This is a genomic window from Arthrobacter sp. StoSoilB22 (assembly GCF_019977315.1).
Taxonomy (GTDB): Bacteria; Actinomycetota; Actinomycetes; order Actinomycetales; family Micrococcaceae; genus Arthrobacter.
In genome coordinates this window covers 3,204,563-3,435,248 of the sequence record NZ_AP024652.1, presented here as the reverse complement: position 1 = coordinate 3,435,248, position 230,686 = coordinate 3,204,563, and the positions used below count along the sequence as shown (strand labels likewise).

Sequence of the window (230,686 nt, the reverse complement as noted above, 5' to 3'; positions counted from 1 at the left end):
TGAGCCCAAGCGTTTCTGGTGGAACCAGCCCCTAGTGCGTCGAAGTCACATAATACCTCGGTCCACACCGCTGGCAGGGAGCGCATGGAGCACTCCATCATGAACAACTGATCGGCGGTCAGTCCGAATTTAGTATCGTAGCCTCCGACCTCCCAGAACAGCTTGCGAGAAAAAACTGTGGCCTGATGAGGGATGATGCGTCCGCCAATTAGAAAACGTGCGTGTTCAAACGGTACTTGCCCTCCAACGCCGATGGATGAGGTTTCCCGAACGATGTTGCTGAGTCCGTAGCCCCATTCGAAGTCCGTCTCAGCATATTTGGATGCCACAAATGATGCAGATTCCGAAGAATGGAATGTATCTGAAGAATGGAGGAACCATAGTACGGAACCCGTGGCCATCCCTGCGCCCTTATTCATGGCATCGTAGCGGCCATCATCTTTTTCACTTACCCATTGAAGAGACCCATCCTGGCTGGCCAGATACTCAGCAGTACCATCCGTTGACCCACCATCAACGACAATATGTTCGATGTCAGGCCATGACTGGCTCTTCACGCTGGCAATTGTCTTCTTGAGGCCCTCGACATCGTTCCATGCGATAGTAATAACACTAATTTTCATAAAGGTGCCTTTCATGCCCCTTGGCTGCGGCGATGCTGGTGCGTTCCTATGGCGGAGTCGTACGCACTCACGAGGATTCGGCGGGCATCCTCTACGGTATGTTTCCGAGCGACCGCCTCCGTCATTTCAGTTACGAGCTGCTTGTGGCCCGGATCCGAGAAGAAAGTCCTGATGCTTTCGGCAATCCGGTGAGCGGGCTCGGCAACTGTGTAATAGCCCAGGGAGCTCATAGTGGGGATGGCCCGTGCGATGACCGGAGTGCCGAGGGTGGCCGCCTCAATTGCTGAGATCGGCGCAGCTTCCCAGGCCCCTGTGTGGACATAAAGATGGGATGCCGCCACTTTGCGGCGAGCCTGTTCGGGGCTTACCCACCCGCTGACCCGGACTCCAGCCTCAAGCAGCCGCTTTTTCATTTCGGGGTCTCCGTCACCGACCCAAACGAAATCAATATTGCCGCCTACTAGCTCGGCTACCTCAGCGAATAGGTTGGGATCCTTTTGCCATCCGATTCGGCCCACCATTGTTACGCTTGGGCGTTCGTCTTTCCCAACGGCAGCGCTCATTTTGGGAACTGCGTTGGGCACGAAATGAACAGGCATGCGAGAGTTGAGCAGTGAACCCAGTCTGGCCTCGTGCGGACTGACTGCAACCAAGGTCTGTGGACGGACGGCCAGGATCTGCTCCGCCAGCCTTAATGCCTTCTGCCATACTCGTGACTTGTCACGGCGCTCGAATGCGTAGCAGTGTGGGGAGTAGACTAGCGGGCTCGTTGTAGGTGCCAGTAATCGTGCCAAGCCTGCGAAACTGGAGTGAATATGTACGACGTCGGGGCGTTCGCTCTTTACTAGGGTGCGAACCTTTAGCAGATAGTTGATCAGTGAGCCGCTGTACTCGATAACACGCGTGTTGGCCGCAAACTCACCCGCAGATTCACCAGGTCTGGGCCGTCCGAAAACGATGTGTTGGTCAGAGGCCAGAAGATGGGTGTATTTCGAGATTGCGTTCTGAACACCTCCGCCCATAGCTTCCGTGACATGTAGGACCTTCACGAAGCCTCCCAGGATCTGGTGGCCGACTGCTGTGATCCGTTTACAACGGAAGAAATGACGTCGAGCAGGTAATTCTCCGTTGAACGGATTTCAGCCTTTTTTGTCTCGATGAGACTCCAAAAAGCGTCTGGATTCCCAAGTATTCGTTGCATGAGCGCGTCCACTTGAGCCAGTGTCGCATCACGTGCATTTAGTACGAAGTCATCTAAGCCGATGTCCTCATATGCACCCCACCCTTTTCGTTCATAACTGAGATGGATCGCAGGGAAGCCGGCTATCAGTGATGATAGTGCGCCATGCAGGCGGGTGCTAACAACGATGCGCGGCGATTCATCGGCCAAGACTTCAGCCATTGGGCGCGGAGTTCTTGTGCCTAGGCGCTGAGTCAGAGGAAGATCGTCATTGCCCCCACCCGTCGATTGAAGGGCCCACTCGAACTGCTTGGATTTGCTAGCCTCGTCGAGAAGTTCGTAGTAGCGGCGAGGCCTCGAAAGTTCACGTGCGACGATTACAGGGTCGTCCGACAAAGGGGTGGATACCCCTGAAGGCCTGGGTTGGCGAGCAAGCTCGAGAACAGCTAGGTCTGGCATTCTTAAAACAGACGCTACGCTTGCGAACTCCGACAGGGACCTGTCGTCCCTAACGCAGACCGTCCGTATTTTGGCCAGTTGGCGCGCTACTGCACGCTTATAAACCCCCTTGAAAGGGCCTATGCTCTGCGAGAGGTAAATAGCTTTATGTCCATACCGAGCAGCCAATTTAAGTTGGCCGTAGTGAGCGCCCCAGCTCTTGATGGCTGGGCCGATGCTACCGCCACGAAGGTATCCTCCGCCGACTGCGACGATGAGATCCGCTTGTTCTGCTAGCTCTTTGATCTCATTACAGGGTCCAAGAAAGCCGGTTGCCAACATCGCTGCACGACGGGGAATGCGTGTGGACTTGCTCAAGAAGCGATCACGCCACTGGACGTATTCATCACCTTCAAAGGCGCTTGCCTCAGAAGCTATTACGCGGAAGTCTGCGTTGTCCAAAGCGCGGAGTACTGTAGCTTTTGCTAGTTCGACCAGCAGCCCATCACCGGAGTTCTTCGGGCTGTAAGCGTGCAGTAAAAGAACTCGTGGTGAGCTAGCTTCCCAGGTAGTCGACAATTGAACTCCTCGTGTTCAGGTTCTGTGATGATTCCAACGCTTCGTCAAAGGCCATGACTCGAACGTCAGGTCGAGTTGCGAGCGTCGATACGATTTCTTCGAACTCATTCGCATCTCCAAATAGCCACATCGGGCCATTCTTTTCGAGGTCCTGGAAAGCCTCGATGCGGCTTCCGATTGTGGCCCGTCCTCGTGCGCGGGCTTCCCAAACGACCAAGGGGTTCAGTTCCCAGCGACTCGGCATGATCACCGCATCGGACCAGTCCAGATGTGATGCCACATCGTCCACGTGGGAAAGGACCTCGAAGGTATGGATGGGATTTAGATTCTTGTGCAGGTCAGTGACGCTTCGCTTTTCCTCACCATCGCCGAGGCATCGGATATGAACCGGTACTTTAACGTTTTTCAGTAGTTCTGGGAGGCGGTCAAGGCCTTTTTGTTTCGAGATTCTGCCTGCGAACACAAGACGCACGGATTCCAAAGTGCCGGTCCGAGGTGGAACTGGTGGATTGGCCACTGATTTTATGATGTTGTGTTCGATTTTGACAGTCCGCGAGTCGCCGAATCCTGCGCCAATCAATTCCCGCACAGCGCGATTGGATGGCGCCGTGATCAGTCCGGCACGCCGTACACCACGCTTCACTAGTACGTCTTCAACCTTGCCTTGGATGCCAACTGAGTCTGTGGATGGCAGTTGGTGGAAGCTGGCTGCAAGACGTCTACCTGCAAAGGCTCGGGCGGGCAGCAAGCCAAGCACCAGATGGCTACCACGCATGAGTGAATATATGCGGTTGCTGTCGCGGACGTATCCGCGGATCTGCAGGGCGGCTTTCAGGACTCCCAGTGGATTCCTTGGAAGACCCAGCTCGATCGTTTTGTGGACTAGTTTTTTTACTGGATCATGATTGCGGTTGCCGCCAAACAGGATTAGCAATGTCGAGTCTTGAACCGGAAGCTGACCAAGAATTCCCTCCAAGGCACCTTGGGCACCTCCGCCTTCCAGCCAAGGCACAACGATTAGGGTGCGTGCCACTTTCGGCTGCCGTTTTTGTGCCGTAGGCATGTTGAAGTCACTTTCGTTTCACGTAGTCCCATGGACTAGCCACGCATGAACCTTGTTTGTCCCTGGCGTTTGCCGATGCCCTACGCTCGGGCAGATTTGCTCTTAGCTGACGCTGGAACGCTTCGACTCTTGGTCGGCGCCTACTGAGCTCGTTGATGTCTGGGGGGTGCGAGGCACAGAGTTATTGACGAGTGCGGCCGGGAAGACTTTCGAGCCTCGCATCGGAGTGGTTTCATCAGCGGGGCGGTGGCTTTCATAGTTCGCGTAGGAGTAGGCATATGCATCCGGCCCCTTGGTCGGAAGGCGATTGAGTACGACCCCGAGAATGTTCGCTTCGACGAGTTGCAAAGCTGCTAGCGACTTGGTTAGGTCTTGGGATCTCGTCTTCTGCGCTCCTACGACGACTACGACACCCCCGGCGTGTTGGGAGAGAACTGCCGCGTCAGTTACTGGCAGCAAGGGTGGCGCATCGATGATCAGCGTATCGAAGACGCTCTCTAAGCGCTGTATGAGGACTCTCATATCATCGGAGCCCAGCAGTTCACTGGGGTTCGGAGGTATCTGTCCCGAGGCGAGTACATACAGGTCGTTTGCGCCCCAAGGCTGTAGTAGGTCATTAACATCAGCTGAGCCCACCAACGCTGTTGTTAAGCCCGCACTTCGCTCGAGGCCGAGATATTCGGCAACCATGGGTCTCCGGAGGTCAGCGTCTATGAGGCAAACACTCTGTCCCGCCTCTGCCAAGGAGATCGCTAGATTAATGGCAGTAGTGCTCTTGCCCTCGCCAGGAAGGCTGGATGTTACGACGAAGCTCTTAGCGTGACCAGAAACGTTCGCGAACTGCAGGTTAGTTCTCAGTTGACGGAAGGACTCTGCGCGAGGGCTTTGAAATGCGGCCTGCGTGAGTAGTGGTTTCTTTTCAGCATCGGCTTCGAACGCTATGCCACCGAGCAGGGGCTCGTCGCTAACTGCCCGGAGGTCCACTTCACTCTTGATCCGGGTGTCGAGCAGAGAGCGAAGTGCGGCAATCCCTAAGCCGGAGGCCAAACCGACCAGAAGGCCAACGGCTAGATTCAGTTTCGTATTGGGGCCTGAAGGGGACGTTGGAGCAACCGCAGGCGAAATGACCGAGAGGCTGATGGGGGAAGTTCCTCCGGCCTTCGGTCGTTCAAGGGTGTCAACAGCATTGACAAGGCTTGAGGATATAGCCTGGGCAATGGCCGCAGCCTGAACCGGTGAGGAGTCTGATACTTCAATGTTGATTAGTACGGTGTTGAGATCGGAGGAAGTCTTCACCCGCTGGCTCAGTTCTTTGGGCGTAATATCCAAGCCCAGAGCATCAATGGCCGGCTGTAAGACGACTGGTGTTGCAACTGTCTTTACGTACGACTGAACACGAGCCTGACTGAAGGTGTTTCCTTGCTGCAGTTCCTGAACGGATCCGGAGCTCTGGATGGCAACGAACAGTTGAGTTTCAGCTGTGTAGGTCGGCTTCGCTGCGATGGAAACCCCGCCACCCACGGCTAGTCCTGCTAGCGACATGGCAACAACTAATATCCAATTTCGGCGAAGGATTCGAAGATAGTCGCGAAGATCCAAACCATGGCCCCCTATTTCGCATTTATGAAAACCTGCCGTGAGGCATGTCCCCAGCACGGCATTTCCTGCGGTCCTCATGATTCTACCCGTAGAGGAGCTGGCCTCGCGTTCTCCTGTCGAGGATCACTTTCTGTTACGTGCAGAAGCGTCAATAACCGAATAATGACCCGCAACCCACCCTTTTGTGACTGGCATCACACGAATGAGTCATGAGTCCGACTACTGCCCATTATGAGTGGGCCGTAGACCAGCGCTACGGTGCCGGATTCCGCGGCCTCGGGCACTCGGCGTTTGTGCCGTATCTCCAGCATGCAATGTGGATGGTGATCTTCCGATCCGCCGCGTCAAGGGAGCAGCGAGAACAGGTCGCCGCCGTTCACAAGCCACCAGAAGTGCGCAGCCCACTCAGCATTCCGGCCGCACCCACACATCCAACAAGCCACCCGTTTCCACCACGAATCGCCACACCCAAGCCGCGGGGGAGAGCTCCGGCTCTGTACCCACCATCGTCACGTCGGCAGCGATGCATTGCTTCATCAGGGTGCCGGCCCGCTGGACGTGGTAATGGGACGTCACCACGATCACTGACGTCCAGCCTCGTTCCGCTGCGAGGTCCCGAAGTCGGGCGGCTTCGCCTCTGGTGTTCAGCGGGTCCGGACGGAAGCAGTCCAGGTGAGTGGCGCCGTCGTGCTCTTCACAAAACTTGTCCGAGCCGGCGTTGGCGGGCAGGCCGGTGGTGACAACCACCAGGTCCTGGATGCCCAACTGATCCCGCAGGGCGAGGCCCACCGGGAGCCGTTCGTTGCTCATGCCGCCCAGCACCACAATCGCGTCGGTCTGTTGGGGTGTGGCGTGGGGCGGGTTGTGGAAGAGCTGGAAGGCAGCGATCAGCCACAGGACACCCGCCAAGACGCAAGACGCCAGCGTCCAGGCGAGCTTTCGTCTGAAGGTCACCGGGTATCGACGTCCTCGAACACCAGGAACGTTTGGGTGTCCAGGATGCCGTCCATGGACTGCAACTGATCGAAGATGACGCGGCGGAGGTGGATGTTGTCCGTGGCGCGGACCAAGAGAATGACGTCGAAGTCGCCGCCCACCAAAGCGATGTGGTGAATCTCCGGGATGGCCCGCAGCTGTTCCTTCAATTCGCGCCAGGAATGCTGCTGAACCTTCAACGTCACGTACGCAGAGGACCGCAGGCCCGCCTTGATGGGATCTACCAGCGCCGTGAACTTGGTCAGTACGCCCTCACCCGTGAGCCGCGCGATCCGGGAGTAGGCGTGGGCGCGGCTGATGTGGACGTTCTCTGCCACCTGAGTGATGGACATTCGCCCGTCGGTGGTCAGCTCGCGGATGATGTCCCGGTCCACACTGTCCAGCGGTACGGCGGTCTGCTCCGCCTCGGCCTCGCTCACGGGCTCTCCAATTCGTCTACAGCACGGGCACGTTACCCAGCTCACAATTGCAATTCGTCTTTCAGAGTACCCAGTTTAGGCAATGGCTTCCATGATTTGGCGGAAAGCTGGATACGAAACAGAGCCGGGGAACATACTGGAAGCACATAGTGGCTAGAGAAGGACGGACCAATGACGATCCACGCAGATCACTCTGCGCCGGAAACGGCGGTAGAGGACCAAGCTGCTGACGTTCGGACAAAATTCGGCATCAGCGTTGAGGACTACATGCTCCCCGCCCGGCACCAGATCCAAATGGTGAACCCGGACGGCACCCTCCGCTCCCATGACGAGCAAGGCACCGAACCCGGCCACGAATACCCCACACCCAGCGATGCTGAACTGCTGGCCGCGTACGAGCAGCTCGTCGTCGGACGCCGCGTCAACGATCAGAACTCTGCGCTGGTCCGGCAGGGCCGCATGGCCGTCTACCCCTCAAGCCACGGCCAGGAAGCTTGCCAGGTTGCAGCCGCCATGTGCCTGAGCGAAGGCGACTGGCTGTTCCCCACCTACCGTGACGCCGTCGCCGTCATGACCCGCGGGGTGGATCCCGTTGAGGTGATGACCATCTTCCGCGGCGACTGGCACGGCGGGTACGACCCCAGCGCGCACAACGTCGGCATCCAGTGCACCCCGCTGACCACCCAGCTGCTCCACGCCGTCGGCGTCGCCCACGCTGCCAAGCTGCGCGGAGAAAACACTGTGGTTATGGCCATGTGCGGCGACGGCGCCACCAGCGAAGGCGACTTCCACGAGGCACTGAACTTCGCCGCCGTCTTCCACCTGCCCGTCATCTTCTTCGTGCAGAACAACAAGTACGCCATCTCCGTGCCGCTCAGCCACCAGTCCGTGGCTCCGTCGCTGGCCCACAAGGCTGTTGGCTACGGCATGGCCGGTGAGCGCGTTGACGGCAACGACCTCGTGGCACTGCTCGCCGTGATGGACCGGGCCGTGAAGCTGGCCCGCGAAGGCTCCGGCCCGCTCCTGATCGAAGCCCACACCTACCGCATGCAGGCCCACACCAACGCCGACGACGCCACCCGCTACCGCCCGGACAGCGAAGTTGCCGAATGGCAGGCCAAGGATCCGCTGGCACGCATGAAGTCGTACCTCACTGATAAGGGACTGCTGGATTCCGCCGCTTCGGAGCGTATTGCCTCGCATGCTGAAGCCGTCGCCACCCAGCTCCGTGAAGGCCTGGGCGAAGATGTTCCCGTCCAGCCGCTGGACCTCTTCAAGTACGTCTTCGCCAAGCAAACCCCGCAGTTGAAAGAACAGTCCGAGCTGCTCGCCAGCGAACTCGCACGAGAGGAGAGCGGAAAATGACCGTCACCACCACCGTAAACGGAAACGTCAGCGCAGCCACCGCCAGCGCCGCCGCTTCCGCCGCGGCCACTGCCGAAGCCACCGGCCCGCAGAGCCTCACCATGGCCAAGGCGCTCAACACCGCCATGGCCGACGCCATGCGCAACGATCCCTCCGTCCTGGTCTTCGGCGAAGACGTCGGAATGCTGGGCGGCGTCTTCCGCATCACCGACGGCCTCATGGCCGAATTCGGCGAACAGCGCTGCTTCGACACCCCGCTGGCAGAATCCGGCATCGTGGGTATGGCCGTGGGTATGGCCATCAACGGCATGCGCCCCGTGATCGAAATGCAGTTCGACGCCTTCGCCTACCCGGCCTTCGAACAGATCGTCAGCCACGTCGCCAAAATGCACAACCGCACCAAGGGCAAACTCAAAATGCCCATGGTCATCCGTGTTCCCTACGCCGGCGGAATCGGGGGAGTGGAGCACCACTGCGATTCCTCCGAGTCCTACTACGCCCACACCGCCGGCCTCAAGGTCTACACCCCGGCCACCGTGGCCGACGGCTACCGCATGCTCCGCGAAGCAATCGACTCCGATGACCCCGTCATGTTCATGGAACCCAAGAAGCTCTACTGGTCCAAGGACCAGGTTGACTTGGGTGCCTTGCGAGCAGAGCACGACGCCGGAACCTCCACCGAGGGCCGCGCAGCTGTTGCCCGTCCCGGCACAGACGCGACGCTCATCGCCTACGGTCCGTCCGTTCCCACCGCGCTCGCCGCTGCGGCTGCCGCCGCCGAAGAAGGCCGGTCCCTGGAAGTCATCGACGTCCGAACCCTCGTCCCCTTCGACGACGAAACCGTCTGCGCGTCCGTACGCAAGACGGGACGCGCCGTCGTGATCGCCGAAGCCCACGGATTCGCCTCCGTGTCCTCCGAGATCGTGGCCCGCGTCCAGGAACGCGCGTTCCACTACCTCGCCGCGCCCGTCCTTCGCGTGACCGGTTTCGACGTCCCGTTCCCGTCTCCCAAGCTGGAGCACTACTACCTGCCAAGCGTCGACCGTATCCTCGACGCCGTCGACGACCTTCAATGGGAGGACTGACCATGAGCTCAGATATGCAGGTCTTCAAACTGCCCGATCTTGGGGAGGGCCTCACCGAGGCCGAACTGGTGAACTGGCTCGTTGCCGTGGGTGACGAGATTGTGGTTGACCAGCCCATCGCCGAGGTTGAAACCGCCAAGTCCATGGTTGAGGTGCCCTCGCCCTACGCCGGCACCGTTGCCGAGCTGCACGGTGAGGCGGGTCAAACGCTCGACGTCGGCAAGCCGCTGATCTCGATCGCTCGCGCTGGTTCTTCGGCGGGTTCGCCCGCTGCCGCGGCTCCTGTTCCGGCTGGGTCTGTTGATCCTTCGCCGGTGTCCTCAGGTCTTGACGCTTCGCCGGCCGCGGAAGCTGCCGCCGAGACGTACCGGACCGAGGAGAAGGCCGGATCTGGCAACGTGCTCATTGGGTACGGAACTCCCGGGGGAGTGACCGGTGGGCGGACCCGACCGCGGAAGGCGAGTGTCTCTGTCGCTTCTTCAGTTGTTGAGCCTGCAGTTGAGTCTGCTGCTGTGCCTGTGATGGAGCCTTCCGTGGCCGGGACGCGGATCCCTGGCAAGCTCAGTGCTGTGATCTCGCCGCTCGTCCGGAAAATGGCGCGCGATAACGGGGTTTCCCTCGACGCCATTGAGGGCTCGGGTACCAGTGGGCTGATCATGCGGCGGGATGTGGAGGCGGCTATCACTGCGCCTTCTGTGCCTGTTGCTGCTCCTGCTCCGGTGGCCGCTCCTGTTGCCGCTCCTGCTATTGCTTCTATTGATGCGGGTGCCGTGGACAGCCGGACTGGTTTGTCAGTCTCGGCTCGGACGCCTGTCCGTGGGGTCCGCAAGGCCGTGGCCGCCAACATGACCCGCAGCCGCTCGGAGATCCCCGAAGCCACCGTGTGGGTGGACGTGGACGCGACCGCCCTGTTGGAGATGCGTGCCGAACTTAAGAAGCGCGCGCCGCACGACACCCCTGGCTTGTTGGCTTTCATCGCCCGTTTTGTCACGGCTGGGTTAAAAAAGTACCCGGCCCTGAACACGCGCTTCGAAACTGCGGAGGACGGCTCGCAGGAGATCGTCGGGTTCGAAGGCATCAACCTCGGCTTCGCCGCGCAAACCGACCGCGGGCTCGTAGTCCCGTCGGTACGGAACGCGCACGAGCTGAGTGCCCGCGAACTGGACGCAGAGATCCGCCGACTCACCGCCGTCGCACGTGACGGAAAGGCGACCCCCACCGAACTGGGCTCCGGCACGTTCACGCTGAACAACTACGGCGTGTTCGGAGTGGACGGCTCCGCCGCGATCATCAACTACCCCGAGGTTGCGATGCTGGGCGTAGGCCGCATCATCGACAAGCCCTGGGTGGTCAACGGTGAACTGGCCGTCCGCAAGGTCACCGAGCTGACCCTCGCCTTCGACCACCGCGTGTGCGACGGCGAAACCGCGGCCGGCTTCCTCCGGTACGTGGCCGACGCAATCGAGAACCCCGGCGGCGCACTAGCGGACATGTAACCCCCGCACCCTCTCTCACATCCGATCCCCAATTCGGGATCCCTCTCTCACATCCCAAGGGCTTGAGCCGAACGCTCTATCAGTTCCGGGGGGTTTGAGCCGGACGCTCTATCAGTTCCCAAGGGCTTGAGCGGAACGCTCTATCATCCGCCCACCGGCGGGCTTCCCAGTTCAGGTTGCCCGCCGGTTGGGCGGGGGACATATTTCAGCGCAACACCCACATCACGTCCGCATGCGACCTAAGGCTTTTTGCTATAGCTCATGGTGATTCCACCCGTGTAATAGACCACCTTCACTTTCACGGCAGAGGCAGACGTGTGCTTTTTGCCGTCCTTCCATTCGATGCCACCCTCGGTCTTCATTGTGATGATCTGTTTGTAGGCGAGATCCACTCCGCCGCCCAACTTCTTGGCCACTTCCTCGGACACCTCGTCGCTCTTGGTCGTCTCAAAGTCGAACTCGCCATACTCTGCCGTGGCCACAAGATAGAAGTAGTCGTACAGGTCGAAGTCTTCGCGGGGGATCTGGACCACGCCCCGGCCTCGGAGCTCGGCGTTGATGCCTACGCCGCCTAGAACTTCGCCGTTGATCTCAAGTGAGTAGCGCGGGTCGTCGTATTCATTGGTGACTCCAACTTCCAGCTGGCCCTGCCGCGAGTAATCCGTGGCTGTCAGAAAACCAACCGAGGCCCCACGTTGTTTGACATCAATGCCGAACCGGCCGATCAGGAGATTGTTGCCATAGCCCTTGAGATCGACGTTGAGTTTGATGGTGCTCTTGGACTTGCGGACTGGTTTGGCACCTTGGACGTTTTGCTGGACCTGTTTGCTGTAGTCCTTGTGCTCTTCTTGGGACTTATTGCCCTTGCGCGTCTCAGACTCAGACAGTTTGATGGCGTCCTGCGCCTGGCTGGGTGAGACTTGTTGTGCTTCTTCCCGCCGTTGCCTGATCATTTCTTTGGCAACCTCAGCCCCGGCTTGCGTTGTACCCAATTCGGCGTCTTTCTCCTGCTTATCCAGGCCCATCCCGTATTTGGCCTGGATGTCCCGGGCCTTATTGGCAGCCTCTGCGATCGCAATGGTGTTGTCGGAAAGCTTCTTCAACAGGTCCGCTACTTCTTGGCGGCCTGACATGTCACGGAAAATGTTGGGCGTCCCCAGGAGAGATAACGCTGCCGCGAGTCCGCCGGGATCAGGAGCCGGGCTGGGACTGACGATGTTCACTACTGCAGGTGGGAATGGTGTGGGAGCCACACCGGGCTGCTGCGGTTGAGGTTGGATGGGCGTAACCGGGTTGATGCCCGGCGCATCGATAGGTATGGGGTGCTCGTCCCACTTCCAGAAGCGTGTGTTATCGATCTCCTCTGAGACGTTGCAGTGGCCGAGCTTGCCTTCAGCGAAAACGCCCCGGGTTGGCATGGAAATCAGCCGCTCGGACTTGGCCGAGGCCAGCGGCAACCTCTCAAGTACAGTCTGCCGGTCCTGCTCACTCATGGCTGCAAGAACGGAGGTGGCCCATTGGCGGCGCGTAGGGTCGGTGCCGTTCAGTGCCGCGGCGATGTCCACCACCGTGGTGTCGTCCACTGCGGAGGGTTGCTTCGCCAGCCCATATGCCACGTAGCTTCCAAACACTTCCAAGGGTGTGGGGTCGACGTGGTCGGACATGACCTGCCCCGGCGACCATTGCTTCTTCTCGAAATCCTTGGCGATTGTGTTGGCATCGGTTCCGAGCATTAGGACGCTGTTGTAATAGCCTCGGTTCGTATCCAGATGGGCGACTAGACTCTGCAAAGCCACGTCGTCTTCGGCCGAAACGAAGTCATTACGGTTTGGTTTGAGTCCCACGGTGGTTGTGGTTGCTGAAGGAGGTTGTTTCGAAGGGAGCAACCCGGTGCTCCCACCGGCATCATCCAAAGTCCGGGTGCCGGAATCAGCGAGTATATTGATTCGCTCGTTCTCCACCGTCACCATCGTCACCAGGATGTTTGACTCTTGCCAATCACCGCCCGAGTTGATGTCCTTCAGTTTTACTTCGATGCCTCTGATGTCTTTCCAGGGGATAGCGACAGGTAGGGTTTTCTCGAATTCGGGGGAGGTTCCCTCGTCGCCAGCACCATCGCATTGGAACTCGAAAATCCGTCCGTCCAGTAGATGGAGCACCACGAAGACCGGTTCCGACGTATCGTCGGAGGTGGTGGTGAACTGGGCGATGAGCTTGACGAAGAGCTTTGCGCCCGGGTCGATCGTCTGGGTGTTCGCACCCCACTTCTCCACCTCGCGCTTCAGTTTTTCCTCACCCAGTACCACTCGAGCGACAGCGTCAAAACCTGCCGCCAGCTTTGGATCGAGAAGGAAGGGTTCGAGTTGGAATCTTCTGAGGAGAAGTGCTTTCGCCGTCAGGACCTGGGGGAGGTTTAGCGACATCTGGACCAGCACGGAGGGGCGACGGCGGACCCACTCAACAGTCACCCGGTAGTGCCGCAGCACCTCGTAGTAGAGGATCGTCAAAGTGTGGCTGTGGTTATAGTTCGAGAAGGTGCGGGTCTGGATACTTTCCTTCTCCTCCTGGCGGGCCTGGATGACAACTGTTGAGTTGATTTCACGCTGAGATGAGCTGGCCTGCGAAAAACTGTCGTTCAGTCGTTGGACGTTCTCCGCCGCTAGATCCCTGCTTCCGTCGCTGGTAGCCGTGGATCCTCCCAAGCTCCAGGTGTTTCCCACGGCGGCACCCAGCCCCACGACCCCCAGATTGGCACCTCCCGTGGCACCCGATGATCCAGCGGCGCCCGCCATAAACGAGCTCCCGTGTTGAAGTTCTTTGACCCCGGCCTTGACCGTCTCGGAAATGGTGCGGTCGCGGTGGGTCTGATGCAGCAACTCTTCGGTCATTTTAGTTTTCTCGTCACGCTTTGCGACGCTGTCCCAGGACCAGTCGATCACGGCCAGCTTTACGCTCTCCCCAGGTGCCAGCGGCAAGCTGTAGAGAATCTCGCCGAGGGAATGACCGAGGGAGAACCATGTGACTTTGTAGTCGTCTACGTAGGCGGCCTTAAACTCCTGCGGAACCCCGAAATTAGGGGGAACGTCCACCAGCCGCACCACTTGGCGGAGGACGAATTCCTGCAGCGCCAGGTTCGAGGGGACCATCTCCTCGCAACCGTCCGCTCCGAGGAGCGTCGTGGGAGTTGCTGCAAACGAGGCGGGGGAGAGCCTCCAGTCTGTAAGACTGGGATTTTGCAGTGCGCGGGGGCCCATGTTGATTAGCGAGGACGGCAGGGTATGCCACGATATTTTAAGTCGGGCGAGTATGGCGTCGGAGGAAAAGCGGGCCTGATCCAGCGCATCGAACCTGCCCGAATGGCCACTGGGATAGATCCACACGGCCAAGCTGGATGATGGTCCAGTGCCCAGCTGGCGGGCTTGGATGGCCTCCGAGAGCATCAACTGGACGTCCGCTCCCAGTCTTCGAAGATCGAACGAGACGTACCCCATATGGTCGGTGGTCAGTACACCTAGCGGCTCCGCCCATAAAGCGCTTTGGTCCGGAACCTCGGGCTCAGTTTCAAGGCCAAGTCGAGAAGCCGCTGCCCGTACCGCGTCCGCCATGAGGCGTTCTAGGTCCGCCACGGGAATCTCTGAAAGGCGCTCACGGCCCGCCGCCTCCAACACACTCTTGAGTGCTTCCTGGAATAGGTCGTTCACCATCTGACCTTGAGTTATCAGTCGCTCGCGGCTTTCCTTGCTCACGGTGGAAGCTAGAGCACGTAGGGCCGCATTCTCCACCCTGTCCCGACTGGCGCCGGTAGCTGAGGGGTCCACGCTTATAATTGCTGCGCGCAGGGGCTCCCTGAACCGTTCGTTGATAGGCGGTGGCGGAATTATCCGCGGAACCGCAACTTCTGCATAGAGCGGCAGCCGCTGGACGGGACGTCCCGTGTCCGGATCTGTGACGAAAATGCCCAGATGCGCCGGCACTGGAGAGCTGAATGATGCCATGATGCCACCTCGCTCGAGCTCCACCGGCTACAAACGGACCTTGCACGCGAACGTCTGATGGTGGGGTGGCCCACCTTACTCTTCGGATAGCCGCCCGGGAATACGGGAGTGGCAATGTAAAGCGTTAAGGCCTTGACGCCATACTTGCATTTTGCAAGTATGGGCCGCATGAGCCTCTTTATCACATGCCCGGTTGAAGACGTCGAGCGCGCGACAGCTTTCTATAACGCCCTCGGCTGGACCCTCAACACTGAGATGTCTGATCACAACGTGTCATGCTTCGCGATCGCCCCCGAGCAGTACGTCATGCTCGGTAGCCGTGAGATGTACGCGAGCGTCGGTGGCGCCGAGGAGTTGGTGGGCGGACCCGAAACCCCCTCGAAGGTCACAGTTTCATTCGATCTCGACAGCCGAGAGGCGGTGGACGAGCTTATCGAACGCGCCAGGGCCGCCGGTGGGCGGATCGGTGACACCGATGACTACCCCTTCATGTACCAGCGCCAATTCGATGACCCTGACGGCTACCACTACTCACCGTTTTGGATGAAGCCGGACGCCCAGCCGACGGCGTGAGCAACCTTGCCGCGGCCCTCGACATCGTTGGACCACGGTGGGCATTGCTTATCGTGGAGCGGCTGCTCGACGGGCCACAGCGTTACGGCGATCTGCAGCGCGACCTCGGGGTACCGACCAACATCCTCGCGACCCGACTGCGCGAGCTCGAAGCCGCCGGTGTACTGTCCCGCCTGCCGCTCCGGCATAACACCCGGGCCTACGCGCTGACCGATAAAGGGCTCGCCTTGCGCGAGGCGATCCTCGCGCTGGAACGCTGGGGCGGATGCTGTGCTTGAATGCGTCTATAAGAAGCGAGCGTGGGATTGAACCCACGACACTCATATGGAGGAAGCAGGAAGTTATGGGGAAACTTTCGGACGGCCATCTTTGGACCCTGGTTCACTCTGAGCGCGCAGCGCTGATGGAGGACTTGATGGGCCTTAGTGTGGAACAGTGGCGTCACAAGACCCTGTGCGGGCAGTGGGACGTGGAGCAAGTAGTCGCACATCTCACGGCAGCGGCGAGCCTTAACCAGTGGCAGTGGCTGCGCAGCATGCTCGGTGCGCGTTTCCGCCCCGACGTGCACAACCAGCGCAGGCTTGAGGAGCACCGTGGTAGCACCCCGGCCAAGACCTTGGACCGGTTTCGCTCCGTCATTCACAGCAGCATCGCACCGTCCTCCGATACTCCGGCGTATCTGGGGGAGGTAGTGGTGCATGCCCAGGACATCCGCCGGCCTCTGGGACTTCCACGCACTCCGAGCATTGACGCTTTGACGCCCGTCGCGGAGTTCTACGCCCGCCGGGACTTTGCGGTCGCCAGCCGCACGCACGCCGCCGACCTGCGGCTGGAGGCGAATGACGGTCCCTTCTCCGCAGGAACAGGACCACTGGTTACTGGTACGACCCTCGCCCTGGTGATGGCGATGGCCGGACGCCATAGCTACCTTGAGGACCTCCACGGCCCCGGTCTTCCTACTCTTCGCTCACGCCTGGACATCTCGGCCGCGAGATCCGCCTAGTTCCCCAGCCGCCCGTTCAATTACCGGGACCGAACGCGATCGAGTCGAAAACGGCGCGTGCCTCCCTCGTCAGCTCCGGATTGATCGATTCGTGGAATTGCACCACCCAGCTCACAGCGCGCTTGCCGTTTAAATCCACAACCCGGTAAGTTTCGCGCTCAGCGGCGCTCGAGTACCAGCGTGAGCATTCGTTTGAGAATTCAGAGTGGATGCAGAACTTATCGCGGTCGCAGCCTGTGATGTCCACGCCGCCCTTGACGAAGTGGTCGAACTCCAAGCCGGAGTAATCACCCACCTTGACCTTGACGGGAGGGGTGCTCGCCGTTGACGTCTGCGCCGTCAATGCGTCGACGAAGCTCTTAACCGACGGATCGACCTTGACGAGCGCCCCCTCCCAAGCGCATGCGTCCGTCGGCACATAGTCGGCGGGCCACCAACCCACGAAGACGCCCCATTCATCCGGGTGATTCGGGTCATCTTTGGCCACACCATCGCCGTCGTAAGTCGACCAACCGGCTGGGACTGTGATCTCGAAAGGCGCCGAGTAGCCCTTGACGAGGACCCGGTAGGTGCCGGCGTCGAGGTTGCCACTCTCCGGCAGCAGTGGGACTGTTTGGGGGGCGCCACCTTCAGTCTGTGCCGGGGCCGTGCGGGCCTCCGTCGTCGAAGAACTTGGGGACGGGAGGGAGGCGTCGTCGGGCTTGGAGTCACACCCTCCGAGGCATCCAATGAGTGCGATAACCAGCAAAGGTAAGAGATAGCGCCGTCTTTGAGTAGCCAGATCCAGGGGTGTCATGGGGCTCACCGATCCACCAAGCCGCTTTGGGGTACTGCGAGGCCCCGCAGCTCAGTGGCCTCGCGGGCGGTACCAGGTGGGATGCCGTCGCCTCAAGTCTCCTCCGGCACACAACCCAAGACAATAAGGGGTGTTAGTGGATCGGTTACGACGAATGCAACCCCATAAAAATGACAGGAGCCCACTGAAATCAGTGGTGAGGCTACTACCAACCGCAGGCACCGGCCCCGGCTGGATGGTCCTACTGATTCTCATGGGTGCCATCCAGTGCGTCGTCGCCCAATGAATGGATCATGCTTCGCAACGCCTTGAATGCGGCCTTTTGTTCGTCGTGCGTCATGCCAGCTAGCATCCTGTTTTCCACCTCGCGGACCGCAGCGCTCGCCGTCGAAAGGCTGCTCCGACCCAGCGGAGTCAGCTGCGCAGGAAGGACTTTCCCTACTCGGGCCTCCGCAGGGCGTGTCACATAGCCGTCGCGTTCCAAGGCTTGGAGCAGTACGTTCATGGATTGTCGGGTGACGAACGCGCCGCGGGCCAGCTCGGAGTTAGATAAGCCCGGGCGCTGCGCCAGGAGTTCCAGGCAAGAGTAATGGGTAATGGTCATGCCAAGTGGCCGCAGCGCTGCTTCCATGGAGGCGCGAAGGGCACTCGACGCTTCCTTCAGCAGATATCCCAGTGACGTGGTGAGGTCGATCCCGGGTTGACTCATGTCAGTATTCTGACATAGATTCGTCGTGTCAGATAACTGACAAAGAATCATAGGAGCATCACATGCCCGTCACCGGCCCCGACTTCATCTCACTCCAAGCGCGCGACCTCGACGCGTCTCAAGCGTTCTACGAGCAGTACCTCGGCCTTGTCCGCTCGCAAGCAGGGCCGCCCCACGCCGTCGTGTTCGACACGAAGCCGGTCACCTTCGCACTCCGCACCATCGCTCCGGGGACGGACCTGACGTCCGTTGATCAGCCGGGCGTCGGCGCCGCAATCTGGCTGCACGCCACGGATGTGCAGGCTATCCATGACTCGCTCCTGGCCGACGGCCACACCATCGTCGCCGCACCCATGGACGGTCCCTTCGGACGCACGTTCACGTTCGCCGATCCCGACGGCTACCACGTGACGCTTCACGACCGCGCCTGAAACCCATAGGTTCCCCACCGGCGTCGAGTAGCCTTGCACGCAACCGTCCAGCAACAGAAGGAAGTGGCGCAAATGCAGCAATACGTGGTTCTCCAGGTGATCCTGAAAGAAAAAATGTGGGGCGCCGGTTCGGGTAACCTGCCTTCCCTGGAAAGGGCCATCAACGATCAAGCCGCTAAGGGTTACAGGCTCCACACCATCACCACCGCCAGCAGCGGAAGCAAGGGCGTGATCGGCGGCGGCGATCGCATACAGGCGACCATGGTGTTTGAGCGCGTCGGCTAGGGCTCCACGCACGCCGGATCAGAAGGCCGGAACTTCCTGCGGAACGTAAGAGTCTGCAGTTGTGCCGTTTCCTAGTTGTCCCAGACCGTTCTCTCCCCAAGACCAGAGTCTTCCGTCGCCGGTTAGGGCATAGGACGTGTAGAGGCCTCCAGTGACGAACTGGACACCGTTTAGCTGCTGCACGCGAACCGGTGCGGTTGCGTTGTTTCGGGTGCCATCTCCCAGCTCCCCTGAATAGTTGTACCCCCAGGCCCAAAACTCATCTGCGCCGTTGGAAGCGAAGGCGCTATTAGTGTTAGCCCCTATGCTTTCCATGCCACTTAGCCCGGGGATCTGAACGGGGACATCGCTATATCCCTGGTATGTTCCGTTTGCCAACAGGCCAAGCCCGTTGTGACCCCAAGCCCAGACGGTTCCATCGTTGCGAAGGGCAAGGGCGCCATAGCTGGTGCCCACAATGTCCCGCACTCCGTCCAAGCCCGAAACCCTGACCGGTACCAAGGAGTTGGCGGTTGTTCCGTTGCCTAGCTGGCCCTCCCCGTTGTAACCCCAAGCCCACACTGACCCGTCGCTCTTGAGCGCGTAGCCTGAATTTCCGCCGCCCGAGATCTTGGTGACATCCGTAAGACCCTGCACCTGAAGGGGAGTGAGGCCTGTCCCCAGAGTGTGGCCTTGCCCTTGCTGGCCTTTGGTGTTGTTTCCCCATGCCCAAACAGTGCCGTCCGAGCGCAATGCGTAGGCTGTGTTCCCGTTAGTGGCGATACTCCTGACGCTGTTCAACCCCTGGACCTCGAGTGGAACCGATGAATATTGCCCACCATTTGAGTTGCCAAGTTGGCCGTAGTAGTTGCTCCCCCAGGCCCACACAGATCCGTCGCTCTTGAGGGCGTAGGCGTTGTATCCGTATGCTGCGACACCTGTGACCTTCCGAAGTCCCACAACCTGAGCGGGCACGTAGGTGGCATACGCATCGGAGCCTGTCCCCAAATTTCCGGATGCATTGAAACCCCATGCCCACAGTGTCCCGTCGGCTTTCAGAGCGAAGGCGCTCTCAATCCCAGCGGCCATCCCTATGACCCCGGTTGGTACCGGGTCGGACGGTTTGATGACGGGGGTGTTTTGGCAGGGGTTTGCGGTGAAGAGGGGCCAGGTGTTGGTTGCGGTGGCTTTCCATTCGCCGAGGTCGAAGCCGAGTATTTTGATGCCTGCCAGGACGCCGAGTCGGCCTTCGACGCCGAGTTCCAGGGGGCAGGTCCAGGTGAGGTCTTGTCCGCTGGCGGTGGTGACGGTGATGGTGGTGGTCGCGTAGGGGCCGATGCCGAAGGTGATCCCGGCGATGCCGTAGAGCTTGATGGTGGCATCGAAGTCCAGGGATGCTCGTGCGGTCAGGGATGCTGAGGCCTTGTACTCGTTTTCGATTCCTGCGGTAGTGGGTTTGTCGTTGACCAGGTTGAACGCGCCGTTGTTGTATTTGAAGCCGTGGTTGCTGGTGACGGTCTGGGATGAGGAGAACACCACTTCGGCGTTCCCGTCCAGGGAGAAGTTCGCGTTCATGGTCGCGTTGCTGGTCACTACTACCGGGACCGGGCCGGCCATGAACGTGAACGCGGAGTTCAGTTCGCCCAGTTTGGCGGTGACCTGGCCTTTCAAGGATCCCTGGGCCGTGAGGGAGTGTTCGGCTTTGATGGAGGGGGTGATGACCACGGAGACTTCCTTCAGGCTCAGGAAGGCGGTCTCCAGTGTCATTTTCGCTGTGGCTTTGGCCGTGACGGAGGACTTCAGGGTCACCGACCCGTCACCGGTCAAGGGCGCGTCGGGTTTGCCGAACTCGCCCTTGACGGTCCTGCTCAGGACCATGGATTTGTTGAACACTTCCGCTGAGGTCGCCGCGTAGGGCCGGGCCATGTCCGGTGTGGTTGCGGGGCCGGTTCTGGTTGATGTGGGGGCCGTGTCAGGTTCAACCACGACGTCGGGCGCGGGGATGAACTCGGAACTCACCGGGGTGCCGGTCACTTCGAGCAAACCTCCCGTGGAGACCACGGCCTCGGGCACGGTGGCGGGTTTGGTTTTCACCAGGGTGGTTCCGCCCGGGTCCCTCACTACCTGGACTACCCGGACCAGGAGCCCGTCCGGGGTGCCGGTAGTAACACCGGAGACCAGTACGTCATTGGGTTTGATGTCCGTGGCCTGATCCGAAGGCAACGCAATGGTGTTGGTGGTCACCTGGGCGGTTTGGAGTTGGGCGGGTTCCAGGACTTCAACATCCGGGGCCACCGTGACCGTCCCCGCGGCAGGGTTTCCCGGGTCGGCCGGGGTTTTCTGGCCCGCGTACCGGTAGAGGAACGCGGCCATCGCATCACGGGCGATCCCGTCAAAGGGCCGGTACTGACGCGCACCGTTACCAGCATCCCAGCCCGTGGAAATCCCGGCCCCGGCCAACCAGGTGATCTCCGTGTAGAACCCGCCACCGGCGGGAACATCCGTAAAAGGAGACACCGGTGGGGCCGTGAACGCTGGCTTGTCCGCGTACCGGTACAAGAACGCGGCCATCGCATCACGGGCGATCGGAGACAACGGACGATACTCACGCACCCCGCCATCGAGAGCCCAGCCGGTGGAAATACCCGTGGAGGCAAGCCAGGTGATTTCCTTATAAAACGCTGCCTCTACCGGGACATCCGTGAACGGCGACACCGTGGGCGGTGTGAACGCCGGGGACCCGGCATGACGGTACAAGAACGCGGCCATCGCGTTCCGGGCAATGGACTCCAACGGCCGATACTGCCGCACCCCGCCACCAACATCCCAGCCCGTGGAAATACCCGACGCGGCCAACCACGAAATCTCCGTCGCGAACTGCGACTCCGCCGGCACATCCGAGAACGACACCACGTTCTCCACCACCGGATCCGCAGCCACCGCCGACGGCACCACCAACAACCCCGGCACCACCACCACAACAACAGCAACCAACCACGCCACACCACGACGAAACACCGCAACCCCCACACACCGGCGACACCCAGAGAACACTCAGAAAACCACTAGATGGCAAATGCCGTCGAGAAATCAACAGAAACAGCAAAGATGTCGCAGAGTTGCTCAATCTGGCAGGCTAGGTTTTGCACGGTGCAGTGGGAACATGCCTTGCCTGCCTCGTTCGCAGCCGGTCCTCGTTCGGCGATATGCACTGCCCAAGATTGGCGTGCAAGTGGGTCGAGAATCCTCCAGTACCATGGGCTGAAACTGATCTCTGGGTTTGCGGGCAAACAAACATCATGCTGCTCGAATCACTTTGCATCTCAATGGGGGCTATCATCCGTCGTACTATCTTCGCCGTGCTCTGTGGAGCCCTTGCGTTCCTTCTTGCTTCCACATCAACTGCGCCTGCTGTTGCTTCCGCGGATGTGGCGGCCCCTGTGCTTAATAGCGTTTCGATGGTGTCGCCGGACGTTGTTGGTCCTGGGGATGCGGTGACGTTTGCTTGGTCTGCCTCGGATGCGTCTGCGATCAGTCACGTGGAGTTTTGGGCGTATGGGCCGTTCGGGAAGCTCCAACGCATTAGTGGGGGTGGGACTGACTCGCGAGTTGGAGACGTGAGCAGTGGTCATTCTTCGTTGACCGTCGACCCGCTAACTTGGCCCTCTGGTGAGTGGAGGGTTGAGTTTGTTGCTTATAGCGATGTCGTGGGAAATGCCCAAGATACGCGGTATGTCACGCCGAGTCCTGACCTGAATGAACTCACCTTTGAAGTAGTTGGTACGTCGGCGGATGTGGCGGCCCCTGTGCTTAATAGCGTTTCGATGGTGTCGCCGGACGTTGTTGGTCCTGGGGATGCGGTGACGTTTGCTTGGTCTGCCTCGGATGCGTCTGCGATCAGTCACGTGGAGTTTTGGGCGTATGGGCCGTTCGGGAAGCTCCAACGCATTAGTGGGGGTGGGACTGACTCGCGAGTTGGAGACGTGAGCAGTGGTCATTCTTCGTTGACCGTCGACCCGCTAACTTGGCCCTCTGGTGAGTGGAGGGTTGAGTTTGTTGCTTATAGCGATGTCGTGGGAAATGCCCAAGATACGCGGTATGTCACGCCGAGTCCTGACCTGAATGAACTCACCTTTGAAGTAGTTGGTACGTCGGCGGATGTGGCGGCCCCTGTGCTTAATAGCGTTTCGATGGTGTCGCCGGACGTTGTTGGTCCTGGGGATGCGGTGACGTTTGCTTGGTCTGCCTCGGATGCGTCTGCGATCAGTCACGTGGAGTTTTGGGCGTATGGGCCGTTCGGGAAGCTCCAACGCATTAGTGGGGGTGGGACTGACTCGCGAGTTGGAGACGTGAGCAGTGGTCATTCTTCGTTGACCGTCGACCCGCTAACTTGGCCCTCTGGTGAGTGGAGGGTTGAGTTTGTTGCTTATAGCGATGTCGTGGGAAATGCCCAAGATACGCGGTATGTCACGCCGAGTCCTGACCTGAATGAACTCACCTTTGAAGTAGTAGAGGAAAAATCGTCTGCGCCGCTGCGCGTCTCGCCCTCCGCGGTCACCTTTTCTGACAACGAGGGAACTGCTGAGGACTTCTACACAGTCCCAGTGACTACTGGTGTTACTTATATGGAAGACGATGCAACGATTCCGGCGGGTACATATCACGGAAGCGGTACTGTCAGGGTTATAGCCGTTCCAACTGCGGGCTATGAGCTGGCGCCCGGCGCTGTCTCGTCTTGGGAAACGACATTCAAGGTTGCAACTAATCAAACGGACCAACCCGACCTCTCGGTGCCTCCGTCCCTGGTTTGGTTTGAACGGATGTCGCCTGGTGTGGTCAGTAACGGTGACACTGTTTCTGTTGACTGGGAGGTGAAGGACGTTCCGGTGACCAGCGTGTTGTTCTACTACGTCGACTCCCTCGGTAAATCTAAGTACGTGATGTGGTCAGGGCCGCCTTCGTTCTCGGGTACAGCAACAGGCGTTATCGACACTGCGGAGTCAGCTGGTGGGGCCATGCGGATTCAGGAGATAGATCTCTTCACAGCGACGGCAACGGTAAATTATTATCCTGGCGGCGGAATCGCCACCAGTCCCTCAGGGCTGAAACGGCCTAGTCCGACAACCTCGGACTTCGCCGCGGCAGGAGTGACCATTCAAAGCGACGTTGATTTGTCGGTGCCTCCGTCCCTGGTTTGGTTTGAACGGATGTCGCCTGGTGTGGTCAGTAACGGTGACACTGTTTCTGTTGACTGGGAGGTGAAGGACGTTCCGGTGACCAGCGTGTTGTTCTACTACGTCGACTCCCTCGGTAAATCTAAGTACGTGATGTGGTCAGGGCCGCCTTCGTTCTCGGGTACAGCAACAGGCGTTATCGACACTGCGGAGTCAGCTGGTGGGGCCATGCGGATTCAGGAGATAGATCTTTTCACAGCGACGGCAACGGTAAATTATTATCCTGGCGGCGGAATCGCCACCAGTCCTTCAGGGCTGAAACGGCCCAGTCCGACAACCTCGGACTTCGCCGCGGCAGGAGTGACCATTCAAAGCGACGTTGATTTGTCGGTGCCTCCGTCCCTGGTTTGGTTTGAACGGATGTCGCCTGGTGTGGTCAGTAACGGTGACACTGTTTCTGTTGACTGGGAGGTGAAGGACGTTCCGGTGACCAGCGTGTTGTTCTACTACGTCGACTCCCTCGGTAAATCTAAGTACGTGATGTGGTCAGGGCCGCCTTCGTTCTCGGGTACAGCAACAGGCGTTATCGACACTGCGGAGTCAGCTGGTGGGGCCATGCGGATTCAGGAGATAGATCTCTTCACAGCGACGGCAACGGTAAATTATTATCCTGGCGGCGGAATCGCCACCAGTCCCTCAGGGCTGAAACGGCCTAGTCCTACAACCTCGGACTTCGCCGCGGCAGGAGTGAATGTTGGGCCGTTGCGCTTGAGCCCCGAGGCTGTGACGTTCGCGGATGTTGATGGGACGGAGGACGACACATACACAGTTCCGGAAACGGCCGGTGTTGAGTACCTGATTGAGGGGAATGCCGTCGCTGCTGGGACGTACCCGGGTTCCGGAACGGTGACCGTGACGGCCAAGGCCATAAGGGACTACATTCTTGCCGAGGGCGCGGCTTCTGAGTGGACCCACGAGTTCAAGGCGACCCCGTTTGTGGTGACCGCTGCCCCGGTGGTGTTCACGGATGTTGATGGCACGAAGGGCGACACGTACACGATTCCTGCCACGGAAGGCATTGAGTATCTGGTTGCTGGGAACGTTGTCGCCGCAGGGACGTATCCGGGTTCAGGAACGGTGACTGTGGCTGCCAAGGCGGTAACGGATTATGTTCTTGCTGAGAGCACAGCGTCTGAGTGGTCGCATGGATTCAAGGCGACACCGTTCGTAGTGACCCCGGCTCCGGTGACGTTCACGGATGTGGATGGGACGAAGGACGACACGTACACGATTCCTGCGACAGTAGGGGTTGAGTACCTGGTTGGCGGGAATGTCGTTGCGGCTGGGAAGTACCCGGGTTCCGGGACGGTAACCGTCACCGCCAAGGCGCTCACGGATTACGTCCTAGCCGCCGGTGCCATGACGGAGTGGGCCCATGAGTTCAAGGCGACACCATTTGTGGTGACCCCCGCCCCGGTGGCGTTCACGGACGCTGATGGGACGACGGACGACACGTACACGATTCCTGCGACAGTAGGGGTTGAGTACCTGGTCGGCGGGAACGTAGTCGCTGCCGGGACCTACCCAGGCTCCGGGACGGTAACCGTCACCGCCAAGGCGCTCACGGATTACGTCCTAGCCGCCGGTGCCATGACGGAGTGGGCCCATGAGTTCAAGGCGACACCATTTGTGGTGACCCCCGCCCCGGTGGCGTTCACGGACGCTGATGGGACGACGGACGACACGTACACGATTCCTGCGACAGTAGGTGTTGAGTACCTGGTTGGCGGGAATGTCGTTGCGGCTGGGAAGTACCCGGGTTCCGGGACGGTAACCGTCACCGCCAAGGCGCTCACGGATTACGTCCTAGCCGCCGGTGCCATGACGGAGTGGGCCCATGAGTTCAAGGCGACACCATTTGTGGTGACCCCCGCCCCGGTGGCGTTCACGGACGCTGATGGGACGACGGACGACACGTACACGATTCCTGCGACAGAAGGTGTTGAGTACCTGGTTAGCGGGAACGTTGTTGCGGCGGGAACCTACCTGGGTTCCGGGACGGTGACGGTCAGCGCCATGGCACTCACGGATTACGTCTTAGCTGCCGGTGCCATGATGGAGTGGTCGCAGGTGTTCAAAGTGACCCCCTTCGTTGTGACGCCAGTTTCTGTGGTGTTTTCCGATGTGGATGGGACGAAGGACGACACGTACACGATTCCTGCCACTGAAGGTGTTGAGTATCTGGTTGGCGGAAACGTTGTCGCGGCTGGGAAGTACCCGGGTTCCGGGACGGTGACGGTCACGGCCAGGGCACTGACGGATTACGTGCTCGCTGAGGGTGCTGTTTCTGAGTGGTCGCAGGTGTTCAAGGCGACCCCGTTTGTGGTGACCCCCGCCCCGGTGGTGTTTTCCGATGTGGATGGGACGAAGGACGACACGTACACGATTCCTGCCACTGAAGGTGTTGAGTATCTGGTTGGCGGGAACGTTGTCGCGGCTGGGAAGTACCCGGGTTCCGGGACGGTAACCGTCACTGCCAAGGCGCTCACGGATTACGTGCTCGCTGAGGGTGCTGTTTCTGAGTGGTCGCAGGTGTTCAAGGCGACCCCGTTTGTGGTGACCCCCGCCCCGGTGGTGTTCATGGATGTGGACGGGGCGAAGGACGACACGTACACGATTCCTGCCACTGAAGGTGTTGAGTATCTGGTTGGCGGAAACGTTGTCGCGGCTGGGAAGTACCCGGGTTCCGGGACGGTAACCGTCACTGCCAAGGCGCTCACGGATTACGTGCTCGCTGAGGGTGCTGTTTCTGAGTGGTCGCAGGTGTTCAAGGCGACCCCGTTTGTGGTGACCCCCGCCCCGGTGGCGTTCACGGACGCTGATGGGACGACGGACGACACGTACACGATTCCTGCGACAGTAGGGGTTGAGTACCTGGTCGGCGGGAACGTAGTCGCTGCCGGGACCTACCCAGGCTCCGGGACGGTAACTGTCACCGCCCGGGCACTCACGGATTATGTGCTCGCCGAGGGCGCAACTTCCGAGTGGTCGCAAGTATTCAAGGCGACCCCGTTCGTGGTGACCCCGGCTCCGGTGACGTTTACGGATGTTGATGGGACGAAGGACGACACCTACACGGTCCCCGCAACGGCTGGGGTTGAGTACCTCATTGCCGGGAACGTCATCGCTGCCGGAACGTACCCGGGTTCCGGCACAGTAACGATCACCTCAAGGGCAATAAGTGACTATGTGCTCGCTGAGAGCGCGACCGCTGAGTGGGTCCATAAGTTCAAAGTCACTCCATTCGTGGTGACCCCGGTTCCTGTGACGTTCGCGGACATGGACGGCACGAAGGATGACACGTATACGGTCCCCGCAACGGCGGGCGTTGAGTACCTGGTGGGTGGGAACGTCATCGCGGCCGGAACGTACCCGGGTTCCGGGACGGTGACCGTCACCGCCCGGGCACTGACGGATTATGTTCTCGCTGAGGGCGCGACGTCTGAGTGGTCGAAGGTGTTCAAGACCACCCCGGCTCCCGTGGTGTTCTCGGATCTTCCCGTTGGCGCCCAGTTCTTTGATGAGATTTCGTGGTTGTCTGCTCAGGGAATCTCCACTGGCTGGACGGAGGCCGATGGTTCCAAGTCGTTCCGTCCGGTTCAGGCCGTGAATAGGGATGCGATGGCAGCGTTCATGTACCGGCTTGCCGGTTCACCGGCATTCAACGCTCCGGCAGTGTCTCCGTTCGCGGACATCACGCCCAGCACACAGTTCTATAAAGAGATCACGTGGTTGGCGTCCCAAGGGATTTCGACCGGCTGGGTCGAATCGAACGGTTCCAAAACATTCCGGCCGGTACAACCGGTGAACCGTGATGCGATGGCTGCGTTCATGTACCGCTTTGCCGGGAAACCGGCGTTCGTGGATTCCCAGGTCTTTGTCGACGTGCCGCCGGGCGCACAGTTCCACGCCGAAATCAGTTGGTTGGCCGGTGCCGGCATCTCCACAGGCTGGACCGCCGCGGACGGCTCCAAAACGTTCCGGCCGCTCGTCCCGGTGACCCGCGACGCCATGGCAGCGTTCATGTACCGGTACCACCAGAAGTACATGAACAGCTAAGCGGCGATAGCCGCCTCGTCGCATGAAAAGAGCGACGCCGGAGGTCAGGTTTGGATTTCAACCTGACTTCCGGCGTCGTCATCTAGTCGTCTGGACCGGTGCGAGAGAGTTCTAAGCCATCAAGCAAGATTTACAGCGGTGAGCCTTGCACCCCGAACGCAACTGGTCTCGCCCGGTTTTCGTATGTCCCATCACCTAGCTGTCCAAATTCGTTCCAGCCCCACGCCAAGGCATCACCGTTTCCCAATACGACGTAGGCACAAGCGGTTCCAGCGGAAATGGCAACTGCTCCGGTAACTCCTACAACAGGAGTGGGGAGGTGCCGCTCGGCGGTACCCCCACTTCCCACGGCACCCAGCGTGTTATAGCCCCAACCGCGGACCGTTCCGTCGTTCATGAGCGCGTAGCCGTTTCCGTCGCCGCCCTCGATAGCTGCTACGCCGGACAGCCCAGCGATTGCCACGGGCAGTGAACGCCAGGTTGTGGTTCCATCGCCAAGCTGCCCCCAACTGTTGCTGCCCCAAGCCCGCGCCGTGCCATTCGTTTGGAGTGCGTAAGCAGTGCCGTTTCCAGCCGAGATTGCTTTGACACCGGCGAGGTTGCCGACCTTCACAGGGGTCAGTCGCTCAGTCGTCGTGCCATCGCCAAGCTGTCCTGAGCCGTTGTCACCCCATGCCCATACCGTTCCATCACTCTTCAGTGCGTAGTTTGAGCTTGATCCTGCAGCGACGGCCGTAATGCTTGAAAGCCCCGGTAGTTGTTGCGGCACGGGACGAGTCTCGGCATGCATGGCGTCCGCACCCATTGTGTACAGGCCCCATGCCCACACCGATCCATCCTTCTTTAGCGCAATAGCTCCGTAATAGGTTGCCGCTACATCGATCACGTCGCTGAGTCCTTGGATTCGGGCAGGCGTGGATCGGGAATTGGTTGTTCCGTCACCGAGCTGATTTGTGGAATTGTCACCCCATGCCCAAACAGTGCCATCCGACTTGATGGCGTAGGCAGTCTGATAACCGCCCACAACAGATTTGACCCCGCTGAGGCCAGGTACAGGTCCCGGCAGATTCCGCCAGGGCATACTGCCTGCCCCCAGCTGGCCGGAGTCGTTCCTGCCCCACGAACGCACAGTTCCATCGACCTGAACCTCATAACCAACTCCCATGTACCCTCCCGTCAGGTATCGCTGACTGTTCCCCTCAGTCGGCTCGGGTGTGGGTGTGGGTGTTGGTGTTGGTGTGGGGTTTGTTGGTTGGGGTTTGATGACGGGGGTGTTTTGGCAGGGGTTTGCGGTGAAGAGGGGCCAGGTGTTGGTTGCGGTGGCTTTCCATTCGCCGAGGTCGAAGCCGAGTATTTTGATGCCTGCCAGGACGCCGAGTCGGCCTTCGACGCCGAGTTCCAGGGGGCAGGTCCAGGTGAGGTCTTGTCCGCTGGCGGTGGTGACGGTGATGGTGGTGGTCGCGTAGGGGCCGATGCCGAAGGTGATCCCGGCGATGCCGTAGAGCTTGATGGTGGCATCGAAGTCCAGGGATGCTCGTGCGGTCAGGGATGCTGAGGCCTTGTACTCGTTTTCGATTCCTGCGGTAGTGGGTTTGTCGTTGACCAGGTTGAACGCGCCGTTGTTGTATTTGAAGCCGTGGTTGCTGGTGACGGTCTGGGATGAGGAGAACACCACTTCGGCGTTCCCGTCCAGGGAGAAGTTCGCGTTCATGGTCGCGTTGCTGGTCACTACTACCGGGACCGGGCCGGCCATGAACGTGAACGCGGAGTTCAGTTCGCCCAGTTTGGCGGTGACCTGGCCTTTCAAGGATCCCTGGGCCGTGAGGGAGTGTTCGGCTTTGATGGAGGGGGTGATGACCACGGAGACTTCCTTCAGGCTCAGGAAGGCGGTCTCCAGTGTCATTTTCGCTGTGGCTTTGGCCGTGACGGAGGACTTCAGGGTCACCGACCCGTCACCGGTCAAGGGCGCGTCGGGTTTGCCGAACTCGCCCTTGACGGTCCTGCTCAGGACCATGGATTTGTTGAACACTTCCGCTGAGGTCGCCGCGTAGGGCCGGGCCATGTCCGGTGTGGTTGCGGGGCCGGTTCTGGTTGATGTGGGGGCCGTGTCAGGTTCAACCACGACGTCGGGCGCGGGGATGAACTCGGAACTCACCGGGGTGCCGGTCACTTCGAGCAAACCTCCCGTGGAGACCACGGCCTCGGGCACGGTGGCGGGTTTGGTTTTCACCAGGGTGGTTCCGCCCGGGTCGCGGACTACTTGGACTACCCGGACCAGGAGCCCGTCCGGGGTGCCGGTAGTAACACCGGAGACCAGTACGTCATTGGGTTTGATGTCCGTGGCCTGATCCGAAGGCAACGCAATGGTGTTGGTGGTCACCTGGGCGGTTTGGAGTTGGGCGGGTTCCAGGACTTCAACATCCGGGGCCACCGTGACCGTCCCCGCGGCAGGGTTTCCCGGGTCGGCCGGGGTTTTCTGGCCCGCGTACCGGTAGAGGAACGCGGCCATCGCATCACGGGCGATCCCGTCAAAGGGCCGGTACTGACGCGCACCGTTACCAGCATCCCAGCCCGTGGAAATCCCGGCCCCGGCCAACCAGGTGATCTCCGTGTAGAACCCGCCACCGGCGGGAACATCCGTAAAAGGAGACACCGGTGGGGCCGTGAACGCTGGCTTGTCCGCGTACCGGTACAAGAACGCGGCCATCGCATCACGGGCGATCGGAGACAACGGACGATACTCACGCACCCCGCCATCGAGAGCCCAGCCGGTGGAAATACCCGTGGAGGCAAGCCAGGTGATTTCCTTATAAAACGCTGCCTCTACCGGGACATCCGTGAACGGCGACACCGTGGGCGGTGTGAACGCCGGGGACCCGGCATGACGGTACAAGAACGCGGCCATCGCGTTCCGGGCAATGGACTCCAACGGCCGATACTGCCGCACCCCGCCACCAACATCCCAGCCCGTGGAAATACCCGACGCGGCCAACCACGAAATCTCCGTCGCGAACTGCGACTCCGCCGGCACATCCGAGAACGACACCACGTTCTCCACCACCGGATCCGCAGCCACCGCCGACGGCACCACCAACAACCCCGGCACCACCACCACAACAACAGCAACCAACCACGCCACACCACGACGAAACACCGCAACCCCCACACCTTGGGAAAATAATCAGGACGAAAGAAGGGGCTGCCATTGACGGCGGCACCCGAAGGTACGAGAAGGCCGGCACCACCTCTTGTGGTGCCGGCCCGCTCGCTTGCTGAGGACTAGCTCGGGTTGAACTTCCCGTTATAGCGGTACATGAAGGCAGCCATCGCGTCGCGGTTGACGGCATTCAGCGGGCGGAACGTCTTGCTGTTATCCGCTTCTGTCCAGCCAGTGCTGATGCCTTGAGCTGCCAGCCAAGTGATCTCCTTGTAGAACTGGCTGCTGGTGGGCACATCGGTGAACGGTGACGAACTCGGGGGATCGAAGGCGGGTTTCCCTGCCAGCCGGTACATGAAGGCTGCCATCGCATCCCGGTTGACCGCCTGAAGGGGACGGTAGGTTTTGCTGCCGTCCGACTCTGTCCAACCGGTGGAGACACCCTTGTCAGCGAGCCACGTAATTTCCTTGTAGAACTGGCTGCTGGTGGGCACATCCGTGAACGGTGACGTGGCCGGGGGAGTGAAGGCTGGTTTGCCTGCCAGCCGGTACATGAAGGCTGCCATCGCATCACGATTGACGGGGGAGAGCGGCCGGAACGTTTTGGAGCCATCCGCCTCGGTCCAGCCGGTGCTGATTCCGGCCGATGCCATCCAGGTAATCTCTGTGCTGAACTGCCCGCCCGCTGGCACGTCGGCGAAGCCGGTGCCTGGGTTGCCAGCGGCAGCGAAGCTCAGAGTGCCGATGTCAGTGTTTGTTCCCACTGTGGTGGCCACTGCTGCTGCTGCCCCTTCGGTGGTCACGTTCCCGGAAAATATGGGTCCCAGGGACCCGCTCGGCCGGGTGGCGATCATGTTGGCAGAGACTAGGTAGCTGCCGGTGGTCAGCCCTGTCACCGTGAAGGTTCCATCCGCGATGGTATTGGCTCCCCGGGTTACCAGAGAGCCGTCCTTGGTGTAGACGCGAACGGGGACGTTGTTCAATGGCTGCCCATCGGTGCCCACAACCTTGCCGGTGAGTGTGCCGCCGGTCTTGGACGTGCTTGTCAGACCCGACTTGGTTTCGCCGGTGGCTACGGTGACTTTCGTGGCAGAGGATGTTCCCGCGGATTCGGATTTGTCCTTGAAGAAGGAAGCCTCCACCGTAGTGGTCAAGCCGCTCGAACGGTTGAATTCGATGGAGTAAGACCCCGCAGGAAGGCGATCGAAAGAGAAACTGCCGTTGCCCGCCACCTGTGACTGAGTGACAATGCCGGCCGGCCCCACGAGGGTAGCGAGGGTAGCTTGGCTGGAAGAGCCAGCCGGAACACTGAGGGTGCCTGACACTGCGGCGCCCTGGACCAGCGCCTCGTTTGCCACGGTCTGTGTTTGGCCGGTGGTAACGGTGACCGCGGTTGACGCTGATGCATCCAGCTTCTGGCCCTGCCACTGCTCAACGAGGTTCTGGTTATTTGCTGAGTACTGCAGCTTGTAGGACCCAGCGGGGAGCCCGCCAATGGTGAACGCACCTGTCGTGTCGGTTTGCGCGCTGCCCATCCACGTGAGGTCACTTGGGGCTTTCGCCATGACCAAGATGTTCGCCGGTGAGAACCCGGCAGGGACGGTCACCTTGCCTTTGATTTTTGCAGCGGCAATCAGCGTCTGGTTTATTCCCGTGACCGGCTGCAGGGCCGGAACGTTGACCAAGGTGGTTGTGTCCTGGGTAGCACCAACGGGTCCGTAGAAGGAAGAAAGGATCGGCGATTCGTTGCCGCTCCAACCGAAAGACACTTTGTAGGAGGCCGGAACCAGCCCTCCTACGCTGAACTCCCCGTTTGCTTTCGGATTGGTGTACCCACCCGGATCGGACGGCTTGGCGGCGTTGCTGAGAGAGACAGACACTTTAGTCACGTCCACGCCTGCGGGCACGGTAACTTTCCCGGTCACTATTCCGGCTGGTGCCAAGGTAATGTTCTGGCCCGTGACGTTGCCCTGTTTAGGAACATTTACCAGGGTGGCTGTTTGCCATGTGATCCCGCCAAGGTAGGTGGAGATAATCGGGCTCGGAGTCGAATCCTCTCCAAATCCTGCCCCCCAAAAGAAGTTCAACCTGTACTGCCCGGCAACCATATTGGAAAGTGAGTACGTACCGTCTGCGTTCAGTGAAGCCCTGTAAGAGCTGTACTCGCCATCGCGTGTAGCGTCCACAGTAATTTTGGTGGCATCGACGCCGGCAGGGACGGTCACTTTGCCGCTCACCGTTGCGCCGGTGTTCAGTACTGCTGAGACGTTGGTGCGTGACTGCCCAGCGACCAGTGTCACTACTTGGGCTGCAGAGGCCAGCTCCTTGTCGTCGTACCACTCTGGAACGTTGACAGGTGCACCCCCGTTGGGGCCGTAGGCGTAAAACTTCAACTTGTACGATCCAGGTTCCAGACCATCGATTGTGTAGTTTCCCGAGTCACTCCAAATCGAGGATCCATCAACGTATTGATCATCTTTGTAAGCGTCAACGTAAATCATGTTGGCACTGAGACCAGCCTGCATCTGCACGCTACCGCTGATGCTCGCAGTTCCCGCAGCCATGGCGGCCGGTGCGCCGGAGAGGGATGCTGCGAGAAGTGACAGACCGGCCACGGGCACAAGTAAGTGCCGGGAAATTTTCGGTTTTTTCAAAGGTGCCCCCATATATTTGTTTTTCGACGCCGAGTCAAGTCAAGTTGTTGCGTCTGCCACATGCTATTTCTTGTACGGCGGGTCTGTCGATCATGGGGGAAAATAGTGCAATCATTACGTCGCATTTGGGAGTCAACTTTCGGTAATGACCGATTAGCACTCATTAGTGTGACGTTATTTATCGCAGCACCCCTGGTTTTGCTTCCGGACGGCCTGCACAGGTTTGTGTTGCCAAAACTGACTATTTTGTTTATCGCCCTGTGCGTGGGTCTTCTGGTCCCCGCCACCGCAAGACTTGGGCGTCCTGTGGCGCTAATTCTGGCAGCGATAGCGGCGGTTTTTCTCATTGCCGCACTGAGTTCCGTAGACCCCGGTGCTGCCATCGTTGGACGATGGCCGCGTTACGAAGGCCTGCCTGTCCTGCTTTTGTATGTGGGTCTATTGGTAGTCGGCGCAAGAGTACTTGGGGGGTCCACAGCGTCGAAAAGCAGGCGGTATCTGGTCCGAGGGCTGTGCTTCAGCATGCTCATTCTGATGCCTATCGCGGTGGTCGAGGCAGCTGGTCTTAGGCCCTTTGGCGGCGCCGACGATGTCCGTCCCGGAGCGACCTTGGGGAATGCCACGGACTTAGGCCTGGTGGGGTTGGTCGCATGCTTGCTGCTTGTGCCCTCGGCGTTGTGGACAAAGAACTGGCTGGCACAAATAGGTGCTGTTGCGGCAGGAGTGGTTACGGTCGCTTCCGGTTCACGGGCTTGCATTCTGGTTGTGGTTGTTTGCGGAACTGTGCTTTTCGGATTCAAGGCTTTCCAGCTCATGAGATCCGGAAAGCGAGTCCTCGCGCTCACTGCCCTTGCGGGCTTTTTGGGCGCTGCGGCCGTCTTGTCATGGTCCATCCCATCCGTCGCTGAGCGCTTGTTCAGTACGGAAACAGTCGCGGGTCGCGTGTATCTCTGGGAGGCATCCCTCCGGGCATTGTCAGGCAACGCGTTCGTTGGGCTTGGGGCCGGGCAATTCGTGGACGTTTTGCCTTCTCACCTATCCGACGCATTCGCCAGGAACGTGGGAACTGAGTTCCCGGCGGATAGCCCGCACATGGTGGCTCTCCAATTGGTCAGCGCAGGAGGACTGCTGTTCCTCCTGTCCGCGGGGGTAGTTATGTGTACGGTCATCGTGGCGGGCGTCAGGCGTAGCCGCGCCCTGCCGGTGAACGAACACAAACTGTTTCTGGTAGGCGCGCTGGCGGCAGTATGCGGCTACGGATTCGCCCTCATGACTCACTTCACCTCGCCGGGAACTACCGCCCTGGTGTGCGTTCTGGCCGGTGCCATCCTTGGAAATGCACCAGCACAGGAAGCAAACGCCGGGCGTCGGCCGGGCAAGGCTTTGAATTCAGTGCGCCTGGCAGCGGCAGGGCTTGCCTTGATGGGTGCCATCCTCAGTGGTGTGGCGGCAAGCGCAGAGCTGCCAATGAAATCCGGAACTGAGCTGGCTGCCAAGGGAGACATCCCGCTGGCCTCCAAGGAATTCGAACAGGCCAGGGCTTTGCGACCCTGGGACCAGGACCTAGATCTCCTAGCCGCCCAGGCGTTCGCTGTTCGGGCCGTCACCGGCGATACAACAGCGGCAGCTGCCGCAGTCACCTGGGCGAGTTCCGCCGTCGAGCGTAACCCGGGCTCCATGGAGGCACTGACGGCGCTTGCCGTTGGGCAACTTGGGACTGGCGACGTTGAGGCCGCATGGAAGACTCTGGACAGGCAGATTGAACGCTCTCCGTGGACGTCGGAGCCATACCTCCTCCGGGGACTTGCCAAAGCGAGCGGGCAGGATATGGCGGGCGCTATTGCCGATATTGAACGCGCAGCTGCGCTAACTCCTAAACCGGAGCGGGCGCTGACCATTCTGTCGGAGCTTTACGTGGTGTCCGGCCAGCCCGAAAAAGCTGCCGAAGTGGAGAAGCAGTTGGCTCAGGCTCGATAAATCCTTGTGACATGACAAAAATTCATCTGTCATATGTGGCGCATTCCCGGAGGGCATGCAATACGGTTTGGTCAGGCACGGTGTCGAGCCCATTATGGGTGGGAGATCTCGGGGTGAACGGTAATGCGAATTTCCGGAGCAGACAGGAAATACAATGCCCACGTGTGGATTCTGGCTTTGACAGTGGCCTCGCTCGTGTCCTGCGCGCCGAGCCCTGGAACGCCACCCGCGAATAGCCCCGTTGCAAGCCCCTCAGAGGCCGTTGTGCCCGTGGAATCTGTAACGCCCACACCAACGCAAACGCCGCTAACTGGTCCTGAAGCTGCCGGTACGAGAGGGCCGTCCGGCACTTTTGTTGCCCACATGAAAGATGTGGACGGCTACACTTTCGATCTCGATGTGAATGTCATAACGAGCTCTTTGGGCGAGACAGTGGCCGACGACAAGCCGGGCTTTATGAGTGCCAGGTTCCTGCTTGATATGGACCTCCACATAATAAACACCACTCCGGGACGCAACGTTTCCTTCAAAGGGGTGGACGGCGTGACTAAGCCCTTCGGTAATCCGAAGTTCCTGGTCAGCGCGCTCTGGAATAGTGACAGCCCCATTTGTCTATCGGCCGCTGAGTCCGCCAAACGCGCCACCAAACCATGCTCGATCCTGCTTGGCTTTGGATATGCAGACGTTTCAACTCCCGCTGGTGGTACCACTGCCCTGAAGGTTTTCAAAGGATCGCCCGGCGGGCACCAAACCGCCGGGATGGCCGGATTTCCTGAAACTGAGTGGCCAGCAATCAAAGAAGCCCTGACCAAGCCTGACGCATTCCTCGTCTCCTACGACGGAGGCGACTTCCGCCGTTTCGGTTGCCCTTTGCATGGATTCCTGGGTGCGATAGTGGGCGCTGATTCACCCGCCTATGAGTGTGGAGCCGTGATGCCCGAGCTCGTCAAACATCCCGCCACCTGAAACGTAGCTCTGGACCGCTGGGCCAATCTCGAATCAGGACGTAATGTGCGGGTGTACTTCCCGACTCTGTTGCAATCCCGGCTGTGGATGCCATCTAGTGGTTTTCTGAGTGTTGTCTGGGTGTCGCCGGTGTGTGGGGGTTGCGGTGTTTCGTCGTGGTGTGGCGTGGTTGGTTGCTGTTGTTGTGGTGGTGGTGCCGGGGTTGTTGGTGGTGCCGTCGGCGGTGGCTGCGGATCCGGTGGTGGAGAACGTGGTGTCGTTCTCGGATGTGCCGGCGGAGTCGCAGTTCGCGACGGAGATTTCGTGGTTGGCCGCGTCGGGTATTTCCACGGGCTGGGATGTTGGTGGCGGGGTGCGGCAGTATCGGCCGTTGGAGTCCATTGCCCGGAACGCGATGGCCGCGTTCTTGTACCGTCATGCCGGGTCCCCGGCGTTCACACCGCCCACGGTGTCGCCGTTCACGGATGTCCCGGTAGAGGCAGCGTTTTATAAGGAAATCACCTGGCTTGCCTCCACGGGTATTTCCACCGGCTGGGCTCTCGATGGCGGGGTGCGTGAGTATCGTCCGTTGTCTCCGATCGCCCGTGATGCGATGGCCGCGTTCTTGTACCGGTACGCGGACAAGCCAGCGTTCACGGCCCCACCGGTGTCTCCTTTTACGGATGTTCCCGCCGGTGGCGGGTTCTACACGGAGATCACCTGGTTGGCCGGGGCCGGGATTTCCACGGGCTGGGATGCTGGTAACGGTGCGCGTCAGTACCGGCCCTTTGACGGGATCGCCCGTGATGCGATGGCCGCGTTCCTCTACCGGTACGCGGGCCAGAAAACCCCGGCCGACCCGGGAAACCCTGCCGCGGGGACGGTCACGGTGGCCCCGGATGTTGAAGTCCTGGAACCCGCCCAACTCCAAACCGCCCAGGTGACCACCAACACCATTGCGTTGCCTTCGGATCAGGCCACGGACATCAAACCCAATGACGTACTGGTCTCCGGTGTTACTACCGGCACCCCGGACGGGCTCCTGGTCCGGGTAGTCCAGGTAGTGAGGGACCCGGGCGGAACCACCCTGGTGAAAACCAAACCCGCCACCGTGCCCGAGGCCGTGGTCTCCACGGGAGGTTTGCTCGAAGTGACCGGCACCCCGGTGAGTTCCGAGTTCATCCCCGCGCCCGACGTCGTGGTTGAACCTGACACGGCCCCCACATCAACCAGAACCGGCCCCGCAACCACACCGGACATGGCCCGGCCCTACGCGGCGGCAGCTGCGGAGGTGTTCAACAAATCCATGGTCCTGAGCAGGACCGTCAAGGGCGAGTTCGGCAAACCCGACGCGCCCTTGACCGGTGACGGGTCGGTGACCCTGAAGTCCTCCGTCACGGCCAAAGCCACAGCGAAAATGACACTGGAGACCGCCTTCCTGAGCCTGAAGGAAGTCTCGGTGGTCATCACCCCCTCGATCAAAGCCGAACACTCCCTCACGGCCGAGGGATCGTTGAAAGGCCAGGTCACCGCCAAACTGGGCGAGCTGAACTCCGCGTTTACGTTCATGGCCGGCCCGGTCCCGGTAGTAGTGACCAGCAACGCGACCATGAACGCGAACTTCTCCCTGGACGGGAACGCCGAGGTGGTGTTCTCCTCATCCCAGACCGTCACCAGCAACCACGGCTTCAAATACAACAACGGCGCGTTCAACCTGGTCAACGACAAACCCACTACCGCAGGAATCGAAAACGAGTACAAGGCCTCAGCATCCCTGACCGCACGAGCATCCCTGGACTTCGATGCCACGATCAAGCTTTACGGCATTGCCGGGATCACCTTCGGCATCGGCCCCTACGCGACCACCACCATCACCGTGACCGCCGCCAGCGGACAAGACCTCACCTGGACCTGCCCCTTGGAACTCGGCGTCGAAGGCCGACTCGGCGTCCTGGCAGGCATCAAAATACTCGGCTTCGACCTCGGCGAATGGAAAGCCACCGCAACCAACACCTGGCCCCTCTTCACCGCAAACCCCTGCCAAAACACCCCCGTCATCAAACCCCAACCAACAAACCCCACACCAACACCAACACCCACACCGACTGTGCCGGCCGGCGGTGACGGAGAGTATTCTTCAATAGCCCAGGGCCTTGGCTCCGGTTATGCCAGCAAAAGCGATGGAACAGCGTGGTCGTGGGGTACTAACGACTTCGGCCAATTAGGTAACGGCACGGTCGTCGACTGGTCCCAGCCACATCCGATGCAACCCGAGCAGATTCCCGGTCTAGAGAACGTGAAAGCTGTGGCGGCCGGAACTTACACCGGATACGCGTTGAAAAATGACGGCACCGTTTGGGGCTGGGGATCCAACATAAGTGGCTCCGTGGGAGACGGAACAATGATTCCGCGAAGGTCACCGGTACAAGTTCTTGGGCTGACCAATGTGATTGCAATCAGCGCTTCACAAGATACTGCCTATGCACTGAAATCTGATGGTTCAGTGTGGGGATGGGGTTTCAACTATTACAGATCTCTTGGTGGCACCGAGATGAATTATGCCGCCCCTGTTCAGGTGCCGGGATTGTCCAACGTCGATGCGATTGCCAGCGGTTCTGGATTTGTACTGGCACTAGAAAAGGGGAAGGTCTGGACATCCGGTTACGAGCTTGGCAGGACGCCGGGGGTGTCATACGGTGCCAGAGTAGTCGAAGGGCTGCCTGAGATCAGTTCGATCGCAGCGGGAGACGTTGGCTACGCCTTGGCCACTAATGGCTCGGTATGGGCATGGGGCGCCAATCACAACGGCCAGTTGGGTGACGGTTCAACGGTGAATCGTTATGTGCCGGTGCAGGTATATGGCCTTTCCGGTGTTGTGGCCGTTGCAGCGGCGTCCGACGCCGGGACCGGTTTCGCTCTCCGTGCCGATGGGTCTGTTTGGTCTTGGGGGACCAACTACTACGGAAACCTAGGAGACGGGACAACTACCACCCGGATCGTACCTGGGCCAGTGGCAGGACTTGCCGGAGCAACAAGAATAGTTGGAGGGAACTACAACGGCTTTGCAACTACTGGCGATGGAGGCTTGTGGGGTTGGGGAGCGAACGGGCACAACAACGAAATGATGGTTCCCGGCGCGTTGGGTGATGGAACGGCTACTAACAGGCCCTCCCCGATTCGTCTCAATGAGGCTTGGAATCGGGCAATGGCTACATCTGCGTTGGGTATCGGCCCGCTGCAATCATCGTATGGCGGACCAAGCGACTTCCAATAACCCGGTACGCTGGAAGCTGTTTTTTGCGTCCAACCACCGGAGTGTCGTGCGAGTTGTAGTTCTTGGGGATATTGGTCAGCCCGTTTATCACGTGGGTGACGAAGCCATGACCCATGCCGTGGTGGACGAACTGCGCGCCAGCGGAGTGACGGACATTGTGCTGTTGTCGCGGGATCCGGAGCAGAGCACCAGGATCTTTGGCACCGAGTCAGTGAAGACCTTGGAGTTCCCGTGGCCTCCTCACCGGCGTGAGAGGTACCTGCACGAGATCAAGGCCATCCTCGCAGGGGACATGTCTGCCCTTCCCGGTGAAGACCAGGTTCATGCACTCATTGAAACCATAGAGGGCTGCGACGGCGTAGTAATCGCCGGTGGCGGGAACATGACTTCCCCCTACGGCTGGCTGCTCTACGAAAGGGCAGCGGTGGGCGCCATCGCCAACGCCTTGGGCAAGCCGCTGGTCATTTCCGGGCAAACTCTTGGGCCTGTTCTGACGGGCCCTGACTATGACACGGTTGTGGAACTCTTCCGCTCAGCAACGCTCACCAGTGTCCGCGAACAAACCTCGTGGGAACTGATGCGGAACGCCGACGTGCCGGCCGGGTTGACGCTCGACGACGCGAGCTTCTTTGAGGTGGACCACGCCCTTCCGGCCGCCCTCGAACTGGATCAGGTGACGTACAAGCCCCAACCGGGCCGGCCTTTCCTGGTAGCCACATTTGCGCCCGGCACCGGCGCCATGGATAAGGATGCTTTCAACCAGCGGATCGCTGAGGTGCTGGACAGAATCGCCGACGCCGGCAAGCTGGATGTTGTGATGATCGCCCACATGTCGCACCCGGGCAAAGCCGACATCGACATTGAAACCCACCAGGACATCCGGCGCAGGATGAACACGGAGAACGTGATGGTCTGCGGTCAGCTGTCAGCGGAGGAGTCTGCGTCGTTGACGATGCAGGCCGAGATTGTGGTGGCGAGCCGGTACCACCCGATCGTCTTCGCACTGTCCGCAGGCGTTCCTTGCCTGGGAATCGCCGTGGACTACTACGGTGAGGTGCGGATCGGTGGGGCACTTGCAAACTGGGGTCTCGGCCACACCATGCGTTCCCTCCGCCACTTGGCCACTCCGGAATTCGATGCTTTCGTAGACCGGTTCCTGGCCAGCAACAATGACATCCGTTCATATCTGAAGCAACTGAGCCCCGCCCAAGGCGAGTTCCAACGCGCCTGGTGGGACGCCGTCGTCGAAACCCTCAAGGGCTCACGACCGGAAGCTCCGGTTCTTGTCAGCCCGGAGCCGGCCTTTCTGGAACTCGCATCCGATGAGCACCCGGCAGTGGCCCAGCTGACGGCCAACAACGAACTGCACATTGGCCACCAGTCGGTAGAGCTCTATGGCCTGACACACCTCCTGGAGGACACCCGTGGAAGCCTCGGCGCAATGGAAGCGGTCCGGGACGGGCTGCGGGACGAGCTGAACCAAGTCACCGGCGCGCTTGCAGCCAAGGAATCTGAAGGCCACCAACTCCGGATCGAACGCGACTATCTGCAGGAGAAGCTTCAGTTGTTGGAGTCGTCCCTGCTGGTGCGTGCGTGCCGAAAGCTCCGGCTGCTGCCGCGCTAAGGAAGGCCGCCTGCCTTCCAGCATTCGCACGGATTCCATGGGTAGAGTAGAGGCCTGAACATCGCCGGATTGCAGTGGATACGGAGCACGAATTGTCAGCTTGGCTAGAACTCGGACCGGACAACTACGTCTTGGAAACCGAGGGATCGTTACTCAATACCGGGCTTGTGGTGGGCTCTGAACTCGCCATGGTCATCGATACCGGCTGCGGCCCGCGCCAGGGCCGGGAGATCCTCGCTGCAGTTCGCGAAAAGACCCAGCTTCCGCTGGTTGTGGTGAACACCCACGCGCACTACGACCACTTCTTCGGTAACGCTGTTTTTGCCGACGACGGCGTCACGGAGTTTTGGGCGCACGCCAACTGTGCGGCGGCCATAGAAAGCGACGCCGACAACCAGCGACGCTTCGTGGCCACCAACGAACCTGAGATGGCAGCGGGGGAGGGCGACGCCGTCGACATCGTTGTCCCTAACGCGCTGGTCCATGACCAGCCTGTCCTGGTGGACCTCGGCGGGGTTACCGCCACCCTCTTCTACCTCGGCCGCGCGCACACCGACGGCGACCTGCTTGTTGGCACGAGTTCCACGCTGTTTGTGGGCGACCTGGTGGAGCAGGGCGCGCATCCGTCGTTCGAGGACTCGTACCCGGAGGAATGGGCGGATGCGTTACGGCACATCTCGGCCCTGCGCCACCGCTACGAATTCCTGGTCCCCGGCCACGGCAAGCCCGTAAGCGATGAGTTCGTGAAAACCATGGCGGACACCATGAGCACCGCGGTTCGGCAGGCAACGCAGTCCATTCGGGACATGCCATCCGACGCTACTAAAGCAATTCCTGTGCTTCCGTACGGACCTGAACAATCCCGCTGGTTTATCAAAAGGCTTCAGGAAACCAATGCCCAAGGCCGCACGTCGCTGGCTACCCCGGACTTCGGGCCGGAAAAGACCGGTTTCTATCCGTCATAAACAAGGTTCCTTACAAATTTGTCATCTTCTTTACTCCTAACCATGGACTAATCGCTTAGTCCCGTCCTAGGATGAAGGCGACCATTGGTTCGCGACTACCTGGGGGTGTCCGAGATGACGGGTTCACGCGTGTTTCCGCGTGCTACCAGCATTCTCCGCTCCATCATGGTCGCTGGCGCTGGCACCGCAATCTGGATGGCACTTTCCGCCTCGGCTGCAACTGCAGATACGGGAACCTCTGACAAAACCCTTCTTGGATCTGTCACGTCCTCAACATCGGTGAGCATCCCCGTGCCGAACGTACCTCTACCGAACGTGGTCAAGGGACTGGTACCCACCAACCAGATCAACGTCCATGTGCCTGCCGTGACGCCCCTCGTGGAACACGTTGGCGGCACGGTTGATCATGTGGTTTCAGCTGTCCCGGTGGTCAACCACGTGGTCCCGTCAGACACTGCAGGAACTGTGGTGAACACGGTGGTGGCTCCTGTTACTAACACCGTAGACCACACCGTGAACGTAGTTGTTCCGCCGGTGAACCAGGTTTTGGAACCTGCCCGGCTGGAACCTGTCACTGACGTAGTGTCCCCGATTGTGGACCCGATTGTCGGCGTTGTGGACGGTGTTGTAGGCACCGTGCTGCCGCCCGTCGAAGCCGTAGTTCCGCCAGTAGTCGCTCCGCCTGTTCCGCCTGTGGCAGTTCCGCCGGTGGTGGCGCCTCCCGTCACTGCACCCGAGACTCCCGCTGTGCCGGGAACCGACGCTCCTGTTGCCCCCGCTGCGGCGGAAGCCGGCACTTTGGCGACGACCGGCGTCGTACATTCCACAGGCACAACTCTTCTTGAGACCGGCAAACTGGACCCACGCGTCACTCGACCCGGAGTGAACGCCAGCGCTTCGGGGCTGCTGAATCCCGCACGAAACTTCGGTCCCACCGGGATCACGGCGGTGCTCGGCGGTGCCTCCTCAGCCGACGATCCTGCCGCGCCTGCGGACCTGACTCCCGACCCCGCAGCAGTCCCCGGCAGCCTCACGGGAGCCGGCTCCGGAAACTCCCAAAACGGTCCGCCCAGCCCAGCAGCAGCATTCCTGCAGGGCGCCCTGATCATCCCCGTCGACGCTCTTCCCGGCCTGGCAACGGCCGGCAACGAACAACATCCAACGCCGGTGTGCTTCGACCCCGGCTCCTCTCCTGACTAGTTCCCCCACCAGCCGCACAGCTCTTCGCGGCAGACGGTCATTCAGGCGATCCGTCACTCGGACGCCCTTGGGAACAACGTCTTCAGGAGAGAACCACAATGAACACGACCATACGCAAGTGCCTCATCGGCACATGCTTTGCAGGGGGCATGATCGTCCTCAGCGCCACAGCGGCAAACGCCGCTGACACCACCAGCGGCAAAGACGGAATCCTTTCCGGCACGCAAGTGGTGGCACCCGTAACAGCGCCGATAAGCCTCGGCGGAACATCACTTGGACTATTGGGGGATTCAGCAGCTACCGTCTCGGCACCTGCTGCAGGTTCGAGTGCCGCCGGCGCGGGCCCGGCGCCGACGGCCACCACCAACGGTTCCAACAGCATCGGCTCCGGAACGCAGATAGTTGCTCCGGTAACGGTGCCCATAAACCTGGGCTCGTCATCAGTGGGTCTGCTGGGGGGCTCCACTGCGACGAGCTCAGCCACACCTGCCGCTCCAGCCGCACCTGCGGCTGCAGCGGCTGCAACAAGTCCGACGCCGGCAGCCAGCACCAGCGGTTCGGACGGTATCGCCTCGGGAACCCAAGTAGTGGCACCGGTGACTGTGCCGATCAGCTTGGGCTCGACCTCAGCTGGTGTCCTTGGCGACTCCGTTGCTACAACTTCAGCTCCTGCGCCGGCCCCTGCTGCGGCTCCGGCCCCAGCCTCAGCACCGGCGCAGGCAACCACGTCGGGGGGAGAGAGTATCGCATCCGGCGCTCAGGTAGTGGCTCCGATTTCGGTCCCTGTTAACATCGGAGCCACTGCCGTGGGTGTTGGCGGAGACTCCTCTGCTACCTCCGGCTCAGCTGCTTCTTCTGGTGCGTCGGTTCCTTCGGGTGCTTCGACCTCGGGTGCTTCCACATCCGGTTCAGAAGGCATTGCCTCAGGTACGCAGGTTGTTGCTCCTGTGACGGTGCCGATCAACCTGGGTTCCACCTCGGCTGGTCTGCTGGGTGATTCCTCCGCCACGAACTCTGGTGCTGGTTCGACTAGTGCTCCGGCGCCTGCTCCTTCGGGCGCTTCGACCTCGGGTTCAGATGGCATTGGTTCGGGTACGCAGGTTGTTGCTCCTGTGACGGTGCCGATCAACGTGGGTTCCACCTCGGCTGGTTTGCTGGGTGACTCATCTGCCGCGAACACCGGCACCACCGGTGGAACTGCTCCGGCAGGCACCACGTCCGGCAGCACTACGTCCGGCAGCGATGGAGTTCTTTCCGGCACCCAGCTGATCATCCCGATCACGGCTCCCGTAACCCTCGGTTCCACCTCGGCTGGTTTGCTGGGTGATTCCTCCGCTACGAACACTGATACCACTGGTGGAACTGCTCCGTCGGGCACCACGTCCGGTAGCACCACCACCGGCAGCGACGGAATTCTTTCCGGCACCCAGCTGATCATCCCGATCACGGCTCCCGTAACCCTCGGTTCCACCTCGGTGGGAATTGGTGGGGGATCGACAGCCACTGTGAACCCTCCGGTGGTGAATCCTCCGGTGGTGAATCCGCCGGTTGTGAATCCTCCGGTGGTGAATCCGCCGGTTGTGAATCCTCCGGTGGTGAATCCTCCTGTGGTGAATCCTCCGGTTGTGAACCCTCCGGTGGTGAATCCTCCTGTTGTGAACCCTCCGGTGGTGAATCCTCCTGTTGTGAACCCTCCGGTTGTCAATCCTCCTGCAAGTGTTGGAGTTAGCACGGGTGCCGGTACCCAGGCCAGCGCTGTAGTGGCGCAGGGTGCCGCCAAGGGAGCAGTGACGGCGGCAGCCTCCACCGCCGTCGGAAGTGCCAACACCTTGGCCAACACCGGCCTGAACGGTCAGTGGGTTCTCTTGGCAGGGGCCATGCTCCTGATGGGACTCCTGCTCGCAGTAGCTGGCCGCCGCAAGGCAGCAGCCAGCCGCCGCTAAGCCAAGGAAGTAATCTCACTTCGCATGTAGTTGTTGCGGCTCCGACACCCCGGAGCCGCAACAATTGCGCGCACCCCCCCGCACGCCCCACCCCCGCACCCCCACGCTGCGTCGCTAGCCTTAGCGCCGATCGCCCCGGTAACCTCTGGTGCGATTGGCGCGAAAGGGTGCGGCCCTGACTACGAAGGGGAGCGCCCGCCGGCAAAGGGTGCGCAGCGAGGAAAACGGTGCGAGTCACGAAGGGGAGCGCCCGGCGGCAAAGGGTGCGCAACGGGGAAAGGGGTGCGAGCCAGCCGGTCACACGGGCCTGCCCCAGCCACCACCAACCACCAGTCACCCACGAGCGATCACCGACCACGAACCAAGAACCACCGATAACCGCTACCGTTAGCGCCGATCGCCCCCGTTATCTCTGGTGCGAGTGGCGCGAAAGGGTGCGGCCCTGACCAGGAAGGAGAGCGCCGGGCGGCAAAAGGTGCACAGCGCGGAAAACGGTGCAAGCCACGAAGGGGAGCGCTGGGCGGCAAGGAGTGCGCAGCGCGGAAAACGGCGCAAGCCAAGAAGTGGAGCGCCGGGCGGCAAAGGTTGCGCAGCGCGGTAACAGTGTGAGCCAGCCAGCCCCTCCAAGCAACCGCACGGTGAGGGCGGTCATAGGATGAAAGGGATGACCACCACCCAAGCAGACAAAAACTTCAGCCTCCGCAGTGTAGCGCTCCCGGCATTCGGGCCAGCTGTGCTCTTCTGTCTCGGTGAGGGTGCTGTCCTCCCGGTCATTGCGCTCTCAGCCCGCGACCTGGGCGCTTCGGTGGCTGTATCGGCGTTGATCGTGACGCTGATAGGCCTGGGATCGTGGCTGTTCAACATTCCGGCGTCGATCATCACCGAGAAATTCGGTGAACGGTGGTCAATCGTCGGAGCGGGAACTGTGGGTGCGATTGCCCTCGGCGCGGCGGCGTTCGCCCCGCAGATGGAACATGGGCTCTGGCTCTTGGCCGCCTCCATGACCCTGGTTGGCATGTCGGCCAGTGTCTTCAACCTCGCACGGCAAAAGTTCCTCACTGAGGCAGTCCCCGTCATGTTCCGGGCGCGTGCACTCTCAACCTTGGGCGGTGTCACCAGGATCGGCCTCTTCATCGGGCCATTCGTGGGCGCCGGCGTCATGCAGTTCGCCGGGATCAGCGGCGCCTATTGGGTGGGCTTTGGTGGCATGCTTGCCGCGGCCGTTTTGTCGCTCACCATTCCGGATCTGGTAGCCCCCGGAACGTCCGACGGCGGTCCCCGGCCCCCGGCGTCGACGTTGCGGAGCGTCGCGGTTTCCCATGCCGGTGTGTTCCTGACAGTTGGCTTCGGCATCCTCCTGCTGAGCGCATTGCGTGCATCGCGGCAGGTAGTCATCCCGCTGTGGGCGGACCATCTGGGACTCGACGCCACACATGCCTCGTTGATCTTCGGCTTGTCCGGAGCGATCGACATGCTGGTGTTCTACCCCGCTGGGAAGCTGATGGATAGGAAGGGCCGGCAATGGGTGGCCATCCCGTCAACGCTGATCATGGGAACCGCTCTGATTCTGATTCCGTTCACCGCCGGATTCGTCCCGCTCCTCTTGGTTGCTTTGCTCATCGGGTTCGGCAACGGCATCAGTTCGGGGCTCATTATGACGCTCGGCGCCGACTTCTCGCCGGACAACGGGCGGAGCCACTTCCTGGGCATCTGGCGATTCATGGCTGACTCGGGTGGTACCGGAGGACCTGTGCTGCTGTCCGGGTTAACGGCCGCGTTCTCGTTGTCGGCGGGCGTCTGGGCCACAGGCGTACTGGGGTTCGCAGCGGCAGTGGTGTTCGCCGTCGCAATTCCACGGCTGAAGCACCGGCGTAATTATTAGCTTTGCGAGGGTGGCTTCGAAACTCTTTTGGCTGTCCGCAGATGCATCTGAAACCTGAAGAAGTTGGATTTGTGCAGTATGCAATAGGTAGGGTCAGGTCGCCTCGCTCGAAGCGCCGGGAGACTCCCAGGGAATTCGCAGGAAAGCCCAAGTGTGGCTAAACTCATGCTGGCCGCAGTCTCGCGGCCATTTTTCCGCGCTCTTGGGGGCGTTTGAGCAGAGGGCGCTGTCTTATGCAGATCCGACGGAGAGCCCGCATGCGCTCTCAAGTAATTCTTGCTGGCATTATCGCGATAGTGGGAGCCAGCTTGCCTGCGCTCCCAGCGGTAGCGGATGAGGTGCCGGCTCCGCCGAGTGCCGCAACTGAACCCACGCCCCACGGGACCGGTGTAATTGCAACGGACCAGTTCATTGTGAAATTCAAGGATCGGTACGGCATCAAGTCCGCGGATCGCCAGGCATCATTTGGACATGCCGCCAGTGCTGTGGGCGTTCCTGTACAAGCTGTCCGAACCACGGCCACAGGTGAAGACGTGGTGAAGACGGACCGGAGGCTCGGAACCGATGAAGCCAAAGAGCTTGTGGCGGCCCTGGCATCGGATCCGAACGTGGAATACGCGGAGCCGGACGTCATCATGCGTGCGTTTTCGGCAGCGCCGAACGATACTCACTACCCTATCCAGTGGGCCCACTCGGCTGAACCCGGAGGGATCCACGTCCGGGAGGCATGGGACTACAGCCAAGGTGAAGGGGCCGTGGTGGCCGTCATCGACACCGGCATCCTTGATCACAGCGATCTAAACCCCAATATCCTGCCTGGCTACGACATGATTAGCACAGCTGCGGTGGCACGTGATGGCAATGGGCGGGATGCGGACCCCACCGACAAGGGCGACTACAGCAGCGCCGGTCAGTGCGGTGTCGGAGAGCCTGCAGAACCGTCGTCCTGGCACGGAACGCATGTGTCCGGCATTATCGCAGCGGTTGCCGGAAATGGGAAAGGCATAGCGGGTGTGGCACCCAAAGCCAAAGTAGTGCCAGTAAGGGTGCTGGGTTTGTGCGGTGGTTACACCTCGGACATCACCGACGGAATCGTATGGGCAGTAGGCGGCAACGTTCCTGGCGTACCGGTCAATCCCAATCCCGCCCGGGTTGTCAATCTCAGCCTGGGAGCGGAGGCTGCATGCCCCTCCGCGTTCCAGAGTGCTCTGGATTTCGCGTCGACACGCAACGCGTCCGTGGTGGTGGCAGCCGGAAACGAGAACATGGACGCAACCTATGTCAGCCCCGCAAATTGCCGGAACGTCATCACTGTGGCGGCCAGTACCCGCGCAAAGCAACGTGCGTATTACTCCAATTACGGGAACAACGTTGATCTTTCAGCCCCGGGAGGTGACATGAGATACCAGGTTACGGATGGCGTGGTATCTACGCTCAACAATGGTCGGGACGTTGCAACCGGGGAAGAGTATTACATCAAGGCCGGAACCTCCATGGCGGCGCCACACGTTTCAGCCGTGGCCGCCATGATCACTGTGATGAAGCCATCTGCTACGCCATTCGAAGTGGAACAGAGACTTCGCGCCAATATTTCTCTGATGAGCTACTGTGCTGTCTGCGGTACGGGATTGCTGAACGCTGCGGCGGCCTTGAAGGATGTATGGATGGACGTGACTCCCATCGTTCCGAGCAAACCGACCATTGAAGGCAAGCCGAAAGTCGGCGAAACTCTGTCTGCCTATACGAGCCCATGGGTTCCAGTCGGACGGCTAGCAATGTACTACCAGTGGAATCGGAACGGCGTTCCCATTCCCGATGGTTACCCTTTTTCCTACACTCTGACACCTGAGGACCTGGGTGCCACCATCACCATTACTCAAACCGGGGTTCGAGCGGACGGGGCATCAGCCTCGGCGGTGTCTTTGCCGACCGCTCCCATCGGCCCGGGGCCGCTGGCTGCCTTAGAGCCGACCATCAGCGGCAGTGCCTACGTGGGCAGTGTTCTTACTGCGGAGACAGGTACCTGGGAACCTTCCCCTGTGGTCCACTCCTATCAGTGGAATCTAGGCGGTATTCCCATTGACGGTGCAGTGAACAGGGACTACACAGTGGTCAACGGGGACGCCGGTAAGCCCATCAGTGTCACAGTGACGGGGGACAAGCTGGGCTACACAACACAGTCACTAAGCAGTAAGCCGACTGTTGCCGTGGTGCCGGCGGACAAGGTGGTTTCTCCGCTGCCGGTTACCTTCGCCGAAGCCCCTTATATGGAAGACGATAGGTACACGATTCCAACATCTCCGGGTGTTAAGTACCAGGTGGACGGCGTAACGGTAGCCGCGGGATTGCACCTTGCCAGAGGGCAGGTGAGAGTTGTTGCAACCGCCGAAGATGGATACATGCTCCGAACGGGAGCACCAGCCCTGTGGACCGCTTACTTCAGCATGAGGGGGCCAAACTTCACCGCTCCAGCGGTTTCACCCTTCAAGGATGTTCTGACAACGCAACAGTTTTACAAAGAGATGTCCTGGTTGGCCGATCGGAAGATCTCCGCGGGTTGGACGGACGTAAATCAGAACGTCACCTACCGTCCGTTGACGGCGATCAACCGCGACGCCATGGCAGCATTCCTATATCGCATGGCTGGCTCGCCAGAGTACACCCCGCCCGTCCAGTCGCCCTTCAAAGACGTGCTGACAACCCAGCAGTTTTACAAGGAGATGGCGTGGTTGGCGGAGACCGGGATTTCGTCGGGGTGGACGGAGAACGGTGCGCGTTTGTACAAGCCATTGACACCCATCAACCGCGACGCCATGGCAGCCTTCCTCTACCGCCTGGCTAACAAGCCTGACTACGTGGCCCCTCCGTGGCTGCCCTTCAACGACGTAAGCGCGAGTCAGCAGTTCTATAAGGAGATGGCTTGGATGTATGAGTCCGGTATTTCTTCCGGCTGGACTGATGCATACGGATCACGCACGTATCAGCCGCTGGCGCCCATCAACCGTGATGCCATGGCTGCTTTCCTGTACCGGATGCCTTAGCGCACCATAAAGAGGAACAAACGAAAATCAACCGGGGCCGGTTGCAGGAATTTCTGCAACTGGCCCCGGCCCTTTTGGGGTGACCATCAAGACTCACAGGGAATTCGCAGGAAAGTCCAAACTATGGCTAAACTCATGCTGGCCGCACTCTCGCGGCCATTTTTCCGCGCTCTTGGGGGCGTACGAGTAGAGGGCGCTGTTCATGCAGATCCGACGGAGAGCCAGTGTGCGCTCTCAAGTTATTATTGCGGGCGTTATTGCCCTGGTTGGAGCCGCCCTTCCGGCGTTGCCGGCCGTAGCCGATGAGACCCCGGTGCCAATGCCGAGTGCCGCGCCTCAGACGATGTCCACCTTTTCCGAAGAAATCCCCACGGATCAGTTCATTGTGAAGTTCAAGGAACGTGACGGCATCCAATCGGCGGACAGAAAGTCATCTTTCGGTCGGGCTGCCAGTGCAGTGGGCGTGCCTGTTGAATCCGTGCGCACCATGGCCACAGGTGAAGAAGTGGTCAGGACTGATCGGAAACTCGGCGCGGCAGAAGCCAGCGAACTCGTTTCAAACCTTGCGTCTGACCCGAGTGTTGAGTACGCCGAGCCGGACTCCATTATGCGGCCGTTTGCTACTTCGCCTAACGACACCTACTACGACCTCCAGTGGGCCCACGGCACAGGTAACGGTGGAATGGGCGTTCTTGGTGCCTGGGATGTCAGCCAAGGTGAGGGGAGCGTGGTTGCGGTTATCGACAGCGGCATCCTGAACCACAGCGACCTGAATGCGAACATCCTTCCCGGCTACGACATGATCAGCGAGCCGGAAATCGCCCGCGACGGCAACGGCCGTGACTCAAACCCGCGTGATGAAGGTGATGGGACCTACTACGGCCAGTGCGGCACCGGATGGCCCGCGGAGTACTCCTCGTGGCACGGAACGCATGTAGCAGGAATTATTGGTGCGGTTGCCGGGAACGGTAAGGGCGTTGCTGGCGTAGCCCCCAAAGCAAAGATTGTTCCGGTTCGCGCACTGGGTATCTGCGGTGGCTACGTTTCGGACATCGCTGACGCGATCGTCTGGGCCGCTGGTGGAACTGTTGCCGGGGTCCCTGCAAACCCCAATCCCGCACGCGTCATCAACCTCAGTCTTGGGGGCCCCGGAGCTTGCCCCGCTTCCTACCAAAATGCAGCAGATTTTGCCCGTGGCAAGGGCGCTTCTGTAGTAGTCGCTGCAGGCAATGAAAACATTGACGCATCTCAGGTCAGTCCCGCAAACTGCAAGAATGTTTTGGTTGTTGGAGCCACCAAGAAGGACGGCAACAGGGCCTATTACTCCAACTTTGGCGTGAACGTAGATGTTGCTGCGCCGGGCGGCGACATGAGGTTTTCCGGTGCCGATGGAATCGTCTCAACGCTAAATGCTGGTTTGGACGTAGCCACCACGGAGGACTACTACCTTAAGGAAGGCACCTCCATGGCTGCCCCGCATGTAGCTGCGGTGGCCGCCATGATGTACTCCAAGCTGCCCGCGCTGACCCCCGCCGACATCGAGTACCGATTGAAGGAGACAGCCCGGCCCGTCTACAACTGTAACTGTGGGGCGGGTCTGGTGGACGCCAGCAAAGCCCTCAGAATGCTTGCTGAAGATGTAGCGCCCATCGATCCAGGAACGCCCACTATCTATGGTCAGACCAAGGTGGGCGCGATGCTGACCGCCAATCCGGGATACTGGAGCCCAGGCCGGGTAGTCAACAGCTATCAGTGGCTGCGCAACGGGGAGCCCATTCCTTACCAGAGGCTTGACCAGTACGTGCTTGCCCCCGAAGACGCAAACGCAGTCATCTCGGTACGGGTGACCGGAGCAAAGACGTATGCCACGAGTGTGTCGGCAACCTCGGCCCCTACTTCCCCCATCACCCCTGCGGACATTTACTCGGTCGCCCCGAAGATCACCGGCCCAGCCTATGTTGGCAGCGTTCTCAAGGCAGACGTGCAGCCTTGGGGACCGGCTCCGGTAGCGCTCGCATACGAATGGAAGCGCAACGACGATCCGATAACCGGAGCCACTGGTTCGGAGTACAGCGTCACCGAGACTGATATCGGTGCGACGATCACCGTTACAGTGACAGGTACCAAATTTGGCCACACCACGGTGTCCTTGACCAGTGATGCGACTGCTGCAGTACTGCCAGCTGACAAGGCTGTGACCCCGGGAAGCGTCGCATTCGTGGACGCCCCGCTTACCGACCAGGACACGTACACCATCCCCGACACGGAGGGTGTTGAGTATCGCGTCGCAGGTGAAGTAGTAGCTGCAGGGACGCATCCGGCCACTGGTCGGATCACGGTCACGGCAGCGGCGAAGGACGGTTTCGTGCTCAGAGCCGGTTCTACGGTGGAGTGGACGGAACGCTTTAGTGCCAAGGGCCCGGACTTCGTGCCTCCCGCTGTATCGCCTTTCAAGGACGTGCTGACAACTCAGCAGTTCTACCGGGAAATGGCGTGGATGGCTGATGCAGGAATCTCCAAGGGATGGGTTGAGGCGGACAACTCAGTTACTTACCGCCCGCTGACTCCGATCAACCGCGACGCCATGGCAGCATTCCTGTACCGCATTGCCGGTTCGCCGGAGTACACCGCGCCGGCCCAGTCCCCCTTCAAGGACGTATCCACTACCCAGCAGTTCTACAAAGAGATGGCCTGGCTGGCGGAAAAGGGAATCTCCTCAGGCTGGACCGAGGGCGATGGATCCAAAACCTACAGGCCCTTGACGCCAATCAACCGCGACGCGATGGCGGCATTCCTTTACCGCTTGGCTGAGAAGCCGGACTTCCAGGAGCCCGCTACGTCACCCTTCCACGATGTGCTGACCACTCAGCAGTTCTACAAGGAAATGGCTTGGATGCTGGAGATGGAAATTTCCACGGGCTGGCTGGAAGCTAACGGCTCACGTAGCTATAAGCCACTTTCTCCCATCAACCGCGACGCCATGGCGGCATTCCTTTACCGCATGCCATAGCTGTTCGCGGGGGTCGCGACTTACCGACCTCTTTTGAACAAAGAACGGCCGCAGAACAACCCCATTAGGTTGTTCTGCGGCCCTTCGTCTTTCAAAGCAGGTCAGGAAGCCACGGCCCCGGACGAAACACTTCGCGGGGTCTTCCATGCCCGGTCCGGCAGCTTCCCGGACACCAGAGCTACGGCGAGCACCAGCAGCACCAGCCCCCAGCTAGCATTCGAAACGTCCAGCGCAGACCTCATCACCACGAACGGCGGGATGATCGCCAGCACGGTTCCGAGGGCGATGCGCCACATCGCCGGCCGCGATGCACCCGGTGCCAGCGCTGTGCTGGCAAGTTCCAGCCGGACCAGCGGGGTGGAAACGAGCAGCACCAAGGCCCAAGCAGCTACGTAGAACAGCGGCCGGGTGAGCCACCATACGGTGCCGGCCGGTTCGGGGAACGGCAGTCGCAGGACCAGAGCAATGCCAAACATGGCGATGATCAACGGCAGGTGCCACAGGTAGATGGTCATGGCCCGACTACCCACCACGAACATCACCTTCTGCACCCAACCGATGTGGACGCATCGCTGCAGCGCCGGGTAGACGGCCTTCACCAACAGAATGTGTGCCAGCCCTACCAGGATCAGGGGAAACATGGGCGGGTTCTGGCTGGTCAGCATGTCCACCGGATACGGCCCGGCATGCGTGAGTGGAACCATCACGGCGTAGCAGCCGGCAGCAGCAAGAACGAGCTTCCACTTGGCGAAACGGTCAAAGAAGCCGTCGGCGTAGAAGAACCCAAGCTGTTGAAGGAGGCCCCACACGAACACCATGTTCAGCAGGCCGATCGGGTTCGAGTCGAAACCCCAAGGGTTGCGTTCCAGGCCCAGACGAAAGACATCGACGACGACGGCGCCCGCGGCCAGCGCTGCGATGGTCCGGTAAGGCGCTGCCTCGTGGAATTTTGCCATGGTGGGGACCATGGCTTGGCAGATAATATACGCGGCCAGGAACCACAACTGCACTCCGGCGCCCGCAGCGATAACGGTGAGCAAATCGACGGGGACACCAGCCGCCGTCGCACTCCACAAAGCAATGGCGAGGAAGATGTACAAGGCGACCGTAGGCCGAACCAACCGCAGCACCCTGTTCCTGAGGTAATCGCCGGCATCGCCGCCTCTACGCTTCAGGCTGCGCCACGACGTGAGCGAGGCGAAGCCGCCCACAATAAAGAACAGGGGCATGACCTGGCCGAACCACGTACCTTGCGCAAACCAGCTCAACGACGTCAGGGGATTGCCCACGCCGATGCCGGACTCGTCCACGCTGATCCCCATCATGAGCAAATGAACCGCAACAACAGCAAACATGCAGGCAACGCGGATGAAGTCCACCACCAAATCGCGGGATGCGGGAACGGTGCCAGCCGGGGTGCTCCGGCGCGGGGCGGATTTGCGGGAGTCGGGCCTGAGGGTGGATGACATGCGAGCTCCTGTGCTTAGCAGTTGTTTGTCCATCGATTGGACTAACTGTAACTCATGAGGAGTAAGTAGTCGACGTCATCCCCGAAAATGTTGGTGATTGCAGGGTGGAATCGGCGCGGGTCGGCGTAGCCTAGAAGAGCACCTCCGTCCCTGATCAACCGAGTGTTCCACCGTCGCGCATGGCGCAGTTTGCGAATCTACCCCCACCAATGAAGGGCAGTGCTGATCGTTGTGCACATCAAAGAATTTTGGGACCAGCTTTCTCCCGAAACACAGCAATGGCTCGTCGACAATCCGGGAACCATGATTGTGCCGAGGACCGTCACCGCGATCATCAATGCGGAAACGGGGGAGGGGGACACCATGGATGCCCATGGTGGCACGGTGCTCACCGATGAGGATCGGCACTTCATCCAGGAGCAGGCCCGGAACCGCGTTTCGCCTTCCCCGGAGCCCAAATTCTTCGACTCGGTCCGTCCAGAGGACTAAGCGCCGGGTGCGGCGCACCCCTTAGCGCCGATCGCCCCACAAGGAGCGTCAGCCCTTGCGCGCCGCCATGCCAAATAGCCACGTGCCACCAAGGGCGGACAGGTATCCGGCGATCACGATGAAGGCGGTGCCGGCCCAGAAGTAGTCGATGGTGCTGTCTGTGCTGAGGCCGGGCATGACCTGGAGCAGCGAGTAGGCGGCAACAAAAGTAGCGATCGCCAGGGCCGCAACGGTAAGCCACACCCACAGCCGGGAAGCGGCCCAGTGTTCGCCGTAACCCGCCCAGACGTTCCAGCTGTTGCCGGTGCGGAGGATGAGCCATCCTGCCGGGAGCATGACGACGGCCACTACCAGGAATGCGGCCACGACGTCGGCCGGGCGGTGCCACTGGTTGATGAGCGTGGAGACGCCTGTTGCTACAGCGAAGGTGCTGCCGAGGAAGCCTGCCAGGGGGCGCCAGCGGGGCGAGACCATGAGGAACACGGCGGCTGCGGCGGACGCGGCCAGTGTGGTGTGTCCGGAGGGGAGTGAGTTCAGTACGAGTGTTTGTACGCCGCGGTCGGGCCGGTCCGGGATGAGGAGCTTGAGAATTTGTGTGGCTGCGTTGGCGGCGATGCACGCTGCCACTGCGATTACGGCGGCGGTCCATCGCCTGCGCGCCACGGTCACGAAGAGAACCATGATGGCTGCAATTGCCAGCGAAAGCATGGGGAGCATATCCAGGAATTCGGTGGAAGCCCTGCCGGCTGTTCCGCCCAGAACGGTAGCTTCAACCAGTGCGGACTCGTCGATGAACTGGCCGGCGGTGGTGCGCACAAAGAAGTAGTACGTCGCGGCCAGGCCAACGGCGCTGGCAATCGCGGCGAGGCAGAAGAGAAATCCTGTGCCCGCGCCGGCGGGGCGTCCTTGAAGCGGCCGTTTGCTCGACCTCCCGCTGGTGCGGAATTGCTGGGAACTCATTCAGACTAGACTGCCACAGTTCTCTGGATAGCTCGTGTGAGCCGCCCCCGAGCGTGGCGGCCGAAGGTGAGCCCTTGGCAACATTCCTGTGATGCTTGACACGTGTTAGGTGACAGGAATAGGCTTCCTAACACGTGTTAGGGAAGGAAATCTACATGTCGGGAACCAATGGGGCTTTGCGTGAATTCACACGTAGGAGTGCCCTCACAGCCCTCGGCGCAGGAATTGTTGGAGTCACAGCGGCGTCGTGGCCGCGCTTGACCGGGGCCGACATTCCAGGCCGCGGAGACAATAGCCTCAGCATCGCCATCATGGGTACCGCCGCGGACGCTGAAGCCCGCCAGAAGGTCATCGACGCTTTCGCCAAGGTCCACCCCGAAATCAAGGTCAAGGTCCAGGCAATCCAAGCGGTGGACTGGAAGGACTTCTTCACCAAGATCCTCACCATGGTTGCAGCAGGCACCCCGCCGGACGTCGTGTACGTGGCTACGGAAGGCGCCCAACTCTTCGCAGAGAAACTGGCCCACCCGCTGGATGAGTACCTGCGCCGCGACGCCGATCATATGCGCGAATACTTCGAGGATGTCCACCCCAGCCTGGTGGAAGCGTTCATGTACAAGGGCAGCCTGTTCCAGCTCCCCATCGACTGGAACGCCGCCAATATGTACTACAACACCACGGCACTGACCAAGGCAGGCCTGGAACGGCCGTCCGACAACTGGACGCACACAGATTTCCGCAGCACCCTCGCCGCCATGAAGAAGGCCAACCCCAAGGACTTCACCCCGTACTACTGGACCAACCGGCTCTTCGGTGGAGTGGTGCCGTGGCTCTACGCCAATGACACCAGCTTCCTCAAGGAGACCAAGTCCCCGGGTGGCGAATGGCTGTGGGACGGTTTCTATGCCAACGACCCCTCACGCAGCCTCCGCTCCGGCGGCTACCAGTGGCTTGAGCCCAACGCCGATGATCCCAGGGTCTTCGAATCCTTCGATTACCTCCGAGGACTCGTGAAGGACGGATTGGGTGTGCGGCCGGAGGAAGGCGGCGGTAACTCGCTGATCGGCCTCTTCGCCTCCAACAGGATAGGTACGACGCCGGCGGGCGGCTATTGGGTGCAAGGCCTCCACGAGGCGGGGATGACGGAGAACGACTTCGACGTCCAGTTCTTCCCCAAGTGGCGGACCCAGCGGCACCAGTTCGGCACGGCGGGCTACGCGATTATGAAGACCGCCAAAGACAAGGACGCCGCGTGGGAATGGGTGAAGTTCAGCTCCAGCCGTGAAGCCATGCAAATCGTGTTCCCCACACCGAACACCACCCCTGCGCGTCGTTCAATGGCCAACCAACAGCTCTACGCAGGAACAGGTCCGCGGAACTGGAAGGTCTTCTACGACACCCTGGACAGGTTCCCCACCACAGGTCCCATTCCAGCGCCACCCCAGCAGGCTTCCGTGGAAACAGCCCTCATGAAAAACGTAAGCCTGGCTGTCAGTGGAGACGAGCGTCAACTCAAGGACGCCCTTACTTCCATGCAGCGCGATCTTGAATTGGCCCTGAGGAGGCAGCCATGAGCACCGCAACCAGTACGCCAACGGGGACGGGGAGCGAGTCGGGACGGAAGCCGACCCACAAACACGCGCAGCCGTCCAAGCGCGGCCGGATGCAGCAGCGCTGGCTGCCCTGGGCTTTTCTGGCGCCCACCATCGTGGGCATGGGCATCTTCACCTTGCTGCCAATCGTCGCTTCGATCGCGCTCGCGTTCTTCCGCTGGGACATCATCTCGGCACCAACGTTCGTGGGCTTCGACAACTTCGCTGAGGTGGTACAGGACCCCACCGTCAGGGTGTCATTCCTGAACACCATCGTGTTCGTGGTGGTGGCTGTGGCCCTCCAGCTCGGACTGGCACTTGGCCTGGCGATCATGGTGCAGGAGAAGCTCCCATCCTGGCTTAGGGTGTTCTTCCGATCGGCATTCTTCTTCCCGCTGATCCTCTCCGCGGCATCAGTATCGATTTTCATGCGGTACCTCTTCAACGAGCAATTCGGCGTCGTGAACTGGTTGCTGTCCATCGTTGGCATCCCAGCGGTCCCGTGGCTGACAACGCCAACCGGGTCAGCCGCCGTCGTAATTCTTGTCTATGTGTGGCAGAACTTCGGCTTCTCGTTCCTGCTGTTCATTGGCGGGCTGGCCTCCATTCCGGTGGAGACGTATGAGGCCGCGTCGATTGACGGTGCCACGGGTTGGCGAAAGCACTGGTTCGTCACCCTGCCCCTGCTGAGCCCCACCACCTTGGTGGCCTCGGTGATGGCGATCATCAACGCGCTGCAAGTGTTCGATCAGCCCTACGTGCTCACCCGCGGCGGACCCGGTGACTCAACACGAACAGCCGTGATGGTGATCTTCGAGTCCGCGTTCCAGCGCCTTGAGTTCGGCCAGGCATCGGCGATCGGCGTGATCCTGACCCTGATCATCATGGCCATCACCGCCGCGCAATTCCGGCTCAGCAAACGATTCGTCTTCTACCAGTAAGGCCCGCCATGACCACCATTCAAGAACGTGTCACCACCACGGCGCCTGTAGTGAAGCGGAAGAAGCGCGACTGGTCCGTAGCCATCCGCGTGGTTGTCTTGCTGATCGCATCCGTCTTCGTCCTGGGCCCGGTGATGTGGACGTTGTCCACTTCGCTGCGACCGCCGTCGGAATCCTTCCAGCTGCCGCCCGCGTTCCTGCCGCTGAACCCGGACCTGACCTCTTATGAGCAAGTGTTCAAGCAGCTCAACATCGTGGCCCTGGTCATTAACAGTGCCCTGGTGACCGGTTTGATCGCGGTGGGGCAGATGATCACCGCAGCGCTGGCAGGCTACGCGTTTGCGCACTTGAAGTTCCGGGGGCGCGGCGCGCTGTTCTCGATCGTGCTGGCCACCATGATGGTGCCTGCGCAGGTCACCATTGTGCCCGTCTTCATGCTGATCCGCGGCGTTGGACTCTCCGACACACTGCTCGCGCTGATCATTCCGGCCATCCCGACGGCGTTCGGCACCTTCCTGATGCGCCAGTACTTCATGGGGTTGCCGGGCGAGCTCGCTGAAGCGGCCGCGATCGACGGTGCCTCGCCGTGGCGGACGTTCCGCTCGGTGTATGCACCGCTGGCCATGCCTGGCCTGGCCATTGTGGGCATCCTGGCGTTCAACTTCCACTGGAACGAGTTCTTCAGGCCACTGATTATGACCATCTCCGAGCAGAACTTCACCCTGCCCCTGGGCTTGGTCTCGCTCCAAGGCAACCTCGGCACCGGAAGCATCTCCGTGGTCCTGGCCGGCGTTGTCCTCTCCATGATTCCCGCGCTGGTGGTGTTCATGTTCGGCCAACGCGCGCTGCAGGACGGGCTCACCGCAGGCACGGGCAAGTAATTACCGATCTTTTTGAAAGGGGTTCCGTTGACGGACCTTGCACTCTCTTCCTCTCTTTCCATGGCGGCGACGCACCCGGATCCCGCCTTCCCGCGCTTCCACCCGCGGCCTGCGCAGGGATGGATCAACGATCCCAACGGTGTCAGCTACATCAACGGCCGCTACCACGTGTTCTTCCAGTACAACCCCCTGTCCGCGCGGCACTCCCAGATCAACTGGGGGCATGTGAGCTCCACTGATTTAGTGCGCTGGGAAGAGCACCCCGTAGCGCTTTCGCCGCAGGCGGGCGGCCCTGACTCCGCTGGATGCTGGACCGGTGTGGTGACCGACGACGACGGCGTGCCAACCGCTTGTTATTCCGGTATCAAGGACCACGGGGGTCATTCCCAGGTGGTCATTGCCCGCGGCTCCGCCGACCTTGTTTCCTGGGAACAGGACGGGCACGTTGCGGCGTCAATGCCCTCGGATCCGCTGGTCACCGCAGTGCGGGACCCTTTTATTTTTTGGTTTGGCGGTGCGCGTTACGCCATGCAAGGGGCAGGTCTGTCCGACGGCCGCGCCGCTTTGCTTTTGTACACGGTGTCTGACATGGACGCGTGGGAGTACCAGGGCATCTGGCTCACCAGCGACCACCCCGTGGCCGCTGCCCATACGCCCGCCGAGATCTGGGAATGCCCGCAGCTGGTGGAAGTGCCTTCTTCTTCCGCTGGGTCCAGCTGGGTCATGATGTTCTCCCTGTGGCTCTCCGGCGACGACCACGAACACGCCAACGGGGTAGGGCACCTGATCGGGTCCCTGTCCTTGGACCCTGTGTCCGGGCTGCCGGTGTTTGCGCCTTCCTCCGGGGGGAAGTCCGATTTCGGCCGCGACTTCTACGCTCCTCAGATTGTGCAGCTCGCCCATGGGTCCTCACCCGCGGCACTGCTGTGGGGGTGGGCCAACGAGGGGCCAGGACGTGATGGTCGCCGGGGCCGCACGCAAAAAGAAGTCGACGACGCCGGGTGGTCGGGTGTGTTGACGCACCCCCGGGTTTTGTCCGTGGTTGGCGGGGCGCTCGCTGTTTCTCCTGCGCCCGAGGTTGAGGCGTATCGGGGTACTGCTGTGGTTACAGGTGCTGCCGGTGCCGTTGCGGTTCCCGAATTCGCCGAAGTGCTGGTCCGGGGTGCTGCAGGTGCCGGTTCCGTGGAGCTGGTGCTTGGGTCCGGGGCCGCCGCTCAAGTGGTTTACGCAGGCTCCCTGACTCCGGACGAGCAGTTGCGCATCTTTATCGATGCGTCCCTCGTGGAGGTTTACCGCACCGGTTCCGTGGCCACCACCGTCCGGGCTTACCCGGCTCCGGGGGAGGAATGGCAGCTCACCTTGCCCGATGGCGCGACTGCCGACGTCTGGGAGTTGACGCTGCCCGAGTAGGCGGCAGGCCGCCGTCGTGCGTCCGTTGCGAGGCCTGCTTTGCAGGCTTTCCGCTCGTCTTAGGGTGTAGAGCGGGCCTCGCAACGAGGGGGTGCGTGTTGTGAGGCCTGCTTTGCAGGCTTTCCGCTCGTCTTAGGGTGTAGAGCGGGCCTCGCAACGGGCGGTGTTAGCGGGTGGGGGCGGGGCCTGTGGACTCGCGCACCACTAAGCGGCAGGGAACCATCGTTTCGACCGTGGTTCCCTTTCCTGCTGTGGGGGTGCCCGCGCCTACGCCCGCGCTTTCGCCCGTGCCCTCGATCGCGTCCAGCAGCGTGGTCATGGCGGCACGGCCGATCTCCCGCAGGGGCAACGCCATGGTGGTGAGTGAAGGCACCATGGTGTCGGCGATCCGGGTTTCGTCGTCGTAGCCCATGATGGACAGGTCCCCGGGAACACTGAGTCCCAAACGCGCGGCAGCAAGGGTCACACCCACCGCCAGGCGATCGTTCGCGCACATGATGGCCGTGGGCCGATCAGCCGGGGACACGCCGTCGAGCAGTTTCATGGCGCCGCGGAAACCGGCGTCGATATCCCAGCCGGCCATGAAGATCCGGTCTGCATGGACCGGGATATCGGCCGCTGCGTGTGCATCCCGGTAGCCCTGAACACGCAACGGGGCCGCGGGCGAGTCCTCCAACCCGGCAAGCAGCGCAATGTCCCGGTGGCCAAGTTCCAACAAGTGCTCCGTGGCCATCCTGCCACCGGATACCTCGTCAGGAATGACGTGATGCAGCTGCTGTTGAGGGTGGTTGTCATAGCAGTTGGCAAGGACCGAGGGGACGCGGAGCATGCCGTGCGGAATCTCAATGGGTTTCAAGCCAACTGTCACGTACATGAGCCCATCAACCTGCCGATCCAGGAGCGTTTCAATGGCGCTCGCATCCCTGGCGGTATCACTTTCGGTGTCCATCACTACGGTCACAAAGCCGCGGCTGCGGGCGACGTCGTCGGCGCCACCGATGATGTTGCCGTCAAAGGGGCTGACCACTACTTCGTCGGACAGGATGCCGATCACACGAGAGCGCTGGTTCCGCAGGCTCAGGGCAATAGCGTTGGGGGAGTAGTTCAATTCAAGGGCGGCCTGCCGGATCCGGTCCTGGCTCTCCTTGGCCACGTTCCCGTCGCCACGCCCATTTAGAACCAGCGAGACCGCGCTCCTGGACACACCCGCCCTCTTGGCGACGTCCAGTGCAGTGGCCTTGCGGTTCATGGAAGTCCTTCCGTCCTTTATTGTCAGCAGTCTACCTAACGCGTGTGAGGATCCGGTGGGGTCAGGCTGGGTAACCCAATTCACGCAACGCGGCCTCCATGAAGTCCAAGGCCTTGATAGTCCCCGCCACGAAATAAAGTCCCCACGCCGCGAGGATGACCACCAGTGGCCACAAGCCCCGCCGTGGAGCCACCTTGTGGATTACCACCGACCGTCCAATGACATAGGGAATCCCTCCCAGAAAGGACCATGCCCAGTGGAATGGTCGCGTGACGCCCGTTTTCAGCAAGCGTCGGGTATCAAGCAGGGCCAGCACCACTGTGGAGCAATAGGTTAAGACCAATCCGCCCCAGATCAGGAAGTAGCCAGTGCTGATGATCGTGGCGGGGTCCAGGGTGAGGGCGCCGTTCCGGGTGTAGGTACGGATCTCGATATGCCACGTCAACATGAGTAGGCCCGGAAGGAAAGGCAGGACGGCAATAAGCCAGATGTACGGATTCACAACGCTCTGGCCTTGGCGAAGTATCGGGCGCTGAATCGCTGGACGTGGGACCCCTGCAGGTACCACGTGGTCTACCCACTCAGTACCGTTCCACCATCGGAGGCTGTGGGGGTCCCGAGCATCTGCATACCACCCGGGAACTGTCACGTCTGGACCGAATACCCCAGCTGGGAATACACCGACTGCATGAAATTGGACATCCAGATGCCGGTGATCACCATGCTGATAACAAACACGGCGATTGTTGCCCAGACAGGCCACAGCCCACGATTAGGCGCCACTTTCCTAACGATCACAGAGCGGCCGATCACGTACACCAGCGCGCTAAGGAACGCCCACGCCCAGTGAAAAGGACGGACGACGCCGGACTTGAGGAGGCGCTGACGGTCCAGGAAAGCGAAAAACACCGAAAGCCCGTAGGACAGGAAACTAGCGCCCATCAGCAAGAAATAGCCAGGGGTGTACATGGAGAAAGGATCCATGGTGGTGACCCCCTGCCGGGTGGTGATCATCCTGAACTCCGGCTGCCACGTGAGTAGAAGCAGGATGGACAGCAGCGGCAACAAGGTGATCGCCCAGATAAACGGGTTGTACACCGGAGTCTCCGGGCTGAGCTGCGGACGTGGCTGCTGGACGGGAACCTGGAGCTGTCCTGGCGCCTGGAACTGAGCCGGCGCCTGGTTGGCTGTCCACGCGCGTCCGTCCCACCACCGGACGAGCCGCGGGTCTGAAGGGTCCGGGTACCAGCCGGGAGGCGTCGCGGAACCGGGCGTTGATTGAGTCATATCTCCCCCACTTTGAGTCGTATTCCGAGAATATCGCGATTGCTGCCTCTCGGTTGCCACGCACCTCTCCCGGTCCCGTTGCAGCGGTGTAAGGATGGATCATGAGCTTCTTCGATGACCTCCCCGAGCAGCCCGCCCGGCCGCGGGAACCGCAGCCTGCCCAGCCGGGGTGGCTCGGCCCGCCGTCGGACGAGCTGCCCGGTATTGCGCGCGTCGGCGGGTTTGTTCACAAGGACAGCCGCACCGTGGTGGTCCTGAAACTTGTGGAGGTGTACTCCACAGGTTGCATGTTTGACCTGGTCTGGTCGGTGCGGCGGGGCACCGAATCGGACCAGGAGTGGCGGGAGATGGTGGAGGAGAGCTACAACCACCCGCGGTCAAGCCTGGACACCCGGACGGGACTGGAACTGGGTGTAGCTGTTGCGGACGGACGCAAGGCTGTTGCGGCCATCCACGGACCGGCGGCCTTCGAAGATGCAGCCGTCACTGGCCCTGTGCTGACAACCTTGGGAGGCGGCGGAGGAAGCAACAACTCCGAGTTCGTTCAATTCACCGGCAGGTACTGGTTATGGCCGTTGCCAATGGAGGAGGACATCACGCTCGTACTGCGATGGGAAGCGTTGGGGATACCGGAAAGCTCGCTCGTCCTGTCCGGTGAGCAGTTGGCTGAAGCCTTGGCGGGCGTGCAGAAATACTGGGACCAGTAGCTTTTCCACATAGCCGAATTGGCCTGCCTCTTGGGTGGGAAGCCGCCGGTACAGTGGCAATATGCCTGCATTTCCCTCGCTCGAAGAACTCCTCGATTCCGCCCACGTAGTCTCGCTACCCATGCGCGTGAAATTCCGCGGCATCATGGAGCGCGAGACACTCCTCCTGCGAGGACCTCTTGGATGGGGTGAGTTCTGCCCCTTCCCCGAATACGACGACGACGAATCCTCCCGCTGGCTGGCCGCAGCTTTGGAAGCGGGCTGGCTTGGTTTCCCCCCGCCTTTGCGGGACAGGATCCCGGTCAATGCTACAGTTCCCGCCGTCGCGGCCGAACGTGTGCCTGAGGTGCTTGCGCGCTTCGGCAGGGTTGACGCCGTCAAGATCAAAGTCGCGGAGCGGGGCCAGGAACTGGCAGACGACGTCGCGCGGGTACACGCAGTCCGTGAGGCCCTACCTGATGCTGCCATCCGGGTGGATGCCAACGGGGGATGGGACACAGATCAGGCCGTGGAAGCCCTTGGCAAACTATCCGCAGTAGGCCTCGAATATGCTGAACAACCCGTCCCCGCCATTGGCGGCCTGGCGGAGGTCCGGCGTCGGCTGACTGCAGCCGGTACGCCGGTCCTCATCGCCGCGGACGAGAGCGTCCGGAAGGAAGAAGACCCCCTTCGTGTTGCCCGGGCCGGTGCTGCTGACCTGATCGTGGTCAAGGTCGCGCCACTTGGGGGAGTCACACGCGCATTGCACATCGTGGAGCAGGCCGGACTGCCCGCCGTCGTAAGCTCGGCACTTGACACCTCGGTGGGAATACGTGCCGGCCTGGCGCTCGCAGCCGCGCTCCCGTCCCTTCCCTATGCCTGCGGCCTTGGCACCGTTTCGCTGTTCGCTTCGGACATCACGCTGGACCCGCTGGTGGCCGACGACGGCGCCATCCAGTTACGTGAGACCCTGGCCGATGCCGGGCTGCTTGAGCAGTACGCGGCACCGGGGGAGCGCAGGGACTGGTGGCTGGACCGGCTCCGCCGCGTGCACTCAACGTTGGCGCGAAACCAGCACGGTTTGTTCACCGGGTCTTAACCAGAGGGACCTCTCAGCTTTGGATTGCGCTGAAAGGCTCAGCGGGAACCTCATACATCCTCTGGAAGGTCTTTACCCCCATGTCTGAAACCACCGGACGCACGTTTCCGCTGCTCCCCATGCTCGGCCACACAAAAGGCAAGCGCAGCCCCGTCACGTGTGCCTTGAAATGCGACAACGCATGCTCAGGCGATGTTTGCAACACCAGCGCCAACGGTTACTTCCGCGACATCGCCTCAACCGCTATGTCCCGCCGCGCAGCGCTGGGGCTCGGGGCCGCCGGAGCGCTTGCAATCGTGCTCGGTGGTGCCGTAGACGGTGGCGACACCGCTGTGGCCGACTCCGGTCAAGGGCTCTCCGATGCCGCAAAGAAGGGCTTCGACAAGTCCAAGCTGAAGTTCACCGCCATCAAGCCCGTAGACGCAGCAGTGGATGCCTTCACTGTCCCCGAGGGCTTTGACTGGAAACCGATCATCCGCTGGGGCGATCCCCTCTTCGCCGACTCGCCGGCCTTCGACCTCAAGGCGCAGACCGCGGCAGCACAGGCCCGCCAGTTCGGCTACAACAACGACTACACGGACATCCTGCCGATCCCCGGCTCCAAAGACCGCCGGGCCGTGCTGTTCAGCAACCACGAGTACACCAACGAGAACATCATGCTGCCCGTAGGCTTCGACCCCGCCGAAGCACGGGCAATCGGTCGCGCAGGGCACGGACTGGCCGTGGTGGAGCTCGAGCGCAAGAACAAAAACAAGCCGTGGAGCTACGTCCAGGGCGCACCGTTGAACCGGCGCTTCCTCACAGACACTGTCTACGAGCTGACCGGACCCGCGGCTGGCACCAACCTAGTCAAGACCATTGACGACCCCGCCGGCCGCTGGATTAAGGGCACGCTGGGCAACTGCGCCGGTGGGACCACCCCGTGGGGAACCATCCTCTCCGGTGAGGAGAACTTCAACGGATACTTCGCAGCTCCGGGCACCAGCGACGGCGACAAGCGCTATGGGATTTCCGCGAAGGCAACCACACGCCAGTGGGAGCTCGACGAGCCTCGTTTCGACACCCGTAACTCCGGCTACGCCAACGAGACCAATCGCTTCGGCTGGATCGTGGAAGTGGATCCGTTCGATCCCACCTCTACCCCTAAGAAGCACTCCGCCATGGGCCGCTTCAAGCACGAGGGCGCCAACGTCATCGTCGCTCCTTCCGGTCACGTAGTGGCGTACATGGGCGACGACGAGCGTTTTGATTACCTTTACAAGTTCGTCTCCAAGGGGAAGTACCAGGCTGGTGACTCCAAGGAAGCCCGCAAGAACAACATGAGCTTGCTTTCTGAGGGCGACCTCTACGTGGCTCGTTTCACGGGTGACTCTCCTGCCGACATTGACGGCACGGGCAAACTCCCTGCCGACGGTGCGTTCGATGGCACTGGTGAATGGCTTCCGCTGGTGGTCAACGGCACCTCCGCTGTGCCGGGCATGACCGTCCCCGAAGTTCTCGTCTACACCCGCCTCGCTGCCGACAAGGTTGGCCCCACCAAGATGGACCGTTGTGAGGACGTGGAGCCCCACCCGCGTACGGGCAAGGTCTACGTCGCCTGCACCAACAACACGGACCGCGGCAAGTCGGGCAAGGAAGGCGCCACCGAGGTCAACCCGCGCACCCTGAACCGTGACGGCCACGTCGTGGAGATCACCGAAGGACGCGAGCAAACAGGCACCAAGTTCAACTGGAGCCTCCTGCTGGTAGCTGGCGATCCCGCCAAGAACACCTCCACGTACTTCTCCGGATTCCCGGCCAACAAGGTCTCGCCCATTTCATGCCCGGACAATGTGGCCTTCGATTCCGTGGGCAACCTCTGGATCTCCACCGACGGCGCCCCCGGCACCATCGGCTACGCGGACGGGCTCTTTAAGGTCACCCTCGAAGGACCTGAGCGCGGCAAGGTTGAGCAGTTCCTCGCTGTCCCGCGCGACGCCGAAACATGCGGACCCATCATTCACGATGAAGAACGCACCGTCTTCGTCGCTGTCCAGCACCCTGGCGAGGACGGCTCATTCGCAGCCCAGAACTCCTTCTTCCCGGACTACGTTCCGGCCGGAGCCACACCTCCTGCCGGTGCAGTGCGCGCCCCTCGCCCCTCGGTGGTGCAGGTCTTCCGCAAGTAACGCCTGCTTCTTTCGATACTGACGAAATGCTCCCTCTCCCGCTGTTATGGGTGGGGGAGCATTTTCGTCATCCGACGCTCGCTCACATCACGCGTGCCTGAACCAAACCCTCTATCACGTCCCGCGTGCTTGCGGCGGGACCTTCTCTCACATTCCACTGCTCTCTGGCGGCTAGTGCCGCGGCGGCGTAGGGTCGATTGGACCATGACTGAACAGCAGCCGTACGATCTGGTCCAGCAGTATCCGCACTTCGAGCTTCGTCGCTACCCCGCGCATGTCCTCGCGGAGGTGCAAGTCCACGCGGCGTTCGATCGCGCCGGGAACGAGGCCTTCCGTTACCTTTTCAACTACATCAGCGGCAACAACACCAGCAGGCAGAAGCTGTCCATGACCGCGCCTGTCATTCAAGAAAGCGGAACGTCGGAGGAACTGGTCATGACGGCGCCGGTCTTGCAAAGCGGACCGATCTCTGGGGCTGCAGATGATGACTACGTTGTTGCTTTCGTCCTGCCAGCAGGACTGACAGCAGAGACTGCTCCAAAACCTGAAGAGCCCAGGGTCAAAATCCGTGAGGTACCGGGGGCGTTATCTGCAGTAGCACGATTCACAGGCAATGGCTCAGCCGCGGCCTTTCAACGCCATACTGTAGCGCTGATGGAGGCTCTTCAACTGGCTGATCTAACTCCCATCGGTTCGCCCAGGTTCGCGCGCTTCGACCCACCTTTCAAACCTTGGTTCCTCCGCCACAACGAGGTAGTCCTTGACGTTAAGGAACCCTAACCTGACCGATGTGAGAGATGGTTGGCCGGGAGGGCTCGGGATGTGAGCGATGGTTGGCCGGGAGGGCTCGGGATGTGAGCGAGCGTTTGGGTCCGGACGCCCCAATAGACTGGAACGGTGACTTCCCAGGACTCTCTGACATCCATTGGCGCCGCCCGGATCGCCGTTACGGCACTGCTCGACGGCGGTGTGCGGCACGTGGTGGTGGCGCCTGGTTCGCGTTCGGCGCCCATGGCCTACGCGCTCGCGGAAGCTGAAGCTGAAGGCCGGGTTCGGATCCACGTCCGCATCGATGAGCGGGATGCAGGGTTCACCGCGCTGGGCCTTGCCCTCTCCACAGAGGCTCCCGTGGCGGTGGTGACAACCTCCGGGACGGCGGTCGGCAACCTCCTGCCCTCGGTCATGGAAGCCAATCATTCGGCTGTCCCCGTGGTGGTGATCTCAGCTGACCGTCCCCAGGAACTTCACGGCACCGGGGCGAACCAAACCACCACCCAACTGGACCTTTTCGGCGATCACGTGAGATTCGCCGTCGACGTCCCGGCAGGTGATCACCCCCAAAAGGCGGTTGCCACGGCACTTTACGCCGCCACGGGGGCCCTCGAAGACACCCCGCCCGGCCCTGTCCAGGTGAACCTCGCGTTCCGGGATCCGCTGGTTCCGGACGCAGGCGACGCTCTTCCCGAGACCGCCGGTCGCGGCGTGTTCCATTACGACGCCGGTCCCCAGGCACTGGATCTTCCGGCAGCTTCCCGGCAACTCGCCGAAAGACGAACCGTGGTCCTTGCCGGGCATGACGCCGGCCCCGTAGCTGAAGCCTTTGCCCGCGCCCACGGTCTGCCACTGTTGGCGGAACCTTCGTCCAACGCACGCTTCGGGCCGAACGCTATTGGACCTTACCGGGTCTTGCTGGCCCACTTTGGTCCGGATTCACCCACGCCGATCGAACGCGTTGTCCTGTTCGGACGGGCAACGCTCTCCCGTCCTGTGGCTGCCCTGCTGGCGCGTGAGTCTGTTGAATCCGCCATTTACCAGCCCGTCCCGGTTGCCTGGTATGAAGCAGGGCGGCGCCGCGAAACACCCATCGAGACTCTTCCCGAGCTCGCCGACTTTGCCGGACGTGGGTCTGCCGAATGGCTCGATTCCTGGCTGCTCGCCGGCGCGGCCGCCCAACACGGCCTCGACGGGGTGCTCGCGGGGGAGAGCCTTGCAACCGGTCCCTCGGTTGGCGCTACCGTCTGGGAGCACTCCCGCGGACAGTTGGTGCTGGGTTCTTCCAACGGCATCCGCGACGTAGACCTCGCAGGCCAACCTCACCCCGAACCCATCGCCACGGTTTACGCCAACCGCGGCCTCGCCGGCATCGATGGAACCATCGCCACAGCCACCGGAATTGCCCTGGGCAGCGGCCGTGAAACCACGGTCCTGCTTGGCGATGTCACCTTCCTTCACGATGCCGGGGGACTCCTTATCGGTCACGGAGAACCCGTGCCGGATCTCCGGATCGTGGTGCTCAACGACTCCGGCGGTGCCATTTTCAGCCTTCTCGAGCACGGTGTGGTGGAGGACTCAGGGGCCTACGGCACCGCCGTCGAGCGCCTCTTCGCTACCCCGCACTCAGTGGACATTGCGGCACTCGCGGCGGCTTACGGCGTCGGACACCAAGCAGTAACCACGACGGCGGAACTCGCCGCGGCCCTCAAGTCGCCTGTGAAGGGCCGCACCATAGTGGAGGTGCGCGTGGACCGGGCGGGTTTGAGGGCACTCCATGCGCGGGTCAAAGAAGCCATATCGGCTGCGGTGGGCCAAGTCCTGACGGCGGGCTAACCCGCTCCGCCCCACCTCGCTACCGTTACCGCCGATCGCACCCGTAACCGCTGGTGCGAATGGCGCGAAGGGGTGCGCCGCGGGTGAAGGAGTGGTGCGCCGAGCGCGAAGGGGTGCGCCGCCCGCCGTCGTACTTCACGCCGCCGTCGTACTTCACTAGGGACAGACACCCACAATTCGACGGTGACGCAAAACGGGAGGGCGACACCCAAATGTGGGTGTCGCCCTCCCGTTTGGGTGGTGCTAACGACTATGCGCGGGGTTAGTCCTCCACCACGTCAATGTGCGTGGGATCGAGGACGCGGCGCAGGAATTCCTTGGTGCGCGGCTGGGTGGGAGCACTGATGACGTTTTCCGCGGGCCCTTCTTCCACCACAACACCGGCGTCCATGAACACCACGCGGTCTGCCACTTCGCGGGCGAAGCCCATCTCGTGGGTGACCACCAGCATGGTCATGCCCTCCTGGGCCAGCTTGCGCATGACGGCCAGGACGTCGCCCACTGTTTCCGGGTCCAGGGCTGACGTGGGCTCATCGAAAAGCATGAGCTGCGGGTCCATGGAGAGGGCCCGGGCAATGGCCACACGCTGCTGCTGGCCACCGGAGAGCTGGTCCGGGAAACGGTCGGCAAGGTGACCCAGGCCGACGCGCTCGAGGTTGTGGCGCGCTACTTCGCCAGCCTCGGACTTGGACCGTTTGAGAACCTTCACCTGCGAGATGGTGCAGTTGTCCAGCACGCTCAAGTGCGGGAACAGGTTGAAGTGCTGGAACACCATCCCAACGTTCCGGCGCATCCTGTTGAGGTCCACGTCCGGGTCTGTTGCCTCGAACTCACCCACGTTGATGGTGCCGCCGTTGGGCTGTTCGAGCAGGTTGACGCAGCGCAGGAGGGTGGATTTACCCGAACCCGAAGGCCCAATCAGGCAAACAACCTGGCCTGGTTCAACGGTCAGCGAGATGCCTTTGAGGACCTCGTTGCTGCCGTAGGACTTGCGCAGATCCTTGATGTTTACACCGGCGGCTTGAACGGTGGCCGTGCTCCCAGTGGAGTTATTCATGACTGTCCTGCCTATCGCTTAGTCCGCGCGGAGCGGCTTTCGAACTTCCGTGCCAGGAGGCTCAACGGGATGGTGATGACCAGGTAGAAAGCACCGGCTACGAGCAGCGGCGTGAGGCCGGCGCCGAGGCTGGAGATGCCGTCACGGCCAAACTTGGTGAGCTCGTACTGGGACGCGGTGAGACCCAGAACGTAGATCAGCGAGGAGTCCTTGGTGAGCAGGATGATCTCGTTGGTCAGCGGCGGCAGGACGATTTTGAATGCCTGGGGGATGACGATTGAGATCATGGCCCGCCAGTGCGGCATGCCCAGTGAGCGGGCTGCTTCCATCTGGCCCTTGGGCACAGCCTGAAGGCCGGCGCGGAGTGTTTCAGCGATATAGGCCGAGGCCACCATGCCCAGTGAAACCATGACCACGATGTTGACGTCCCACTGCACGCCGAACGCCAGCGGAACGCCGTAGCCGAACGCGATGAAGACCAGCAGGGCGGGAACGCCGCGGAAGAACTCGATGTAACCGGTGGCCAGCCAGCGGTACAGAGGGAAGGAGGAGAGCTTCATCAGGGCAAGCAGAAGGCCGCCGGACAAGCCCACTATGAAAGCCAGTGCCGTGTAAATGAGGGTGTTCTTGAGGCCCACCAGGAAGATGTCCGGGAACATCGGCCCGATCTTGGCGAAGTTGAAGACGCTGGTACCAATCGTCTTCCAGTCCACAGCAAGGATCACCGCGGCCACGGCCACGACGAATATTCCGGCCTGGACGTACAAACTGACTTTGGCTCGTTGACGTGCAGTCATTGCCATGGGGTTCTCACATTCATGTTGCGCAGGTGGGGCCCCGAAACAACATGTGGTTTCGGGGCCCGCCTGCGTGGATCTGGGGAGCCGGGGCTCGGACTACTTGCTGGCTTCGCCGAACCAGGTGGTCTCGAACTTCTTCATGGATCCGTCGTCGGTGATGCGCTTGAGGGTGGCGTTCACGGCATCAGCCATGGCGGTGTTCCCCTTCTTGATGGAGATGCCCAGCTTCTCACCCGTTGCAAAGTCTTCAACGCGCTTGAGGTTGGAGTCGTCCTTGATGGCGTAGCCGAGGACGGAGCCGTTACCCACTGCGGCGTCGATGGTGCCGGCCTTGAGGGCCTGAACCAGGAGGCCGGAATCTTCGAACTGCTGGGCGTCGATTCCCTTGTCCTTGGCGTACTGGGCGCCGGTAGTGGCCTGCTGGACGCCTACCTTCTTGCCCTTGGCGCCGTCGAGGTTGTTGATGCCGGAGGAGGACGTGGCCACGAGGGTCAGGTCGTCGTCCAGGTAGGGGTTGGAGAAGTCCATGACGTTCTTGCGGACGTCCGTAATGGAGATCGAGGAGATGGAGACATCGCAGCCGGTCAGTGCGGTGCCGGTCTCGATTGCTTCGAAGGAGCTGTCCACCACGTTGAGTTCGGCCTTGACGTCCTTGGCGATCTCGGCGGCGATGTCCATGTCGAAGCCCACGATCTTGCCATCCTTCTGGAATTCGAAGGGCTCGTAAGGCACGTCCGAGCAAACGGTCAGCTTGCCGGCGTTGATGAGCTTGAGGCCGGAGTCCGAGGACGCAGCCGGGGTGGAGGAACCACCACAGGCGGTGAGGGCCAGGGCGCCGGCGGCGAGCACGGCGGCAATCTTGGTGCCGGACAGAACCGAACGGGAGATCTGCATGTTGTTTACCTTTTGTTGCAGTGGATGCTGAACTGAGTCGGTTTTAGTGTAGCGCCGAACGTGAGATGTGCATCACAGGAAACGAAGTTTCACTATTGGATAACAAGTTTACGCACTAATCAACCACTGCAGAAGTGATGGTGTCTGAAATCCCAGATTCAGCGCTTGATGCCCAGGGCTTCCAGCATCGGCCGGAATTTGGCCCACGTTTCGGCCAGTTCGGCCTCCGGCACGGAGCCTTCCACGATCCCGCAGCCCGCATACAGGCGCACGGTATTGGCGTCCTCAATCACAGCGCCACGGAGTGCGATGCCCCACTCGCCGTTACCGGCAGCGTCCAACCAACCCACCGGCCCGGCGTAAGGGCCGCGGTCCAGATGCTCCAGTTTGCGTATCAGGGCACCGGCTACCAACGTGGGCGTTCCGCAGACCGCCGCTGTGGGATGCAGGGCGTTGATCAGGGCCAGGCAGGTAGGAACGTGTCCCTCGATGTCAGCCAGCTCCGCCTTCACGTCCGAGGCCAGATGCCACACATTGGGCAGCTCAAGTATGAAGGGCTCGCTGTGGGAATTCATCGCCTCGGAGAAAGGAGCGAGCTGCCGGGTCAGTGAATCAATGGCGATCTCGTGTTCGTGGCGTTGCTTTTCTGAACCGGCCAGGACCCGCTCGGCGTACTCCATGGGGGACCCGTCCATGCCGTCCGCGTCGCGGCGATCCAAGGTTCCAGCCAGCACCCGCGCCTGCGCTGTGCGGCCCTCCACTTGAATCAGCATCTCCGGCGTAGCTCCGACCAGACCGTCCACGCCGTACGTCCAGCATTCGCGGTATCTCGCCGCGAGCTGACGAAGAACCTCAGCGGCGTTGACGCCCTCAGGAAGGTTAGCCACGACGTCGCGCGCCAACACCAGCTTCTCCAACTTTCCGGCGCGGATTTCCTCCACGCCGTTGGAAACGGCCTCCATCCAAGCGGCCTCGCTCAGGGAACCGCGGCTGAGATGACCAGCCGAACCGTTCGCCGCAACAGCGTCCGGTGAGAGTCCGACGTCGGGCCCTCCGGTGGCTGGAGCGTCGCCGTTGGGCTCCGGCTGAGTAAGCCAGCGGTCCACGGAGGCGAGGACACCGGCCTCGGTGAGGGGGCCGTCGTCGAACGTCAACTGGGTGGCCCACGCGCTGCCGTCGCGGATTCCAATCACGAGTTCGGGAAGGATCAGGCGGGAAACGTGGGGTGAGGTTTTGGAGAAAGCGAACGATCCAAAAGCCACCGGACCAGTACCCGGAACCTCCACCAGATCCGTGATTTCCGCCTCAATAATGAGGTGTCGCCACCAGATATCGGCCTCAAGGAATCGCTCGGGCCCGGTGGCGTTGAAACGGGTCAGCTCGCCATAGCCAACCAGGCCGGCTTCCCTGCGGGACCAGCACAGGACGTCGTCCCGCACCAGAAACGACGGCAGCCCCCCGGAGGATGATTCAACATTCAGGGGGACTGTCAAGGTGCGGAGCGTGCTCGTCATGATGGAACAACAGTACTCCCGTGCCCAGCCAGAATCTGAGCCGACTTCTACAGCGCAGCAAAGTCGGTTGAATGTCTGAGACAATTACAGGGTGAACCGAGCATCCTTGGAAAAGCGTCCGGACGAAGTTGCGACGATGTTTGATGATGTCGCCCCAAAATACGACGTCGTCAATGATGTCCTGTCCATGGGACAGACCCGGCGTTGGCGCCGGATCGTGGTGGACGCCATGGATGTGAAAAAAGGCCAGAAGGTCCTGGACCTCGCCGCCGGAACGGGAACATCCAGCGAACCCTACGCCGATGCCGGTGTGGACGTTGTGGCCTGCGACTTCTCCCTGGGCATGCTCAAAGTAGGCAAGCGCCGCCGCCCGGACATCGACTTCATTGCCGGCGACGCCACTAACCTGCCGTTCGCTGACAACAGCTTCGATGCCTCCACCATCTCCTTCGGCCTCCGCAATGTGGTGGAACCGCGCAAGGCTCTTGAAGAGATGCTGCGCGTCACCAAGCCTGGCGGGCGGCTGGTCATCGCCGAGTTCTCGCACCCCGTGGTTCCCTTGTGGCGCAACCTCTACACCGAGTACCTGATGCGTGCGCTTCCGGCCATCGCCACCAAGGTCTCCTCCAACCCGGACGCCTACGTGTACCTCGCCGAATCCATCCGCGCCTGGCCGGACCAGGACCACCTGGCCCAGTGGCTCAGCGACGCCGGCTGGACGGACGTAACTTACCGGAACCTCAGCGGCGGCATTGTTGCCGTGCACCGTGCGCAGAAGCCCGCCGATCACCGCGAAAGTGTTCCCGTGGCAAAGCTTCGCCGCCAGATCAAGCCGCGCCACCAGGCCGGCTAACCAGCACAGCCCGTTGATTAGGACGTCGTGAAAGTACTGATTGTTGGCGCGGGCCCTGCCGGGTCCACCGCCGCGTATTACCTCGCCCAGCAGGGCATCGATGTCACGGTGCTGGAAAAGACCTCTTTTCCCCGTGAAAAAGTCTGCGGCGATGGGCTCACTCCACGCGCGGTCCGCGAGATCCAGAAGCTTGGGCTGCCCCATGCTGTCTCGGAGGGTTGGCGCCGGAACAAGGGCCTTCGCCTTATTGCCGGTGGCCGCACCATCGAATTGCCGTGGCCCGAGGTTGCCGACTTCCCCACCTACGGCCTGATCCGGACCCGACTCGGTTTTGACGAGGACCTGGCCCGCCACGCCGAGTCCGCGGGCGCCGTCGTGCTTGAACGCCACAGCGTCACCTCCGCGTTGACTGCAGAAGACGGCCGCGTGATCGGCGTCCAGGCTTCCGTCCTTGACGAGTCCGGACGCAAGACGGGCGAAACGCGCGACTTCCACGCCGACGTCGTCCTCGCCGCGGACGGCAACTCAACGCGAACTGCGGTGTCGTTGGGTATGCACAAACGCGACGACCGTCCGCTGGGCGTCGCAGTGCGCACCTATTTCACTTCGCCCAGGCATGACGATGACTGGATGGAGGGCTGGCTGGAACTCCCCGGCAAGTCCGGTAAACCGCTGCCCGGATACGGTTGGGTGTTCGGGGTTGGCGACGGAACCTCCAACGTGGGCCTGGGGATACTGAACTCGTCCAAGGAATTCGGCAAACTCGACTACAAGCAGGTCCTGCGCGAATGGACCGCCGGCATGCCGTCCGACTGGGGCTTCACACCGGAAAACCAGGTGGGGGAGATCCGCGGTGCCGCGCTGCCCATGGGCTTCAACCGCACCCCGCACTACTCACCCGGGCTTCTCCTGTTGGGTGACGCCGGCGGAATGGTGTCCCCGTTCAACGGAGAGGGCATTTCCTACGCCATGGAGTCGGCCCGGTTCGCGGCTGAGTTCCTGATTGACGCGTCGTCGCGCTCGGCTTCCGCCGGTTGGACAACGCACGACGCCGATGCTCACCTTTCGCGGTACGCGGACTATGTGCGGGACCAGTGGGGTTCACACTTCACACTGGGCCGCATGTTTGCCTCCCTGATCGGGAAGCCCGCCGTGATGAAGCTGGCACTGCGCACGGGTATGCCCATTCCTGTGCTCATGCGCTTTGTGGTTCGAATGCTCGCGAACCTCACGGATCCGTCCGCGAAGGGCTTCGAAGACCGGGTTATCCGGGTCCTCGAAATGCTGGTTCCGGCCACCTCCAACACTTCGCCTGCCCGCGCCCTTACGCCGGCAGGCTCCAACACCGCGGTTTCCGCAACAACTAGTTAGGGTTAACCCGTGACGAACTCTGCCGAACACAGCTGGACTCATGCCGGGCACGGCTTGCCGCAGGCCGTTGAGCCTGCTCCCAACACCACCGCAATAGCAACGGGACTCCAGCTGCCCGCCGGATTCGCCGCCATTGCCGGCGATGCCGAGCTCGGACCGGCCATCACCACCAACCTTGCCCGGGTTGAGAAAAAGCTCCGCGAAGCCATTTCCAACTCGGACCCCCTGGCTGACGCGACGTCGCGCCACCTGGTGGAAGCCGGCGGCAAGCGCATTCGTCCGCTGTTGACTCTGCTGTGCGCCCACCTTGGCGATGCTTCCCGCCCCGAGGTTGTTCAGGCCGCTGTTGTGGTGGAACTGACACACCTCGCCACGCTGTACCACGACGACGTCATGGACTCCGCACCCTTCCGCCGCGGTGCTCCCACGGCCCACGAAGTATGGGGCAACTCCGTCGCCATCCTCACCGGTGACCTCATCTTTGCCCGTGCCTCCATCCTGGTGTCCGAGCTCGGTTCCCGCGCGTTGGGCATCCAAGCGCGGACCTTCGAGCGCTTGTGCCTCGGCCAGCTCCACGAAACCGTGGGCCCGCGCGAAGACGAAGATCCCGTGGAGCACTACCTGTCCGTCATCGCAGACAAGACCGGCTCACTGGTGGCAGCGTCCGGCCAGCTCGGGGCGATCTTCGCCGGCGCCGATGAGTCCTACGAGGACCTGCTGGTGGAATACGGCGAGAAAGTTGGCGTAGCTTTCCAGCTTGCCGACGACGTCATTGATGTCACCGGAGTGAAGGTCAAGTCCGGTAAGTCCCCGGGCACCGACCTCCGCGAAGGTGTTCCCACTTTGCCTGTCCTGCTGCTTCGCCGGGATGCTGCTGCAGGGGATGGCTCCGCTGCTGCCCTCCTGGAATTGATCGACGGCGACTTGTCCTCGGATGCTGCCCTTGCTGAGGCAGTGGCCGGGCTGCGTGAGCACCCTGTCACCAACGAGTCCTGGAAGATCGCCCGCCAGTGGTCTGCCGAAGCCGTTGCGGCTCTGGACCCGCTGCCGGAGGGCGTCGTGAAGGCGTCGCTGACCAACTTCGCCCATGCTGTGGTGGACCGCAGTAGCTAGGTTTCTCTTCGCTTTGGCAGGCGTCCGGCCCTTGAGGGGCTGGGCGCCTGTTTTGTTGGCTGCCCGTGTACCGCTGCCACCTACTTTGGGTGTAATGAGGACTGCATGGCCCTCGTTTTACGGCAAGTCCGGCTTTCTTGGCTTCAAAGTAAGTGGTGGCCGCACAGCCGTTTCGGCGCAGCCCCTGGTTTAAGAAGGAATGGCCCCGGTTCGTTGCAACGTTACGAGTCATACGCTGCACCGAACCGGGACCACAATCTCCGTTCGCATCAGACCCACCGGAGGCATTTAGTGGATCCGTGAAAAGCTTATGACAATCCTGTCACATATGCAACTTTCCAGGTCAACGGTTTTTTCGTTCACGCAGCGTGATTTACAGGACGGCGTTGGTCCTCCACCACCTACTTTGATCCTGGGAAACCCGGGACACGCCTACTGCGGGGTGTGTCGCAGCCTTCGAGCCCTCAAAGTAGGTGGTGGCGGCCCGCGAGAGTTGTCCACATAAGGAACTTCTCAACAACTGCAGGCTCTCCGCCGAAGTCAGCATGGCCTTATGAACATCGAGAACTTCCTCCATAGCCGCCACGGAGCAGCGACCACTCGGACCCTGCTGACCGCAGGCTTTACTCGCCGCGTGCTCGCGAATGCAGTCAGGGACGGCCGAGTGACCCGCCTTCATCGTGGCGTCTACACGTCCAGAAAAGCGGACCCCGACATCGTTGCCGCCTTTCGAGCCGATGGCTTACTTACCTGCGTTTCAGCAGCTCGCTTCTATCGGCTTTGGACCCTTGGCGACCCCGGCGCTCTCCATTTGAGCTGCAGTACGGGCCAGGCGAGACGTGGTGTAGTACACCACGGAGCCTGCCTACACCCGGCACACTCGTATCTACCAGTTGCAGGGGTAGCCGATGTCCTGATCCACTCCCTCAGGTGCCTACCGGAACTTGAAGGACTGGTCATGGCGCAGAGCGCAGTTAGCCAAGCACTCCTGTCTACGGATTTCCTGAGATCGAAGCTACCCGGCAACCGGAATGGCAAGGTCCGCGAGATCTTGGGTTTGGTTCTCCCTCGTGCCGACTCCCTCTTGGAGGTGCTGGCCCATACACACTTCACTCGGGCAGGTCTCAGAGTCCGTATGCATGTGGACGTACCAGGTGTGGGAGAAGTGGACTGTCTGATCAACGAGTGCCTGATTGTGGAACTCGACGGCGGCACCCATCTGGAGGGGAAACAGGTCAAGAAGGACCAATACCGGAACAATGCAGGCATCCTCGGCGGACTCATGACCCTGCACTATTACTATGCAGACGTAGTGCATCACCCTCAGCGGATGGTGGACGAAGTCCTGGTGGTTCTGCGGAACAGGGAGACCGGCCGTTTCGGCCCGTTCCGATACATAGCCGGCCGCCCGCCGTCGTAATCCTTCGCGAGAGGTGTACCGCCACCACCAACTTTGACTCCGAAATGCCCCAACAACGCCCTCCGAAGGTGTGTCGCCGTTGGAGTTGGCTCAAAGTGGGTGGTGGCGGTTTGGGGAGGGGAAACAAAACAGCCCCTTCCCAACCCGGAATGGGTGAGAAGAGGCTGCTCGAAAACTTCAAACTTAGTCTTCGTCGTCGTTGAATGCCCACTCGAACATGTCGAACACGAACTCGGAGAACGTACCTTCTTCGCTCTTCCACTGGCCGCGGGCGTTATTGCGGCGCCAGACGATGGGGTCCGGGATGCTGAGATCGGCGGTGCGGAAGCCCCACGTGAATTGCTCGTCCTCGTCTTCGAGGAACATGAGGAAGCCTTCGTCATCAACTTCGAGTTCCTCAGGGTCCCAGAAGTAGTGGTAAGCCTCCATGAGGTCCTCGCAGCCGCCGATAGCAAGGTAGAACTCGCGCAGAACCAGCGGGATGGTGAAGGAGTGATCGGCCAGGGCGTCGTCCAGCTCGGCCGGCGTGAGGCCGTCTTCTTCCTGCCATTCATCCTCGAGATACTTTGGGACCAGCGCGCGGAACTTCTCGAGGAACATGTCAGTCATGCTCTTATCCTAGCTAATCCCGGGGGCCCGAAATTGCGCCCCCACCGGTGGCTGCTCGATGCCATCCGCGCACAGCCAACGGCACATACCAACTGCGCCGCCACGCGGTCACCCGGAAAGCGAAAACAACGCCCGCAATGACACAAGCGGTAACCCCATTGAACAGGCCAAGGTTCCACAACAAGGTGGTCAAGCCGGCACCCGCGAAGGCCGGCAGCGCATAGATGTCGCGGTTGTTGAACAGGGTAGGGATTTCGTTCGCGGTGATGTCACGGAGCAGGCCTCCGCCCACGGCAGTGGTGACCCCCAGCAGGATCGCAGCCACCGGATTCATGCCCGCGCCGATTGCCTTCAGCGTGCCCGTGATGCAGAACAAGGCCAGCCCGCCGGCGTCGAACAGGGTCAGCAGAGAGGTGAAGCGCTGCACGGAGGAGAACAAGTAGTAAACCAGCAGCGCAGCCAACAACGGCGGGGCCAGGTACGCGGGGTTGGTGAAAGCGATAGGGGGACCGGCGTTGATCACGATGTCACGGATTACGCCACCGCCCAGTGCCGCGATGGACGCGAGAAGTATGGAGCCCACGAAGTCGAACTGCTTCCGGGCCGCCAACAACGAGCCTGACACAGCAAAAAAGAACACGCCGATGAGGTCAAGCCAAAGAAGAACAATGTCAAAGGAAATCAAGTGGACGGGTTCTTTCTTAACGCGCTTAACAACAGGTGCTGGCTCAACGTTACGCTAGCTCCCATGAACAGCCCCGTTTTGATCGCTTGCGCCCATGGAACCCGCAACGCCGAAGGCCAGGCTGCCATCCGGCGCGTGATGGCAGACATTGAAACTCTCCGCCCCGGTTTGCGTGTTGTTGAGGCGTACGTTGACGTTCAGGAACCGGAGCTGGGCGGCGTGGTGGAGGGCCTGCCGGAGGGGACTGCCGCCGTCGTCGTACCGCTTTTGCTCTCTACCGGCTTCCACATCAAAGTGGACGTGCCCAAAGCCATCAAGAGCCGCCCTGAGGTAATTGCCGCCAGGCCCCTGGGTCCGGACCCTCGGCTGGCAGAGCTGTTGGCCAACCATCTGCGTGCGGCCGGGCTGACTGAGAACGACGGCGTGCTGCTGGCCGCCGCTGGATCGTCCCTTCCGGACGGCTCGGTTGACTCGGAAGAGCAGGGGAGGCTGCTCGGCGGGCTGCTGCCGAACAAAGTGCGCGTCGCCTATGGCGCCAGTGCCCAGCCAACAGTGCCCGACGGCGTCGCCTCCTTGCGTGCCGAACTCGCCGCGGACGGTGGGACAGGCAGGGTCTTCATTGCCTCATACCTGTTGGCTACCGGCTATTTCCACGATCAGTTGGCGAAGGCGGGCGCGGACGTTGTTGCGGCACCTTTGCTGCCTTCTCCTGTGTTGGCGGAGATCGCTCTGGAACGGTACGACGCAGTGGTGGCTAGCCGCTGACGACAGGTTTGCGGCGAGGGTTGTTGAGTAGTTCGGGGGGTAACGCCTCCAGCCTCTGTGCGATCACCGAACAAGCGTCCGGCCCTCCCCACTCTATGTAGGCCGACTCCTTGGGATGCAGCAGAACAATGCCAAGCAGCGCAACATCCCCGTTCGGCGTACCGACCATCCGAGGTACGTGCGGATGTTTCACACCCACGATGAGGTCAACCAGTCCAGCTGCGTTGCGCCAGCGCCGCGGTGTGCTTGTGCAGTTGATTTCCCGCAGGGTCAAGCCCCCGGGATGCTCTACTGCTCTGTAAAGTCCTGGGTTCATGGCCACTGATTGGGCAGCTAGGTACAGAAGTTCGAACTGCCAAAGCCTGTCCAGCTCATGGATGCCCTTCCCGACCAAAGCCGCGCTTGCAAGATAGACCTCAAGTCCTTCTCCCAACCTGCTGCTTTTGTGAAGGGGTCTTGACCCCTTTGAGTTCTTCCCTGAACCAGTCCGGAATGTGGTCCTCGTTTCTGGGGAAGTACGTAAGTTCGTCTGAGTAGTCCGCTTCTGCGGGTTCCGGAGACTCCCACGCAGGCTTCTGGTTGTAGTTGTAGCTGGCCTCCCAGCCGATGCCAGCAGGGGTGATGGTCAGAGTCATGGACAGCCAAGTTTTGTTCGAATGGGTCCGTTGCGACGGAGTGCTGAGTCATCCTGTTCGTCGCCTTAATCCGTTTCAGGGGTCCAAGTGGATCCCCGTATTTCTTCTTTGAACCAGTCGGGGATGTGTTCCTCGTCGCGGGGGAAGAGGTACAGCTCCTGGGCGTAGGTGTCGTTGACCGGTTCGCCGAGTTCCCAGACGGGCTTTTCGGTGTAGTTGTAATCTGCCTCCCAACCATCACCTTCGCGAGTGATTTTGATGGTCATGGAGAACCATGTGCCTTTGCCGGGCTTGTACATTAATTCTCGAAGGTCGTCGACCGTGAATGCGATCTCTTTGATGATGCTCTTACGGTCGATCAAGTCTCCGCGATGGAAGATCTTAGTTATTGAGCTGCCCCGGCTGCCTATTTGATTGTGGACATACACCAGCGAATCCCAAGCTGTATCTGCCGGACGGACGGACCACATTGCCTCTGCGATGATTCGTTCGTATTCGCGCGCCTGCTCGAACGGGTCCTTGGACGGTTGCGACGCCGTCATCGACTGCCTCTTTCTACTATGTTATTGAAGGTTTCATCAACAAAACCTTTGCCGTCGGCCCAGGCTTGGACGATGAATTTTTCGGGTGTCTTCATGGACGGTCGTCGAAGGACATCAATTTGCAGATTAATCTTAGGCGGCGGCACTTCGAGCAACTTGTCGCGTAGTTGCATCTCTATCCTGTAGAAGTTCTTCCGGTTAACCGAACTTCGGTTGAGTTCCTTGAGCATGCCGACGGTGTTGATGCGTTCGCCGATTCCGTCGAAGAGTCGCGCGATGAGGTGGCCGCCGTCGTAGTCGGGCGGAACGACGTCAGGGTCCCAGTCGCCTATTTCGGCCGTTGATTCCCTGCCAACGGAACCTTGGATGTACGGGGATCGTTGGCCGTCACCAAGTTCCAGCCCTACCACCGCCACGTGTTTGGTGTGTCCGTTTTCGTCGGTCTTGCTGGACCGATGGTTTGGACGGGTTGTGGTGCGGAGTGGAGACCATATCGGTGGTGGCTTGGTGGTGTTCCGCGGCCCTGCCTAGCGTGCCGATCGCCGGGGGCCGGTGGGCGGCCTGGTCCAGGCGTTCTATGCCTTGGAGCAGGTCCTCTGCCAAGCCACCGAGGGGGCCACGGCCCACCCCGGAGAACCCGTCGGCTACGCGGACGGCACCTCCGCCGTCGTCGAGGTGATCCAGGACGTTGGCCATCCCTTGGAGTGCTGGTTTGAGGGCATGTTCCAAGGTGGCGACCTTGACGCCGGCCATGGCATCGGAGATTTTGGCGCTAGTTGCGGGCGCGAGGTCCGCCAGAACCTTTTCGAGGAGGGCGCCGGCGCGTACTGCTGTTGTTCCGCCGCCGGTGGCCAGCGCTGCGCCGAGGTCGATGGTGTTGCGGGTCAGCGCGTATTCCCATTCGCCCTTCGCCCACGCCTCGGCATGGAGCATGGCGGGCAGGGCCTGGCTGAGCTCGGCGGCAGCTGCGTCCTGGTCCTCTTGTTTGCCGGTGATGGCACGATCCAGCCAGACGCCGGGGGAGATGAAAGTGCCAATGTTCAAGAGGGTCTTGCCGATTTCTTTCAGGGTGTCCTCGCCGCTGGGCGTCTCTTCGAGGCCCAGTTCGGGCACGGAAGGCCTCGCCACGGCTGACATCCAGGACAGCGAGTATGCCGTACCCGCGGTTTCCCACAGGGTGTCCAGGGCGCCCTGCGCGGCTCCTGCCCAACCGTGCAGTTTTGCCCGTTCAACGGGTGCACCCCAGGGGAGTTTGCCTTCCTCGCCCAAGGCATCCAGGGTGGGGGCGTCCACCGCGTAGACGTTGGAACCATCGGCTCGGGCCGCGGCGTCGGTGGCGCTGACGTAGCGGGTTCCGCCGTACACTCCGCGGATCTTGTTCGCGCAGTCCTGCTCGGCTTCTGCGAACCGGGCTTTGATCTTGTTGAGTTCGGCGAGGAGCCGGTGCTGTTCGTCCACGATCGCCGGGACGGTCCCCCAGTCATCACCTTTGAGGTCGATGCGACTACTGAGCTTCGAGGCGTCCTCCGTGAGATTCCCGGACAGGGTCTTCACGGCTTGGCAGGCAGTGGCAAATTCGGACAAAGCCGCGGCGGCCACGGACGTGCCGTCGTTGACTGTGCCGGCCATGACTCTCACCGGGGTGAAAGCGGCCCGGAGGTCAGGGAGTTCCGGGGTGTGGAACGGGACGGCCAGAGCGTTCCAGTTCGTTGCGGTTGTGGTGACAGCATCCCGGAGTCCGGCTCCTGCGGCGTGTAGGTCCTTTGCCGCCAAATCGAGTGCGGCGGGATCCGGGACCATCGGCAACGCCGCTAAGTCCAGGCCCGGGACGCCGCCCTGCGGGGCGATACACCTGCCAAAGTTGTCTGCCATGCCGTACTCAGCCGCGCTCGGGCGAACGGCGACCGCCCCACGACAGCGAGCCGCCGCCGTCGAGCCCCGAGACACGACCCAACCCTGACCCGTCGGCTGCCAGGGTGGATGCCGAGGCCTGCGCCTGTCGCGCCATGTCGGCGTCGGCCCGTACATAAGCCGTCAACGCGACCGCTGCGCCTTCGATGATGCGGTTGGACCGTCCGGCGATGGCTGTGAGGTGGGGGAGTACGGAGATCTCGGCGTACTCATGAAGGGCCTTGCCCACCAGACCACCGCCCACCACAGTGCCTGCGCCATCGAGCGAGGCGCCCAACCGTGCGGCAGCTTGGTTCTGCCCGTCCGCATCCGCCGCCGCGGTAGCCAGCACAGCCCGCGTACCGGCAGGGTCAATATCCCAGCTGATCGTCACCACATCCCCCCAAAACGGCTCCTCCGGGACCGGAAAAGCAGGACTTGAGAGGATGCTACTAATTCGTAGGGCCGGCATCGCAGCCCAGAAAAAACCCAAAAAAAGCGTCACGAAGAGGGCCACCGCGCCACAATATGAACCTGCATAAGAAGCCCGCTGCAACAAGGCCGATGAAGCCTTCGTGACGAAATGTTTCCCTAGGTGACTTCGCGTTTCCGGACCTTTGCTGGCGAAAACTGGCCAGACCTACAGTCGATGTATGACAGATACAGCTGTAGCCGGTGCGTCCGCGGACACCGCAGTCCCCTCGCGTCGGGCGCGCACCCGCCCTGCCGCCAAGCCCCACGGCCAGTGGAAGGTTGACGGCACCGCTCCACTCAACGCCAACGAGACCTGGAAACAGGAAGACAACGGGCTGAACGTCCGTGAGCGCATTGAGTCTGTCTACTCCAAAGAAGGCTTTGATTCGATCGACGGCACGGACCTTCACGGCCGCTTCCGTTGGTGGGGCCTCTACACCCAGCGCAAGCCCGGGATCGACGGCGGCAAGACGGCAACGCTTGAACCGCACGAGCTCGAGGACAAGTACTTCATGCTGCGTGTGCGCATTGACGGCGGCGCGCTGACCACCGAGCAGCTTCGCGTTATTGGCCAGATTTCCGTGGACTTCGCCCGCGGCTCAGCGGACCTCACGGACCGCCAGAACATCCAGCTGCACTGGATCCGTGTTGAGGACGTGCCGGAAATTTGGCGCCGCCTCGAAGGTATCGGGCTGTCTACTACTGAGGCTTGTGGCGACGTTCCCCGCGTCATCCTCGGCTCCCCGGTTGCGGGCATTGCCAAGGACGAGATCATCGATCCCACGCCGCTGATCCACGAGCTCGCCGAGCGTTTCATCGGCGATCCCGAGCTGGCTAACCTGCCGCGCAAGTACAAGACCGCCATCACGGGCCACCCGTCCCAGGACGTGGTGCATGAGATCAACGACTTCGCCTTGGTAGGCGTGGTTCACCCTGAGCTCGGTGCGGGCTACGACCTCTGGGTTGGCGGCGGCCTGTCAACCAACCCGCGTCTGGCCGAACGCCTGGGTGTGTTCGTTTCCGCCGACGTCGCCGCAGAGGTGTGGCTCGGCGTCACCAGCATCTTCCGCGATTACGGTTACCGCCGCATGCGCACCAAGGCCCGCCTGAAGTTCCTCATGAACGACTGGGGACCGGCCAAGTTCCGCCAGATCCTTGAGGACGAATACCTCGGCTTCAAGCTTCCCGATGGCCCTGCAGCTCCCAAGCCCACGGCTCCCGGTGACCACATTGGTGTTCATGAGCAGAAGGACGGCAAGTTCTTCATCGGCGTGACCCCGACTGTGGGACGCACGTCCGGCGAGGCACTCGTTACGCTGGCGGACACTTTGGAGAAGCACGGCAGCTACCGCCTGCGCACTACTCCTCACCAGAAGCTGGTCATCCTGGACGTGGCCAAAGAGCAGGTTGAGCCGCTCATCGCCGAACTGGACACTTTGGGCCTCTCGGCTCGTCCGTCCGTGTTCCGCCGCGGCACCATCGCCTGCACGGGCATCGAGTTCTGCAAGCTGGCCATCGTGGAAACCAAGGTCACCGCTGCTACGGCCATCGCTGAGCTGGAGCGCCGCTTGGCCGACCTCGTGGAAACCAAGCAGCTCCCGTCGGCACTGTCCCTCCACATCAACGGCTGCCCCAACTCCTGCGCCCGTATCCAGACGGCCGATATCGGCCTGAAGGGCATGATGCTGCCAACGCCCGACGGCGACCCCACCCCGGGTTTCCAGGTTCACCTCGGTGGCGGGCTGGCCAACAACGAGCGCGAGGAAGCCGGTTTGGGACGTACCGTCCGCGGCCTCAAGGTCACGGTGGAAGACCTGCCCGACTATGTGGAGCGCGTGGTCCGTAAGTTCGTCGCCGTTGGCGCCGAGGGCCAGACCTTCGCAGAGTGGGCACACTCGGCAGATGAAGGAGATCTCCAATGACAGATCCCGTCACCATTACCAACCTCGCCAGCGCACCAGCCCGTCCGGCGCTTCGTTCCCATGAGGAACTTAAGGCCCTGGCCGAATCCGGCGCCGCTGAGCTCGGCTGGAACGCTCCTGCCCGGGATGTCATCGCCTGGGTGGCCCGCAACTTCGAGCTGCCTACGGTCACGGTCGCCTGCTCCATGGCCGACGCCGTCCTGCCGGCTTTGGTCGCGGACCAGCTTCCCGGCGTCGATGTCTTGTTCCTGGAAACCGGCTACCACTTCAAGGAAACGTACGAGACGCGCGACGAAGTCGCGGCGAATCTCCGCGTCAACGTGGTGGACGTCCTTCCCGAAACCACTGTGGAACAGCAGGACAGGCTCCTGGGCAAGGACCTGTTCGCCCGCGACCCCGCCCAGTGCTGCGCGCTGCGCAAGGTCCAGCCGTTGCGCCGCTCGCTGGCCGGCTACGAGGTGTGGTTCACCGGTGTCCGCCGAGACGAAGCACCCACCCGCACCAACACGCCCGTGGTCACCTGGGATGAGGGCTTCGGCCTGGTCAAGGTGAACCCGATGGTCGACTGGACCTTCGATCAGCTGATCGAGTACTCCGAGGACAACATCCTTCCCGTCAACCCCCTCCTGAGCCAGGGCTACCCGTCCATCGGCTGCCAGCCCTGCACCCGCAAAGTGGCCCCGGGTGAAGACCCCCGCGCCGGCCGCTGGGCAGGTTCCGACAAGACAGAATGCGGACTACACACATGAGCACCCAAACAACGTCAACGGACGCCTACGCAGCAGATGCCGCCCCCGCCCCTTCGCTGGACGGCAATGCTGCAGGCAGCATTGCGTCCAGCTTCGACAGGCCCGATGCCACTCCCGGGGCGGCATCTGCTGCTTCGGCTCTGCAGTCGACTCGCCTTTCGTCACTGGACACCCTCGAGTCCGAAGCCATTCACATCATCCGCGAAGTTGTTGCCGAGTTTGAGAAGCCTGCGCTGCTGTTCTCCGGCGGCAAGGATTCCGTGGTCATGCTGCACCTGGCCACCAAGGCGTTCTGGCCGGGCAAGGTTCCGTTTCCGGTCCTTCACGTGGACACCGGCCACAACTTCCCGGAGGTCATCGACTTCCGTGACCGCACCGTTGAGCGCCTTGGCTTGAAGTTGGTTGTTGGCTCCGTGCAGGAGTTCATCGACCGCGGCGAGCTTGCCGAGCGCGCCGACGGCACTCGCAACCCGCTGCAGACCGTTCCGCTGTTGGACGCCATCCAGCGCAACAAGTTCGACGCCGTGTTCGGCGGCGGCCGACGTGACGAGGACAAGGCCCGTGCCAAGGAGCGCATCCTCAGCCTCCGCGACGAGTTCGGCCAGTGGGACCCGCGCAACCAGCGCCCCGAACTGTGGAACCTGTACAACGGCCGCCACACTGTGGGCCAGCACGTCCGTGCGTTCCCCATCAGCAACTGGACCGAGCTGGACATTTGGCGCTACATCGAACGCGAGAACATCGAGCTTCCCAGCCTGTACTACGCCCACGAGCGCGAAGTCTTCGCCCGCGAAGGCATGTGGCGCGCTGTGGGCGAAGTTTCCCAGCCGCTGCCGCACGAGGAAGTCATCACCAAGCTGGTGCGCTACCGCACGGTGGGCGACATGTCCTGCACAGGTGCTGTCGAGTCCGACGCACGCACCGTGGCCGACGTCGTTGTTGAAGTCGCTGCCTCCACCCTGACCGAACGTGGCGCCACCCGAGCAGATGACCGCATCTCCGAGGCAGCCATGGAAGACCGCAAGAAGGACGGCTACTTCTAAATGAGCACCGAAACATTGGCTGCCGGGCTGGAAACAGCCCTGCCCACCACCCTTTTCCGTTTCGCCACTGCCGGATCGGTGGACGACGGCAAGTCCACTTTGGTGGGCCGCCTCCTTCACGATTCCAAGGCAATTCTTGCTGACACGCTCGACGCCGTTGCCCGCACCTCTGCGGACCGCGGCTTCGGCGGGGAAAAAGGTGGGATTGACCTGGCCCTCCTGACCGACGGCCTGCGTGCCGAGCGCGAGCAGGGCATCACCATCGATGTCGCCTACCGCTACTTCGCTACGGACCGCCGCAGCTTCATCCTGGCGGATTGCCCCGGCCACGTTCAGTACACCAAGAACACGGTGACCGGCGCGTCCACTGCGGATGCCGTCGTCGTACTCATTGACGCCCGTAAGGGTGTGCTGGAGCAGACCCGCCGGCACCTGTCTGTGCTGCAGTTGCTGCGCGTCGCCCACGTCATTGTGGCCGTGAACAAGATCGACCTGGTGGACTTCAGCGAGCAGGTGTTCCGCGACATCGAAGCGGACGTGCAGAAGGTTGCCCGAGAGCTGGGTCTTGGTTCCGATGGTGTTGCTGATCTGCTGGTGGTTCCCGTTTCGGCGCTTGACGGCGACAACGTGGTGGACCGCTCTGAGCGCACCCCTTGGTACACGGGCCCGGCACTGCTGGAGGTCCTCGAAACCCTCCCTGCTGCTGACGAGCTTGAGGCCGAACTGGAGAGCTTCCGCTTCCCGGTCCAGCTGGTCATCCGCCCGCAGGGTGCCCTCGCTCCCGACGCTGTAGCTGGTGGGCTCGATGTGGAGGCGTACCGCGATTACCGCGCCTACGCAGGCCAGATCACCGAAGGCTCCGTGAAGGTTGGCGACGAAGTTTCTGTGATCAGCCCGGGCCACGAACCTCGCACCACCACGGTGATCGGCATCGACTTTGCCGGTCAGTCGCTGGAGGAAGCTGCTGCTCCGCAGTCAGTGGCCGTCCGTTTGGCCGACGAGATCGACATCGCCCGTGGCGACACTATCGCCGCTGCCGGAACTGTCCGCGAAAGCACAGCTGACCTGTATGCGTCGCTCGCATGGCTTTCACCGAAGCCGCTCCGCGAAGGCCAGAAGGTCCTGGTGAAGCACGGTACGCGCACCGTCCAGGCACTGGTCCGCAACGTCACGGGCAAGCTTGACCTGGCCACGTTCAACGTGGAGCCCGCGACCAATCTGGAGCTCAACGACATCGGACACGCACAGCTGCGCCTGTCCGCTCCGTTGCCGCTGGAGAACTACCTGCACCACCGCCGCACCGGCGCTTTCCTGGTGATCGACCCCATCGACGGCAACACTCTTGCCGCTGGTTTGGTGAAGGACCACCCCGGCGACCACGAAGACGAACGTTACGTCATTTAGGGTCACACGTAGTCACAAAACCGCAGCTTGTTCGCGACTCCTCACGTTGTACGGCGGGAATTTCGAACAAGCTGCGGTTTTCTTTTTGGGAAGGACCCATGCCACAGAACACCACGCTCAGCACGCTCCTCAACGCCGGCAAGGATCTGGTCCTGGACGGTGCGTTGGCCACGGAACTGGAAGCCCACGGCTGCGATCTGGAGGACGCATTGTGGTCGGCCAAGGTCCTGCTGGAGCAGCCGCACCTGATCAAACAGGTCCACCGCGACTACTTCGACGCCGGTGCCTCTGTGGCCATTACGGCCAGCTACCAGGCGACGCCGCTGGGTTTTGCGCGGCGCGGATTGTCCGTTGAAGAGTCATTGGAGCTGGTGGCGTTGAGCTTCCGGCTGGCCGATGAAGCCCGACAGGAAGCCTTGGCGGAAGGTTCAGCGAGTGGGCCTTTATTGGTGGCCGGATCCGTTGGCCCGTACGGCGCCTACCTCGCTGATGGCTCTGAATACCGCGGCGATTACACGCTTTCCGCCGCGGAATTCCGGGACTTCCACCGCCCGCGCATCTCTGCGCTCGTGGAGGCCGGCGTGGATTTCCTGGCATGCGAGACCCTGCCGTCGTACGCCGAAGCAGAGGCGCTGTTGGCGCTCGTGGCGGAGTTCGACGTCGAATCCTGGTTTACGTTCACGCTGCGGGACAGCGGCCACATCAGTGACGGAACGCCGATTGCTGACGTGACTGCGCTGCTCAGCGCGGAACCGCGGGTGGCCGCCGTCGGCGTCAATTGCGTGCCGCTGGAACTGGTGACCGAAGCGCTTGGCAACCTTCAGAAGTCCTCGACCAAGCCGCTGGTGGCGTACCCGAATTCGGGGGAGACCTACGATGCTGTGACCAAGACGTGGGGTCCTTCGGAGGGCGTTCAAGGTAACGGAACTTTGGCGGGCAACGCAGCTTTTTGGCTTGACCGGGGCGCCCATCTCATAGGTGGATGCTGCCGCACAACTCCACGCGACATTGAAGGCCTGGCAACGAATATGACGCCACGTGAACCTGCGTGAACCTTGATTTCTACGGGATTGAAGCCGAAATATGACAGTCCCTACTGTGAAGGCATGACCTCTCCGGAATGGTCCTTGCTTGCCCTCGACGGGCGATGTCACGGGGCCTGATCTTCGCCCCTCTCGCATCCCACATCTCCTAAGGACCCACCCCCATGGCTAACACACCCGAGTCGCCCAACACGGGCACCACCCGCATCGTCGCCGGTGAATCCGCATCCAAGCCCAAGCGCCGCCGCACACTGGAAATCGGCCTCGCCGTCGGCCTCGTGCTGCTGATCGGTGCAGGCGCTGCAGTTGCTTCCGCTGTCTCGCAAAACAACCAAGCTGCACCGGCACCCACCACCACGCCTGCAGCCGAACTCAAACTCGGATACTTCAGCAACGTCACGCACGGCCCCGCGCTGGTAGGCACCAGCCAGGGCCTCATTGCCAAGGAACTTGGCGAAACCAAGCTCAGCACCCAGGTCTTCAACGCCGGCCCCGCCGCAATCGAAGCCTTGAACGCCGGCGCCATCGACGCCACGTACATCGGCCCGAACCCGGCCATCAACTCCTTCGTCAAGAGCAAGGGCGAGTCCATCAGCATCATCGCCGGTGCCGCTTCAGGCGGTGCCCAGCTGGTGGTCAAGCCGGAGATCACCTCCGCAGCCGACCTCAAAGGCAAGATCCTCAGCTCCCCGCAGCTCGGCGGAACCCAGGATGTGGCCCTCCGAGCCTGGTTGGGCGATCAAGGCTTCAAGACCAACACCGATGGCAGCGGCGACGTGAACATCAACCCCACCGAGAACGCCCAGTCGCTGAAGCTCTTCCAAGACGGAAAGCTCGACGGCGCGTGGTTGCCTGAGCCTTGGGCCTCCCGTCTGGTGCTCGAAGCCGGAGCGAAGGTGTTGGTTGACGAGAAGGACCTCTGGGAGAACGGTGACTTCACTACCACCATCCTGATCGTGAACAAGAAGTTCGCTGCCGAACACCCGGAAACCGTGAAGGCGCTCCTGAAGGGCCACGTTGAATCCGTGAACTGGCTCAACTCGGCCTCGGCTGAGGAGAAGGCGACCACCATCAACGCGGTTCTCAAGGACACGGCAGGCAAGCCGCTTCCCGCGAACGTGATTGAACGCGCTCTGCAGAACATCAAGTTCACCACCGATCCGCTGGCTGGAACCTACAACAAGCTCCTGGAAGACGGCGTCAAAGCCGGAACCACTCAGAAGGCCGATATCAACGGCATCTTCGACCTTCGCACATTGAACGAGGTTGAAGGCAAGAAGACCTCAGCTGCAGGTCTCGGCCAGGACTAAGCAGTAACAGGCTGGTCCGCTTCCCAATAAACGGGGGAGCGGGCCGGCCTTTGGCCACATCAGCTCTACCAATCAACACGAAGGACGGGACCATGCCAGTCGTACTCGAGAACCTGGGCAAGCGCTTCGGCGACGGCGCCCCGGTGCTGGACGACGTCAACGCCACCATCGCGCAGGGCGAGTTCGTCGCCCTCCTCGGTGCGTCCGGCTGCGGCAAGTCCACCCTGCTAAACATCATGGCGGGACTGGAAAGGCCGACGTCGGGCGCTCTTGAAGTACCCAGCGACGGTGCCGCCTTCATGTTTCAGGACGCGTCCCTGTTCCCTTGGCTGACCGCGCGCGGAAACATTGAGTTGGCGTTGCAGCTTGCAGACAAGTCCAGCACCAAGGCCAGCCGGCGTGCCCGCGCCACGGAACTCTTGGAACTGGTGCATTTGGGCGGCGCGGGGGATAAGCGTCCCCACGAACTGTCAGGCGGCATGAGGCAGCGCGTTGCCTTGGCCCGCTCCTTGGCTCAGGACCGTCAGTTGCTGCTGATGGACGAGCCGTTTGCTGCCCTTGACGCCATCACTCGCGACCTTCTGCACGACGAACTTGAGCGGATTTGGAAGGAAACGGGCCGGACCATCGTGTTCGTTACCCACAACGTCCGCGAGGCCGTTCGCCTGGGCCAACGCGTACTGCTGTTGTCCTCGCGTCCCGGCCGCGTGGTGGCCGAATGGGACGTTACCGAAGAGCATCGAACCGATGCCGGCCGCGCCGGGGAGCTCACCGGAACCATCACGCGCCGCCTTCGCGAGGAGATCCGCCGCCATGCCAAGTAACCCCATCACCACCGAAGAGCGGACCCTTCCCGTGACAGATTCCAAAGAGCACATCACCTCGCCGTCGCTGAAGGGCAACGCCTCGGAACTCCGGGACCTTGAAGCAGGCCTGGACAACCTCCAGTCGGACAGCGGACGCAAAGCTGGCATCGAATGGAAGCGCGTCCTGCTGCCTGTTGCCGCCTTGGTGGTCCTGATTCTTGCGTGGCAGTTCTACGTATCCCTCGAGTTCAAACGACGTGACCTGGTTCCCGGGCCCCTGGACGTTCTCACCCAGTTCGTCACCATGTGGGGCGAAGGTAAAGTCCAGGAAGCAGTGTGGACGTCTCTGCAGCGTGGTGTGATCGGCTTCCTGATTTCGGTGGTCATCGCTACCCCCGTGGGGTTGATCCTGGCTCAAGTGGCTCCCTTGCGCCGTGCGTTCGGGCCGCTCATTTCCGGTTTGCAGGTGCTCCCTTCCGTGGCATGGGTTCCCGCTGCCATCATCTGGTTTGGCCTCACTGACGCCACCGTCTACTTCGTGGTGTTCATGGGCGCTATCCCGTCCATCATCAACGGGCTCATCTCCGGTGTGGACCAGATCCCGCCGCAGTACCGCAGTGTGGGCACAGTTCTCGGAGCGAACCGTCTCCAGATGGCACTGCAGATTGTCCTGCCAGCAGCTCTTCCCGGGTACATCGGCGGCTTGAAGCAGGGCTGGGCTTTCTCCTGGCGTTCACTCATGGCCGCAGAGATCATCGCAGTGGGCGGAACGATTGGGTTCGGCCTGGGCTCGCTGCTGGATCAGGGGCGTTTGCTCTCCGACATGACAATCGTGATGTCCGCGATCCTGCTGATCCTGTTTGTGGGAATCCTGATCGAACTGCTTGTGTTCGGGCCCATTGAGAAGCGTTTGCTGCAGCGTCGGGGTTTGCTGGCGGGAAGCAGCCGCTAACCCTCCGGAGTTTTCGTACACATAATGCCCTTAAGAGCCCTTCTTAGGGGCATTATGTGTACACAAACTCCTGTTCGCGGGTTCACATCCCATCGGCTTCTGGCTCCCCTTCCTCCGCTCTCTGCGCGCACCTAGAATCGTCGAATGGGCCTTCTAACGTTCAGTATCAACGTCACTCTTGATGGTTGCGTCGACCACCGGGAGGGAATCGCGGACGACGAGACTCATGCCCTCTTCACCCGTCTTCTGGAGCAGGGGGGTGCAATGCTCTGGGGCCGTACTACCTACGAAATGATGGAGAGCTATTGGCCCTTGGTGGCAAGCGGTGAAGTAGACGCACCGCCAGCGTTGCGGGAGTGGGCGCTGACCCTGGAGACAATACCCAAGTACGTCGTATCGTCCACTCGGTCAAAATTCCCCTGGACCAATAGCCACCATCTTGTTGGCGATCTGCAGATTGCGGTGCAGGAACTCAAGGACAGGACCCCCGAGGGCGTGCTGGTCGGCAGCGGCAAACTAGCCACAGAACTGGACCGTCTTGATTTGATCGACGAATACAAGTTCCTTATCCATCCCATGATCGCTGGCCACGGGCCCACCCTGTATCAGGGCGGACTGCCCAGCACCCGGCACCTCAAGCTTGTCTCATCGGAGCCGCTCAGCAACGGCGCGGTCTACATGCACTATCGACGAGCCGATTGAGTGCCGGGCCCGCACCGCGCGCCCGTTTCCGCCTGCCGCACCCGTTTCCGCCTACCGCACCTTTTCGGCGTGGGGACCGCTCCCTTTCGCGCCTTCCGCGCCAGAGGTTACGGGGGCGCCAGGCGGTAGAGACTGCGGTGCCTGGCGGAAAACCCGACGCGAACGCACGACGGCGACCTGCCGCCGTCGTGCGTTCGCCGTGCAACAGGCCTGCTAGAGCGTGGCCAGCAGGGTTTTCATCTCCTGGATCTCCTTCTCCTGCGAGGTCACGATGTCCTTGCTCAACTGGATGGCCTCCGGGAACTTGCCTTGGCTGATCTCCGTCTTGGCCATGCTGATGGCGCCTTCATGGTGGGCAATCATCTGTGAGAGGAAGAGCTTGGACGCTTCCGTGCCCTGGGCTTCACTGAGTTTCTGGAGTTCGCTTTCGCTGACCATGCCGTCCATGCCGTGGCCGCCATGACCTGAGGAACCCATGACCGGCATGTTCCAGCTCTGGAGCCAGCCCGTCATCTTCTCAATTTCGGGTGCCTGAGCCGCTTTGATCTTATTGGCCAACTCCGTTATCGCGGCAGGAATGTTGGCCTTTGCGAGCATGGCATCGGACATCTCCACCGCTTGGGCATGATGGGGAATCATCATCTGGGCAAACATGACGTCCGCCGCGTTGTGCTCTGCAGAAGTGATATTGGTGGGCGCGCTGGTATTGGAGTTTCCGTGGTCCATTCCCGGCATGGAGCCAGGGTTCGCGGGAGAGGCACAGCCCGCCACAGCAAGGAGACCTGCAAAAGTGGCGGCGCTAAGGGTGAGCTGGGTTTTGTTCATCAGGGTTGTGGTCTTTCGATAGTGGGGCGGCCCGGGGCGCGAGCCATCCTGGTGATAAGCACGATGATTGCCTCGTGGTCCTACGTGGAGGGATGCGAGGCCTTGCGAAGGCGGCAAAACTTGGGGCCGCCAAGGCAAAACGCTTACGTCCTACTGATCGAAAGTTGACTCAGGGACGGCTTGGGAGGGACATAGGTCCACGCTCGCGGTGCTTCGACTGTGGCCCACGGACCATCAGCCAAGCCGCCAGCTCCGCTGCCCGGAAGCGGAGCGACCAAGGAGCCAGTCTTCAACGAGGGGGTGCAGTGGTCAGCGGTTGATTCTGCACATGAGCAGCTCCCCGAGGAGCAGGACTGTGCATCAATGCTGGAACCCAGCGGGTGGTGGAGCGTGCTGGCTGCTTGGGAGCCGGGCGTTGAATGCCCGAGATGAGCACTGTGCAGCGCTAAAGCCTGAGTAGCGGGAGCGGAATGGGTCGCATGGGAGTCCGTCACCACATGCATGCCGAAAATTCCGGCAATGACGCCAAACACCAGTACGAGCAGGGAAGCCCGACGAAGGGGCTGTAGAAGTGCTGATGGGCTCACGTTGGGCCTCCTTCCGCCGACTATCCACTGGGGTTACGTTCACCTCTACCATACCCCTGGAGGGTATGGATGCAAACGAGGAATCAGCGTATGTGGAATTCCCTCGCCCCCCGCACGGTTGTCCTGAGCATGCACAAGAAACGGATCGGCTTCCTCTCCTTCGGACACTGGGCGCGTGTACCTGGCTCATTGGTTCCCACGGCTGGGGAGGCCCTGAAGCAGGGGATTGAACTCGCTGTCGCGGCGGAGGAACTGGGCATAGACGGGGCTTTCTTCCGGGTCCACCACTTCGCCCGGCAGCAGGCTTCTCCCTTCCCGCTCCTCAGCGCGATCGCGGCCAGGACCAGCCGGATCGAAATCGGCACAGGCGTGATCGACATGCGCTACGAAAACCCGCTCTACATGGCCGAGGAAGCCGCCGCCACGGACCTCATCAGCGATGGGCGTCTGCAGCTCGGCGTGAGCCGCGGTTCACCCGAGCCTGCCCGGAACGGCGCCGCGAACTTTGGCTACGTCCCCGCCGACGGCGAGGACGGCGGCGACATGGCACGCCGTCACACGGCGCTGTTCCGGAAAGCCATCGCCGGGCACGGTGTTGCCGAAGCCGATCCGCACTACGCTGGCGGAGCCACGGGGCTGCTACCCATCCAACCCCAGTCACCGGGCCTCTCACAGCGGATCTGGTGGGGAGCCGGCACCCGGAAAACTGCCGTGTGGGCCGCAGAGCAGGGCATGAACCTTATGAGCTCCACACTCCTCACCGAGGACACAGGCGTGCCGTTTGATGAGTTGCAGGCCGAACAGATCCACATGTTCCGTGAGGCCTGGGCCGCAGCCGGGCACGACCTTGAGCCGAGGATCTCAGTCAGCCGCAGCGTGATCCCGATTGTGGACGAGGTAGACAACCACTACTTCGGCCTCCGCGCCCAAGCCGACAGCAAGGACCAAGTGGGCGTCCTCGACGGCGCGCTGTCCCGCTTCGGCAAAAGCTACATCGGGGAGCCCGATCAGTTGGCAGAGGAACTTGCCAAGGACGCTGCGGTTCAAGCGGCTGACACCATCCTGCTCACTGTGCCCAACCAGCTGGGAGTGGATTACAACGCCAAGCTCCTGAGGAACGTAGCAAAGCACGTAGCCCCTGCCATCGGATGGAGTCCACACCTGGCCACATAACCTATGGCTGTGCGTAACGTCCCTGCGTGTACGCCAGCGGTCCATACGGAGCCGCTTTAAGGCAGGTAGTGTTGCTGGCTGTGTGTTGTTGCGCCAAGAGCGCGCGAACACTTGTCAGTCCCTTCAACGGCGAGGGGGCTACGCAGAAAGCAAAGGTTATCCCGTGGACATTCAAAACCTTCTCGAAGACATTGTCGGGGCGGTTCAACCGCACATCGGCCAAGGCAAAGTAGCGGACTATATCCCGCAACTCGGCGCAGTAGACCCGCATCAATTCGGGATCTCGGTAGTCACCCGGGAAGGCGATGTCTTCTCCGCAGGGGACGCCCATGTGGAATTCTCCATTCAAAGCATCTCGAAGGTCTTCGCCCTCGCCCTGGTGTTGGCTGCCGATGGCGACCACATCTGGAAGAGGGTTTTCCGTGAACCGTCGGGCAACCCCTTCAACTCGCTGGTTCAGCTCGAGAGCGAGGACGGCATTCCCCGGAACCCGTTCATCAACGCCGGAGCCATTGTGGTGACGGACAGGCTCCTTAGCCTGACGGGCAACGCCGCCCACGCAGTCCGGGACCTGATGCGCCAAGAGACCGGCAATGCCGGCGTCGACACGGATCACCGCGTGGCGTCCTCCGAATTGGGCAAAGGGCACCGCAACGCCTCGCTGGCGCATTTCCTGGCGAGCTGCGGCAACTTGGAAAACCCCGTGGAGGAGGTCCTGAACTCTTACGCCGAGCAATGCGCCCTGGCCATGACGTGCGAAGACCTGGCGCTCGCAACCCGGTTCCTTGCATCCAACGGTTTGGGTGCAGATGGGACACTGGTGCTTTCCCCCGCGCAGACCAAAAGAATCAACGCTGTCATGCTCACCTGCGGTACCTACGATGCTGCGGGCGAATTCGCGTACAGGGTGGGGCTGCCGGGCAAGAGTGGCGTCGGCGGAGGGATAGTGGCCGTGGTGCCCAACAAGTGCTCCATCAGTGTGTGGAGTCCCGGCCTGGGAAGGTCGGGCAACTCGGTGGCTGGTGTGGCCGCGCTGGACGAATTCACTACGCGTACTGGCTGGTCGGTCTTTTAGGCGCATTATTGAGGGATGACCCCCAAGTCCGGAAAGACCCCAGACACCGGTAAGAAACTCAACACCGGGAAGACGGCCACCGCTGCCAAGGCCCCCAAGGCAGGCAAGTCCCCAAGAGCCGCGCTGGCGCCTGGCACCCAGCCCACCGCCGTCGAGTTTCTGGCACGGCTGCAAGTGCGGCAGTCCGACGTCGAACAGGCCAAATACCAGCGGTATTTCAAGACGGGTCAAGGAGACTATGCCGAGGGTGACTTTTTCCTGGGCGTCCGCATGGGCGAGGTTTTCACTCTCGGCAAGGAGTTCGCAGCCATGCCCCCGAAGGAGATTGAGGAACTCCTGGAGCAGGACATCCACGAGGCAAGGGCCGGGGCCGTGAAGATCATGGCCCTGCAAATGCAGAAAAAGAAGACCACTGAAGATCGGCGCAGGGAACTTTACGAGCTGTATCTGCGCAGGCACGACCGCATCAACAACTGGGACCTTGTTGACCTGGGTGCCGGACGGGTTGTGGGTGGGTGGCTGATGGATAAGCCGCGCGATCCCCTCTATCACTTGGCCCGTTCGGAGGACATGTGGGAGCGCCGGACAGCCATCGTGGCGACGTCGGCGTTCATCCGCGAAGGCCAGCTGGACGACACTTTCGCCATCGCCGAGATCCTGCTCCATGACGCTGAAGACCTCATTAACAAAGCCGTGGGTGGTTGGGTCCGGGATGCCGGGCGCAGTAGCCGCGAGCGCCTCCTGGCTTTCTTGGATGAACACGCTGCCACCATGCCGCGGACGGCGCTTCGTTACGCGATCGAGCACCTCGGCAAGGAGCAGCGGGCCTATTACCTGAGGCTCAGGGACAGTGTTTCTCCGACTTGAGCGGGGAATTATGTGACGTTGGATTACCCAGCGTTACCGGGTGTTTCCGAGCCTTTGAAGCATGTTACGGAGCCGCCCTACAGTTTTTTCATGGCAATACAGGACATTTACCCCACCGCCCTGCGGCTGCTCGGCCGCCCGGTGCTGGTGGTTGGCGGCGGCCCCGTTGCGCAGCGTCGCGCCAAGGGACTGCTCGACGCCGGTGCTGAAGTCACCGTGGTCGCACCCGTTGCCACCGAAACACTTCGCGGTCAGGCGGCATCCGGGCTCCTCACCTGGGAGCCGCGGGAGTACCGCACCTCGGACCTCGACGGCGTCTGGTTCGTCCAGACCGCTACTGGCACAGCCGCTGTGGACACCCAGGTAGCGGCCGACGCCGAGGCTCAGCGCGTCTGGTGCGTCAACGCCTCTGATCACGAAGCATCCGCTGCGTGGACGCCGGCCGTTGCCGTGGTGGACGACGTCAAGATCGCCATCAATGCCGGGGGAGACCCTCGCCGCGCCATGGCCCTTCGCAACGCTGTTGCCACCGCACTGGAAACGGGTGATCTTCCGCTCCGCCGGCACCGTAAGCTGGACGCCGCCGGCAAGGCACCCCTTGGCTCTGTGGCTTTGGTGGGTGGCGGCCCCGGCGACTCGGGACTCATCACCGTCCGCGGCCGACGCCTGCTGGGCCAGGCCGACGTCGTAGTGGCGGACCGTCTTGGCCCCCGTGAGCTGCTGAAAGAACTCGCTCCGGATGTCCGCGTGATCGAGGTAGGCAAGACGCCCGGCCACCACCCGGTGCCGCAGCTGGAGATCAACCGCATCCTGGTGGAGGAAGCCCTCAAGGGCAACCGCGTGGTCCGCCTCAAAGGCGGCGACCCCTACGTCCTGGGGCGCGGAGGCGAGGAAGCAGAATTCTGCCGGCAGAACGGCGTCGAGGTTGAAGTAGTGTCCGGCGTGACGTCGGCAATCTCGGTTCCGGCCGCCGCCGGTATCCCGGTGACGCACCGTGGCCTGGCCAAAGGCTTCAGCGTGGTGACCGGCCACGAAGAGCTGTCCGAAGTCCCCGCACGCCCCGATCACACTGTGGTTTTGCTCATGGGAGTGGCGCAATTGCGTGATTCCGCGGCTGCGCTGGCAGGCTCGGGTCTGCCTTTGGACACGCCAGTAGGTATCGTAGAGAACGGGTATTTGCCGGATCAGCGCGTCACCATCGGCACTCTGGGCACCATTGCGGACCAGGCGGAAGCCGTCGGCGTGGCCAACCCGGCGGTCATTGTGATCGGCGATGTGGTCCGTGTCAGCCCCTTTGCCCCGCAACATTTCAAGACCGCTGACTACAGCACTATTACCCCCAACCGTCCCCGCGTCCGCAGTAACTGAGAAGAAGAAGGAACACAGCCGTGTCAATTAGCACCCCCGTAGGTTCTGCGGACCGTCCGCTTCGCGTCGCCGTCATCGGCTCCGGCCCGGCCGGCGTGTACGCAGCGGACATCCTGACCAAGAGCGAGGCCGTCAAGAGCGGCGAACTCACGGTCAGCATCGACCTCTTCGATCGCTACCCGGCACCGTACGGCCTGATCCGCTACGGCGTCGCACCGGACCACCCCCGCATCAAGGGCATCGTCAACGCCTTGCACAAGGTTCTGGACCGCGGCGACATCCGCTTCTTCGGCAACGTGGACTACGGCACGGACATCTCCATTGAGGACCTCCGCAAGCACTACGACGCCATCATCTTCGCCACCGGCGCCATCAAGGACGCGGACCTGAACATCCCGGGCATCGAACTTGAGGGTTCCTTCGGTGGCGCGGACTTCGTTTCCTGGTTCGATGGACACCCGGACGTTCCCCGCGAATGGCCGCTGGAGGCCACCGAAATCGCTGTCCTCGGCAACGGCAACGTGGCCCTGGACGTAGCGCGTGTTCTTTCCAAGCACGCTGATGACCTGCTGGTCACCGAAATCCCGGACAACGTCTACGCCGGCCTGAAGGCCTCACCCGTTACGGACGTGCACGTCTTCGGTCGCCGCGGCCCGGCACAGGTGAAGTTCACCCCGCTGGAACTCCGCGAACTCTCGCACTCCAAGGACGTGGACATCATCCTCTACGCCGAGGACTTCGAATTCGACGAAGAGTCCGACCGCCAGGTCCAGACGAACAACCAGATCAAGACCATGGTTGGCACGCTCACCAACTGGATCGCCGAGCAGCCCGAGGACCTCTCCGAGCTGAAGGCTTCCCGCCGCCTGCACCTTCACTTCCTGCACAGCCCGGTGGAGATCGTTGACTCCGCCGAGACTCCGGGCAAGGTTGCGGGCATCAAGTTCGAGCGCACCGAACTGGACGGCACGGGCAACGCCCGCGGCACCGGCGAGTTCATCGACTACCCGGTCCAGGCCGTGTACCGCGCAATCGGCTACTTCGGTTCGGCCCTGCCGGACGTCGAGTTCGACCACAAGAAGGGCGTCATCACCAACGACGGCGGCCGCGTCCTGGACGCCGACGGCCAGCACGTCCCGGGCCTCTACGCCACGGGCTGGATCAAGCGTGGTCCCGTAGGCCTGATCGGCCACACCAAGGGCGACGCCCTGGAAACCGTCACGTACCTGCTGGAAGACCGCGAGAACCTGCCGGTTGCCGAGGTTCCCGCAGCTGATGCAGTGGTTGATCTCCTGGACTCCCGCGGCGTGAAGTTCACCAGCTGGGAAGGCTGGCTGGCACTGGACGCCCACGAGCTCGCCCTCGGCGCCGCAGCAACCGAGGCCGGCACCTCCCACGGTGTTGAGGTCAAGCGCGAGCGCATCAAGGTTGTTCCGCGCGAGGACATGGTCAACATCTCCCGCGATGGCGTCGCCGCACAGGTCTAGTCGTTCCATGCAGGGCGGGGTCACTCATTTCGGGTGGCCCCGCTTCTGTTAAAACCCCCGAGGTTTTGGGCCTCAGCGGTACCCTGAATCATGGATGTCGTCGTCATCGAAACTCCTCCGTTGGGCGACCGCAGCTACCTTGTGCACGACGGCGATGTGGCTCTGGTAGTTGATCCCCAACGAGACATTGACCGGGTGGAAGCCGCTGCGAGGGACGCGGGCGTCCGTATTACGCACGTTGCCGAAACCCACCTCCATAACGACTACGTCACCGGCGGGTTGGTGCTGGCCGAAAAACACGGGGCTGCCTATCTCGTGAACGCCGAGGACCACGTCACGTTCACCCGTGTCCCCGTTTCCGATGGCCAGGTCCTCCGCGTCGGCCGCCTTGTAGTCACCGTGGTGGCGACCCCCGGGCACACCCATACCCACCTGTCATATGTGGTGCGGGATGAAGCGCACGACGGCGGCCCGGCGGCTGTGTTTTCCGGCGGCAGCTTGCTCTACGGCTCGGTGGGGCGGACGGACCTGGTCTCGTCCCATGACACCGCGACGCTGGCACACCATCAGTATTCATCGGTCCGTCGATTGGTGTCCTCGGCTCATCCAGACGCTCCGCTCTACCCGACCCACGGCTTCGGATCCTTCTGCTCGACCGGGCCTGCCAGCCGCCAGGAATCGTCAACCATTGGCGAGCAAGCTCTCTCCAACCACGCACTGACGGACCCTGATGAGGACCACTTCGTTGCAGAGTTGCTGGAGAATCTCACGGCGTACCCCGCGTATTACGCCCACATGAGCCCTCTCAACGCCGCCGGTCCGGGCGCAGCGGACCTGTCCGTGCCGGATTCCGTGGAAGCCGGTGAGCTGGGCCGGCGGTTGAGGGCCGGGGAGTGGGTGGTGGATTTGCGGCACCGCGTAGCCTTCGCGGACAGCCATCTCCAGGGCAGCGTGTGTTTTGAGTACGGCCGCGGAGAGAATTTCACCAGCTACCTCGGCTGGGTGATCCCGTGGAACCAGCCCCTCACACTATTGGGACCTTTCGACGAGGTTGAGAAGGCGATCCGCGACCTGGCGAGAATCGGCATCGATAGTCCGGATGCCGCCGTCGGGCCCCACCCTGGTGAGTGGGCGCCGGGGTACCCGCAGGCAAGCTACCCGCACGGGGACTGGACGTTGCTGTTGAGGGAGCGGAACCCTGAGGACGTGGTCCTGGATGTTCGCCGTCCGGATGAGTTCGGGACCTCGCACGTGGCGGGTGCGCTGAACATCCCCGTTTACGAGCTCCTGGGGAGGATCACGGAGGTACCGGATGCCCGGATCTGGGTGCACTGCGCCACTGGATACCGGGCGGGTGTTGCCGCGAGCCTGCTGGACCGGGCCGGGCGCGACGTGGTGCTGGTCAATGCGAGGTTCAGGGACGCGGCCGGGGCGGGGATCGAGGTGGCAACCTGATGCGTTGCGGTCCTGTCCTGACTGGGGCCAGGCTATTCCAAGCCATCAAGGCGGCGCAGCGCACCGATCCGGTGCAGAGGTACCAGCAGGGTACGCCTTATGGCGTTGCCTCATAGGTCCGGATTTTTGTGATCGCTGCGGTCTTTGCGGTGTTCGCGAAACGAAGCACATGGCAGAAGTTCACCACCTGACCGTCTTTGAACAGCGTCACGCCGTCAATGCTTGCTTCCCTGCCGTGGGTGATGACCGAGAGAACACGTAGCTCGACGGCCGGGCTCCTCGGCTCGGCATTGGCAAGAATTGCAGGTAGGCCCCGGGATGCTGCCTTTCCCAGAACGTCCCACTCGGCATCGGGAGAGAGCAGCGATTCCAGTTCTGTTGAATCAGCGCCTGCGAGAGCTACGGCTAAGCGGCGGGCAACCTCATGCCGAGGCGCGTTACCGCAGTTGGGTTCGGTGTGAACGCGGATGACCATACGACCAGTTTGGACTTTTCCTGAGGGCACGTGTCAACCGGACACGCCCTGAGTCGTTCCTCAGCATCACCTTCATCGTCTTCGTCGCCTTCATCGCCGAAAGTTACCGAGGCGCTGAGTCCGAGCAGTAATCCAGATTCCGGTACACGCTCTGCACGGCGGCATCGGGATCGTGCGCTTCGAGGGCATCAACCAATTCGTCGTGGCCTTCGCGGGGGATGCCGTTGAAGCCACCCTTGCGTTGTTGGCGCAGCAGATCGTTGTGGAAGACACCGCCAAAGGAAGCGTAGAGCTGGTGCAGTAGCGGATTGCCGGAGGCCAGGGCTACGCGTTCGTGGAATTCCCAGTCGGCGCTGGCCCAGATGGGGTAGTCCCCGGCCTGCCAGGCATCGTGCCGCAAGGCAAGGAGGCGCCGCATCTCGGCCAGGTCCTCGGTGGTGGCATGCTTGGTAGCCAGACGGGCTGCTTGGGTGTCCAGGCCCAGGCGGACTTCCACGATATGTTCCTGGGTGTGCTCCAGGTACATGCGCTGGGCTGCGCCGGACATCTCGCTGTTGGCCCTGACGTAGGTGCCATCGCCGCGGCGGACTTCCAACATGCCGGAGTGGGCCAGCGCCTTGATGGCTTCGCGGAGGGTGCCGCGCGAAACGCCCAGTGTGGACATGAGCTCGGGCTCGGCAGGAATTCGCTCCTGGAGCGGCCATTCACCGGACTTGATCATGTCCCGCAGCTTGGCGGTGATCTCCTCGGCAAGGGCCGGGCGATGCGAAGGCGTAAGGGTCATGCTGTCCTCGGTCCGGTTTTGGTGGCAGTGCGCTTACTGGTGAGCATGTGGCAAGTAACCATGAGCGCCACGGCAACCACCGACAGCAGGCTCAGGGGCAACACCCAGCCGCCCGTGGCGCTGTGGAGGAGTCCCATGCCGAAGGGACCAATTGCCGCAATCAAGTATCCCAGCGATTGGGCGATGGTGGAGAGCGCGGTGGTTTCCGCCGTCGAGCGTCCGCTGCGGCTGATGATCACCAGAACCAGCGGGAAAATGCCCAAGCCGAATCCGAACAGAACAGCAGGGACAACGGCCAATGACGTTGGCAGCCAGAGCATGGCGGCAATGGCCACCAGCGTGGAGCTACTGGCGAGATACAGTGCGGGGCGCAGCATTCCCGGCCGGGAGCCGAAGGCTAACAGGATCATGCCGGCGGCAACGGACACCAGCTGCATCACGCCAAACTGCAGGCCGCTTTCGGAGGCGCTAAGGCCTTGCGACGTGAGGATGTACGCGAACCAGCTCATTACGGCGTAGGCAAGGAACGCCTGGAAGGTGAAGATCGAGGTGATCAGGATGCCCAAGCGGGTGCGCAGGAGAGGCCACATGGAGACCCTTGGGCGATCAGTTTTGGTGGTGTTCCGGTGAGTGTGCAGGACTACCGGCAGGAATCCAAGCAGGGCCGCGACGCCCAGCAAGCCCCAGGCAGCCAGGCCCATCGACGGGGAACCGAGCTCCTGGGCCAAGGGAACGCTGACGACTGCGGCGAAGGTGGCGCCGCCGGACATGGTGAAGGTATAGAGGCCTGTCATCATGGAGGTGCGCTCGGAGTAGTGCTCGCGGATGAAGGACGGCATGGCCACGTTGCACACGGCCAGGCCGGACATCGCCAGGACGGTGCCTCCGAGGAGTGCACCTGTTACCGGAACGCCGCGGACCAGCAGACCGCCAGTCAGCAGTGCCAGCGCAATTGCGATGGCTTTCTCCACACCCACCCGACGCGTGAGCCATGACGTTCCCATGCCCGCAACCGCAAAGCACAACAGCGGGATGGACGGCAGGATGGAGGCCACCAACGCGCCATAGCCCAGTACCTGTTGCAGATCGTGGAACAACGCCGCGGCACTGGTGATGCCTGCCCGAAGGTTCAGGCCGATGAGCACCACGGCAATAATGCCGACGACGGCGACGACGCGCGTCTTGGGAGCCGAAGGGTTCGCAAGGACTGCGGGGGCAACCTGGGCGTTGCTCACAGTGGGGATGTTTCCAGTGCTGGGGGTAAGAGGAGTCGTCGCGGCCATATCTAAAGGTTAGACGTTTGACGTCTAATGTCTAGAGTTTTGTGGCGAACCTCTCCACGCTCACTACAGAGGGGACTACCGCGGGTTGCGCGAACCCAGGCGCTGGACGGCCAGAGCCAACCACAGTTGCACGCGGTCCTGCGTCTGGGAGGGGTCGTAGCCAGTCAGCTCCGTGATTTGGGCCAGACGGTAGCGCACCGTGTTGCGGTGCAGCGTCAGGGCCTCGGCCACGGCAGCCACTGATCCGTTGTGGTTCAGATAGCTTTCCAGAGTGGCCACCAGTTCGGCGCCGTGGGCGGCGTCGAATTTCCGCAGCGGGGTGAGGGACTCACTGGCCATATCAGCCAGCGGAACATCCTCGCTGGCGAGCAACAGCGACGTCAGGCTCAGCCGTTCGGGTTCGTTGACCGGCAAGCCGTGCGCCACGGCGTCGCGCGCTTCAAAGTAGCTCCAGCGCAGGCCGTTTGGCTTCGTGTAGGCACCGCCGATGCCGATCACGGCGTGGATTCCGGCCTCCTGCAAATGATCACTGAGGCTTTTGGCCAAAGCGGTGGCCGAGCTGCCGTCGTCGTTGATGACCGTGACCAGGTCCTTCCCGACGACGGCGCTCACGCCGGCTTCCAGCGCCTGGGGCAGGGAAATGCTGACCAGCTGCTTGTGGTGTGCTGTGGACTCCGCCACGAGCACCACGTTCTTCCTGGTGCTGTTGATGCCCACTCCAGCCAGGCGCCGGGCGGCCTCGATGCTCTCCAGGGTGCCGTGGATAACGTCGTCCAGCACTTGCCCGGCCATGGCGCGCTGGGACTGGCGCTGCTTGACCATGTTGTTGAGCTCAACGCTGATGAGGTTCTGCGCGTAGCTGACTATCCCGGAGTCCACAAAAGGCTGCCTAAGCCACAGCGTGCAGGCATCCCTGCGGCCGGTGGGAATCGGATATGAAGCCCAGCCGTCCGCCGTCGGGGCCGGTTTCCCAGCCATGCTGTTGTAAAGCTGCGCGCTGAACTGGGTGAGCACTACGTCGGTGCGGAGCATGCTGCCCAATTGTTTGAGGAGCTCGTTCAGGCCGCCGCCGGTGAGGAGCGAGCGTGCCAGGATCTGGTGCCCGGCAAGGAGTCGCTCCAAGTTGGAGTAGTGGTCAGCCGAATGCGATTCCGCCACCAGTTTGCCGATGGCTATGAAGGGGGTCTCGTAGGGGACTTCCACCAGCGGTAAACCCCAGCGGTTGGCTTCGGCGATGAGTGCTTCCGGAACGGACTCGTGGGTGAGGCCGATGCCGAAGCCGATCCCCACCGCGCCGGCGCGCTGGGCCTGACGAACGAACCGCCGCTGGTCCGCGGCGCTCTTGAGGCGGAGCCCGGTGGTAAGGACCAATTCGCCGCCGCTGAGGAAGCGCTGGGGATCTTCCAGTTCTGTCACGGCAACCCAGCTGATGTCCTGGTTCCAGGTAGTTTCGGCAAGGCCGGCCTGGCGGAGTTTCAGGGAGGGGACAGCGACGAGCGAAGCGAGGGACATTGCCATGCTTTAAAGCGTAACCCGGCACTGGTCAAGCGCACTAAGCGGAGGGTTCTTGTGTGTGCAGCTGGCTATTCCTTGGTCCACCTCCCTGGCATAGGCTCTGATCAGCTAAACCCATGCCCAGACTCCGAAAGAGGGTTGCACACCGTGGTTCAAACCTTGCAGAACTTCATCAACGGCGAATTCGTTACGCCGGCAGGTACGGGTCTTCTGGACATCGTGAACCCCGCCACCGGGGACATCGTTGCCAAGTCGCCGATTTCAGTGCAGGAAGACGTGGACGCCGCCATGACTGCGGCCAACCAGGCCTTCAAGTCCTGGAAGAAGGCCACCCCGGGCCAGCGCCAGCTGATGCTCCTCAAGCTCGCCGACGCCGTGGAGGCCAACAGCGACGAACTGGTCGAAGCCCAGCACCGCAACACCGGCCAGGTCCGCTCCCTGATCGCCTCAGAGGAAGTTGCCGCCGGCGCAGACCAGCTCCGCTTCTTCGCCGGTGCTGCCCGCATCATGGAAGGCAAGTCCGCGGGCGAGTACTTCGAGGGCCACACCTCCTACGTACGCCGCGAACCGATCGGCGTGGTAGCCCAGGTTGCTCCGTGGAACTACCCGTTCCTCATGGCTATCTGGAAGATCGGCCCCGCGCTGGCCGCAGGCAACACCGTGGTCCTGAAGCCCTCGGACACCACTCCTGAGTCCACCCTCGTATTGGCACGTCTCGCCGGGGAGATCTTCCCGGCCGGTGTCCTCAACGTTGTCCTCGGCACCGGCGAAACCGGCGCCATGATGGTTGACCACAAGGTCCCCGGGCTGGTTTCCATCACCGGCTCCGTCCGCGCAGGCATCGCCGTGGCAAGCGGCGCAGCCAAGGGCCTCAAGCGTGCCCACCTGGAACTTGGCGGCAAGGCTCCGGCCATTGTGTTCAAGGACGCAGACATCAAGAAGAGCGCCGCGGCCATCGCCGAGTTCGCTTTCTTCAACGCCGGCCAGGACTGCACGGCCATCACCCGCGTTCTGGTGGAAGACTCCGTTCACGACGACGTCGTGGCAGCCATGGTCGAACACACCAAGACCTTGCACACCGGTTCGCAGAACGACGAAGACAACTACTTCGGCCCGCTCAACAACGTGAACCACTTCAACGCGGTCACGTCCGTGGTGGAGAACCTGCCGGCCAACTGCAAGATCGAGACCGGCGGCCACCGGGCAGGGGAGAAGGGCTTCTTCTTCGAACCCACCATCATCTCCGGCGCCAAGCAGACCGATGACATTGTGCAGAAGGAGACCTTCGGCCCGGTCATCACTGTCCAAAAGTTCAGCTCGGAAGAAGAAGCGCTGGAGCTGGCCAACGACGTCGAATACGCCCTGGCGTCCAGCGTCTGGACCACCGACCACGGCACGGCCATGCGCATGAGCCGCGACCTTGACTTCGGTGCAGTCTGGATCAACACCCACATCCTCCTGACGGCAGAGATGCCGCACGGTGGCTTCAAGCAGTCCGGCTACGGCAAGGACCTCTCCATGTACGGCGTTGAGGACTACACGCGCATCAAGCACGTCATGTCCGCACTCGATGCATAACCCGGCTGCATAGCGCAGCCGCGTAACCCGTACGAATTTCCCAGAAAGGCAACCACCCCATGACCACCACCGCGAACGAGCTCTCGTACCGCATCGAGCAGAAGCGCAACATCAACGGCACCTTCCCCGGCCCCAAGTCGCAGGCACTTGCCGAGCGTCGCGCCGCCGTCGTTGCTGCCGGAGTTGCGTCCGGCGTCCCTGTCTACGTTGAAGACGCCGACGGCGGAATCATCCGCGACGTCGACGGCAACTCCTTCATTGACCTCGGCTCAGGCATCGCCGTGACCAGCGTCGGCGCGTCCGATCCCGCCGTCGTCGCCGCTGTCCAGGAAGCTGCCACGCACTTCACCCACACCTGCTTCATGGTGACCCCGTACGAGGGCTACGTTGCAGTTGCCGAGCAGCTCAACCGCCTCACCCCGGGCGACCACGCCAAGCGCACCGTGCTGTTCAACTCCGGCGCTGAAGCCGTCGAAAACGCCGTCAAGGTTGCCCGCCTGGCCACCGGCCGCGACGCGGTCGTAGCCTTCGACCACGCCTACCACGGCCGCACCAACCTGACCATGGCACTGACTGCCAAGGCCATGCCGTACAAGACCAACTTCGGCCCGTTCGCGCCCGAGGTCTACCGCATGCCCATGAGCTACCCGTTCCGTGAAGAGAACCCGGAAATCACCGGTGCCGAGGCTGCCAAGCGTGCCATCACCATGATCGAGAAGCAGATCGGTGGCGACCAGGTTGCCGCGATCATCATCGAACCCATCCAGGGCGAAGGTGGCTTCATTGTTCCGGCCGAAGGCTTCCTCCCGGCACTGTCCGCATGGGCCAAGGAAAAGGGCATCGTCTTCATCGCTGACGAGGTCCAGTCCGGCTTCTGCCGCACGGGCGAGTGGTTCGCCGTTGACCACGAAGGTGTTGTCCCGGACATCATCACCATGGCCAAGGGCATCGCCGGCGGCCTTCCGCTCTCGGCCATCACCGGCCGCGCCGACCTCCTCGACGCCGTTCACCCCGGCGGCCTCGGCGGCACCTACGGTGGCAACCCGGTTGCCTGCGCCGCAGCACTCGCAGCCATCGACACCATGGAGCAGCACGACCTCAACGGCCGCGCCCGCCACATCGAAGAGCTCGCCCTGGGCAAGCTCCGCGAACTGGCTGACGAAGTTTCCGTGGTTGGCGACATCCGTGGCCGTGGCGCCATGCTGGCCATCGAACTGGTTCAGGCCGGATCCAAGGAACCCAACGCCGAGCTCACCAAGGCTGTTGCGGCTGCTTGCCTCAAAGAAGGCGTCGTGATCCTGACTTGCGGTACCTACGGCAACGTCATCCGCCTGCTCCCGCCGCTGGTCATCAGCGACGAACTGCTGATTGACGGCCTGGAGGTTCTCGCGAACGCCATCAAGGCTCACGCGTAAGTTTTACCCACAAGCAGGGCCGGATCCTTCGTGGATCCGGCCCTGCTTTTTGGTTTCCGCTGAGTTCGCGGGAATGTGCCGAGTTCGCCGGTCTTATCCCGCGGTCTCGCACCTTTCCCGCGGACTCGACGGCGGCTCCGGGCTACGCGGCGGCCGTTGCCTCGCGTCGGGCCTGCTTTTTCATGACGGAGTTCTTGCGCGTGGTCCGGAGCATGTCCACTGTCAGCAGGACCAGCGCCAACCACACCACGCAGAAACCGATCCAGCGGGCCGTGGTCATGGTTTCGTGGAACACCGTCAGCGCCACAATGAACTGAAGGACCGGGGCAAAGTACTGCAGCAGCCCGATGGTGGTCATGGGCAGGCGGCGTGCGGAGGCACCGAAGAAGAGCAGCGGCACGGCGGTGATCACGCCCGAGGCCACCAGCAACCAGAAGTGGCCGGCGCCTTGGGTGGTGAGCGTTGCAGCGCCCGTCACGCCCAGGACAACCATGGTGATACCGGCGAGGGGAGCCAACACCACGGTCTCGACGCTAAGGCTGGTGAGGGCGTCAACCTTGGGTCCTACGCGCTTCTTGACGAAGCCGTAGAGGCCAAAGCTGAACGCGAGGATCAAGGCGATCCAGGGAAGCTGCCCGTAGGAGAACGTCAGCACCCCAACGGCTACGAACCCGATGCCCACAGCTGCCCACTGCAGGGGACGCAGCTTCTCCTTCAGGACGAAAACGCCGAGCAACACCGAAACCAACGGGTTGATGAAATAGCCCAGAGACGTCTCAACGGCGTGCCCGGTGGTGACACCAAAGGTATATGTAAGCCAGTTGATGGCAATCAGCACAGCAGCCAAGGCTAACGGGCCGAACACAGTGCGGTCCTTAACCGCAGCGCCGAAAACCCGCCAGGCCCGGGTGATGGTGATGAGCAGGGCACAGAAGATCAAGGACCACACGATCCGGTTGGCGACGATCTCGATGGCGCTGGCCGGCATCAGGACAAAGAAGTACAGCGGAAGCAGGCCCCACAGGCCGTAAGCGCCGATGCCGAACAGGATTCCCGCGGTCGACTCGCTCCTCATGGGCTTGCCGCCCGCTTTACCGGAACCGCCGGTACCACCAACGCCGCCGCCGACGGTCGCCGTCGTTGGCTGGTTTGAAGAGGGTGGGTTGGCAGCTATCTGATCCGGAGTCGACACAATGACGCCAACGCCACCTCCCCCCGCAATATTCCGCAATCTTTACTAATTTCTGTGACTCCTGCCATATAGACGGCCCGGTGTGGGGTGGACATCTAGAATTGGAATCTGCGCGCCCCACACAATGGCGTGGCTCACTGCTTCGGAAGGGCTAACGGTGTCCAACTCAGCCGCAACAACCCCCAATCGTCCGCTTCGCGTCGCGATCGTCGGCGCGGGACCCGCAGGTGTGTACGCCGCGGACATCCTGACCAAATCCAATGAGGTCAAGGACGGGCAGGTGGAGGTCAGCATTGATCTCTTCGAGGCATATCCGGCGCCCTACGGGCTGATCCGCTACGGGGTGGCCCCGGACCACCCCCGGATCAAGGGCATCGTCAACGCACTGCACAAGGTCCTGGACCGCGGCGACATCCGTTTCCTGGGTAACGTGACCTACGGCAAGGACCTCACGCTCCACGATTTCCGTGCTTTCTACGACGCCGTGATTTTCTCCACCGGTGCCATCAAGGACGCAGACCTGAACATCCCGGGCGTCGGTATGGAGGGTTCTTTCGGGGGCGCTGACTTCGTGTCCTGGTACGACGGACACCCGGACGTTCCCCGCGACTGGCCGCTTGATGCCAAGGAGATCGCCGTGATCGGCAATGGCAACGTGGCTTTGGATGTGGCCCGGATGCTGGTCAAGCACCCTGAGGAACTCCTGGTCACGGAGATCCCGGACAATGTCTACGCCGGGCTGAAAAAGTCGCCGGTGACCGACGTCCATGTGTTCGGCCGCCGCGGTCCGGCCCAGGTGAAGTTCACGCCGTTGGAGCTTCGCGAGTTGTCCCACTGCAAGGACGTGGACATAGTCCTGTACCCGGAGGACTTCGAATTTGATGAGGCCTCCGATGAAGCGATCAAGACCAACAACCAAATCAAGACCATGGTCAACACCATGACCAACTGGCTGGTGGAGGAGCACGCAGAATCGGAGCAGCCTTCCTCCCGCCGCCTGCACTTGCACTTCCTGCACAGTCCCGTGGAGATACTCGACTCACCTGAGACGCCCGGCAAGGTCTCCGGGATCAAGTTCGAACGCATGCAGTTGGATGGCGCGGGTAACGTCAAGGGAACCGGGGAGTTCATTCAATACCCTGTCCAATCGGTCTACCGGGCAATCGGCTACCACGGTTCGCCGTTGGAAGAGCTGGAGTACGACGCCCGCCGCGGCGTCATACCGAACGACGGCGGTCGCGTCCTGGATTCCGATGGCAACCCGGTGCCGGGGATCTACGCCACTGGCTGGATCAAGCGCGGACCGGTGGGGCTGATCGGACACACCAAGGGTGATGCTTTGGAGACTATCGGCTTCCTCCTGGAGGACAGGCTCAATCTGCCCCCGGCGGAAAACCCGGACCCGCAAGCGATCATCGACCTCCTTGAAGAACGCGGGGTGGAGTACACCACGTGGGAGGGCTGGAACAGGCTGGATGCCCACGAGGCCGCCCTGGGTGCTGCGTGGACCGGCAGTGACGGAGATGGCAATGGCGTAGTCCGTGAGCGCATCAAGGTTGTTCCCCGCGAGGAAATGATCCGGATCTCCCGCGGCTGACGAGGGAGTTTTTGTACAGCTGATGCCCTCATTCGACCACTTTGGGGGCCTTAGCTGTACAAAAACTCCAGCCCTGGAACTAGACTGCTGGGTACTGTCCCGCCCACCACACGTGCAGCGCACTGTTGTTGCGGACTATCAGGGAGTTCGATGAGGAATCCAGTCCATCCGCCGGTTCCCGGCAGCGATGCCGCGGAGCTGCTGCAGAAGCGTGCCTTGGTTGGCCATGAGCGCTTGGATTCTTTGCGTCTTGGGGTGCCTGAGGACATGGCCGGGTTGCGGCGCTTGGTCCGTGAATCCTGGCAGCGTTCGGCAAACCTGCAGGCCAATCCGGACGTCCCCGAGGCGCCCCTCGCGATGGACCAGGATGAGCTGGAGGAGTACCGCCGGCAGCATCCCTTGGCCACCATCATGCCCGTCATCAAGAAGCTTCTGGTTCAGCCCAGCCATGACAGTGGCCTGCTGGTGGCGGTGGGTGACGACGTCGGCCGGCTTCTGTGGGTGGATGGTGATCCGGTGATGCAGCGCCGCGCTGAGGGCATGATGTTCGTGGCCGGTGCTGACTGGTCCGAGGCCTCCGTGGGCACCAGCGCACCCGGCACCGCACTTGCTTTGGACCGCAGTATCCAGATTTCGGGCGCGGAGCACTTCAAGCGCTCCGTTCATCCGTGGAGTTGCACTGCTGTTCCCTTCCACGATCCCGATTCGGGTGCTGTGCTGGGCGTTGTGGATATCACGGGCACTGAGACTGCCGTGGCGGCGCACACCCTTTCCCTGGTGGAGGCGACAGTTGCTGCCGCTCAGGCCCAGTTGCGGATCGAGCGTCTTCAGCTTGCCGCAGCGGTCAAGGACAAACCTCGACGCCGGAGCGCGGCTGCCGCCTCTAGCCACGCGCTGTACCGGAACAGCCTGCAGCTGTTGGGCCGTGACCAGGCCTTGCTCAGCATCGATGGGCGGACGGTTTCCCTCTCTGCCCGGCACAGCGAAATCCTGGCCATCCTCAGCAGCCAGCCCGCCGGACTCAGTGCTGAAGACCTCTGCACGCAGCTGTATCCGGGGGATGGCTCTGCGGTGACCCTTCGCGCGGAGATGGTGCGGCTTCGCAAGGTCATCCAAGAGCTCAGCCCGGACGCGGTCCCCGGGTCCCGTCCTTACCGTCTGCCGGTTGAGCTCTTGCCCGATTCCGGCCAGGTGCTTAGCTGCCTTCAGCGCGGCGCCCACCGCATCGCCTTGGAAATCTACAAAGGTGCGCTCTTGCCACGTTCGGAGGCGCCCGGCGTCGTGCAGTTGCGCGAGCGGGTTTCGCACCTGCTGCGCGAAGCGCTGCTCAGCGACGGCAGCGTTGATTCGCTCCTCAAGTACGCTGAGCTGCCCGAGGCGAAGTACGACGTCGACCTCCGCCTAGCCGTGTTGAAGCTGCTGCCGCCGCGCTCACCCAAGCGTGCCGCCGTCGTTGCTGATCTGGAGCGGATCGAAACGGAACTGACACCGTGAGCTGAATCACAGGGTTGCAACGTAGCTGCAACCCCCCGGCTCTTAGGCTCGAATCAATGGCGACAGCCACCGTGATTCGCAGCAAAGGAGCTAGCAATGACTGTTTACGCACAGCCGGGTGCCGAGGGTTCGAAGGTCACCTTCAAGGACCGCTACGAAAACTGGATCGGCGGCGAATGGGTTGCCCCGGTCAAGGGCGCCTACTTTGAGAACATCACCCCTGTCACGGGCAAGGCCTTCTGCGAAGTTGCCCGCGGCACCTCCGAGGACATCGAGCTGGCGTTGGACGCCGCCCACAAGGTTGCACCGTCCTGGGGCAAGACCTCCGCCACCGAGCGCGCAGCCATCCTGAACAAGATTGCCGATCGCATTGACGAGAACGTGGAGCTCCTCGCGGTCGCGGAAACGTGGGACAACGGCAAGCCCGTCCGCGAAACCCTGAACGCTGACATCCCGTTGGCGGCGGACCACTTCCGCTACTTCGCCTCCGCCGTGCGTGCGCAGGAAGGCCACCTTTCACAGCTGGATGAGGACACCACCGCATACCACTTCAAGGAGCCGCTGGGCGTTGTTGGCCAGATCATCCCGTGGAACTTCCCCATCCTCATGGCAGTCTGGAAGCTGGCGCCGGCGCTGGCAGCGGGCAACGCCGTGGTGCTCAAGCCAGCTGAGCAGACGCCCACGTCCATCCTGGTTCTCATGGAACTCATCGGTGATCTCCTCCCGGCCGGTGTGGTGAACGTGGTGAACGGTTTCGGCGTTGAAGCCGGCAAGCCGCTCGCCTCCAGCTCGCGGATCCGTAAGATCGCCTTCACCGGCGAGACCACCACGGGCCGGCTGATCAGCCAGTACGCCTCCAACAACCTCATCCCGGTCACCCTGGAACTGGGCGGCAAGAGCCCTAACATCTTCTTCGACGACGTCGCTGACCAGAACGATGCTTTCTACGACAAAGCCCAGGAAGGCTTCACGCTTTTTGCCTTCAACCAAGGCGAAGTCTGCACCTGCCCCTCACGGGCACTGGTCCAGGAGGGCATCTACGACTCGTTCATGACGGACGTCGTGGCCCGGACCAACAAGATCATCCAGGGCAACCCGTTGGACACCGAGACCCAGGTTGGAGCCCAAGCATCCAATGACCAGCTGGAGAAGATCCTGTCCTACATCGATATCGGAAAGCAGGAGGGTGCCAAGCTGCTCACCGGAGGCGCCCGGGCGGAGCTGTCAGGCGACCTGGCCGGCGGCTACTACGTCCAGCCCACCATTTTCGAAGGCCATAACCGGATGCGGATCTTCCAGGAGGAGATCTTCGGCCCGGTAGTGTCCGTCACCAAGTTCAGCGACTACAACGACGCAATCGGCATCGCCAACGACACCCTCTACGGACTGGGCGCCGGTGTCTGGTCGCGCAACGGAAACGTGGCCTACCGCGCAGGCCGGGAAATCCAGGCCGGCCGTGTGTGGGTCAACAACTACCACGCCTACCCGGCAGGTGCCGCTTTCGGCGGCTACAAGTCCTCAGGTATTGGCCGTGAGAACCACGCCATGATGCTGGACCACTACCAGCAGACCAAGAACCTCCTGGTCAGCTACAACGAGAACAAGCTGGGCTTCTTCTAAGAGTTTTTGTACAGCAGATGCCCTTATTGAGCGTTCTTAGGGGCATCAGCTGTACAAAAACTTCCACTATTCGTATAGATCAAAGGAGATCGTCAATGACTACAACCATGCGAGCTGCAGTAGTTACGGAATTCGGAACCGACCTTACGGTCAAGGATGTTGAACGCCCGACGCCGGGGCCAGGCCAGGCGCTGGTCCGTCTCATAACGTCGGGGGTATGTCATACCGACCTGCACGCCGCCGAAGGCGACTGGCCGGTCAAGCCGACGCCACCGTTTATCCCAGGCCATGAAGGTGTGGGAGAAGTAGTGGCCCTCGGGGAAGGCGTCACGGATGTCGCCGTGGGCGACCTCGTAGGGAATGCCTGGTTGTGGTCTGCCTGCGGGGACTGCCAGTACTGCCGGACCGGCTGGGAAACCCTGTGCGAGTCCCAGCAGAACGGCGGCTACAGCGTGGACGGCTCGTTCGGGGAGTACATGCTGGTGGATACACGCTTTGCGGCGCGGATTCCCGAGGGCTCGGACCCCGTTGAAGTTGCTCCGGTGCTGTGTGCTGGAGTCACTGTGTACAAGGGCCTGAAGATGACAGAGACCAGGCCCGGCCAGTGGGTCACCATCTCCGGCATCGGCGGTCTGGGACACATCGCCGTGCAGTACGCGGTGGCCATGGGCCTGCGGGTAGCCGCGGTGGACATTGCCGATGACAAGCTGGCTCTGGCACGTGAGCACGGCGCCGAACTGACGGTCAATGCCTTGCACGAGGATCCGGCGGAAGTCATCCAGCGCGAAACAGGCGGCTGCCACGGTGTCTTGGTGACCGCAGTCCACCCCTCTGCATTCGGCCAGGCGATCGGCATGGCACGGCGTGGTGGAACCATCGTCTTCAACGGCTTGCCTCCGGGAGACTTCCCTGCCCCGATCTTCGAGATCGTCCTCAAGGGACTGACCGTCCGGGGCTCCATTGTGGGCACGCGGCAGGACCTTGAAGAAGCATTGGAGTTCTATGCCCAGGGAAAGATCAAGCCGACGGTATCAACCAGGGAACTCTCCGAGGTCAACGCTGTGTTTGACGAGATGAAGCACGCCAAGATCGACGGCCGAGTGGTCCTGAAGTTCTGATGAACAACATCAGCGTGGAAGCCGCGGTGACGCTACCCGGGGAAAATTTCTCCCGGGTGGCGCTCACCGCGGTGTCCGTGGACCTGCTCCGCAGGCTCTGGAAGCAGCACGGGCCGCTCATGTTCCATCAGTCCGGTGGCTGCTGCGATGGATCCGCCCCTATGTGCTTTCCGGCGGGGGAGTTCGTGACAGGCGATTCCGACGTTCTCCTCGGCAGGTTCGATATCGGCACCGGAGGAGAGCCGCAGCCGCTCGAGTTTTGGATGTCCAAGGAACAGTTCAATTACTGGTCCCACACCCACCTGACCGTGGATGTCGTCAACGGCCGAGGCAGTGGTTTCTCGGTTGAGTCACCCGAGGGCAAGCGATTCCTGATTCGTTCCACCCTCATGGACTGGGATGTGCCTAGCATCTAGGGCCAGATAGCTGGTGTGACGGGGGTTACCGGACCTCCGTCACATCAGTCCCACCGGCCTCGCCTTTCACAAGCCGTCTCACTATCTGGGATAAATATGGTCGTCCATTGGCCGGACACTATTCTTGATGAGTCCTATACCACTCCCATCCAGAATGTGGCATTTTTATGAACATTTTCAGGACCAAGTCGATCGAGCAGTCGATCGCCGATGCCGATGAGCCCGGGCGTAAGCTGAAGCGCAGCCTCAGTACCTGGGACCTGATGATCATGGGCGTCGCCGTTGCTGTCGGCGCCGGTATCTTCTCCGTCGGTGCCAAGGCTGCTGCAAACTTTGCCGGCCCGGCCGTCACCATCTCGTTTGCCATTGCCGCTGTCACGTGTGCTTTGGCCATCATGTGCTACGCCGAGTTCGCCACGGCGATCCCCGTTGCAGGCTCCGCCTACGTCTTCACTTATGCCACCATGGGCGAGGTCCTGGCTTGGATCATCGGCTGGAACCTCATCCTTGAACTCTTCACCGCCGCTGCCGTGATCGCCAAGTACTGGGGCATCTACCTCAGTACGGTCTTCGGCCTGATGGGCGTGGAGATGCCGCCGTCATTCCAAGTGGCTGGTGTTGACCTCTACTGGGGTGCCTTCCTGATTGTTGCGATCTTCACGGTCCTGCTGGTGCTGGGGACAAAGTTGTCCGCCCGTGTTGGCAACATCTTCACCCTGATCAAGATCGCCGTGGTGCTCTTCGTGATCGTTGTTGGCTTCAGCTACGTGAAGTTCTCCAACTACACGCCGTTCATTCCTGCCTCGGAGCCCACCGAATCCGGCGCCGCTGACGTCATGAAGCAGTCCTTCTTCGGCTTCCTCACCGGCGCTGCTCCCGCCCAATATGGAACCCTCGGCGTCTTCGCCGGTGCAGCCCTGGTGTTCTTTGCCTTCATCGGCTTTGACGTGGTGGCAACCTCTGCGGAGGAAGTCAAGAACCCGCAGAAGACCCTTCCCCGCGGCATTTTCGGTGGCCTCGCAGTGGTCACGCTTCTCTACATTTTGGTCTCCCTGGCGCTGACGGGAATGGTTTCCTACACGCAATTGGCCGAGGTGAAGAACCCCACCCTGACCACGGCTTTTGAGGCCGTGGGTAACACTGATGCTGCCAAGATCATCGCGTTTGGCTCCCTGGTGGGCCTGACCACCGTGATTATGGTGCTGCTCATGGGCCTGTCCCGTGTGGTCCTTGCTATGAGCCGCGACGGACTCCTGCCGCGTTCTCTTTCCAAGACCAGCGACAAACGCTCCACGCCGGCCCGCCTGCAGATCATCTGTGGCGCAGCAGTGGCCATTGTGGCTGGCGTAACCAAGGTGGACTTGCTGGAGGAAATGATCAACATCGGGACGCTCTCTGCGTTCGTGATGGTGAGCCTGGGCATCCTGGTGCTCCGCAAGAAGCGCCCGGACCTGAAGCCTGCCTTCCGTGTCCCGTTCGGCAAGGTCCTGCCCTGGGTCTCCGCAGTACTCTGCTTCTACCTCATGACCAACCTCGCCGTTGAAACCTGGATCTTCTTCGCCATCTGGCTGGTCATCGGCATGGGCATCTACTTCGCTTACGGCCAGCGCCACTCGCGGCTGAACGAGAAGTTCGCTGTAGCCAAGGCCTCTGTCAACAACAGCCCGGAAGGCCGCCAGGGCAAGGGCGACGAGGACGAGGATACCTTCACCAAGGTATAGACCAATGTGAGCAGCTTGTCAGACAGCTGCCTGATACAGCTGTACCAGTCGTCTAAATAGCTCTCTAGGCGCCCGGGAACCATCGGTTTACGAACCATCGGTTTCCGGGCGCTTTTGCGTGGCGGCGGCAGCAGCGCCGGCATCGGTTCGCGCCGGCATCGGTTCGCGCCCGCCTCGCCTCGGCTACGGCGCTGCATGCTCACCCACCCATTCAACCAGCGGCCTCAGCACTTCCCACCGGGCAGCAATCTCTTGACAGGCTGCGGACGTGGACACCCACTCCGGTTGGCCCACCTCTACGCCCGCTGACAAGGACTTGTGCTTGAGAAGCTCGGCCCGTGGATGGTCCTTATCGAAACCTCGCGGAACGGTCTTGAGTCTCTCACCTTCAATGGCGAAACCTGCCGCCGCCACCGCATCCACAATCTTCTGGAGCTCCAACCCGCTCTCAGGGGCGTCCACTGCAGCCCGGAAACGTGCCAGTTGCGCCGGAGTGTGGGAGTGGTAGCCGCCGCCGATCAGCAGGCCGTCGGCGCTGATCTGCAGATAGAAGCCCACGCCCTCCTGCCCGGCAGCAAAAGCCCCTTGAGCTGTCTTGTACGGGGACTTGTCCTGGGAAAACCTGACGTCCCTGTTCGGCCGAAAGATCTTTGCCGGCCCGAACTCCGGCTCCAGCTCCGAAAGGAGCGATACCAGCGGTTGCTTCACCTCGGCGTCGTACGTTGTTTTGTGTTCCAGCCACCACTCACGGTTGTTGTTCTCTTCAAGCTCGGCGTAGAAACGGAATGCGGCGGTAGGGATGCCTTCAAATGTGGTCATAGAAGGATCCTAGGGACGGCAACGTCTGCCCAGCCATAGCCTGGGTGGGCTATGTGGAAAACAAAAGAACACCCCGCCGCGGAGAAGATCCGCAGCGGGGTGTTCTGGAAAGCACTAGAGCAAAAGACGCTTAGACCTTGTTGGCTGCTTCGGCGTCGGACTCGGTCTGGCCTGCACCGAGGTTGGCACGGAGCTTGGCGCCAAGATCGGAGTCGACGTTGGTCCAGTACTGGATGGCGCGTTCCTTGATGTCGGCGTTCTTCACGCCGCCAACAGCACCGGTGATGGTGTCCAGGAGGCGGGCCTTTGCGGCGTCGTCGTAGACCTCGCGGTACAGGGTCCCGGCCTGGCCGAAGTCGTCGTCCTCAGCGTGCAGGGTGTGGGCGGAGAGGGTGAGCTCGCCGTCGTTCTCCCAGCCGCCAGCCGGTGAAGTCGGCTCAACAGCAGCCGGGCCACCCACCGAGTTCGGTGCGTACACCGGGGTGGAGGGGGAATTGAACAGGAAACGACCCTGGCCGTCCTGGCTGTAGTTGTTGACCTGGTTCTTCGGCTGGTTCACCGGGATCTGAGCGTGGTTGGTGCCCACGCGGTAGCGGTGTGCGTCTGCGTAGGAGAAGATGCGGGCCTGCAGCATCTTGTCCGGGGAAGCGGCGATGCCCGGTACGAAGTTCGACGGCGCGAAGGTGGCCTGCTCGATCTGCGCGAAGTAGTTCTCCGGGTTCTTGTTCAGCTCCATGGTGCCCACGTGGATCAGCGGGTAGTCAGAGTGCGGCCACACCTTGGTGAGGTCGAACGGGTTGAAGCGGTACGTCTTGGCATCCTCGTACGGCATGACCTGGACGTGCAGTTCCCAGGAGGGGAAGTTGCCATCGGCAATGTTCTCCTGGAGGTCGCGGATGTAGAAGTCCGCGTCCGAACCGGCGAGTTCTTCGGCCTGGTCGCCCGTGATGGTCTTGACGCCCTGGTTGGACTTGAAGTGGTACTTGACCCAGAAACGCTCGCCGGCGGCGTTGATCCACTGGTAGGTGTGCGAGCCGTAGCCCTGCATTTCACGCCAGGAAGCCGGGAGGCCGCGGTCGCCCATAAGCCAGGTGACCTGGTGGGCGGACTCGGGGGAGAGGGTCCAGAAGTCCCACTGCATGTCAGCGTCACGCAGGTGGCTGCCCGGGAGGCGCTTCTGGGAGTGGATAAAGTCCGGGAACTTGATGCCGTCGCGGATGAAGAAGACGGGGGTGTTGTTGCCAACGAGGTCGTAGTTGCCCTCGGAGGTGTAGAACTTCACGGCGAAACCGCGGGGGTCGCGCCAGGTATCGGGAGAACCGTTCTCGCCTGCGACGGAGGAGAAACGGATCAACATGTCCGTCTCGACGCCCGGCTGCAGGAAAGCTGCCTTGGTGTAGGCCGAAACGTCCGAGGTGGTCTTGAACGTACCGAAAGCGCCGCCGCCCTTGGCGTGCACTACGCGCTCCGGCACCCGCTCGCGGTTGAACTGGGCGAGCTTTTCCACCAGGTAGTGGTCGGTGAGGATGATGGCACCGTCAGCGCCGACGGACTTCGAGTGCGCGTCGGACGTAACGGGGGCACCTGACTGAGTTGTTGAAATGGCAGTCATTGTTCTCCTTTTTCTTATTTCTGAGTTACGGAAGTTACGGGAAGCTGTTGTTTGGACTGGCAATCCTGGCAGATGCCTTGGTAGAGGACGTCTGCGATCTGGATGGTCATGGGCTTGGAATTTTCATCCCAGTGCGGGGTGAGGCACGGTGCGTGGCCCACTGCGCAATCCACGTCCTCCACCTTTCCGCAGCTGATACAGACGGCGTGATGGTGGTTGTCGCCCACGCGGGTCTCGTATAGAGCAGGGGAGTGCGGCGGTTCAAAGCGGCGCAGCATCTGCAGGTCCGTGAGGTCGCTGAGCACAACATAAACGGACTGCGCCGTCAGTTCAGGAAGCTCTGTGCGGGCAGCGGCAAGAATGCCTTCTGCCGGGGAGTGCGGATGGTGCTGGACTGCGGCGAGCACTGCCAGCCGCTGTTTTGTCACACGCCGGCCGTGGGCATGCAGGGCGGCTGCCCATTCTGCTTGCTCGGCTGTGTGATCTGTCATGCACTCATTGAAACACTTATTTTGAGGAGTTCACAATAAGGCAAGGCTAACTTCCGGTGAACTCATCAGCGCTTCCAGCGGATTGGCTTCCTCTGCCGCGGATCGGCCCAGCGCATGGACCCGCAGCGGACTACCTGCTGTCTCCGATTCCAGTGCCAGGCAGCTGAATCCGCTCAGACCCCCGCTCAAGGGAAGCTCAGCCAAGGCGGCCGCCATGGCCAGCAACTCCGCCGGCAAAACATCACGGACCAGCGCCACCGCCCGGACAGGCTCAATCACTGTGTGGTGCGGTCCTGCTTGCACCGCCCGCACCAGCGGACCGGGAATAGTGGAAGGCTCGACGGCGTCGCCCGCCCCCGGCTCAGAACTCATGGCGGCTTCTGGCCGCCTCCGCCGCAGCGCCTCACGGACGGCGGCATCGGTAGCTTCCAAGTGATCAGGCTCCCCGAGACGACGGTGGGCCGGCAACGAAAGCTGAGCCCCCGGCGTCGTGGTTTCTCCGTCCCAGCGCCCGAACAGATGGAACGTAGGTGTTGAAGACTCAGCCACAGGCTCGCCGATGGCGGAGCCCAGCGGATGCCAACGGTGGGCGAACATCACCGCGTAGCGGGTTGCCCCCAACACGTCATGGAGTGCTGCGCGCACAAGGTTGTGGCAGAAAAGCCAGTCGGTCGCTGATGCATGGGCGAACTCGGTGGCAGGGTCAGACAACCGGATCAAGATGTGCCCGGCCGTGAGGGGGTGGCGCGGCCGGGCTATTTCCCAAAACCCCGAACGGTACAGCAATCGTCGCTCCAAGCCCATGTCAACTCCTTCCCCGGGGTGAGCCTACCAAGCGTTACCGAAGGCGGGGAGAGTTACGGGAGGTTGCCTCAGGGGTAGTTAGGGTAAGACGGTGGCGAAACTATTGGCAGATATCACCCCTTTGAAGGAGAGCCCGGCTTTTCGGCGGCTCTGGCTGGGGGCCTCGGTGGCTGCCATAGGAACCCAATTGACCTTGGTGGCCGTTAGCCTGGAGGTTTACCGGCTCACACAGGAGAGCTTCTACGTGGGCCTCCTGGGCATCTTTGCGCTGGTGCCCTTGGTCATCGCCGGGCTTTACGGAGGCTCCGTTTCGGACGCCTATGATCGCCGCAAAGTTGCCCTCGTTGCTTCGCTTGTCCTATGGGCCACCACGGCCGCCCTGGCCTTGCAGGCGTGGCTGGAAATCGGAAACATCTGGCTCCTTTATGCGCTGGTGGCCGTACAAAGCGGCGCCCAAGGCATCAACGGCCCGGCCCGCAGTGCCATCATTCCGCTCCTGGTCCGCAAGGATCTGCTTCCCGCGGCCAATGCCCTGAGCATGCTGACATTCGGCCTGTCCATGACAGCCGGGCCGCTTCTGGCAGGTGTCCTGGTGGCAACCATTGGATTCGGATGGACGTACACCATTGACGTCATCAGCTTCACCTTCGCTTTGTGGGGGCTTTTCAAACTCCCGCCCCTACCGCCTTCCAAAGACGCTGTGCGGCCAGGGCTCCGCTCCGTGGTGGAGGGATTCCGGTTCCTGGGGACGCGGCCTAATGTCCGCATGACGTTCATCATCGACCTCATCGCCATGATCTGCGCCCAACCCCGGGCCTTGATGCCGGCCATCGGGGCAGTAATGATCGGCGGAGGCGAAACCACGGTGGGTGTTCTGCTTGCCTCCACAGCCGTGGGTGCTTTCCTGGCCGGGCTCTTTTCAGGGCCCCTGGGGAGAGTCCGCAAGCAGGGCAGCGCCGTGGTGTGGTCGGTGATCGGCTGGGGCGCGTCCATTGCCGGTTTTGGGCTGGTGGTGCTGCTGGCCGGCGACTCAGGGAAGGGTGGCGTCACCGCCTGGCTGATCCCCGCCGCGCTGTGTTGCGCCCTCGCAGGGATCTCGGACTCCATTAGCGCCGTCTTCCGTACCACCATCCTCCAGTCAGCCACGCCGGACCACATGAGGGGGCGGCTTCAGGGTGTGTTCATCGTGGTGGTGGCCGGAGGTCCCCGAGTGGGGGACATGCTGGCCGGCGGTGTCACCCAGTTCCTGAGTGAAGGCGGAGTGTTGCTCCTTGGGGGACTTCTCTGCATAGTCCTGGCCTGGGTGGCTTCGCGAATGCAGCCCGGATTCGTCGCCTACGACGCCAAGCATCCGGTGCCCTAGGCCACCAGGCTCACGCCTTGGCGTCCGGGCCCCTTCGCGTAGCCCCTTTGCGTTGTGAGGCCAGCTCTGCCGGGTTTCGGGGACGTTTACCCTGCGTAGCGGGCCCCGCAACGTAGGCTGACAACGGAACACGACGGCCGCCGTCGGCGTTAATCCGTACAGAACCCCTGCCACAGCCGAGGAAAGTGACCAGATCTACCGTGCATAAACACAACAATGGACTCAAGACCGCGGCGCTCTTTGGTGTGCTGTGGGCGGTGTTGTTGGGTTTGGGCGCCATCATCGCGGCCGGGACGCGCAGTACCACGCCCATCTGGATCATGGCGTTGATCGGTGTGGGAACCACTGCTTATGGCTACTGGAACAGCGACAAGATCGCCATACGCTCCATGGCCGCCTACCCGGTCACCGAGGCGCAGGCACCGCAGCTCTACCAGATTGTTCGGGAGTTGTCCGCACGTGCCAACAAACCCATGCCCCGTATCTACCTTTCACCCACCATGACGCCCAACGCCTTCGCAACCGGTCGCAATCCCAAGAACGCTGCCGTGTGCTGCACCGAGGGGATCCTCCATCTGCTGGATGCCCGTGAACTCAGGGGCGTCCTGGGTCATGAGCTGATGCACGTGTACAACCGCGACATCCTCACTTCGTCGGTAGCTGCTGCCGTGGCCGGCGTCATCACTTCCGTAGGCCAGATGCTGCTGATCTTCGGCAGCGGCGACCGGCGCAACGCCAACCCGCTGGCCACCATCGCCATGGCCCTGCTCGCGCCATTCGCAGCGTCGCTGATCCAGATGGCGATATCCCGCACCCGCGAATTCGACGCCGATGAGGACGGCGCGGAGCTCACCGGCGATCCGTTGGCGCTCGCCTCAGCTCTGCGCAAGATCGAATCCGGCGTCACCCAGTTGCCGCTCCCGCAGGACCAGCGGCTGGTCAACGCCTCACACCTGATGATCGCCAACCCGTTCCGCGGTGGTGGCATGCGGCGTATGTTCTCCACGCACCCGCCCATGAAGGAACGGATCAACCGACTGGAACGGATGGCCGGGCGACCGCTTTTGTAATTGGCATAAACGTCGCTGGCCCGCTTTTCCGTGGTTGAACAACCACGGAAAAGCGGGCCAGCGACGTTTTAGGAGGGGACTAGCTGCGGAAGTTTACAAACTGCAGGTCAGCCTCTTCGAACTTCTTGAGGATGTTCATGGTCTCCTGCAGGTCATCACGCGACTTGGAGGTGACGCGAAGTTCGTCGCCTTGGATCTGGGACTTGACGGACTTAGGGGCCTCATCGCGGATGATCTTGTTGATCTTTTTGGCGATGTCCTGGGCGATGCCCTCCTTGATGGTGCACTCCAGGCGGAACTCCTTGCCGGAAGGGAAAGGTTCGCCCTGGTCGAGGGACTTCAGGGAGATGCCGCGCTTGATGAGCTTGGACTGGAAGACATCCAGGACAGCCAGGACGCGGTCCTCGGAGTTGGCCTTCATGAGGATCTTCTCGCCGCTGAAGTCGATCTCAGCGCCGACGCCCTTGAAGTCGTATCGCTGCGCAATTTCCTTCTGGGACTGGTTCAGCGCGTTGGCAACCTCTTGCTTGTCTACTTTGCTTACGACGTCGAATGTGGATTCGCCTGCCATGACTCTCCTTAGGTTGGGGGCCCTGTGAGGGCGGGTTGGTCTGGCATCCAGCCTAGTACGGAAGGCGTCGGTTGGGGCCGGGCAGTTCATTCACAGTTCGCTCACAGCGCATGCAGGGTTGGAACAGAGGCGGGCGGTTGAGAGTTGAACCAGTTGGAAGAACGCATCCACGGAGGATCAGCATGAGCAGCAAGGCCGTCCAATCCATCAGCAAGTCCGCTTCTGCAGCAGCAGGGTCCATTGGCACGGCCGCAGTCGCCGCAGCAAGTGCTGTAGCCGCAGCAGCTGTGGCGGCATCGATTGTTCTGAGTCCGGTTCCCGATGCTGCCTCCCGTATGGACGGAGTGCATGCGGACTTGCTGCGCGCTGTGCAGCTCAACCAGATCACTGCCGAGCAGGCCGAAAAGTTCGAGGCCAAACTGGCCGGAAGGATCCTCGGAGAAGCCTGAAATCCCGCGAAATCTCGGGCGTCAGACGCCGATTAGATTCTTCGCCGAAAGTTCTGTAAGGTTGTCTCTGCCTTCGGTTACCGGATCTAAAAGAAACGGTCTCCGGAAGTGATCTTCTTTTGAAGTTCGGCAGATTACCCGAGCGGCCAAAGGGGGCTGACTGTAAATCAGCTGGCAACGCCTACGGGGGTTCGAATCCCTCATCTGCCACCCAAGGAAAATCCCCGGAACCACTGGTTCCGGGGATTTTTTGTGTGCCCACGAGTAGTTTTGGCTTCTTGATTCCGCTTCGCCCAGGGAGGAGCCCAGGGAGGCGCCCTAGGAGGGTGTGCGGCTACCACCCACTTTGATTGCACTAAACCGGCAACACGCAGGAATGCGGGGCGTGTCGAAATACCCGGGTCGCAAAGTAGGTGGTGACGGTACGGGGGATAGGGCCCGACGCCGGGTAGGGCCTGATGCCGGGACTAAGCCTCGCGCTCCGGCCCGCGTTCTGCAGCCGGCCTGAGTTCCGTGGCCTGCCTGACTTCGGTGGCTTGTCGGAGCTCGGCGATCTCCATCCGCAGCGCGGCGATCTCCGTCACGAGGTCCGCCATCTCGGCGCGGACCGGTTCCTCGGCAGCTGCGGCCTTGACTTCCGCTGCTGCGGCCACCTCCTCGGCATTCTCCTCGATTCGTTGCAGGAGCCAGGAGGCAATGGACGCCGTGACCATACCCAGGACCGCGATCCCACTCATCATCAGGGCGGCAGCCACCATCCTGCCGATGGGAGTTACTGGGTAGAGGTCTCCGTAGCCCACGGTGGTGATAGTGGTGATGGCCCACCAAGCGGCGTCTCCGAAGGTGAGGATTTTGGCGTCGGGCGCGTTCTGCTCAACGTCCAGCACGGCCAGGGCTCCGATGAGGATCAGCATCGCGGCTGCGCCGGCAACATAGGTGGCCACACGCCCGCGCAGTGTTTCGCCCACGGTGCGCTGCAGGACGGAGAGCAGCGTGACCAGCCTCAGAAGCCGGAGGGGGCGGAAGAAGGGGAGTATCACGATCAGAAGTTCGTGGAGATTCCAGAGGAACCACCGCATGCGGTCCTCGGCAAGCCAAAGATTAGCGAAGTAATCCACCGCGAAAATTCCCCACGTGATCCACAGAACCACTTCGAAGGGGATTGCCTCGGCCCCGCTGACGCGACCGATGACCTGCCACGCGTAAGCCGTGAGGAAAATCAATGCGGTGGCCATGAGGGGCCATTCAACCAGGTCCCTGTATCGCGCTTGAGTCATACGGGAATACTAGCCACAGCGAGCGCCCTGTCTTGACGGGGCGGGATCAGGCGGCCGGCGTCTCCAGCCAGTAGCCGTCCAAGTGGTGCACCAGTTGGCGCCCCAAGCCACCCTTGAGTTGGATCCACAGTGTACTGCGATCGTCGGTCATGCCATCGATGGTTCCCTCGATCCGGTTGCCGCGGGCATCCTGGAGGACCACGTGCTGGTGGCGGGAAAGTTCGGGCCAAACGTCGCCTTGCGGCCTGACGGTTTGCAGCGTGCTCATAGGGGTCCCCCTTGTATCTTCCATCAATATGAGTTTCAGACATTATTCACGTCTTTGATGAACCGGCGGTAAACGTTAGACATAAACCTGCTGCGCCCAAGAAAAGGGTCCACTATGCGGTCCATGCATTCCCCATCAAGTTACTGGTGGGTAACATTGAGTTATGCATCTGCTTCTTCGCACCCTCATGTTGCTGTTCACGTCCTCCAAGCGCTCGCCGCTCGGCGTTTGGGAAGAATCGTCGCTGCCCCTACGGGTTCTGCCCACTGACATCGACATCGCGATGCACGTCAACAACGGCATGTATTTCTCGTTAATGGACCTCGGCCGTTTCGACCTCATGGTCCGCAGCGGCATCTGGACAAGAATGCGCAAGCGGGGTTGGAGCCCGGTGGCAGCCGGTGAAACCATCGCCTTTCGCAAGTCTCTTCAACTCTGGCAGCAATACACCATCGAAACCCGCATCATTGGCCTGGACACGAAGGCCATCTATTTTGAACAGCGCATGGTAGTAGACGGTGAAATCTATGCGCGGGCGCACATCGCCACCCGCTTGGTCTGTAAGGGTAAGCCAGTTACGCAGGAAGAAATCATCGCTGAGTTCGGAGCGCCACCGGCTGACCTTGAGTTGCCCGAATGGATCCACGAATGGCGGGAAAACAATGCCCTTCCCGGATCGCGGCGGCCAGCGCCGCACGTCTGGAGCTAAACCCCCACATCGCGTCGCTGCAGCGCGACTGCGCCCAGCACAATTAGCCCCGCCGAAATGCCGTACAAGCCCGCGGCAGCTCCCCAGTCTGCGCCGTTGGCTACAGGGGAGTTACCGTACGCCCAGTGGTACGGCGAAAGGTTCAGCAACCACTGGACGTCGGGACTTTGCCGTCCCACGGCGTTGAACACATAACCAAGAACAGCTACGGCGGCACCGGCGGCGATCCCGTAGACTTTCCGGCCGCTCAGTGCCCCGGCGAAGAGCGCGGCGGTCCCGCTGAGAAGTGCCAGGGCTGCGAACAGCAGTACCGCACCTGCGAGATGTCCGACGTCGATGCCCAGTTGCGAGGGCCCGTTCAGTCCCAGCACCAACAGAAAAACAAGGACCGAAAGCAACGCAATGCGAACCACGATTGCCAAGGCGCGTTCAAGGACTATCTGCACCCGGGTAACACTGTGGGCAAGCGTCAGTTCCAGCAAGCCGGATTCTTCGTCGCCCCCTACGGCCGCGGCACCCCAGCCGATGGAGGCCATGGACATCAGCAGGAATCCGATCAACCCGAACATGGTGGCCTGGGTGTAGCCGGGTCCCGAAGCGATTTGATCGTAGTTCAGGGCTTTGGTCATCTCAGGAGGAAGCGCATTGATCAGGTCCTGCATCTGCGCACTGCCTCCAATCGAGGGATAGAGCGGCAGGTACAGCATGCATGCCGCCGACAAACCAACTGCCCAAGCAAGCGTTGAACGCCATGAGTCAGTCAGGGCCTTGGTGAACAAGGGGAGGATTCTAGGCACGGTGTGCTCCTTCCACGTGCCGGCCCTGTGTTTGACCATTTCCAAGCCCCGGAGGTTGGCCAAGCCCCGGAGACTGGCCCGGCTGAGAAGACTGGCCCGGCTGAGGAGTTTGGGCTGTGTATAGAGTGAGCACAGCTTCCTCCAGGTCCGGTTCTTCGAGGACCAGGTCCGTCAAGTTCAACCTGGCCAGCGCCTGAACCAAGGGCTGAACGTGGCCGGACAGCATCGCCGTGGCCTCAACTGTTCCGGATGTGTGACCGTCGGCCTTGAGCTCCCGCACCACCATATTGGCGACGCCTGGCACCCGGGCCAGCAGCGCGCCGACGTCGTGCGCTTCCGTTTCGGTGCTGGTGAACCGTACCTGCCGGACTGCTGCAGTCCGGAGCGCTTCCACGGTGGAAACGGTCACGATGCCGCCGTCGCGGAGGATGGCGACGGCGTCGGCGGCCTGCTGCACTTCGCTGAGAACGTGCGAACTGAGGAACACAGTTGCGCCGCCATCCACTGCCTCGCGGACCATCGCATGGAACACCTGTTGGACCAGGGGATCCAGGCCGCTGGTGGGTTCGTCCAGCACCAGGAGTTCGGGCTTATGCATGAAGGCCTGAAGCAGCCCCAGCTTTTGCTTGTTGCCTTTGGAGAGTTTCCGGGTCTGTCGATCCAGATCAAGGTTCAGCCGCTCGGCGAGTTCGTTGACATGCTTGGGGTCCACCGGGCCGCTGATCGCCGCGAAGTGCTCCAGCATGCGGCGCCCCGTGGTCCTGTTTTCCAAGTGAAGCTCGCCGGGGAGGTAGCCGATCCGGCGGCGGAGGGCAGTGCCGGCAGAACGCGGATCTTCTCCCAAAACGGAAATGGACCCCGCGCTGGGCCGAATAATATCCAGCAGGCAGCGCATGGTGGTGGTCTTGCCTGCGCCGTTCGGGCCAATGACGCCGAAGACTGTCCCGCGGTCAACCGCGAAATCGAGTCCGTGCAGGACTTCGCGGTGACCGAACTTTTTGCGTAAACCCTCGACGACGATTGCCTGGGTCACGGGGCATGCTCCTTTCCGTGGTTGCTGGTTTCTTGTTCAAGGGCGTCGCGGGCCGCATCCAGGAAACGCGCATCGGTGTAGAAGCCGTGCGTGTAAATCTCCAGGGCGGGCAGGGTCAGTTGCCGGAGAAGGTCGGGGCCGATGCCTTGCGGTTCAGGGTCCACCAGTCCCAGCGTCCGTGAGAGGTGCCGGCCCAGCATGAGGATTGAGAGGCTGTTGGAGGCGATCACGACGGCGGTGGACCGGACGTCGTCGAACGCCCTGATGGTTCCCGCCGCTATCCCGGCGTGGATGATGTCCTGCGTTTGCTTCACGACGGCGTCGAAGAAGGCGTCGCCGGCCTCGGATTCGTCGCTGAGGGTGCGTCGGATGTAGGTGATTTCGTCGGAGTATTGGTCGGGGTGGTTCATGTAGTCCTGGATCAGCTGCCGCGTGGAGACCGGATCGGCTTTTTCGCGGCCCTGGGTGGCTGTTTGCGCAAGGACATGCTGATCACAGGCATCACGAAGCCCGGTTTTGCTGCCGAAGTGGTGGATGACCAGGCCTGGACTGACCCCTGCGGCAGAGGCAACTGACCTGATAGTTGCGCGGGCGAAACCATCGCGGCCGAAGATCCCAATGGCGGCGTCGCGGATCCGGGCCCGGGTGGTCATATCCTCTGCGTTTGAACGCATGTTTCAAAGACTAAACACTTGTTCAATCCGGGACAAGGCTTGCTTTACAACTTCCCTCTCGGCGTTTATTCCCGGTGACGCAGACAGCGAACAGGGAGCCCCTCCGCGGGACTTCGCGGGCGGGGTCGCGTACCGTGGAAGCATGGCTACAGTTGACATCACTGGAGAACAGTTCGCATCGACCATTGAGGACAATGACATTGTCCTGGTGGATTTTTGGGCATCTTGGTGTGCCCCGTGCCGTCAGTTTGCCCCCACGTACGGGGCTGCTTCTGAGAAGCACACTGACGTGGTGTTCGCGAAGGTAGACACCGAGGCTGAGCAGCAGCTCGCCGCCGAGGCCGGGATCACGTCCATCCCCACGCTCATGGCTTTCCGCGAAAAGGTTCTGGTCTTCTCGCAGCCGGGTGCCCTGAACGGCCCGCAGCTTGAGCAGGTCATCGAGGCCGTGAAGGGGCTGGACATGGAAGAGGTCCACGCGCACGTCGCCAAGGCACGTGCCGAGGCTCAGGAAAACTAAGACTCATCGGCGGCTTCGAAACATCGATGCCGCCGGAAAGCATCGAGGTCGCCGGAAAATTCCGGCGACCTCGATGATTTAAGGCGTTCTCGCAGTCTTGCGGCGATTACAGCCGTTCGAGCTTGACCGGCTCGGCAAGCAGAGCGCTGAGGGATTCGTTGAGGTCCTGGACGGCGATGCCCTTGGAGTGCTTCTCCAGAAGCTCTTCGGATTCCCAACGCTCGGTCAGGACGAGCTTTTCCTCGGTCGCTTCGGTCAGTTCGTAACGGATGCAGCCGGGCTCGTTGACGACCTCGTCGATCGCGATTTCCAAAGCGAGCTTCACGCGGAAGAACTCGCCTTCGTTGGGGATGAACGTGGCCTGCAGGTCAATGGGTGCACTCATGGTTCCAACCCTACCGGCAGGACACGCCGCCGCTGGAGGTGGTTACGGTTCTGTTGCGGGCAGTCCCTTGGTAGCGTTCCGTCATGTTGTCCTATACCGCCGGAGACACTGCCGTCCCGCTGCTCGAAGAGACCATTGGTGCCAATTTTGAGCGCGTCGCGGCGCAGTTCCCCTTGCGGGATGCGCTGATCGAGGCCGCTGCAACACCAGGCGGCGATGCTCGCCGGTGGAGCTACCAAAAGTTGAACGACGACGTCGATCACCTCGCCCGCGCACTGCTCGCCATGGACGTGGGCAAAGGTGAGAGGATCGGCATTTGGAGTCCGAACTGCGCAGAGTGGACCATCCTTCAATACGCCACAGCAAAGATTGGCGCCGTGCTGGTCAATGTGAACCCGGCGTATCGCAGCCACGAGCTGGAGTTCGTGGTGAAACAGAACGGCATGAGAATGCTGGTGGCCGCACCAAGCGACAAGAACAGCGACTATGTGGGCATGGCCAGGGATGCGGCCGGCAACTGTCCCGAGCTTCGGGAGATCGTTTTCCTTCCGGGAGCGCCGGAACTGGGACTCACTGTGGGCGTCCCCGTAGCCAACCTCGAACTCACGTACAGCCAACTTCTGACCCGGGCAGACGGCGTCGGGCCTTCAGCACTGCGTGAACGCATGGCGGAACTGGACCCTCACGATCCCATCAACCTGCAGTACACCTCAGGCACCACGGGATTCCCCAAGGGCGCCACGTTGACGCACCACAACATCCTCAACAACGGGCACTCGATCGGCCGGCTCCTGAACTACACCGAGCATGACCGGGTGGTGATTCCCGTGCCGTTTTATCACTGCTTCGGCATGGTGATCGGAAACCTGAATGCCCTGAGCTTGGGCGCGGCCACCATCATTCCAGGACGCGGGTTCAATGCATCGGCGGCGTTGGAAGCCGTGCAGGACTTCGGCGGGACTTCCTTGTACGGAGTGCCCACCATGTTCATCGCCGAGCTCGCGCTGGAGGACTTCACCTCCTACGATCTCTCCACGTTGCGGACAGGAGTGATGGCAGGTTCCTTGTGTCCCATCGAAGTGATGCGCCGGGTGATCGATGAGATGCACATGGTGGATGTTGCCATTTGCTACGGCATGACCGAGACCTCGCCCGTGTCCACCATGACCCGCCCGGGGGACACGCTGGAGCAGCGGACCAGCACGGTAGGCCGGACAATGCCGCACCTGGAGAGCCGCATCATTGACCCGGGTTCCGGGGAAGTGGTGGAGCGTGGCGTGATCGGCGAGCTCTGCACGCGGGGTTACTCGGTGATGAAGGGTTACTGGGGCCAGCCGGACAAAACCGCGGAGGCAATCGACGCTGATGGCTGGATGCACACCGGTGACCTGGCCCGCATGGACGAGGATGGCTACCTGGTGATCGAGGGCCGCATCAAGGACATGGTGATCCGTGGCGGCGAGAATATCTACCCCCGCGAGATCGAAGAATTCCTGTACCTCCACCCGTCCATCCAGGATGTTCAGGTCATCGGCGTCCCGGACCGGAAATACGGAGAAGAGCTCATGGCCTGCATCATCCTCAAACCCGGTGTTGCCGCGCTGACGGTCCAGGACATTGCCGAGTACTGTCGCGGCAAACTGGCCCACTACAAGATCCCGCGCTACATCGACGTCCGCGAATCCTTCCCCATGACGGTCTCCGGCAAGGTGCGGAAGGTGGACATGCGGCAGGACGCCATCTCCCGGCTACATCTCCAAGCGCAAGGCAGGTAGTTAGTTGGTATTGCGGCTGATGGTCCGGATTCCCACCGCAAGCCCGACGGCGGCCGTCACCACAGCGGCCACGAGCCCCCACATGGTGTCCGTACCGATACGTCCGGCAAACAACTCACGTTCAGCATTGACCAGGTAGGTCAGTGGATTGAACAGGCTGGCCACCTTCATCCACCCCGGACCGGCCTCAATGGGCAGCATGATTCCGGAGAGGATCATCAGCGGGAACAGCAGGGTTTGCTGCACGCCCCAGAAGATCCATTCCTTGTTCTGCGAAACCAAGGCCAGCGAATAGGACAAAGCGCCCAGCCCGATGCCGAAGATGCCCAGAATGACCAAACCCAACACCACGTGCATGGGGTAGAAAACGAAGCCGAAGGGGATGCAGACCACGGCGATCAGCAAGCCCTGCAGTACCAAGGGAGCCCACTCCTTCAACGCCCGGCCAATCATCAGGGAGGACCGCGAGAGCGGCGTGGCAAGAATCCGCTCATAGGAACCGGTCATGAGTTCGTACTGCAGGTTGGAACCGGTCATGGAGGTGCCGAACAAGGCAATCATCACCACCACCCCGGGAAGGAACCATTGAAGCGTGGACTGGCCACCGAAGGCTGGAGCCCCCACGGCCGCACCCAGCAGTGGCCCGAACAACCCGAGGAACACCAGGGGTTGGATGAGGGAGAAAATCAGCGAGAACGGATCCCGCAGCGGCAGCAACATCTCACGCCAGAACACAAACCACATGTCCGTCACAACGCTGCGCGGCCCCCGCTTCTGGAGAGTCACACCCGGGGCAACGGCTTGTTCAATCATCAGACTTCAGCTCCTTCCCGCAGGCTGCGGCCGGTCAGTTCCAGGAAAACGTCGTCCAGCGTTGGCGGTTTCAACTCCAGGGACTGGGCGGGAGCGCCGGCGTCGTGCATTTCCTTCAGCAACCCCGGCGCAAGCCGGGCACCGTGGGCCAGCCGAAGCCGGAAGCGGACTACGCCGTCGTACGCGTTTTCCTCCATGTCGCCTTCGGCGGCGGCGCGGCCCAGCAGCCCCCGCACCTCGGACGCGGCACCGGCGGCGACCTCCACTGCCAGGAGGTCCCCGGCAAGATTCGCTTTGAGCCGTGAAGCGGTGTCGTCGGCGATGATGGTTCCGTGGTCGATCACAATGACGCGCTCGGACATCGAATCGGCCTCATCCATGTAGTGGGTAGTCAGTACGATGGTGGTCCCGTGTTCCTCGCGCATCCGCATGATGTGCTCCCAGAGGTTGGCGCGGTTCTGGGGATCCATGCCTGTGGACGGCTCATCGAGGAACAGCAAGCCGGGCGAGTGCATCAGCCCGAGGGCAACGTCCATGCGTCGCCGTTGCCCGCCGGAAAGTTTGATGACCGTGCGCTTGGCGAGTTCGCTGAGGTCCAAGGAAGCCATGAGAGATTCGGCGCGGGCTTTGGCGTCTGTGGTGTTCATTCCGTAGAAGCGGCCTTGCATGATCAATTCGTCGATCACCCGGTAGCTGTGCCCGCCCCCGTTGCCTTGTCCGATGTACCCGATCCGGGCACGGACGCCCGCAGGATCCTTGTCCACATCAACCCCAGCTACGGTGGCGGAGCCGGACGTGGGTCTCAACAGCGTGGTGAGCATCCGCAGGGTTGTGGATTTGCCGGCGCCGTTGGGGCCCAGGAAAGCAACCAGTTCGCCGGGGGCGACGTCAATGTCCACGCCCTTCACGGCCTCGACGGTTTCCTTCTTCACGGTGAAGGTCTTGGTGAGCTTGTTGGTGTGGATCACGGTCACTCCAGGGACGGCTGGTGATGGCTCCTAAGCGCCACCGTATACCCGCCCGGAGAGGCCGTCCATGCCCCTGCGGACACCTTCGGTCCGCAATGAAAGCTCAGTGTCCGCGGTGATCCTGAACGGTCATCCGGGGCCCGAACGTGGGCTTGCGGAAGCCGCTGAGGTACAGTATCCGGACCAGTCGTTGCCTGTGTCCGCGCCACGGCTCCAAGAGTTGGATCATGCCTGCGTCGTCTGTTTTTTGTCCTGTCAGGGCGTACCCGACGTAAGCAGCCAGGTGGTAGTCGCCTACGGAAATCGAGTCCGGGCAGCCGTGGGTTCGTTGAACTACTTCTGCTGCGGTCCAAATGCCGATGCCCGGTATGGTCTGCAGCTTGGCGCCGGCTTTCGCCGCGTCCAGCCCGGCAAGACGTTCAAGCGCGACGGCGGACTGCAGCGCCCGCATGACAGTTGCCGAGCGCTGTGGTCCAACACCGGCTTTGTGCCACTCCCACGAAGGGATGGCCAGCCACTGCCTGGCGGTAGGAGGGACCAGAAGCCCGGCAGGAGCCTTACCCGGGGCAGGCGTTCCGTAGCGGTACATCAAATACCGGTACCCGCGCCGTGCCTCCAAAGACGTGACCTTTTGTTCCAGGACGGCCGGCACCAGTGCGTCCACCATCCGCCCGGTGGAGGGCAGCCGCAAAGCCGGGTTCCGGCGTCGGGATTCTGTGACCAAGCGCGGGAGGGTTGCATGGAAGGTGGGTTCGTCGAAGGCCGACCAATCGTCGTCGGCGCCCAGCAACCTGGGCACAGCGGCCACGGCGTCCTCCGCCCCGGGCCCCCAGGCCTGTGCGTCCACGAAGGATTCGGTCCCCAGCCCACCTCCCGAGAGGCGCAGCGTCACTGGGCCGGAGGGTGCGGTGAACGCCATCCAAAATCCGCTGGAATGCGTTGCGAAGGACGGATCCGCCTTGCCGCGCATGAGCGGAAACATGGTGTGGTCCAAACGGAAGGAACTGCCCGGGTACCACCGGACGGCCGCATCTGCCGCGGCCGCGACAATAGGCGGGGCCTCTGCGATGGTCATATATTTATGGTCCCACGATCGACTGACAATCTGCTGACGGAAACCCCTGACGGACCCCCCTTACGGCAGCAGCCGGCCAGGGCTAGACTCCGTGATGTGGCGAGGATGCGCCGCGCCATGAACCACCACAAATCCATGGAACAAGGAGCGCGAATCATGGCCGCCATTGTGCATTTCGAGATTCCTACGGACAATCAAGACCGGGCCAACACCTTTTACCAGAGTGCCTTCGGCTGGAACCTGAGTCCCATGCAGGGGATGGACTATACGATCGCCATCACAGCACCTTCCGATGAACAGACAGGCGCGCCAAAAGAGCCCGGTGCCATCAACGGCGCACTGTTCCCACGGACCGATGCCCTGAAGACACCCGTCCTCACGCTGGATGTAGAGGACATCGATGCCGCGCTCAAGCAGGTGGAATCTGCTGGCGGCAGTGTGGTCCAAGCCAAGGAGGCCATGCCCGCCATGGGCTGGTATGCCTACTTCAAGGACACCGAAGGCAACGTTTTGGGCGTATGGCAGAACGACACCTCTGCCGGCGCATGATCGCTGACGGCGCCGGGTCCAGCCCCTTAGCAACCAGACGGTAACTTTGTATCTATGAAGTATGCCCAGTCCGTGTTGGACCTCATCGGCAATACGCCGCTCATCAAGCTCAACCACGTCACCGAGGGAATCAGGGCCACCGTCCTGGTGAAGCTCGAATACATCAATCCCGGCGGATCCATCAAGGACCGGATCGCCGTGAAGATGATCGAAGACGCGGAAAAGGACGGCCGGCTCAAGCCGGGCGGAACCATCGTTGAGCCGACGTCGGGCAACACCGGGGTGGGACTGGCGCTTGTCGCCCAGCAAAAGGGTTACAAGTGCGTTTTTGTGGTGCCGGATAAGGTGGGCGAGGACAAGCGGGCCGTGCTGAGGGCGTACGGGGCCGAAGTGGTGGTGACGCCCACCGCGGTAGCACCTGACAGCCCGCAGAGCTACTACGGCGTCTCCGACCGTCTGGTCAAGGAGATCCCGGGGGCCTTCAAACCGGACCAGTTCTCCAATCCCGCTGCCCCTGGCAGCCACTTCGAGACCACAGGCCCGGAAATCTGGCGGGACACGGACGGCCGGGTCACTCACGTAATCATTGGCGCCGGAACCGGCGGCACCATCACCGGTACGGGCCGCTACCTAAAGCAGGTCTCGGCGGACCGCGCGGATTCCGACGGCGGCCAGGTCAAGGTCATTGGGGCGGACCCGGAAGGCTCGGTCTACTCAGGCGGAACCGGCCGGCCGTACTTCGTGGAGGGCGTGGGCGAGGACATGTGGCCCGGCAACTACGATCCCGCGGTGCCGGATGACGTGATTGCCGTATCCGACGCTGACTCCTTCTCCATGACCCGCCGCCTCGCCCGCGAGGAGGGCCTGCTGGTGGGCGGTTCCTCCGGCATGGCCGTCGTTGCGGCGTTGCACGCAGCCAAGGACCTGGACGAGTCCGCCGTGGTTGTGGTGATCCTCCCGGACTCGGGCCGTGGCTACCTTGCCAAGATCTTCAACGATCAGTGGATGCGTTCCTACGGCTTCCTGGCCGGCGGCGAGGAAGCTTCCGTGGGCGAGGTGCTCAAATCCAAGACGGGAGAGATGCCGGACCTGGTCCACATCCACCCGAACGAAACGGTCCGCGATGTCATCAACATCATGAACGAGTTCGGCGTATCCCACATACCGGTTCTTTCACAGGAACCCCCGGTGGTGATGGGCGAGGTCCTCGGGGCAGTTGATGAGCGCAGCCTCACCACAAAACTGTTCCGCGGCGAAGCCAAGCTGGCTGACAAGGTCTCCGAACACATGGGCGAGCGCCTGCCCGTGATCGGCTCCTTGGAGACCCTTTCCGCCGCCCGGGAGCTGCTGTCCGACGTCGATACCCTGATGGTGACCTTCGCGGGAGCCCCCGTGGGAATCCTGACCCGGCACGACCTCCTGGCCTACTTGAGCAACTGAGCGCCCCGCGCCGATTCCACTGCAATCCCTGAACGAAACTAGAGGAGCTTCAATGTCTGCCATCAACAACGCCGGGTTCAACACGCGCGCCGTCCACGCTGGACAGGCTTTCGAACCGGTGACCGGCGCTGTTGTGCCGCCACTGCACTTCAGCACCACGTACGCCCAGGACGGGATCGGCAACCTCCGTTCAGGATACGAATACGGCCGTGGAGGCAACCCCACCCGCGACGCCCTCCAAGAGCAACTCGCCGCCCTTGAAGGTGGCACGGCTGCGTTTTCCTTCGGCTCGGGTCTGGCAGCTGAGGATTCACTGATCCGGGCGCTTGCCCGGCCGGGGGACCACATTGTGCTGGGCAATGACGCCTACGGTGGCACCTATCGCCTGATCAACCGCGTGCTGGGGGACTGGGGCATCGGCAACACCCCGGTGGACATGTCCGATCTCGATGCCGTTGCTGCTGCTGTTGCTGCCAACAAGACGCGCCTGGTGTGGGTGGAGACGCCGTCCAACCCGATGATGAAAATCACGGACATCGAGGCGCTCGCCGCAGTAGCGCACGACGCCGGTGCCCTCCTTGTGGTGGATAACACCTTCGCGTCGCCCTACTTGCAGACCCCGCTCGCCCTGGGGGCCGATGTTGTGGTGCACTCCACCACCAAGTACATCGGGGGCCACTCCGACGTTGTTGGCGGCGCCGTTGTGGTCAAGGACGCGGATCTTGCCGAGAAGATCGGGTTCGTTCAGTTTGCGGTGGGTGCGGTGTCCGGCCCGATGGATGCCTTCCTGACTACCCGCGGTTTGAAAACGCTGGGTGTTCGCATGGACCGTCACAGTGAGAATGGCCAGGCTGTGGCCGAATGGTTGCTGCAGCGTCCCGAGGTTGAAGCCGTCCTTTACCCGGGCCTCCCGGATCACCCAGGTCATGAGCTCGCTGCCAAGCAGATGAAGAAGTTCGGCGGCATGGTGTCCGTACAGTTCAAGGGCGGCGAAGCGGCAGCCCGTACGGTCGCCGAATCCACCTCAGTGTTCACTCTGGCAGAGTCCCTGGGCGGCATCGAGTCCCTCATGAACTACCCCTCGGAGATGACCCACGCTTCGGTGAAGGGGACCGAGTTGGCTGTTCCGGTCAACCTTCTGCGCCTTTCCTGCGGCATCGAGGAAGCGGAGGACCTGATCGCAGACCTGGAACAGGCCTTCGCCAAAATCAGATAGTCCTTCGCTGCCCGTCCTTCGAATCCGGCTCTTGTTCGCACTCTCACCGGGGAAGTGAGGAACAAGAGCCGGATCTTTTCGCCTGCGCAACACCTAGCTTTCTTTAGCGAAGTCAGCTAATTTTGTGCGCATGCCTCTTCGTTCTGACTGGTCTGCGCGCACGTGCAGCCTTGCCCGTGGGTTGGATGTCCTCGGCGACCCCTGGGGGAGCCTGGTCCTCCGCGAGATCTTCTTCGGCAACGGCCGCTTCGATGCGATCAAGCAACGCCTCGAAGTAGCCGACAACGTCCTCAGTAAACGCCTGGGATGGCTTCTGGACGCTGGGCTGCTCGCCCAACGCCCCTATCAGGACGGCGCCCGCACACGGCAGGAATACGTCCTCACCCCCAAGGGAGAGGACACGCTTCCCGTGCTCAACGCCATCATCATCTGGGCTGAGAAACACCTGGACGCTCCCAACGAGGTGTCCCACATGAAGGTCATCCACACTGACTGCGGTCAAGCCACCATGTCCGCCGATACCTGCACCAGCTGTGGCGCCCGGCTGACCGCAGCCAACACCAGCTGGCACAGCTTCAAACGCAGTGACCATCCACTTCCGCTCGCCGTCGCACCCCTTGAAACCCGAAACACAGCTGAAACGCGAACTGCCGCTTCCCTTGGTACGGAGATCCCCGCATGACCGCTCCCGACGTCACAGGGACCCCGCCCGAAGAAACACGGACCCCCACGGGAAAGGCGGGCAGGCGCCGACGCCTCCACCCCGCCTGGATCGTTGCAGCGGTTGCCTTCCTGGCGCTGGTTGGAGCCGCCGGATTCCGTGCGGCGCCCGGCGTCCTCATGGTCCCGCTGCAGGAGGAATTCGGCTGGTCCACCACGGTCCTGTCCCTGGCCGTAAGCATCAACCTGGTCCTGTTCGGCTTGACGGCTCCGTTCGCCGCGGCCCTGATGGAGCGCTTCGGTATCCGGAAGGTCACCTCGCTGGCTCTCTGCCTCATCGGGCTCGGCTCCGCCCTGACGGTCTTCGTCAACCAGTCCTGGCAGATCCTGCTCACGTGGGGCCTGCTGATCGGACTGGGCACCGGTTCCATGGCCCTTGTCTTCGCCGCCACCATCGCCAACACCTGGTTCGCCAAAAGCCGTGGCCTGGTGATCGGAATCCTGACGGCCGGTAGTGCAGCCGGCCAGTTGGTATTCCTGCCCTTTATCGCGGCCCTTGCCCAAAACCCTGGCTGGCGCGGTGCATCCTTGCTCATCGCGGCAGGTGCGCTCGCAGTAGTCCCGCTGGTGCTGCGCTGGCTGCGGAACTCACCTGCCGACGTCGGGGTGTTGCCGTACGGTTCGGCTGAAGCTGCCGCCGAGAAACCTGAGGCTACAGCCGCCGACGCCGGAACAACCGCTGCGACGTTTGGCAAGCCCGCCGCTGTGGTTGCTGTGCCGGGGGCAGGGGATTCTCCCAACGCCGCGATTCGTGCACTGCAGGTCCTCAAACGCGCGAGTAAGGTCCGGACGTTTTGGGCATTGGCAGCGGGATTCGCGATCTGTGGGGCTACCACCAATGGACTGATCGGCACGCACTTCATTCCGTCCGCACACGATCACGGCATGCCTGAAACCACAGCGGCGGGTTTGCTGGCCGTCGTCGGGATCTTCGACATCGTGGGGACCATCGCGTCCGGATGGTTGACGGACCGCTTCAACCCCAAAGTGCTGCTGGCTGTGTATTACCAGTTCCGGGGGATCGGTCTGCTGGTGTTGCCGCTGCTTCTGGGCTCGTCGGTTGAGCCGAGCATGATTATCTTCGTGGTGGTCTACGGGCTCGATTGGGTAGCCACCGTGCCTCCCACCGCCGCTATTTGCCGCTCGGTTTTCGGTGCCGACGGGTCTGTGGTGTTCGGCTGGGTGTTCGCAGCCCACCAGCTCGGGGCTGCCGTTGCGGCACTCCTGGCCGGGTTCATCCGCGATGCCACCGGGCACTACAACTACGCCTGGCTGGGCGCAGCCGCCATGTGCACGGTGGCCGCTGTCATTAGTGCCACCATCCGCAAGGATGCAGCTAAGAAGGAGCCCGTGGCGGTCGCCTGACACCCCTGCCCTTTCGTTGCGGGGCCCGCTCTGCGTGGTATTCCCGCGTCGAATCGCGCAAAACGGGCCCCGCAACGCACGGGGGTGGTGTTGCTGGGCCCGCTCTGCGCGCTATTCGTGCCCGGAAGCATGCAGAGCGGGCCCCACCACGGGGGGATCTAGCCCGCTTCGATGATCCGGAACGTCAGCGTCCGTGCTTCCGGACGCAGCGCGTGGTCCGGCCAGACGTCCGGACCGCACGCCCTGGACCCGAGCCCGTGCTGGGCGGCATCGAGGTACAAGTAGCTGCCCTTGCTTGCCGGCAACTCGTGCGGGTGGGCTGCGGCGGAAATCTCCTGCGCCGTGTGCCGTGAGAGTGTGAAACCGGGCATGCGCCCACGGGAATCAGGGATAGCGCTGAACCCCAGCCAGGGTTCTCCGGAGTTCTGCAGGTCCAGCGTGCGAACCGCACTCCGGTGTCCCGTTTCCTGCGGTTTGGCGTATTTCACCGAAAGCTCGTCGATGCCTGCCGAGTAGCGGCCCACAAGCGTTGCATGCATGCTGTCCGGGTATGACTCACGGGGGCCGGCGCCGAACCACGACGCACCATCCACTGATCCGGGCAGGTCAAAGCGGACCCCCACCCTCGGCCAGATGATGTCCCACCCCGAGCTGGGAACAATGTCCAGTCGGAGCCACAGCTCGCCGTCGGACAGCTGCCAGTTCTCCTCCACAGAGACCCAATGTGCGGCATCGGCTGCAGCGTAGCGGGTACGGACGGAGACGCCCGATCCGGTGGCCGAGACCTTCTCCACCCTGGCCGTCAACCGTTCAAGACCGGCGGCACGCCAGATGCTCTCGGATGACGGGGCCGGAACGCCGTCGCCGTTGTTCAACCACGGATCGGCGAGGTCGTAGCTGCCCCGGCCGGCGCCGGCGTCGTTATCGGTGGGAGCCCGCCACAATTCCAGGCGCGGCCCGGCCACCGGCAGTCCGGCCAGCGAGACCAGCCGGCCGTTTTCAAAGACCCCGGGCCCCAGCGCAACCGTACCCGCCACTCCGTGGACGGCACGGTTGGACGAAGACTGAGGGCGCGGGATGCTCAGACGCGGCGCAGCGTCTGAGAGTTGGAGCTGCGCAGCGGAGATCACGTGCCCGGCCTCGGCCCACGCTGTGTCCTTGCGAAGGACCGACTCCACAGTCAGCCAGCACTCTCCCGAGTCCATGGATGCGAACTCCGGCAACTCAATCAGCGCCGAATTCCCCGCGGGGAGGGGGACACCTGCCGAGGTGACGACGTCGAGCTCACCGGACGCGGTCACCTCGCCGTCCACTTCGGTGCGCCAGCGCAGGACGACGTCGGACGCATCAGCCGTGTGCCGCAGGTTGGCGACGGAAACGAAGCGACGCGTGCCGCCGTCGTGCGTTTCCGTGCTGAAACCCAGGCGCAGGGGCGCGACGATCTGTTTGTACTCAAAGAGACCGGGGCTGGGCGTGGAGTCGGAGAGGACCATGCCGTCCATCACAAAGTTGCCGTCGTGGACCACCTCGCCGAAGTCCCCGCCGTAGGCAAAGAACTCGGTGCCGTTGGCGTCCGTGGTGCGGATACCGTGGTCCCGCCATTCCCAGACAAAGCCGCCATGCAGCCGCGGGTAGCGGTCCACCAGGTCCTCGTACTGGTCGATTGCGCCGGGTCCGTTGCCCATGGCATGGACGTATTCGCAGAGAATGAACGGTTTGGTGCGCTGGCGTGCGGACTCCGCCGCGGAACATCCCAGGAGCAGCGAGCCGGAATCGTCCCGGCCGATCGCTTCGGTTTCCGGCACGGAGGAGTACATCCGGGAATAGACGTCGGTATAAGCGCCGGTGTAGTCGCCTTCGTAGTGGACGGGGCGGCCAGTGTCCCGGGCATGCGTCCATGCGGACATCGCGGCCAGGTTGGAGCCGCTGCCCGACTCGTTGCCCAGGGACCACATGACGATCGAGGGGTGGTTCTTGTCCCGCTCCACGGTCCGTTCCATGCGGTCCAGGTACGCTTCACGCCACGCGGGATCATCGCTGGGGTTACCCACCCAGCCGTGCCGTTCAAAGCCGTGGGTTTCAAGATCGCATTCGAGGATCACCCAGAAGCCCATCTCGTCCGCGATGTCCAACAGGCGGGGATGCGGCGGGTAGTGGCTGGTGCGGATGGCGTTGACGTTGAACTTCTTCATCAAGGCAAGGTCCTGGCGGGCAAAGTCCTCGTCAAACACGCGGCCGCGGTCAGGGTGGGTCTCATGCCTGTTGACGCCATGGAACACCACGCGCTTGCCGTTCACCAGGAACCGGTCGCCCTTGATCTCCACGGTCCGGAATCCCAGGCGCAGCGAAATGGTTTCCCCATCGCTGGACACGGTGGCGTTGTAGAGGCGCGGAACCTCTGCGGACCAGGGCTCGACGGCGGCAATTGCCACCGGGGTGACGTCGGCAGGGGAGTTCCAGACGACGTCGACGTCCAGCTCGGGTACGGACAGCCGCACCGGGTAGGCGGCGTTGTCAGCCGTGATTTCGGGGTCGATGACGCCCGCGTTGTTGGCATAAGACGTGCGCAGCCAGACGTCGTCGATGCCCTTCGCAGGGCGGGCCTGGAGGGTGACATCGCGGAAGATGCCCGGCATCCACCACTGGTCCTGGTCCTCCACGTAGCTGGACGCAGACCATTGATGGACCCGCACAGCAAGGACGTTCTGTCCGGGGCGTGCTGCCTCGGTGACGTCGAATTCCTGGGCGAGCCGGCTGCCGGTACCCACCCCGATCTCGCTGCCATTGAGCCACACCTTGTAACGGGATTCGACGCCGTCGAACCTCAGAACAAGGCGTTCGGTGTCCTTCCAGTCGGCGGGCAGTTCGAAGCTTCGGCGGTAATCCCCGGTGGGGTTCTCATCCGGGACATGGGGTGCATCGGTAGGGAAAGGAAACTGGACGTTGGTGTAGATGGGCCGTCCATGACGGCCATCGCCTTCCAGGACCCAGTGCGCGGGAACCGGGATCTGGTCCCAGGTGGAGTCATCCAGGGCTTCCTCGGCGACGCCTTCAGTGGGTTCGCCGGCGGGGAGGACACCTCGGCCGCCCGGGGTTCCGGGAGCCCCCGGGAGAAGCCGGAAACGCCACGTCCCGTTCAGGGAGATGGTGGGTGCGTCGGTGTGCAGCCAGGAACGGGCAGGGAGTCTCTTGCCGGATCCCGGACCGGTGTCAGTGATGTAGCTGGCGTCCAATGACGTGGTCATTACTTAACGGCTCCTTCTGTCAGTCCGCCGCGCCAGAAGCGCTGCAGGACAACCATGGCGATGCTGAGAGGAATGATGGAAAGCAGCACCCCGCCCGTGGTCAGTTCATAGAATTCGGGCAAACGGTCAACCTGGCTCAACCAGTTGTTCAGGCCCAGCGTGATGGGGTAAAGCTCGGAATCGGACAGCATGACCAAAGGCAGGAAGTAGTTGTTCCAGATGCCCACCAGTTGGAACAGGAACACGGTGACCAAGGCCGGCGTCAGTACCTTGAGCCCAATGGTGTGGAAGATGCGGAGCTCGCCCGCGCCGTCGATCCGTGCGGCCTCAATCAGCGAGGTATCCACTGTGGCTTGGGCGTAGATCCGGCAGAGGAACAGGCCGAATGGTGAAACCAGGGAGGGCAGCAGGACGCTCCAGTACGTGTTGGCCAGGCCCATCTGGCTGAACAGCAGGAAGAGCGGCAGGGCAGTGGCAGTACCCGGAACCAGGACGCCGCCAAGGATGGTGCCGAACACCAGGTTGCGTCCCTTGAACTGGTACTTGGCCAAGGCATAGCCGCCTGCTGCGGCAAAGTATGTGGCCAGGAGCGCGCCGACACCTGCGTAGATGGCCGAGTTCAGGAACCAGCGGCCAAAAATGCCGTTGTCGTAGCTGACCACACGGCCGATGTTTTCCCACAGAGAGAAAGTGGGCGCGAACCAGAAGCCATTGGTGGAGAAGAGGTCTTCCGTGGATTTCGTGGAGGCCACGAACACCCAATACACGGGAATCAGGAAGTACAAGGCCACCACCACCAAAAGTGCGGTGACAATGATGGTGGATGACCGCCGTCGTCCGGCCGAACGGTCCGGACCGGCCGATGTCTTGCTGCGGATGGCGGGAGTGGCGGGCTTCGTTGCTGTGGAGGTCATGAGGACTTCCTGTTCGTCAGTGCGAGGAAAGCGAAGGAAAGGGCGAATGCGGCCACGGCGATGATGACCGACTGGGCTGCAGCGACGTTGTAGTCGTTGTAGGCGAACGCGGTGGTGTACGCGCTGAGATTGGGCGTGTATTGGCTGTCGATGGCCGGAGCAACGGTCTTGAGGACCTGCGCTTCAGCGAACAGTTGCAGCGTTCCGATGATGGAAAACACCGTGGTGAGCATCAGTGCGGGGCGGATCAAGGGGAGTTGGATGCTCCGGGCAACACGCCACGTGGAAGCGCCGTCCACCTTGGCTGCCTCATAGAGTTCCACCGGGATGGCCTTGAGCTGCGCCACGATGATCAGCATGTTGTAGCCCGTGTAGCTCCACGTGACGATGTTGGCAATGGACCACAGGACGCTGTTGGCGCCCAGGAAATCGGGAGTCAAGCCAACGATCTTGGCTGCGTCAAACAGCGGGCTGAGCCCGGGCACGTACAGGAAGGACCAGAGGATGGTGGCGATGACGCCCGGTACACCGTAGGGGAGGAAGTAGGCGGCACGGAAGAAGCCAGGCCACTTTGCCGATGCTGACTCGAGCATGAGAGCCAACGCCGTGCACAGGACGATCATCACGGGAACCTGGACGATACCAAAGAGCAGCATTCGGCCAATGGACGCCACAAAGCTGCCGTCGGCCAGAGCCTGGGCGTAATTGCTGAAGCCGGCGAACTCACTGGTCACGCCGGCTTCACCGAAGAGCCCGCTGCGGGTCACCTTGGTAAAGCTGGACATGATGGCCACAACAATGGGCAGCAGGAAGGTGAGGACAAAGAGCCCCAGGAACGGAGCCAGCAGAAGCCAAGGGGCGCGTGCAGCAGCGCCGGCCCGCTTGCCCGGACGGTTTGGTGCCGTGGCGGCGGGGCGCTGCACTGTAGATGCGGTGCGGGTGGTGGTCATGCCGTTTCCTTCCGAATGCTGAGGCCCTTGTTCTTGAAAACGGTGATGATCTGCTGCTCGGAAGCTGCGATTGAATCGACCAATGAGGTACCGAAAGCCTTTTTGCGGAAGCCGTCGCTGAGGATGTTGAACGACTGCTGGGTCACCGGCCACCAGGACCAGTCCGGGTTCTGCTGTTGGGCGGCGGGAACAAAGACTTCCTCGTTATAGCGTTGGCCACCGAAGAACGCCGAGGGCTGCTGCCGATCCGTGCCAATAAAGTCGGGGTTGGGTGACCAGCCGATGCCGCTGTGCTTGATCTCGGCGTCGATTCCCTCTTTGGACGTGGTCAGCCACACCGCAAACTCGAGTGCTTCCTTGGGGTGTTTGCTGTTGGCCAACACCGCCGCCGTAGAGCCACCCAGGTAGCTGGAGCCAAAGCCGGTGTCGCCCCACGTGGGCATCGGCGCGACGCGCCACTTACCTTCGGAGCCACTGACGCCCTGCACCAAAGCATCGCCCCAGCTGCCGGTGACGGTGGAGGCAATGCCACCCTTGCCGGCGGCCGCAAACCAACCCGGGGAGAAGGCGCCGTACGCGGTGGTGACGAGGTCGTCGTCGATCGCTTTGTCGAAGAAACGCGCGGTGTTGAGCGTGGCGTCGTCGGTCATGTTGATGACCCAGCCATCCTCTTCCGGTCGCAGCCACTGGGCGCCGGCCTGCCCCGCGAAGGACGCGAAGGGAGAGGCATCGCTGATGGGGAAGCAGTCCAAGTAACTGTCCACGGAGCGAAGTTCGGCGGCTAAGGCAGCCCACTCGTCCCAGGTCTTCGGGGCGCTGCCCCCCACCTTGTCCAGGATGGCGGGCTGGTAGAACATGCCCATGGGGCCGGCGTCCTGGGGGATGCCGTAAACGCCCCCGGTGTAGCTGACTTGCTTCCACAGGGTGGGGTCGTACAAGTGTTCGTGTTCCTTGGCGCCGTAGCGGTTCAGGTCAACCAGTCCGTTCACCAGCATGAACTCCGGGATGGACCGTAGTTCCACCTGAGCCAGGTCAGGTCCGCCGCCAGCGGCCAGGGCTGAGTACAGCTTCTGGTACCCGCCTGCGTTGCCGCCCGGGATCCACACCACATCCACTTGGATGTTGGGATTGGACGCATTCCAGACATCAGCGACGTTTTGGAAGTCTTTAAGCCAAGCCCAGTAGGTCAGCCGCACGGGCTCCCCGGCGGCGGGGATGGTTGGTGCGGCGTTGACGGACTGCGTTCCTGGAGTAGCGCACCCGCTCAGCAAGCCCATGGCTGCTGTTCCCAGGCCTGCGCCCAGGAGTTGTCTTCGCGTGAATCGGGTCACGAGCCTTCACCTCTTCGTGTCAGGTTGACGATGACGCGGCTGGGGATTTCTTCAGTCCGCCGCGGCAAGTGTGACTACGGTAACAGAAAATTCGAGTAGTTACTCGAATTTCATTTTTGAGTCGAAACACACATGTACACTGGCTAGCCATGACCACAAAGGACGTGGGCCGAGCAGCGCGGCGGGGCCCCTACGCAAAATCCGAAGAACGGCGCCGGACCATTCTTGATGCCGCCCATGAGGTGTTCGCTGCCCACGGCTACCGGGGTGGGTCACTGCAGGACGTTGCCGACCGGGTGGGGCTGAGCCAAACCAGCCTGCTGCACTATTTCCCGTCCAAGCGTGATCTCCTGATGGCAGTCCTGGAGCGACGCGACGAAATCACCGGCGATGCCTTCCCTGATGACATGGAAGAGGGCCTGGTCGATTCAGTACTCCGGACGGCGCTGTTCAACGAGAACATTCCGGGCCTGGTTGAGCTGTACACCATTCTGTGCGCGGAGTCCGTTACCGATTCGCATCCAGGGCGCGTCTACTTCACCGAGCGCTTCGATCGGCTGAGGAAAAGCTATGCACGGCGCTTCGCCGAGCTGGCTGCAGAAGGCAGGCTGAGGGCCGGCGTCGATCCTGATGAAGCTGCAATGTCCTTGGTTGCACTGTGGGACGGGCTCCAAACACAGTGGCTGCTGGCCCCCGACGACGTAGACGTGGTCAAGGGGCTCCGCGGCTACTTCAATCTGCTGGTCCTCCCTTAGTTGGGGGGCTAGCCGCGGAAAGCTCCGATGCCCGTGATGTGCTGACCCAGGATCAGGGTGTGGACCTCATCAGTTCCCTCATAGGTCCGCACCGACTCCAGGTTGTTGGCGTGCCGCAGCGGTGAGTAGTCCAAGGTGACGCCGTTGCCGCCCAGGATCGTCCGAGCTTCCCGGGCGATCTTGATGGCCTCGCGGACGTTATTCAGCTTGCCCAAGGAAATCTGCTGGGGCTGAAGATGGCCGGTGTCCTTCAAACGGCCCAAGTGAAGGGCCAGCATGGTGCCCTTCTGGATTTCCACCAGCATGTTCACGAGTTTCTCCTGCGTCAGCTGGTAGCCCGCCAGCGGCCGACCAAACTGGAGGCGATTGCCGGCATAATCCAACGCAGCTTCGTAGCAGTCCCGGGCCGCTCCCATGGCACCCCATGCGATCCCGTATCGCGCCTCATTCAGGCATGAAAATGGTCCCCGAAGTCCCGAGGCACCCGGGAGGATGGCCTCAGGACCCAGCCTCACGCCGTCGAACTTTACATCGCACTGAATGGAAGCGCGCATGGAGAGCTTCGGCTCAATCGGCGTAGCGCTCATACCGGAGGTCCCGGCGGGAACCAGGAACCCTCGGATGCCGTCTTCAGTGTTCGCCCATACCACCAAGACGTCTGCAATGGTCGCGAGGCCGATCCAGCGTTTGGCACCATCCAGGACCCAACCGTCGGCTGTTTGGCGGGCAAAAGTGGTCATGGATGACGGATCAGACCCCGCCGTCGGCTCGGTCAGCGCGAAACAGCCGAGCAGCTCCCCGGCGGCCATTCGAGGAAGCCATTGCTCTTTCTGTTCCTCCGAGCCCCACTTATGGATGGCCGTCATGGCAAGGGAGCCCTGGACCGAGACGAACGTGCGAATCCCCGAATCGCCGGCCTCAAGTTCCATCGCGGCGAGGCCATATTCGACGGCGGTCCGGCCGGGGCAGCCGTAACCGTCCAGGTGCATTCCCAGAACACCGAGCTCACCCAGCTCCGTTGCGATCCCGCGGGGGAAATGAGCGTCCTCGTACCAGCGTGCGATGTTGGGGCGGATCCGCTGTGCGGTGAAGTCGCGGACCCGCTCGCGGAGGGCCAGCTCGTCTGCCGTCAGCAGGGAATCGAGGGCAAGGACGTCGGAGGTGTTCGTCGTTGAATCGCTCATTCCAGCATCTTAAGCGGCCAACGCTGCGTTCCTCCCCGGTTAGTTCCCCGGTTCACCGAAAGAAGGGCCGGAAACGCCCGTGTCGCAGGGTGTTTCCGGCCCTTTCGGGAGACTAACTGGGGAGGAACGCAGCCTACTCGCCGCGGACCACACCCACCTCGGCGCGCTCACCGGTGAAGTAACCCCGGGTGGAGGGTGCGAAGCGGCAGACGACCGCCAACACAACGCCCAGGGCCAACAACAGTACGCCGCTGACGAACGCCCCGCCAATGCCGAAGATCTGTGTGTCCCCATAAGCCGGATCCCACATCTGGACTGCGGAGATGAAGAAAGCCGCAGCAAGAGATAGTGCACCAAGGAACGGCAGGATGCCGCGGAACCACAGGTTCCTGGCCGAATCCCGGAGCGTGGAGCGGAAGAACCATACACAGGAGAAACCAGTCAGCGAATAATAAAACGCAATGAACAAACTGATAGCACTGATGGAGTCCGAGAGCAGGTTTTCACTCAGGAAGCTCATGGCAACGTAGTACACCACAGCCACCGCACCCATCACCTGAGTGGAGAAGCCCGGAGTCATGAAGCGCTCGTGGACCTTGCCGAACCGGGGAGGAAGCGCGCCGTGGACACCCATGGACAGGGTTCCGCGGGCGGTGGGCAGGATGGTGGTCTGCGTGGAGGACAGGACTGAGGCAAGCACAGCCACAATGATCAGCCAGCCCCAAGGACCCAGCACAACGTCTTTCATGGCCAGGAAGACGTCGTCCTGGTTTGCCTCGTTGCCCAGTCCGATGCCGTCGGTACCGATCGTGGCGTACATCATCACCAGGAGGGCCACGGAAACGTAAATCGCCAGAAGGACTGTGGCGGAGAGAACGGCGCCACGGCCGGGGGTCTTGGCAGGGTTTTCCGTCTCCTCATTCAGCGCCAGGCACGTGTCCCAGCCCCAATAAATGAACAAAGCCAGCAGGACACCATGAACCACGGCGCCGGGATCTGCAAAGGCGCCGGCAGGATTGAACCACTCAAAGTCGAAGGCCTGCCCTTCAGGCGCACCGCCTGCGATCCGGAAAACAATGGCCACCGCAAAGATGCCCAGCGAAATGTACTGAATGTAGGTCAGGGTGCGCTGGACATGCTCGCCCAAACGGATGCCGCGGTGGTTCACGTACGTCATGAACACAATGAACAGCACACCGGTGGCAGTGACCAGCCAGGTGTTATCGGCCAGTGAACCGTCGCCGATCAGCAGCCACACGTACTTGCCCGCGATTTGCGCCAGGTTGGCCAGCACCACCACACCTGCCAGGGCCACGCCCCAGCCGCCCAGCCAGCCAGCCCACGGACCGAAGGCTTTGCGGGCCCAGAAGAACGTAGTACCGCAATCCGGCATGGCGCTGTTGAGCTCACGGAAAGCGTAGGCAATGAACAGCACGGGGATGAAGCCGAGGATCAGGATCAGGGGAGTGTAGTTGCCGTTGACTGCAACGATGAGTCCCAGCGTTGCCGCAAGCGAGTAGACGGGCGCGGTGGAGGCGAGGCCCAGCATGACGGAGTCGCCCAGGTCCAGGATCCCGGCGTGGAGGCCTTTGGAAGGTACGACGGCGGTGCGGTCGCCGCCCGCTGAGCCGCCACCCGGCGTCGAGGTTTCTGTGCTCATAGTGCAGCTCCGTAGGCAGTAGCAGGGGGCGCGATGGGCGCCGGGGCGTCAATGGTATTGGGGACAAAGCGGCAGAAATAGTCCGTGATGGGTCCGTCTGATTCGCGGATTCCGCAGCCCACGGATTCGCCATCCACTACCCACAGGCCCAGGACAGGATGGTTGCCGTCGAAGTCGGGAAGGGAGTGGTACTGCTGGAAACACCAGCCTTCGCGACCATAACCCCCTGGCTGTTGGATTTCGATGCCGGGGGCGTGAATGCGAATGTTGTCGCCCTCGCGTCCATGCAGCGGCTTGGCCACCCATTCCTTGAGAGGACCGGGATCGCCGAGGTAGGCAGGCAGCAGGTTCTCATGATTGGGGTAGAGGTGCCACAGCGCAGCCAGCAGGGCTTTGTTGGACAACAGCATCTTCCACGCCGGCTCAACCCAGCGTGGGTTGTGGGCGCGCTGAAGGAGGCGGTGTCCGAAGGGTTCCTTCATCATCAGTTCCCACGGGTACAGCTTGAACATGGTGCTGATCATGAAGTTGTCCAGGTCCACGAACCGGTTCAGGTTGGGGTCCCAGCCAATATCGGACATATTGATCCCGATGGTGGTCCAACCGCCCTGGCTTGCAACATCCCGCATGTACGCCGCCGTCATCCAGTCCTCGCCGGATTCCTCCGCCTCGGAGTGGGCAACATGCAAGGTGCTCATGCCGGTGCGGAACTGCAGCTTCTTCCACTGACGGATCAGGGCCTCATGGATTCCGTTCCACTGGTCCTTCTCCGGGAAGACGTCCTGCAGCCAGAACCACTGAGCCACGGAAGCCTCGATCAGCCCGGTAGGGGTATCGGCGTTGTACTCCAGCATCTTGGCCGGACCACCCTTGCCGTCATAGATGAAGTCGAAGCGACCGTAAATATCCATGTCGCCGGCCTGCAGCGACTCCCCGGCCAATTCCAGAGCCTGCCGCCCGATGCCGATATCGCCCATGGCCCCGGTGGCGAGGTACTTCGCCGCCTCCAAGCACATGATGTGCATGTCCTCGGCGGTTTTCTCGAGGGTTTCCACCTCGTCTTCGGTGAATTCGTAATAGGCCGATTCGTTCCAGTACTCGATGTTCCGGCCATCGGGCATGGTGGTAGTGGAAAATACCAGGCCCTGTTCTTCGATCTTCTGCTTCCAGTCCGGCCTGGGCTCGGAGGGGAGTCGACGCACGCCTAGCCCCCCGAGCTTCCGCCGCTTTTGGAGCTGCTGCCAAAGCCGCCGCGGCTGACCGTGCCGCCCTTGGTGCTGTACCCCTTGGAAGCCTTGGCGTCCGTGGGCACATTCTTGGTGTAGCTCGGGTAGGAGCTGCGGTTTTGGCCCACGGCAGGCACGCTGGCCCCGCGGGAATAGAAGTACCAGGCGTATACCCCTGAACTGCGGCCCGCCGAACTGCTGTTGTCGCACTGGTTGTCATCAACGCGCTCGCCGGTTTCCTCATTGAAACAGACCTGTGCGTAGTCAGCTTCCTCCTTGTTGCTGGCCACAATCGCAGTGATGGTTCCGGCCAGGAGGGCAGTCACACCCAGACCCACCACCAGGGTGCGGCGATGCGAGCGCTTCTTCTTCTTGGCCGCCTCGGCCTCACCGCGCTCGCGTTCTTTAGCGAAGGGGTCAACCACGGGGAGGGGTTGGCCGGGCTTGGGTGCTCCAGCCCCAGGCTGGGGTGCCCCGGCGGGCTTTTTCCTGCGCTTGCCGGTGCTGCCCTGCGCCGGTTCTTTCTCGACGGGCGTGAACAGCTCAGGGTGGAGCTCGGGCTTGGGTACCTGCCACGGAGGAGGCTTGGGCGGATTGTTGCCCGCCGCAAAGTCGCCGTTGTTGTCCCTGCTGCCGCCGTTGTTGCCGGCTGCGTCAGGGCTGTCATTCGGGCCCATGTATATCCCCCTGGATAGACCGTTGAAGTGTCCGGCGCCACGCCGGACCAGAATACTCAGAGCAAGCCTAGTCCCTGTGCGCCGCGCAGGCACGGGTGACGGCCGTGAATGGGGATAAGTCCCCATGTTTGGAAGCATGTAAGGATGTAGCCATGGCGGGACCTGAAGCAAACAGCAACGGCGACGACGGCGTGCTGCTGCGGCTCCCGCCGATCCGCGGCATCGGCACCGCCCGGGTGATCACGGGCCTGGTGTTGGCTGTTGTGTTGCCGCCAGGCATTGAACTCATGGTCACTGTCCTTGGCTTCCGCAACTTCGCGATCATCATGCTGTTGCAACTGGCTGTAGCTGTTGCGGTGGCGGCCATTGGTGGTTTGTGGCCGGCGGTGGTGGCCGCGGTGCTGGGCAGCTTCCTCCTTAACTACTTCTCCGCGGATCCGGTGGGGTCCCTCTCCATCGCCGATCCCACCACCTTGTTTACGTTGGTGGTTTTCCTTGCGGTGGCCTGCGGGGTTGCGCTCGCGGTGGGCCTTGCCAGCCGCAGGGCGCAGGAGGCAGCGCGCTCTGGGGCAGAGGCCACGGCCTTGAGTGAGCTCGCCCTGCGCATCCTGAGCTCTGATGGGAGCCTGGAGTCCTTCCTTGAGAAAGTGCGCAGCAATTTGGGAATGGAAGCGGTGACGCTACTGGGTTCATCGCAGCAGGGCGCGTCAGCCGGTTCGACGCCGGAGTGGCGGGTCCTGGCGGGTGCCGGCCCGAATCCGCCGGTGACCCATGCCGCCGCAGACCATGCCGCCGTCGTCGATCCCCATTACACGTTGCTGCTGCGCGGCGGACCGTTGTCAGCCCACCAGCAACGGATGCTGGCCGCCTTCGGGGCTTTTGTTGTGGCTGTCCGGGATCGGCAACAGTTGGTGAAAAGCCGGAGGGACAACGTGAGGTTGGCTGAAGGCAACAAGATGCGGACCTCCATCCTGCGCGCCGTCTCCCATGACCTCCGGACTCCTTTGGCCGGGATTAAGCTCGCTGTCAGCAGCCTGCGCCAGGAGGACGTGACATTTCCTCCCGACGTGGAACGCGAGTTGCTGGAGACCATCGAAGAGTACGCCGACCGCTTGGACCATTTGGTGGACAACCTCCTGGACATGTCGCGCATTACGGCTGACGCGGTCAATCCGCTGCTGACGGGCATTGTGTGGGCTGAGGTGTTGCCGCAGGCGCTACGGGGGGTCCCCAGGGAACGGCTGCGCAATGAATTGCCGCCCAATCTTCCCCCGGTGCAGGCCGACGCCGGGATGCTTGAACGGGTGGTGGCCAACATTGTGGAGAACGCCATGAAGTATGCGCCGGAGTCCGATGTGGTCCTGACGGCCCGTGCCGGAGAGGGCATCACCCTGGGGGACCGGCCCGCCAGCGAACTGAGAATCATCGATCACGGCGGGGGAGTGGGGCATAAGGAAGTGGTGGATATATTCCAGCCGTTTCAACGCTTTGGTGATTCCCCATCGCAGTCGCCTGCAGGCGGGATCAGCGCCGGTGGCGGGATCGGATTGGGCCTGGCTGTGGCGAAGGGCTTCAGTGAAGCCATGGGCGGCAGGCTTGCTGCGGAGCCGACGCCGGGCGGTGGCCTGACCATGGTGGTCACGTTGCCGCTGTGGACCGGGGGTGCGCAATGACGCTGGTGCTCATTGTTGAGGATGAAGCCCGTATTGCCCGCGCCATGCAGGTGACCCTCCAAGCGCATGGCTATCAGGCGCTGACCGTCGGCACCGGTGCCGAGGCCTTGCAGGCTGCGGCCAAGCAACCAGTGGAGATTGTGGTGCTGGACCTCGGGTTGCCGGACATGGACGGAGTGGAGATCATTCGTCGCATTCGCGGGTGGAGCAGCATGCCAATCATTGTGCTGTCCGCGCGGCACGCCTCTGAGGACAAGGTAGAAGCGCTCGACGCCGGTGCGGACGACTACGTCACCAAGCCCTTCGGTTTGGATGAGCTGCTTGCGCGGCTTCGGGTCGCCTCGCGCCGGGTTGTTACCGAACATGAGGAACCAACACTGGCCACCACGGACTTCATGGTGGACCTGGCTGGCAAGAAGATCATCAAGGATGGCGCGGAAGTGCGCCTGACACCCACGGAGTGGAACATCCTGGAGCTGCTGGTCCGTAATAAGGGGAAGCTGGTGAGCCAGCAGCAGATCCTCACCCAGGTGTGGGGGCAGGCGTATGCGAAGGAAACGCAGTATTTGCGCGTATATATTGCCCAGCTTCGGCGGAAGTTGGAGCGGGATCCTGCCGAACCCAGGCACCTTCACACGGAAGCGGGCATGGGCTACCGTTTCGATCCTTAATCCTGGCCCCTTGCGTCCGTACACTGTTGTCCATGAACACCGCATCCCTCCTTGCCGTCTGCCGTGTGCACCAGTTGCTGCCCGACCCCGAGGGGAGCGTGGGCGTCACCGGCATGGACAAGCGCCCCGTGGAGGGGCCGGTTAAGGTCCACAGACTCGGACTGCATGGCGATGTGCAGGCAAACCGGGTTGATCACGGCGGGGAGGACCAGGCTCTGTACGCGTATTCGCAGGCTGATGCTGACTATTGGTCAGGTGAGCTGCAGCGGGAGATGCCAGCCGGAATTTTCGGCGAGAACCTGCGCGTCACCGGCATCGAAACCACCGGGGCTGTCATTGGCGAACGTTGGAAGATCGGTTTGGATGTGGAGCTGGAAGTCACCTCACCACGGGTTCCGTGCGCCACCTTCCAACGGGTGATCGGTGAGCCGCAATGGGTGAAGCGTTTCACGCAGGCCGGCCGGGTTGGCGCCTACCTTCGGGTGATCAAGACAGGCACCATTTCCGCGGGGGATCATATCCACCGCACTTTCGTCCCCCGGCACGGAATTACCGTGGGTCAGTGGTTTAGTGAGCCCACTCCGGAACTGGTCCAGATCCTGCTCGATGCCGATGCCGACGGCGAGATCCGATTGCAGGAGGACTACCACCCCGTCTTCGAAAAGGTCCTGCGCAGAAACGGACTCTAGGTCCCCACCGTGTGGCCGTAGATCCGGGTGTGAACAAGCTCACCCCGCCCTTGTGCTCCCTCGGGTCGCGCTGATGGGCCTGCGTGCCCTACACTTGAAATATCCCCCACTCCGGAAATCCCTTTATCCTGCCCAATTCTTGAGGCAGGACTGGTAAGTGTTGGGGCCCGCAAATGTGTGTGGGCATTTTCATAGGGAGAGCCGGCTAAAGAAAACGCTGTACAGACTGCTGGGATAGCAGCCAAGAGATGCAGCGGGAAGTCCTGCCATGGGATTGCGATAGCGCCGGACTTCTTGCGACAAACAGGGCACCTTTCCTGTTTCTCGCGACGAGTAATGCGGCCAAGCCCAACCGGGCCGCGCCGACTGCCCTATGGATGAGGAATTTCCCCCTATGACCGAAAATCTCAACGAAAACTTCGACGCCCAGACCGCCGAGTCCGCTGCTGTAGCTGAGACCTCCGCACCCGCCGAAGCTGAAGCACCGGCTGCTGCCGCTGCCCCCGTCGAGACTCCTGCAGCTGAGACTGCAGCCCCCGCCTTCACCGAAGCTCCTGCCCCCAAGGCAGAGGACGAGGACGAAGAAGGCGTCAAGTTCGTCGATCTTGGCATCGATGGACGCGTCCTGGCCGCCCTGCAGGATGTCGGCTATGAGAAGCCGTCCCCCATCCAGGCAGCCACCATTCCGTTGCTGCTCGAAGGCCGCGACGTCGTAGGCCTCGCCCAGACCGGTACCGGCAAGACCGCGGCATTCGCCGTTCCTGCCCTGTCCCGCCTGGCTGAACTCCACGACCTCAACGGCCCGTCCCGCAAGACCCAGGCGCTTGTCCTGGCTCCGACGCGTGAACTGGCCCTCCAGGTTGCTGAGGCATTCACTTCCTACGCCAAGCACATTGACGATTTCACCGTCCTCCCGGTGTACGGTGGCTCCGCTTACGGCCCACAGCTGGCCGGGCTGCGCCGCGGTGCACAGGTAGTTGTCGGTACCCCCGGCCGCGTGATTGACCACATCGCCAAGGGTTCATTGGACCTCTCCGAGCTCCAGTACCTGGTGCTGGACGAAGCTGACGAGATGCTGCGCATGGGCTTTGCCGATGACGTTGAGCAGATCTTCCAGCAGACCCCTGATACCCGTCAGGTTGCGTTGTTCTCCGCCACCATGCCGGGCCAGATCCGCCGCATGTCCAAGCAGTACCTGAACAACCCGGCTGAGATCTCGGTGAAGTCCAAGACCACCACCGGTGCCAACACCAAGCAGCGCTACCTGCAGGTCATGGGCCCGCACAAGCTGGACGCCCTGACCCGCATCCTCGAAGTTGAAGAGTTCGACGGCGTTATCGCCTTCGTGCGCACCAAGATGGCTACCGAGGACCTCGCCGACAAGTTGAAGTCCCGCGGTTTCCAGGCTGCCGCCATCAACGGCGACATCCCGCAGCAGCAGCGCGAACGCACTGTTGACGCGCTGAAGGAAGGCCGCATTGACATCCTGGTTGCTACCGATGTCGCCGCCCGTGGCCTTGACGTTGAGCGCATCAGCCATGTGATCAACTACGACATCCCTCACGACACCGAGTCCTACGTTCACCGCATCGGCCGCACGGGCCGTGCGGGTCGTTCGGGTGACGCTATCCTCTTCATGACGCCGCGTGAGAAGTACTTGCTGCGTTCCATCGAAAAGGCGACGCGTCAGCCGGTTGAGCAGATGCACCTTCCTACTGCCGAGACTGTGAACACCCTGCGTCTGGGCAAGTTCGCAGAGCGCATTACGGAGACCCTCGCATCCGAAGACGTTGCCGCGTTCCGCGACCTCATCTCCTCCTACGAGGAAGAGCACAACGTTCCGGCCTCTGAGATCGCTGCAGCCCTGGCCGTCATGGCGCAGGGTGGACAGCCTCTGTTGGTGAAGGAACTGCCTGCAGCTCCCGAGTACCAGAAGCGTGAGCGCTCCAAGGATGGCTTCGGCTCACGTGGGCCGACCCGCGCGCTGACCGAGGGCAACGCCACCTACCGTATCTCCGTGGGACGCCGCCAGCGTGTCATGCCGGGTTCGATCGTAGGCGCCATTGCCAACGAAGGCGGCATCTCCTCCGCACAGATCGGCGGCATCGATATCCGCTCGGACCACTCCTTGGTGGAGCTCCCGGCAGACCTGAGCGCCGATCAGTTGCGTGCATTGTCCCGCACCCGCATCGGTGGTGAGCTGATCAACCTTGAGCTGGATAACGGCCGCAGGCCCAACAGCGAGCGCGGCGGCTACTCCGGTGGCGGCGCTGGCGGACGCGGTGGCTACGGCGACCGCGAAAACCGCGGTGGCGGAAACTTCAAGGGTTCCGGCGGCTTCAAGAAGGACTTCCGTAAGTCCGACGGCGAGCGTACCTCCGCTGACCGCGGTGGCCGCTCCTACAGCGACCGCTCCGAGCGGACCGCAGGCAGCTTCGGCGACCGCGATCGCGGCCAGGCCAGCGGATCCCGCTTCGGCGGCCACGGTGATGGTGCACGCAAGCCCCGCAGTGGCGGCGAAGGCGGACACCGCGATTTCAACCGCAAGGGCAAGTGGTAAACACTTTCGCAAGTGGTAAACACTAAGTAGTTCCCGTCAGGGGGTCGGCTATCGAGCCGGCCCCCTGACGTGTTTAACGCTTACCTCCGGGTCCTGGTGGCTGTGCGCGCCACTGTGCGGCGGGAATTTCCCATGAGGCGGGTTCCCGCGGCCGCGGACGCTGCAGCAGCGCAGGCGGCCGCTACGGGGGCCGGACAGCCAGGTCCAGTGGCGCCGCGGGCCACTGAGGTTGTGGTGGAGCAGGGTGACACCATGAACGGGATCGCCGCGCTGTATGGGTGGACCTTGGTTCCCTGATTGCCGCCAACGCGGATACGGTGCCAAATCCGGACCGGATCTACCCTGGACAGGTGCTCCGGTTGCCCTGAAGCTTGGCTGTTTGAAGCCGAAAATAGATCAAGGATTGAGCGTCTTCGCAAATTGTGTCGGCGCTGTCTTTTCGCGTTTTTTCGCCGATTTGTAGCTTCCGAAAACGTCCGGTAGAGTATTTACTCGTTGCCCCCCTAGCTCAGTGGTAGAGCGCGTTCTTGGTAAGAACGAGGTCACCGGATCGATTCCGGTGGGGGGCTCTGGATGAGGGCCTGTGTCAAGGCGGTTTTGACCGGCTTGACACAGGTTTTTCTCATTCGTGGCGGTGTAGCTCAGTTGGTTAGAGCGCACGACTCATAATCGTGAGGTCGGGAGATCGAGCCTCCCCACCGCTACAGAGCAAGACCCCGCAGCTTCTGCCTGCGGGGTCTTTTTTCGTTGAGTGGGACAGAATGGTTTCATGAGCCGAATCGCAATCATTGGTGGCCACGGGAAAGTGGCCCTGCATCTGTCCCGCATTCTTAGTGGCGAAGGTCACGACGTCACATCCTTCATCCGAAATCCCGACCATGTGGCAGATGTCACGGAGACCGGTGCCTCGGCTGAGGTGCTGGATGTGGAGAACTCGACGACGGCGGAACTCGCCCAAGCGCTCAAGGGCCACGATGCCGTGGTCTGGTCAGCAGGAGCCGGTGGAGGGAATCCTGACAGGACCTATGCCGTGGATCGGGACGCAGCCATCAGGTCGATGGACGCCGCCGCAGAGGCGGGGGTTAAACGGTATGTGATGGTTTCTTATATTGGTGCCGCCAAGGACCACGGTGTGCCCGCCGACAACCCGTTCTTTGCCTATGCCGAGGCCAAAGCGGCGGCCGACGATTACCTGCGGGCTACCCAGTTGGACTGGACCGTCCTGGGCCCTGGAACCCTGACCGACGAGCCGGCCACGGGTCAGATCCAGACTGACCCGGAGAACCCCGGTAGCGGCACGGAGACCTCACGGGCCAATGTTGCCTTGGTCACTGCGGCGGTGCTGGAGTTGCCGGGCACCATCCACCGGACCATCGCCTTTAAGGACGGATCCAAGGACGTGGTGGATGCCCTCACGGAGGACTGATCCTGCACTGGAGACGCGGACCACGCACAGGGTGAGCCTGCGCACCGCGATATGTTGGTAGGGACCTTTTTCGGCTTCGCCCGGGGAAGGGCCTTACAACCTCTGGGGAAGCAGGAACATGGATCAGTTGGCGCTCATTGTCGGGTTGCTGCTCGCGACGGTGGTGGCAGTGGGCTTGGGGGACAGGCTTCGGCTTCCGTACCCGGTGTTGATGTTGCTTCTGGCCGTTGGGCTGACCTTCATACCGGGCTTTCCCGAGTTTGAGATTTCGCCGGAACTGATCCTGCCGATCTTCCTTCCGCCCTTGTTGTTCGCGACCGCGCAAAAGAGCTCCTGGGCGGTTTTTCGCGTACGCTGGCGGACACTGCTGCTGTTGGCCGTGGCCCTGGTGGTGGTCTCCACTGCAGTAGTGGCTGGTGCTGCCTGGCTGATGATCCCGGGTATCGGCATTCCGGCGGCAATTGCGCTGGGTGCCATGGTGGCCCCTCCGGACCCCGTTGCGGTGGAATCCGTGGCGGGTCGTGTGCACATGCCGCGACGGCTCATCACTGTCCTCCAGAGCGAAGGACTCTTCAACGACGCCGCGGCAATCGTGATCTTCCAGGCAGCGGTTGCGGCAACCATGTCCGGCAAGGAAGTTGGCCCCGAGGTCATTCCCCAGTTTGTCATTGGCGCCGCACTGGCCGTGGTGATTGGCGTCGCGATGGGTTGGCTGACCAAGTTCATCACTACGTTGGTGACGTCCATGGTTGCCCGCAAGGCCGTGACCCTGGTTGTTCCCTTCGCCGCCTACATCCTCGCGGAGGAGCTGCACGCCTCAGGTGTGGTGGCCGTCGTCGTCACCGCCTTGGAACTGCAGCGCCATACGCGGCCTCAGGATGCCGCCGAACGCATCACGCGGACCGCCTTCTGGGACGTGGTGGAGCTGCTGGCAACCGGGCTGGCTTTTGGGCTGGTGGGGCTGGAAATCCGTCACGTCATCCGCGATGAAGGCACTGCTATCTTTGGCATGATCGGCATGGCGGTGGTGATCTGCGTCCTGGTGTTTGTGGTGCGCTTCCTGTGGTTGGGTCTACTCGCCCTCACCGCTCGAAAACGCCGAAACCTGTTGCAGCCAACCTCGCCCAAGGAAGTGTTGATCCTGACATGGTGCGGCATGCGCGGCCTCGCCACCCTGGCGCTGGCCCTGGCACTCCCCATGACGTTGCCGGACGGCAGCGACTTCCCGGCCCGCCACGAGATCCTGGTGATCGCCTGCGCGGTGCTCCTAGCCACCCTGGTCCTGCCCGGGCTCACGCTGCCGTGGCTCATGCGGGTCCTGGATGCGACCGAGGACGGATCACACGAACAGGACGCCGCGAAGGTCCTGGCTAAGCGTGCACAGTCTGCCGCCGTGGCCGCTCTGAAGGACCACGACCTCATGAAGGAACTCCCGGCCGAGAAGGTGACCTTGGTGAAGGAGAAGATGCGCCGCCTTCACGCTGAGCTGTTGGACGGCACATTGCAGAACGAGTCCGTCGCCGAGAAGCGTAAGCGTGGACGGGAACTCTCCATTGCCGTGCAAACCATCGCCCTGGACGCAGCCCGCCAGGAAGTGGTGGCGGCCCGCAATGAGCCAGGCACCGATCCGGAAGTCGCTGACAGGGTCCTCCGGCAACTGGACCTGCGGACCATGTCCATGCCGGATTAGGATCGACACCGGACGGGGCTCAGCGAATCAATTGGCCGTCACTTGCTGTGACAGTGAGGCCGGGTAGAGATCCAGTGCGTGTTCCTCGACGTAGTCCAGTGCGTGCCGGATTGCGCCGAGGGAGACAATGCCGTCCCCGAGGGGCGAGGTTGCCAGGCGCGGGGGAGTGAAGGTGAACTCTGTCATCTTTTCCTCTATGCCCGGAATCAGTGTGTGGGCCGAGGCCGCCACGGCCCCGGCTATGACCACCAGGTCCGGGTTCACCAACGTACTGACTGAACCGATGACCCGGGCCATGCGTTCGGACAGGCGGTCCAGCACGGTTCGCGCGGCGTTATCGCCCTCTGCTGCGGCTTCGAAGACCATCTCGGCGCTTAGGGATTCGGGATGGCCGCCACAGAGAGTGTGCAGCGAGGTCGTGGCGCTGGCTTCCATGGCTTCGCGGCCCCACCGTGCAGCGTAGTGGGCAATTCCGTAGGTGTCTCCCACGCCTTCCACGGTGTCCAGGTAGCCCAGTTCACCGAAGCCTCCGAGCTGGCCGCGGAGCAGGCGTCCGGATTCAAGGATGCCCGAGCCCAGGCGGTCACCGGCCAACATGACTACGAGGTTGTCCACTCCTTGCGCGGTGCCCTGCCACCGTTCGGCCAAGGCGGCCAGGTTGGCGTCATTTTCCAGGAGGACATGCCAGCCGTGCCGCTCAGCGACGATCCTGCGGACGTCGAAGGACCTCCAGAATTCCTGGACGGTGAGGACTTCGCCGTCGCGGCTGACCGGTGCAGCAACCCCCACGGCGACCGCCAGCACGGAATCCGCAGTGACTCCTGCCTGCTTCAGGGCGTCTGCGGCAATGCGGTCCAGCACGTCGGCGCGTTCATCGGCAGAGAGGTTGAAGGCACGGAAGGGCATGGTGACCCTGGACAGGGATGCCCCTGCCATGTTGGCCACGATTGCCGTGATCTTGGTGGCGCCGATGTCGATGCCGATGACGCTGGCCGCGTCGTCGTCGAATACGAAGCGGCGGGCCGGGCGTCCCTTGACGTAGTCCCCGGTACCCCGCTGGTTCTCCAACTCCCGGAGCCAACCGAGCCGGACCAGTTCATCGCAGATCGATATGACGGTGGCGCGCGAGAGTCCGGTGGAGTCCATCAACTCGGTTCCGGTGAGGACACCGGCGCCGCGCATGGCCTTGAGCATTGCGCTGGCGTTGACCCGGCGTACCAGTTGGGTTGACGGTGCAGTCCCGCTCAGCATGGGGTACTCCAAACTCTTGGGCGTCCATCGGGAGCGATGGAACGATCTCTCTAAATTTAGTACATAAATTTAGATTGTGACGCAATTCCGCCCAAAAGCTTGACCCTGTGGTGCACGTCACTCAGACTAGTGATAGGTCATAAATTTATCTCCTATCTAAACTCGGGCTGGTCAGTAGCGATCTCCCGGGCACGGCGGCCACAGCGGTCCGCACGACGAAAGGACCACGGAGTCTGTGAAACCTACGCGTAAGAAGCGCCTTGCGGCGATGACCCTCGGACTGGCCCTATTGGCCGGTCTCCTCTCCGGTTGCACGGGGGAATCGGGCAAGGAAACCATCCGCTTCACGTTCAGCAAGCGCGAAGCCATTGGCTTCATGACCAAGCTGGTTGCCGACTACAACGCCTCCCAGAACGACACCGAGGTTGTCCTGGACACCTCGGGGGTGGATGTGGTGTCCGCGAGCTTCGTCCGGGGAAATCCGCCGGACATCGCCTTGGCGAACTACAACATGGAAACCTCACGCTTTGTCCAGCGGGGCGCCTTGAGCGATCTCTCCGGTACGGCAGCGGCGTCAAAGATCCGGGAAGATCTCCAGCCGTTGATGGACCAATACGGGACCTATCCGGACCGCACCAGCGCGCTGCCGTACTCGATCATGGCCTCCTCGGTCATCTACAACAAGGAAATCTTCGCGGCCAACAACATCAAGGTGCCCACCACCTGGAGTGAGTTGACCGCAGCATGCGAGCAACTCAAAGCCGCTGGAGTGACGCCGTTCTACGCCACGTGGAAGGACGACTGGACCATCGCCCAGGGCTGGTTCGACTACTCGGTGGGTGGCCAGGTGGACACACTGGACTTCTTTGACAAGCTTTCCGCCGAAGGCACCAACGTGGGGCCAAAATCTGCAGTGTCCTTCCAGAAAGACTTTGAAAAGCCTGTTGGCAAGATGCTGGAACTGGCCTCGAAGTACGTCAACAAGGATGCTGCAAGCCGGGCCTACGGCGACGGCAACCTGGCCTTCTCCCAGGGCAAGGCTGCCATGTACCTACAGGGCCCGTGGGCCTTCAGCGAGATCGCCAAGACGGCCCCGGACCTTAAGCTCGGCACCTTTCCGCTGCCGATGACCGAGAACCCCGAGGACCTGCGCGTGCGCGTCAACGTGGATCTGGCGGCATGGATCCCGGAGGCCTCCAAGCACAAGGAGGCCGCGCAGGACTTTCTCGAGTACCTTTACCGGCCCGAAGTGATCGATGCCTACAACAAATCTCAGCTGGGCTTCACGCCCACCAAGGACTCTGCGAACGTCCCCGACCCCCGGATTGAAGGAATGGTGCGGTACTACGAGCAAGCCCAGGTCTACCAGGGTCCTTCAGTGCTGGTACCAAAAACCATCCCGATCATGAACTACACGCAGGCCCTCGTTTTCGGCGCCAGCCCCACCTCCACCCTTAGCACCCTCGACGCAGATTGGGCGCGGCTGGCTTTCCGCCAGTAGCGCTGAAGCAGGGAGTCAACATCATGTCCATCATCACCACCCCCACCACGTCCGGGCAGGACGGCCGGAAGCAGGCTTCGGCCAAGCAAGGCCGTCAGCAGCAGGGCAGCAAGCGCCGGGTCGAGCCGATCTTCTACTTTTTCCTCGTCCCCAGCCTCATCCTCTTCACGTTGGCCATCACCGTTCCGGGAATCATCGGCATCTTCTTCAGTTTCACCAACTCGATCGGAATCGGTGACTGGGAATTTGTCGGCCTGACCAACTACATTGCGATTTTCAGCGATCCCGCCATCCTGCAGAGCTACCTGTTCACGTTCGGGTTCTCCATCGTCACCGTGATCGCCGTGAACGTGGTGGCGTTCCTCCTGGCCGTCGGGCTGACCTCACGCATCAGGATGAAATCGGCGCTGCGGACCATTTTCGTCATCCCCATGGTGGTCTCGGGCATCATCATCGCCTATGTCTTCAACTTCCTGTTCTCCAACTCGCTGCCGTCCCTGGGTGCCGTTGCCGGGATTCCCTGGTTGGAGAACAGCTTGCTGGCAAACCCGGACCTCGCCTGGGTAGCCATTGTGTTGGTCACTGCCTGGCAGGCTGTGCCGGGTGCACTGCTGATTTATATCGCAGGACTGGTGGCCGTGCCGGGCGACGTCTATGAAGCTGCGGAGATCGATGGAGCCAGCAAGTTCCAGCAGTTGGTCAAGATCACGCTTCCGTTGGTGTCGGGCTACGTGGTCATCAACATCATCCTGGGATTCAAGGGCTTCCTGAACGCCTACGACATCATTGTTGGCCTGACCAACGGTGGCCCGGGCACGTCCACCCGAAGCATCGCGATGACCGTCATCTCGGGCTTCAACGGCGGCGACTACGCCTACCAGATGGCCAACGCCACGATCTTCTTCGTAGTAGCCATTGTTATCTCTCTCGTACAGCTTTCGCTGACTCGCGGACGGAATGCACTCTGATGACCAATCAAGCCACCCTCGCCATCACCGAGCCCACCACCCAGCCCACCGGAAAGAGCCGGCGCCGGTCCGAGTCCGCCGTCGAACGCGTGAACTGGCCGGCAACCACCATCCTCATCCTGTGCGCGGTCACCGTGCTGCTTCCCCTGTATGTCACGGTCTCCATGGCGTTCAAGACCCAAGGGCAAGCCGTGGACGGCAACGCCTTCTCCTTTCCCGCCCCGTTCAGCATTGAGGGCTTTGTCCAAGCCTGGACCCTGACCAACTTCCCGGTGGGGGCTGCTATGTCTTTGCTGGTGACAGCGGGGACCGTGGTGGCCACCATTGTCCTGGCTGCCTTCGCCTCGTACGCGATCGTGCGCAACTGGGAGCGTCGGCTGTTCAGGTACTCGTTCTTCTACCTTCTGGGAGCAATGTTCATTCCGTTCCCCGTAGTTGCGCTGCCGCAGATTCAGCTCACGGGCCGCCTTGGCTTGGATAATCCGTTTGGCGTCATCCTGCTTGCCACCATGTTCCAGCTGAGCTTCAGCGTCCTGCTCTTCACTGCCTTCCTGCGCTCCATCCCGATGGAACTCGAAGAGAGCGCCAGGATTGACGGCGCAACTACGTGGCAGACTTTCTGGAAGCTGATTTTTCCGTTGCTGGCGCCGATGAGCGCCACCGTGGGCATCTTCGCCTTCCTCTACGCGTGGAATGACTTCATGATGCCCTCGCTCATCATCTCGGACCCGTCCCTCCAGACGCTGCCGGTGCGGCAGAACCTGTTCCAGACCCAATTCAGCAACAACTACCACGTGTCATTCGCGTCGTACCTGATGGCGATGGCTCCGGCGATCATTGCGTACTTGTTCACCCAGCGCTGGGTCATGGCAGGGGTGACCCAGGGTGCCGTCAAGGGCTAAGCACTGTTGACCTTCAACCTCCGGGCGTTTCATACTGGTCCGGGACATAAATTTAGATTCTAAATCAAAGGAGTTTCGTGAGTACTTCCGCCACGCAGGCACACCGTACCGATTCAGACCGCATGGCCGATCCGAACTGGTGGCGTCAGGCAGCCGTTTACCAGATCTACCCGCGCAGCTTCTACGACGCGAACGGTGATGGACTCGGGGACATCAAGGGCATCACGGCCAAGGTCCCGTACCTGAAGGAGTTGGGGATCGACGCCGTCTGGCTGAGCCCGTTCTATCCGTCGGCGCTCGCGGACGGCGGCTACGACGTTGACGACTACCGCAATGTGGACCCCAAGCTGGGCACCCTTGAGGACTTCGATGAGATGGCCGCTGCCCTCCACGCCGCAGGAATCAAGATCGTGGTGGACATCGTTCCCAACCACTCCTCGGACCGGCACGAATGGTTCAAGGAAGCGCTGGCCTCGCCCAAGGGCTCCGCGGCACGCGACCGCTACATCTTCCGCGACGGCCGGGGCGAGAACGGTGAGTTGCCGCCGTCGGACTGGGACTCTGTCTTCGGCGGACCCATCTGGGACCGCATCACTGAACCAGACGGCACTCCCGGCCAGTGGTACCTGCACATCTTCGCCAAGGAGCAGCCGGACTTCAACTGGGAGAACCCGGAGATCCGCGAGGACTTCCTCAAGACGCTGCGCTTCTGGTCGGATCGCGGCGTGGACGGGTTCCGCATCGATGTTGCCCACGGCATGGCCAAGGACCTGTCCGAGCCGCTGCCCATGAAGGCTGACTTGGAAGCCAAGGCACACGGTACGGATGGCTTCACCGATGGCTCCCACCCATTCTGGGACCGTGATGAAGTGCACGAGGTCTACGCCGAGTGGCGCAAGCTCTTCAACGAGTACAACCCGCCGCGCACTGCCGTTGCCGAGGCCTGGGTTCACGAGTCCCGCCGTGCCCGCTACGCCAGCCCTGAGGGACTGGGCCAGGCGTTCAACTTCGACCTGCTTCAGTCCGATTTCGATGCCGCGTCCTTCAAGAAAATCATCACGGACAACCTGGTAGCCGCCAAGGAGTCCGGGGCCTCATCCACGTGGGTTTTCTCCAACCACGACGTCGTCCGCCACGCCACCCGCTACGGTCTGCCCAAGGGGGGTTCCGTGGCGCAAGGAACCAACGCGGCCCAGGACATCACCGGCGGAGAGCCCAAGGGTCAGGACGGCAAGGGCTGGCTGCTGGCCGGCGCGCCGGCAGAAGAGCTCGACGTCGAACTCGGCTTGCGTCGTGCCCGCGCCGCAACGCTCCTGCTGCTCGCCCTTCCCGGTTCTGCCTACCTCTACCAGGGCGAAGAGCTTGGCTTGCGCGAAGTCTCGGAAATTCCCGATTCCGAACGCCAGGACCCGTCCTTCTTCCGTAACCCGGGCGTTGAGATTGGCAGGGATGGTTGCCGCGTGCCATTGCCGTGGACCGAGGAAGGTTCTTCCTTCGGTTTCGGTGCTGGCAAGGCACACCTCCCGCAGCCGGAGTGGTTCAAGGATTACGCAGTTGCCACCCAAGAGGGAGTGGAAGGCTCCACACTGGAGCTTTACCGGAAGGCACTGAGCCTGCGCAGTGAACTCCAGACTGACGAGGAACTTCAGTGGGTGGAGACCGGCAACCAGGACGTACTGCACTTCAGCCGCCCCGGTGGCTGGCACACGGTCACCAACTTCGGCAGCAAGCCCGTTGAGCTTCCGGAGGGAAGCATCGTGGTAACCAGCGGCCCGCTGGAGGATGGCAAGCTGCCGTCAGACACCACGGCGTGGATTGTCAGCAACGCCTAGGGCCTGCGGACAATACTGAAGTATGACTACTGCGAACGGGCGGGGACGCCTGATCTATGGCTGTATGGGACTCGGTGGTCCGTGGGACGGCACGTCCTACGGGGCGTCGGAGATTGATCAGGCCGCGGCGGTGATCGAAGCCGCGCAGGGAATTGGCATTGGGCTTTTCGACCACGCGGATATCTATCGCAGCGGAAAGTCCGAGGCTGTCTTTGGCGAAGTCCTCGCCCGTTCGCAGGGTCTGCGCGAAAAGATCCAGCTCCAGACTAAGTGCGGGATCCGGCTGGGGGAGCGCGGGTTGGAGACGCATTATGATCTCTCCCGCGAGGCCATCCTTGAACGGGTCAACCAGAGCTTGAAGCGGCTCCAAACGGACTACGTGGACGTGTTGCTCCTGCACCGTCCAGATCCGTTGATGGACCCGCGCGAGGTGGCGGACGCCGTCGGGCAGTTGATGGCCGAAGGCAAGGTGCGGCAGGTAGGCGTGTCAAACATGTCCGGCGCCCAGATCGCCTACCTCCAGGATGAGTTGGAGACGCCCATTGTGGCGAACCAATTGGAAATGAGCCTGCTGCACCGGGACTGGCTGGAAAGTACTGTTCTGGTCAACCATGCAGAGGGGCTTGAGTACAGCTTCCCGCACGGGACTCTTGAACACTGCATGGCGAAGGGTATTGAACTGCAGGGGTACGGTTCACTGGCCCAGGGGCGCTATACGGGTGCGAAGCCTGAGGAGTTGTCACCGGCCGAGTCGGCAACGGCGGGCATGCTGGAACGGTTGGCGGGGGAGAAGGGCACCACGCCGGAATCGGTGCTGCTGGGTTGGCTGATGAAGCACCCCGCCAGGATCTCGCCAGTTGTGGGCACCACCAACCCTGCGCGCATCAAGGCCTGCGCTGATGCCGCCTCCGTTGCTGCCACCATGACCCGCGCCCAGTGGTACGGCCTGTGGGTGGCAGCGCGTGGGATCAACATCCCCTAACCCCGGTTTTAACCCAACTGAGTCGCAGTTGTGCGCGTTATGACCTCTCTAAACGCGCTTAACTGCGACTCAGCTGGGTGCGGACAGCAACACACAGCTACGAGGCGGGGCTGGCCGGAGCCACCACGGAGTAGGTGCTCGAGTCACCCTGCAAGGTTTGGCTGGGCTTGCCATCGATGCTCACCGGGATGTCCCCGGCAATGGTCACACGGTTGAGTTTGCGCGGCTGGCCATCGTAGTTGTCTGGGGCATAGTGCTGGGTGATGCGGTTGTCGAACAGGACCACTTGGTTGGGCTCCCAATTCACCCGGACCACATTCTCCGGGCGCGTCACGTAAGCCTGCAACAGACGGATGATGTCCTTTGACTCAGTGTTGGACAAGCCCACAATCCGAAGCCGCTGCGCGAAGCCCCCAATGAACAATCCGCGCTCGCCGGTCAACGGGTGGACCCGCACCACAGGGTGGGCGGTTTCGAACTTCAGCCGGGTGAACTCCTTGCGTCGCTCCTCCGCGTTGGAGTGCTCAAGGTTCTTGGGCACCGAGTAGTCGTAGTCGTTGGTGTGAATGGCCCACAGGTTGTCTGCGAAGCTGCGCAACTCCTCGGGCAGGTCCTGATATGCGCCGGCCGAGGACGCGATCAGGGTCTCGCCGCCGTATGCCGGAAGGTCGATGCTGCGCAGCGTGGAGGCCTGCGGCGGGTTGACCACGAAAGTGACGTCCGTGTGCCAGTTGTTGGCCGAGCCGTTCTCGCTGTCCACAGGCAGGACATTCTCTTCGCCGTCCACGGAGGCCACAGTGGGGTGTGCCTTGGTCAGCGGACCGAAATGCGAAGCGAACTTCACCTGGGCTTCGTCTGTGAGGATGTTGGCCTCGCGGAACACCAGTGCCTTGTGCTCGTTCAGTGCTGCCCGGATCTGCGCCACCGTTTCGTGGCTAAGGTCACCGCTGATGTCCAAGCCACGGATTTCGGCGCCGATGCGGGAGCCGAGCTTTGCGAACTCGAGTTTGGTTTCGGTAATGACGGTCATGGTTCTTTCCTTACTTGTTGTGATGGTTGCGGCAAGAGCCGCGGGGTGGGTCTAGGAAGCGGCGGCGCCAACAGCGGTCCGCCAGCGGGAGAAGTGCCGTTCAAGGGCTACCAACAGGAAGTTCACGCCGAGCCCCAGCAAGGAAACCGTGAGGATGCCGGCGTACATGTCCGGGATGAGGAAGCTGCTCTGTGCATTCACGATCAGATAACCCAGGCCGGCCTTGGCTCCCACCATTTCGGCGGCGATCAACACCAGGATGGATGCGGTGCCGGCCATGCGGATGCCCGTGAAAATGGTGGGAACCGCCGAGGGCAGGATGACTTTCTGGAACAGCCGGAAACTGTTGAGCCCCAAAGAACGCGCGGCCCTGATCAACAACGGGTCCACGGTCCTGACGCCGGCAATGGTGTTCAGGAGCACCGGGAAGAACGCAGCGTAGGCCACGATGCTGATCTTGGATTCCTCACCGATACCCAGCAGCAGCGTGAACACCGGAAGCAGAGCCAACGCGGCGGTGTTGCGGAAAAGCTCCAGCAAGGGATTTAGGACCGAGTTCAGCCGCCCGTACCAGGCAATAAGCAGGCCCAGCGAGACACCCGCCACCAGGGCAGCACCGAAACCGGCAACTGAGCGTGTGAGGCTGGCTGCGATGTGGCCCTGGATGGTCCCGGCTTCGAAAAGCTTGCCCCAGGCCACCAGCACTTCGTGCAGCGGCGGGAGGAACACCCTGGTGGACGGGCTGGCCAGGTACGTCGGCCCAAGCTCCCAAAGCGCCAGGAATGCCAGGATCGCGGCGGACTTCCACAGACCCGCCCCCACCGCCCCGGTGACTCGTCGCACCAGGCCAGGTGCCGGCGTCGTACCGTCTGCCGCTGCCGTCGAAGTAGTGGAATGCTCGACGGCGGCACTGGGGTCGGGCGCGAAGCCCGTCTTGGGCGCGGCTTCTGTTTGCGTGAGCGTGGTGGTCATCAGGCGGCACTCCTTTCGGTGATGGTTGCCGGTTCGTCCGGTGCGCTGCCATCAGGCAGGATTTTGCGGTGGCCGGCGTCCTGGGCTCGGCGGACTTCGTCGTGCAGGAGCGTCCATACCTGGTGGCGGTGCTCAACGAAGGCTGGGTGAGAGCGGATGTCCTCATCGCCGTCGCGGTCCGGAATGTTGATGTCCACGATTTCCTTGAGCCGGCCGGGCCTCGCGCTGAGAACAGCCACGCGCTCGCCGAGGTACACGGCTTCATCGATGCCGTGGGTGATGAAGACGATGGTCTTGCCCGTGGCTTTCCAGATCCGGAGGAGTTCGTCCTGCAACTGCTCGCGGGTCTGGGCGTCCAACGCAGCAAACGGTTCATCCATCAGCAGCACATCGGGCTCGTACGCCAGGCTCCGGGCGATGGCCACGCGCTGCTTCATTCCGCCGGAGAGCTCATGCGGGTAGCGGTCCTCAAAACCGGCAAGCCCCACCAAAGCCAGGTATTCCTTTGCTTTGGCAGCCCGTTCACGGCGGTTCAGTTTCCTGCCGTCAGGGCCCGCTCCCTCAAGCCCGATGGACACGTTGGCAGAGGCCGTCCGCCACGGGAACAACGCGTACTGCTGGAACACCACAGCGCGGTCCTTGCCCGGACCGGTGACAGCTTTGCCGTCCACCAATACCTCGCCGGAGGTGGGCGTGGAGAGCCCGGCCAGCAGGTCCAGGAGCGTGGTCTTGCCCGAACCGCTGGGACCCACCAAAGTGAGGAACTCGCCGTCACGGACATCCAGGCTCAGCGAATCGATGGCGGTCAGCCGGGTAGCTGCCGTGTCCTTCGTTGCCCGGACCGTGAATTCCTTGGTGACGTTCCGGAGACTGATTTTGGCTGTCATAACTATCCCTTCTTCGCTGCAGCGAGCTCGTTGAACTCGTTCGTGTAGTACTTGGAGGGTGAGAGCTTGTCCTTGACGATCCCGGCTGAGCTGAGCCAAGCCTCCCAACGGGTGAAGTCTTCGTCCGTGATGACCCCGGCGTCCGGAACTCCGGGGCTCTTCCAGAACTTCAGGTTTGCGGTGCTCTCATTGCGTCCACGGTTATCGATGATCTTGGTGAAGCGGGCAATGACTTCGTCACGGGGTGTTTCAGCTGCCCACTTGATGGCTTTGGCAACGCCGGTGGTAAACGTGCGGGTGGTGGTGGGGTTCTTTGCGATGAAGTCGTTGCGGAGCACGATCTGTCCGCCGGCGAAAGTTCCGAACAGCTCCACGTCGCTGAACAGTGACCTCAGTCCGCCGGCCTCAATGGCCCGGTCCTGCAGCACACCGCCCAGCGTTCCGGCGTCTACTTGTCCCCGGCGAATGGCTTCCTCAGTATCGTTCGGCGCCAACGGGACCAACTGAACCTGCTTGATGTCGTCCTGACTGAGTCCGTTCTTGGTCAGCCAGGTGTTGATGACGGCTTCGTGGTGTGCGCCCAGAGTATTGACAGCGATCTTCTTGCCGATCAGGTCACGGGGTTCCTTGATGGTGCTATCGGCCTTGACGTAGTAACCGCTGAAGGTCTTCTCGTCGGAGCCGTAGTAGTTGGTCACTGCCTTGACGGGAGCGCCGGCTTCGATCAGCTTGACCACCGCTCCGGAGAACGCGCCGCCAAAGTCGGTCTGGTTGGTCGCAGCGGACTGGATGTCCTGCGGGCCGCTGGTGGTGTTTCCCACCCAGTTCAATTTCAGGTCCCCGAGGTAGCCCAGATCGGCAGCGAGTTCAGGAAAGGTGACGTTGTTAGCGGAGCCTTGATACCGAAGTTCCTTCACTTCGTTACCGGCTGGCGCGCCAGGTCCGGCTTCGGCTGCACCGCCGCAGCCGGACACCGTCAGCGCAAGTACGACGGCGGCCGCGACGCTCAGCAGGGGCAGGTGCAGTTTCATGGGAGCTACTTTCGATGGATTGGGATGTGTTGGGTGGCCGGCTGATGCATGAGTTTGCAAACCCGTGCAACGGCTTGGGAACGATGTAAACCCATCCCAACGCCGGCTGGGAAGTGCCGCGGTAACGCCCGGAAACGCTGCGAAACAGCCCGAAACGGAAGGAAATCCGGGGCCATTCCCGGCAACTCTGGGACACAAAGACGCCGTGTTGAGCCCTATGAACAACAGCGACAGGCGGGCCGGATATGACTGGCCGGTACCGGCGTCGGGCGTTCATACTGCCGGACCCCACAGTCATATGGGGTTTAGTTCGTATTGATCCTCACAAGCGGGCGGAATTCTTCGCTGTGCAGGGCGCTGGCCGGATACGGTAGATACATGACGTCTAGCATCGCCGCCGAATCAGTTCGGCCTACCCGCAATATTCCCGCCGACATCGCCCGTTCATGGCTCCTTGTGAATGCCATGAAAACGGAGCTTTTTGACGAATCCGCGGGTTCACGGGCAGACGCCATCATCCTTGACATCGAAGACGCAGTTGACCCTTCGCAGAAGGACATGGCCCGCGAGAACGTAGTCAACTGGCTGACCGCCGGTGGCAAGGCCTGGGTCCGCATCAATGACGCAACCAGTAAGTTCTGGGCCGATGACCTCGCCGGCCTGCGCGGCACCCCCGGCCTGCTCGGCGTGATGCTGGCAAAGACCGAGTCCTCAGACCAGGTCACCGAGAGCTTCCACCGCATGGATGGCAAGACCCCCGTCATCGCGCTGGTTGAGTCAGCCCTTGGCATCGAGGAAGCCAACCACATTGCCCGCGCGCAGGGTGCTTTCCGCCTGGCGTTCGGCTCCGGCGACTTCCGCCGCGACACCGGCATGGCAGCCACCCCGGAGGCCATGGCGTACCCGCGTGCAAAGCTCGTTGTCGCCAGCCGCGTAGGTAACCTGCCGGGCCCCATCGACGGTCCCACCGTCGGCACCAACCACCCCATCTTGCGTGAGCAGACCGGCATCACAGTGACCATGGGCATGACCGGCAAGCTTTGCCTGGCCATCGACCAGACCACTGTGATCAACGAGGTCATCAGCCCCACGCCGTCGGACGTCGCCTGGGCCACGGACTTCATGAACGACTTTGAGGCCAACGGCCGTGTCATCCGCGATGGCTCCGACCTCCCACGTCTGGGCCGCGCCGAAAAGATCATGAAGCTCGCAGTGGCCTTCGGAGTCCAGCCTTCCCTGTAAGCGTGCTGGTCAGGTAAAGATGCTGGTCCACGGAGTCGCGTGGGATTCGTCGTCCCCTTCGCTGCGTATCTTCACGCCGGACGAGGAGTTCGTTGATATGGCGTTGGCCCGGGGTTCAGCCCTGGGCCTGCGCGTTCTCCCGGGTTTGTGGTGCCTTGGGCACACGAAGGTCCACGGCCCGGGGGACCGCACCCATGTTCCGTGCCGCAGCGGTTCCCCAGCCGAGCGTGCAAAGCAATGCGGGGCCTGCTTTGCGCGGGACGACTCCCGCCTGATGCACGACTTCCACCGCGGAACATCCGTTCCCACCGGCCTCCATGCTTACCTGATGCAGCCTCATTGGCTCTATGTGGCCACGTTCGCGAACGGTGCCACCAAAGTGGGGACTGCCTCTGCGCCCCGAAAATGGAACCGGCTTGCTGAGCAGGGAGCTGTGCACGCTTCCTATGTGGCACACGCTGAAGACGGACGCGTTGTTCGCGTTCTCGAGGACCTCGTGACCCGCGAACTCGGCCTCGTCCAGCAAGTCCGCTCCGCGGCCAAGGTGGCGGGCCTCGTGGAGCCGCGTGCCGCCGTCGAGCTTTCAACCGTGAACCGTCAGCACGCGGGCAGGGTGCGTGAGTTGCTGGGCGGGCTGGCCATGACAGGTTACGCCGTTGTGGAGGAAGAGTGGGAGCGGCCGGCATTGGCCGACGCGCTGTGTACCGCCCGCGCCCAGGGCGGCTTGCGGCACCCCTACCCGGCAACGTTCGACGGCGGCGGGCACGGTTTGCGGATTCATTCAGTGTCAGGGGCGATCGCCTTGGCGGCCCTGCCCGACGCAACGGGGACCGAGGTGGAGGGCAGTTTTGTGGCGGACCTGGGTGCGTTGAAAGGCCGCAAGATCGAGTTCGGCCCCCACACCACGGAAATCCCGGCCCTGCAGGACTCCCTGTTCTAGCGTTCCCTCCCGGCAAGGGCCCTCGCGTTGTGGGGCCCGCTTCGCAGGGTATTCCGGGTTCCAAGGGTGCAGAGTAGGCCTCGCAACACCCGGCCGCAACGCACCACGTAGACTTGGACGGTGCTGGAACAATTTTGGGCCACGGCCTCCACATCGTACAAAGTGCTGGTTTTCGGTGCCATGGGACTGATTGCCGTCGGGCTCGTCCTGTCCATTGTGGGGAACACGTCAGGGAACCAAGGCCTGGCCATCGCTTCGTTGCCCATCATTGGTGTCGGGCTGTTGCTCCACGTTGCCGGGCTTGTGGTGCGCGGCCAGAAGATCCGCAAGAGCTACAAGAAGTAACGCCTTCACCTCTTAAGGCGCTGCCTGCGGGCCTTAAGGCCCGATAGGGTTGGATCATGAGTATCAATCCGGACTTGCAGGGCCGTAGCTACCCTGCCGCAGAGGTATACGACGTCGGCCGTGAAAAGATCCGCGAGTTCGCCAAGGCTGTGAAAGCCAGCAACCCCGCGCATTTTGATGTTGAGGCAGCCAAAGCCTTGGGCCACAGCGACCTCGTTGCCCCGCCAACGTTTGCCATCATCGTCGCCCAGCGTGCCGACGCCCAGCTCGTCCAGGATCCGGAGTCGGGCATCGACTTTTCCCGGGTGGTCCACGCCGATCAGCGTTTCACGCACCACCGCGCCATTGTTGCCGGTGACCGCCTCGTGGCCGAACTGCACGTTGACGGTGTCCGGGCCATGGGCGGGGGAGCCATGATCACCACACGCTCCGAGATTTCCACCGAAGCCGGCGAGAAGGTCGCCACCACAACCTCGTCCATCCTGGTCCGCGGAGAGGGACAGTAACCATGAGCCCTACATTCGAAGAACTGACGGTCGGCCAGGAAATCGGTACCCGCAGCATTGACGTCACCCGTCAGGACCTGGTGAAGTACGCCGGAGCATCGGGCGACTTCAACCCGATCCACTGGAACGAATCTTTCGCCACCTCCGTGGAACTGCCGGGCGTCATCGCCCACGGCATGTTCACCATGGGCGCCGCAGTGCAGCTGGTGAGCGACTGGGCCGGGGACCCTGCCGCCGTCGTCGATTACCAGACCCGCTTCACCAAGCCCGTCCTTGTTACCGATACCACTGGCACCGATGAGGCCGGCGCTGTCATTGACGTGACCGGTGTTGTGGGAGCGCTCGACGCCGATGCCCGCACCGTGCGCGTCGACCTCACCGTCGTTGCGGGTGGACAGAAGGTCCTCATGAAATCGCAGGCGGTTGTGAAGGTCTCTTGAACCTAACGAACACCTGGCAACATCGCAGCAAACCGAGCGCCACTCCGACCGAAATGTCGCGGTGGCGCGCCGCTGTTCTTGCGTCCTACGCGGCCAGCGGCATCGCCTTCGCCACGTGGGTTTCCCGGCTTCCCGCCATTCGCGACGGACTGAATCTCACGCCGGGTGGCATCGGTCTTTTGCTGATGTGCATGACGGTGGCGTCCTTCATTTCGATCTCGGCTTCGGGCCTGATTGTGCTGCGGCTCGGTCCTCAGCTGACCACGAGGATCGGCAGCAGCATGGTGGGTGCGGGCCTTGTCACTGTGGGTGTTGGAACCTCCTTGGCGGCCAACCCCTTGGTGGTGGCGGCAGGCTTGATCATCCTGGGCCTGGGTACGGCCAGTTGGAATACCGCATCCAACGTGGAAGGGGCCTCGCTCGAACGCGAATTGGAGCGGCACATCATGCCGCACTTGCACGGTTCCTTCAGCCTCGGAACGGTAGCCGCTGCGGGCTTCGGCGCCTGGGCGGCCGCCATCCACATGCCGGTGTTCTGGCATTTTTTGATCTCCGGCGTAGTAGTGACGGCGTCTGTGGTCACCGCTACCTTTTGGTTCCGCGCCGAAAAGACCGCTGCAGTGACAAAGACCTACCACCCTGAAGAGACCGATACTTTCCAGGACCCCTCCACCGGCCCGCTGCCCATCATCTCCGGCGAGCAGGACGGCGCTCAGCAGGACGTCGCTCAGCCGGATGCCCGTAAGACTGCCGTCCCGCTGGACAACAAGCGGCTCGTGGCTTTGGCATGGCGTGATCGCCGGACTCTACTGATCGGTGTCCTGGTCCTTGGCCTGGCATTGGCCGAAGGAGCCGCGGGGGACTGGGTGGCCCTGGCACTTGCCGACGGTTATGGGCAGTCCGATGCCGCAGGCGCTGTGGGTTATGGGCTCTTTGTGACGTTCATGACCATTGGCCGTTTCGCGGGAACGGTCATCCTGGACCGTTTCGGGCGGGTGGTGGTGATGCGCTGGTGCTCGGCCACCGCCGTCGTGGGTCTTTCACTCTTTGTGTTTTCTCCGGTTCCGTGGCTCGCGTTCGTGGCGTTGGCGGTATGGGGTCTGGGCGCTTCGCTCGGGTTCCCGGTGGGTATGTCCGCCGCCGCCGATGATCCAGTGCACGCGGCGGCCCGTGTATCGGTAGTTTCCACCATTGGTTACGGTGCCTTCCTGTGTGGCCCTCCGCTCCTGGGGTTGCTGGCTGAACATTTCGGCATCCTGCATTCGCTGCTGGCACCCCTGGTTCTGCTGGTGGTCAGTTTCTTCCTGGCACCCCTGGCTGGCCGCAAGGCGGCGGAGTCGGCGCAGCCCAACGAAGCCCGTTAGGCTTGATTGGTGACCCAAACGCTGCTTTCTGAACTGACCACTGCTGCCGTTGGCGGCCCCGCGGGCAACTACGTTGAGGCCCGCACCGAGGCGGAGATCATCGACGCCGTCCGGTCGGCCGACGCTGCAGGTGACAAAATCCTGATCATTGGCGGTGGCTCCAATCTGCTGGTCTCCGACGACGGCTACCCCGGAACTGTCCTGAAGATCGCCTCCGAGGGCTTCACCGTGAACTCCGAGGACAGCTGTGGCGGAGTGTCTGTGGTGGTTCAGGCGGGCCATAACTGGGACGCGCTGGTGGAATACTCCGTCCTGCACGCATGGTCCGGCTTGGAGGCGTTGTCCGGGATTCCAGGTGCCACTGGTGCCACTCCTGTGCAGAACGTTGGAGCCTATGGAGCGGACGTTTCACAAACCATTGCGGCCGTTCGGACGTGGGACCGTGAGCGCAACGCAGTGCAGACGTTCACCAACTCGGAGCTCAGGTTCGGGTACCGCGACTCCATCTTGAAACAGACCACCGTTGAGGGCTCGCCCCGCTACGTTGTGCTGACCGTGGAGTTCCAATTGCCGTTGGGGCGGATGAGTGCGCCAATCCGTTACGCCGAGCTGGCCCGCGTGCTGGGTGTGGAGGCAGGGAAACGCGCCTACTCAAACGATGTCCGCCGGGAAGTCCTCCGGCTCCGCGCGTCCAAGGGAATGGTCTTGGACGCAGCAGACCGCGACACCTATTCCACGGGCTCATTTTTCACCAACCCGATTGTGCCTGCGGATCTTGCCTCGACTTTGCCGGACAACGCGCCCAAATACCCAGCAGGGGATGACGGACTGGTGAAGCTTTCCGCTGCCTGGTTGATTGATCAGGCAGGATTCGGCAAGGGCTTCGGACTGGAGGATTCCAGTGTCTCCGGCGGACGGGCCTCCCTTTCCACCAAACACACTCTTGCCATCACCAACAGGGGCTCAGCCACGGCCGCGGACATGGTGGCCATCGCGCGTGAGGTGCGTTCCGGCGTCGTCGAGCGTTTTGGTATTGAACTGCACCCGGAGCCCTTGCTGATCGGCGTTAGCCTCTAGCTAAAACTCAGCGCGTGCGCCGTTCCGCGATCGGAAGCACCTTGTTGAGCAGCAGGAACGTTAGTCCGCAGCTGACCGCTCCCAGCAGGAAGATCTGGCTGAACGCGATACTTTGCGGTGAGGGTCCGCTGGGCATGAACAGCCCGGCCGTGGCGAAGCCGACCAAGCCCAGGAGAAGGACGATCGCTCCGAGAAGGAAACTGCGGACCTGCGCCGCGGCGGCCGGGTAGAACCAGGGCTCGGGGGCGTCGTCGTCCCGGTCGGCAACTGGCTGGGTGGCGGCAGCGGTCCCAATGAGAACCGCAGCAGCTGCAGTTGCTACCAAACTCACGGTCTGGATTGCCTGCATCGCGGGGGAGAGACTCACACCGGTCCCTACCGCCACTATCAGTCCGGCGGCGAGCCCGGCGAGCGTGCAGAACCAGCCGGCGGTAGCCAACCACCGGCTCATCGGCCGCACGAACGGAGCAAGATCACCAAAAAGCATGAATCCATCCTAGGATCCGCTGCTGGGTGACGGCTGGGAGGCACGGCAAGGTTCCCTGGGCTGGATGGTCCTCTTAGGATGAAGCATGCCTGCCGAGAGAACCAACCCCACTCCGCGCGTCATGGGCCGGTTGCGGCTTGTCAGTCAAGGCCTGTTGGGCGGAGGCTTTCCCACGGTTCCGGACGCGGTCCGGTGGATGACGTGCATGCAGGCGCAGGACTTGGGTTCAGCCTTGTGGGCCGTTGGGCAGCGGGTACCTGGAACGGCCGCGTCGGACGTTCGCGCCGCCCTCGACGCCGGGACAGTAGTCCGGTCGTGGCCCATGCGTGGGACGCTCCACCTAGTGGCCCCCGAGGATCTCCAGTGGATTCTGGGCATCACCGGTGGCCGGCTGATGAAGTCCCTGGCCGGGCGTCACCGTGAACTCGGCATCACGTCCGAGGACATCAGCCATTGCAGGGACATCGCCTTCAAAACCGGTGAGGCCCTCAAAGCAGCTGGTGCGCCAGGAGCAAGCCGCGAGCAGCTGTTCCAGGCTTTCGAGGATGCCGGTCAGATCACCAAGGCCCAGCGAGGCATTCATCTGTTGGGCAGTCTCTGCCAGCTCGCGTGGCTGGTGCAAGGACCCATGGCCGGAACCAACGGCAAAGTGGGCGTGCAGCAGCTGTTTGTGCCCTTCGAGGAGTGGATTCCGGACTCGCGGGAGCTGGGACGTGCAGAGGGGATTGCTGAGCTCCTGCTCCGCTATGTAAGGAGCCACGGCCCTGCCAGCATCAAGGATTTTGCGTGGTGGAGCCAAATTCCGCTCACCGAAGCCCGGGCCGCCCTCTACGAGGTGCAGGACCGCCTGGTTGAACTTGAGTTTGGGGGCAGTAGCTATTGGCTCTCACCGGAGACTGCGGCAATGCTCGACGACGGCGTCCCCGGCTCGCGCTCGTTGCTGGCGCTCCCGGGGTTCGACGAGTTCCTGCTCGGCTACCAGGACCGGAGCCTGGTGCTGGCTCCTGAACACGCGGAGTTGGTGGTGCCGGGCAAGAACGGAGTTTTCAAACGGATCATGGTGTCCGGCGGAGAAGTGGTGGGTACGTGGGCCAGGACCGTGAATGGCAAGACCATAGGTGTCACGCCGGAACCGTTTGCGGGGGTACTGGGTCCAGCCGCTGAGCGTTCCTTCCACGCCCAGGGCCGTGCCTACCTGAAGTTCATGGCAGGGTGAGCCCTCTGGCCTGCTGAGCCCTAATACGTCGAAAACCCGCTGTTCCGTTGCCGGGCAGCAACGGAACAGCGGGTTAGGGACGTACTAAGCCGGGCAGGCTAGAGCTTGCCCGTCACGATGTTGAGCATGCGGCGGAGCGGCTCGGCTGCACCCCAGAGGAGTTGGTCTCCCACGGTGAAGGCGCTGATGTATTCCGGGCCCATTTCGAGCTTGCGGATACGGCCCACCGGGATGTCCAGGGTGCCGGAAGCTGCCACAGGGGTCAGGTCAGCCATGGAGGCTTCCTTGGTGTTGGGAACAACCTTGGCCCACTCGTTGTCCTTGGCCAGGAGATTCTCGATTTCCGTCACGGACAGGTCTTCGCGCAGCTTGAGCGTGAGGGCCTGGGAGTGTGAACGCATGGCGCCGATGCGGATGCACAAGCCGTCCATGGCGATGTGGTCCTTGCCGGCGGTGCCGTTGCCGGTGCCGAGAATTTTGTTGGTCTCTACTCCGGCTTTCCATTCTTCCTTGGACTGGCCGTTGCCGAGGTCGGCATCGATCCACGGAATGAGGGATCCGGCCAGGGGCACGCCAAACTGGGTGGCGTCAACGCCGGTGCGCTGGGCGGCGAGGACCTTGTGATCGATTTCGAGAATGGCAGACGCGGGATCGTCCAGCTCGCTGCTGACCTCGTTGTTGAGGGTGCCGAACTGGTTGAGGAGTTCACGCATGTGCCGGGCACCGCCGCCTGAAGCCGCCTGGTACGTCATGGAGGTGCCCCACTCCACCAGATTGTTCTTGAACAGGCCGCCGAGGCCCATCAGCATGCAGGAAACCGTACAGTTGCCGCCGATGAAGTCCTTCACGCCACCGGACAGGCCGGCGTCGATGACGTCGCGGTTGATGGGGTCCAGCACGATGATCGAGTCATCGTTCATGCGCAGGGTGGACGCAGCGTCGATCCACAGGCCATCCCAGCCGCGGTTGCGGAGCTCGCCGTGGACCTGCTTGGTGTAGTCGCCACCCTGAGCGGTGACAATAATCGGCAGCTTGGCCAGGGTCTCAATATCGAACGCATCCTCGAGCTTGCCAGCCCCCTGCGCGAACGTCGGGGCGGCACCTCCTGCGTTCGAGGTGGAGAAAAATACCGGGTTGATGTTGGCGAAGTCGTTCTCGTCCTGCATGCGCTGCATCAGGACGGAGCCGACCATGCCACGCCAACCGACCAGTCCAACGGACGGATTAGCTGCTGTAGTCATTTCCCAAGTCTAAACTTTCGGGGCTCAGTGCCGCTGTTGGTTACGTCACGCACGCACTGCACGACGACGGCACCCGCCACAGCGGCCCGCAAGCTGACCGCCCGGGCTAGTGGCCGGCGTCGTGTTCCTGCAACAGGACTGCCTTACGCTTGCGCAGGGTAAAGAACGCACCAAACGTAAACACCTGCGTGACAACGATCAGCACAATGATCCCGGCAATTTTGTTCCCGCCCAGGATCATGGTGAGTCCCACAATGGCGGAGATCAGGGCAAAAAGCGGCAGGAGCATGTAGCCCAGCACGAACAAGGTTTCAGGTTTTTTCAGCATGCTTAGCTCTCTTGGCTTTCCTGGCTTGCGTTCCGGCGCCACGTGGTGAACCGGTAGTTGGTGCCGTTCTTGGAGGTGAGCCACCCGTCGGAGGGGGCTACGGCGTCGAAGGCCCAATCATCACCGAGTTCGGGGGCGAAAGTGTCGCCTTCCAAGTCGGCGTCGATGATGGTGATGACGGCCAGGTTGGCGATGCCCATGGATTGTTCAAAGATTTCGCCGCCGCCAATGATCCACACTTTCTGGCCACCCGGTGCGAATTGAGATTCCAGCAGCGCGGCGTCAAGAGAGGAAACCACGACGGCGCCCTCCGCCTCGGGCGTGGACGCCCACTTTTCGTTACGGGTCACCACAATGTTGGTGCGGCCCGGAAGGGGACGGTACTTTTCGGGGAATGACAACCACGTCTTGCGGCCCATGATGACGGGGTGACCGGTGGTGAGCTGGCTGAAGTGTTTCAGGTCCTCGGGGAGGTGCCACGGCATGGATCCGTCTTTGCCGATCACGCCGGCCTTGGTCTGGGCCCACACCAGTCCGATGCCGGTCATGCGGGCCGCGGTCTCTTGGGTGAAGATGACACCGGGGAGTTGGTCCGGAACCTCTGAAGATGATGTGCTCATACCGCGATCGGCGCCTTGATAGTGGGGTGGTGGCGGTAATCCACAACCTCAAAGTCATCCAGCGTGTAGTCAAAGATGGAGTCCGGCTTGCGGAGGATCTTCAGCTGCGGGTACTCGTACGGCTCACGGCTGAGCTGCTCGGAAACCTGGTCCACGTGGTTGTCGTAGACATGGACGTCGCCGCCGGTCCAGACGAATTCGCCCGGCTCAAGCCCAAGCTGCTGGGCCACCATGCGGGTCAGCAGGGCGTACGAGGCAATGTTGAAGGGGACGCCCAGGAACGTGTCCGCCGAACGCTGGTACAGCTGGCAGGACAACTTGCCGTCAGCCACATAGAACTGGAAGAACGCGTGGCATGGGGGCAGCGCCATGTCTTTGAGTTCGGAGACGTTCCACGCGGACACGATGTGCCGCCGGGAATCCGGGTTGGAGGCCAGGTTGGTCATGAGCTCGGAGATCTGGTCGATGTGCCCGCCGTCGGGAGTGGGCCAGCTCCGCCACTGCACCCCATAAACGGGGCCCAGCTCGCCGTCGGCATCCGCCCATTCGTCCCAGATGGAGACGCCTTGGTCCTGCATCCACTTCACGTTCGAATCGCCGCGCAGGAACCACAGGAGCTCCACCGCCACGGATTTGAAGTGAACCCGCTTGGTGGTGATCAGCGGGAAGCTCTCGGCAAGATCGAACCTCAGCTGACGGCCAAAAACGCTGCGCGTTCCGGTTCCGGTGCGGTCCGACTTGTGCGTGCCGTTAGCCATGACATCGCGCAGAAGGTCTTCATAAGGGGTGGGGATGCTCACGAGTCAAGCTTACTGGCCAGCCGCCCGCGGAGAAGATCAATGAGCGTTTCATCACTCACGCCCGCGTCGCGCGCCGTCAGAATCAGGCCGTCGACGGCGGCCATCACCGCGGCGTCTGCCCGGATAGTGCCGTTCGGTGCCTGAGGCGGCCCGACGACGATTGTCCCGTTCCGGCGTCGTGACTCGATCAATCCCTGCTGCTCGAGTTCTTTGTAAGCGCGTGCCACCGTGCCAGCCGCGATGCCAAGGTCTGCCGCCAGACTCCGGACCGTGGGCAGCCGGCTGCCGGGTTCAAGGACCCCGATGGCAATCAATGAGCTGAGTTGCCTGCGGATTTGTTCGAAGGGAGGTACGGGATCCGCGAGGTCTACTGTGATTCCGGCGGTCATTGCGCCCGTTCTTCATGATGAGCAGGATCACTACGTGGGATGGTTCCGAGCAGGCTGCGAACCGGTACCACTGCCACGATCACTGCGATGGCCGCCAAGACCATGCCCACTGTGATGGCCGGGCTGGGTGCCAACGGGTATTCGCCGTCGCCCGGTGCAAATACGCTGTACCACGCATCGCCGGTGATCATGAGCAGCGCTGCGGCCTGTCCGAGGCAGTAAGCGGCCAGTGTCCTCACGATTCGATACAGGCTGATGGCCCTGAGCGCGGCGTCCAGGCCCGCATCGCCCGCACTTTCCGGGATACCACGACGGCGGCGCACGGCGAGGATAGCAGCCGCACCCGCCGCGGCTACTACCGCCGAGAGCAGAAGAGCCGCCGGCCAAGCCTTGGGGGTGAGGGTCTGTGATTCCGCGGCCACGGCGAAAGACACAGCCACGGCAAATATCGCGGCGCTTCCGATTGCGAAGGAGAGTAGTCCTCGCGAAACGGCCTGCCGAGGCCAACGGAGCTGAGCTTCGGGTTGGCCATAATTTCGCGCCATCAGCACCTCGCCGGCCGCAATGGCTGTCAAGAGGGCCGCGGCGGCGATGGCGATCACGATGGGAAAGGCCCCAGGGTCGAGGGGGCGTGAGGCCATCAGGATCGCCACGACACCCGCCACTAGTGCAAGTCCGCCAATCACGCCCAACACTGCTCCAAGGGAAATACTGAGCCGGGCGGCTCCGTGGGTTAGAGGATCGGAGCGGAGTGTTTTTGCGCTCGTGACTTGAGGAGCTTTGAGGATCGAGGGAAGTTCAGGCACCCGCCACCACCACATTGCCGCGAGAACTGCCATGTTGATCAGCCCCAGTATGTTGAACCAGGACGACTGCCACGTGGCTCCGGGGGCCGGTTGTGATGCGAAGTTCCCGGCGATACTCGCGAGCCCGGCGGCGATGGTCGCCACGGTCCGAAGCAGCCGGTTGGTGGCTATTGTTCGTAGAGTTCGGTTGTCATCGCCGTCGAGCGTTTCCAACTGGCGTCGACGCGCAATCAGGAGGAGCACCAGCCACGTTCCCACGGCCAGAACCAGCAAGGTCCCGCCGAGCCAAAGGGCAAGTTCAAGGCCCGGAATCCGTCCGTCCTGCCCTTGTCCCATGTAGCCGTTGTCCTCAGGTGGAGACTGGCCCGGCGGCGTAGGCGGCACGGCTGTGTACGCTGGCAAGGTTGCGATCCAAGCGATGGCCAAAGCTGCGTAGCCGAAGATGGCCGCCGTGGTCCAAGCGAGTTTGCGGGGAAGGAAGTCCCTGATCCTCCGGACCTTCAGCTCTGCGTACCGGCGTGGTGCCTTCGGTGCGGGGTAACTCAGCTGACCGAGGGCATGGACGGTGAGGCACGCGACAATTGGCCAGGCAAGTGCGTTGGCGATCTGGTCCGGAGTTGCAGGAGCGCTTGATCCCAGGGGATTCGACCTGATGATTCCGGCGCTCATGGCACCCTGCAGGGAACTTGCCATCCAACCAATGATGCCCACCCAAAGCCCATGGGAGGCCACGGACTGGGCATCAGGCTTGGACCAGACCTGCATCCTCAGGAACAGGTACACGATGATGGCACCGACTACCGGTCCCAGGAAAAACATTGTTGGCAGAACAACCACGGCAAGACCCCCACATCTTTTGTATCAATCTACTGACACAAAGAAGTGAGGGTCAAGCCGTTTGCCGGGTCAGTCGTCGAACGGTTTGACCTGCTCCACAGACACAATTTTCCGCTCGGATCCCCGCGCTACCTGGCAAACAATGACTTCGCCGGGAGAAAGATAAGGATCTGTTGTGGGAAGGAGTGCACGTAGGGCCTGCGACATGTGCTGGCCCAACTGCTTCAACGCCGTCGGCAGAGCCGGGCGATGCGTGCACACAGCGATCGGCAGCTGCTTGTCGAACAAAGCCTCAACAGCGGCAGCCGTCTTCTTGGGGGAGCGCTGATGGGTGTGCTCGGTGAGTGCTTCCACCAGTTTCACCTTGACGCCGCTGGCCTTGGCATAGGGGGCGATGGTGGCAACGCAACGCGCCCAGGGGCTGGTGACCACACGTTGTGGTTTCCACACCTCCAGCAGGCGCTGGACGGCAACTGCTTGCCGCTGGCCTGTGGCAGCCAAGGGACGGTCGCCCTCGGCTTTGGTCCATGAGGACCGCGGCTTCGCTTTGGCATGGCGGATCAGCACCAGCGGCCATGTGTCTAGTTCACCGCGGACGTGGGCCTTCTGAAGGTATTCCAGCGGCTCCACATCTGATGGGTTACTCAGGAAGCTTGCAGCCCGGTCCGGGCTGCACCACATGACACTGTCCACTTCTTTGCCATCGGGCCGAAGCTGGGCGCCGTTGACCTTCACTGCCCAGTACCTGACCACCTTCAAGCCGGCACTGACGCGGTAGTGAATTGCCGGAAGAGGTATGCCCAGCGGGGCCTGGAGTCCTATCTCTTCCCACACCTCACGGGCAGCGCACTCGGGAACTGTTTCCCCGGCGTCGAGTTTTCCTTTGGGCCATGACCAGTCGTCATACCGGGGACGATGGATCAGGAGGACCTCGAGGGCACCTTTGGTGATGCGCCAAGGAATGGCGCCGGCGGCGACAACGGCCACCGCCTCGCCGGGGTGGTCTGTTTGATCCGCCACGGGGGTATCGCTGTTCAACTGGGTCCTTACCGCCGGGCCGCAGCACGTTGGCGCGAGCGGGAGGCCAGGAGCCAGGACTGCATGTCCAGCAACGGCTTGCCCTCGTCATCCAAGTGATGCCTTGTCCAGTGTCCGCTGCTGTCCAAGTGCCAACTGGCTGTCCCGTCGTCGACGTAGCGACGCATCAAGTCCATGACCGTTGCCGTGTCTTCCTTGCTGGCCAGCTGAACCAGCGCCTCAACGCGGCGATCCAGGTTGCGGTGCATCATGTCAGCGGAACCGATGTACACCACTGGCTCGCCACCGTTGCCAAAGGCAAAGACGCGTGAGTGTTCAAGGAAGCGACCCAGGACGGAACGGACCCTGATGTTCTCGCTGAGTCCCGGGACGCCGGGCCGCAGGGAGCAAATACCGCGCACCACGACGTCAACCCTCACGCCGGCCTGGGAGGCTCGGTAAAGGGCATCAATGATGGCTTCATCCACCATGGAGTTGACCTTGATCTGCACCAGTCCGGGAGTGCCGGCCTGGGCCCTGCGGATTTCGCCTTCAATCCTGTCCATCAAGCCCGCACGCACCGATCGCGGCGCTACAAGCAACCGCTTGAACGTGGACTTCGGGGCGTAGCCGGAGAGCTGGTTGAACAGTTTGGACAGATCCTCGCCCACTTGCTCGTTGGCTGTCAGGAGGCCAAGGTCTTCGTAATAGCGGGCGGTGCGCGGGTGGTAGTTGCCGGTGCCGATGTGGCAGTAGCGGCGCAACCCGTCCACCTCCTGGCGAACCACCAAGGACAACTTGCAGTGAGTTTTCAGGCCCACGATGCCATACACCACGTGAACGCCCGCTTGCTCGAGCTTTCGCGCCCAGGAGATGTTGGCCTGCTCATCAAAGCGGGCTTTGATTTCAACGAGGGCCAGGACCTGCTTGCCTGCCTCAGCAGCATCGATGAGGGCGTCAACGATGGGGGAGTCACCGGAGGTCCGGTACAGGGTTTGCTTGATGGCCTGCACCTTGGGGTCCGCGGCCGCCTGCTCCAGGAAAGCCTGGACGGAGGTGGAAAACGAGTCATACGGGTGGTGGAGCAGAATATCCCTTCGGCGCATCGCGGCGAACACGTTGGCGGCCTTCGAGGTCTCGGACTCGTTGAGGTACCGCGAGGTGTGGGGTACATGCTTGGGGTAATGCAGATCCGCGCGATCAATGGCACTGATGGCTGACAGTCCACGGAGATCCAACGGCGCGGGAACGGAGTAGACCTCGGACTCTTCAACACCAAGCTCCCGGATCAGCAGAGCTTTGATGTTCGGGTTGATGTCCGTGGTTACTTCCAGACGTACCGGAGGGCCGAAGCGGCGGCGCAGCAGTTCCTTCTCCAAAGCCTGAAGGAGGTTCTCGGCGTCGTCCTCTTCTACTTCCAGGTCCTCGTTGCGGGTGACGCGGAAGGTGTGGTGCTCCAGGACTTCCATGCCGGGGAACAGCTTGTCCAGGTGGACAGCGATGACTTCTTCCAGGGCGATGAATCGGGCCACGCGGCCCGGGATGGCACCGGCACGGGGGCCGTCCACTGAGATGAGTCGGGGGAGTTGGTCCGGGACCTTCACACGGGCGAAGAGCTCTTTGTCGCTGATCGGATTGCTGACGATCACGGCAAGGTTCAGGGAGAGGCCCGAGATGTACGGGAATGGGTGCGCCGGGTCCACCGCCAGCGGAGTCAGGATGGGGAAGACCTTCTCCTGGAACATAACGCTGATCCGGTGGCGTGCATCTTCGTCCAGCTCATGCCAGTGCATGATGTGGATGTGCTCATAGGCCAGTGCCGGGCGAATTTGCTCGGCGAAAACCCTGGCGTGGCGTTCCTGCAGCCTATGGGCCTCTTCGCTGATTTGCTCCAGCACTTCAATGGGGCTCAGCCCTGCAGGGGAGGGCACGGCCAAACCTGTGGCGATGCGCCGCTTGAGGCCGGCCACCCGAACCATGAAGAACTCGTCCAGGTTGGACGCGAAAATGGACAGGAAGCTGACGCGTTCCAGCAGGAAGAGGTCAGGATCTTCAGCGAGCTCCAGCACGCGGGAGTTGAAGGCCAGCCAGCTGAGTTCGCGGTCCAGGAAGCGGTCCGGGGAGATGTCGCCTTCGGGCTCCAGGCTCGGTGCGAATTCCGGAATATCGATGCGGTCCTGAGTGGCTCGCGAAGCCGGCACTTCCGATGATCCGAAGCGCGGGGGCAGTGTTGCTCCCTTCGAAGTGGATCCGGCGGTGCCGACGGGGTCCGGCTGCATGGGGTTCTCCTAAGCTCAGGACGGGGTTTCCTCCCACATTACAAGCAATTCCGGCGCTCGAATCCAAGATGTCACCTGCTTTCAGGCAAGTGATCCCGTCAGGTTAATTTTTGGTTAAAGGCCCATACATCACATCGGTGTCCCAACGAACAAAGCCGAGTTTCTGATATAGAGCTACTGCTGCCTCGTTGTCGGCGTCCACGTACAGCATCACAGCATGCAGGCCTTGGTCCTGGAGATGCTTGATTCCCGCAACGGTAAGGGCCTTGCCCAGACCCAAACCCTGCGCCGCAGGAGTCACCCCCACCACGTAGACCTCGCCGATGGCCGGGTGCGGACCCTGCCGGGGGTGGACCTTGGTCCAGTGGAATCCCAACAGCTCGCCTTCACCATTGACGGCCAACAGGAAACCTTCGGGATCGAACCAATCTTCAGCCTTGCGAGCCTCAAGGTCCGCCAGTGTCATGGAACCTTGCTCTGGGTGGTGGGAGAAAGCGGCCCTGTTGGCTTCCAGCCAAGGCTGCTCATCCTGGCCCGGCACGAAGGTGCGGATCGAAATCCCGTCCGGAAGTCCGGCGTCGGGCAGTGCGGAGGTTGAGGACATCAGCCGCATCTTCCACAATTCGCGCACCGGACCGTAGCCAAAGCTCGTGGCGAGCTCGGCGGCCGCTTCGTGGTTGCCGTGCGACCACGCACTTAAACCCTTGAGGCCCCGCTTGCCCTGCAGGGCACCCAGCAGCTTTCCTGCCACGCCCTGATTGCGGTAGCTGGGGTGGACGGCCAACTCCAGCACGCCGCTCCCGTCATCACTTTCGACGACCACCGCGACCCCCGCCAGGTCATCAGCGGTGGCAGGATCTGAGTCTTCGTCAGGGGCATATAGGACCAAAGACAGGACAGAGTGGTCCCCGGCGTCTGCGCCGCGCAGCATGACCAACGTCTGCTCGGAGAAGGGGGGATTCCCGTCCGATTCCCCGGCAGCGGCGGCCAGGGCCGTGACGTCCTTGAGGAGCTCACTGTCCAAGGCGCCGGCAATAATCAGTACGGGCCAGTTTTCCGGGTGCGCGTGACTCATGATGCAAGGCTATACGTCCAGTGCAAGCTGCGTGATTTGATGTCCTCGGAAATGGGAGGTAGTCTCGTTATCTCGTTCGCCTCGCGGTTTATCCGTGAGTCAGCGCAGGGGGGATCCACCAGTGGGGTGGCCTCGATACGTTCGACCCGTATGTCCTCCACCAAGTAGCAAAGAAAAAGGCCAGGATCCTTGTGGATCCTGGCCTTTTTCTTGTCTAATCCAGTGGTCGCTCGAAAACAGCCTTCAGGCTTCGGACAACTCTTCGTCCGTGAGACGGACAAGGGTCAGCCGGTAGCCAACGTTGCGGACAGTGCTGATCAGGTTCTCGTGATCCACGCCCAGCTTGGCGCGAAGCCGCCGGATGTGGACGTCCACGGTCCGGGTGCCGCCGTAATAGTCGTAGCCCCAGACTTCCGTCAGCAGCTGCTGACGGGTGAACACCCTGCCCGGGTGCTGGGCGAGGTACTTCAGGAGTTCGAACTCCTTGAACGTCAGGTTGAGGGGCTGGCCGCTGACACGGGCGGTGTAGCTCGCCTCGTCAATCACGACGCCGGCTGCCCGGATTTCGGTCTGGGCTTCCTCTTCGCCGGGCACGGCACGCGCCATGGCGAGCCGAATACGCGCCTCGACTTCTGCGGGTCCGGCCGAGTCCAGCACGATGTCATCTACGGCCCACGCGGACGAGACAGCAGCCATGCCACCTTCCGTGAGGATCAGCATGAGCGGTGCGCTGAGGCCGGTCGCCTTCAACAACTGGGTGAGCGAGCGGGCGCCCACTAGATCTTTGCGGGCATCAAGGAAGACGATGTCCGTGGGGTCGGTCTCCAGGAGGGCCGTGGGTTCTGCCGGGAGGATGTGCACACGGTGGTTCAGCAACTCCAAGGCAGGCAAAATGTCCACCGATGAGCCGGTGCTGTTCGTTAGGAGCAGGATGTGCGACATAGTTCCTCCAATGGGCTGTACGCGCATCATCGGGCGTCGAAACCGGCTTCTCACCGGTCGGTCACAACACATGCGCAGCCTCTACCGTTGTAACGGGATTGCGGCAAACACAGTGCGCTGTTGAAGTCTGAGTATACCCATCAGTGCCTTGCGACACATGGATTCGTGACGGGCAAGCACTGGAATTACGACATATTGGGCCGGCTTAAGGCAGGATTGTCGGGAGGTCGTAAGGCACATCGGATTGAGGTCGGCACACAGTGAAGTCTTGGAGCATCGGGGTATTCGGACTCGTGGCGCTCGTAGCCATCGTGGCCAGCACCTTCGTTTCCCGGGAAGCCATGGTGGGTGCAGGCATCGCGGCGTCCGCGGCGGTGGGGATAGGCTGGCCGCATTTCCTTGCTGTTCCCGCCAAGAAGACGTTGGCCGCCGTTATTGGGCTTGCCGGTGCAGGATCGGCCGTAGCCGCTGCCTACATGCCGGCGCCGGGATTCCTGGACGGTACCCCGGCGTTCGTAGCGCTGGGTGTGATGGCGGTGTTCGTGGTCCAGCTCATCAGGGGGACAGGGCAGGCCCAACGCCTGGAGTCCACTCTTGGCTGCTCCGCCGGTGTGTTGCTGAACTGCCTGGGCGCGGGGTGGATCGCCAGCGCGCGATTCAACGGCGTCAAGGAGATGGTCCTGGTGGCGGGCCTCAGCGCGGCAGTTGCCCTCATTGTGGGAATCATTCGCTGGCCGGATCGCATTGTGGCTCCGCTCGGTGTGGTGATGGCCGGACTCATGGGACCGCTGGCAGGTCTGGTCTTCTCGGATATCGCCGTACTTCCCGCAGCCCTGGTGGGCGTGGTGGTGGGATCCGTTCTGGTGTGTTTCCGCCGAATGACCACCCTTCGGCGGGGGCGACTCAATATCCCGGCGGCGATCGGAATGGGCGTGGCGCCCGTTTGGGCTGTGGGGGCCTTGGCTTACTTCATAGACAAACTACTCATCTACTAACGGTTAGGATTGCATCATGTCTGTACTCGCATTTGAAATCTTCTTCCTCGTTCTCCTTGGCCTGGCCAGCGTCGCCATGGCATGGTTTGCGGGTTTTGTCGTCTACCGCCTTTTCAAGGGCCAGAAGTAACCCTTCTGATCCTGCAGCCCAACAGAGGTAATCGTTGTGCCTATTGAGATCCCCACAGATCTGACGCCTGAACTCGTCCCTCTTTCCTGGCTCATTGGTGAGTGGGAAGGCCGCGGCCGGCTCGGCAGCGGAGACGAGGACTCCGAACATTTCGTCCAGCATGTGTCATTCACGCACAACGGGCTCCCGTACCTGCAGTACAGGGCCGAGACCTGGCTCAGTGATGACGCCGGCGAAAAGTTGCGCCCGTTGACTGTTGAGACGGGGTTCTGGGCTTTGGAGCGGAAGCTTGAAGAAGGCGACGGAGGCCCGGGTCTGATCCCGGCCGACATCGTCCCCGTTCTCAAGACTGCCGACGAAGTCGAGGAGCGGCGCAACAAGGAGGGCGGTTTCGACATCTCCGTATCGATCTCCCACCCTGGCGGAATCACTGAGCTCTACTACGGCCAAATCAAGGGACCCCAGATCCAGCTGAGCACCGACATGGTGATGCGCGGAAGCCACTCCAAGGAGTACACAGCGGCAACACGGATCTTTGGCTTGGTTGATGGCAACCTCCTGTGGCGCTGGGACGTCGCTGCCAGCGGCAAGGCCCTTGAAGCGCACGCCTCGGCATTCCTCAACAAGGTTTCCTGACCCGAGGCCTCACCGTACGTTCCAGCACGCAGCAAGCAAGCAGCCAGCAGAAGGAGCAGAAAGTGAACACCCACCTCAAGCCGGAAGGTTATGAGGGCCTTAAGGCCGTCTTCTTCAATGGCACCCTGAAACCTTCGCCGCAGCTCAGCAACACTGATGGCCTGATCAAAATCAGCCGGGACATCATGGAGAAGCAGGGCGTCACAACCCGGCTCTTCCGGACAGTGGACCACGACATCGCCAGCGGTGTGTATCCGGATATGCGCGAGCACGGATGGAAGACCGATGAATGGCCGGAGATCTACCGTGACGTCCGCGACGCCGATATTGTCGTGGTCGCCGGGCCTATCTGGCTGGGCGACAACTCGTCCCAAACCAAGAAGCTCATCGAGCGGTTATACGCCCATTCGGGCGAGTTGACCAGCAAGGGCCAATGGGCGTTCTACCCCAAGGTGGGCGGTTGCCTCATCACTGGCAACGAGGACGGCATCAAGCACTGTTCCATGAATGTGCTGTACAGCCTGCAGCACATCGGCTTCACCATTCCTCCCCAGGCCGACGCCGGGTGGATCGGTCCTGTGGGTCCGGGTCCCAGCTATCTGGACGAAGGATCGGGTGGGCCGGAGAGTGATTTTACTAACAGGAACACCACCTTCATGACGTGGAACCTCCTCCACATGGCCAAGCTCCTGCGCGATGCCGGGGGCATTCCGGCCTACGGCAACTTGCCGGAGGAATGGAAAGCGGGCACCCGATTTGATTTCGAAAACCCGGAATACCGCTGATACCGGAATACCGCTGAGTCGCAAGGACTTCTACTACATATGACTTACAAGAGCCCTCTGTTGTCGCGCCCCGGCGCCGTCGAGGACACCGGCCTGGACGCCGGCGTCGCCGCTCACTATGGCGAACCGCTGCGTGAGCAGCGCGCCCTGGCAATCGGAACCGCCGTCGTCGATCTTTCGCACCGTGGCGTGGTGACCGTGACTGGCCCGGACCGGCTCAGCTGGCTCAACACGCTCTCGTCCCAACAGGTCACCAACCTTCAGCCCGGCGTTGCCAGCGAACTGTTGCTGCTCAGCGTTCAGGGCCGCATCGAGTTCGATGCCCGCGTCATTGACGATGGCACCACCACATGGCTGATCGTGGAGACTGCCGAGGCAGGGCCATTGGCTGAATGGCTGAACAGGATGAAGTTCATGCTCCGCGTCGACATTGAGGACGTCTCTGAGCAGTGGGCCGTGGTGGGTGCCACCAAACCGCAGGAGCAACTGACCGGGCGCTTGGTGTGGGAGGATCCCTGGCCGCACGTAAGCCCCGGCGGCTACGCCTACAGCATCGTTCCCGAGGAATCGCATCCCGGGCTCGAGCGCCCTTGGTTCGAGTACCTTGTCCCGGCGGCCCAACTGGAGCAATCCGTGGAGGGCCTTCCGTTGGCAGGCGCCATGGCAGCGGATGCCCTGCGGATTGCTGCTTGGCGGCCCCGCCTCGGTGCCGAGACAGACGAGAAGACGATTCCCCACGAACTGGACCTTTTGAGGACCTCAGTACACCTGAACAAGGGCTGCTACAAGGGCCAGGAAACCATTGCTCGTGTCCACAACCTGGGCCACCCGCCGCGGCGCCTCGTGTTCCTGCAGCTTGATGGCTCACAGCACACACTGCCAGCCGTTGGCAGTGTTGTATTTGTCGGGGAGCGCAAGGTGGGTACTCTGACATCGGTGGCGCAGCACTTTGAAATGGGACCCGTTGCTTTGGCCGTGATCAAGCGGTCCGTATCGGCGGAGGAAACCCTGACGGTGATGGACGGTGAAGAACCTTACATCGCAGCCCAGGAAGTGATCGTCGCCCCCGACGCCGGCCAGGTTGTCGGGCGCCAGACCGGATTCCTGAAGGGACCCCACAGATGAGCCAAGCTACAGGCCCCGACGACGAAACGTTGGCCCTGGCCCACGCCCTGTTCGATGCTGCCCGCGAAGGGGACACCGAACTGCTACGAGGCTACTTGAGCGCCGGCGCTCCTGCCACGCTGACCAACGCCGCCGGCGACTCCCTCCTGATGCTGGCCGCGTATCACGGGCACGAGGAAGCCGTACAACTCATCCTCCATCACGGTGCCGACGTCAATGCCGCCAACGATCGCGGACAGACTCCGCTGGCCGGGGCGGTCTTCAAGGGATACACCGGCGTCGCCCGGGTGCTGCTGGATGCTGGAGCAGATCCCGACGCCGGAACTCCCTCCGCGCGCGATGCCGCCACAATGTTCGCCAGGTCAGAGATTCAGGCCCTGCTGGACTAACGCAACTAGTGCTTGGAAAGCCCAGCCGCCTGGCGGCTGGGCTTTCTGTGTCTCCGGGTTCCTTTGCATCCTTATACTCCACGTGGAATAGTTGTTGTGGAGTATTTGATTCGGAAGGGGGTTTGTTATGCCCAAGGCCGCTGCCTTGACCCCACTGGGGGTAGCCGCGCTGGCCCTTTTGGCGGAGGGGCCCATGCATCCTTACGAGATGTACCAGTTGCTGATGGCCCGTCATGAGGACCGCCTCGTGAAAGTGCGCCCCGGGACCCTGTATCACGCCATGGGCCGGCTCGAGGAAAGCCGGCTCATCGAGGCTACGGGAACCGAACGCGAAGGAAACCGCCCGGAACGGACCACCTACCGGATCACTTCAGCCGGACATGTTGCCCTCGATGCCCGTCTGCAGGCCATGCTCTCCACCCCTGTGAATGAATACCCCGTCTTCCCTCACGCAATCGCCGAGGCCCATCACCTTCCCGCGGAGGTGGTGATGGGGCTGTTGGAGGAGCGGGTTGTTGCACTGAATGCCGATCTTGACTTCCTCGTCCACGCCGAAGCCACCGTGACGGGCAAGGGACTGGCCCGTAAGTACTGGATCGACATCACGTACCAACAGGCAATGCGCCGAACGGAGATCGCGTGGATCCGCGGCCTCCTTGAGGAGTTGGGCAACGGGCGCCTGCCCTGGGATGAACCCCAACCGGCTCCAACCGAACTTATAAGCAAACCAAAGGAATCCCTTGGAAAACGTAGCTAAGCCGTGGCCCGCGCTGTGGTCACTCGTGGTGGGTTTCTTCATGATCCTCATCGACACCACCATTGTGTCGGTCGCGAACCCGCGGATCATGGAGGGCCTCAACACGGATATCAACGCCGTCATTTGGGTCACCAGCGCCTACTTGCTGGCCTATGCCGTGCCCCTGTTGATCACGGGCAGGCTGGGTGATCGGTTCGGCCCCAAGAACCTTTACCTGATCGGCCTGGTGGTCTTTACCCTCGCTTCCCTCTGGTGCGGGCTCTCCGGCGACATCACCATGTTGATCGCTGCGCGCGCCGTCCAAGGCTTCGGTGCCGCCATGATGACGCCTCAGACCATGGCCGTGATTACGCGAATCTTCCCGCCCGACCGCCGCGGCGCAGCCATGGGGCTGTGGGGAGCTACGGCAGGAATGGCAGTACTGATCGGCCCGATCCTTGGTGGTCTGCTGGTGGACAGCCTTGGCTGGGAGTGGATCTTCTTCGTCAACGTCCCCATCGGCATCGTGGCCTTTATCCTTGTCACGCGTTTCGTGCCGAAACTGAGCACTCACACCCACACGTTCGACGTCGTGGGCGTGGTGCTGTCCGCCGTCGGTATGTTCTTGCTGGTGTTTGGCATCCAAGAGGGCCAAACCTACAAGTGGGGAACGGTTACCGGGTTCGTTTCGGTGTGGGGTTTGATCATTACCGGACTTGTAGTCCTGGTTCTGTTTGTCGCCTGGCAGTGGCTTCTTGAACGCCGTGGAGGGGAACCACTGCTGCCGCTTGGCCTGTTCAAAGACCGCAATTTCTCCCTGGGAAACAGCACCATCATGGCCGTGGGCTTCACGGTGACAGCCTTCCCGCTGCCCACCATTTTCTACTACCAAACGGTGCGGGGCCTGACGCCAACGCAGTCTGCCTTGCTGATGATTCCCATGGCTGTTATTTCGGGTGCGCTCGCTCCGTTCGTCGGCAAGCTCATAGACCGCGCAAACCCGCGCTGGTTCGCATCCTTCGGCCTCGTCTGCCTTTCCGGAGCATTGTTCTGGACCGCGTCCCTGCTGGGCCCGGACACTCCTATCTGGATGTTCCTGCTGCCCAGCGCATTGCAGGGCGTTGCCAACGCCTTCATCTGGGGTCCGGTGTCCAACGCGACCACCCGCAACCTGGAACCACGCCAGGCAGGGGCCGGTTCCGGCGTTTTCAACACCACACGCCAGATCGGTGCTGTGTTGGGTTCGGCTGCCATTGCTGCCCTCATTCAGTCTCGGCTCGCGGCAGAACTGCCTGCGGCTCCAGCCGGAGCTCCTGCGGGTGAAGCCTCCATGACCGGAGTGTTGCCGGAGGCGCTGCACGCGGGATTCTCGACGGCGATGAGCCAGTCCATCCTGTTGCCCGCCTGTGCGATTCTTCTGGGAGCGGTGATGGCACTGTTCTTTGGCAAGCCCAAGTCGGTGCAAGGCTGGGGCGGAAAGGCCCCCGAGGTACCGGCCGTTCAGGAAACAGTGGGCAAGTAGCGCTGACATTTTCCGGACAACAGCGCAGGACCAGCCCACTTTTGGGGTGGTCCTGAGCTGTTGTAGGGCAGGATCAATCCCTTCCGGGTTCAAAGCCGGGCCAGTTCAGTTCTGTGTCAGCCGAGGATGACGCTGGCGTGGAGCCCGCCCGTGGCAAATCCCAGGCTGCGGGCCATCGCCAGCGCACCGGTGTTACTGACATCGGCCTTCCACTGGAGAGTCAGGCCGGAGGCAAGTGCTTCATGTGCAGCGATGGAAGCGGCCAGGGTGCCCAAGCCTCGCCGCCGCCAGGGAGGTGCAACCAGCACGCCCATATTGGCCAGAATGCCCTCCCACTCGGAATAGGCACCGCAGGCCACCGGCGTGGGCTGATCTTCCTCGGGATGCATGATGGTGAAGCGATGTTCGAGCCCTTGAAGGCCAACCTCGTTGACGTCATCCGGGGGACACAAGCCCTCAAGGCTGATGGCCTCGGGGTTGCCTTGCGAAACCGTCAGTTCTTCGGATGGTTGCTGAAGCGGGAGGTCGTCTGCAAAGAACAATGCGGAGGATCCAAGCCCGTGTCCGCCGTGCGAGCGAGTGATGGTCAACAGCGTTACGTGCTGGGCCAGTTCGGTATCGGGGATGGCTGCCGCTGCATCAAGGGCCCACTGCGGTCCCACTAGCGCCGAGACGCCAAACAGGCGAAGGAAAACCAGCGACCGCGCTGCGTCATCCACACGGGTAATGCGGTTGCCAAGGTCGCCTGGGTCCGCCGCGGAAGTGGTGAGCCGGGCAGCTGCGGTGGCGAAAGCGTCGTCGTCGAGCCCCAAACGACGAGCCCACGCCAGCTGGATGATGGCAGCGGACGTGGGCTCTAAGGTCATGGATTCAGCCTAGCCGACTAGCCGAACAGCACAGACGCTTCGTCGTAGCGGTGTTGTGGCACGGTCTTGAGCTTGCCCAAGGCTTCCTCGAAGCCCACATGGGAAATGTCTGTGCCCTTCAGAGCCACCATGGTGCCCCAGCGGCCTTCCACCACGGAGTCGATGGCGGCCATGCCCAGGCGCGTCGCCAGAACGCGGTCGTAGGCGGTAGGAACGCCACCACGCTGGATGTGGCCGAGGATCGTGGCCCGGGTTTCGATGCCGGTGCGGGCCTCGATCTCCGGTGCCAACTGGTCAGCGATGCCGCCCAGGCGGGGACGGCCGAACGTGTCCAGGCCGCGCTCGGAGTGCGGGGACTCCATGTGATCAGGGACGAAGCCCTCAGCAACCACCACCAGCGGCGCACGGCCACGGTCGTGGGCTTCCTGGACCCATTCGGTGATCTGCTCGATGCTGGCCTTCTGCTCGGGGATCAGGATGGCGTGTGCGCCGGCAGCCATACCGGCGTGCAGTGCGATCCAGCCGACGTGGCGTCCCATCACTTCGGCAATCATGCAACGGTGGTGGGATTCGCCGGTGGTGCGGAGCCGGTCGATGGCCTCAGTGGCAATCTGGACGGCGGTATCGAACCCGAACGTGTAGTCGGTGGCATCGAGGTCGTTGTCCACGGTCTTGGGGACTCCGACGATCTTCAGGCCGGCGTCGGTAAGCCGCTTGGCAGCTGCCAGGGTGCCCTCGCCGCCGATGGCGATGATCGCGTCAATGCCCAGGCGTTCCATGTGGGCTTTGATGACGTCCGGGCCTCCACCGTTTTCGAACGGGTTGGTGCGGGAGGTGCCCAGAATGGTGCCGCCCTGCTTGGCAATACCGCGGACCATGGTGCGGGGGATGTCGATGACATCACCTTCAACCACACCACGCCAGCCGTCGCGGAAGCCAACAAACTCCTGGCCGTGGATTGCGATGCCCTTGAGGACTGCTCCGCGGATCACTGCGTTGAGGCCGGGGCAATCGCCACCGCTGGTAAGAATGCCAATTTTCATGTTTGCTCACTCATGGCTTGGAGGAATACGTGCAGAGCGCCACGCTGAGCTCCCCATGATTGTAGACGCGCATGTGGGGTGGGACACAAACGGTTACTTTTGACCCTGGCCGTGCGGTATTGGAAACCTGGCCGAAAACAGCGAAACGCCCCGCCGGCCGGCAGGGCGTTTCGTGTTCTTCGGCCGCTGTAAACGAAAACTACCGGGAACGTTGGCTGATGAAGGATTCGAGCGCGATCTTGTTGTTCTGGTCCGGCAGGAGGAGCCAGCCCAGGATGTAGACCACGAATGCCGGCCCGGGCAGCAGGCAGAAAAGCAGGAAAGCCACCCGAACGTACGCGACGTCTACCCGGAGCTTTGCTGCGATTCCTCCGCAGACGCCACCCAGCCATCGTTGCGGTCCACGCTTCAGGCCGAAGCCCCTGACGATGCTGAAGAACTTGTCCATGGCTACAGCCTTCCCTGTTGTGGTTGCTTTGTCACGTTGCTGCGTGCGGTCACTTGGCCGGACTCTTCGGTGTGCCGGAACCCTTGCGGGCTGCCAGGAGCCCACCGACCACCAGTGCCGCACCGGCACCGATCATCAAACCGATCAGCACGTACGTGCCGTTCAGAGTGACCCATCCGAGCGTAGAGATGACGATCAAGGCCGCGAGGGCGATCACAATCAACCCCCACACCACAGTTCCTATCCGCGCCTGGCGGGGTTCGTCGTCGTCAGTGTGCTGTACTGCGAAGCTGGGCTCCAACGGCGGGGTGAGCGGGATTGGCTTGAGGCTCGGCTTGGGGAGGGCTTCCGTGGGGCGGGTTTCGCGGGGGAGGGCTTCCGTGGGGCGGGTTTCCGCCGAACGTTGCTCCCTGGGCAGCGGTTCTGTTGGCTGCGCAGGCTCAGTTGGCTGCGGGTCGCGTGCTTTGCCTGGCTCGTTGGTGTTCATGTCAGTTTCCTTCCTGGATGGTCACGTTGCTGAACGTGCCGTCAATTTCCACCACGAGGTTGGCTCCCGGCTTTTCAGTGTTGTAGAGCGTCCTCTCGTCCTGGAGGCGCCCACCGCGGTCTGTGCCACGTTCGTTGAGGTTGCCGAACGTCATATCGGCCCTGACCTCAACAGGAACATCGTCGGGGATGATGACCGTGACATTGCTGGCGGTGGCGTCAACCGGAATGAGTACCTCGGAGATCAGCGGAGGCGTTAGGGCGATCTCGCTCAAGTCCACCCGCCCCTGCGCCCCCGTGACGTCAATGCCGAGCCGTGCTTGTTCAATGCTGGTGGGTGCCCAGTTCACGTCGTGGAAGGTGAAGCGGTCGCCGTCTCTGGGGATCACGTTGAAGATTCCGCCAGTGATCAGGGCCGCCACGGCGAGGAAGCCAAGGAAGCCCGAGGTCCGTCCGCGAAGTCCTGCAATGAGGATGCCCAAGCCAAGTACGGCTGCGCCGGTAGCCCACACCACGGCGTTACCCGAGTTACCCAGTTCAATGACATTTCCGGCGTCGAGCGCTTTCAGCGTGCCGCCGGCAAGGAGGGCTGCACCGGCTGAGACTGAGACGATTGCAGCTCCTGGACCCTTGTGCTTAGGAGCGGCGGGTTTAGGCTGCCATTGTTGCGGGGGAGTTGGTCCGTAAGGAGGGCGAGGGCCGGAAGGCCCGGACGGCGAGGGCACGGACCCGGAGGGCCCGGACGGTGTGGCACCTGACCTGCCGGGCGCGCCGTATACGGGTACGCCGGTATTGGTTCCGGTGGTTGTGGAGCCGGTGGTTGTGCTGGACGCGAACTGCGTGGGCGTACCGTAACCCGTGCCGCCGGGAGCCGCGGCATAGGGCGTTGAGGAGTAATTTTGTTGACCCACGGTCGGTGCTCCTTTTGAGGTTTTGTTGCGTTGGACCAGGAAGTAGATGAGGTAGAAGACTCCGCCCATCCAGAAGAGGGTCCAGAACAGGCCGGGCATACCATCCCAGCCCCAGCCCCAGAATCCGCGGCCAAGGCTCGGCAGGCCGATGATGGTGGTGATCAATGCGCCGGTCATACCCCCTGACCAACGGCCCGCGGCGGCTTCCTGTACGTGGATCCGGCCGTCAGGCTCGGGCAGGAGCGCCCAGGCAATGCCGTAAAGCAGCACGCCGACGCCTGCAAAGAGTGCCAGGACAATGAAGATGCCCCGCACGATCAGGGGGTCGATGCCGAATCGGTGGGCCACACCGCTTGCGACGCCGCCAATCCAACGGTCCGGTCCCCGGCGGATGCCTTGATTGCGGATCCAGTCGAAGAAGTTCTGCTGGGAGGTTGCCGGAGCGGTGCCGGTGGGCGGGTAGTTGCCCCCGGTGGGACCGGTTCCCGCGGAAGTCCCGGCCTCTCCAGGTGTTCCCGAAGGCGTCCCGGACGTGGCACCGGTGGCGCCGGTGGAAGCGCCGGTGTGGGCGCTGGAGCCGGATCCGCTGGCCGTGCTTGGCGTTCCGGGTTCCTCTGGGTTCATGCTGTTCGCGTTCATACTTCGATCCTGCCGCCCAGACCACCCCGCCCTCTACTGGGGGATACCCTGAATGATCCCTGAGGGACCCCCGAACAACGCCGGTTTCCCGTCCGGGGCACTCTGATCCGTGTTTGGATTGGTATATGACAACCGCTGTACAACGCCCCACGCTGGTCCGCAGCAGCGACCGCATGATCGCGGGCGTCTGCAGCGGACTCGCCGACCATTTGGGCTGGCCCGTCAACTTGGTCCGGCTTGGCATGATCCTTGCCTGTTTCGCCGGTGGAGCAGGCGTGGCCTTCTACGCATGGTTGTGGACCATGGTTCCCACCGCGGATGAAAACGCCAAGCGCAACGCCCGCCGTCCGGCGTCGCCCATTGCTCCTGCGGTGAGCCTGGCGCCTCCGTCCGTCTCCGCCCCCGCCCCTTCCGTGGCACCAAAAACGTACGACGCCGGCGCGTCGCCGGCGGGGTTCGGCGCACCACCGGTATCCGGTTCCGTCCAGGCCGGCCCTCCTGTTCCTGGTACGGCTTATAGCCCTACTGCGGGGACCATGCCCGGCACCCCTTTGCCCGGTGTGTCTTTGCCCGGCAGCGGTCCTTTGCCGGCTACTGATTCATTGATCGGCGCGGACGCTTTAGCCGGTCAGCTTGCGGGCCCGCCCCGTTCGGGCACTGCAGGTGGCAGCAACGAAAGCACGCTGGCGACGTGGTTCTCGTTCCGCAAGATCCACTACGGCAAGGAAATCCTGCTCGGAGCGGCACTGCTCCTGGTGGCCGCGATCTTGATTGCACGCCAGTTGGGCGTTGATGTCCCTTTGGGCACGCTCATTCCGGCAGCCGCCATCCTGGGTGGTGCTGCCATCGCCTGGATGCAACTGGATGAGACCCGGCGAGCCGGGTTGGTGGACAAGACGAAGGCCGATCAAGCAGGTGGATGGACCCGCCTGGCAGCGGGGTTGGCCTTGGTGGTGGCCGGCGTCCTGGTGATGGTTTCCGGGTCTGGATCCTGGGAGCAGACTTGGCTGGCACTACTGGCTTCCGTCGCTGTCCTCGGCGGAGTTGCCTTGGTACTGCTGCCGTGGGGCCTGAAGTTCTGGAAGGACCTCGAGGCCGAACGCGCCGGCCGCGTCCGCGAAACCGAGCGCGCAGAGATCGCTGCCCACCTGCACGACTCCGTACTTCAAACCTTGGCGCTCATCCAGCGGCGTGCAGGTTCCGAGCAGGACGTGGTGCGGCTTGCAAGGGCCCAGGAACGCGAGCTCCGGTCCTGGCTGTTCAGCGACCCCGCCAAGGAGTCTGGCCTCCTCGCTGACCGGATCAAGTCCGTGGCCGCGGAAGTGGAAGACTCCCACGGCCACGCGGTTGAGGTGGTGACAGTGGGAGATACCGAGATGACGGACCGGCATGAAGCCCTGGTCCAGGCCGCAAGGGAAGCCATGCTCAATGCCGCAAGGCACGGCGGCGGAACAGTATCCGTGTACTTGGAGAGCAATGCCTGCAGTACCGAGATTTTCATCAAGGACCGCGGCCCGGGCTTTGACCTCGACGCTGTTCCGGACGACAGGCTGGGCGTCAAGGAATCGATCATTGGCCGGATGAAGCGGCACGGCGGTACAGCGGTCATCAACAGCAGCAGTGATGGAACGGAAGTTCGTTTGTCCCTCCCGTCAGCAAATCCGGACACCGGCGAGCAACGGAATGCTGATGCGCGAAACGGTGAACAGCGGAATGGAGAAGCCAAGCAATGAACAACAGCTCTGAAAACGGCGTTGGACGCAGGGTACGCGTGGTCATCGTGGACGATCACACCATATTCCGCTCCGGATTGAAGGCCGACCTCGACGAACGCATCGACGTTGTGGGCGAAGCCGGAACCGTGGAACAGGCCATCGCTGTCATAGCCGAGATCCGCCCCGAAGTAGTGCTGTTGGATGTGCACCTTCCCGGCGGTCTGGGTGGTGGCGGACGTGAAGTCATTGCGGGGTCCATGTCGTTGCTCGCCACCACCAGCTTCCTGGCCCTGAGCGTGTCTGACGCCGCTGAGGACGTGGTGTCGGTCATCAGGGCAGGAGCCCGGGGGTACGTCACAAAAACTATTTCCGGGAAGGAAATTTCGGACGCCGTCATCCGTGTGGCCGATGGCGATGCCGTGTTCTCGCCAAGGCTTGCAGGCTTCGTGCTCGATGCCTTCGGGACTGCGCCGGCGGACATCGCTGACGATGAACTGGACAAGCTCTCTGCCCGTGAACTGGAAGTCATGCGGCTCATCGCCCGCGGGTACAGCTACAAGGAGGTGGCCAAGGAGCTGTTCATCTCCATCAAAACGGTGGAAACCCACGTCTCGGCCGTGCTGCGCAAACTCCAGCTTTCCAGCCGCCACGAACTCACCAAGTGGGCTGCAGAGCGCCGTCTCCTCTGACGCTCTATCACATCTCTCGGGCCTAAACCGGACGCTCTCTCACATCCCGCGCCTTAAACGAAAACGCTCTTCCACCTGTCACGGCGGAAGAGCGTTTTCGTTGGCTGATTCCTACTTGGCCTTGCCCAGGAACTCCTGGATGCGACGGACACCTTCTGCCAGATCCTCATCGCCGAGTGCGTAGGACAACCGTACGTAGCCGGAGGGACCGAATGCCTCGCCCGGAACCACGGCAACCTCAACCTCGTCGAGGATGAGCGTCGCGAGTTCAGCGGAAGTCTCCGGACGGACGGGACCGTTGGAGGTCTCGAATTCCTTACCCAGCAGGCCGCGGACGTCCGCGTAGACGTAGAAGGCGCCGGTCGGCGTCGGGCATTCAACGCCTTCGATCGCGTTCAGGCCGGCCACGATCGCCTTGCGGCGGCGGTCGAAGGCCACCTTCATCTCGTCGACGGCGGTCAGCGGGCCCGTGAGCGCAGCGGCAGCGGCAATCTGCATGATGTTGGAGACGTTGGACGTCGCGTGCGACTGAAGGTTGGTGGCCGCCTTGATGACATCGGCAGGGCCGATCATCCATCCCACGCGCCAACCGGTCATGGCGTAGGTCTTGGCCACACCGTTGAGGATGACCACTTTGTCGCCCAGTTCCGGCGCGGCAGTGGCGATGGAGGTGAATTCCACGCCGTCGTAGGTCAGGTGCTCGTAGATTTCGTCGGTAACAACCCAAAGGCCCTTGGACGCTGCCCACTTGCCGATCTCGGCAACCTGTTCCGGGCTGTACACGGCGCCGGTGGGGTTGGAGGGGGAAACGAACAACAGGATCTTGGTCTTGTCCGTCACCGCAGCCTCAAGCTGCTCGACAGTTACCAGGTAGCCCTGTTCGGGACCGGCGAAGACCTCAACCGGCACGCCGCCAGCAAGGCGGATGGCCTCCGGGTACGTGGTCCAGAAGGGGGTAGGGATGATGACTTCGTCGCCCGGATCAACCAAGGTTGCGAACGTGTTGTAAACGGCCTGCTTGCCGCCATTGGTCACCAGGACCTGGGACGGGTCAACCGTGTAGCCGGAGTCCCGCAGGGTTTTCTCTGCGATGGCCTTCTTCAGCTCGGGGAGACCGCCCGCGGGGGAGTAGCGGTGGTACTTCGGCTGGCTGGCTGCCTCAATCGCGGCCTGAACGATGTAGTCAGGGGTAGGAAAATCGGGTTCGCCGGCACCGAAACCGATCACGGGACGTCCCGCGGCCTTCAGTGCCTTGGCCTTGGCGTCAACGGCAAGGGTGGCGGACTCGGCAATGGCGGAGATTCGCTGTGAAATGCGGGCGGTAGTTGTTCCGGCAGACATCTATGTACCGTTCTTCGCAGGCAGCTCGTGGGCTGGATGATGGGATTCGACGTAAACTACCTTATGCTGTTCTGCGGAGCTCCCGGGTGCCTGCAGAACTTTGTGACTGATAATGCTGGTCACAGGCTTTTAGGGCTGGGAGGTCCGGAATCAGTCCGGTTCGACTATCGCGAAATTCTTGCGTAGACTGGTTCACCGGTGTTGAAAAGCACCACAGGCTGAAGTGCGGCCTGAAACATGGATTCGATCCATAGGGTAGTGGCGCAATTGGTAGCGCAGCGGTCTCCAAAACCGCAGGTTGCAGGTTCGAGTCCTGTCTGCCCTGCGCAAGCTGTTCCGGCGGAAACGCCGGGGCACGCGCAGCAACCATGGCTCTGATCAGAGTCGGGTCAACGACTTTGCAAGGTGAGTGAGGACCAGGTGACCGAAACAGCTGCCAGCAGCTCGAAGGGCCGTCCCGCCAAGAAAGCCGACCGCGGCTTCTTCGCCCGAATTGCACTCTTCGTCCGCCAGGTTATTGGTGAACTGAAGAAGGTCGTTGCTCCAACCCGCAAGGAACTGATCAACTACACGCTCGTGGTGCTGGTGTTCGTGGCCATCATGATGCTCATCGTTACTCTGCTGGACCTGGCTTTCGGCACGGGAGTCAGCTGGGTCTTCGGTGGGTCAGGCGCTACGGACCGCTAGACGGATCTGTCCGCAAACTGTGCGAAATTCCTTAGTGATTCAAGGGTTTTGCGGGGTTTGCGGAATTGAGCCATTTAAATAGGCATGTTAGGCAATGAGGAAGCAGGAGACCAAGTGTCTGAGCAGGAGCTCGAGGTAAACGAGACTGAGCTGGGCGAATCCGCCGAGGACTCAGCCGACGCCACGGCAATTGTCGTGGAAGAGTCCGAGGTCGATTCTGCTGCGCCCGAATCTGCCGACGCCGACGATTCCGTAGAGGATTTCGAAGCTGACGTAGACGCCGAGTCTGACGACGCGTCCGGTGATGTTGCCGATGAAGACGACGCTTCGGAAGAGTCCGACGGCGACGACCTGGCAGTTGCTGCTGCAGCAGCGCCGGCTGATCCGGCCGAAGAGTTCAAGGCCAAGCTGCGCCGCCAGGAAGGTGACTGGTACGTCATCCACTCCTACGCCGGTTACGAGAACCGCGTGAAGGCAAACCTTGAGACCCGCATCCAGACCTTGGACATGGAAGATTACATCTTCGAGATCCAGGTCCCCATGGAAGAGGTCGTCGAGATCAAGAACGCGCAGCGCAAGGTCATCAACCGCGTGCGCATTCCCGGCTACGTTCTGGTTCGTATGGACCTGACTGACGCTTCCTGGGGCGCCGTTCGTCACACTCCGGGTGTCACCGGCTTCGTGGGTAACGCCCACAACCCTGTCCCGCTGCGGCTCGATGAGGTCTTCTCCATGCTCGCCCCCGTCTTCGAAGAAGAGCAGGCAGAGCAGGGCAAGCCCGTCAACAAGCAGAACCAGGCTCCCGTGGCTGTCGACTTCGAGGTCGGCGAGTCGGTCATCGTCAAGGAAGGCCCGTTCGAGACCCTCCCGGCTACGATCTCCGAGATCAAGCCCGAGTCCCAGACCCTGGTGGTTCTGGTCTCGATCTTCGAGCGCGAAACCCCGGTTACGCTCGCGTTCAACCAGGTCACCAAGATCTAGCTGAATCCAAAATTTCGCTCCAGCCCTGCCTGCTTAGCAGTTCGGGAGCGGCCGGCCGCCTCGCCATGGCGGCCACCAACCTGGGACGCGCTCCTGTGTCCCAGGAAGCTATTGAGAGAAGGACCCTACATTGGCTCCCAAGAAGAAGGTCACCGGCCTCATCAAGCTGCAGATCCAGGCAGGTGCCGCTAACCCGGCTCCGCCGATCGGTCCTGCGCTTGGCCAGCACGGTGTCAACATCATGGAATTCTGCAAGGCGTACAACGCTGCAACGGAATCCCAGCGCGGAAACGTTATCCCGGTTGAAATCACGGTCTACGAGGACCGTTCCTTCACCTTCATCACCAAGACCCCGCCGGCTGCAGAGCTCATCAAGAAGGCTGCAGGCGTTGCCAAGGGTTCGGCTACCCCGCACACCGTCAAGGTTGCCAAGCTGACCCAGGCACAGGTTGAGGAAATTGCTTCCACCAAGATGGAAGACCTCAACGCCAACGACATCAAGGCTGCCGCCCTGATCATCGCCGGCACCGCCCGCTCCATGGGCATCACCGTAGAAGGCTAGTAACCTTCGAAGGCCCATGTGGCCTTCACCCGCCGGGCAACCGGCATCTGAAACATTGAAATGTCGCAGGATCCTTGCCGGATCCGCGGCTTGTGGCAGGGCCCAGCGCGGTCCGCAGACCACAACTGCACAAGGAGAAATAGCAGCATGGCAAAGCGCAGCAAAGCATATGAGGCAGCCGTAGCCAAGATCGAGGCAGACAAGGTCTACGCCCCGGTCGAGGCCATCACCCTCGCGAAGGACACCAACCCTTCCAAGTTCGACGCAACCGTTGAGGTCGCTTTCCGCCTGGGCGTTGACCCGCGTAAGGCTGACCAGATGGTTCGTGGCACCGTCAACCTGCCCCACGGCACAGGTAAGACCGCCCGCGTCCTCGTTTTCGCGACCGGCGACAAGGCTGAAGCAGCAATCGCTGCCGGCGCCGACTTCGTTGGTTCCGACGACCTGATCGAAAAGATCGCAGCCGGCTGGACCGACTTCGATGCCGCAGTGGCTACCCCTGACCTCATGGGCAAGGTTGGCCGCCTGGGTAAGGTCCTCGGTCCGCGTAACCTGATGCCGAACCCGAAGACCGGTACGGTTACCCCGGATGTCACCAAGGCTGTCAACGACATCAAGGGTGGCAAGATCGACTTCCGCGTCGACAAGCACTCCAACCTGCACTTCATCATTGGCAAGGTGTCTTTCGACGTCAACAAGCTGGCTGAGAACTACGCAGCTGCACTGGAAGAGGTGCTTCGTCTGAAGCCGTCCGCTTCCAAGGGCCGCTACATCCAGAAGGCTACCGTTGCCACCACGTTCGGTCCGGGCATCACCGTTGACCCGAACGTCACCAAGGTCCTCGTCGACGCGTAAGCTTCGCGAGCACTTGCTCTGATAAAAGGACCGTCCGGCATTGCCGGGCGGTCCTTTTTCTTGTCTTGCTACCTGTTCACCGCCGGTGGTGCGCCGTAGGCTGTGGTTCGTGTCGTCGTCGAACTTTCACGCCCTTGCCGGGTTGTCCGTTGAACGGATTCCGGTCCCGTCAAGCACCGACGCGAGCGGGGCGCCCGACTTCCGTGCCTTCCATGATCTGGACGTTGCCCACCATATGGATCTTTGGGGCAACCTCGACCGGTGCTCCACCCTGGCCGAGGCAGTCCTCTTCTGGCGGGGCAATGAATACGAAGAGCGCCACGTATTCCTGGCTCGCCTCGACGGAACTGTGGTTGGCAGGGGCACACTGACGTTGCCCTTAAGCGAGAACACGACGACGGCGGGTGTGGACGTCCTGGTGGACGCCGGCTGTCGTCGGCGCGGCATCGGGTCGGAAATCCTCCTGGTACTGGAACGGGTTGCCCGCGAGAGGGGCCGCACCTCCTTTGACGCGTTTTGCGCGGAACCTCTTGGGCTGCTAATCCCTGGTGGTGAGTTGCTGGAGGCGAAGTCCGGCACGGGTGGCGTCCCGATGGACACCGCCTCAACGCGTTTTGCCGTTCACCACGGGTATTCCCTGGAGCAGGTTGAAACCAACAGCACTCTGGCCCTCCCGGTAGGGGAAAGGCTGCTGCAGGATCTTGAAGCGCAGGCAACGCAGAGGGCAGCCGGCTACAGCTTAATCGGATGGCAGGACCGTTGCCCTGATGAACTCGTAGACGTATTTGCCAAGCTGAAAAGCCTCATGAGCACCGAGGTGCCCATCGCAGGACTGGGTTGGGAGGGCGAGGAATGGGATGCCGACCGCGTCCGCCTCGAGGAATCCACGTGGCTGGCAGGCGGTGTCGCTTCCACGGTTTCAGTTGCACGCCACGACGCCACAGGGGACTTAGCGGCGTACACCACCCTCACCCACCGCGATGCTACCCCGGGCATGGTCTACCAGGAGGACACCTTAGTTGCTCCTGAACACCGCGGACATAGCCTTGGCATGTTGGTCAAGATCGCCAACCTTCGCCGTGTTCAGGAGCTATGGCCGGCCGCCACGTCTGTGATGACGTGGAACGCCAATGAAAACCGGCATATGCTGGCCATAAATATCGCCTTGGGGTTCAAGCCTTCCGGCTATGACGGCGAATGGCAGAAACGGCTGGAATGACTGTAGAAGAGGCGAAGACGGTTCACGTCGAGCAACTGTGGGTGCCCGACACCCTGGACAGCCCCGACGCCGCTGATTTCCTGGATGCCGTAGAAGTAGGGCGCCGGGTACGCATGGAAACCTGGGGGAGCGACGACCTCGCCTACACGCCCATGGAAAAGCTGCTGGAGTTGTCCGACCCCTATGAGCGCCAAGTCATCCTGGTGGCAAAAGTAGATGGCGTCATTGTGGGAACCGTGGATATCGCCTTGCCGTTGGCGGACAACCTTGATCTGGCAGAGTTCACCTTGGACATCCTTCCCGAGTTCCAGGGCCAGGGCGTCGGACGTCAATTGCTGGAGGCCGCGGAGCAGCTCGCCCGGGCTGAGGGCCGCATCATGGCCTTGGTGGATACCAATCATCCGGCAACGTCTCTCACCGAGATACCTGAGGACCAGCTGATCCCGGGCAGCGGCGCTGGATTTGTCCCTGTGAGCAGCAGGGAAGTGGACTTCGCCAAACGGGCCGGGTACACCCTTCAGCATATTGAGCAGTTCAGTTCCTGCCTGCTGCCCCTGGATTCCAAGCTTGTGGGGGATCTGCAGCTTGAAGCCGAAGAAGCCAACGGTGGCCGGTACACCGTGCACCACTGGACGGACCGGTGCCCCGAACCCTGGTTGGAAGCCGTGGCCGCGCTGGAGAACGCCGCCGGTGAGGTGGTTCGTGACGAAGGGGACGAAGACGCACCTGAAGTTGAGGCGAGCGGGATGGTTTTCGATGCAGCGGTCCTGCGCGAAACCGAGGACGCCGCTTTGGCGCAGGGCCGACGCACGGTGGTGACCGCCGTCGAGCATATCGAGACCGGACGCTTGGTGGGCCTGACCACCATCAGCGTCCTTGCCCACCGCCAGGATGTGGTTTTCCAAGACGACACCTTGGTGCTGCAGGAGCACCGTGGCAATAAGCTGGGCTTGTTGATTAAGGTTGCCAATATGGAACGGCTGAGCGAGCAGTTCCCGGATGCCCGCGTTATCTACACTTGGAATGCGCCGGAGAACAGGTACCTCCTGACCGTGAATAAGCAGCTGGGATTCACCACTGCGGGCATCACGGGACTGTGGCAGAAGGAACTGCCAGGCAGGCTGTCGGGAGCAACGTTGTCAGACTAGGCAGGGCCGATTTGGTTTGCCGAACGCTCTCCCGTAACCTTGAAGTACCAAAGACCGTCGGTTGATGGGAATCCACTCTTACGAGCACAGCTCAATTCTGTAGTTGCGCCCGTGAGATGAAAGTGAATTCCTTGACGAAGGACCCTGAACATAGGGCGGCCGGCGCAGGTGAACGAAGCAAGTCTCCACGGGTCAAAACCGTGTTGAGCCAAGCCCCGTGCATCTGCGCGGGGCGTTTTTAGTTTTAGCTCTCGTGAGCGGGGACCCGGAAGACCGGCTTTATTCCCCGGAAGGAGGGTTATGACAACGCCTAGCAAGATCTCCGCAGTTGCAGAGATCACCAACGATTTCAAGGAATCGAACGCGGCTGTCCTGACCGAATACCGCGGGCTCACTGTTGCACAGCTCAAGGAACTGCGTGTTGCGCTCGGCCAGGACACCAAGTTCTCGGTCGTCAAGAACACCCTGAGTGCCATTGCAGCCAAGGAAGCTGGAGTTGAAGCATTCAACGATCAGCTTGCCGGCCCTACTGCAATCGCCTTCATCAAGGGTGACGCTGTTGCTGCTGCCAAGAGCCTGACGGACTTTGCCAAGGCCAACAAGCAGCTGGTTATCAAGACCGGCGTCTTCGAAGGCAAGGCATTGGACGCAGCAGGAGTTGCCGCACTGGCAGCCCTCGAGTCCCGCGAGCTGCAGCTTGCACGTGTTGCTGGTGTCCTCAAGGCTCCCGCATCCGCTGCTGCACGCATCATCGACGCTCTGCGCCTCAAGCTTGAAGAAGAGGGCGGCGCTTCTGCACCGGCCGCTGAAGAAGCTCCGGCTGAAGAGGCTGCATCCGAGGAAGCTCCGGCTGCTGAAGAAGCACCGGCAGCTGCCGAAGCTGCAACCGAAGAGAACTAAGTTCTCCCCTCAATCAAACTCCGGTGCACGGAACGGATTTGTCCGGGCCTGCACCAACTAATGGAAGGACGCCACCATGGCGAAGCTCAGCAACGAAGAGCTCATTGAAGCTTTCAAGGAACTGACCATCATCGAGCTCTCCGAGTTCGTCAAGCTCTTCGAAGAGACCTTCGAAGTTACGGCTGCTGCTGTTGCAGTTGCTGGCCCCGCTGCCGGCGGTGCTGCTGAAGCTGCTGAAGAGAAGACCGAATTCGACGTCGTTCTCGAAGCTGCTGGCGACAAGAAGATCGCAGTGATCAAGGAAGTTCGCGCCATCACCTCCCTCGGCCTCAAGGAAGCCAAGGACCTGGTTGACAGCGCACCGAAGGCTGTTCTCGAAGGCGCCACCAAGGAAGCTGCCGAGAAGGCTAAGGCTCAGCTCGAAGAAGCTGGCGCAACGGTTACCCTCAAGTAACTCGTTTTGCTTTGTGGAAGCCCCGTCCGGTTCGCCGGGCGGGGCTTCCTGCGTTCCACAGCACCCAAGTAGGTCGCAGTTGTGCGCGTTTTGAGGGTTCTAAACGCGCTTAACTGCGACTTAGTTAGGTTCGCTGATGTCCGCTACTACCGCTCCCAGAGCTGCCGTGAGTGCGTCCGCGTCCACAAACGCACTCCGGCCGTGCGCGCCGGCACCCATGGAGATCCGACGCCCGGTGATGGTGGCGTCGGCGTACACCGGCCATGGGGTGGTGCTGCCCAACGGGGTGATGGTGCCGCGTTCATAGCCGGTGGCGGCCAGGGCAACGTCGGCGTGGGGGAGCGAGAGCTTGTTGACGCCCAGCAGGGCGCGCAGCTTGGGCCAGGAAATTTGCCGATCTCCGGGTATCAGCGCGAACAAGAAGCTGCCATCCTTGTGCTTGACCACCAGCGACTTCACGATGTCTGCGGGGCTTATGCCCAGGATTGCGGCGGCCTCTTCGAGGCTGCGGGCAGCCGGGCGCTCGACGACGTCGACGTCCAGTCCGCGCGCCGCGGCGTCGGACAGGAAACGTTCCGCACCTGCCATCCCGGGTGCAGCCACTCCCTCAGCCATCAGTCGCGGTACAAGAGGAGGGCTTCACCCTGGCCTCCGCCTCCGCAGAGGGAGACAGCCGCTTTCCCTGTTCCCCTGCGTTTGAGCTCGTGCGCGGCGTGCAGTGCCAACCGCGCTCCCGATGCTCCAATGGGGTGGCCCAAGGCGATGGCGCCGCCGTGGATGTTGCACTTCTCCAGTGGGTAGCGGAGGTCTTTGAGGGACTGGACGGCCACCGAGCCGAATGCCTCGTTGATTTCGATGAAATCCAGGTCCTCCGCCGTCCAGCCAGCCCGCTTCAGAGCTTGGGCAATAGCGTTGGATGGTTGGGAGTGCAGCGAATTATCGGGGCCGGCTACCTGGCCGGGCTTTCCCACGACGGCCAGGAAGTCCAACCCGTTGTCCGTGGCGAAGCGGCGGCTGGTCAGCACCAACGCGGAGGCGCCGTCGGACAGGGGAGAGGAGTTGCCGGCCGTGATGGTGCCGTCGGTGGCGAAAGCGGCCTTGAGCGGCGCCAAGGTTTCCAAGGAAGTGTTGGGTCGAACGCCTTCATCCGTGGTGAGTACCACGGGATCTCCCTTGCGCTGCTTGAGGCTTACCGGGGCGATTTCGACGTCGAAGATTCCGTCCGCGATAGCGGCAGCGGCGCGCTGGTGGGAAGCAGCCGCTACTTCATCCTGGGATTTGCGGTCAATGCCGAGTGTCACGTTCTTGGTTTCTGTGGACAGACCCATGGACTGCCCGTCGAACGCGTCCGTGAGGCCGTCATGGGCAGCAACGTCCAGGGCCTGAATGGCGCCATAGGTCCAGCCCTGCCGCGAGCCAGGCAGGAGGTGGGGTGCCCGGGTCATGGATTCCTGGCCTCCGGCGACGACCACCGTGGCATCGCCGCTGCGGATCATGCGCGCGGCATCAATGACGGAGGTGAGTCCGGAGAGGCAGACCTTGTTGATGGTGACGGCAGGGATGTTCCAACCAACACCGGCGGCGATGGCGCTTTGCCGGGCCGGATTTTGGCCCGTGCCGGCCTGAAGCACCTGGCCCATGATGACGGCGTCCACCTGTTCGGCTTTGACCCCGCTGGCCGCCAAAGCGGCGGTGATGGCATGAGCGCCAAGGTCGACGGCGGTGAATCCCGCCAATTGTCCGTTGAGCCGACCCTGTGGGGTGCGGGAAGCAGCAAGGATGACAACGTCATTGTCGTCAGCGGAGTTGGTCATGGTCTCTCTTCCGATCCGGGAGTGGTGTAGCAAGGCTATCGCGGAGTGCGCTCGAGCCCACTTCATCAACAACTGCGTTGATCATCCCATTCCTTGCCTGCTCTCCTCTGACAGTTCGGGCTTCACGGTTCGGCGAATTTTCGCTGGCATTGGTGCCCGCAGCAACCGTGCTTGCAATCACGGACGATCTGGGGTAGACAGAAAGGCTACTTTGCCGTATCGTAGATATTTGCGTCTTCCCTGTTAACCTTCAGCCTTCATATAGCGGTGGGCTTTACCTCTCAGCTGCGTCATTGACGTGCCGTTCCGAAACGTGCACTGTCATAAGCGGACTGGGTCCGGGTCATATAGCGGAACCGGAACAAGTATTCTGCGGAGCACTCTGCAGGATGCAAACGGGGGAGATCTGAAAACGCCTGAAGGTCTGTGGAAGGATCCCTCTTGGTCGCCTCGAGCACCTCTAATAACGAAACCGCTAACACGGCAAGCACCGATGGTGCCACCCGCCGCCTCTCATTCGCAAAGATTCACGAACCGCTTGACGTTCCGAATCTTCTCGCCCTGCAGACAGACAGCTTTGACTGGCTGGTCGGAAACGAACGCTGGCAGGCGCGGGTAGCGAAGGCTGTCGAGGAGGGCGACCTCAGCGTCGCCACCACCTCCGGACTTGCCGACATCTTCGAAGAGATCTCCCCCATCGAGGATTTCCAGGGCACTATGTCCTTGAGCTTCTCCGAGCCGGAGTTCGCTGACCCGAAGTACACCATGGCCGAATGCAAAGACCGTGACGCCACTTACTCGGCACCGCTGTATGTCAAGGCCGAGTTCATGAACAACAACACGGGCGAAATCAAGCAGCAGACCGTGTTCATGGGCGACTTCCCCCTCATGACTGAGAAGGGTACGTTCGTCGTCAACGGCACCGAGCGTGTTGTTGTCTCCCAGTTGGTCCGCTCACCGGGCGCCTACTTTGAGCGCACGGCTGACAAGACCAGTGACAAGGACATCTTCACTGCGAAGATCATCCCGTCCCGTGGTGCATGGTTCGAACTTGAAATCGACAAGCGCGACCAGGTCGGCGTACGCCTCGACCGTAAGCGCAAGCAGTCGGTCACGGTTCTCCTGAAGGCCCTCGGCTGGACCGAAGGCCAGATCCTGGAAGAGTTCGGCCAGTACGACTCCATGCGTGCAACGCTGGAGAAGGACGCCACCGAAACCCGCGAAGATGCGCTTCTGGACATCTACCGCAAGCTGCGTCCGGGCGAGCCGCCCACAGTTGAGGCTGCCCAGTCCCTGCTGGACAACCTGTACTTCAACGCCAAGCGCTACGATCTTGCCAAGGTTGGCCGTTACAAGATCAACCGCAAGCTCGGCATCGACCGTTCCCTTGGTGACAAGGAAGCTTCGGTCCTGCACGTTGAAGACATCGTCGCCATGATCAAGTTCCTCGTCGCGCTTCACGCCGGCGAGAAGACCCTCATGGGCAAGCGCGACGGCGAAGACCACGAACTTCGCGTCGACGTCGACGACATCGACCACTTCGGCAACCGTCGCATCCGCGCCGTGGGCGAACTGATCGAGAACCAGGTCCGCACCGGCCTCTCCCGCATGGAACGCGTCGTTCGCGAACGCATGACCACGCAGGACGTCGAGGCCATCACGCCGCAGACACTGATCAACATCCGTCCCGTTGTGGCAGCCATCAAGGAGTTCTTCGGAACCTCCCAGCTGTCGCAGTTCATGGACCAGAACAACCCGCTTTCGGGTCTGACCCACAAGCGCCGCCTGTCGGCACTTGGCCCGGGTGGTCTGTCCCGTGACCGTGCAGGCATGGAAGTTCGAGACGTTCACCCGTCCCACTACGGACGTATGTGCCCCATCGAAACCCCTGAAGGCCCGAACATTGGTCTGATCGGCTCGCTGGCTTCCTACGGCCGCATCAACCCGTTCGGCTTCATTGAGACGCCGTACCGTCTGGTTTCCGAAGGCGTCGTTTCCGATGAGGTCCAGTACCTCACGGCTGACGACGAAGCAGAGGTCCTGATCGCACAGGCCAACGCTCCGCTGGACGCTGACAAGAAGTTCGCGGAAGAGACCGTGCTTGTCCGTGCCCGTGGTGGTGGAGGCGAGCCCGTTCTGGTTCCCGCTGCAGACGTTCAGTTCATGGACGTTTCCCCGCGCCAGATGGTTTCCGTGGCAACCGCCCTGATTCCGTTCCTCGAGCATGACGATGCCAACCGTGCACTCATGGGTGCCAACATGCAGCGTCAGGCCGTGCCCCTGGTCCGTTCCGAGGCTCCTTTCGTGGGCACCGGCATGGAACGCGCAGCAGCAGTCGACGCCGGTGACGTTGTCATCGCGAAGAAGGCAGGTGTGGTTACCGAGGTTTCCGCCGAGCTCGTTGTGATGATCAACGATGACGGTACCGAGACCAACTACCGCATCAACAAGTTCGCCCGATCCAACCAGGGTAACTGCTACAACCACCGCGTGTTGGTCAACGAAGGCCAGCGCCTGGAAGTTGGCGGCATCATCGCCGACGGTCCCGCAACGGACCAGGGTGAGCTTGCCCTCGGTAAGAACCTGCTTGTGGCATTCATGTCATGGGAGGGCCACAACTTCGAGGACGCCATCATCCTGTCCCAGCGCATTGTTGCTGAGGATGTTCTTTCCTCCATCCACATCGAGGAGCACGAAATTGATGCCCGCGACACCAAGCTTGGTGCCGAGGAAATCACCCGTGATATCCCCAACGTGTCCGAGGAAGTCCTTGCAGGACTGGACGAGCGCGGCATCATCCACATCGGTGCCGAGGTTGAAGCCGGCGACATCCTGGTCGGAAAGGTCACCCCTAAGGGTGAAACCGAACTGACCCCGGAAGAGCGCCTCCTCCGTGCAATCTTCGGTGAGAAGTCCCGCGAAGTCCGAGACACCTCCCTGAAGGTGCCCCACGGCGAGTCCGGTACGGTCATCGGCGTGCGCGTCTTCGACCGCGACAACGACGACGAACTGCCCCCGGGCGTGAACCAGCTAGTCCGCGTCTACGTTGCAGCCAAGCGTAAGATCACCGACGGCGACAAGCTCGCCGGCCGTCACGGCAACAAGGGTGTTATCTCCAAGATCCTCCCGATCGAGGACATGCCCTTCCTTGCAGACGGTACCCCGGTGGACATCGTCCTGAACCCCCTTGGTGTTCCGGGTCGAATGAACGTTGGACAGGTCCTGGAAACCCACCTCGGTTGGGTTGCCAAGACCGGTTGGAAGATCGAAGGCGAGCCGGAGTGGGTCAAGAACCTGCCCAACCTGCCCCGTGAAACCGGCCAGACCACCGTTGCCACACCGGTGTTCGATGGCGCCCGCGAAGAAGAAATCACGGGCCTGCTTGACTCCACCAACGTGACCCGCGATGGCGATCGCCTGATCGATTCCTCCGGCAAGACCCGTCTGTTCGACGGCCGCTCCGGCGAGCCGTTCCCGGACCCGATCTCCGTCGGTTACATGTACATCCTGAAGCTCCACCACTTGGTGGACGACAAGATCCACGCGCGCTCCACCGGCCCGTACTCCATGATCACGCAGCAGCCGCTGGGTGGTAAGGCTCAGTTCGGTGGCCAGCGCTTCGGTGAAATGGAAGTGTGGGCGCTCGAAGCTTACGGCGCTGCTTACACCCTTCAGGAACTCCTCACGATCAAGTCCGATGACATCCATGGTCGTGTGAAGGTCTACGAAGCCATCGTCAAGGGCGAGAACATCCCTGAGCCTGGCGTTCCCGAGTCCTTCAAGGTCTTGATCAAGGAAATGCAGTCGTTGTGCCTGAACGTGGAAGTTCTTTCCACGGACGGAACCACGATCGAAATGCGTGACTCTGATGACGCAGTCTTCACGGCTGCGGAAGAACTGGGCATCGATCTGTCTCGTGCAGAGCCCAGTTCCGTAGAAGAGGTTTAGCAGCTGTTCCGGCGGACAGCTTCAACAACTGTCCGTCGGAACAACTCCCTCTTCCCGTAACCAAGACTTCAGAATTTAGAGAACAAGAGAGAACAGGGACCATATGTCCAGCGAATCCTCCTTCGGCCTCATGCAGATCGGCCTCGCCACCGCGGAAGACATCCGCGGATGGTCTTACGGTGAGGTCAAGAAGCCGGAAACCATCAACTACCGCACGCTCAAGCCTGAGAAGGACGGCCTCTTCTGCGAGAAGATCTTTGGCCCGTCCCGCGACTGGGAATGCTACTGCGGTAAGTACAAGCGCGTCCGCTTCAAGGGCATCATTTGCGAGCGTTGTGGCGTTGAAGTCACCCGTGCCAAGGTGCGCCGTGAGCGCATGGGCCACATCGAGCTGGCCGCGCCTGTAACCCACATCTGGTACTTCAAGGGCGTCCCCTCGCGCTTGGGTTACCTTTTGGACCTGGCACCGAAGGACCTTGAGAAGGTCATCTACTTCGCTGCCTACATGATCACCAGCGTTGACACCGAGAGCCGTCACGCAGAACTGCCGAACCTCCAGGTTGAGCACGACCTCGAGAAGAAGCAGATGGTGGACAACCGCGACAGCGACATCGCCACGATCGCCCGCGACCTTGAAGACGAGCTTGCCCGTCTTGAAGGCGAAGGCGCCAAGGCTGCCGACAAGAAGAAGGCCCGCGACTCTGCTGACCGCCAGATGGCGAACGTCCGTAAGCGTGCCGACGCCGACATCGAGCGCCTTGAGCAGGTTTGGGACCGCTTCAAGAACCTCAAGGTTGCTGACCTTGAAGGTGACGAAGGCCTGTACCGCGAACTGCGCGACCGTTACGGACTGTACTTCGAGGGCTCCATGGGTGCCGAGGCGATCAAGAAGCGCCTCGAGACCTTTGACATGCAGGCTGAAGCCGAGTCACTGCGCGACACCATCCAGAACGGCAAGGGCCAGCGCAAGACGCGTGCCCTGAAGCGCCTGAAGGTTGTCAACGCGTTCCTGACCACCAACAACAGCCCGCTCGGCATGGTTCTCGACGCCGTCCCGGTGATCCCGCCGGAACTGCGCCCGATGGTCCAGCTGGACGGTGGCCGCTTCGCGACCTCCGACCTCAACGACCTCTACCGTCGCGTGATCAACCGCAACAACCGCCTCAAGCGACTGCTTGACCTCGGTGCTCCGGAGATCATCGTCAACAACGAGAAGCGCATGCTTCAGGAAGCTGTTGACAGCCTCTTCGACAACGGTCGTCGTGGCCGCCCCGTTACGGGTCCGGGTAACCGTCCCTTGAAGTCCCTGAGCGACATGCTCAAGGGCAAGCAGGGTCGTTTCCGCCAGAACCTCCTCGGCAAGCGCGTTGACTACTCGGGTCGTTCGGTTATCGTCGTCGGCCCGCAGCTGAAGCTGCACCAGTGTGGTCTGCCCAAGCAGATGGCCTTGGAGCTCTTCAAGCCGTTCGTGATGAAGCGCCTGGTTGACCTCAACCACGCACAGAACATCAAGTCGGCCAAGCGCATGGTTGAGCGTTACCGTCCGCAGGTTTGGGACGTGCTGGAAGAGATCATCACCGAACACCCGGTGCTGCTCAACCGTGCACCTACCCTTCACCGCCTCGGCATCCAGGCCTTCGAACCCCAGCTTGTGGAAGGCAAGGCAATCCAGCTTCACCCGTTGGTTTGTGGCGCCTTCAACGCTGACTTCGACGGCGACCAGATGGCAGTCCACCTGCCGCTGAGCCCGGAAGCCCAGGCCGAAGCACGCATCCTGATGCTGTCCTCGAACAACATCCTGAAGCCCTCTGATGGCCGTCCGGTGACCCTTCCTTCGCAGGATATGATCATCGGCCTGTACCACCTGACCACCAAGCGCGTCGGCTCCGCCGGCGAAGGCCGCATCTTCTCCTCGGTTTCGGAAGCCATCATGGCCTACGATGCCCGTGATCTGCACCTGAACTCCCAGGTCAAGATCCGCTTGGACGACTTCGTGCCTTACGCAGGATGGGAAGCTCCGGAAGGTTGGGAGCCCGGTCAGCCGGCTCTCGTTGAAACCTCCCTGGGCCAGGTCATCTTCAACCAGACGCTGCCTGAGGATTACCCGTGGGTTGAGGCTGTTGCAGATAAGGGCGAACTGTCCCGTATCGTCAACGACCTCGCCGAGCGCTACCCGAAGGTTGTTACCGCGGCAACGCTGGACAACTTGAAGGACGCCGGTTTCTACTGGGCCACCCGTTCGGGTGTCACGGTTGCCATCTCTGACATCGAGGTGCCTACTTCCAAGCCTGCCATCCTGGCCGGTTACGAGAACATGGCCGCCAAGATCCAGGGCCAGTACGACAAGGGCCTGATCGACGACGACGAGCGTCGCCAGGAACTGATCGAAATCTGGAACAAGGCAACCAACGAAATCGCCCAGGCGATGCGTGACAGCCTGTCCCCGATGAACACCATCAACCGCATGGTGTCCTCCGGTGCACGTGGTAACTGGATGCAGGTCCGCCAGATCGCGGGTATCCGTGGTCTTGTGGCCAACCCGAAGGGTGAGATCATTCCTCGCCCGATCAAGTCCTCCTACCGCGAGGGCCTGTCGGTTCTGGAATACTTCATCGCCACGCACGGTGCCCGTAAGGGTCTGGCCGATACCGCTCTGCGTACTGCCAACTCGGGTTACCTGACCCGTCGTCTGGTGGACGTTTCGCAGGATGTCATCGTCCGCGAAGAGGACTGTGGTACCGAACGCGGTCTGGTCACCCCGATCGCCGTGCCGGATTCCAACGGTGAGCTCGTCCTGGACGAGAACGTCGAGAACAGCGCCTACGCACGTACGCTGGCTGTCGACGTCGTCGATGCCCAGGGCAACGTCCTGGCTGCTGGCGGCACCGACTGCGGCGACGTCGTTATCGACCAGCTGCTGGCTGCGGGCATCACCGAGGTCAAGGTCCGCTCCGTACTCACGTGTGAGTCCAAGGTGGGCACGTGTGCACTCTGCTACGGCCGTTCGCTGGCTACCGGTAAGACCGTGGACATCGGCGAGGCCGTGGGCATCATTGCCGCACAGTCCATCGGTGAGCCCGGTACACAGCTGACCATGCGTACGTTCCACACCGGTGGTGCTGTTTCCGCCGGTGGCGGCGACGACATCACCCAGGGTCTGCCCCGTATCCAGGAGCTCTTCGAAGCCCGTACTCCGAAGGGTGTGGCACCGATTGCAGAAGCAGCCGGCCGCATCACCATCGAAGAGTCCGAGCGTCAGATGCGCCTGGTCATCACTCCGGACGATGGTTCCGAAGAGATTGCCTACCCGGTGCTCCGCCGTTCACGTTTGCTCATCGAAGATGGCGATCACGTAAGCGTCGGCCAGAAGCTGATCAACGGTCCTGTGGACCCGAAGCAGGTTCTGCGCATCATGGGTCCGCGTGCTGCACAGAAGTTCCTTGTGGACGAAGTTCAGGGCGTGTACCGCAGCCAGGGTATTGGTATCCACGACAAGCACGTCGAGGTTATCGTCCGCCAGATGCTGCGCCGCGTGACCGTCATCGAATCCGGCGACTCCGACCTGCTCCCCGGTGAGCTGGCAGAGCGCGCCCGCTTCGAGGACGAGAACCGCCGCGTCGTGTCCGAGGGCAAGGCGCCGGCGTCCGGTCGTCCGGAACTCATGGGTATCACCAAGGCTTCCTTGGCTACCGAGTCCTGGCTGTCGGCTGCTTCCTTCCAGGAAACCACCCGCGTCCTGACGCAGGCGGCCATGGAAGGCAAGAGCGATCCTCTGCTCGGCCTCAAGGAAAACGTCATCATCGGTAAGCTCATCCCGGCTGGTACGGGTCTGCCCCGCTACACAGAGGTCACCGTGGAGCCGACGGAAGAAGCAAAGGCAAGCCTGTTCACGGGCCCCAGCGCTTTCACCGACTTCTCCTATGACGCCCTGGGCGGCGACGGAGCTCCCGAGTTCCACGCCATCCCGCTGGATGACTACGATCTCGGTAACGACTTCCGCTGACGCGTGAGTTGACGCCAAAAGGTCAGGCCCCGCACTTTCGAGTGCGGGGCCTGGCCCGTTAACGCCGCCTTTCGGGCGGGAACCCGGGGGAGGGGAGGACGACGGCGGCGCCCGGCTTCCGCCGTCGTCCTCCATACACCCGATTAAGGCGCTAGATCAAGCCGTGCTAGACTTTTGGTAATTGTTCTGTGTGGCAGTGGATGAAGGCCGCCGCAGCATCATTTTGGTTTTGTTCTCATGGTGCTGGGTGGAGCCTGTTTCCGGGTTGCGGGCAACATGCGCAACGAATGCCGCACTTTTGCACGCCTACCGGAGTTTCGGCCGGCTGCACGAGCAACGCCAAAGTTCCCACGTTTACACAGGCTGGCGCCTGTGTGTGGGGGCAGAGATCAAACAACGGAGAACACGAAAGTGCCTACGATTAACCAGCTGGTCCGCAAGGGCCGCACGCCGAAGGTCTCCAAGACCAAGGCTCCCGCGCTGAAGGGCAGCCCGATGCGCCGCGGTGTTTGCACCCGCGTTTACACCACCACCCCCAAGAAGCCGAACTCGGCTCTCCGTAAGGTGGCACGTGTGCGCCTCAACGGTGGCGTAGAAGTTACCGCCTACATCCCCGGTGTTGGCCACAACCTCCAGGAGCACTCCATCGTGCTCGTCCGTGGTGGTCGTGTTAAGGACCTTCCGGGTGTCCGCTACAAGATCGTCCGCGGCGCACTCGACACCCAGGGTGTCAAGAACCGCAAGCAGGCTCGCAGCCGTTACGGCGCAAAGATGGAGAAGAAGTAATATGCCTCGCAAGGGTCCGGCCCCGAAGCGGCCGCTAGTTTCCGATCCCGTTTACGGCTCCCCGTTGGTCACGCAGCTGATCAACAAGGTTCTTGTCGACGGCAAGAAGTCCACCGCAGAGCGCATCGTTTACGGTGCACTCGAAGGTGCACGTGCCAAGTCCGGCGGCGACCCCGTTGCCGCTCTCAAGAAGGCCATGGACAACGTCAAGCCTTCTCTCGAGGTGCGTTCACGCCGTGTTGGTGGCGCTACCTACCAGGTTCCGGTTGAGGTCAAGCCGGGTCGCTCCACCGCTCTCGCTCTGCGTTGGCTCGTGGGCTACTCCAAGGCCCGCCGCGAGAAGACCATGACCGAGCGCCTCCAGAACGAAATCCTGGATGCCTCAAATGGTCTTGGTGCCGCTGTGAAGCGTCGCGAAGACACCCACAAGATGGCCGAGTCCAACAAGGCCTTCGCACACTACCGCTGGTAAAAACTTTCCGGACGCCGCCGGCTCACTGAGCCGGCGGCGAACGTGTAGTCCATCCGAAAGGGAGACCCCGTGGCACAGGACGTGCTTACCGACCTTAATAAGGTCCGCAACATCGGCATCATGGCCCACATCGATGCCGGCAAGACCACCACTACCGAGCGCATCCTGTTCTACACGGGTGTGAACCACAAGATCGGCGAGACGCACGACGGCGCTTCGACGACTGACTGGATGGAACAGGAAAAGGAACGCGGCATCACCATCACGTCTGCCGCCGTGACTTGCTTCTGGGACAAGAACCAGATCAACATCATTGACACCCCGGGCCACGTTGACTTCACGGTTGAGGTTGAGCGCTCCCTGCGCGTCCTCGACGGTGCAGTGGCAGTGTTCGATGGCAAGGAAGGCGTGGAGCCGCAGTCCGAGACTGTTTGGCGCCAGGCCGACAAGTACAACGTTCCGCGTATCTGCTTTGTCAACAAGATGGACAAGCTGGGTGCTGACTTCTACTTCACCGTAGATACCATCATCTCCCGCCTTGGTGCCAAGCCGCTGGTTATGCAGCTGCCCATCGGCGCTGAGAACGACTTCATCGGTGTTGTTGACCTCCTCGAAATGCGCGCCCTGGTTTGGCCTGGCGACGCAAAGGGTGACGTCACCATGGGCGCTTCCTACGAAGTGCAGGAAATCCCGGCGGATCTCCAGGCCAAGGCCGAAGAGTACCGTGCACAGCTCGTTGAGACTGTGGCCGAGGCTTCCGAAGAACTCATGGAGAAGTACCTCGAAGGTGAAGAACTCACCCTCGAAGAGATCAAAGCCGGCATCCGCAAGATGACCATCAACTCTGAGCTCTACCCGGTCTTCTGTGGTTCTGCCTTCAAGAACCGCGGTGTCCAGCCGATGCTTGACGCTGTTGTTGACTTCCTGCCGAACCCGCTCGACGTCCCGCCGATGATCGGTCACGATCCTCGCGACGAAGAGAAGGAACTCACCCGCAAGCCCTCTGCTGACGAGCCGTTCTCGGCCCTCGCCTTCAAGATTGCTGCGCACCCGTTCTTCGGTCAGCTGACCTTCGTTCGCGTGTACTCCGGTCACGTCGAGGCTGGCGCCCAGGTGGTTAACTCCACCAAGGGCAAGAAGGAGCGCATCGGCAAGCTGTTCCAGATGCACGCCAACAAGGAAATGCCTGTTGAGGGCGCTACCGCAGGCCACATCTACGCAGCCATCGGCCTGAAGGACACCACCACGGGCGACACCCTGTGTGATGCCAACAACCAGATCGTCCTCGAGTCCATGAGCTTCCCGGAGCCCGTGATCTCAGTTGCGATCGAACCCAACACCAAGGGTGACCAGGAGAAGCTCTCCACGGCCATCCAGAAGCTCTCCGCTGAGGACCCGACCTTCCAGGTCTCCCTCAACGAAGACACGGGCCAGACCATCATCGCCGGCATGGGCGAGCTCCACCTGGACATCCTGGTGGACCGCATGCGCCGCGAATTCAAGGTCGAGGCAAACGTTGGCAAGCCGCAGGTTGCTTACCGCGAAACCATCAAGCGCGCCGTTGAGCGCCTTGACTACACGCACAAGAAGCAGACCGGTGGTTCGGGTCAGTTCGCAAAGATCCAGATTGCGATCGAGCCCATGGACACCGCTTCCGGCGAGCTGTACGCGTTCGAAAACAAGGTCACTGGTGGCCGCGTTCCGCGCGAATACATCCCGTCCGTTGATGCTGGTATCCAGGATGCACTGAATGACGGCGTCCTGGCCGGTTACCCGGTTGTCGGCATCAAGGCCACGCTGATTGATGGCGCGTCCCACGATGTTGACTCCTCGGAAATGGCGTTCAAGATTGCCGGACGTATGGCTTTCAAGGAAGCTGCACGCAAGGCGAACCCTGTTCTGCTTGAACCGCTGATGGATGTTGAGGTCCGCACACCCGAGGAATACATGGGTGATGTTATTGGTGACCTGAACGCCCGTCGTGGCCAGATGCAGTCCATGGAAGACGCAGCAGGTGTGAAGGTTATCCGTGCACACGTTCCGCTGTCCGGCATGTTCGGCTACATCGGTGACCTCCGGTCCAAGACCCAGGGTCGCGCTGTGTACTCCATGACGTTCAACAGCTACGCGGAGGTCCCCAAGGCAGTAGCCGACGAGATCATCCAGAAAACCCGCGGCGAGTAATCTCCCGGTAACGGATGCAATTCCGGTATCGGGAAGGCATCTGAGCGCTTGAGGAGGGGCTGCGGCGAGAGCCGCAGCCCGGCCCCTGCGCAAACAGGCTCGAGGAACTACCATTGGTTCCTGAATCTGCAATTTCACCAAAACCAAGCCCCCAAGTAGACTTGCTAAAGTTTCTGCCGCGAAAAGCGCGGCCGAGGAGCACTTCACTTGAAATCGTTCTAGGAGGAACCTGTGGCAAAGGCAAAGTTCGAGCGGACTAAGCCGCACGTCAACATCGGCACCATTGGTCACGTTGACCACGGTAAGACGACGCTGACTGCCGCCATTTCCAAGGTGCTGTACGACCAGTACCCGGATCTCAACGAGCAGCGCGACTTCGCGTCGATCGACTCTGCTCCGGAAGAGCGCCAGCGCGGTATTACCATCAACATCTCCCACGTGGAGTACCAGACCGAGAAGCGCCACTACGCACACGTAGACGCCCCGGGTCACGCTGACTACATCAAGAACATGATCACCGGTGCTGCCCAGATGGACGGCGCAATCCTCGTGGTTGCTGCAACCGATGGTCCGATGGCTCAGACCCGTGAGCACGTTCTGCTCGCCCGCCAGGTTGGTGTTCCCTACCTGCTGGTTGCACTGAACAAGTCCGACATGGTTGATGACGAAGAACTCCTCGACCTCGTCGAAATGGAAGTTCGTGAGCTCCTGAGCTCGCAGGGCTTCGATGGCGATGAGGCTCCGGTTGTTCGCGTTTCCGGTCTCAAGGCTCTGGAAGGCGACCCGGTTTGGGTCAAGTCCGTCCAGGACCTGATGGCAGCAGTCGACGAGTCCGTTCCGGACCCCGTACGTGACCGCGACAAGCCGTTCCTGATGCCGATCGAAGACGTCTTCACGATCACCGGTCGTGGAACCGTTGTTACGGGCCGCGCCGAGCGTGGAACCCTCGCCATCAACTCCGAGGTTGAGATCGTTGGCATCCGCCCGATCCAGAAGACCACGGTTACCGGTATCGAGATGTTCCACAAGCAGCTCGACGAAGCATGGGCCGGCGAGAACTGTGGCCTCCTGCTCCGCGGTCTCAAGCGCGACGATGTCGAGCGTGGCCAGGTTGTCGTCAAGCCGGGTTCCATCACCCCGCACACCGACTTCGAGGCTAACGTCTACATCCTTTCCAAGGACGAAGGCGGACGTCACAACCCGTTCTACTCCAACTACCGCCCGCAGTTCTACTTCCGTACCACGGACGTAACCGGCGTTATCACCCTGCCGGAAGGCACGGAAATGGTTATGCCTGGCGACAACACTGAGATGACCGTTGCGCTCATCCAGCCGATCGCTATGGAAGAGGGCCTCGGCTTCGCTATCCGCGAAGGCGGCCGCACCGTTGGTTCGGGACGTGTTACCAGCATCATCAAGTAGTCTCTACTTGTAGATCGGTGACACTCCGGCCCAGCCGGTAGTTAGCTAAAAGAACCCCACCGCTACGGCGGTGGGGTTCTTTTTGCTACAGTTACTCTATCGAATGGATAAAGGCCGTGCACTTGCTGCGTCCGGCGCAACCAAGGAGCTACCATGACTGCATTTCTCATCCTGCTGCTCGTCGTCATTGTCGGCGGGATTGGCTTTGCAGTCGGGCTTGCGAAGGGACGCCGCGGGACTGCTCATGCCCCTACTGCGGAGCCTCACCACGCAGCCTCCTACCAGGCAGGTTTTCTCGCCGGGCACCTGGCTGGTTGGCGGGATGCTGAGGCCAAGGGGCAGGCATTGGGCGGGTCCGCGGCCGGGAGTCCCGCTCCTGCCTCTGTTAGCCCGCCGGCTCCGTCTGCCCCGTACCGCCCAGTGCCGCCGCCGGCGCCCGCTTTCCACCCGCCTACGCCTCAGCCACCTGCACAACAACAGGCCGCGGCCGCGCAGCAGCCCATCCCACAGCAGCCCCTTCCGCAGCAGCCCGTCCGGCGGCAGCCGAACCCGCACCAGCCGAATCCACAGCAGCCCGTTCGGCAATGGACTGCTCCCCGGGAACAGGCGACACAACGGGCCGTGCCACCTGTGGCACAACAGCAACCTGGTTTCTACGTCAACCAACCCCCGGTAGTTCGAGAGACTCCTGAGGCCGCCGCTGCGCGCAAGGAAAAGCGCGATCAGCAGAACATCAACATCACGCTCTACGTCGCCAGCCTCCTCTTGGTTGCAGCCGGAGCTTTGTTCCTGGGCACGAGCCTTCCGGCCCTCTTGCGGTTCGTGGGGATCTGGTTCATCACTGCGCTGTTCTATGGTGCAGGCATGGTCATCCACTCGCGCGTACCGCGGCTTCGGCCTGCTGCTGTGGCCTTTGTTGGAACAGGACTTGCGCTGGTTCCGGTCACCGGGTTGGCCATGTACAACTTTGTGCTTCACAACGGCCCGGCGGCATGGTTGGTCACTTCGTTGCTGGGCACCGCAGTCTACGCTTACACCGCAGTGAAGTTGGACAACAAAGTCCTGGCCTTCCTGTCCCTCAGCTTCATCGTCTCAACGGCGTGGTCCGGCGTATCGGTCCTTGGCGGCGCGCTGGTCTGGTACTTCACGGCGCTCATTGGGGTGGCAGTTCTCCTGACAGTAGTGTCCTTGCTGCGTCCTAAGTGGCTTCCGCCTCTTTACGTCCGTCCTCTGATGATGCTGCACCCGGCGTTGGTTCCCCTTGTAGCCGTTGCTGTTACGCTCACCCCTCACCTCTTGTCCAAGGGGGAGTACGCCTGGGTCATGTTGATGTGTGGCATCTACTTCGCCGTGATGTTCTTCGTTCCGCAGGCTCGCTATAGGGTGCAGCACCTCTATGCGGCGCGGGCCGCGCTGACCCTCGCCCTCCTCGGGGTGGTGTGGGATGTCACCGCGAACGTGAGCACGGTGTTGTTGGCCGCCGTCATCTGCCTCGGAGTCCAGGCCTTGGGGGTTGCCTTCGGAGGAAGGAAGTTGCTGCCCCGCTCCTGGTGGGCTGACGCCGTGTCATGTTTGGCGCTGCAACTGATAACTTCAACTATCCTCACCGTGGTGCTGGAGTTCAGGCCGTTCGACCCCCCAAACTATGTTCCTCTCGCTGTGACGATGCTGACTGCCATGGTGATGGGTTGGAAGTTGCGCCAAGGCCTGGAGTTTGCCCCGGCCGCTGTGCTGGGAGTGGGCGGAGCCCTCAGTGCGTTGCTCGGGGCATGGCCCGTCTCGATATTCCTGGGGTCAGCAGCGCTTTACTGGTTCCTGCTGGCACTGACCGCACCAACCACTTCCCGCCAATACTTGATTCTCGCGGGGAGGATCGCGCTCACCTTGGCTGTGCCTTTGGGGGTAGCCGGTGTGATGACGGGAAATCCGGAACGAACGTCGTACTCCTTGATTGCGCTCGTGGCCGCGGCCGCCGTGCAGCAACTACTGAGCGCCGGGTTGGCACGTGGGGGAGTCCGGCTGTTGGCGCCGCAGGCTTCGGTTGCCGGCTTTGGCGCCG

At 61.9% G+C, this 230,686-nt stretch carries 194 protein-coding genes, 4 tRNA genes and 2 pseudogenes (2 of these 200 cut by a window edge); 118 read left to right on the top strand and 82 right to left on the bottom strand.

Going from position 1 to position 230,686, the window contains the following annotated elements; all coding sequences use genetic code 11:
- From LDN70_RS15945 to LDN70_RS15915, 7 genes are all read right to left on the bottom strand, one after another.
- Positions 1 to 638 carry the 5' portion of a glycosyltransferase family 2 protein gene (locus LDN70_RS15945; RefSeq protein ID WP_223940745.1) on the bottom strand. It extends 172 nt beyond the left edge of the window, so only the first 638 of its 810 coding nucleotides appear in the window; the start codon lies at positions 636 to 638; its stop codon lies off the left edge, out of view.
- Positions 635 to 1,645, bottom strand: coding sequence for a glycosyltransferase (locus tag LDN70_RS21260; RefSeq protein WP_223942669.1), 1,011 nt, complete (start codon positions 1,643 to 1,645; stop codon positions 635 to 637). The genes LDN70_RS15945 and LDN70_RS21260 overlap by 4 nt, the downstream gene beginning before the upstream one ends.
- A 23-nt stretch (positions 1,646 to 1,668) precedes the next feature.
- Positions 1,669 to 2,703, bottom strand: a complete 1,035-nt coding sequence (locus tag LDN70_RS15935) for a polysaccharide pyruvyl transferase family protein (RefSeq protein WP_286198863.1) — start codon at positions 2,701 to 2,703, stop codon at positions 1,669 to 1,671.
- 94 nt (positions 2,704 to 2,797) lie between these two features.
- Entirely contained in the window at positions 2,798 to 3,883 is a 1,086-nt protein-coding gene (locus LDN70_RS15930; protein WP_223940743.1) for a glycosyltransferase family 4 protein, read from the bottom strand.
- Positions 3,884 to 3,985: 102 nt separating this feature from the next.
- Complete coding sequence (locus tag LDN70_RS15925; protein ID WP_286198862.1) at positions 3,986 to 5,425, bottom strand: tyrosine-protein kinase domain-containing protein; 1,440 nt, start codon at positions 5,423 to 5,425, stop codon at positions 3,986 to 3,988.
- Between the two features lie 462 nt (positions 5,426 to 5,887).
- Positions 5,888 to 6,436 carry a YdcF family protein gene (locus tag LDN70_RS15920; RefSeq protein WP_223940741.1) on the bottom strand — a complete coding sequence of 183 codons (549 nt, stop codon included), beginning with the start codon at positions 6,434 to 6,436 and terminating at the stop codon, positions 5,888 to 5,890.
- A complete protein-coding gene (locus LDN70_RS15915; protein ID WP_043806261.1) occupies positions 6,433 to 6,897 on the bottom strand; it encodes an Lrp/AsnC family transcriptional regulator in 465 nt (154 codons plus the stop codon). Before LDN70_RS15915 ends, LDN70_RS15920 begins: the two co-directional genes overlap by 4 nt.
- A 171-nt stretch (positions 6,898 to 7,068) precedes the next feature.
- Between LDN70_RS15915 and pdhA the strand changes: the two genes are divergently transcribed.
- From pdhA to LDN70_RS15900, 3 genes are read left to right on the top strand one after another with little or no spacing between them, the layout of a single operon-like run.
- Positions 7,069 to 8,262 (top strand): pyruvate dehydrogenase (acetyl-transferring) E1 component subunit alpha, encoded by a 1,194-nt coding sequence (pdhA, locus tag LDN70_RS15910; protein WP_223940740.1) that lies wholly within the window; start codon positions 7,069 to 7,071, stop codon positions 8,260 to 8,262.
- Entirely contained in the window at positions 8,259 to 9,347 is a 1,089-nt protein-coding gene (locus LDN70_RS15905) for an alpha-ketoacid dehydrogenase subunit beta (protein WP_223940739.1), read from the top strand. The genes pdhA and LDN70_RS15905 overlap by 4 nt, the downstream gene beginning before the upstream one ends.
- Before the next feature lie 2 nt (positions 9,348 to 9,349).
- Positions 9,350 to 10,843, top strand: coding sequence for a dihydrolipoamide acetyltransferase family protein (locus LDN70_RS15900; protein ID WP_223940738.1), 1,494 nt, complete (start codon positions 9,350 to 9,352; stop codon positions 10,841 to 10,843).
- Between the two features lie 239 nt (positions 10,844 to 11,082).
- Here the strand turns inward: LDN70_RS15900 and LDN70_RS15895 are convergent, their stop codons facing one another.
- Positions 11,083 to 14,589: a hypothetical protein gene (locus LDN70_RS15895; RefSeq protein WP_223940737.1), complete on the bottom strand. Its 3,507-nt coding sequence runs from the start codon at positions 14,587 to 14,589 to the stop codon at positions 11,083 to 11,085.
- Between the two features lie 417 nt (positions 14,590 to 15,006).
- Here LDN70_RS15895 and LDN70_RS15890 point away from each other — a divergent pair, with 417 nt between their 5' ends.
- The 3 genes from LDN70_RS15890 (at position 15,007) to LDN70_RS15880 (ending at position 16,414) form a co-directional block, all read left to right on the top strand.
- Positions 15,007 to 15,411 (top strand): VOC family protein, encoded by a 405-nt coding sequence (locus LDN70_RS15890; RefSeq protein ID WP_142938202.1) that lies wholly within the window; start codon positions 15,007 to 15,009, stop codon positions 15,409 to 15,411.
- The gene (locus LDN70_RS15885; protein ID WP_166841697.1) at positions 15,408 to 15,689 is read left to right on the top strand and encodes a winged helix-turn-helix transcriptional regulator; all 282 of its coding nucleotides are present in this window, start codon (positions 15,408 to 15,410) and stop codon (positions 15,687 to 15,689) included. Before LDN70_RS15890 ends, LDN70_RS15885 begins: the two co-directional genes overlap by 4 nt.
- 65 nt (positions 15,690 to 15,754) lie before the next feature.
- The gene (locus LDN70_RS15880) at positions 15,755 to 16,414 is read left to right on the top strand and encodes a maleylpyruvate isomerase family mycothiol-dependent enzyme (RefSeq protein WP_223940736.1); all 660 of its coding nucleotides are present in this window, start codon (positions 15,755 to 15,757) and stop codon (positions 16,412 to 16,414) included.
- 16 nt (positions 16,415 to 16,430) lie between these two features.
- Here LDN70_RS15880 and LDN70_RS15875 read toward each other — a convergent pair whose 3' ends face one another.
- Positions 16,431 to 17,219, bottom strand: a complete 789-nt coding sequence (locus LDN70_RS15875) for a hypothetical protein (RefSeq protein ID WP_223940735.1) — start codon at positions 17,217 to 17,219, stop codon at positions 16,431 to 16,433.
- Between the two features lie 232 nt (positions 17,220 to 17,451).
- Complete coding sequence (locus LDN70_RS15870) at positions 17,452 to 17,919, bottom strand: MarR family winged helix-turn-helix transcriptional regulator (protein ID WP_223940734.1); 468 nt, start codon at positions 17,917 to 17,919, stop codon at positions 17,452 to 17,454.
- A gap of 62 nt (positions 17,920 to 17,981) precedes the next feature.
- Between LDN70_RS15870 and LDN70_RS15865 the strand changes: the two genes are divergently transcribed.
- The gene (locus LDN70_RS15865; protein WP_223940733.1) at positions 17,982 to 18,350 is read left to right on the top strand and encodes a VOC family protein; all 369 of its coding nucleotides are present in this window, start codon (positions 17,982 to 17,984) and stop codon (positions 18,348 to 18,350) included.
- Between the two features lie 72 nt (positions 18,351 to 18,422).
- The gene (locus LDN70_RS15860; RefSeq protein ID WP_223940732.1) at positions 18,423 to 18,635 is read left to right on the top strand and encodes a DUF4177 domain-containing protein; all 213 of its coding nucleotides are present in this window, start codon (positions 18,423 to 18,425) and stop codon (positions 18,633 to 18,635) included.
- 18 nt (positions 18,636 to 18,653) lie between these two features.
- On the opposite strand, the gene LDN70_RS15855 is transcribed toward LDN70_RS15860, so the two are convergent.
- A complete protein-coding gene (locus LDN70_RS15855) occupies positions 18,654 to 21,632 on the bottom strand; it encodes an RCC1 domain-containing protein (protein ID WP_223940731.1) in 2,979 nt (992 codons plus the stop codon).
- A gap of 1,868 nt (positions 21,633 to 23,500) precedes the next feature.
- Between LDN70_RS15855 and LDN70_RS15850 the strand changes: the two genes are divergently transcribed.
- The gene (locus LDN70_RS15850) at positions 23,501 to 27,907 is read left to right on the top strand and encodes an S-layer homology domain-containing protein (protein ID WP_223940730.1); all 4,407 of its coding nucleotides are present in this window, start codon (positions 23,501 to 23,503) and stop codon (positions 27,905 to 27,907) included.
- A gap of 130 nt (positions 27,908 to 28,037) precedes the next feature.
- On the opposite strand, the gene LDN70_RS15845 is transcribed toward LDN70_RS15850, so the two are convergent.
- Positions 28,038 to 30,812, bottom strand: a complete 2,775-nt coding sequence (locus LDN70_RS15845) for an RCC1 domain-containing protein (protein ID WP_353618939.1) — start codon at positions 30,810 to 30,812, stop codon at positions 28,038 to 28,040.
- Positions 30,813 to 31,186: 374 nt separating this feature from the next.
- Positions 31,187 to 33,685 carry a carboxypeptidase regulatory-like domain-containing protein gene (locus LDN70_RS15840; RefSeq protein ID WP_223942668.1) on the bottom strand — a complete coding sequence of 833 codons (2,499 nt, stop codon included), beginning with the start codon at positions 33,683 to 33,685 and terminating at the stop codon, positions 31,187 to 31,189.
- Positions 33,686 to 34,252: 567 nt separating this feature from the next.
- On the opposite strand from LDN70_RS15840, the gene LDN70_RS15835 reads away from it, so the two are divergent.
- The 10 genes from LDN70_RS15835 (at position 34,253) to LDN70_RS15790 (ending at position 53,579) form a co-directional block, all read left to right on the top strand.
- Positions 34,253 to 35,695 carry a tetratricopeptide repeat protein gene (locus LDN70_RS15835; protein WP_223940728.1) on the top strand — a complete coding sequence of 481 codons (1,443 nt, stop codon included), beginning with the start codon at positions 34,253 to 34,255 and terminating at the stop codon, positions 35,693 to 35,695.
- A 363-nt stretch (positions 35,696 to 36,058) separates the two neighbouring features.
- Positions 36,059 to 36,661 (top strand): hypothetical protein, encoded by a 603-nt coding sequence (locus LDN70_RS15830; RefSeq protein WP_223940727.1) that lies wholly within the window; start codon positions 36,059 to 36,061, stop codon positions 36,659 to 36,661.
- A 394-nt stretch (positions 36,662 to 37,055) separates the two neighbouring features.
- Positions 37,056 to 39,914 (top strand): chromosome condensation regulator RCC1, encoded by a 2,859-nt coding sequence (locus LDN70_RS15825; protein ID WP_353618938.1) that lies wholly within the window; start codon positions 37,056 to 37,058, stop codon positions 39,912 to 39,914.
- Positions 39,915 to 39,960: 46 nt separating this feature from the next.
- Entirely contained in the window at positions 39,961 to 41,538 is a 1,578-nt protein-coding gene (locus tag LDN70_RS15820; protein WP_223940725.1) for a polysaccharide pyruvyl transferase family protein, read from the top strand.
- Positions 41,539 to 41,630: 92 nt separating this feature from the next.
- Complete coding sequence (locus LDN70_RS15815; RefSeq protein WP_223940724.1) at positions 41,631 to 42,503, top strand: MBL fold metallo-hydrolase; 873 nt, start codon at positions 41,631 to 41,633, stop codon at positions 42,501 to 42,503.
- 114 nt (positions 42,504 to 42,617) lie between these two features.
- Positions 42,618 to 43,703 (top strand): hypothetical protein, encoded by a 1,086-nt coding sequence (locus LDN70_RS15810; RefSeq protein WP_223940723.1) that lies wholly within the window; start codon positions 42,618 to 42,620, stop codon positions 43,701 to 43,703.
- Between the two features lie 98 nt (positions 43,704 to 43,801).
- Positions 43,802 to 45,646, top strand: coding sequence for a cell wall anchor protein (locus tag LDN70_RS15805; RefSeq protein ID WP_223940722.1), 1,845 nt, complete (start codon positions 43,802 to 43,804; stop codon positions 45,644 to 45,646).
- A gap of 664 nt (positions 45,647 to 46,310) precedes the next feature.
- Positions 46,311 to 47,528: an MFS transporter gene (locus LDN70_RS15800; RefSeq protein ID WP_223940721.1), complete on the top strand. Its 1,218-nt coding sequence runs from the start codon at positions 46,311 to 46,313 to the stop codon at positions 47,526 to 47,528.
- Positions 47,529 to 47,785: 257 nt separating this feature from the next.
- Positions 47,786 to 50,569, top strand: coding sequence for a S8 family serine peptidase (locus tag LDN70_RS15795; protein WP_223940720.1), 2,784 nt, complete (start codon positions 47,786 to 47,788; stop codon positions 50,567 to 50,569).
- Between the two features lie 202 nt (positions 50,570 to 50,771).
- On the top strand, positions 50,772 to 53,579 hold the full coding sequence (locus tag LDN70_RS15790) for a S8 family serine peptidase (RefSeq protein WP_223940719.1): 2,808 nt from the start codon (positions 50,772 to 50,774) through the stop codon (positions 53,577 to 53,579).
- A gap of 101 nt (positions 53,580 to 53,680) precedes the next feature.
- Here the strand turns inward: LDN70_RS15790 and LDN70_RS15785 are convergent, their stop codons facing one another.
- The gene (locus LDN70_RS15785; RefSeq protein ID WP_223940718.1) at positions 53,681 to 55,048 is read right to left on the bottom strand and encodes an acyltransferase family protein; all 1,368 of its coding nucleotides are present in this window, start codon (positions 55,046 to 55,048) and stop codon (positions 53,681 to 53,683) included.
- A 219-nt stretch (positions 55,049 to 55,267) separates the two neighbouring features.
- Between LDN70_RS15785 and LDN70_RS15780 the strand changes: the two genes are divergently transcribed.
- Entirely contained in the window at positions 55,268 to 55,537 is a 270-nt protein-coding gene (locus LDN70_RS15780) for a hypothetical protein (protein WP_142938226.1), read from the top strand.
- A 48-nt stretch (positions 55,538 to 55,585) separates the two neighbouring features.
- Here LDN70_RS15780 and LDN70_RS15775 read toward each other — a convergent pair whose 3' ends face one another.
- Positions 55,586 to 56,497, bottom strand: coding sequence for a phosphatase PAP2 family protein (locus LDN70_RS15775; RefSeq protein WP_223940717.1), 912 nt, complete (start codon positions 56,495 to 56,497; stop codon positions 55,586 to 55,588).
- Positions 56,498 to 56,652: 155 nt separating this feature from the next.
- On the opposite strand from LDN70_RS15775, the gene LDN70_RS15770 reads away from it, so the two are divergent.
- Genes LDN70_RS15770 through LDN70_RS15755 form a run of 4 tightly spaced genes read left to right on the top strand, consistent with a single transcriptional unit; the run spans position 56,653 to position 61,321 of the window.
- Complete coding sequence (locus LDN70_RS15770) at positions 56,653 to 58,071, top strand: ABC transporter substrate-binding protein (protein ID WP_223940716.1); 1,419 nt, start codon at positions 56,653 to 56,655, stop codon at positions 58,069 to 58,071.
- On the top strand, positions 58,068 to 59,030 hold the full coding sequence (locus LDN70_RS15765) for a carbohydrate ABC transporter permease (RefSeq protein WP_166841680.1): 963 nt from the start codon (positions 58,068 to 58,070) through the stop codon (positions 59,028 to 59,030). Before LDN70_RS15770 ends, LDN70_RS15765 begins: the two co-directional genes overlap by 4 nt.
- Before the next feature lie 8 nt (positions 59,031 to 59,038).
- Positions 59,039 to 59,911 (top strand): carbohydrate ABC transporter permease, encoded by an 873-nt coding sequence (locus tag LDN70_RS15760; RefSeq protein WP_142938230.1) that lies wholly within the window; start codon positions 59,039 to 59,041, stop codon positions 59,909 to 59,911.
- 27 nt (positions 59,912 to 59,938) lie between these two features.
- Positions 59,939 to 61,321 carry a glycoside hydrolase family 32 protein gene (locus LDN70_RS15755; protein ID WP_223940715.1) on the top strand — a complete coding sequence of 461 codons (1,383 nt, stop codon included), beginning with the start codon at positions 59,939 to 59,941 and terminating at the stop codon, positions 61,319 to 61,321.
- 166 nt (positions 61,322 to 61,487) lie between these two features.
- Here LDN70_RS15755 and LDN70_RS15750 read toward each other — a convergent pair whose 3' ends face one another.
- From LDN70_RS15750 to LDN70_RS15735, 4 genes and pseudogenes are all read right to left on the bottom strand, one after another.
- Positions 61,488 to 62,570 carry a LacI family DNA-binding transcriptional regulator gene (locus tag LDN70_RS15750; protein ID WP_142938232.1) on the bottom strand — a complete coding sequence of 361 codons (1,083 nt, stop codon included), beginning with the start codon at positions 62,568 to 62,570 and terminating at the stop codon, positions 61,488 to 61,490.
- Positions 62,571 to 62,631: 61 nt separating this feature from the next.
- Positions 62,632 to 63,072, bottom strand: coding sequence for a DUF2510 domain-containing protein (locus tag LDN70_RS15745; RefSeq protein WP_223942667.1), 441 nt, complete (start codon positions 63,070 to 63,072; stop codon positions 62,632 to 62,634).
- 84 nt (positions 63,073 to 63,156) lie between these two features.
- A pseudogene (locus LDN70_RS21160) lies at positions 63,157 to 63,219 on the bottom strand (DUF2510 domain-containing protein); the annotation flags it as partial.
- The gene (locus LDN70_RS15735) at positions 63,216 to 63,857 is read right to left on the bottom strand and encodes a DUF2510 domain-containing protein (protein ID WP_223940714.1); all 642 of its coding nucleotides are present in this window, start codon (positions 63,855 to 63,857) and stop codon (positions 63,216 to 63,218) included. The gene LDN70_RS15735 and the pseudogene LDN70_RS21160, both read right to left, overlap by 4 nt.
- Positions 63,858 to 63,958: 101 nt before the next feature.
- Between LDN70_RS15735 and LDN70_RS15730 the strand changes: the two genes are divergently transcribed.
- The 5 genes from LDN70_RS15730 (at position 63,959) to menD (ending at position 70,417) form a co-directional block, all read left to right on the top strand.
- Positions 63,959 to 64,564 carry a hypothetical protein gene (locus LDN70_RS15730; RefSeq protein WP_223940713.1) on the top strand — a complete coding sequence of 202 codons (606 nt, stop codon included), beginning with the start codon at positions 63,959 to 63,961 and terminating at the stop codon, positions 64,562 to 64,564.
- A gap of 61 nt (positions 64,565 to 64,625) precedes the next feature.
- A complete protein-coding gene (locus LDN70_RS15725; protein WP_223940712.1) occupies positions 64,626 to 65,642 on the top strand; it encodes an o-succinylbenzoate synthase in 1,017 nt (338 codons plus the stop codon).
- 80 nt (positions 65,643 to 65,722) lie between these two features.
- Entirely contained in the window at positions 65,723 to 67,810 is a 2,088-nt protein-coding gene (locus LDN70_RS15720; RefSeq protein ID WP_223940711.1) for a PhoX family protein, read from the top strand.
- Positions 67,811 to 68,014: 204 nt separating this feature from the next.
- Positions 68,015 to 68,590 carry an SOUL family heme-binding protein gene (locus LDN70_RS15715; protein ID WP_142938237.1) on the top strand — a complete coding sequence of 192 codons (576 nt, stop codon included), beginning with the start codon at positions 68,015 to 68,017 and terminating at the stop codon, positions 68,588 to 68,590.
- A gap of 117 nt (positions 68,591 to 68,707) precedes the next feature.
- Positions 68,708 to 70,417 (top strand): 2-succinyl-5-enolpyruvyl-6-hydroxy-3-cyclohexene-1-carboxylic-acid synthase, encoded by a 1,710-nt coding sequence (gene menD / locus LDN70_RS15710; protein ID WP_223940710.1) that lies wholly within the window; start codon positions 68,708 to 68,710, stop codon positions 70,415 to 70,417.
- Positions 70,418 to 70,679: 262 nt separating this feature from the next.
- On the opposite strand, the gene LDN70_RS15705 is transcribed toward menD, so the two are convergent.
- The 4 genes from LDN70_RS15705 to LDN70_RS15690 all read right to left on the bottom strand — a co-directional run bounded on the left by LDN70_RS15705 (position 70,680) and on the right by LDN70_RS15690 (position 74,682).
- Positions 70,680 to 71,474, bottom strand: coding sequence for an amino acid ABC transporter ATP-binding protein (locus LDN70_RS15705; protein ID WP_166839774.1), 795 nt, complete (start codon positions 71,472 to 71,474; stop codon positions 70,680 to 70,682).
- 11 nt (positions 71,475 to 71,485) lie between these two features.
- Positions 71,486 to 72,277 (bottom strand): amino acid ABC transporter permease, encoded by a 792-nt coding sequence (locus tag LDN70_RS15700; protein ID WP_223940709.1) that lies wholly within the window; start codon positions 72,275 to 72,277, stop codon positions 71,486 to 71,488.
- A 93-nt stretch (positions 72,278 to 72,370) separates the two neighbouring features.
- Entirely contained in the window at positions 72,371 to 73,168 is a 798-nt protein-coding gene (locus LDN70_RS15695; RefSeq protein WP_142938241.1) for an ABC transporter substrate-binding protein, read from the bottom strand.
- 158 nt (positions 73,169 to 73,326) lie between these two features.
- On the bottom strand, positions 73,327 to 74,682 hold the full coding sequence (locus LDN70_RS15690; RefSeq protein ID WP_223940708.1) for an isochorismate synthase: 1,356 nt from the start codon (positions 74,680 to 74,682) through the stop codon (positions 73,327 to 73,329).
- A gap of 91 nt (positions 74,683 to 74,773) precedes the next feature.
- On the opposite strand from LDN70_RS15690, the gene LDN70_RS15685 reads away from it, so the two are divergent.
- The 5 genes and pseudogenes from LDN70_RS15685 (at position 74,774) to LDN70_RS21250 (ending at position 79,439) form a co-directional block, all read left to right on the top strand.
- Positions 74,774 to 75,535: a demethylmenaquinone methyltransferase gene (locus LDN70_RS15685; RefSeq protein ID WP_142938243.1), complete on the top strand. Its 762-nt coding sequence runs from the start codon at positions 74,774 to 74,776 to the stop codon at positions 75,533 to 75,535.
- Positions 75,536 to 75,562: 27 nt separating this feature from the next.
- Complete coding sequence (locus LDN70_RS15680; protein ID WP_142938244.1) at positions 75,563 to 76,906, top strand: geranylgeranyl reductase family protein; 1,344 nt, start codon at positions 75,563 to 75,565, stop codon at positions 76,904 to 76,906.
- 9 nt (positions 76,907 to 76,915) lie between these two features.
- A complete protein-coding gene (locus tag LDN70_RS15675; protein ID WP_142938245.1) occupies positions 76,916 to 78,019 on the top strand; it encodes a polyprenyl synthetase family protein in 1,104 nt (367 codons plus the stop codon).
- A 553-nt stretch (positions 78,020 to 78,572) separates the two neighbouring features.
- Positions 78,573 to 78,653 (top strand): annotated as a pseudogene (locus LDN70_RS21255) (hypothetical protein); the annotation flags it as partial.
- A gap of 324 nt (positions 78,654 to 78,977) precedes the next feature.
- Positions 78,978 to 79,439 carry an endonuclease domain-containing protein gene (locus LDN70_RS21250; RefSeq protein WP_353618943.1) on the top strand — a complete coding sequence of 154 codons (462 nt, stop codon included), beginning with the start codon at positions 78,978 to 78,980 and terminating at the stop codon, positions 79,437 to 79,439.
- Positions 79,440 to 79,622: 183 nt separating this feature from the next.
- Here the strand turns inward: LDN70_RS21250 and LDN70_RS15665 are convergent, their stop codons facing one another.
- Both LDN70_RS15665 and LDN70_RS15660 read right to left on the bottom strand, forming a co-directional pair.
- A complete protein-coding gene (locus tag LDN70_RS15665; protein ID WP_062073394.1) occupies positions 79,623 to 80,048 on the bottom strand; it encodes a hypothetical protein in 426 nt (141 codons plus the stop codon).
- Between the two features lie 13 nt (positions 80,049 to 80,061).
- The gene (locus LDN70_RS15660; protein WP_024817735.1) at positions 80,062 to 80,733 is read right to left on the bottom strand and encodes a trimeric intracellular cation channel family protein; all 672 of its coding nucleotides are present in this window, start codon (positions 80,731 to 80,733) and stop codon (positions 80,062 to 80,064) included.
- Here LDN70_RS15660 and LDN70_RS15655 point away from each other — a divergent pair, their 5' ends adjacent.
- Positions 80,734 to 81,498: a sirohydrochlorin chelatase gene (locus LDN70_RS15655; RefSeq protein ID WP_223940706.1), complete on the top strand. Its 765-nt coding sequence runs from the start codon at positions 80,734 to 80,736 to the stop codon at positions 81,496 to 81,498.
- A gap of 416 nt (positions 81,499 to 81,914) precedes the next feature.
- On the opposite strand, the gene LDN70_RS15650 is transcribed toward LDN70_RS15655, so the two are convergent.
- From LDN70_RS15650 to LDN70_RS15630, 5 genes are all read right to left on the bottom strand, one after another.
- Positions 81,915 to 82,133 carry a hypothetical protein gene (locus LDN70_RS15650; protein WP_223940705.1) on the bottom strand — a complete coding sequence of 73 codons (219 nt, stop codon included), beginning with the start codon at positions 82,131 to 82,133 and terminating at the stop codon, positions 81,915 to 81,917.
- Positions 82,134 to 82,198: 65 nt separating this feature from the next.
- Positions 82,199 to 82,675, bottom strand: coding sequence for a hypothetical protein (locus LDN70_RS15645; RefSeq protein WP_223940704.1), 477 nt, complete (start codon positions 82,673 to 82,675; stop codon positions 82,199 to 82,201).
- A complete protein-coding gene (locus LDN70_RS15640) occupies positions 82,672 to 83,091 on the bottom strand; it encodes a DNA/RNA non-specific endonuclease (protein WP_286198861.1) in 420 nt (139 codons plus the stop codon). Before LDN70_RS15640 ends, LDN70_RS15645 begins: the two co-directional genes overlap by 4 nt.
- On the bottom strand, positions 83,063 to 84,547 hold the full coding sequence (locus tag LDN70_RS15635; protein WP_223940703.1) for a hypothetical protein: 1,485 nt from the start codon (positions 84,545 to 84,547) through the stop codon (positions 83,063 to 83,065). Before LDN70_RS15635 ends, LDN70_RS15640 begins: the two co-directional genes overlap by 29 nt.
- 7 nt (positions 84,548 to 84,554) lie before the next feature.
- On the bottom strand, positions 84,555 to 84,959 hold the full coding sequence (locus LDN70_RS15630; RefSeq protein WP_142938252.1) for a DUF6507 family protein: 405 nt from the start codon (positions 84,957 to 84,959) through the stop codon (positions 84,555 to 84,557).
- A gap of 259 nt (positions 84,960 to 85,218) precedes the next feature.
- On the opposite strand from LDN70_RS15630, the gene LDN70_RS15625 reads away from it, so the two are divergent.
- The 9 genes from LDN70_RS15625 (at position 85,219) to LDN70_RS15585 (ending at position 94,970) form a co-directional block, all read left to right on the top strand.
- Positions 85,219 to 86,961, top strand: a complete 1,743-nt coding sequence (locus LDN70_RS15625) for a nitrite/sulfite reductase (RefSeq protein ID WP_223940702.1) — start codon at positions 85,219 to 85,221, stop codon at positions 86,959 to 86,961.
- Entirely contained in the window at positions 86,958 to 87,710 is a 753-nt protein-coding gene (locus LDN70_RS15620) for a phosphoadenylyl-sulfate reductase (RefSeq protein WP_142938254.1), read from the top strand. The genes LDN70_RS15625 and LDN70_RS15620 overlap by 4 nt, the downstream gene beginning before the upstream one ends.
- Complete coding sequence (gene cysD / locus LDN70_RS15615) at positions 87,707 to 88,753, top strand: sulfate adenylyltransferase subunit CysD (RefSeq protein ID WP_208095701.1); 1,047 nt, start codon at positions 87,707 to 87,709, stop codon at positions 88,751 to 88,753. The genes LDN70_RS15620 and cysD overlap by 4 nt, the downstream gene beginning before the upstream one ends.
- Positions 88,754 to 90,157 carry a sulfate adenylyltransferase subunit 1 gene (locus LDN70_RS15610; RefSeq protein ID WP_166839793.1) on the top strand — a complete coding sequence of 468 codons (1,404 nt, stop codon included), beginning with the start codon at positions 88,754 to 88,756 and terminating at the stop codon, positions 90,155 to 90,157.
- A gap of 98 nt (positions 90,158 to 90,255) precedes the next feature.
- On the top strand, positions 90,256 to 91,209 hold the full coding sequence (gene mmuM, locus LDN70_RS15605) for a homocysteine S-methyltransferase (RefSeq protein ID WP_223940701.1): 954 nt from the start codon (positions 90,256 to 90,258) through the stop codon (positions 91,207 to 91,209).
- Between the two features lie 155 nt (positions 91,210 to 91,364).
- Complete coding sequence (locus LDN70_RS15600) at positions 91,365 to 92,510, top strand: ABC transporter substrate-binding protein (protein ID WP_142938258.1); 1,146 nt, start codon at positions 91,365 to 91,367, stop codon at positions 92,508 to 92,510.
- A gap of 92 nt (positions 92,511 to 92,602) precedes the next feature.
- Positions 92,603 to 93,334 carry an ABC transporter ATP-binding protein gene (locus LDN70_RS15595; protein WP_166839796.1) on the top strand — a complete coding sequence of 244 codons (732 nt, stop codon included), beginning with the start codon at positions 92,603 to 92,605 and terminating at the stop codon, positions 93,332 to 93,334.
- Entirely contained in the window at positions 93,324 to 94,268 is a 945-nt protein-coding gene (locus LDN70_RS15590; protein WP_011775722.1) for an ABC transporter permease, read from the top strand. The genes LDN70_RS15595 and LDN70_RS15590 overlap by 11 nt, the downstream gene beginning before the upstream one ends.
- A 144-nt stretch (positions 94,269 to 94,412) precedes the next feature.
- Positions 94,413 to 94,970, top strand: a complete 558-nt coding sequence (locus LDN70_RS15585; RefSeq protein WP_166839797.1) for a dihydrofolate reductase family protein — start codon at positions 94,413 to 94,415, stop codon at positions 94,968 to 94,970.
- A gap of 213 nt (positions 94,971 to 95,183) precedes the next feature.
- Here the strand turns inward: LDN70_RS15585 and LDN70_RS15580 are convergent, their stop codons facing one another.
- Positions 95,184 to 95,795 carry a DUF305 domain-containing protein gene (locus LDN70_RS15580; RefSeq protein ID WP_223940700.1) on the bottom strand — a complete coding sequence of 204 codons (612 nt, stop codon included), beginning with the start codon at positions 95,793 to 95,795 and terminating at the stop codon, positions 95,184 to 95,186.
- Between the two features lie 716 nt (positions 95,796 to 96,511).
- Between LDN70_RS15580 and LDN70_RS15570 the strand changes: the two genes are divergently transcribed.
- From LDN70_RS15570 to LDN70_RS15545, 6 genes are all read left to right on the top strand, one after another.
- Positions 96,512 to 97,555 (top strand): LLM class flavin-dependent oxidoreductase, encoded by a 1,044-nt coding sequence (locus LDN70_RS15570; protein WP_223942664.1) that lies wholly within the window; start codon positions 96,512 to 96,514, stop codon positions 97,553 to 97,555.
- Positions 97,556 to 97,718: 163 nt separating this feature from the next.
- Entirely contained in the window at positions 97,719 to 98,630 is a 912-nt protein-coding gene (locus LDN70_RS15565) for a glutaminase (RefSeq protein WP_166839800.1), read from the top strand.
- A 15-nt stretch (positions 98,631 to 98,645) separates the two neighbouring features.
- Positions 98,646 to 99,497 (top strand): DNA alkylation repair protein, encoded by an 852-nt coding sequence (locus LDN70_RS15560; protein WP_223940699.1) that lies wholly within the window; start codon positions 98,646 to 98,648, stop codon positions 99,495 to 99,497.
- A gap of 90 nt (positions 99,498 to 99,587) precedes the next feature.
- The gene (gene cobA, locus LDN70_RS15555; RefSeq protein WP_142938266.1) at positions 99,588 to 100,865 is read left to right on the top strand and encodes a uroporphyrinogen-III C-methyltransferase; all 1,278 of its coding nucleotides are present in this window, start codon (positions 99,588 to 99,590) and stop codon (positions 100,863 to 100,865) included.
- Between the two features lie 20 nt (positions 100,866 to 100,885).
- On the top strand, positions 100,886 to 102,352 hold the full coding sequence (locus LDN70_RS15550) for an FAD-dependent oxidoreductase (protein ID WP_166839803.1): 1,467 nt from the start codon (positions 100,886 to 100,888) through the stop codon (positions 102,350 to 102,352).
- 90 nt (positions 102,353 to 102,442) lie between these two features.
- Complete coding sequence (locus LDN70_RS15545; RefSeq protein ID WP_223940698.1) at positions 102,443 to 103,807, top strand: MBL fold metallo-hydrolase; 1,365 nt, start codon at positions 102,443 to 102,445, stop codon at positions 103,805 to 103,807.
- Between the two features lie 97 nt (positions 103,808 to 103,904).
- Here the strand turns inward: LDN70_RS15545 and LDN70_RS15540 are convergent, their stop codons facing one another.
- From LDN70_RS15540 to LDN70_RS15525, 4 genes are all read right to left on the bottom strand, one after another.
- On the bottom strand, positions 103,905 to 104,282 hold the full coding sequence (locus tag LDN70_RS15540; protein WP_142938269.1) for a nuclear transport factor 2-like protein: 378 nt from the start codon (positions 104,280 to 104,282) through the stop codon (positions 103,905 to 103,907).
- 103 nt (positions 104,283 to 104,385) lie between these two features.
- On the bottom strand, positions 104,386 to 105,066 hold the full coding sequence (locus LDN70_RS15535; protein WP_223940697.1) for a FadR/GntR family transcriptional regulator: 681 nt from the start codon (positions 105,064 to 105,066) through the stop codon (positions 104,386 to 104,388).
- Entirely contained in the window at positions 105,063 to 106,349 is a 1,287-nt protein-coding gene (locus LDN70_RS15530; RefSeq protein WP_223940696.1) for an MFS transporter, read from the bottom strand. Before LDN70_RS15530 ends, LDN70_RS15535 begins: the two co-directional genes overlap by 4 nt.
- Positions 106,350 to 106,424: 75 nt before the next feature.
- The gene (locus LDN70_RS15525; protein ID WP_223940695.1) at positions 106,425 to 107,867 is read right to left on the bottom strand and encodes a PucR family transcriptional regulator; all 1,443 of its coding nucleotides are present in this window, start codon (positions 107,865 to 107,867) and stop codon (positions 106,425 to 106,427) included.
- 144 nt (positions 107,868 to 108,011) lie between these two features.
- Here LDN70_RS15525 and LDN70_RS15520 point away from each other — a divergent pair, with 144 nt between their 5' ends.
- Together LDN70_RS15520 and gabT are read left to right on the top strand one after the other, a co-directional pair.
- Entirely contained in the window at positions 108,012 to 109,442 is a 1,431-nt protein-coding gene (locus tag LDN70_RS15520; protein ID WP_142938273.1) for a gamma-aminobutyraldehyde dehydrogenase, read from the top strand.
- 59 nt (positions 109,443 to 109,501) lie between these two features.
- Positions 109,502 to 110,857, top strand: coding sequence for a 4-aminobutyrate--2-oxoglutarate transaminase (gabT, locus tag LDN70_RS15515; protein ID WP_166839810.1), 1,356 nt, complete (start codon positions 109,502 to 109,504; stop codon positions 110,855 to 110,857).
- Positions 110,858 to 110,999: 142 nt separating this feature from the next.
- Here the strand turns inward: gabT and rarD are convergent, their stop codons facing one another.
- A complete protein-coding gene (gene rarD / locus LDN70_RS15510) occupies positions 111,000 to 112,088 on the bottom strand; it encodes an EamA family transporter RarD (RefSeq protein ID WP_223940694.1) in 1,089 nt (362 codons plus the stop codon).
- Between the two features lie 85 nt (positions 112,089 to 112,173).
- On the opposite strand from rarD, the gene LDN70_RS15505 reads away from it, so the two are divergent.
- The 6 genes from LDN70_RS15505 (at position 112,174) to LDN70_RS15480 (ending at position 120,015) form a co-directional block, all read left to right on the top strand.
- Complete coding sequence (locus tag LDN70_RS15505; protein ID WP_464093342.1) at positions 112,174 to 113,646, top strand: FAD-dependent oxidoreductase; 1,473 nt, start codon at positions 112,174 to 112,176, stop codon at positions 113,644 to 113,646.
- 150 nt (positions 113,647 to 113,796) lie between these two features.
- Positions 113,797 to 115,140, top strand: coding sequence for a GAF domain-containing protein (locus tag LDN70_RS15500; protein ID WP_223940692.1), 1,344 nt, complete (start codon positions 113,797 to 113,799; stop codon positions 115,138 to 115,140).
- 96 nt (positions 115,141 to 115,236) lie between these two features.
- A complete protein-coding gene (gene exaC, locus LDN70_RS15495; RefSeq protein WP_223940691.1) occupies positions 115,237 to 116,760 on the top strand; it encodes an acetaldehyde dehydrogenase ExaC in 1,524 nt (507 codons plus the stop codon).
- A gap of 95 nt (positions 116,761 to 116,855) precedes the next feature.
- A complete protein-coding gene (gene adhP, locus LDN70_RS15490; protein ID WP_187697113.1) occupies positions 116,856 to 117,878 on the top strand; it encodes an alcohol dehydrogenase AdhP in 1,023 nt (340 codons plus the stop codon).
- Positions 117,878 to 118,294: a DUF779 domain-containing protein gene (locus LDN70_RS15485; protein ID WP_223940690.1), complete on the top strand. Its 417-nt coding sequence runs from the start codon at positions 117,878 to 117,880 to the stop codon at positions 118,292 to 118,294. Before adhP ends, LDN70_RS15485 begins: the two co-directional genes overlap by 1 nt.
- Positions 118,295 to 118,461: 167 nt before the next feature.
- A complete protein-coding gene (locus LDN70_RS15480) occupies positions 118,462 to 120,015 on the top strand; it encodes an amino acid permease (protein WP_223940689.1) in 1,554 nt (517 codons plus the stop codon).
- 183 nt (positions 120,016 to 120,198) lie between these two features.
- Here LDN70_RS15480 and LDN70_RS15475 read toward each other — a convergent pair whose 3' ends face one another.
- The 4 genes from LDN70_RS15475 to LDN70_RS15460 form a co-directional block, all read right to left on the bottom strand.
- A complete protein-coding gene (locus tag LDN70_RS15475) occupies positions 120,199 to 120,834 on the bottom strand; it encodes a DUF2461 domain-containing protein (protein WP_223940688.1) in 636 nt (211 codons plus the stop codon).
- A 130-nt stretch (positions 120,835 to 120,964) separates the two neighbouring features.
- Positions 120,965 to 122,446 (bottom strand): catalase, encoded by a 1,482-nt coding sequence (locus LDN70_RS15470; protein ID WP_223940687.1) that lies wholly within the window; start codon positions 122,444 to 122,446, stop codon positions 120,965 to 120,967.
- Positions 122,447 to 122,460: 14 nt separating this feature from the next.
- Positions 122,461 to 122,937, bottom strand: a complete 477-nt coding sequence (locus LDN70_RS15465) for a Fur family transcriptional regulator (RefSeq protein ID WP_142938282.1) — start codon at positions 122,935 to 122,937, stop codon at positions 122,461 to 122,463.
- 30 nt (positions 122,938 to 122,967) lie between these two features.
- Positions 122,968 to 123,741, bottom strand: coding sequence for a hypothetical protein (locus LDN70_RS15460; protein WP_142938283.1), 774 nt, complete (start codon positions 123,739 to 123,741; stop codon positions 122,968 to 122,970).
- Between the two features lie 91 nt (positions 123,742 to 123,832).
- Here LDN70_RS15460 and LDN70_RS15455 point away from each other — a divergent pair, with 91 nt between their 5' ends.
- Together LDN70_RS15455 and htpX are read left to right on the top strand one after the other, a co-directional pair.
- Positions 123,833 to 125,104: an MFS transporter gene (locus tag LDN70_RS15455; RefSeq protein WP_142938284.1), complete on the top strand. Its 1,272-nt coding sequence runs from the start codon at positions 123,833 to 123,835 to the stop codon at positions 125,102 to 125,104.
- A 200-nt stretch (positions 125,105 to 125,304) separates the two neighbouring features.
- Complete coding sequence (gene htpX, locus LDN70_RS15450) at positions 125,305 to 126,174, top strand: zinc metalloprotease HtpX (RefSeq protein ID WP_142938350.1); 870 nt, start codon at positions 125,305 to 125,307, stop codon at positions 126,172 to 126,174.
- 79 nt (positions 126,175 to 126,253) lie between these two features.
- Here the strand turns inward: htpX and LDN70_RS15445 are convergent, their stop codons facing one another.
- On the bottom strand, positions 126,254 to 126,745 hold the full coding sequence (locus LDN70_RS15445; protein ID WP_017200185.1) for a YajQ family cyclic di-GMP-binding protein: 492 nt from the start codon (positions 126,743 to 126,745) through the stop codon (positions 126,254 to 126,256).
- A gap of 182 nt (positions 126,746 to 126,927) precedes the next feature.
- Between LDN70_RS15445 and LDN70_RS15440 the strand changes: the two genes are divergently transcribed.
- Positions 126,928 to 127,194 carry a hypothetical protein gene (locus tag LDN70_RS15440; RefSeq protein WP_017200186.1) on the top strand — a complete coding sequence of 89 codons (267 nt, stop codon included), beginning with the start codon at positions 126,928 to 126,930 and terminating at the stop codon, positions 127,192 to 127,194.
- Between the two features lie 128 nt (positions 127,195 to 127,322).
- Positions 127,323 to 127,404: transfer RNA gene (locus LDN70_RS15435), tRNA-Tyr, on the top strand.
- A gap of 257 nt (positions 127,405 to 127,661) precedes the next feature.
- Here LDN70_RS15435 and LDN70_RS15430 read toward each other — a convergent pair.
- Positions 127,662 to 128,471 (bottom strand): potassium channel family protein, encoded by an 810-nt coding sequence (locus LDN70_RS15430; RefSeq protein WP_142938285.1) that lies wholly within the window; start codon positions 128,469 to 128,471, stop codon positions 127,662 to 127,664.
- A 46-nt stretch (positions 128,472 to 128,517) separates the two neighbouring features.
- Complete coding sequence (locus LDN70_RS15425; protein WP_142938286.1) at positions 128,518 to 128,739, bottom strand: hypothetical protein; 222 nt, start codon at positions 128,737 to 128,739, stop codon at positions 128,518 to 128,520.
- Positions 128,740 to 128,902: 163 nt separating this feature from the next.
- Between LDN70_RS15425 and LDN70_RS15420 the strand changes: the two genes are divergently transcribed.
- Positions 128,903 to 129,448, top strand: coding sequence for an acyl-CoA thioesterase (locus LDN70_RS15420; RefSeq protein ID WP_142938287.1), 546 nt, complete (start codon positions 128,903 to 128,905; stop codon positions 129,446 to 129,448).
- On the opposite strand, the gene LDN70_RS15415 is transcribed toward LDN70_RS15420, so the two are convergent.
- Genes LDN70_RS15415 through LDN70_RS15405 form a run of 3 tightly spaced genes read right to left on the bottom strand, consistent with a single transcriptional unit; the run spans position 129,445 to position 131,952 of the window.
- Positions 129,445 to 130,245: an ABC transporter permease subunit gene (locus LDN70_RS15415; protein WP_166839829.1), complete on the bottom strand. Its 801-nt coding sequence runs from the start codon at positions 130,243 to 130,245 to the stop codon at positions 129,445 to 129,447. The genes LDN70_RS15420 and LDN70_RS15415 overlap by 4 nt on opposite strands.
- A complete protein-coding gene (locus tag LDN70_RS15410; RefSeq protein WP_223940686.1) occupies positions 130,238 to 131,278 on the bottom strand; it encodes an ABC transporter ATP-binding protein in 1,041 nt (346 codons plus the stop codon). Before LDN70_RS15410 ends, LDN70_RS15415 begins: the two co-directional genes overlap by 8 nt.
- On the bottom strand, positions 131,275 to 131,952 hold the full coding sequence (locus tag LDN70_RS15405; RefSeq protein WP_223940685.1) for a TetR/AcrR family transcriptional regulator: 678 nt from the start codon (positions 131,950 to 131,952) through the stop codon (positions 131,275 to 131,277). Before LDN70_RS15405 ends, LDN70_RS15410 begins: the two co-directional genes overlap by 4 nt.
- A 142-nt stretch (positions 131,953 to 132,094) precedes the next feature.
- Here LDN70_RS15405 and LDN70_RS15400 point away from each other — a divergent pair, with 142 nt between their 5' ends.
- Positions 132,095 to 132,472 (top strand): thioredoxin family protein, encoded by a 378-nt coding sequence (locus LDN70_RS15400; RefSeq protein ID WP_142938291.1) that lies wholly within the window; start codon positions 132,095 to 132,097, stop codon positions 132,470 to 132,472.
- A 106-nt stretch (positions 132,473 to 132,578) separates the two neighbouring features.
- On the opposite strand, the gene LDN70_RS15395 is transcribed toward LDN70_RS15400, so the two are convergent.
- Complete coding sequence (locus tag LDN70_RS15395; RefSeq protein WP_011775682.1) at positions 132,579 to 132,857, bottom strand: putative quinol monooxygenase; 279 nt, start codon at positions 132,855 to 132,857, stop codon at positions 132,579 to 132,581.
- 83 nt (positions 132,858 to 132,940) lie between these two features.
- On the opposite strand from LDN70_RS15395, the gene LDN70_RS15390 reads away from it, so the two are divergent.
- Positions 132,941 to 134,632 (top strand): AMP-binding protein, encoded by a 1,692-nt coding sequence (locus tag LDN70_RS15390; protein ID WP_223940684.1) that lies wholly within the window; start codon positions 132,941 to 132,943, stop codon positions 134,630 to 134,632.
- On the opposite strand, the gene LDN70_RS15385 is transcribed toward LDN70_RS15390, so the two are convergent.
- From LDN70_RS15385 to LDN70_RS15375, 3 genes are all read right to left on the bottom strand, one after another.
- Positions 134,633 to 135,445, bottom strand: a complete 813-nt coding sequence (locus LDN70_RS15385) for an ABC transporter permease (protein ID WP_223940683.1) — start codon at positions 135,443 to 135,445, stop codon at positions 134,633 to 134,635.
- Positions 135,445 to 136,413, bottom strand: coding sequence for an ATP-binding cassette domain-containing protein (locus LDN70_RS15380; protein WP_187697115.1), 969 nt, complete (start codon positions 136,411 to 136,413; stop codon positions 135,445 to 135,447). Before LDN70_RS15380 ends, LDN70_RS15385 begins: the two co-directional genes overlap by 1 nt.
- Before the next feature lie 103 nt (positions 136,414 to 136,516).
- Positions 136,517 to 137,488: a DNA-3-methyladenine glycosylase family protein gene (locus tag LDN70_RS15375; protein ID WP_223940682.1), complete on the bottom strand. Its 972-nt coding sequence runs from the start codon at positions 137,486 to 137,488 to the stop codon at positions 136,517 to 136,519.
- Positions 137,489 to 137,644: 156 nt separating this feature from the next.
- On the opposite strand from LDN70_RS15375, the gene LDN70_RS15370 reads away from it, so the two are divergent.
- From LDN70_RS15370 to LDN70_RS15350, 5 genes are all read left to right on the top strand, one after another.
- Complete coding sequence (locus tag LDN70_RS15370; protein WP_223942663.1) at positions 137,645 to 138,037, top strand: VOC family protein; 393 nt, start codon at positions 137,645 to 137,647, stop codon at positions 138,035 to 138,037.
- Between the two features lie 54 nt (positions 138,038 to 138,091).
- On the top strand, positions 138,092 to 139,477 hold the full coding sequence (locus LDN70_RS15365) for a cystathionine beta-synthase (protein WP_223940681.1): 1,386 nt from the start codon (positions 138,092 to 138,094) through the stop codon (positions 139,475 to 139,477).
- Positions 139,478 to 139,529: 52 nt separating this feature from the next.
- Positions 139,530 to 140,693, top strand: coding sequence for a cystathionine gamma-synthase (locus LDN70_RS15360; protein ID WP_223940680.1), 1,164 nt, complete (start codon positions 139,530 to 139,532; stop codon positions 140,691 to 140,693).
- 130 nt (positions 140,694 to 140,823) lie between these two features.
- Complete coding sequence (locus LDN70_RS15355) at positions 140,824 to 141,375, top strand: winged helix-turn-helix transcriptional regulator (RefSeq protein ID WP_166839843.1); 552 nt, start codon at positions 140,824 to 140,826, stop codon at positions 141,373 to 141,375.
- The gene (locus LDN70_RS15350) at positions 141,372 to 142,778 is read left to right on the top strand and encodes an MFS transporter (RefSeq protein ID WP_223940679.1); all 1,407 of its coding nucleotides are present in this window, start codon (positions 141,372 to 141,374) and stop codon (positions 142,776 to 142,778) included. Before LDN70_RS15355 ends, LDN70_RS15350 begins: the two co-directional genes overlap by 4 nt.
- Positions 142,779 to 142,936: 158 nt before the next feature.
- On the opposite strand, the gene LDN70_RS15345 is transcribed toward LDN70_RS15350, so the two are convergent.
- The 4 genes from LDN70_RS15345 to LDN70_RS15330 are packed head-to-tail and all read right to left on the bottom strand — an operon-like array spanning position 142,937 to position 149,218.
- A complete protein-coding gene (locus LDN70_RS15345; protein WP_223940678.1) occupies positions 142,937 to 146,023 on the bottom strand; it encodes a glycoside hydrolase family 2 TIM barrel-domain containing protein in 3,087 nt (1,028 codons plus the stop codon).
- On the bottom strand, positions 146,023 to 146,937 hold the full coding sequence (locus LDN70_RS15340; RefSeq protein ID WP_142938300.1) for a carbohydrate ABC transporter permease: 915 nt from the start codon (positions 146,935 to 146,937) through the stop codon (positions 146,023 to 146,025). The genes LDN70_RS15345 and LDN70_RS15340 overlap by 1 nt, the downstream gene beginning before the upstream one ends.
- Positions 146,934 to 147,887 carry a carbohydrate ABC transporter permease gene (locus LDN70_RS15335; protein WP_223940677.1) on the bottom strand — a complete coding sequence of 318 codons (954 nt, stop codon included), beginning with the start codon at positions 147,885 to 147,887 and terminating at the stop codon, positions 146,934 to 146,936. Before LDN70_RS15335 ends, LDN70_RS15340 begins: the two co-directional genes overlap by 4 nt.
- Positions 147,884 to 149,218 carry an ABC transporter substrate-binding protein gene (locus LDN70_RS15330; protein ID WP_223940676.1) on the bottom strand — a complete coding sequence of 445 codons (1,335 nt, stop codon included), beginning with the start codon at positions 149,216 to 149,218 and terminating at the stop codon, positions 147,884 to 147,886. The genes LDN70_RS15335 and LDN70_RS15330 overlap by 4 nt, the downstream gene beginning before the upstream one ends.
- 149 nt (positions 149,219 to 149,367) lie before the next feature.
- Between LDN70_RS15330 and LDN70_RS15325 the strand changes: the two genes are divergently transcribed.
- Complete coding sequence (locus tag LDN70_RS15325; protein ID WP_223940675.1) at positions 149,368 to 149,973, top strand: TetR/AcrR family transcriptional regulator; 606 nt, start codon at positions 149,368 to 149,370, stop codon at positions 149,971 to 149,973.
- 8 nt (positions 149,974 to 149,981) lie between these two features.
- Here the strand turns inward: LDN70_RS15325 and LDN70_RS15320 are convergent, their stop codons facing one another.
- From LDN70_RS15320 to LDN70_RS15305, 4 genes are all read right to left on the bottom strand, one after another.
- Complete coding sequence (locus LDN70_RS15320) at positions 149,982 to 151,157, bottom strand: acyl-CoA dehydrogenase family protein (RefSeq protein ID WP_223940674.1); 1,176 nt, start codon at positions 151,155 to 151,157, stop codon at positions 149,982 to 149,984.
- A 133-nt stretch (positions 151,158 to 151,290) separates the two neighbouring features.
- Positions 151,291 to 152,817, bottom strand: coding sequence for an APC family permease (locus LDN70_RS15315; protein ID WP_223940673.1), 1,527 nt, complete (start codon positions 152,815 to 152,817; stop codon positions 151,291 to 151,293).
- Complete coding sequence (locus tag LDN70_RS15310) at positions 152,814 to 154,019, bottom strand: glutathionylspermidine synthase family protein (protein ID WP_166839854.1); 1,206 nt, start codon at positions 154,017 to 154,019, stop codon at positions 152,814 to 152,816. Before LDN70_RS15310 ends, LDN70_RS15315 begins: the two co-directional genes overlap by 4 nt.
- A gap of 2 nt (positions 154,020 to 154,021) precedes the next feature.
- Positions 154,022 to 154,720, bottom strand: coding sequence for a Tat pathway signal protein (locus LDN70_RS15305; RefSeq protein ID WP_142938307.1), 699 nt, complete (start codon positions 154,718 to 154,720; stop codon positions 154,022 to 154,024).
- 152 nt (positions 154,721 to 154,872) lie between these two features.
- Between LDN70_RS15305 and LDN70_RS15300 the strand changes: the two genes are divergently transcribed.
- The 9 genes from LDN70_RS15300 (at position 154,873) to LDN70_RS15255 (ending at position 163,429) form a co-directional block, all read left to right on the top strand.
- Positions 154,873 to 156,393 (top strand): sensor histidine kinase, encoded by a 1,521-nt coding sequence (locus LDN70_RS15300; RefSeq protein WP_223940672.1) that lies wholly within the window; start codon positions 154,873 to 154,875, stop codon positions 156,391 to 156,393.
- A complete protein-coding gene (locus LDN70_RS15295) occupies positions 156,390 to 157,064 on the top strand; it encodes a response regulator (RefSeq protein ID WP_166839860.1) in 675 nt (224 codons plus the stop codon). The genes LDN70_RS15300 and LDN70_RS15295 overlap by 4 nt, the downstream gene beginning before the upstream one ends.
- A gap of 32 nt (positions 157,065 to 157,096) precedes the next feature.
- On the top strand, positions 157,097 to 157,753 hold the full coding sequence (locus tag LDN70_RS15290) for an MOSC domain-containing protein (protein ID WP_223940671.1): 657 nt from the start codon (positions 157,097 to 157,099) through the stop codon (positions 157,751 to 157,753).
- Between the two features lie 394 nt (positions 157,754 to 158,147).
- Positions 158,148 to 160,313 (top strand): DEAD/DEAH box helicase, encoded by a 2,166-nt coding sequence (locus LDN70_RS15285; RefSeq protein WP_142938311.1) that lies wholly within the window; start codon positions 158,148 to 158,150, stop codon positions 160,311 to 160,313.
- A 132-nt stretch (positions 160,314 to 160,445) separates the two neighbouring features.
- The gene (locus LDN70_RS15280; protein ID WP_223940670.1) at positions 160,446 to 160,610 is read left to right on the top strand and encodes a hypothetical protein; all 165 of its coding nucleotides are present in this window, start codon (positions 160,446 to 160,448) and stop codon (positions 160,608 to 160,610) included.
- A gap of 200 nt (positions 160,611 to 160,810) precedes the next feature.
- Positions 160,811 to 160,882 (top strand) — tRNA-Thr (locus LDN70_RS15270).
- Between the two features lie 61 nt (positions 160,883 to 160,943).
- Positions 160,944 to 161,017 (top strand) — tRNA-Met (locus LDN70_RS15265).
- Positions 161,018 to 161,082: 65 nt separating this feature from the next.
- Positions 161,083 to 161,739: an NAD(P)-dependent oxidoreductase gene (locus LDN70_RS15260; protein WP_223940668.1), complete on the top strand. Its 657-nt coding sequence runs from the start codon at positions 161,083 to 161,085 to the stop codon at positions 161,737 to 161,739.
- A gap of 118 nt (positions 161,740 to 161,857) precedes the next feature.
- Positions 161,858 to 163,429, top strand: coding sequence for a Na+/H+ antiporter (locus tag LDN70_RS15255; protein ID WP_223940667.1), 1,572 nt, complete (start codon positions 161,858 to 161,860; stop codon positions 163,427 to 163,429).
- A 27-nt stretch (positions 163,430 to 163,456) separates the two neighbouring features.
- On the opposite strand, the gene LDN70_RS15250 is transcribed toward LDN70_RS15255, so the two are convergent.
- Positions 163,457 to 164,680, bottom strand: coding sequence for an ROK family protein (locus tag LDN70_RS15250; protein WP_223940666.1), 1,224 nt, complete (start codon positions 164,678 to 164,680; stop codon positions 163,457 to 163,459).
- 268 nt (positions 164,681 to 164,948) lie between these two features.
- On the opposite strand from LDN70_RS15250, the gene LDN70_RS15245 reads away from it, so the two are divergent.
- The 5 genes from LDN70_RS15245 (at position 164,949) to LDN70_RS15225 (ending at position 170,865) form a co-directional block, all read left to right on the top strand.
- Positions 164,949 to 166,181 (top strand): ABC transporter substrate-binding protein, encoded by a 1,233-nt coding sequence (locus LDN70_RS15245; protein WP_223942662.1) that lies wholly within the window; start codon positions 164,949 to 164,951, stop codon positions 166,179 to 166,181.
- A 23-nt stretch (positions 166,182 to 166,204) separates the two neighbouring features.
- Complete coding sequence (locus tag LDN70_RS15240) at positions 166,205 to 167,149, top strand: carbohydrate ABC transporter permease (RefSeq protein ID WP_223940665.1); 945 nt, start codon at positions 166,205 to 166,207, stop codon at positions 167,147 to 167,149.
- A complete protein-coding gene (locus LDN70_RS15235) occupies positions 167,149 to 168,051 on the top strand; it encodes a carbohydrate ABC transporter permease (RefSeq protein WP_160147637.1) in 903 nt (300 codons plus the stop codon). The genes LDN70_RS15240 and LDN70_RS15235 overlap by 1 nt, the downstream gene beginning before the upstream one ends.
- A gap of 77 nt (positions 168,052 to 168,128) precedes the next feature.
- A complete protein-coding gene (locus LDN70_RS15230) occupies positions 168,129 to 169,883 on the top strand; it encodes a glycoside hydrolase family 13 protein (protein ID WP_142938316.1) in 1,755 nt (584 codons plus the stop codon).
- 22 nt (positions 169,884 to 169,905) lie between these two features.
- A complete protein-coding gene (locus tag LDN70_RS15225; protein WP_223940664.1) occupies positions 169,906 to 170,865 on the top strand; it encodes an aldo/keto reductase in 960 nt (319 codons plus the stop codon).
- Between the two features lie 97 nt (positions 170,866 to 170,962).
- Here LDN70_RS15225 and LDN70_RS15220 read toward each other — a convergent pair whose 3' ends face one another.
- From LDN70_RS15220 to LDN70_RS15205, 4 genes are read right to left on the bottom strand one after another with little or no spacing between them, the layout of a single operon-like run.
- Complete coding sequence (locus LDN70_RS15220) at positions 170,963 to 171,895, bottom strand: TauD/TfdA dioxygenase family protein (RefSeq protein WP_223940663.1); 933 nt, start codon at positions 171,893 to 171,895, stop codon at positions 170,963 to 170,965.
- 51 nt (positions 171,896 to 171,946) lie between these two features.
- Positions 171,947 to 172,867 (bottom strand): ABC transporter permease, encoded by a 921-nt coding sequence (locus tag LDN70_RS15215; protein WP_142938319.1) that lies wholly within the window; start codon positions 172,865 to 172,867, stop codon positions 171,947 to 171,949.
- Positions 172,867 to 173,754: an ABC transporter ATP-binding protein gene (locus LDN70_RS15210; RefSeq protein WP_166839872.1), complete on the bottom strand. Its 888-nt coding sequence runs from the start codon at positions 173,752 to 173,754 to the stop codon at positions 172,867 to 172,869. Before LDN70_RS15210 ends, LDN70_RS15215 begins: the two co-directional genes overlap by 1 nt.
- Before the next feature lie 2 nt (positions 173,755 to 173,756).
- Positions 173,757 to 174,785 carry an ABC transporter substrate-binding protein gene (locus tag LDN70_RS15205; RefSeq protein ID WP_223940662.1) on the bottom strand — a complete coding sequence of 343 codons (1,029 nt, stop codon included), beginning with the start codon at positions 174,783 to 174,785 and terminating at the stop codon, positions 173,757 to 173,759.
- Between the two features lie 378 nt (positions 174,786 to 175,163).
- On the opposite strand from LDN70_RS15205, the gene LDN70_RS15200 reads away from it, so the two are divergent.
- The 7 genes from LDN70_RS15200 to LDN70_RS15170 all read left to right on the top strand — a co-directional run bounded on the left by LDN70_RS15200 (position 175,164) and on the right by LDN70_RS15170 (position 180,699).
- Entirely contained in the window at positions 175,164 to 176,027 is an 864-nt protein-coding gene (locus LDN70_RS15200) for an HpcH/HpaI aldolase/citrate lyase family protein (RefSeq protein ID WP_142938322.1), read from the top strand.
- Positions 176,028 to 176,046: 19 nt separating this feature from the next.
- The gene (locus tag LDN70_RS15195; RefSeq protein ID WP_223940661.1) at positions 176,047 to 176,967 is read left to right on the top strand and encodes a DUF2797 domain-containing protein; all 921 of its coding nucleotides are present in this window, start codon (positions 176,047 to 176,049) and stop codon (positions 176,965 to 176,967) included.
- Between the two features lie 120 nt (positions 176,968 to 177,087).
- On the top strand, positions 177,088 to 177,312 hold the full coding sequence (locus LDN70_RS15190; protein ID WP_166839878.1) for a DUF3188 domain-containing protein: 225 nt from the start codon (positions 177,088 to 177,090) through the stop codon (positions 177,310 to 177,312).
- Between the two features lie 56 nt (positions 177,313 to 177,368).
- Complete coding sequence (locus LDN70_RS15185; protein ID WP_024817634.1) at positions 177,369 to 177,818, top strand: FAS1-like dehydratase domain-containing protein; 450 nt, start codon at positions 177,369 to 177,371, stop codon at positions 177,816 to 177,818.
- A 2-nt stretch (positions 177,819 to 177,820) separates the two neighbouring features.
- Positions 177,821 to 178,258 (top strand): MaoC family dehydratase, encoded by a 438-nt coding sequence (locus tag LDN70_RS15180; RefSeq protein WP_142938325.1) that lies wholly within the window; start codon positions 177,821 to 177,823, stop codon positions 178,256 to 178,258.
- 53 nt (positions 178,259 to 178,311) lie between these two features.
- Positions 178,312 to 179,622 (top strand): MFS transporter, encoded by a 1,311-nt coding sequence (locus LDN70_RS15175; protein WP_223940660.1) that lies wholly within the window; start codon positions 178,312 to 178,314, stop codon positions 179,620 to 179,622.
- 9 nt (positions 179,623 to 179,631) lie between these two features.
- Positions 179,632 to 180,699, top strand: coding sequence for a UDP-N-acetylmuramate dehydrogenase (locus LDN70_RS15170; protein WP_223940659.1), 1,068 nt, complete (start codon positions 179,632 to 179,634; stop codon positions 180,697 to 180,699).
- 7 nt (positions 180,700 to 180,706) lie between these two features.
- On the opposite strand, the gene LDN70_RS15165 is transcribed toward LDN70_RS15170, so the two are convergent.
- The gene (locus LDN70_RS15165; RefSeq protein ID WP_062073243.1) at positions 180,707 to 181,186 is read right to left on the bottom strand and encodes a hypothetical protein; all 480 of its coding nucleotides are present in this window, start codon (positions 181,184 to 181,186) and stop codon (positions 180,707 to 180,709) included.
- Between the two features lie 85 nt (positions 181,187 to 181,271).
- Between LDN70_RS15165 and LDN70_RS15160 the strand changes: the two genes are divergently transcribed.
- On the top strand, positions 181,272 to 182,402 hold the full coding sequence (locus tag LDN70_RS15160) for a winged helix DNA-binding domain-containing protein (protein ID WP_223940658.1): 1,131 nt from the start codon (positions 181,272 to 181,274) through the stop codon (positions 182,400 to 182,402).
- A 98-nt stretch (positions 182,403 to 182,500) separates the two neighbouring features.
- Here LDN70_RS15160 and asd read toward each other — a convergent pair whose 3' ends face one another.
- From asd to LDN70_RS15110, 10 genes are all read right to left on the bottom strand, one after another.
- Positions 182,501 to 183,643, bottom strand: coding sequence for an aspartate-semialdehyde dehydrogenase (gene asd, locus LDN70_RS15155; protein ID WP_142938329.1), 1,143 nt, complete (start codon positions 183,641 to 183,643; stop codon positions 182,501 to 182,503).
- 106 nt (positions 183,644 to 183,749) lie between these two features.
- Positions 183,750 to 183,971: an NF038396 family protein gene (locus LDN70_RS15150; RefSeq protein ID WP_223940657.1), complete on the bottom strand. Its 222-nt coding sequence runs from the start codon at positions 183,969 to 183,971 to the stop codon at positions 183,750 to 183,752.
- 2 nt (positions 183,972 to 183,973) lie between these two features.
- Positions 183,974 to 184,591 (bottom strand): dihydrofolate reductase, encoded by a 618-nt coding sequence (locus tag LDN70_RS15145; RefSeq protein WP_166839889.1) that lies wholly within the window; start codon positions 184,589 to 184,591, stop codon positions 183,974 to 183,976.
- Positions 184,588 to 185,391, bottom strand: coding sequence for a thymidylate synthase (locus tag LDN70_RS15140; protein ID WP_142938332.1), 804 nt, complete (start codon positions 185,389 to 185,391; stop codon positions 184,588 to 184,590). Before LDN70_RS15140 ends, LDN70_RS15145 begins: the two co-directional genes overlap by 4 nt.
- On the bottom strand, positions 185,388 to 185,780 hold the full coding sequence (locus tag LDN70_RS15135) for a GntR family transcriptional regulator (protein ID WP_223940656.1): 393 nt from the start codon (positions 185,778 to 185,780) through the stop codon (positions 185,388 to 185,390). The genes LDN70_RS15140 and LDN70_RS15135 overlap by 4 nt, the downstream gene beginning before the upstream one ends.
- Entirely contained in the window at positions 185,777 to 187,405 is a 1,629-nt protein-coding gene (locus tag LDN70_RS15130; RefSeq protein WP_223940655.1) for a hypothetical protein, read from the bottom strand. Before LDN70_RS15130 ends, LDN70_RS15135 begins: the two co-directional genes overlap by 4 nt.
- An 87-nt stretch (positions 187,406 to 187,492) precedes the next feature.
- Positions 187,493 to 188,461, bottom strand: coding sequence for an NUDIX hydrolase (locus tag LDN70_RS15125; RefSeq protein WP_223940654.1), 969 nt, complete (start codon positions 188,459 to 188,461; stop codon positions 187,493 to 187,495).
- Positions 188,462 to 188,469: 8 nt separating this feature from the next.
- Complete coding sequence (locus LDN70_RS15120) at positions 188,470 to 190,719, bottom strand: RNA degradosome polyphosphate kinase (RefSeq protein ID WP_223940653.1); 2,250 nt, start codon at positions 190,717 to 190,719, stop codon at positions 188,470 to 188,472.
- A gap of 103 nt (positions 190,720 to 190,822) precedes the next feature.
- Complete coding sequence (gene mshD / locus LDN70_RS15115) at positions 190,823 to 191,794, bottom strand: mycothiol synthase (protein WP_223940652.1); 972 nt, start codon at positions 191,792 to 191,794, stop codon at positions 190,823 to 190,825.
- Between the two features lie 243 nt (positions 191,795 to 192,037).
- On the bottom strand, positions 192,038 to 192,736 hold the full coding sequence (locus LDN70_RS15110; protein WP_142938338.1) for a winged helix-turn-helix transcriptional regulator: 699 nt from the start codon (positions 192,734 to 192,736) through the stop codon (positions 192,038 to 192,040).
- Between the two features lie 260 nt (positions 192,737 to 192,996).
- Here LDN70_RS15110 and LDN70_RS15105 point away from each other — a divergent pair, with 260 nt between their 5' ends.
- The 7 genes from LDN70_RS15105 (at position 192,997) to LDN70_RS15075 (ending at position 199,054) form a co-directional block, all read left to right on the top strand.
- On the top strand, positions 192,997 to 193,731 hold the full coding sequence (locus tag LDN70_RS15105; RefSeq protein WP_142938339.1) for a permease: 735 nt from the start codon (positions 192,997 to 192,999) through the stop codon (positions 193,729 to 193,731).
- A gap of 166 nt (positions 193,732 to 193,897) precedes the next feature.
- Positions 193,898 to 194,497 (top strand): nitrobindin family protein, encoded by a 600-nt coding sequence (locus LDN70_RS15100; RefSeq protein WP_142938340.1) that lies wholly within the window; start codon positions 193,898 to 193,900, stop codon positions 194,495 to 194,497.
- A gap of 62 nt (positions 194,498 to 194,559) precedes the next feature.
- Positions 194,560 to 195,282, top strand: a complete 723-nt coding sequence (locus tag LDN70_RS15095) for a flavodoxin family protein (RefSeq protein ID WP_166839893.1) — start codon at positions 194,560 to 194,562, stop codon at positions 195,280 to 195,282.
- Between the two features lie 39 nt (positions 195,283 to 195,321).
- Positions 195,322 to 196,407 (top strand): CAF17-like 4Fe-4S cluster assembly/insertion protein YgfZ, encoded by a 1,086-nt coding sequence (ygfZ, locus tag LDN70_RS15090; RefSeq protein ID WP_223940651.1) that lies wholly within the window; start codon positions 195,322 to 195,324, stop codon positions 196,405 to 196,407.
- Positions 196,404 to 196,796 carry an ankyrin repeat domain-containing protein gene (locus tag LDN70_RS15085; protein ID WP_166839897.1) on the top strand — a complete coding sequence of 131 codons (393 nt, stop codon included), beginning with the start codon at positions 196,404 to 196,406 and terminating at the stop codon, positions 196,794 to 196,796. Before ygfZ ends, LDN70_RS15085 begins: the two co-directional genes overlap by 4 nt.
- Before the next feature lie 127 nt (positions 196,797 to 196,923).
- Positions 196,924 to 197,553: a PadR family transcriptional regulator gene (locus LDN70_RS15080; protein WP_142938344.1), complete on the top strand. Its 630-nt coding sequence runs from the start codon at positions 196,924 to 196,926 to the stop codon at positions 197,551 to 197,553.
- The gene (locus tag LDN70_RS15075; RefSeq protein WP_142938345.1) at positions 197,537 to 199,054 is read left to right on the top strand and encodes a DHA2 family efflux MFS transporter permease subunit; all 1,518 of its coding nucleotides are present in this window, start codon (positions 197,537 to 197,539) and stop codon (positions 199,052 to 199,054) included. Before LDN70_RS15080 ends, LDN70_RS15075 begins: the two co-directional genes overlap by 17 nt.
- Positions 199,055 to 199,170: 116 nt before the next feature.
- Here LDN70_RS15075 and LDN70_RS15070 read toward each other — a convergent pair whose 3' ends face one another.
- The 5 genes from LDN70_RS15070 to LDN70_RS15050 form a co-directional block, all read right to left on the bottom strand.
- Positions 199,171 to 199,920, bottom strand: a complete 750-nt coding sequence (locus LDN70_RS15070; protein ID WP_142938346.1) for a GNAT family N-acetyltransferase — start codon at positions 199,918 to 199,920, stop codon at positions 199,171 to 199,173.
- Positions 199,921 to 199,937: 17 nt separating this feature from the next.
- Entirely contained in the window at positions 199,938 to 200,963 is a 1,026-nt protein-coding gene (locus LDN70_RS15065) for a 6-phosphofructokinase (RefSeq protein ID WP_018776708.1), read from the bottom strand.
- Between the two features lie 199 nt (positions 200,964 to 201,162).
- Positions 201,163 to 201,411: a PspC domain-containing protein gene (locus LDN70_RS15060; protein WP_142938347.1), complete on the bottom strand. Its 249-nt coding sequence runs from the start codon at positions 201,409 to 201,411 to the stop codon at positions 201,163 to 201,165.
- Positions 201,412 to 201,460: 49 nt separating this feature from the next.
- Positions 201,461 to 201,898: a hypothetical protein gene (locus LDN70_RS21310; RefSeq protein ID WP_502773748.1), complete on the bottom strand. Its 438-nt coding sequence runs from the start codon at positions 201,896 to 201,898 to the stop codon at positions 201,461 to 201,463.
- 1 nt (position 201,899) lies between these two features.
- Complete coding sequence (locus tag LDN70_RS15050; protein WP_223940650.1) at positions 201,900 to 203,447, bottom strand: PspC domain-containing protein; 1,548 nt, start codon at positions 203,445 to 203,447, stop codon at positions 201,900 to 201,902.
- A gap of 125 nt (positions 203,448 to 203,572) precedes the next feature.
- Here LDN70_RS15050 and LDN70_RS15045 point away from each other — a divergent pair, with 125 nt between their 5' ends.
- Complete coding sequence (locus LDN70_RS15045; RefSeq protein ID WP_223940649.1) at positions 203,573 to 205,180, top strand: ATP-binding protein; 1,608 nt, start codon at positions 203,573 to 203,575, stop codon at positions 205,178 to 205,180.
- The gene (locus LDN70_RS15040) at positions 205,177 to 205,851 is read left to right on the top strand and encodes a LuxR C-terminal-related transcriptional regulator (protein WP_142938357.1); all 675 of its coding nucleotides are present in this window, start codon (positions 205,177 to 205,179) and stop codon (positions 205,849 to 205,851) included. The genes LDN70_RS15045 and LDN70_RS15040 overlap by 4 nt, the downstream gene beginning before the upstream one ends.
- Before the next feature lie 111 nt (positions 205,852 to 205,962).
- Here LDN70_RS15040 and LDN70_RS15035 read toward each other — a convergent pair whose 3' ends face one another.
- Positions 205,963 to 207,192: a pyridoxal phosphate-dependent aminotransferase gene (locus tag LDN70_RS15035; RefSeq protein WP_142938358.1), complete on the bottom strand. Its 1,230-nt coding sequence runs from the start codon at positions 207,190 to 207,192 to the stop codon at positions 205,963 to 205,965.
- A gap of 252 nt (positions 207,193 to 207,444) precedes the next feature.
- On the opposite strand from LDN70_RS15035, the gene LDN70_RS15030 reads away from it, so the two are divergent.
- From LDN70_RS15030 to rplL, 9 genes are all read left to right on the top strand, one after another.
- Positions 207,445 to 207,517: transfer RNA gene (locus LDN70_RS15030), tRNA-Trp, on the top strand.
- An 80-nt stretch (positions 207,518 to 207,597) separates the two neighbouring features.
- A complete protein-coding gene (gene secE, locus LDN70_RS15025; RefSeq protein WP_024817604.1) occupies positions 207,598 to 207,879 on the top strand; it encodes a preprotein translocase subunit SecE in 282 nt (93 codons plus the stop codon).
- A 114-nt stretch (positions 207,880 to 207,993) separates the two neighbouring features.
- Entirely contained in the window at positions 207,994 to 208,860 is an 867-nt protein-coding gene (nusG, locus tag LDN70_RS15020; protein WP_142938359.1) for a transcription termination/antitermination protein NusG, read from the top strand.
- A gap of 130 nt (positions 208,861 to 208,990) precedes the next feature.
- Entirely contained in the window at positions 208,991 to 209,422 is a 432-nt protein-coding gene (gene rplK, locus LDN70_RS15015) for a 50S ribosomal protein L11 (RefSeq protein WP_011775609.1), read from the top strand.
- 147 nt (positions 209,423 to 209,569) lie between these two features.
- Positions 209,570 to 210,277: a 50S ribosomal protein L1 gene (gene rplA, locus LDN70_RS15010; protein ID WP_142938360.1), complete on the top strand. Its 708-nt coding sequence runs from the start codon at positions 209,570 to 209,572 to the stop codon at positions 210,275 to 210,277.
- A 109-nt stretch (positions 210,278 to 210,386) separates the two neighbouring features.
- Positions 210,387 to 211,496 (top strand): GNAT family N-acetyltransferase, encoded by a 1,110-nt coding sequence (locus LDN70_RS15005; protein ID WP_223940648.1) that lies wholly within the window; start codon positions 210,387 to 210,389, stop codon positions 211,494 to 211,496.
- Positions 211,475 to 212,644, top strand: coding sequence for a GNAT family N-acetyltransferase (locus tag LDN70_RS15000; RefSeq protein ID WP_142938362.1), 1,170 nt, complete (start codon positions 211,475 to 211,477; stop codon positions 212,642 to 212,644). Before LDN70_RS15005 ends, LDN70_RS15000 begins: the two co-directional genes overlap by 22 nt.
- Before the next feature lie 300 nt (positions 212,645 to 212,944).
- Complete coding sequence (gene rplJ / locus LDN70_RS14995) at positions 212,945 to 213,544, top strand: 50S ribosomal protein L10 (protein ID WP_142938363.1); 600 nt, start codon at positions 212,945 to 212,947, stop codon at positions 213,542 to 213,544.
- A 76-nt stretch (positions 213,545 to 213,620) separates the two neighbouring features.
- Positions 213,621 to 213,998, top strand: coding sequence for a 50S ribosomal protein L7/L12 (gene rplL, locus LDN70_RS14990; protein WP_011775604.1), 378 nt, complete (start codon positions 213,621 to 213,623; stop codon positions 213,996 to 213,998).
- 120 nt (positions 213,999 to 214,118) lie between these two features.
- On the opposite strand, the gene LDN70_RS14985 is transcribed toward rplL, so the two are convergent.
- Together LDN70_RS14985 and LDN70_RS14980 are read right to left on the bottom strand one after the other, a co-directional pair.
- Positions 214,119 to 214,613, bottom strand: a complete 495-nt coding sequence (locus LDN70_RS14985) for an aminoacyl-tRNA deacylase (protein WP_142938364.1) — start codon at positions 214,611 to 214,613, stop codon at positions 214,119 to 214,121.
- On the bottom strand, positions 214,613 to 215,812 hold the full coding sequence (locus tag LDN70_RS14980) for an acetyl-CoA C-acetyltransferase (protein ID WP_223940647.1): 1,200 nt from the start codon (positions 215,810 to 215,812) through the stop codon (positions 214,613 to 214,615). Before LDN70_RS14980 ends, LDN70_RS14985 begins: the two co-directional genes overlap by 1 nt.
- Before the next feature lie 441 nt (positions 215,813 to 216,253).
- Here LDN70_RS14980 and rpoB point away from each other — a divergent pair, with 441 nt between their 5' ends.
- From rpoB to LDN70_RS14945, 7 genes are all read left to right on the top strand, one after another.
- Complete coding sequence (rpoB, locus tag LDN70_RS14975) at positions 216,254 to 219,760, top strand: DNA-directed RNA polymerase subunit beta (RefSeq protein ID WP_142938366.1); 3,507 nt, start codon at positions 216,254 to 216,256, stop codon at positions 219,758 to 219,760.
- Positions 219,761 to 219,863: 103 nt separating this feature from the next.
- The gene (locus LDN70_RS14970; RefSeq protein WP_142938367.1) at positions 219,864 to 223,763 is read left to right on the top strand and encodes a DNA-directed RNA polymerase subunit beta'; all 3,900 of its coding nucleotides are present in this window, start codon (positions 219,864 to 219,866) and stop codon (positions 223,761 to 223,763) included.
- 411 nt (positions 223,764 to 224,174) lie between these two features.
- Entirely contained in the window at positions 224,175 to 224,549 is a 375-nt protein-coding gene (gene rpsL, locus LDN70_RS14965) for a 30S ribosomal protein S12 (protein ID WP_009358312.1), read from the top strand.
- A gap of 1 nt (position 224,550) precedes the next feature.
- A complete protein-coding gene (rpsG, locus tag LDN70_RS14960; protein ID WP_003803829.1) occupies positions 224,551 to 225,021 on the top strand; it encodes a 30S ribosomal protein S7 in 471 nt (156 codons plus the stop codon).
- A gap of 69 nt (positions 225,022 to 225,090) precedes the next feature.
- Positions 225,091 to 227,205 carry an elongation factor G gene (fusA, locus tag LDN70_RS14955; RefSeq protein WP_011775599.1) on the top strand — a complete coding sequence of 705 codons (2,115 nt, stop codon included), beginning with the start codon at positions 225,091 to 225,093 and terminating at the stop codon, positions 227,203 to 227,205.
- Positions 227,206 to 227,436: 231 nt separating this feature from the next.
- Complete coding sequence (tuf, locus tag LDN70_RS14950) at positions 227,437 to 228,627, top strand: elongation factor Tu (RefSeq protein ID WP_011775598.1); 1,191 nt, start codon at positions 227,437 to 227,439, stop codon at positions 228,625 to 228,627.
- Positions 228,628 to 228,780: 153 nt separating this feature from the next.
- A protein-coding gene (locus tag LDN70_RS14945; RefSeq protein WP_223940646.1) for a hypothetical protein crosses the window boundary here: on the top strand, positions 228,781 to 230,686 show its start. Its footprint extends 2,381 nt past the window's final position; only the first 1,906 of its 4,287 coding nucleotides appear in the window; it begins with the start codon at positions 228,781 to 228,783; the stop codon falls past the right edge of the window.

Bases quoted from the DNA above. Each gene is read 5' to 3' on its own strand.
- LDN70_RS15440 (WP_017200186.1), top strand. From the start codon at position 126,928: ATGAGCAGCAAGGCCGTCCAATCCATCAGCAAGTCCGCTTCTGCAGCA.
- LDN70_RS15790 (WP_223940719.1), top strand. From the start codon at position 50,772: ATGCAGATCCGACGGAGAGCCAGTGTGCGCTCTCAAGTTATTATTGCG.
- LDN70_RS15600 (WP_142938258.1), top strand. From the start codon at position 91,365: ATGGCTAACACACCCGAGTCGCCCAACACGGGCACCACCCGCATCGTC.
- LDN70_RS15165 (WP_062073243.1), bottom strand. From the start codon at position 181,186: ATGCTTTTTGGTGATCTTGCTCCGTTCGTGCGGCCGATGAGCCGGTGG.
- LDN70_RS15595 (WP_166839796.1), top strand. From the start codon at position 92,603: ATGCCAGTCGTACTCGAGAACCTGGGCAAGCGCTTCGGCGACGGCGCC.
- LDN70_RS15325 (WP_223940675.1), top strand. From the start codon at position 149,368: ATGACCACAAAGGACGTGGGCCGAGCAGCGCGGCGGGGCCCCTACGCA.
- LDN70_RS15835 (WP_223940728.1), top strand. From the start codon at position 34,253: ATGCCTATCGCGGTGGTCGAGGCAGCTGGTCTTAGGCCCTTTGGCGGC.
- LDN70_RS15085 (WP_166839897.1), top strand. From the start codon at position 196,404: ATGAGCCAAGCTACAGGCCCCGACGACGAAACGTTGGCCCTGGCCCAC.
- rplA (WP_142938360.1), top strand. From the start codon at position 209,570: ATGGCAAAGCGCAGCAAAGCATATGAGGCAGCCGTAGCCAAGATCGAG.
- LDN70_RS15540 (WP_142938269.1), bottom strand. From the start codon at position 104,282: ATGGTCATCCGCGTTCACACCGAACCCAACTGCGGTAACGCGCCTCGG.
- LDN70_RS15390 (WP_223940684.1), top strand. From the start codon at position 132,941: ATGTTGTCCTATACCGCCGGAGACACTGCCGTCCCGCTGCTCGAAGAG.
- LDN70_RS15245 (WP_223942662.1), top strand. From the start codon at position 164,949: ATGACCCTCGGACTGGCCCTATTGGCCGGTCTCCTCTCCGGTTGCACG.
- LDN70_RS15210 (WP_166839872.1), bottom strand. From the start codon at position 173,754: ATGACAGCCAAAATCAGTCTCCGGAACGTCACCAAGGAATTCACGGTC.
- LDN70_RS15300 (WP_223940672.1), top strand. From the start codon at position 154,873: ATGGCGGGACCTGAAGCAAACAGCAACGGCGACGACGGCGTGCTGCTG.
- LDN70_RS15070 (WP_142938346.1), bottom strand. From the start codon at position 199,920: ATGACCTTAGAGCCCACGTCCGCTGCCATCATCCAGCTGGCGTGGGCT.
- LDN70_RS15865 (WP_223940733.1), top strand. From the start codon at position 17,982: ATGCCCGTCACCGGCCCCGACTTCATCTCACTCCAAGCGCGCGACCTC.
- LDN70_RS15065 (WP_018776708.1), bottom strand. From the start codon at position 200,963: ATGAAAATTGGCATTCTTACCAGCGGTGGCGATTGCCCCGGCCTCAAC.
- LDN70_RS15730 (WP_223940713.1), top strand. From the start codon at position 63,959: ATGAGCTTCTTCGATGACCTCCCCGAGCAGCCCGCCCGGCCGCGGGAA.
- LDN70_RS15385 (WP_223940683.1), bottom strand. From the start codon at position 135,445: ATGATTGAACAAGCCGTTGCCCCGGGTGTGACTCTCCAGAAGCGGGGG.
- rplL (WP_011775604.1), top strand. From the start codon at position 213,621: ATGGCGAAGCTCAGCAACGAAGAGCTCATTGAAGCTTTCAAGGAACTG.
- LDN70_RS15810 (WP_223940723.1), top strand. From the start codon at position 42,618: ATGACGGGTTCACGCGTGTTTCCGCGTGCTACCAGCATTCTCCGCTCC.
- LDN70_RS15860 (WP_223940732.1), top strand. From the start codon at position 18,423: ATGCAGCAATACGTGGTTCTCCAGGTGATCCTGAAAGAAAAAATGTGG.
- LDN70_RS15040 (WP_142938357.1), top strand. From the start codon at position 205,177: ATGAACAACAGCTCTGAAAACGGCGTTGGACGCAGGGTACGCGTGGTC.
- asd (WP_142938329.1), bottom strand. From the start codon at position 183,643: ATGACTACAGCAGCTAATCCGTCCGTTGGACTGGTCGGTTGGCGTGGC.
- rplJ (WP_142938363.1), top strand. From the start codon at position 212,945: ATGACAACGCCTAGCAAGATCTCCGCAGTTGCAGAGATCACCAACGAT.
- LDN70_RS15905 (WP_223940739.1), top strand. From the start codon at position 8,259: ATGACCGTCACCACCACCGTAAACGGAAACGTCAGCGCAGCCACCGCC.
- LDN70_RS15375 (WP_223940682.1), bottom strand. From the start codon at position 137,488: ATGACCATCGCAGAGGCCCCGCCTATTGTCGCGGCCGCGGCAGATGCG.
- LDN70_RS15160 (WP_223940658.1), top strand. From the start codon at position 181,272: ATGCCTGCCGAGAGAACCAACCCCACTCCGCGCGTCATGGGCCGGTTG.
- LDN70_RS15365 (WP_223940681.1), top strand. From the start codon at position 138,092: ATGAAGTATGCCCAGTCCGTGTTGGACCTCATCGGCAATACGCCGCTC.
- LDN70_RS15430 (WP_142938285.1), bottom strand. From the start codon at position 128,471: ATGACTCAAGCGCGATACAGGGACCTGGTTGAATGGCCCCTCATGGCC.
- LDN70_RS15185 (WP_024817634.1), top strand. From the start codon at position 177,369: ATGAGTATCAATCCGGACTTGCAGGGCCGTAGCTACCCTGCCGCAGAG.
- LDN70_RS14970 (WP_142938367.1), top strand. From the start codon at position 219,864: ATGTCCAGCGAATCCTCCTTCGGCCTCATGCAGATCGGCCTCGCCACC.
- pdhA (WP_223940740.1), top strand. From the start codon at position 7,069: ATGACGATCCACGCAGATCACTCTGCGCCGGAAACGGCGGTAGAGGAC.
- LDN70_RS15295 (WP_166839860.1), top strand. From the start codon at position 156,390: ATGACGCTGGTGCTCATTGTTGAGGATGAAGCCCGTATTGCCCGCGCC.
- LDN70_RS15035 (WP_142938358.1), bottom strand. From the start codon at position 207,192: ATGTCTGCCGGAACAACTACCGCCCGCATTTCACAGCGAATCTCCGCC.
- LDN70_RS15110 (WP_142938338.1), bottom strand. From the start codon at position 192,736: ATGTCGCACATCCTGCTCCTAACGAACAGCACCGGCTCATCGGTGGAC.
- LDN70_RS15250 (WP_223940666.1), bottom strand. From the start codon at position 164,680: ATGCTGAGCGGGACTGCACCGTCAACCCAACTGGTACGCCGGGTCAAC.
- LDN70_RS15200 (WP_142938322.1), top strand. From the start codon at position 175,164: ATGACGTCTAGCATCGCCGCCGAATCAGTTCGGCCTACCCGCAATATT.
- LDN70_RS15465 (WP_142938282.1), bottom strand. From the start codon at position 122,937: ATGACAGATCACACAGCCGAGCAAGCAGAATGGGCAGCCGCCCTGCAT.
- LDN70_RS15845 (WP_353618939.1), bottom strand. From the start codon at position 30,812: ATGGCCGCGTTCTTGTACCGTCATGCCGGGTCCCCGGCGTTCACACCG.
- mmuM (WP_223940701.1), top strand. From the start codon at position 90,256: ATGCCACAGAACACCACGCTCAGCACGCTCCTCAACGCCGGCAAGGAT.
- LDN70_RS15220 (WP_223940663.1), bottom strand. From the start codon at position 171,895: ATGACCGTCATTACCGAAACCAAACTCGAGTTCGCAAAGCTCGGCTCC.
- LDN70_RS15150 (WP_223940657.1), bottom strand. From the start codon at position 183,971: ATGCTGAAAAAACCTGAAACCTTGTTCGTGCTGGGCTACATGCTCCTG.
- LDN70_RS21250 (WP_353618943.1), top strand. From the start codon at position 78,978: ATGGCGCAGAGCGCAGTTAGCCAAGCACTCCTGTCTACGGATTTCCTG.
- LDN70_RS15795 (WP_223940720.1), top strand. From the start codon at position 47,786: ATGCGCTCTCAAGTAATTCTTGCTGGCATTATCGCGATAGTGGGAGCC.
- LDN70_RS15725 (WP_223940712.1), top strand. From the start codon at position 64,626: ATGCCTGCATTTCCCTCGCTCGAAGAACTCCTCGATTCCGCCCACGTA.
- LDN70_RS15335 (WP_223940677.1), bottom strand. From the start codon at position 147,887: ATGACCACCACCCGCACCGCATCTACAGTGCAGCGCCCCGCCGCCACG.
- LDN70_RS15900 (WP_223940738.1), top strand. From the start codon at position 9,350: ATGAGCTCAGATATGCAGGTCTTCAAACTGCCCGATCTTGGGGAGGGC.
- LDN70_RS15235 (WP_160147637.1), top strand. From the start codon at position 167,149: ATGACCAATCAAGCCACCCTCGCCATCACCGAGCCCACCACCCAGCCC.
- LDN70_RS15880 (WP_223940736.1), top strand. From the start codon at position 15,755: ATGGGGAAACTTTCGGACGGCCATCTTTGGACCCTGGTTCACTCTGAG.
- LDN70_RS15805 (WP_223940722.1), top strand. From the start codon at position 43,802: ATGAACACGACCATACGCAAGTGCCTCATCGGCACATGCTTTGCAGGG.
- LDN70_RS15690 (WP_223940708.1), bottom strand. From the start codon at position 74,682: ATGACGAGCACGCTCCGCACCTTGACAGTCCCCCTGAATGTTGAATCA.
- LDN70_RS15355 (WP_166839843.1), top strand. From the start codon at position 140,824: ATGCCTCTTCGTTCTGACTGGTCTGCGCGCACGTGCAGCCTTGCCCGT.
- LDN70_RS15705 (WP_166839774.1), bottom strand. From the start codon at position 71,474: ATGAATAACTCCACTGGGAGCACGGCCACCGTTCAAGCCGCCGGTGTA.
- cobA (WP_142938266.1), top strand. From the start codon at position 99,588: ATGGCAATACAGGACATTTACCCCACCGCCCTGCGGCTGCTCGGCCGC.
- LDN70_RS15280 (WP_223940670.1), top strand. From the start codon at position 160,446: ATGAGGCGGGTTCCCGCGGCCGCGGACGCTGCAGCAGCGCAGGCGGCC.
- LDN70_RS15785 (WP_223940718.1), bottom strand. From the start codon at position 55,048: ATGTCATCCACCCTCAGGCCCGACTCCCGCAAATCCGCCCCGCGCCGG.
- LDN70_RS15765 (WP_166841680.1), top strand. From the start codon at position 58,068: ATGAGCACCGCAACCAGTACGCCAACGGGGACGGGGAGCGAGTCGGGA.
- LDN70_RS15420 (WP_142938287.1), top strand. From the start codon at position 128,903: ATGCATCTGCTTCTTCGCACCCTCATGTTGCTGTTCACGTCCTCCAAG.
- LDN70_RS15470 (WP_223940687.1), bottom strand. From the start codon at position 122,446: ATGACTGCCATTTCAACAACTCAGTCAGGTGCCCCCGTTACGTCCGAC.
- adhP (WP_187697113.1), top strand. From the start codon at position 116,856: ATGACTACAACCATGCGAGCTGCAGTAGTTACGGAATTCGGAACCGAC.
- LDN70_RS15045 (WP_223940649.1), top strand. From the start codon at position 203,573: ATGACAACCGCTGTACAACGCCCCACGCTGGTCCGCAGCAGCGACCGC.
- LDN70_RS15775 (WP_223940717.1), bottom strand. From the start codon at position 56,497: ATGAGTTCCCAGCAATTCCGCACCAGCGGGAGGTCGAGCAAACGGCCG.
- LDN70_RS15370 (WP_223942663.1), top strand. From the start codon at position 137,645: ATGGCCGCCATTGTGCATTTCGAGATTCCTACGGACAATCAAGACCGG.
- LDN70_RS15645 (WP_223940704.1), bottom strand. From the start codon at position 82,675: ATGACGGCGTCGCAACCGTCCAAGGACCCGTTCGAGCAGGCGCGCGAA.
- LDN70_RS15180 (WP_142938325.1), top strand. From the start codon at position 177,821: ATGAGCCCTACATTCGAAGAACTGACGGTCGGCCAGGAAATCGGTACC.
- LDN70_RS15620 (WP_142938254.1), top strand. From the start codon at position 86,958: ATGACAGATCCCGTCACCATTACCAACCTCGCCAGCGCACCAGCCCGT.
- LDN70_RS15890 (WP_142938202.1), top strand. From the start codon at position 15,007: ATGAGCCTCTTTATCACATGCCCGGTTGAAGACGTCGAGCGCGCGACA.
- exaC (WP_223940691.1), top strand. From the start codon at position 115,237: ATGACTGTTTACGCACAGCCGGGTGCCGAGGGTTCGAAGGTCACCTTC.
- LDN70_RS15500 (WP_223940692.1), top strand. From the start codon at position 113,797: ATGAGGAATCCAGTCCATCCGCCGGTTCCCGGCAGCGATGCCGCGGAG.
- LDN70_RS15625 (WP_223940702.1), top strand. From the start codon at position 85,219: ATGACAGATACAGCTGTAGCCGGTGCGTCCGCGGACACCGCAGTCCCC.
- LDN70_RS15315 (WP_223940673.1), bottom strand. From the start codon at position 152,817: ATGAGCACAGAAACCTCGACGCCGGGTGGCGGCTCAGCGGGCGGCGAC.
- LDN70_RS15535 (WP_223940697.1), bottom strand. From the start codon at position 105,066: ATGACCCTTACGCCTTCGCATCGCCCGGCCCTTGCCGAGGAGATCACC.
- LDN70_RS15360 (WP_223940680.1), top strand. From the start codon at position 139,530: ATGTCTGCCATCAACAACGCCGGGTTCAACACGCGCGCCGTCCACGCT.
- LDN70_RS15825 (WP_353618938.1), top strand. From the start codon at position 37,056: ATGGCCGCGTTCTTGTACCGTCATGCCGGGTCCCCGGCGTTCACACCG.
- LDN70_RS21260 (WP_223942669.1), bottom strand. From the start codon at position 1,645: ATGGGCGGAGGTGTTCAGAACGCAATCTCGAAATACACCCATCTTCTG.
- LDN70_RS15240 (WP_223940665.1), top strand. From the start codon at position 166,205: ATGTCCATCATCACCACCCCCACCACGTCCGGGCAGGACGGCCGGAAG.
- LDN70_RS15060 (WP_142938347.1), bottom strand. From the start codon at position 201,411: ATGGACAAGTTCTTCAGCATCGTCAGGGGCTTCGGCCTGAAGCGTGGA.
- LDN70_RS15560 (WP_223940699.1), top strand. From the start codon at position 98,646: ATGACCCCCAAGTCCGGAAAGACCCCAGACACCGGTAAGAAACTCAAC.
- LDN70_RS15000 (WP_142938362.1), top strand. From the start codon at position 211,475: ATGGCAGAAACGGCTGGAATGACTGTAGAAGAGGCGAAGACGGTTCAC.
- ygfZ (WP_223940651.1), top strand. From the start codon at position 195,322: ATGACTTACAAGAGCCCTCTGTTGTCGCGCCCCGGCGCCGTCGAGGAC.
- LDN70_RS15530 (WP_223940696.1), bottom strand. From the start codon at position 106,349: ATGGCCGCGACGACTCCTCTTACCCCCAGCACTGGAAACATCCCCACT.
- LDN70_RS15120 (WP_223940653.1), bottom strand. From the start codon at position 190,719: ATGCAGCCGGACCCCGTCGGCACCGCCGGATCCACTTCGAAGGGAGCA.
- LDN70_RS15870 (WP_223940734.1), bottom strand. From the start codon at position 17,919: ATGAGTCAACCCGGGATCGACCTCACCACGTCACTGGGATATCTGCTG.
- LDN70_RS15175 (WP_223940660.1), top strand. From the start codon at position 178,312: ATGTCGCGGTGGCGCGCCGCTGTTCTTGCGTCCTACGCGGCCAGCGGC.
- LDN70_RS15925 (WP_286198862.1), bottom strand. From the start codon at position 5,425: ATGTCGCTAGCAGGACTAGCCGTGGGTGGCGGGGTTTCCATCGCAGCG.
- LDN70_RS15735 (WP_223940714.1), bottom strand. From the start codon at position 63,857: ATGACTCAATCAACGCCCGGTTCCGCGACGCCTCCCGGCTGGTACCCG.
- LDN70_RS14980 (WP_223940647.1), bottom strand. From the start codon at position 215,812: ATGACCAACTCCGCTGACGACAATGACGTTGTCATCCTTGCTGCTTCC.
- LDN70_RS15320 (WP_223940674.1), bottom strand. From the start codon at position 151,157: ATGAGCGATTCAACGACGAACACCTCCGACGTCCTTGCCCTCGATTCC.
- LDN70_RS15050 (WP_223940650.1), bottom strand. From the start codon at position 203,447: ATGAACGCGAACAGCATGAACCCAGAGGAACCCGGAACGCCAAGCACG.
- LDN70_RS15425 (WP_142938286.1), bottom strand. From the start codon at position 128,739: ATGAGCACGCTGCAAACCGTCAGGCCGCAAGGCGACGTTTGGCCCGAA.
- LDN70_RS21310 (WP_502773748.1), bottom strand. From the start codon at position 201,898: ATGAACACCAACGAGCCAGGCAAAGCACGCGACCCGCAGCCAACTGAG.
- LDN70_RS15715 (WP_142938237.1), top strand. From the start codon at position 68,015: ATGACTGAACAGCAGCCGTACGATCTGGTCCAGCAGTATCCGCACTTC.
- LDN70_RS15345 (WP_223940678.1), bottom strand. From the start codon at position 146,023: ATGACCACGTCATTGGACGCCAGCTACATCACTGACACCGGTCCGGGA.
- LDN70_RS15590 (WP_011775722.1), top strand. From the start codon at position 93,324: ATGCCAAGTAACCCCATCACCACCGAAGAGCGGACCCTTCCCGTGACA.
- LDN70_RS15260 (WP_223940668.1), top strand. From the start codon at position 161,083: ATGAGCCGAATCGCAATCATTGGTGGCCACGGGAAAGTGGCCCTGCAT.
- LDN70_RS15760 (WP_142938230.1), top strand. From the start codon at position 59,039: ATGACCACCATTCAAGAACGTGTCACCACCACGGCGCCTGTAGTGAAG.
- LDN70_RS15135 (WP_223940656.1), bottom strand. From the start codon at position 185,780: ATGACCGCCGGAATCACAGTAGACCTCGCGGATCCCGTACCTCCCTTC.
- LDN70_RS15485 (WP_223940690.1), top strand. From the start codon at position 117,878: ATGAACAACATCAGCGTGGAAGCCGCGGTGACGCTACCCGGGGAAAAT.
- LDN70_RS15665 (WP_062073394.1), bottom strand. From the start codon at position 80,048: ATGACTGACATGTTCCTCGAGAAGTTCCGCGCGCTGGTCCCAAAGTAT.
- LDN70_RS15580 (WP_223940700.1), bottom strand. From the start codon at position 95,795: ATGAACAAAACCCAGCTCACCCTTAGCGCCGCCACTTTTGCAGGTCTC.
- LDN70_RS15460 (WP_142938283.1), bottom strand. From the start codon at position 123,741: ATGGGCTTGGAGCGACGATTGCTGTACCGTTCGGGGTTTTGGGAAATA.
- LDN70_RS15830 (WP_223940727.1), top strand. From the start codon at position 36,059: ATGAAAGATGTGGACGGCTACACTTTCGATCTCGATGTGAATGTCATA.
- LDN70_RS15350 (WP_223940679.1), top strand. From the start codon at position 141,372: ATGACCGCTCCCGACGTCACAGGGACCCCGCCCGAAGAAACACGGACC.
- LDN70_RS15650 (WP_223940705.1), bottom strand. From the start codon at position 82,133: ATGACTCTGACCATCACCCCTGCTGGCATCGGCTGGGAGGCCAGCTAC.
- LDN70_RS15720 (WP_223940711.1), top strand. From the start codon at position 65,723: ATGTCTGAAACCACCGGACGCACGTTTCCGCTGCTCCCCATGCTCGGC.
- LDN70_RS15800 (WP_223940721.1), top strand. From the start codon at position 46,311: ATGACCACCACCCAAGCAGACAAAAACTTCAGCCTCCGCAGTGTAGCG.
- LDN70_RS15475 (WP_223940688.1), bottom strand. From the start codon at position 120,834: ATGACCACATTTGAAGGCATCCCTACCGCCGCATTCCGTTTCTACGCC.
- LDN70_RS15130 (WP_223940655.1), bottom strand. From the start codon at position 187,405: ATGTTTTTCCTGGGACCGGTAGTCGGTGCCATCATCGTGTACCTGTTC.
- mshD (WP_223940652.1), bottom strand. From the start codon at position 191,794: ATGAGTCACGCGCACCCGGAAAACTGGCCCGTACTGATTATTGCCGGC.
- LDN70_RS14985 (WP_142938364.1), bottom strand. From the start codon at position 214,613: ATGGCTGAGGGAGTGGCTGCACCCGGGATGGCAGGTGCGGAACGTTTC.
- LDN70_RS15205 (WP_223940662.1), bottom strand. From the start codon at position 174,785: ATGAAACTGCACCTGCCCCTGCTGAGCGTCGCGGCCGCCGTCGTACTT.
- LDN70_RS15695 (WP_142938241.1), bottom strand. From the start codon at position 73,168: ATGCAGATCTCCCGTTCGGTTCTGTCCGGCACCAAGATTGCCGCCGTG.
- rpsG (WP_003803829.1), top strand. From the start codon at position 224,551: ATGCCTCGCAAGGGTCCGGCCCCGAAGCGGCCGCTAGTTTCCGATCCC.
- LDN70_RS15480 (WP_223940689.1), top strand. From the start codon at position 118,462: ATGAACATTTTCAGGACCAAGTCGATCGAGCAGTCGATCGCCGATGCC.
- LDN70_RS15340 (WP_142938300.1), bottom strand. From the start codon at position 146,937: ATGACCTCCACAGCAACGAAGCCCGCCACTCCCGCCATCCGCAGCAAG.
- LDN70_RS15505 (WP_464093342.1), top strand. From the start codon at position 112,174: ATGGCGTGGCTCACTGCTTCGGAAGGGCTAACGGTGTCCAACTCAGCC.
- LDN70_RS15145 (WP_166839889.1), bottom strand. From the start codon at position 184,591: ATGAGCACATCATCTTCAGAGGTTCCGGACCAACTCCCCGGTGTCATC.
- LDN70_RS15255 (WP_223940667.1), top strand. From the start codon at position 161,858: ATGGATCAGTTGGCGCTCATTGTCGGGTTGCTGCTCGCGACGGTGGTG.
- LDN70_RS15525 (WP_223940695.1), bottom strand. From the start codon at position 107,867: ATGGCAATGTCCCTCGCTTCGCTCGTCGCTGTCCCCTCCCTGAAACTC.
- LDN70_RS15195 (WP_223940661.1), top strand. From the start codon at position 176,047: ATGCTGGTCCACGGAGTCGCGTGGGATTCGTCGTCCCCTTCGCTGCGT.
- LDN70_RS15225 (WP_223940664.1), top strand. From the start codon at position 169,906: ATGACTACTGCGAACGGGCGGGGACGCCTGATCTATGGCTGTATGGGA.
- LDN70_RS15215 (WP_142938319.1), bottom strand. From the start codon at position 172,867: ATGACCACCACGCTCACGCAAACAGAAGCCGCGCCCAAGACGGGCTTC.
- LDN70_RS15395 (WP_011775682.1), bottom strand. From the start codon at position 132,857: ATGAGTGCACCCATTGACCTGCAGGCCACGTTCATCCCCAACGAAGGC.
- LDN70_RS15700 (WP_223940709.1), bottom strand. From the start codon at position 72,277: ATGGCAATGACTGCACGTCAACGAGCCAAAGTCAGTTTGTACGTCCAG.
- LDN70_RS15635 (WP_223940703.1), bottom strand. From the start codon at position 84,547: ATGGCAGACAACTTTGGCAGGTGTATCGCCCCGCAGGGCGGCGTCCCG.
- LDN70_RS15290 (WP_223940671.1), top strand. From the start codon at position 157,097: ATGAACACCGCATCCCTCCTTGCCGTCTGCCGTGTGCACCAGTTGCTG.
- LDN70_RS15080 (WP_142938344.1), top strand. From the start codon at position 196,924: ATGCCCAAGGCCGCTGCCTTGACCCCACTGGGGGTAGCCGCGCTGGCC.
- LDN70_RS15285 (WP_142938311.1), top strand. From the start codon at position 158,148: ATGACCGAAAATCTCAACGAAAACTTCGACGCCCAGACCGCCGAGTCC.
- LDN70_RS15445 (WP_017200185.1), bottom strand. From the start codon at position 126,745: ATGGCAGGCGAATCCACATTCGACGTCGTAAGCAAAGTAGACAAGCAA.
- LDN70_RS15930 (WP_223940743.1), bottom strand. From the start codon at position 3,883: ATGCCTACGGCACAAAAACGGCAGCCGAAAGTGGCACGCACCCTAATC.
- LDN70_RS15750 (WP_142938232.1), bottom strand. From the start codon at position 62,570: ATGAACCGCAAGGCCACTGCACTGGACGTCGCCAAGAGGGCGGGTGTG.
- LDN70_RS15570 (WP_223942664.1), top strand. From the start codon at position 96,512: ATGCACAAGAAACGGATCGGCTTCCTCTCCTTCGGACACTGGGCGCGT.
- LDN70_RS15405 (WP_223940685.1), bottom strand. From the start codon at position 131,952: ATGCGTTCAAACGCAGAGGATATGACCACCCGGGCCCGGATCCGCGAC.
- cysD (WP_208095701.1), top strand. From the start codon at position 87,707: ATGAGCACCCAAACAACGTCAACGGACGCCTACGCAGCAGATGCCGCC.
- LDN70_RS15305 (WP_142938307.1), bottom strand. From the start codon at position 154,720: ATGGGCCCGAATGACAGCCCTGACGCAGCCGGCAACAACGGCGGCAGC.
- gabT (WP_166839810.1), top strand. From the start codon at position 109,502: ATGACCACCACCGCGAACGAGCTCTCGTACCGCATCGAGCAGAAGCGC.
- LDN70_RS15585 (WP_166839797.1), top strand. From the start codon at position 94,413: ATGGGCCTTCTAACGTTCAGTATCAACGTCACTCTTGATGGTTGCGTC.
- LDN70_RS15770 (WP_223940716.1), top strand. From the start codon at position 56,653: ATGTCGGGAACCAATGGGGCTTTGCGTGAATTCACACGTAGGAGTGCC.
- LDN70_RS15610 (WP_166839793.1), top strand. From the start codon at position 88,754: ATGAGCACCGAAACATTGGCTGCCGGGCTGGAAACAGCCCTGCCCACC.
- LDN70_RS15545 (WP_223940698.1), top strand. From the start codon at position 102,443: ATGGATGTCGTCGTCATCGAAACTCCTCCGTTGGGCGACCGCAGCTAC.
- LDN70_RS15400 (WP_142938291.1), top strand. From the start codon at position 132,095: ATGGCTACAGTTGACATCACTGGAGAACAGTTCGCATCGACCATTGAG.